The sequence below is a fragment of the Streptomyces sp. NPDC042002 genome (assembly GCF_055588305.1).
Map to the genome: position 1 here is coordinate 57,672 of NZ_JBVJCT010000006.1, position 183,855 is coordinate 241,526.

The 183,855-nt window shown below is 70.4% G+C and carries 141 protein-coding genes, 3 pseudogenes and 1 riboswitch (1 of these 145 cut by a window edge); of the genes and pseudogenes, 91 read left to right on the top strand and 53 right to left on the bottom strand.

Going from position 1 to position 183,855, the window contains the following annotated elements; genetic code table 11:
* Window positions 1-731: the final stretch of a GTPase HflX gene (hflX, locus tag ACZ6KY_RS11905; protein WP_469310178.1), read on the top strand. The gene continues 766 nt to the left of window position 1, outside the view; the window shows 731 of its 1,497 coding nt (coding positions 767-1,497); the start codon falls outside the window, past its left edge; it ends in the stop codon at window positions 729-731.
* Window positions 732-967: 236 nt separating this feature from the next.
* Here the strand turns inward: hflX and ACZ6KY_RS11910 are convergent, their stop codons facing one another.
* Entirely contained in the window at window positions 968-2,152 is a 1,185-nt protein-coding gene (locus ACZ6KY_RS11910) for a trypsin-like serine peptidase (RefSeq protein WP_469310179.1), read from the bottom strand.
* A gap of 254 nt (window positions 2,153-2,406) precedes the next feature.
* Window positions 2,407-3,636: a trypsin-like serine peptidase gene (locus ACZ6KY_RS11915; protein WP_469310180.1), complete on the bottom strand. Its 1,230-nt coding sequence runs from the start codon at window positions 3,634-3,636 to the stop codon at window positions 2,407-2,409.
* A gap of 354 nt (window positions 3,637-3,990) precedes the next feature.
* Here ACZ6KY_RS11915 and ACZ6KY_RS11920 point away from each other — a divergent pair, with 354 nt between their 5' ends.
* The 5 genes from ACZ6KY_RS11920 (at window position 3,991) to ACZ6KY_RS11940 (ending at window position 12,569) form a co-directional block, all read left to right on the top strand.
* Window positions 3,991-5,463 carry a diaminobutyrate--2-oxoglutarate transaminase family protein gene (locus tag ACZ6KY_RS11920; RefSeq protein WP_469310181.1) on the top strand — a complete coding sequence of 491 codons (1,473 nt, stop codon included), beginning with the start codon at window positions 3,991-3,993 and terminating at the stop codon, window positions 5,461-5,463.
* Window positions 5,464-5,644: 181 nt separating this feature from the next.
* The gene (locus tag ACZ6KY_RS11925; RefSeq protein ID WP_469310182.1) at window positions 5,645-7,693 is read left to right on the top strand and encodes an IucA/IucC family protein; all 2,049 of its coding nucleotides are present in this window, start codon (window positions 5,645-5,647) and stop codon (window positions 7,691-7,693) included.
* 39 nt (window positions 7,694-7,732) lie between these two features.
* A complete protein-coding gene (locus tag ACZ6KY_RS11930; RefSeq protein ID WP_469310183.1) occupies window positions 7,733-8,524 on the top strand; it encodes a GNAT family N-acetyltransferase in 792 nt (263 codons plus the stop codon).
* Window positions 8,525-8,581: 57 nt separating this feature from the next.
* The gene (locus tag ACZ6KY_RS11935) at window positions 8,582-10,462 is read left to right on the top strand and encodes an IucA/IucC family protein (protein ID WP_469310184.1); all 1,881 of its coding nucleotides are present in this window, start codon (window positions 8,582-8,584) and stop codon (window positions 10,460-10,462) included.
* A gap of 88 nt (window positions 10,463-10,550) precedes the next feature.
* Window positions 10,551-12,569 (top strand): ATP-dependent DNA helicase, encoded by a 2,019-nt coding sequence (locus tag ACZ6KY_RS11940; RefSeq protein ID WP_469310185.1) that lies wholly within the window; start codon window positions 10,551-10,553, stop codon window positions 12,567-12,569.
* Window positions 12,570-12,904: 335 nt separating this feature from the next.
* Here the strand turns inward: ACZ6KY_RS11940 and lexA are convergent, their stop codons facing one another.
* Window positions 12,905-13,681 carry a transcriptional repressor LexA gene (gene lexA / locus ACZ6KY_RS11945; RefSeq protein WP_103549644.1) on the bottom strand — a complete coding sequence of 259 codons (777 nt, stop codon included), beginning with the start codon at window positions 13,679-13,681 and terminating at the stop codon, window positions 12,905-12,907.
* Between the two features lie 518 nt (window positions 13,682-14,199).
* Between lexA and nrdR the strand changes: the two genes are divergently transcribed.
* The 3 genes from nrdR (at window position 14,200) to ACZ6KY_RS11960 (ending at window position 18,739) form a co-directional block, all read left to right on the top strand.
* Entirely contained in the window at window positions 14,200-14,751 is a 552-nt protein-coding gene (nrdR, locus tag ACZ6KY_RS11950; RefSeq protein ID WP_467757374.1) for a transcriptional regulator NrdR, read from the top strand.
* Window positions 14,752-14,913: 162 nt separating this feature from the next.
* Complete coding sequence (locus ACZ6KY_RS11955) at window positions 14,914-17,811, top strand: vitamin B12-dependent ribonucleotide reductase (protein WP_469310186.1); 2,898 nt, start codon at window positions 14,914-14,916, stop codon at window positions 17,809-17,811.
* A 250-nt stretch (window positions 17,812-18,061) separates the two neighbouring features.
* Window positions 18,062-18,739 carry a DUF6215 domain-containing protein gene (locus ACZ6KY_RS11960; protein ID WP_469310187.1) on the top strand — a complete coding sequence of 226 codons (678 nt, stop codon included), beginning with the start codon at window positions 18,062-18,064 and terminating at the stop codon, window positions 18,737-18,739.
* Window positions 18,740-18,803: 64 nt separating this feature from the next.
* Here the strand turns inward: ACZ6KY_RS11960 and ACZ6KY_RS11965 are convergent, their stop codons facing one another.
* Window positions 18,804-19,337, bottom strand: coding sequence for a TerD family protein (locus ACZ6KY_RS11965; protein WP_469310188.1), 534 nt, complete (start codon window positions 19,335-19,337; stop codon window positions 18,804-18,806).
* Window positions 19,338-19,491: 154 nt separating this feature from the next.
* On the opposite strand from ACZ6KY_RS11965, the gene ACZ6KY_RS11970 reads away from it, so the two are divergent.
* The 4 genes from ACZ6KY_RS11970 to ACZ6KY_RS11985 all read left to right on the top strand — a co-directional run bounded on the left by ACZ6KY_RS11970 (window position 19,492) and on the right by ACZ6KY_RS11985 (window position 23,791).
* Complete coding sequence (locus ACZ6KY_RS11970) at window positions 19,492-20,097, top strand: YdbC family protein (protein ID WP_469310189.1); 606 nt, start codon at window positions 19,492-19,494, stop codon at window positions 20,095-20,097.
* A 106-nt stretch (window positions 20,098-20,203) separates the two neighbouring features.
* Window positions 20,204-20,863, top strand: coding sequence for a histidine phosphatase family protein (locus ACZ6KY_RS11975; RefSeq protein WP_469310190.1), 660 nt, complete (start codon window positions 20,204-20,206; stop codon window positions 20,861-20,863).
* 12 nt (window positions 20,864-20,875) lie between these two features.
* The gene (locus ACZ6KY_RS11980) at window positions 20,876-21,805 is read left to right on the top strand and encodes an ADP-ribosylglycohydrolase family protein (RefSeq protein WP_469310191.1); all 930 of its coding nucleotides are present in this window, start codon (window positions 20,876-20,878) and stop codon (window positions 21,803-21,805) included.
* Between the two features lie 546 nt (window positions 21,806-22,351).
* Window positions 22,352-23,791 (top strand): DUF4153 domain-containing protein, encoded by a 1,440-nt coding sequence (locus tag ACZ6KY_RS11985; RefSeq protein ID WP_469310384.1) that lies wholly within the window; start codon window positions 22,352-22,354, stop codon window positions 23,789-23,791.
* A gap of 251 nt (window positions 23,792-24,042) precedes the next feature.
* On the opposite strand, the gene ACZ6KY_RS11990 is transcribed toward ACZ6KY_RS11985, so the two are convergent.
* Window positions 24,043-25,590 carry an MFS transporter gene (locus tag ACZ6KY_RS11990; protein ID WP_469310192.1) on the bottom strand — a complete coding sequence of 516 codons (1,548 nt, stop codon included), beginning with the start codon at window positions 25,588-25,590 and terminating at the stop codon, window positions 24,043-24,045.
* Between the two features lie 189 nt (window positions 25,591-25,779).
* On the opposite strand from ACZ6KY_RS11990, the gene ACZ6KY_RS11995 reads away from it, so the two are divergent.
* From ACZ6KY_RS11995 to ACZ6KY_RS12005, 3 genes are all read left to right on the top strand, one after another.
* A complete protein-coding gene (locus tag ACZ6KY_RS11995) occupies window positions 25,780-26,403 on the top strand; it encodes a TetR/AcrR family transcriptional regulator (protein WP_469310193.1) in 624 nt (207 codons plus the stop codon).
* A 125-nt stretch (window positions 26,404-26,528) separates the two neighbouring features.
* A complete protein-coding gene (locus tag ACZ6KY_RS12000; protein WP_469310194.1) occupies window positions 26,529-27,230 on the top strand; it encodes a ribonuclease HII in 702 nt (233 codons plus the stop codon).
* Between the two features lie 68 nt (window positions 27,231-27,298).
* Window positions 27,299-27,925 (top strand): hypothetical protein, encoded by a 627-nt coding sequence (locus tag ACZ6KY_RS12005; protein WP_469310195.1) that lies wholly within the window; start codon window positions 27,299-27,301, stop codon window positions 27,923-27,925.
* A gap of 474 nt (window positions 27,926-28,399) precedes the next feature.
* Here the strand turns inward: ACZ6KY_RS12005 and ACZ6KY_RS12010 are convergent, their stop codons facing one another.
* The gene (locus ACZ6KY_RS12010; protein ID WP_469310196.1) at window positions 28,400-29,032 is read right to left on the bottom strand and encodes a hypothetical protein; all 633 of its coding nucleotides are present in this window, start codon (window positions 29,030-29,032) and stop codon (window positions 28,400-28,402) included.
* A gap of 224 nt (window positions 29,033-29,256) precedes the next feature.
* On the bottom strand, window positions 29,257-31,461 hold the full coding sequence (locus ACZ6KY_RS12015; protein ID WP_469310197.1) for a RecQ family ATP-dependent DNA helicase: 2,205 nt from the start codon (window positions 31,459-31,461) through the stop codon (window positions 29,257-29,259).
* A gap of 132 nt (window positions 31,462-31,593) precedes the next feature.
* Here ACZ6KY_RS12015 and ACZ6KY_RS12020 point away from each other — a divergent pair, with 132 nt between their 5' ends.
* The 7 genes from ACZ6KY_RS12020 (at window position 31,594) to ACZ6KY_RS12050 (ending at window position 42,578) form a co-directional block, all read left to right on the top strand.
* On the top strand, window positions 31,594-33,345 hold the full coding sequence (locus ACZ6KY_RS12020; protein ID WP_469310198.1) for a DUF4192 domain-containing protein: 1,752 nt from the start codon (window positions 31,594-31,596) through the stop codon (window positions 33,343-33,345).
* A gap of 383 nt (window positions 33,346-33,728) precedes the next feature.
* Window positions 33,729-35,864, top strand: coding sequence for a glycogen debranching N-terminal domain-containing protein (locus ACZ6KY_RS12025; RefSeq protein ID WP_469310199.1), 2,136 nt, complete (start codon window positions 33,729-33,731; stop codon window positions 35,862-35,864).
* A 128-nt stretch (window positions 35,865-35,992) separates the two neighbouring features.
* Window positions 35,993-36,751, top strand: a complete 759-nt coding sequence (locus ACZ6KY_RS12030; protein ID WP_339132012.1) for an NUDIX hydrolase — start codon at window positions 35,993-35,995, stop codon at window positions 36,749-36,751.
* A gap of 123 nt (window positions 36,752-36,874) precedes the next feature.
* Window positions 36,875-38,635 (top strand): ABC transporter ATP-binding protein, encoded by a 1,761-nt coding sequence (locus tag ACZ6KY_RS12035; protein WP_469310200.1) that lies wholly within the window; start codon window positions 36,875-36,877, stop codon window positions 38,633-38,635.
* A 162-nt stretch (window positions 38,636-38,797) separates the two neighbouring features.
* Window positions 38,798-39,685: a FadR/GntR family transcriptional regulator gene (locus ACZ6KY_RS12040; protein ID WP_469310201.1), complete on the top strand. Its 888-nt coding sequence runs from the start codon at window positions 38,798-38,800 to the stop codon at window positions 39,683-39,685.
* 406 nt (window positions 39,686-40,091) lie between these two features.
* The gene (locus tag ACZ6KY_RS12045; protein ID WP_469310202.1) at window positions 40,092-41,627 is read left to right on the top strand and encodes an RNA polymerase sigma factor; all 1,536 of its coding nucleotides are present in this window, start codon (window positions 40,092-40,094) and stop codon (window positions 41,625-41,627) included.
* 132 nt (window positions 41,628-41,759) lie between these two features.
* Window positions 41,760-42,578, top strand: a complete 819-nt coding sequence (locus ACZ6KY_RS12050) for a S1 family serine peptidase (protein ID WP_469310203.1) — start codon at window positions 41,760-41,762, stop codon at window positions 42,576-42,578.
* 108 nt (window positions 42,579-42,686) lie between these two features.
* Here ACZ6KY_RS12050 and ACZ6KY_RS12055 read toward each other — a convergent pair whose 3' ends face one another.
* A complete protein-coding gene (locus tag ACZ6KY_RS12055) occupies window positions 42,687-42,917 on the bottom strand; it encodes a DUF7455 domain-containing protein (protein ID WP_266763423.1) in 231 nt (76 codons plus the stop codon).
* A 441-nt stretch (window positions 42,918-43,358) separates the two neighbouring features.
* Between ACZ6KY_RS12055 and ACZ6KY_RS12060 the strand changes: the two genes are divergently transcribed.
* From ACZ6KY_RS12060 to ACZ6KY_RS12085, 6 genes are all read left to right on the top strand, one after another.
* Complete coding sequence (locus ACZ6KY_RS12060; protein ID WP_469310204.1) at window positions 43,359-45,482, top strand: DNA gyrase/topoisomerase IV subunit B; 2,124 nt, start codon at window positions 43,359-43,361, stop codon at window positions 45,480-45,482.
* 349 nt (window positions 45,483-45,831) lie between these two features.
* Window positions 45,832-46,359 carry a DUF1453 domain-containing protein gene (locus tag ACZ6KY_RS12065; protein ID WP_469310205.1) on the top strand — a complete coding sequence of 176 codons (528 nt, stop codon included), beginning with the start codon at window positions 45,832-45,834 and terminating at the stop codon, window positions 46,357-46,359.
* Window positions 46,356-47,507 carry a sensor histidine kinase gene (locus ACZ6KY_RS12070; protein WP_469310206.1) on the top strand — a complete coding sequence of 384 codons (1,152 nt, stop codon included), beginning with the start codon at window positions 46,356-46,358 and terminating at the stop codon, window positions 47,505-47,507. Before ACZ6KY_RS12065 ends, ACZ6KY_RS12070 begins: the two co-directional genes overlap by 4 nt.
* Entirely contained in the window at window positions 47,504-48,190 is a 687-nt protein-coding gene (locus tag ACZ6KY_RS12075; protein WP_469310207.1) for a response regulator transcription factor, read from the top strand. Before ACZ6KY_RS12070 ends, ACZ6KY_RS12075 begins: the two co-directional genes overlap by 4 nt.
* A 105-nt stretch (window positions 48,191-48,295) precedes the next feature.
* Window positions 48,296-48,784, top strand: a complete 489-nt coding sequence (locus ACZ6KY_RS12080) for a DUF485 domain-containing protein (protein WP_469310208.1) — start codon at window positions 48,296-48,298, stop codon at window positions 48,782-48,784.
* The gene (locus ACZ6KY_RS12085; protein WP_469310209.1) at window positions 48,781-50,373 is read left to right on the top strand and encodes a solute symporter family protein; all 1,593 of its coding nucleotides are present in this window, start codon (window positions 48,781-48,783) and stop codon (window positions 50,371-50,373) included. The genes ACZ6KY_RS12080 and ACZ6KY_RS12085 overlap by 4 nt, the downstream gene beginning before the upstream one ends.
* A 72-nt stretch (window positions 50,374-50,445) precedes the next feature.
* On the opposite strand, the gene ACZ6KY_RS12090 is transcribed toward ACZ6KY_RS12085, so the two are convergent.
* Window positions 50,446-51,138, bottom strand: coding sequence for a response regulator (locus ACZ6KY_RS12090; RefSeq protein ID WP_469310210.1), 693 nt, complete (start codon window positions 51,136-51,138; stop codon window positions 50,446-50,448).
* 163 nt (window positions 51,139-51,301) lie between these two features.
* Between ACZ6KY_RS12090 and ACZ6KY_RS12095 the strand changes: the two genes are divergently transcribed.
* The 3 genes from ACZ6KY_RS12095 to ACZ6KY_RS12105 all read left to right on the top strand — a co-directional run bounded on the left by ACZ6KY_RS12095 (window position 51,302) and on the right by ACZ6KY_RS12105 (window position 54,131).
* Complete coding sequence (locus tag ACZ6KY_RS12095) at window positions 51,302-52,117, top strand: ABC transporter ATP-binding protein (RefSeq protein WP_469310211.1); 816 nt, start codon at window positions 51,302-51,304, stop codon at window positions 52,115-52,117.
* On the top strand, window positions 52,107-52,970 hold the full coding sequence (locus tag ACZ6KY_RS12100; RefSeq protein ID WP_469310212.1) for an ABC transporter permease: 864 nt from the start codon (window positions 52,107-52,109) through the stop codon (window positions 52,968-52,970). The genes ACZ6KY_RS12095 and ACZ6KY_RS12100 overlap by 11 nt, the downstream gene beginning before the upstream one ends.
* Window positions 52,971-53,069: 99 nt before the next feature.
* Window positions 53,070-54,131, top strand: a complete 1,062-nt coding sequence (locus ACZ6KY_RS12105; protein WP_469310213.1) for an ABC transporter substrate-binding protein — start codon at window positions 53,070-53,072, stop codon at window positions 54,129-54,131.
* 112 nt (window positions 54,132-54,243) lie between these two features.
* Here the strand turns inward: ACZ6KY_RS12105 and ACZ6KY_RS12110 are convergent, their stop codons facing one another.
* From ACZ6KY_RS12110 to ACZ6KY_RS12125, 4 genes are all read right to left on the bottom strand, one after another.
* Window positions 54,244-54,924, bottom strand: coding sequence for a response regulator (locus ACZ6KY_RS12110; protein WP_469310214.1), 681 nt, complete (start codon window positions 54,922-54,924; stop codon window positions 54,244-54,246).
* The gene (locus ACZ6KY_RS12115) at window positions 54,921-56,726 is read right to left on the bottom strand and encodes an ATP-binding protein (protein ID WP_469310215.1); all 1,806 of its coding nucleotides are present in this window, start codon (window positions 56,724-56,726) and stop codon (window positions 54,921-54,923) included. Before ACZ6KY_RS12115 ends, ACZ6KY_RS12110 begins: the two co-directional genes overlap by 4 nt.
* 176 nt (window positions 56,727-56,902) lie before the next feature.
* Window positions 56,903-57,847 (bottom strand): sucrase ferredoxin, encoded by a 945-nt coding sequence (locus ACZ6KY_RS12120; protein ID WP_469310216.1) that lies wholly within the window; start codon window positions 57,845-57,847, stop codon window positions 56,903-56,905.
* A gap of 165 nt (window positions 57,848-58,012) precedes the next feature.
* Entirely contained in the window at window positions 58,013-59,272 is a 1,260-nt protein-coding gene (locus ACZ6KY_RS12125; protein ID WP_469310217.1) for a citrate/2-methylcitrate synthase, read from the bottom strand.
* Window positions 59,273-59,369: 97 nt separating this feature from the next.
* Here ACZ6KY_RS12125 and ACZ6KY_RS12130 point away from each other — a divergent pair, with 97 nt between their 5' ends.
* The gene (locus ACZ6KY_RS12130) at window positions 59,370-60,536 is read left to right on the top strand and encodes a citrate synthase/methylcitrate synthase (RefSeq protein WP_469310218.1); all 1,167 of its coding nucleotides are present in this window, start codon (window positions 59,370-59,372) and stop codon (window positions 60,534-60,536) included.
* Between the two features lie 218 nt (window positions 60,537-60,754).
* Here ACZ6KY_RS12130 and ACZ6KY_RS12135 read toward each other — a convergent pair whose 3' ends face one another.
* Both ACZ6KY_RS12135 and ACZ6KY_RS12140 read right to left on the bottom strand, forming a co-directional pair.
* Window positions 60,755-60,994 (bottom strand): hypothetical protein, encoded by a 240-nt coding sequence (locus ACZ6KY_RS12135; protein WP_469310219.1) that lies wholly within the window; start codon window positions 60,992-60,994, stop codon window positions 60,755-60,757.
* Window positions 60,995-61,266: 272 nt separating this feature from the next.
* Window positions 61,267-61,824: a DUF6082 family protein gene (locus tag ACZ6KY_RS12140; protein ID WP_469310220.1), complete on the bottom strand. Its 558-nt coding sequence runs from the start codon at window positions 61,822-61,824 to the stop codon at window positions 61,267-61,269.
* Between the two features lie 324 nt (window positions 61,825-62,148).
* On the opposite strand from ACZ6KY_RS12140, the gene ACZ6KY_RS12145 reads away from it, so the two are divergent.
* On the top strand, window positions 62,149-63,228 hold the full coding sequence (locus ACZ6KY_RS12145) for a CobW family GTP-binding protein (protein ID WP_469310221.1): 1,080 nt from the start codon (window positions 62,149-62,151) through the stop codon (window positions 63,226-63,228).
* Between the two features lie 7 nt (window positions 63,229-63,235).
* On the opposite strand, the gene ACZ6KY_RS12150 is transcribed toward ACZ6KY_RS12145, so the two are convergent.
* On the bottom strand, window positions 63,236-65,695 hold the full coding sequence (locus ACZ6KY_RS12150; protein ID WP_469310222.1) for a DNA gyrase/topoisomerase IV subunit A: 2,460 nt from the start codon (window positions 65,693-65,695) through the stop codon (window positions 63,236-63,238).
* A gap of 354 nt (window positions 65,696-66,049) precedes the next feature.
* On the opposite strand from ACZ6KY_RS12150, the gene ACZ6KY_RS12155 reads away from it, so the two are divergent.
* From ACZ6KY_RS12155 to ACZ6KY_RS12170, 4 genes are all read left to right on the top strand, one after another.
* The gene (locus ACZ6KY_RS12155) at window positions 66,050-67,405 is read left to right on the top strand and encodes a M16 family metallopeptidase (RefSeq protein WP_469310385.1); all 1,356 of its coding nucleotides are present in this window, start codon (window positions 66,050-66,052) and stop codon (window positions 67,403-67,405) included.
* A complete protein-coding gene (locus ACZ6KY_RS12160) occupies window positions 67,402-68,790 on the top strand; it encodes a M16 family metallopeptidase (RefSeq protein ID WP_469310223.1) in 1,389 nt (462 codons plus the stop codon). The genes ACZ6KY_RS12155 and ACZ6KY_RS12160 overlap by 4 nt, the downstream gene beginning before the upstream one ends.
* A gap of 216 nt (window positions 68,791-69,006) precedes the next feature.
* Window positions 69,007-69,167, top strand: a riboswitch (cyclic di-AMP (ydaO/yuaA leader).
* A gap of 12 nt (window positions 69,168-69,179) precedes the next feature.
* A complete protein-coding gene (locus ACZ6KY_RS12165) occupies window positions 69,180-69,944 on the top strand; it encodes a M23 family metallopeptidase (RefSeq protein WP_469310224.1) in 765 nt (254 codons plus the stop codon).
* A gap of 196 nt (window positions 69,945-70,140) precedes the next feature.
* Window positions 70,141-70,833: a GntR family transcriptional regulator gene (locus ACZ6KY_RS12170; protein WP_469310225.1), complete on the top strand. Its 693-nt coding sequence runs from the start codon at window positions 70,141-70,143 to the stop codon at window positions 70,831-70,833.
* Window positions 70,834-71,058: 225 nt separating this feature from the next.
* Here ACZ6KY_RS12170 and ACZ6KY_RS12175 read toward each other — a convergent pair whose 3' ends face one another.
* The gene (locus ACZ6KY_RS12175; protein ID WP_469310226.1) at window positions 71,059-71,340 is read right to left on the bottom strand and encodes an HPr family phosphocarrier protein; all 282 of its coding nucleotides are present in this window, start codon (window positions 71,338-71,340) and stop codon (window positions 71,059-71,061) included.
* Between the two features lie 176 nt (window positions 71,341-71,516).
* Between ACZ6KY_RS12175 and ACZ6KY_RS12180 the strand changes: the two genes are divergently transcribed.
* From ACZ6KY_RS12180 to ACZ6KY_RS12195, 4 genes are all read left to right on the top strand, one after another.
* Complete coding sequence (locus ACZ6KY_RS12180) at window positions 71,517-74,345, top strand: bifunctional acetate--CoA ligase family protein/GNAT family N-acetyltransferase (RefSeq protein WP_469310227.1); 2,829 nt, start codon at window positions 71,517-71,519, stop codon at window positions 74,343-74,345.
* Window positions 74,346-74,505: 160 nt separating this feature from the next.
* Window positions 74,506-75,093 (top strand): DUF5998 family protein, encoded by a 588-nt coding sequence (locus ACZ6KY_RS12185; RefSeq protein ID WP_261707673.1) that lies wholly within the window; start codon window positions 74,506-74,508, stop codon window positions 75,091-75,093.
* The gene (locus ACZ6KY_RS12190) at window positions 75,093-76,280 is read left to right on the top strand and encodes an alkaline phosphatase family protein (RefSeq protein WP_469310228.1); all 1,188 of its coding nucleotides are present in this window, start codon (window positions 75,093-75,095) and stop codon (window positions 76,278-76,280) included. The genes ACZ6KY_RS12185 and ACZ6KY_RS12190 overlap by 1 nt, the downstream gene beginning before the upstream one ends.
* Before the next feature lie 47 nt (window positions 76,281-76,327).
* Window positions 76,328-76,975: a thymidine kinase gene (locus ACZ6KY_RS12195; protein ID WP_328552981.1), complete on the top strand. Its 648-nt coding sequence runs from the start codon at window positions 76,328-76,330 to the stop codon at window positions 76,973-76,975.
* Window positions 76,976-77,066: 91 nt separating this feature from the next.
* Here the strand turns inward: ACZ6KY_RS12195 and ACZ6KY_RS12200 are convergent, their stop codons facing one another.
* The gene (locus ACZ6KY_RS12200) at window positions 77,067-77,870 is read right to left on the bottom strand and encodes a VOC family protein (RefSeq protein WP_469310229.1); all 804 of its coding nucleotides are present in this window, start codon (window positions 77,868-77,870) and stop codon (window positions 77,067-77,069) included.
* Window positions 77,871-78,192: 322 nt separating this feature from the next.
* On the opposite strand from ACZ6KY_RS12200, the gene ACZ6KY_RS12205 reads away from it, so the two are divergent.
* Entirely contained in the window at window positions 78,193-79,020 is an 828-nt protein-coding gene (locus tag ACZ6KY_RS12205; protein WP_469310230.1) for a sulfurtransferase, read from the top strand.
* A gap of 213 nt (window positions 79,021-79,233) precedes the next feature.
* Here ACZ6KY_RS12205 and sepH read toward each other — a convergent pair whose 3' ends face one another.
* Window positions 79,234-80,319, bottom strand: coding sequence for a septation protein SepH (sepH, locus tag ACZ6KY_RS12210; RefSeq protein ID WP_469310231.1), 1,086 nt, complete (start codon window positions 80,317-80,319; stop codon window positions 79,234-79,236).
* 439 nt (window positions 80,320-80,758) lie between these two features.
* Between sepH and ACZ6KY_RS12215 the strand changes: the two genes are divergently transcribed.
* Window positions 80,759-81,544, top strand: coding sequence for a hypothetical protein (locus ACZ6KY_RS12215; RefSeq protein WP_469310232.1), 786 nt, complete (start codon window positions 80,759-80,761; stop codon window positions 81,542-81,544).
* On the opposite strand, the gene ACZ6KY_RS12220 is transcribed toward ACZ6KY_RS12215, so the two are convergent.
* Window positions 81,468-82,787, bottom strand: a complete 1,320-nt coding sequence (locus ACZ6KY_RS12220) for a D-arabinono-1,4-lactone oxidase (RefSeq protein WP_469310233.1) — start codon at window positions 82,785-82,787, stop codon at window positions 81,468-81,470. The two genes, ACZ6KY_RS12215 and ACZ6KY_RS12220, sit on opposite strands and share 77 nt — an antisense overlap.
* Window positions 82,747-83,985, bottom strand: a complete 1,239-nt coding sequence (locus ACZ6KY_RS12225; RefSeq protein WP_469310234.1) for an MFS transporter — start codon at window positions 83,983-83,985, stop codon at window positions 82,747-82,749. The genes ACZ6KY_RS12220 and ACZ6KY_RS12225 overlap by 41 nt, the downstream gene beginning before the upstream one ends.
* Window positions 83,986-84,287: 302 nt before the next feature.
* On the opposite strand from ACZ6KY_RS12225, the gene ACZ6KY_RS12230 reads away from it, so the two are divergent.
* Window positions 84,288-85,415, top strand: coding sequence for a ferrochelatase (locus ACZ6KY_RS12230; RefSeq protein ID WP_469310235.1), 1,128 nt, complete (start codon window positions 84,288-84,290; stop codon window positions 85,413-85,415).
* Window positions 85,416-85,423: 8 nt separating this feature from the next.
* Entirely contained in the window at window positions 85,424-86,239 is an 816-nt protein-coding gene (locus ACZ6KY_RS12235; RefSeq protein ID WP_469310236.1) for an inositol monophosphatase family protein, read from the top strand.
* A gap of 73 nt (window positions 86,240-86,312) precedes the next feature.
* Here the strand turns inward: ACZ6KY_RS12235 and ACZ6KY_RS12240 are convergent, their stop codons facing one another.
* Window positions 86,313-86,486 carry a hypothetical protein gene (locus tag ACZ6KY_RS12240; protein ID WP_328552972.1) on the bottom strand — a complete coding sequence of 58 codons (174 nt, stop codon included), beginning with the start codon at window positions 86,484-86,486 and terminating at the stop codon, window positions 86,313-86,315.
* Window positions 86,487-86,903: 417 nt separating this feature from the next.
* Here ACZ6KY_RS12240 and ACZ6KY_RS12245 point away from each other — a divergent pair, with 417 nt between their 5' ends.
* The 4 genes from ACZ6KY_RS12245 (at window position 86,904) to ACZ6KY_RS12260 (ending at window position 90,412) form a co-directional block, all read left to right on the top strand.
* The gene (locus ACZ6KY_RS12245) at window positions 86,904-87,557 is read left to right on the top strand and encodes a response regulator transcription factor (RefSeq protein WP_469310237.1); all 654 of its coding nucleotides are present in this window, start codon (window positions 86,904-86,906) and stop codon (window positions 87,555-87,557) included.
* A gap of 6 nt (window positions 87,558-87,563) precedes the next feature.
* The gene (locus tag ACZ6KY_RS12250) at window positions 87,564-88,796 is read left to right on the top strand and encodes a sensor histidine kinase (protein WP_469310238.1); all 1,233 of its coding nucleotides are present in this window, start codon (window positions 87,564-87,566) and stop codon (window positions 88,794-88,796) included.
* 394 nt (window positions 88,797-89,190) lie between these two features.
* Complete coding sequence (locus ACZ6KY_RS12255) at window positions 89,191-89,487, top strand: DUF4193 domain-containing protein (protein ID WP_003997302.1); 297 nt, start codon at window positions 89,191-89,193, stop codon at window positions 89,485-89,487.
* A gap of 13 nt (window positions 89,488-89,500) precedes the next feature.
* Window positions 89,501-90,412 carry a hypothetical protein gene (locus tag ACZ6KY_RS12260; RefSeq protein ID WP_469310239.1) on the top strand — a complete coding sequence of 304 codons (912 nt, stop codon included), beginning with the start codon at window positions 89,501-89,503 and terminating at the stop codon, window positions 90,410-90,412.
* Window positions 90,413-90,709: 297 nt separating this feature from the next.
* Here ACZ6KY_RS12260 and ACZ6KY_RS12265 read toward each other — a convergent pair whose 3' ends face one another.
* Window positions 90,710-91,186, bottom strand: a complete 477-nt coding sequence (locus ACZ6KY_RS12265; protein WP_469310240.1) for a DUF3093 domain-containing protein — start codon at window positions 91,184-91,186, stop codon at window positions 90,710-90,712.
* Window positions 91,187-91,244: 58 nt separating this feature from the next.
* Between ACZ6KY_RS12265 and ACZ6KY_RS12270 the strand changes: the two genes are divergently transcribed.
* The 9 genes and pseudogenes from ACZ6KY_RS12270 (at window position 91,245) to ACZ6KY_RS12310 (ending at window position 100,091) form a co-directional block, all read left to right on the top strand.
* Window positions 91,245-91,829, top strand: coding sequence for a PaaI family thioesterase (locus ACZ6KY_RS12270; RefSeq protein ID WP_469310241.1), 585 nt, complete (start codon window positions 91,245-91,247; stop codon window positions 91,827-91,829).
* A gap of 41 nt (window positions 91,830-91,870) precedes the next feature.
* The gene (gene dut / locus ACZ6KY_RS12275) at window positions 91,871-92,365 is read left to right on the top strand and encodes a dUTP diphosphatase (RefSeq protein WP_469310242.1); all 495 of its coding nucleotides are present in this window, start codon (window positions 91,871-91,873) and stop codon (window positions 92,363-92,365) included.
* A gap of 1 nt (window position 92,366) precedes the next feature.
* Window positions 92,367-93,131 carry a DUF3710 domain-containing protein gene (locus tag ACZ6KY_RS12280; protein WP_469310243.1) on the top strand — a complete coding sequence of 255 codons (765 nt, stop codon included), beginning with the start codon at window positions 92,367-92,369 and terminating at the stop codon, window positions 93,129-93,131.
* A 233-nt stretch (window positions 93,132-93,364) separates the two neighbouring features.
* Window positions 93,365-94,585: an alginate lyase family protein gene (locus ACZ6KY_RS12285; RefSeq protein WP_469310244.1), complete on the top strand. Its 1,221-nt coding sequence runs from the start codon at window positions 93,365-93,367 to the stop codon at window positions 94,583-94,585.
* A 95-nt stretch (window positions 94,586-94,680) separates the two neighbouring features.
* Window positions 94,681-95,076: pseudogene (locus ACZ6KY_RS12290) on the top strand (ATP-binding cassette domain-containing protein); the annotation flags it as partial.
* Window positions 95,077-95,406: 330 nt separating this feature from the next.
* Window positions 95,407-97,950: a DUF4118 domain-containing protein gene (locus tag ACZ6KY_RS12295; RefSeq protein ID WP_469310245.1), complete on the top strand. Its 2,544-nt coding sequence runs from the start codon at window positions 95,407-95,409 to the stop codon at window positions 97,948-97,950.
* A complete protein-coding gene (locus ACZ6KY_RS12300; RefSeq protein ID WP_351121435.1) occupies window positions 97,947-98,630 on the top strand; it encodes a response regulator in 684 nt (227 codons plus the stop codon). Before ACZ6KY_RS12295 ends, ACZ6KY_RS12300 begins: the two co-directional genes overlap by 4 nt.
* 291 nt (window positions 98,631-98,921) lie before the next feature.
* The gene (locus ACZ6KY_RS12305; protein WP_261707694.1) at window positions 98,922-99,320 is read left to right on the top strand and encodes an OB-fold nucleic acid binding domain-containing protein; all 399 of its coding nucleotides are present in this window, start codon (window positions 98,922-98,924) and stop codon (window positions 99,318-99,320) included.
* A gap of 3 nt (window positions 99,321-99,323) precedes the next feature.
* On the top strand, window positions 99,324-100,091 hold the full coding sequence (locus tag ACZ6KY_RS12310) for a DUF3159 domain-containing protein (protein ID WP_469310246.1): 768 nt from the start codon (window positions 99,324-99,326) through the stop codon (window positions 100,089-100,091).
* A 134-nt stretch (window positions 100,092-100,225) separates the two neighbouring features.
* Here the strand turns inward: ACZ6KY_RS12310 and ACZ6KY_RS12315 are convergent, their stop codons facing one another.
* Window positions 100,226-100,906, bottom strand: coding sequence for a potassium channel family protein (locus tag ACZ6KY_RS12315; protein ID WP_261707696.1), 681 nt, complete (start codon window positions 100,904-100,906; stop codon window positions 100,226-100,228).
* Entirely contained in the window at window positions 100,906-101,577 is a 672-nt protein-coding gene (locus ACZ6KY_RS12320; protein WP_469310247.1) for a potassium channel family protein, read from the bottom strand. The genes ACZ6KY_RS12315 and ACZ6KY_RS12320 overlap by 1 nt, the downstream gene beginning before the upstream one ends.
* 422 nt (window positions 101,578-101,999) lie before the next feature.
* Between ACZ6KY_RS12320 and ACZ6KY_RS12325 the strand changes: the two genes are divergently transcribed.
* Both ACZ6KY_RS12325 and ACZ6KY_RS12330 read left to right on the top strand, forming a co-directional pair.
* Window positions 102,000-104,048 carry an APC family permease gene (locus tag ACZ6KY_RS12325; RefSeq protein ID WP_469310248.1) on the top strand — a complete coding sequence of 683 codons (2,049 nt, stop codon included), beginning with the start codon at window positions 102,000-102,002 and terminating at the stop codon, window positions 104,046-104,048.
* Between the two features lie 261 nt (window positions 104,049-104,309).
* On the top strand, window positions 104,310-105,638 hold the full coding sequence (locus tag ACZ6KY_RS12330) for a class I SAM-dependent RNA methyltransferase (protein WP_469310249.1): 1,329 nt from the start codon (window positions 104,310-104,312) through the stop codon (window positions 105,636-105,638).
* An 83-nt stretch (window positions 105,639-105,721) separates the two neighbouring features.
* On the opposite strand, the gene ACZ6KY_RS12335 is transcribed toward ACZ6KY_RS12330, so the two are convergent.
* The 15 genes from ACZ6KY_RS12335 to ACZ6KY_RS12405 all read right to left on the bottom strand — a co-directional run bounded on the left by ACZ6KY_RS12335 (window position 105,722) and on the right by ACZ6KY_RS12405 (window position 126,497).
* Entirely contained in the window at window positions 105,722-107,890 is a 2,169-nt protein-coding gene (locus ACZ6KY_RS12335) for a DEAD/DEAH box helicase (RefSeq protein ID WP_469310250.1), read from the bottom strand.
* Window positions 107,890-109,215, bottom strand: a complete 1,326-nt coding sequence (gene brxD / locus ACZ6KY_RS12340; RefSeq protein ID WP_469310251.1) for a BREX system ATP-binding protein BrxD — start codon at window positions 109,213-109,215, stop codon at window positions 107,890-107,892. Before brxD ends, ACZ6KY_RS12335 begins: the two co-directional genes overlap by 1 nt.
* A gap of 46 nt (window positions 109,216-109,261) precedes the next feature.
* A complete protein-coding gene (locus ACZ6KY_RS12345; protein WP_469310252.1) occupies window positions 109,262-111,010 on the bottom strand; it encodes an AIPR family protein in 1,749 nt (582 codons plus the stop codon).
* A gap of 43 nt (window positions 111,011-111,053) precedes the next feature.
* Window positions 111,054-113,945 (bottom strand): BREX-2 system phosphatase PglZ, encoded by a 2,892-nt coding sequence (gene pglZ / locus ACZ6KY_RS12350; protein ID WP_469310253.1) that lies wholly within the window; start codon window positions 113,943-113,945, stop codon window positions 111,054-111,056.
* The gene (pglY, locus tag ACZ6KY_RS12355; protein WP_469310254.1) at window positions 113,942-117,841 is read right to left on the bottom strand and encodes a BREX-2 system ATPase PglY; all 3,900 of its coding nucleotides are present in this window, start codon (window positions 117,839-117,841) and stop codon (window positions 113,942-113,944) included. Before pglY ends, pglZ begins: the two co-directional genes overlap by 4 nt.
* Before the next feature lie 92 nt (window positions 117,842-117,933).
* Window positions 117,934-119,874 carry a DNA/RNA helicase domain-containing protein gene (locus tag ACZ6KY_RS12360; RefSeq protein WP_469310255.1) on the bottom strand — a complete coding sequence of 647 codons (1,941 nt, stop codon included), beginning with the start codon at window positions 119,872-119,874 and terminating at the stop codon, window positions 117,934-117,936.
* Window positions 119,875-120,078: 204 nt separating this feature from the next.
* Window positions 120,079-120,309 (bottom strand): hypothetical protein, encoded by a 231-nt coding sequence (locus ACZ6KY_RS12365; RefSeq protein ID WP_469310256.1) that lies wholly within the window; start codon window positions 120,307-120,309, stop codon window positions 120,079-120,081.
* Entirely contained in the window at window positions 120,306-120,602 is a 297-nt protein-coding gene (locus ACZ6KY_RS12370) for a hypothetical protein (RefSeq protein WP_469310257.1), read from the bottom strand. The genes ACZ6KY_RS12365 and ACZ6KY_RS12370 overlap by 4 nt, the downstream gene beginning before the upstream one ends.
* Before the next feature lie 292 nt (window positions 120,603-120,894).
* Window positions 120,895-121,797, bottom strand: a complete 903-nt coding sequence (locus ACZ6KY_RS12375; protein ID WP_469310258.1) for a hypothetical protein — start codon at window positions 121,795-121,797, stop codon at window positions 120,895-120,897.
* Window positions 121,798-121,829: 32 nt separating this feature from the next.
* Window positions 121,830-122,525, bottom strand: coding sequence for a hypothetical protein (locus ACZ6KY_RS12380; protein ID WP_469310259.1), 696 nt, complete (start codon window positions 122,523-122,525; stop codon window positions 121,830-121,832).
* Window positions 122,522-123,175 carry a hypothetical protein gene (locus tag ACZ6KY_RS12385; protein WP_469310260.1) on the bottom strand — a complete coding sequence of 218 codons (654 nt, stop codon included), beginning with the start codon at window positions 123,173-123,175 and terminating at the stop codon, window positions 122,522-122,524. The genes ACZ6KY_RS12380 and ACZ6KY_RS12385 overlap by 4 nt, the downstream gene beginning before the upstream one ends.
* Complete coding sequence (locus tag ACZ6KY_RS12390; RefSeq protein ID WP_469310261.1) at window positions 123,172-124,446, bottom strand: hypothetical protein; 1,275 nt, start codon at window positions 124,444-124,446, stop codon at window positions 123,172-123,174. Before ACZ6KY_RS12390 ends, ACZ6KY_RS12385 begins: the two co-directional genes overlap by 4 nt.
* On the bottom strand, window positions 124,443-124,745 hold the full coding sequence (locus tag ACZ6KY_RS12395; RefSeq protein WP_469310262.1) for a hypothetical protein: 303 nt from the start codon (window positions 124,743-124,745) through the stop codon (window positions 124,443-124,445). The genes ACZ6KY_RS12390 and ACZ6KY_RS12395 overlap by 4 nt, the downstream gene beginning before the upstream one ends.
* A gap of 19 nt (window positions 124,746-124,764) precedes the next feature.
* Window positions 124,765-125,841, bottom strand: coding sequence for a hypothetical protein (locus ACZ6KY_RS12400; protein WP_469310263.1), 1,077 nt, complete (start codon window positions 125,839-125,841; stop codon window positions 124,765-124,767).
* Window positions 125,841-126,497, bottom strand: a complete 657-nt coding sequence (locus ACZ6KY_RS12405) for a hypothetical protein (protein WP_469310264.1) — start codon at window positions 126,495-126,497, stop codon at window positions 125,841-125,843. The genes ACZ6KY_RS12400 and ACZ6KY_RS12405 overlap by 1 nt, the downstream gene beginning before the upstream one ends.
* A 493-nt stretch (window positions 126,498-126,990) precedes the next feature.
* Between ACZ6KY_RS12405 and ACZ6KY_RS12410 the strand changes: the two genes are divergently transcribed.
* Complete coding sequence (locus tag ACZ6KY_RS12410) at window positions 126,991-127,269, top strand: hypothetical protein (protein ID WP_469310265.1); 279 nt, start codon at window positions 126,991-126,993, stop codon at window positions 127,267-127,269.
* Window positions 127,266-127,664, top strand: a complete 399-nt coding sequence (locus tag ACZ6KY_RS12415; protein WP_469310266.1) for a type II toxin-antitoxin system VapC family toxin — start codon at window positions 127,266-127,268, stop codon at window positions 127,662-127,664. Before ACZ6KY_RS12410 ends, ACZ6KY_RS12415 begins: the two co-directional genes overlap by 4 nt.
* Before the next feature lie 159 nt (window positions 127,665-127,823).
* Here the strand turns inward: ACZ6KY_RS12415 and ACZ6KY_RS12420 are convergent, their stop codons facing one another.
* On the bottom strand, window positions 127,824-129,575 hold the full coding sequence (locus tag ACZ6KY_RS12420) for a hypothetical protein (protein ID WP_469310267.1): 1,752 nt from the start codon (window positions 129,573-129,575) through the stop codon (window positions 127,824-127,826).
* A 365-nt stretch (window positions 129,576-129,940) separates the two neighbouring features.
* Between ACZ6KY_RS12420 and ACZ6KY_RS12425 the strand changes: the two genes are divergently transcribed.
* Window positions 129,941-130,783, top strand: a complete 843-nt coding sequence (locus tag ACZ6KY_RS12425; protein WP_469310268.1) for a helix-turn-helix domain-containing protein — start codon at window positions 129,941-129,943, stop codon at window positions 130,781-130,783.
* Window positions 130,765-130,974, top strand: coding sequence for a DUF397 domain-containing protein (locus ACZ6KY_RS12430; protein WP_469310269.1), 210 nt, complete (start codon window positions 130,765-130,767; stop codon window positions 130,972-130,974). The genes ACZ6KY_RS12425 and ACZ6KY_RS12430 overlap by 19 nt, the downstream gene beginning before the upstream one ends.
* 88 nt (window positions 130,975-131,062) lie before the next feature.
* On the opposite strand, the gene ACZ6KY_RS12435 is transcribed toward ACZ6KY_RS12430, so the two are convergent.
* Both ACZ6KY_RS12435 and ACZ6KY_RS12440 read right to left on the bottom strand, forming a co-directional pair.
* On the bottom strand, window positions 131,063-131,737 hold the full coding sequence (locus tag ACZ6KY_RS12435) for a class I SAM-dependent methyltransferase (protein ID WP_469310270.1): 675 nt from the start codon (window positions 131,735-131,737) through the stop codon (window positions 131,063-131,065).
* 156 nt (window positions 131,738-131,893) lie between these two features.
* Window positions 131,894-132,334, bottom strand: coding sequence for a glycine-rich domain-containing protein (locus tag ACZ6KY_RS12440; RefSeq protein ID WP_469310271.1), 441 nt, complete (start codon window positions 132,332-132,334; stop codon window positions 131,894-131,896).
* Between the two features lie 197 nt (window positions 132,335-132,531).
* On the opposite strand from ACZ6KY_RS12440, the gene ACZ6KY_RS12445 reads away from it, so the two are divergent.
* Entirely contained in the window at window positions 132,532-133,821 is a 1,290-nt protein-coding gene (locus ACZ6KY_RS12445) for a helix-turn-helix domain-containing protein (protein ID WP_469310272.1), read from the top strand.
* 58 nt (window positions 133,822-133,879) lie between these two features.
* On the opposite strand, the gene pglX is transcribed toward ACZ6KY_RS12445, so the two are convergent.
* Together pglX and pglW are read right to left on the bottom strand one after the other, a co-directional pair.
* A complete protein-coding gene (gene pglX / locus ACZ6KY_RS12450; protein ID WP_469310273.1) occupies window positions 133,880-137,509 on the bottom strand; it encodes a BREX-2 system adenine-specific DNA-methyltransferase PglX in 3,630 nt (1,209 codons plus the stop codon).
* A complete protein-coding gene (pglW, locus tag ACZ6KY_RS12455; RefSeq protein ID WP_469310274.1) occupies window positions 137,506-142,197 on the bottom strand; it encodes a BREX system serine/threonine kinase PglW in 4,692 nt (1,563 codons plus the stop codon). The genes pglX and pglW overlap by 4 nt, the downstream gene beginning before the upstream one ends.
* Before the next feature lie 309 nt (window positions 142,198-142,506).
* Between pglW and ACZ6KY_RS12460 the strand changes: the two genes are divergently transcribed.
* The 6 genes from ACZ6KY_RS12460 (at window position 142,507) to ACZ6KY_RS12485 (ending at window position 150,577) form a co-directional block, all read left to right on the top strand.
* Window positions 142,507-142,716, top strand: coding sequence for a hypothetical protein (locus ACZ6KY_RS12460; protein ID WP_469310275.1), 210 nt, complete (start codon window positions 142,507-142,509; stop codon window positions 142,714-142,716).
* A 140-nt stretch (window positions 142,717-142,856) separates the two neighbouring features.
* On the top strand, window positions 142,857-143,399 hold the full coding sequence (locus tag ACZ6KY_RS12465) for a restriction endonuclease (RefSeq protein WP_469310276.1): 543 nt from the start codon (window positions 142,857-142,859) through the stop codon (window positions 143,397-143,399).
* Between the two features lie 263 nt (window positions 143,400-143,662).
* Entirely contained in the window at window positions 143,663-144,499 is an 837-nt protein-coding gene (locus ACZ6KY_RS12470; protein ID WP_392181316.1) for a vWA domain-containing protein, read from the top strand.
* 17 nt (window positions 144,500-144,516) lie between these two features.
* On the top strand, window positions 144,517-145,356 hold the full coding sequence (locus tag ACZ6KY_RS12475) for a hypothetical protein (protein WP_469310277.1): 840 nt from the start codon (window positions 144,517-144,519) through the stop codon (window positions 145,354-145,356).
* 2 nt (window positions 145,357-145,358) lie between these two features.
* Window positions 145,359-147,539, top strand: a complete 2,181-nt coding sequence (locus ACZ6KY_RS12480) for a protein kinase family protein (RefSeq protein WP_469310278.1) — start codon at window positions 145,359-145,361, stop codon at window positions 147,537-147,539.
* 377 nt (window positions 147,540-147,916) lie between these two features.
* A complete protein-coding gene (locus tag ACZ6KY_RS12485) occupies window positions 147,917-150,577 on the top strand; it encodes a beta propeller repeat protein (protein ID WP_469310279.1) in 2,661 nt (886 codons plus the stop codon).
* Between the two features lie 38 nt (window positions 150,578-150,615).
* On the opposite strand, the gene ACZ6KY_RS12490 is transcribed toward ACZ6KY_RS12485, so the two are convergent.
* A complete protein-coding gene (locus ACZ6KY_RS12490; protein ID WP_469310280.1) occupies window positions 150,616-151,143 on the bottom strand; it encodes a hypothetical protein in 528 nt (175 codons plus the stop codon).
* 183 nt (window positions 151,144-151,326) lie between these two features.
* On the opposite strand from ACZ6KY_RS12490, the gene ACZ6KY_RS12495 reads away from it, so the two are divergent.
* The 12 genes from ACZ6KY_RS12495 to ACZ6KY_RS12550 all read left to right on the top strand — a co-directional run bounded on the left by ACZ6KY_RS12495 (window position 151,327) and on the right by ACZ6KY_RS12550 (window position 169,098).
* The gene (locus tag ACZ6KY_RS12495; protein ID WP_469310281.1) at window positions 151,327-153,009 is read left to right on the top strand and encodes a TIGR02677 family protein; all 1,683 of its coding nucleotides are present in this window, start codon (window positions 151,327-151,329) and stop codon (window positions 153,007-153,009) included.
* Entirely contained in the window at window positions 153,006-154,253 is a 1,248-nt protein-coding gene (locus ACZ6KY_RS12500; protein WP_469310282.1) for a TIGR02678 family protein, read from the top strand. Before ACZ6KY_RS12495 ends, ACZ6KY_RS12500 begins: the two co-directional genes overlap by 4 nt.
* Window positions 154,250-158,455, top strand: coding sequence for a TIGR02680 family protein (locus tag ACZ6KY_RS12505; protein WP_469310283.1), 4,206 nt, complete (start codon window positions 154,250-154,252; stop codon window positions 158,453-158,455). The genes ACZ6KY_RS12500 and ACZ6KY_RS12505 overlap by 4 nt, the downstream gene beginning before the upstream one ends.
* 65 nt (window positions 158,456-158,520) lie before the next feature.
* A complete protein-coding gene (locus ACZ6KY_RS12510) occupies window positions 158,521-159,834 on the top strand; it encodes a TIGR02679 family protein (protein ID WP_469310284.1) in 1,314 nt (437 codons plus the stop codon).
* Window positions 159,835-160,015: 181 nt separating this feature from the next.
* On the top strand, window positions 160,016-160,465 hold the full coding sequence (locus ACZ6KY_RS12515) for a winged helix-turn-helix transcriptional regulator (RefSeq protein ID WP_469310285.1): 450 nt from the start codon (window positions 160,016-160,018) through the stop codon (window positions 160,463-160,465).
* 206 nt (window positions 160,466-160,671) lie between these two features.
* Window positions 160,672-161,196 (top strand): SRPBCC family protein, encoded by a 525-nt coding sequence (locus ACZ6KY_RS12520; RefSeq protein WP_469310286.1) that lies wholly within the window; start codon window positions 160,672-160,674, stop codon window positions 161,194-161,196.
* Window positions 161,196-162,293, top strand: a complete 1,098-nt coding sequence (locus ACZ6KY_RS12525) for an LLM class flavin-dependent oxidoreductase (RefSeq protein WP_469310287.1) — start codon at window positions 161,196-161,198, stop codon at window positions 162,291-162,293. Before ACZ6KY_RS12520 ends, ACZ6KY_RS12525 begins: the two co-directional genes overlap by 1 nt.
* A gap of 307 nt (window positions 162,294-162,600) precedes the next feature.
* Window positions 162,601-163,134 carry a DUF7144 family membrane protein gene (locus tag ACZ6KY_RS12530; protein WP_469310288.1) on the top strand — a complete coding sequence of 178 codons (534 nt, stop codon included), beginning with the start codon at window positions 162,601-162,603 and terminating at the stop codon, window positions 163,132-163,134.
* A gap of 159 nt (window positions 163,135-163,293) precedes the next feature.
* On the top strand, window positions 163,294-164,631 hold the full coding sequence (locus tag ACZ6KY_RS12535) for a hypothetical protein (protein WP_469310289.1): 1,338 nt from the start codon (window positions 163,294-163,296) through the stop codon (window positions 164,629-164,631).
* Between the two features lie 317 nt (window positions 164,632-164,948).
* On the top strand, window positions 164,949-166,373 hold the full coding sequence (locus tag ACZ6KY_RS12540; protein ID WP_469310290.1) for a hypothetical protein: 1,425 nt from the start codon (window positions 164,949-164,951) through the stop codon (window positions 166,371-166,373).
* Window positions 166,374-166,579: 206 nt separating this feature from the next.
* Window positions 166,580-167,842: an AAA family ATPase gene (locus tag ACZ6KY_RS12545; protein ID WP_469310291.1), complete on the top strand. Its 1,263-nt coding sequence runs from the start codon at window positions 166,580-166,582 to the stop codon at window positions 167,840-167,842.
* Window positions 167,839-169,098, top strand: a complete 1,260-nt coding sequence (locus ACZ6KY_RS12550; protein ID WP_469310292.1) for a vWA domain-containing protein — start codon at window positions 167,839-167,841, stop codon at window positions 169,096-169,098. The genes ACZ6KY_RS12545 and ACZ6KY_RS12550 overlap by 4 nt, the downstream gene beginning before the upstream one ends.
* A 240-nt stretch (window positions 169,099-169,338) precedes the next feature.
* Here ACZ6KY_RS12550 and ACZ6KY_RS12555 read toward each other — a convergent pair whose 3' ends face one another.
* From ACZ6KY_RS12555 to ACZ6KY_RS12570, 4 genes and pseudogenes are all read right to left on the bottom strand, one after another.
* Window positions 169,339-170,130, bottom strand: coding sequence for an SDR family NAD(P)-dependent oxidoreductase (locus ACZ6KY_RS12555; RefSeq protein WP_469310293.1), 792 nt, complete (start codon window positions 170,128-170,130; stop codon window positions 169,339-169,341).
* Window positions 170,131-170,152: 22 nt separating this feature from the next.
* Window positions 170,153-170,290, bottom strand: a pseudogene (locus ACZ6KY_RS12560) (acyl-CoA dehydrogenase family protein); the annotation flags it as partial.
* Window positions 170,291-170,338: 48 nt separating this feature from the next.
* The gene (locus tag ACZ6KY_RS12565; RefSeq protein ID WP_469310386.1) at window positions 170,339-172,012 is read right to left on the bottom strand and encodes a hypothetical protein; all 1,674 of its coding nucleotides are present in this window, start codon (window positions 172,010-172,012) and stop codon (window positions 170,339-170,341) included.
* Between the two features lie 176 nt (window positions 172,013-172,188).
* A complete protein-coding gene (locus ACZ6KY_RS12570; protein ID WP_469310294.1) occupies window positions 172,189-172,608 on the bottom strand; it encodes a TOBE domain-containing protein in 420 nt (139 codons plus the stop codon).
* A 175-nt stretch (window positions 172,609-172,783) separates the two neighbouring features.
* On the opposite strand from ACZ6KY_RS12570, the gene ACZ6KY_RS12575 reads away from it, so the two are divergent.
* The 4 genes from ACZ6KY_RS12575 to ACZ6KY_RS12590 all read left to right on the top strand — a co-directional run bounded on the left by ACZ6KY_RS12575 (window position 172,784) and on the right by ACZ6KY_RS12590 (window position 175,624).
* Window positions 172,784-173,173 carry a cell division protein SepF gene (locus tag ACZ6KY_RS12575; RefSeq protein ID WP_469310295.1) on the top strand — a complete coding sequence of 130 codons (390 nt, stop codon included), beginning with the start codon at window positions 172,784-172,786 and terminating at the stop codon, window positions 173,171-173,173.
* Window positions 173,174-173,337: 164 nt separating this feature from the next.
* The gene (locus tag ACZ6KY_RS12580; RefSeq protein ID WP_469310296.1) at window positions 173,338-174,495 is read left to right on the top strand and encodes an AAA family ATPase; all 1,158 of its coding nucleotides are present in this window, start codon (window positions 173,338-173,340) and stop codon (window positions 174,493-174,495) included.
* Window positions 174,492-174,824: a nucleotide pyrophosphohydrolase gene (locus ACZ6KY_RS12585; RefSeq protein ID WP_469310297.1), complete on the top strand. Its 333-nt coding sequence runs from the start codon at window positions 174,492-174,494 to the stop codon at window positions 174,822-174,824. Before ACZ6KY_RS12580 ends, ACZ6KY_RS12585 begins: the two co-directional genes overlap by 4 nt.
* Window positions 174,825-175,144: 320 nt before the next feature.
* A complete protein-coding gene (locus ACZ6KY_RS12590; protein ID WP_469310298.1) occupies window positions 175,145-175,624 on the top strand; it encodes a DUF6099 family protein in 480 nt (159 codons plus the stop codon).
* Between the two features lie 316 nt (window positions 175,625-175,940).
* Here the strand turns inward: ACZ6KY_RS12590 and ACZ6KY_RS12595 are convergent, their stop codons facing one another.
* Both ACZ6KY_RS12595 and ACZ6KY_RS12600 read right to left on the bottom strand, forming a co-directional pair.
* On the bottom strand, window positions 175,941-176,864 hold the full coding sequence (locus ACZ6KY_RS12595) for an LLM class F420-dependent oxidoreductase (RefSeq protein WP_469310299.1): 924 nt from the start codon (window positions 176,862-176,864) through the stop codon (window positions 175,941-175,943).
* Between the two features lie 132 nt (window positions 176,865-176,996).
* A complete protein-coding gene (locus ACZ6KY_RS12600) occupies window positions 176,997-177,710 on the bottom strand; it encodes an SDR family oxidoreductase (RefSeq protein WP_469310300.1) in 714 nt (237 codons plus the stop codon).
* Between the two features lie 107 nt (window positions 177,711-177,817).
* On the opposite strand from ACZ6KY_RS12600, the gene ACZ6KY_RS12605 reads away from it, so the two are divergent.
* The 3 genes from ACZ6KY_RS12605 (at window position 177,818) to ACZ6KY_RS12615 (ending at window position 182,830) form a co-directional block, all read left to right on the top strand.
* Complete coding sequence (locus tag ACZ6KY_RS12605; RefSeq protein ID WP_469310301.1) at window positions 177,818-178,441, top strand: TetR/AcrR family transcriptional regulator; 624 nt, start codon at window positions 177,818-177,820, stop codon at window positions 178,439-178,441.
* Window positions 178,442-178,802: 361 nt separating this feature from the next.
* A complete protein-coding gene (locus ACZ6KY_RS12610; RefSeq protein ID WP_469310302.1) occupies window positions 178,803-180,290 on the top strand; it encodes a 3' terminal RNA ribose 2'-O-methyltransferase Hen1 in 1,488 nt (495 codons plus the stop codon).
* A complete protein-coding gene (locus ACZ6KY_RS12615) occupies window positions 180,287-182,830 on the top strand; it encodes a polynucleotide kinase-phosphatase (protein WP_469310303.1) in 2,544 nt (847 codons plus the stop codon). The genes ACZ6KY_RS12610 and ACZ6KY_RS12615 overlap by 4 nt, the downstream gene beginning before the upstream one ends.
* Window positions 182,831-183,402: 572 nt before the next feature.
* On the opposite strand, the pseudogene ACZ6KY_RS12620 reads toward ACZ6KY_RS12615, so the two are convergent.
* Window positions 183,403-183,738, bottom strand: a pseudogene (locus tag ACZ6KY_RS12620) (hypothetical protein); the annotation flags it as partial.
* Window positions 183,739-183,855 lie beyond the last annotated feature (117 nt).

Sequence of the window (183,855 nt, forward strand, 5' to 3'; positions counted from 1 at the left end):
CGGAGATGAAGACGGGCCGCGAGATCAAGCGCCAGGAGCGCCGCCGCAACAAGGTGCCCTCGGTCGCCATCGCCGGTTACACCAACGCCGGCAAGTCGTCCCTGCTCAACCGCCTCACGGGCGCGGGCGTCCTGGTCGAGAACGCGCTGTTCGCGACCCTCGACCCGACCGTGCGCCGGGCCGAGACCCCGAGCGGCCGGCTGTACACGCTGGTCGACACGGTCGGCTTCGTGCGCCATCTGCCGCACCACCTGGTCGAGGCGTTCCGCTCCACGATGGAGGAGGTCGGCGACTCCGACCTGATCCTGCACGTGGTGGACGGTTCGCACCCGGCTCCCGAGGAGCAGCTGGCCGCGGTGCGCGAGGTCATCCGTGACGTCGGCGCGACCAAGGTGCCCGAGATCGTGGTGATCAACAAGGCGGACGCGGCTGACCCGCTGGTGCTCCAGCGGCTGATGCGGATCGAGACGCGCTCCATCGCGGTCTCGGCGCGTACGGGCCAGGGCATGGACGAACTGCTCGCGCTCATCGACAACGAGCTGCCGCGCCCCTCGGTCGAGATCGAGGCGCTCGTTCCGTACACGCACGGCAAGCTGGTCGCCCGCGCCCACACCGAGGGCGAGGTGCTCTCCGAGGAGCACACCGGGGAGGGCACGCTGCTCAAGCTGCGGGTCCACGAGGAACTGGCGGCGGACCTCGCACCGTACGTCCCGGCGCCCGCGCTCCGGTAAGTACCCCGGTCGACGATTCGCCGAGCGATCCGATCGCTCCGGATGCATAGAGGCCCGCCCCCTGTCGGCACTTTCCAGGGGGCGGGCCTTCGCCGTGGCGGCGCAGCCGTCCTTCCGTGTGGCAGCACCGCCGTCTGTTTCGTCAGTCCGGACAGCCGTCCTCGGTTTCGTACGTCCGGGCAGCCGCCCTTCCGTATGACCGCTCGGCCGTCCGTTCGCACGGGCGCGGGTGGTGCCTACCGGCCGCCGTACCCCTTGCTCATCCGCTCATAGAGCGCCTGGGCGCCCCTGCCGAGCTGCGGTCCGGCCAGCCAGGTGTGGGCCGCCGGGCCGATCGAGGTGTTCGAGACGAGCTCGGTCCTGCCGCCGACGACCCGGAACCAGCCGCCGCCGGAGGAACCGCCGGTCATGGTGCAGCCGATGCGGTACATCGTGGGCAGGGCCGGGTTCAACGAGAGGCGGCCCGGCTTGTCGACGCACTTGAACATGCTGAGTCCGTCGTACGGCGGCGCGGCCGGGTAGCCCCAGGCGCCCACCGTCCCGGCGTCCTGGGCGGAGGGCGCGGAGAAGTCCACGTCCAGCGCGTTGCCGACGGTCTCCTCCAGCGACTTGGCCCCCTGCTCCGGCTTCACATGCAGCACGGCGTAGTCGTACGGGGCACCCGCGCCGCCCGTCTCGTTGCCGCCGGAGATCCACTCGTCGGAGGTCGACGCCCAGTCCGCCCACCACTGGCCGTACGGCGCGATCTGCGAGGCGGTGGCGCCGCCGAGCTGCGCCGCGGACCTGCCCTGGTCGTTGTAGGACGGCACGAAGGCGATGTTGCGGTACCAGCCGCCGTTCTTGCCGGCGTGCACGCAGTGGCCCGCGGTCCACACGAGGTTGGACTTGCCGGGGTGGTTCACGTCCTTGACGACCGTGCCCGAGCAGACCATCGAGCCCTCGGGGGAGTCGAAGAAGACCTTGCCGACCGGCGCCGCGTGGTCGTGGTACGGGGTCTTCTCGGCCTGGGCGTCGACGGGAGCCGGTTCCGGGTCGCTGACGCCCTGGTCGGCCGCCGCGTCCTGCGCGGAGATCGTCTTGGCCGGGTCCTTGGCGGACTTCATCCGCTCGGGTTTCCACAGTCCGTCGATCACGGGGTTGACGAAGTCCTTGGCCTCACTGAGCCACTTGTCCTTGTCCCAGTTCTTCCAGGCGCCGTTCTTCCACTGGTCGACATCGATGCCGTGCTCTTTGAGCTTGTCCTTGATGTCGTCCGGGATCTTGATCGTGTCGTCGCCGCTCGCGGACCCCTGCGACGCGGAGGCGGTGGACCCGCCGCTCGCCCGGGCGCCGCCGGAGTCGCAGGCGGTCGCGGTGAGCGCCAGGGCGGCCATGAGGCCGGTGGCGGCGAGGACCGTACGACGCCGTCCTGAAGAACGCATGATGGTGTACCCCCGGTCGAAGCTCTGTCGCTGTGCTGGTCGGACCTGTCGCCGTGCCGGTCGGGTATGGGGCGGCTCTCCAGGGAGCCCTCCCGAACCCGATACCCCACGGTGGCAGCCCAGTTGGGGACGATTTTCCCGGCCCGGTCGAAGAAGGATCTCCCGCCCGATTGAGGACGGACGACGGTGGGCCGGTGACAGTTCCCGTGCCCCGTTCCACCGCCGTCCGTCCGAACCCTGTTACGTCGTGCGCGTCACCGTCCGGCGAACTTCGCGCTCACCGAGTCGTACACGCCCTTGGCCACAGCGCCCAGCCGCGGACCCGCCAGCCAGCCGAACTTGACCGGGCCGATCGAGGTGTTGGAGACCAGCGCCGGCTTGCCGTCCGAGCCCGTGGCCACCCATCCGCCGCCCGAGGAGCCGCCCGTCATCGTGCAGCCGATGCGGTACATCGTCGGGTCCGCCTGCGCGACCGACAGCCGTCCCGGCTTGTCCGTGCACTGGTACAGCTTCTGGCCGTCGAACGGCGCCGCGGCCGGGTAGCCGGTCGCCGTGATGCTCGACACCTTGGGCACGGCCGGAGCGTTGAAGTTCACCGGCAGCGCCGAACCCACGGTCTCCTCAAGGGACTTGCCGCCGCTGCCCTTCTCCGGAGTCACATGCAGCACCGCGTAGTCGTACGAGGCTCCCTGGCCGCCGGTGGAACCGCCCCGCTCGATCCACTGGTCCGAGGTCTGCGCCCAGTCGCTCCACCAGACGCCGTACGGAGCGACCTCCTGGCGCGGGGCGTTCTCCATCTGCGCCGCCGTCCTGCCGGAGTCGTTGTACGAGGGCACGAAGGCGATGTTGCGGTACCAGCCGCCCTTCTTGCCGGCGTGCACGCAGTGGCCCGCGGTCCACACCAGGTTGGACTTGCCCGGGTGCGCCGGGTCCTCGACCACCGTCGCCGAGCAGACCATCGTGCCCTCGGGGGAGTCGAAGAACACCTTGCCCGCCTCGGGGACATGGGCGTGGTAGGACGTCTGCACGGCCCGCGCCGTCACCGGGGCCGGTTCAGGGTCGGTGACGCCCTGGTCACCCGTGAGGTCGGCGTCGTCGACGCCCTTGTTCTTGTCCGGGTCGTCGGCACCGCGCATCCGGGCCGGGTCCCAGAGGCCCTTGATGATCGGGTTGATGAAGTCGTCGGCCTGGCGCAGCCATTCGCGTTTGTCCCAGTTCTTCCAGGCGCCGTTCTTCCACTTGTCGACATCGATGCCGTGCTCTTTGAGCTTGTTCTTGATGTCGTCCGGGATCTGGATCTTTCCGTCACCGCCCTGGGACACGGAGGCGGTCGGCCGGCCGCTCGCCGTGTCGCTGCCCGAGTCGCAGGCGGTGGCCGTCAGGGTGAGGGCCGCGGCGAGGCCGACGGCGGCCAGAACGGGGGACGTTCTGCGGCGCGCGCTCCTGCCTCGACGGGCGGCGAAGGGCGGGCGTATGGATCGCATGGTGTGACTCCCCCTGGGCGTATGGGAACTGTGCGGTGCGTCCGCGGGTGCTGAGCGGTTCGTTCGGTACGGCCGAACGGCATCAAAGACTATGCGGTCGCTGTGCGGGACATCCCACGGAACGGCAACGGTTCAGCTACGGGAGGTGTGTCCGCCGGACCTGCCGTCCTGACGGAACGTCATCAAGGGTCCGCCCGTTCGACCCGGGCAAGGAACCGGTGATGAACCGGCAGGGAACCTCGAATTCACCCGCTTCCCAACGCGCGTGGCGTCGTTGGTAAGTACGGGGGGCCTTCCGCCTGCGTTCGGACCCCCCTGCCAACTCGCCTCTGGACAGCGGGAGGACCTGTAGTCGTGGCCGTGACCGAGTCAGCGATGGTGCCGGTGGGGGCGCCAGAGGAACCCGAGGGGGCGCGGGATGCCGGCGCCGGAGCGAGCGAGCGGGCGCGCGCGGCGCACGAGGGGATTCTGCGGCGCCAGTCGGCGCGCGAATCGGCGGCACGAACCTACGCGCGCGCCCTTCCGATCGTCCCGGTGCGAGCCCGCGGGCTGACGATCGAGGGCGCCGACGGGCGCCGCTATCTCGACTGCCTGTCCGGAGCGGGGACCCTGGCCCTCGGGCACAACCATCCCGTCGTCCTGGAGGCGATCAGAAAGGTCCTCGACTCGGGGGCGCCCCTGCACGTCCTGGACCTCGCGACACCGGTCAAGGACGCCTTCACCACCGAACTGTTCCGCACGCTTCCCCCACGATTCGCCGAGCGCGCGCGGATCCAGTTCTGCGGACCGGCCGGGACGGACGCCGTGGAGGCCGCGTTCAAGCTCGTGCGCGCGGCCACCGGCCGCACCGGCATGCTCGCGTTCACCGGCGCCTACCACGGGATGACGGCGGGCGCCCTCGAAGCCTCCGGCGGCGCGGTCGACGTACGCGTCGCGCGCCTGCCCTATCCACAGGACTACCGCTGCCCGTTCGGCATCGGCGGCGACCGAGGCGCCGAACTCGCCGCGCGCTGGACGGAGTCCCTCCTCGACGACACCAAGTCGGGCGTACCGGCCCCCGCCGGGATGATCTTCGAACCCGTCCAGGGCGAAGGCGGGGTCATTCCCGCTCCGGACACCTGGACGAGGCGGATGCGCGAGATCACGGCGGCCCGGTCCATCCCGCTGATCGCGGACGAGGTCCAGACGGGGGTGGGCCGGACGGGCACCTTCTGGGCGGTCGAACACAGCGGGATCACCCCGGACGTGATGGTCCTGTCCAAGGCCATCGGCGGCAGCCTGCCGCTGGCCGTCGTCGTCTACCGTGACGACCTCGACGTCTGGCAGCCCGGTGCCCACGCCGGCACGTTCCGCGGCAACCAACTGGCCATGGCCGCCGGCACCGCCACCCTGGCATACGTACGCGAGCACGGCCTCGCCGAACGCGCGGCCACCGTCGGGGCCCGCATGCTGGCTCAACTCCGCGGTCTCGCGACGGAGTTCCCCTGCGTCGGCGACGTACGCGGACGCGGCCTGATGATCGGCCTCGAACTCGTCGACCCCGAAGGACCACCGCATCCCACCCCCGACGGCCCCACCCCCGACGGCCCCCGCCCCGCCGCACCCGAACTCGCCGCGGCCGTCCAGCGGGAGTGCCTGCGCCGGGGCCTCATCGTGGAACTCGGGGGCCGCCGTTCGAGCGTCGTGCGGCTCCTTCCGCCGTTGACGATCAGCGACGAACAGACGTCCGCCGTGCTCGACCGGCTCGCGGACGCGGTGAGCGCGGTGGCACAGGGGGACCGGCGGCTCGGGAGGGACGGGGCACGGGGCCCCGACGGTCCGCGGTGACGGTCTGACCGCCTCGACCTGCGTCGCATCCGCCGTCCTGGCGTCCTGGCCGGTTTCCCTTCCGCCGTTCCCACCGCCGACCCCTCCTCGGCAGCCCACCAGGAACGGCAAGAGCCCAACGCACCCCGGTTCCGCCCCGGTTCGTCGCCGTACGAGCCCGAACGACCCGCAAGGAATTCTCGTGAACGCCACCCCCGCACCCGGCAGCCCTCCCTCTCCGTACGAGCGAGCGGCCGTCGGCACAGCGACCCCGCACCTGTCCGGATCGGAGTCCGTTCCCCGGCAGATGGAGGCGGCCCGGGCGCCTGAACGGCCGCGCGCGGCGACCTTCGATCCGCTCGACCTGCTGGATCACCCCGACACGCGGACGGCGGCGCAGGCGGCGGCGGTCGAGAACCTGCTGCGCTGCTGGGTACGGGAGAACAACCTGCCCGCCCCCGACGACGGCACCCTTCGCATCGCCCTTCCGGCCAGCGGCACGACCCTGCTCGTTCCCGTCCGCCACTGGTCCCCCTCCGGCTGGCACCGCTTCGGCCTTCCCCTCCTCGCAGGCGCTCCCGGCGAGGCGCCGACCGTCGACGCGGTGACGGTGGCGGCCCTCCTCGCACGGCAGACGGCCGCCGGAACACCGGCCGTGGACACGAGCCACCCGGCGCCCGCCGACGAGGGGGCGGCAGCGGCACCGGGCGACCCCGATCTCCGGCACTCGGACGATCCCCAGTACTTCCACGACCCCCGGCACTCGGACAGCCCGGCCGGTGAAGGCGCCGACCTGGTCGGCCGCGTCGCCGACTCGGTCCGGCGCACCGCGGTGTTCATCAGGGACCGCAGGGAGCACCCCGCCGACACCCCCGACCTCTTCCTCGCCGCCGAGCAGGCACTCCTCCTCGGCCACCCGTTGCACCCGACACCGAAGGGACGCGACGGCCTCTCCGACGCGGAAGGCAGGCTCTACTCGCCGGAGTTGCGCGGCTCCTTCCCCCTGCACTGGATGGCGGTCGCACCCTCGGTGCTGGCGTCCGACTCGGCGTGGACGGAGCGCGGCCGTCCCGTATCGGCGGAGCAGTTGACCATCCGGCTGGCCGGGCCCGGCCTTGCGCTCCCCGACGGATACGCCGCCGTACTGCCGCTGCACCCCTGGCAGATGCGCGAGGTCCGGCATCGCCGGGAGACAGCGGCCCTGCTGGATGCCGGGCTCCTCCAGGACCTCGGTCCGCGGGGCACCCCATGGCACCCCACCTCCTCCGTCCGCACGGTCTACCGCTCCGGCGCCCCGGCGATGCTGAAACTGTCGCTGGGCCTGCGCATCACCAACTCCCGTCGTGAGAACCTCCGCAAGGAGCTCCACCGCGGCGTGGAGGTGCACCGCCTGTTGCGCGGCGGCCTGTTCAAGCAGTGGCAGGCCGTCCACCCCGGCTTCGACATCGTCCGCGACCCGTCCTGGCTCGCCGTCGACGGCCAGGACGGCAACCCGCTTCCCGGGCTCGACGTGATGATCCGGCACAATCCGTTCGGGCCGACGGACGACATCGGCTGCGTCGCGGGACTGGTCTCGCCCCGTCCGTACGCCCGGCTCGGCACGCACAACCCGGCGGAGCGCGGCCCCTTCATGCGGTCCCGGCTCACCGAGACGATCACCGGGCTCGCCGCCCGCACCGGCCGCCCGCGCGGCGCCGTCGCCACCGAGTGGTTCCTGCGCTATCTCGAACAGGTCGTACGCCCCGTCCTCTGGCTGGACAGCGAGGCGGGCATCGCTCTGGAGGCCCACCAGCAGAACACCCTGCTCCTGCTGGACGCGGAAGGCTGGCCCGCGGGCGGCCGTTACCGGGACAACCAGGGCTACTACTTCCGAGAGTCCCGGCGCGCCGAACTGGACGCCCGGCTGCCCGGCATCGGGGCGCACAGCGACACCTTCGTCTCCGACGAGGTCACCGACGAACGCTTCGCCTACTACCTCGCCATCAACAACGTGCTCGGGCTCATCGGTGCGTTCGGCTCCCAACGGCTCGCCGACGAAAGGCTGTTGCTCGCCGCGTTCCGGCGCTTCCTCACCGGCGTCGCCACCGGCCCGGCCCGACTGCGGACGCCGCTCCCCGCCCTCCTGCTCGACTCACCCGTCCTGCGCTGCAAGGCCAACCTGCTCACCCGGCTGCACGGCCTCGACGAACTCGTCGGCCCTGTCGACACCCAGTCCGTCTACGTCACCATCTCCAACCCCCTTCATTCCTGAGGAACATGACCCACCCCGTCTCCTGAGAGGAGCGTCGCCGTGCCTCCCACCGATGCGAGCACCGACGCCGGTACCGCCCGCGCCACCCGACTCGAAGCCGGATCCGACCCCGGATCCCGCGCGGGCACCGGCTCGGAACCCGGCGCCGGCACGGACTGCGAGGACACGCTCGACCTGCGCCTCCCCGACGAACTGATCGCGCTGTTCGCCGGGGACACCGGATCTCGGGACGGGAACGCGGCCGGGATTCCGGACGGGGACGACCTGCTCGACCGTGTCGGCGGCTGGGGGCCGGTCAGGACACCCGCGGGCGTCCTCCACCTCGTCCCCGTGCGCCCCGAGCGCGATCTCCCTCTCATCCACCGCTGGATGAACGACCCCGCCGTCGCGGCGTTCTGGGAACTGGCGGGACCCGAGTCCGTGGTCGAGGAGCATCTGCTCCGGCAGTTCGACGGCGACGGACGCAGCGTCCCGTGCCTCGGGGCGCTGGACGGCACCCCGATGAGCTACTGGGAGATCTACCGCGCGGATCTCGACCCTCTGGCGCGCCACTACCCCGCCCGACCGCACGACACCGGAATCCACCTTCTCATCGGCGGTGTCGCCAACCGGGGGCGAGGACTCGGCTCCACCCTGCTCAGAGCTGTCGCCGACCACGTACTGGACAAGCGCCCCTCGTGCGCCCGTGTCGTCGCGGAACCCGATCTTCGCAACACCCCCTCCGTGTCCGCGTTCCTGAGCGCCGGCTTCCGGTTCTCCACCGAGGTCGACCTGCCCGGCAAGCGGGCGGCCCTCATGATCCGGGACCGGGCCCTGCGCGATCTGTTGTAGAGCCGTCACTCTTGGTTCACCGCTCGCACCGATCCGGTTCCCTGCCGAGGAGTCTCCGTGTCGCATCCCTCCGCCACCCCGGCCGCCCGAGAGACGCCCGCCCTGTACGACCCGCCCGAGCTGCGCGCAGACCGCTGGGAGCGGGCCGGCCGCCGTCTGCTCGCGAAGATGATCGGCGAGTTCGCGTACGAAGGGATCATCGAGCCGGAGCCGGAGCCGGACCTGGCCTCCGCCGCGGAAGCGGATCCTGCTGGCACCACCGGCACCACCGGCACCACCGGCGCCCCATACGCCGTCCGCCTCGACGCGGGCGGCAGCCTGTCCTTCCGTGCGCGCCGTACCGCGTACGGCAGTTGGCGTGTGGACCCCGACTCCCTCACGCTCACGGACGGCGGGGCGGAACTCCGGCCGTTCAGCGACCCCGTCGGCTTCCTCACGCGCGCCCGCGGCACGCTGGGGCTCGACGGGGCGACGCTCGGGCACGGCATCCGTGAACTCGGCACGACGCTCGCCGCGGACGCGCGCCTCGACCACGAGGCCCTCACGGCCGCCGAACTCGCCGACCTGGGATACGCGGAACTGGAGGGCCACCAGACCGGCCACCCGTGGATCGTGCTCAACAAGGGCCGCCTCGGCTTCTCCGCGCGGGACGCCGGGCGCTGGGCACCGGAGGCCCGCAGAGCGACCCCCCTTCCGTGGATCGCGGTGCACACCGGACTCGCCACCTACCGCGGTGTCGGCGGCCTGGACACCGCGGACCGCCTGTACGCGCGCGAACTCGCCCCCGCCACAAGGGAGTCGTTCGACGGGGTGCTCCGCGCGCGGGGGCTCGCCCCCGAGGCGTACCTCTATCTGCCCGTGCACCCCTGGCAGTGGGACGAGGTCGTCCTGCCCCTCTTCGCCGCTCAGATCGCCACGGACGCGATCGTGCCGCTGCACTCGGACGGCGATCTGCGGCTGGCCCAGCAGTCCGTCCGTACGTTCCTCAACGTCTCGCGCCCGGACCGGCACACCGTGAAGCTGCCGCTGTCCGTCCTCAACACCCTGGTGTGGCGCGGCCTTCCGACCCGGCGGACGCTCGCCGCGCCCGCCGTCACCACCTGGATGCACGCCCTGCGCGCCGCCGACCCGTTCCTCCGGGACAGCTGCGGGGTGATCCTCCTCGGCGAGGTCGCCTCGGTGACCGTGGGGCATCCGGTGTACGACGCCCTCCCCGAGGTGCCCTACCAGTACAGGGAACTGCTCGGGGCGATCTGGCGCGAGCCGGTCTCCCGCCACCTGGCCCCCGGCGAACGGGCCCGCACCCTGGCAGCCCTGCTGCACACCGACCGGGAGGGCCGTTCCTTCACCGCCCAGTTGGTGGCCCGCTCCGGACTCGCGCCGAGATCCTGGCTGCGCCGTCTCTTCGCCGTGCTCCTGCCACCGTTGCTGCATTTCCTGTACCGATACGGCACTGTGTTCAACCCACATGGCGAAAACGTGATCGTTGTCTTCGACGACCATGACGTTCCCGTGCGGCTCGCCATGAAGGACTTCGTGGACGACATCAATGTGAGTGCGGAGCCCCTGCCCGAGCATGCCGCCATGCCGGACGAGGTACGGCGGGTCCTGCTGGCCGAGCCGCCCGCCTTCCTGATCCAGTTCATCCACTCCGCGCTCTTCGTAGGAGTGTTCCGCTACCTCGCGCCGCTCTGCGAGGAGCAACTGGGTGTTCCCGAGGATGAATTCTGGTCCCTCGTACGAGGGGAGATCATCCGCCACCAGACCCGTTTTCCCGAGCTCAAGGACCGTCACGAGATGTTCGACCTGCTCACTCCCCGTATCGAGCGGCTGTGCCTGAACCGCAACCGGCTGCATCTGGACGGTTACCGCGACCGTCCGGCGCGCCCGCACGCCGCCGTTCACGGCACCGTCCCGAACCCCCTTCACCAGCCGTGATCCCCCGGCCCGCGCCCGGCTCGATCACGCCTTCGGTTCCGGCCTTGATCGCTCGGTTGTCAGTGGCGCCCCGTAGGCTGGCAGCGCTATGACGAAGCCCTCACTCCCCGAACTCCTGCATGCTGCCGTCACCGCCGTCGGCGGCACGGAGCGCCCTGGCCAGGTGACGATGGCCGAAGCCGTCGCCGGTGCCATCGACGACAGTTCCCACCTGCTGGTCCAGGCGGGCACCGGTACCGGAAAGTCACTCGGTTACCTGGTGCCCGCGCTCGCGCACGGGGAGCGGGTCGTCGTGGCGACCGCCACCCTGGCGCTCCAGCGCCAGCTCGTGGAGCGGGACCTGCCGCGCACCGTCGACGCGCTGCACCCGCTGCTGCGCCGCCGCCCCGAATTCGCGATGCTGAAGGGCCGGTCGAACTACCTGTGCCTGCACCGCCTGCACGAGGGCGTGCCGCAGGACGAGGAAGAGGGCCTCTTCGACCAGTTCGAGGCGGCCGCGCCGACCAGCAAGCTGGGGCAGGACCTGCTGCGGCTTCGCGACTGGTCGGACGAGACCGAGACCGGTGACCGCGACGACCTCACACCCGGTGTCTCCGACCGGGCCTGGGGCCAGATCTCGGTGTCGTCCCGGGAGTGTCTCGGCGCCACCAAATGCGCCTACGGAGCGGAGTGCTTCGCCGAGATGGCCCGAGAGCGGGCCAAGCTCGCGGAGGTCGTCGTCACCAACCACGCGCTGCTCGCGATCGACGCCATCGAGGGCGCGCCGGTCCTCCCGCAGCACGAGGTGCTGATCGTCGACGAGGCGCACGAGCTGGTCTCCAGGGTCACCGGAGTCGCCACCGGCGAGCTCACGCCCGGACAGGTCAACCGCGCGGTGCGCCGCGCCGCGAAGCTCGCCAACGAGAAGGCCGCCGACCAGCTCCAGACCGCCGCCGAGGGCTTCGAGCGCCTGATGGAGCTGGCTCTGCCGGGACGCCTGGAGGAGATCCCGGAGGACCTCGGGTACGCGCTGATGGCGCTGCGCGACGCCGCCCGCACGGTGATCACGGCCATCGGCTCCACCCGCGACAAGTCCGTCCAGGACGAGGACGCCGTACGGAAGCAGGCCCTGGCGTCCGTCGAAGCGGTGCACGCCGTGGCGGAGCGCATCGCCAACGGCTCCGAATGGGACGTCGTCTGGTACGAGCGCCACGACCGCTTCGGAGCCTCGCTCCGGGTGGCTCCGATGAACGTGTCCGGTCTCCTCAGGGAGAAGCTCTTCGCCGACCGCTCCGTCGTCCTGACGTCCGCCACCCTCAAGCTCGGCGGCGACTTCAACGGCGTGGGAGCGTCGATGGGGCTCGCCCCGGAAGGCACGGAGGGCGAGGACCTTCCCCAGTGGAAGGGCATCGACGTCGGCTCGCCCTTCGACTACCCGAGGCAGGGCATTCTCTACGTCGCCAAGCATCTGTCGCGCCCCGCGCGGGACGCCGACCGCGGTGACATGCTCGACGAACTCACCGAGCTGATCCAGGCCGCCGGCGGTCGCACGCTCGGCCTGTTCTCCTCGATGCGCGCGGCCCAGCTCGCTGCGGAGGAGCTGCGGAGCCGCATCCCCGAGTACCCGATCCTGCTCCAGGGCGAGGAGACCCTCGGCGAGCTGATCAAGAACTTCGCGGCCGACCCGAAGACCTGCCTCTTCGGCACGCTCTCGCTCTGGCAGGGCGTGGACGTGCCGGGCACCAGCTGTCAGCTGGTCGTCATGGACAAGATCCCGTTCCCCCGCCCCGACGACCCGCTCATGAGCGCCCGCCAGAAGGCGGTCGAGGACAACGGGGGCAACGGCTTCATGGCCGTCGCCGCCACCCACGCCGCGCTCCTCATGGCCCAGGGCGCCGGCCGTCTCGTGCGAGCCTCGGGTGACCGGGGCGTGGTCGCCGTACTCGACCAGCGTCTGGCCACGGCGCGGTACGGCAGCTATCTGAAGGCCTCGCTCCCCGACTTCTGGTACACCACGGACCCGAACCAGGTCCGTAGATCCCTCGCGGCGATCGACGAGAAGGCGAGGGCGATCGAGGAGACGGCAGGGCAGGCCGAAGAGCCCGCGGGTGAGGCGGAGGACGCGTAGCGGCCAGGGCCCAGCCCATGGCCCGCTGGACCTGGTACACGAGCCGCACGGAGCCCGTGCCACGAGCCACGTGGAGCCGTGAGCCGCGCGCCCGGGATCCGCACGGAGCCCGAGCCCCGTGCCCACGAGCCACGTGGGGCCTTGGAGGGCGTGGCCACGAGCCGCGTGGCGCCGCTCCCTGCCCGGGCCCACGAGGCGTATGCCACCCAGCACCCCGCGGCCGAAGGGCCAGTGGAGTCCGGTCAAGGCCCCCGGCCAGAGAACGCACAGGACCCCGGAACCGGCGCAGTTGGTTCCGGGGCCCGGTCAGGGGCGGGGGTCCGCCCTTCGCGGTGTCACACCCGGCGCAGTACGGCCACGACCTTTCCGAGGATGGTCGCCTCGTCGCCGGGAATCGGCTGGTAGGCGGAGTTGTGCGGCAGCAGCCACACGTGCCCGTCCTCGCGCTTGAAGCGCTTCACGGTGGCTTCGCCGTCCAGCATCGCGGCGACGATGTCGCCGTTCTCGGCGACCGGCTGGCGGCGGACCGTCACCCAGTCCCCGTCACAGATGGCGGCCTCGATCATCGAGTCACCGACGACCTTCAGGACGAACAGCTCTCCGTCGCCGACCAGCTGGCGGGGGAGAGGGAAAACGTCCTCGACCGATTCCTCGGCGAGGATCGGGCCGCCGGCGGCGATACGGCCGACGAGCGGCACATAGGACGCGGCCGGCTTGCCCGCGGTGTCCGTGGGCTGCACCGAGGACTGGTCGGAGCCCCTCACCTCGTACGCGCGCGGGCGGTGCGGGTCTCGCCGCAGGAAGCCCTTGCGCTCCAGTGCCATCAGCTGATGCGCGACCGAGGAGGTGCTGGAAAGGCCGACGGCCTGCCCGATCTCCCGCATCGACGGCGGGTAGCCGCGCCGCTGCACGGAGTCCCGGATCACCTCGATCACCCGGCGTTGCCGGTCCGTCAGTCCCGAGCTGTCGGCCCGGATGCCTGGAGGTCGGCCAGGCAGGGAGCGCTTGGGCCCCTCATGGTTCGCGGCTTCGTTCATCACATGCACCGGCTCGAGTCGGCCCTGGGAGCGGTCCTGGGCGGTGATGGTGGCGCTGTCTGCGGTGGTGGTCACGTCGGCCCCTCTCGATGGTCTCCCTGCTGGACAACGGTAGTTGCTTTCGAAAGGTTGCGCCAAACACACGTTCGAGTGAAAAAACGCGAATTGCCTGACGTGAGCATGTGTCTGGGTGTATGGCTGGCGACGTGCCTGGCGGACGAAAGGGCTCATTGCTGTACCCTTCACCGCCGGAGGCGGCGGCCGTGCCGGCTGACCTGGGCCGCCGCCCAGTCTGCCATCCGATGGCCGACCGGCCGGGAACCGGCCCCCTTCCGTGCGCCGACCACGCTATCCCCGTGTGTCCGGGATGGGTATGCCTGTGCGGCACGTGCCCTTACGTGTATGACACGCGCGGCGTGGGCGAATTCGCGGGCCGATCCCCACATCTAGTGGTTGGATTGCGGCGGCATCCCAGAAGTTGTGGTCCCCCGGGTCTTCGAACCCTCGGGCATCGCCTATGCTTGAGGCTGCTTCGAGGGGCCGGTGAGGTCCCGCGAGGTCCCTGAGTCGTGCTGTGAAGGAGGGTCGGAGCCATGCACTGCCCCTTCTGCAGGCACCCTGACAGCCGCGTCGTCGACAGTCGTACGACCGACGACGGCACGTCGATCCGCAGGCGCCGCCAGTGCCCCGACTGCTCCCGTCGTTTCACGACCGTGGAGACGTGCTCGCTGATGGTGGTTAAGCGCTCCGGTGTGACCGAGCCCTTCAGCCGGATCAAGGTCATCAACGGCGTGCGCAAGGCCTGCCAGGGGCGGCCCGTCACCGAGGACGCGCTCGCCCAGCTCGGCCAGCGCGTCGAAGAGGCCGTGCGGGCGACCGGAAGCGCCGAACTGACCACCCACGACGTGGGGCTGGCCATACTCGGACCCCTGCAGGAACTCGACCTCGTGGCCTACATGAGGTTCGCGTCCGTGTACCGGGCCTTCGACTCGCTCGACGACTTCGAAGCCGCCATCGCGGAACTCAGGCAGGTGAATCAGCGCCCCGCCGTGGACGACGACGACCCGGACGTGGTGCGCCAGGAGACCGACCGCGGACGCGGAGGAACCGTGGAGGTTCCCGTGCCCGCCACCGCCGCCGACTGACCGCGGGCCGGCCCCTCCGGGGCGTCCGGCCCCGCCCACGGGCGGCGACCACAGACCTGCTGCGTCAGGCCGTACCAACGGCACCCGCAGCATCAGACACAGACCGTGCCACGGGAAGTTCGCGGCACTTCAGCGCGTTTTAGCCTGTAACTGGGAGGCGGCATGACAGAGACGGCGAGCGGTCCGGCACGAGGTTCCCGCGCGAAGAGCGGAGCCAAGGCCAGCAAGGGACTGCGCATCGAGCGCATTCACACCACCCCCGGCGTGCACCCGTACGACGAGGTGGAGTGGGAGCGCCGTGACGTCGTCATGACCAACTGGCGCGACGGCTCGGTCAACTTCGAGCAGCGTGGCGTCGAGTTCCCCGGCTTCTGGTCGGTGAACGCGGTCAACATCGTCACCAGCAAGTACTTCCGCGGTGCTGTGGGCACCCCGCAGCGCGAGGTGAGCCTGCGGCAGCTCATCGACCGCATCGTGAAGACGTACCGGAAGGCCGGCGAGGACTTCAAGTACTTCTCCTCGCCCGCCGACGCCGAGATCTTCGAGCACGAGCTGGCGTACGCCCTCCTGCACCAGATCTTCAGCTTCAACAGCCCGGTCTGGTTCAACGTCGGGACCCCGCAGCCCCAGCAGGTCTCCGCCTGCTTCATCCTGGCCGTCGACGACTCCATGGAGTCGATCCTCGACTGGTACAAGGAAGAGGGCATGATCTTCAAGGGCGGCTCCGGCGCCGGCCTGAACCTCTCCCGCATCCGCTCCTCCAAGGAGCTCCTGTCCTCGGGCGGCAACGCCTCGGGTCCCGTCTCCTTCATGCGCGGTGCCGACGCCTCCGCAGGAACGATCAAGTCGGGCGGCGCCACCCGCCGCGCGGCCAAGATGGTCATCCTCGACGTCGACCACCCCGACATCGAGGACTTCATCGAGACCAAGGTCAAGGAGGAGGAGAAGATCCGCGCCCTCCGTGACGCGGGCTTCGACATGGACCTGGGCGGCGACGACATCACGTCCGTCCAGTACCAGAACGCCAACAACTCGGTCCGCGTGAACGACACGTTCATGAAGGCCGTCGAGACGGGCGGGAAGTTCGGCCTCACCTCGCGCATGACCGGCGAGGTCATCGAGGAGGTCGACGCCAAGTCGCTCTTCCGCAAGATGGCCGAGGCCGCCTGGGCCTGCGCCGACCCGGGCATCCAGTACGACGACACGATCAACCAGTGGCACACGTGCCCGGAGTCCGGCCGTATCAACGGCTCGAACCCGTGCAGCGAGTACATGCACCTGGACAACACGTCCTGCAACCTGGCCTCGCTGAACCTGATGAAGTTCCTCAAGGACGACGGCCTGGGCCGCCAGTCCTTCGAGATCGAGCGCTTCGCCAAGGTCGTCGAGCTCGTCATCACCGCGATGGACATCTCCATCTGCTTCGCGGACTTCCCGACCCAGAAGATCGGCGAGAACACCCGCGCCTTCCGTCAGCTGGGCATCGGCTACGCCAACCTCGGCGCCCTGCTGATGGCGACCGGCCACGCGTACGACTCCGACGGCGGCCGCGCGCTCGCCGGCGCCATCACCTCCCTGATGACGGGTACGTCGTACAGGCGTTCCGCCGAGCTCGCCGCGGTCGTCGGCCCGTACGACGGCTACGCCCGCAACGCGCAGCCCCACCAGCGCGTCATGCGGCAGCACGCCGACGCCAACACCACGGCCGTCCGCGTGGACGACCTGGACACCCCGATCTGGGCCGCCGCCACGGAGGCCTGGCAGGACGTGGTCCGCCTCGGCGAGAAGAACGGTTTCCGCAACGCGCAGGCCTCCGTCATCGCCCCCACCGGCACCATCGGTCTCGCGATGTCCTGCGACACCACCGGTCTCGAGCCCGACCTCGCGCTGGTCAAGTTCAAGAAGCTGGTCGGCGGCGGCTCGATGCAGATCGTCAACGGCACCGTGCCGCAGGCCCTGCGCCGCCTGGGTTACCAGGAGGAGCAGATCGAGGCGGTCGTCGCCCACATCGCCGAGAACGGCAATGTGATCGACGCCCCGAGCCTCAAGCACGAGCACTACGAGGTCTTCGACTGCGCCATGGGCGAGCGTTCCATCTCCGCGATGGGCCACGTCCGCATGATGGCCGCGATCCAGCCGTGGATCTCCGGCGCGCTCTCCAAGACGGTCAACCTGCCGGAGACGGCGACCGTCGAGGACGTCGAAGAGGTCTACTTCGAGGCGTGGAAGATGGGCGTCAAGGCGCTCGCGATCTACCGCGACAACTGCAAGGTCGGCCAGCCCCTCTCCGCGAAGACCAAGGAGAAGGAAAAGGTCGAGGTCACGGCGAAGGCCGAGGACACCATCCGTACCGCGGTCGAGAAGGTCGTCGAGTACCGCCCGGTCCGCAAGCGTCTGCCCAAGGGCCGTCCCGGCATCACCACCTCCTTCACGGTGGGCGGCGCCGAGGGTTACATGACCGCCAACTCCTACCCGGACGACGGTCTCGGCGAGGTCTTCCTGAAGATGTCGAAGCAGGGTTCCACCCTCGCGGGCATGATGGACGCCTTCTCGATCGCCGTCTCGGTCGGTCTGCAGTACGGCGTGCCCCTGGAGACGTACGTCTCGAAGTTCACCAACATGCGCTTCGAGCCGGCCGGCATGACGGACGACCCGGACGTGCGGATGGCGCAGTCGATCGTCGACTACATCTTCCGCCGCCTCGCGCTGGACTTCCTGCCCTTCGAGACGCGCTCCGCGCTCGGCATCCACTCCGCCGAGGAGCGCCAGCGTCACCTGGAGACGGGCTCCTACGAGCCCTCCGACGACGAGGTCGACGTCGAGGGACTGGCCCAGTCCGCGCCCCTCGCGCAGGAGCTGAAGGCAGTCGCCGCCCCCAAGGTCGAGGCCGTCGCGGCCGAGCCCGCCCCGAGGCAGGTCCACACCAGCGCCGAGCTGGTGGAGATGCAGCTGGGCATCCAGGCGGACGCCCCCCTCTGCTTCTCCTGCGGCACGAAGATGCAGCGGGCCGGTTCCTGCTACATCTGCGAGGGTTGCGGTTCGACGAGCGGCTGCAGCTGACGCCGAGCGCCCCGCGGGCGTGAAATAGCTGGTCAGGGCGGTGGAGTCGTAGTCGGCTCCGCCGCCCTCGGCGTTGGCCGGCCGGGGGCCGCCGTGTCCGGCGGAGGGCCCGTCGGGCGGGGCGTGCGCCGGGGGGCGTGCGCGCCGCGGTGCGATGGTCCGGGCATCGGCGGAATTCGGGTTTCCCGCGAAACGATCAACGGCTAGTCTCCCTCCGCGCGCACGGAGCGCGATGGGGAGGGCGGGGGACATGGCCGACGAGATGACCGGATCGAAAAAGGGCATGGGCGCGGGGGTCCAGGCCGTCGCGGCGGTGGTGCTGGTCGCGGGCGTCACGGGGGGCATATGGGGGCTGTCGCGGGTCTTTCCGCAGAACAACGCCGATGAACCGGCCACCTGCTCCAAGGCGCACGGCACCCGGCCGGCGAAGCACGTCTCCGGTGCGCGGCTGTGCCAGGCGCTGAACCGCGCGGACCTGCCGGCCCTCCTCGGGACGCCCGACGAGCACGCGCAGACGGCCGACGGCGGCGACAGCTTGATCACCCTCGACGGTGGCACCAAGATCGCCAGCCCTGAAGCGAACGTCACCCTGAGGACCTACTCCGTGAAGCTGTCGGCTTCCGAGGACCGGGTTTCCGTCGCCCAGAGTGTCGGTCTGCTGCCGTCGGCTCAGCCGAGGCAGATCCTGGGCCACCCCGCGGTCCTCTACTCGGACCGGACGATCGCCCTCACCTTCGGCTCCGGGAAGGCCGAGACCGGCCCCGGCGGTGTCGCCCGCAGTCTGCTGGTCGCCAGGGACGCGAAGGACGGGGGCGGTTCGTACGAGATCGCCATCTGGCGTCAGGACGACGTCACGCCCGATGACGCGGCACTGTTCCGCGTCGCCGAGACGGTGCTGCCGACCCTCCCGGGCTGGAAGAACGGCTGAGCAGACGACGAGGGCCGTAGCCGGAGGCCGGCGCGGCTCCGGAGGGTAGACGTTCCGCTGTGTCTCACGCCTCCTGCGGGCTGCCCATGACCCTCGCGAAAGTCGCCGGGTCGGTGTCGTAGCCGTGGATGGCCGCGTGGAACGTCCACTCCCCGGAGTGGTCGCGTACGAACTCCCCGATGGTCGCGGCCGTCGCGCCCAGCACGTCGCCGAAGTCGCCCTCCGTCAGGACGGTGTAACCCTCACGCAGGCGGAAGCCGGGGTTGAGGACACCGACGAAGGTCCTCGCCTCGGTGCGCTGCTGGATGAGGACTCCGACGACCACGCGCGCGTAACGGCTGTCCAGGCGGTCGAGCTCCAGGGTCATGACCTCGTCCCAGCCGAAGCCCTTGCCGTCCTTGCTGTCGCGGTTCAGATAGATGGTGCCGTCCGGCGAACGGCTGCCGAAATACACCACATAGGCAGGACTCCCCTGCGGCGCGGACGCCAGATACGTCGCCGCGATGATGTCGAGATCGGTCGCGGGCTCACCTACGGGACTGGGATCCCACTTGATCGCCAACTCGGCCTTGCGAATACCCTTGTTGAGACCGTTCACCGGATGTCCCCTCCCCGTTTCCCAAAGGTCGCCGGACCAACTCCCCTGAGAGTAGGGCCGGTTGTCCATCGTGCCATGCGTGCCGGGGGGTTCGCCCGGATCCACTGGGCCGGAGCGTGACCGGCGCCACGTTCCGGGGCCTTACGATGGCGCGGTGCTGGTCAAGTGGATTCGCTGCACCGTGGTCGATCGCCGCGGTTTCGAACGGGGGCAGCGAAAGTGGGCGGGGCTTCTGGGGGAGCCGGGATTCCGGGGACAGGGCGGAGGGTGGAGTGTGGGGCGGTCCGGCGTCGCGCACATCTTCTCCTTCTGGGAGAGCCGTGCCTTCTACGACTCCTTCATGGCCCGGTCCCATGACCGGCTCGCCGCCGCGCAGTCGGGCACTTTCAAGGATTCCCAGGTCAAGCTGTTCGACTACCGCTTCGACGTGAAGACCGGCTTCGAGCCGCGCTTCACGGACTCCGATGTGGTCCGGGTCGCGCACTGCCGTGTCCACGAGGACCGCGCCGAGCACTTCGCGCTCATGCAGGAGAAGGTCTGGAACCCCGCGATGGCCGGTTCGCCCGGCATGGTGCGGGGCATGTTCGGCGAGGCGCCCGGCAGCGAGTTCATGGTCCTGTCCATGTGGCGGTCGGCCGCCGAGCACGGCAAGTACCGCGCGGAGCGGGTGGAGAGGCTGGCGCTGCGCGCCCAGATCGAGGCCGACATAGCCGCCCTCGCGGGCGACATCGTGCAGTTGGAACCCGGCTGGATCGTCTGACGGCACCCTTCCGCCGGGGACCATGAAGTGTGGGAACGGTGTGACCTGCGCCGTATGCGGCCCGTACGACTGCTCGAACAGCCCCGGCACGATCTAGGGTCTTGGCATGGCACGACCACGGCGCATCGTCCTTGTCCGGCACGGCGAGTCGGTGGGCAATGCCGATGACACCGTGTACGAACGCGAGCCCGACCACGCTCTGGCGCTCACCGAGACGGGGTGGCGGCAGGCGGAGGACACCGGCAAACGGCTGCGCGAGATCTTCGGCAGCGAGCGCGTAAGCGTTTACGTCTCCCCGTACCGCCGCACCCACGAGACGTTCCGCGCCTTCCACCTCGACCCCGGGCTCGTCCGGGTACGCGAGGAGCCGCGACTGCGGGAGCAGGACTGGGGCAACTGGCAGGACCGTGACGACGTACGTCTCCAGAAGGCCTATCGCGACGCGTACGGGCACTTCTTCTACAGGTTCGCGCAAGGCGAGTCCGGTGCCGATGTCTACGACCGGGTCGGCGGCTTCCTGGAGAGCCTGTACCGGAGCTTCGAGGCCCCCGACCACCCGCCGAACGTGCTCCTGGTGACCCATGGCCTGGCCATGCGGCTGTTCTGCATGCGCTGGTTCCACTGGACGGTCGCCGAGTTCGAGTCGCTCTCCAATCCGGGGAACGGAGAGATGCGGATGCTCGTTCTGGGGGAGGACGGCAGATACACCATCGACCGTCCTTTCGAGCAGTGGCGTGATCCGGAATCGTACGGAGCCACCGGATAGAGTGGCAGGGCGATGATCGCTGACTCCTCTCCCGACGGGCGCTTCGAGCGCGCCCTCGCCAGCCTGCGCGGACTCGCGGTGGGGGACGCGCTGGGCTCACAGTTCTTCGTGCCCGCGAACTACCCGCTGCTGAAGCGCCGAGAGCTGCCGCCGCAACCCTGGCAGTGGACCGACGACACCGAAATGGCCTGCTCCGTAGTCGCGGTTCTGGCCACGCACCGCCGCGTCGACCAGGACGAACTGGCCCGCTCCTTCGCCGAGCACCACGACTTCGACCGGGGTTACGGCCCGGCGGTCAATCGGCTGCTGCGGCTGATCCGGGAGGGCGGCGACTGGCGGGAGCTGGCGTCGGCCCTCTTCAAGGGACAGGGCTCCTGGGGCAACGGCGCCGCGATGCGGATCGCCCCCCTGGGCGCCTGGTACGCCGACGATCCCGAACAGGCGACCCACCAGGCGGAGATCTCCGCCTATCCCACCCACCAGCACCGTGAGGCCGTGGTCGGCGCCATGGCCGTCGCCGCGGCCGCCGCGCTGGCCGCCGATCCGGCGGGCCCGCCGAGCGCCGAGGCCCTGCTCGACGGCGTCATCGCGCTCGTACCGCGCAGCGCGGTGGGCGCCGGGCTGCGGCGCGCCCGGGACATGCTCGACTACGGGGACGCCGGGACCGTGGCCGCCGTGCTGGGCTGCGGGCGGCGTACGTCGGCCCACGACACCGTTCCCTTCGCCCTCTGGTCGGCCGCCCGTGCCCTGGGTGACTACGAAGAGGGCTTCTGGGTCACCGCCCAGGTCGGCGGCGACGTGGACACGACCTGCTCCATCGTGGGCGGGGTGGTCGCCTCCGGGAAGGCCGGAGCGCCACCAGGGGCGTGGCTGGAAGCCACGGAGGCGCTGCCGGAATGGCTGCCGGGGCTCGCGTCCGGGCGCACGGCCGGCGACGCGTAGGGCGTACGGCAGGGGGGTTCCCGGGCCGCTGTAGCAGCGGGCGGCGCGTGGGCGCGGGCCGCGGTTGGAACGGCCCGGCTTCGGAGCGGCCTCGGAGGGCCCCGGGAAGCTGTTCGGCGGGTCGGCCTCGCGAGAGCGGTCCCTGGGGATCCCTGAGCTGTGTCACAGGCTTGCTACAGCCACGCAGCCCCATCCTGAGCGGCTGTGCCCGTGGATACCCTGTGCGCCACGCCCGCCCGTTGATCATGGCGGGCGTGTGCCGACGAGACGCCGGTCGGCAGCCTCCCCGCCGCAGTGGCGCGATGTGGGCTGCCCGGCGACCGGCTGGGAGGGGATCCCTTGTCCGACATACCGTCCACGCCCGAGCCCGGAGACGAGGCATCGGCGCAGTGGAAGAGCCCGGAGGCGGGCAAGGAGACCCCGGAAGCCGAGTCTCGGCTTCCGGAGGCATCGGAGCCGGAGAGTTCCAGGGTTCCGGTCGCACCGGGGGCCACGCCGACCCCCGGTTCCTGGTCGGCCGACCTTCGGTTCACGTCACCCGCCCCGGTGCGGACGCCGACGCTGTGGGCCGTGCTCGCGACCGGGGTGCTGAGCATGCTGCTCCTCGACGGCGGTCTGGCGATCAACCTCCTGCTGGTCGCGATTCCCGCCTCGTTCGCCGCGTACTTCTCGGGCCGGGCCGCAGGACGCTCCACGCGCGCGTGGAGCCTGGTCTGGGGCATCGGCGGTATCGGCCTGCTGACCGTGCCCGCTCTGCGGGACGCGGACTGGCCTTCGTTCCTCGCCGTCGTGACGGCGATCGCGCTCGGTTCGCTCGCACTGAACGGCGGACGCACCTGGCCCGCCGTTCTGCTGGGCCCCATCGGCGTGCTCAACTCCTTGGTCACCGGCCCCGCCTGGGGCTGGCGCGGGTTGCGGGAACGATTCGGCGGTGCTCGTCGCAACGTCGGTGCGGGGCTGCGCGCGCTCGTGGTGAGCGCGGTCCTGCTGCTGGTCTTCGGGGCGCTGTTCGCGGGGGCCGACACGGCCTTCGCCGATCTGCTCGGCGACCTGGTCCCGGACACCTCCGTCTCCGGCGGACCCTGGCGCGTGGTGCTTCTGGTGTTCGGCCTGGCCGGAGCGCTGGCCGTGGCCCACACGGCAGCCGCGCCCGTGCGGTGGGACCGGGTCGTGGTGCCGGCCGGCCGTCCGCGCGACCGCGTCGAGTGGGCCCTGCCGCTGATCGTGCTCACCATGCTCTTCGCGGCCTTCAACGCGGTCCAGCTCGCCGTCCTCTTCGGCGGATACCGCGCCGTACTGAAGAACAACGGCCAGACGTACGCCGAGTACGCGCGCCAGGGCTTCTGGCAGCTGCTGCTCGTCACGCTGCTGACCCTGCTCGTCGTGGTGTTCGCGCTGCGCTGGGCGCCCCGGGACGGCGCGAGCGACCGCAAGCTGGTGCGGGGGGTGCTGGGAACTCTCTGCGGCCTGGCGCTCGTTGTCGTGGCATCCGCTGTGCGACGTATGGACATGTATGTGGAGGCTTATGGACTGACCCGCCTGAGAGTGTCGGTGCTGGCCATGGAGCTGTGGCTGGGCCTGGTCATCGTGCTCATCATGGCGGCCGGTGTGTGGGGTGCCCGCTGGCTGCCCCGCGCCGTCGCGGCCAGTGCGGCGGCGGGCGTGCTCGCGTTCGGGCTGATGTCGCCCGACAGTTTGATCGCCGAGCGCAACGTCCAGCGGTACGAGGACACGGGGAAATTCGACCTCCTGTACGCGCGCGACCTGTCGGCCGACGCCGTACCCGCCCTCGACAGACTCAAGGAGCCGATGCGTTCCTGCGTGCTGAAGTCGATCGCCGACGACCTGGGCAAGGACGACGCCCCTTGGTACGCGACCAGTTGGGGCGAGGCCCGAGCCCGGGACATCCTCCGCGACCGCCCGCCGGCCGTGTCCACCGACTGGAGCGTGTGCAGCAAGTTCGTGGACGCCGTCACGTACCGCTGAGCCGCTTCCCGTCGGGCATGTTCCGAAGGCGAGGGTCCGGCTCGCGCGGCGTGCTCCCGAGCGCCGGGTCGCACTCGCGCCCGCGTCCGTCACCGCGTACCGGCGCGCGGTGAACCGGGGGCACCCTGTGCCAGGGTCCCTCTGCCGAGCTGCCTCGGCAGGGCGCCCGCCCCCGCCTGCGTATGTGGACGGCCGGACCGTGGGAGCCGTGGGTCTCCCGGACCACGGCTCGGCCGTCCGCGGTTCCGTCCTCAGCCTGCGGCGGCCCCCGCCGTGCCGGCGAGAGCTTCCAGATCGCTCTTGCGGACCCTGATCACCAGTGTCGCGGTGATCAGGGCGAGCAGGGCCATCGCCGCCGCCGGCACGAAGGCGGTCGAGATGCCGTGGGCGAGCACCTCATGGCCCCAAGGGGCAGGCAGCTGGTGGGTCTTGGCGAACTGTGCCTTCTGCTCGGCCGAGCCGTCCGCCAGGAACTTCGGCGTCTGGGTCCTCGCCTCGTCGCGGCCGGCCGAACCGAAGACCGTGGTGAGGATGGACAGACCGAGCGAACCGCCCACCTGCTGGGTGACATTGAGCAGACCCGAGGCCGCGCCCGCCTCGTGCTGGGCGACACCGGAGACCGCGGTCACCGTCAGCGTCACGAAGTTCAGGCCCATGCCGAAGCCGAACAGCAGCATCGGGCCGAGGACTCCGCCCGCGTACGAGTCGTCGGGGCTGATGAAGGTCAGCCAGCCGAGTCCGAGGGCGACGAGTGCCGAGCCGGCGACCATGAACGGCTTGGGGCCGAGCACCGGCAGGAACCGCTGCGAAAGACCCGCGCCGACCGCGATCGCGACCGTCACCGGAAGGAAGGCCACACCGGCCGAGATCGGGCTGTACCCCAGCACGTTCTGCACGAAGAGCACGATGTAGAAGAACATGCCGAACATCGCGGCGGCGAGGCTCAGCATGATCACGTACGTGCCCGAACGGTTGCGGTCGGCGAACATCCGCAGCGGGGTGATGGGTTCCCTCGCCCGCGTCTCGATGATCCCGAAGGCCAGCAGCAGGGCCACGGCCGCGCCGAACGACCCGATCGTGAGGCCGTCCCGCCAGCCGTTCTCCGCGGCGCGGATGAAGCCGTAGACCAGGGACGCCATGCCGGCCGTCGAAGTGAGCGCCCCCGCGACGTCGAAGCGTCCAGGGTGGCGTCGGGACTCGTTGATGTACATCGGTGTGAGGACGGCGATCAGGATGCCGATGGGCACGTTGACGAAGAGGACCCACCGCCAGTCGAGCCACTCCGTGAGCATGCCTCCGGCGAGCAGACCGATGGCCCCACCGCCCGCCGAGACGGTCGCGAAGACGGCGAACGCCCGGTTCCGCTCCGGGCCTTCGGGGAATGTGGTCGTGATCAGGGCCAGCGACGTCGGCGAGGCGATCGCGCCACCGACGCCCTGCAGGGCGCGAGCCGCCAGCAACTGCCAAGGTTCCTGGGCGAGTCCGCCGAGCAGCGAGGCGAAGGTGAACAGCAGGATGCCGGTCATGAAGACCCGGCGCCGGCCGAGGATGTCACCGGCCCGTGCACCGAGAAGCAGCAGGCCACCGAAGGTGAGGGTGTACGAACTGACCACCCACGTAAGGTCGGTCGTACTGAAGTCGAGCGCGTCTTGAATGTGCGGGAGCGCGATGTTCACAATCGTCGCGTCGAGTACCACCATGAGTTGGCAGGCCGCGATGACGGCGAGCGCGATGCCGGGATGTCCTTCCCGGCGTGCCGCACCTGGCTTGGTGTCCTGAATCAACTGAGAGGTCGTCATTACGCTTCCCCCACAAGTGCGTTAGTGAACGCTCGCGTTCACTTTCGCGTCAACGGTAGTGAGTCCCCGTCAGTGAACGCAAGCGTTCACTGCATCCGCTGCCCGACGCCGTCGATCCGATCGCCCGCTCACGCACGAAAAGCCCGAACCTCCCCGAATTCCGCTCCCCTGTACGACGGAGACACTCTGATGGTTACTTCGCGTTGGACGGCCGCCCCCGCTCAGGCGCCCTCCTCGCGCCGGCGCGGTGCCGTGCTCGAGCGCGCGATCCTGGAAGCCGCGCTGGAACAGCTCGGCGCGGTCGGCTGGAACGGCCTCACCATGGAGGGCGTGGCCGCGCGCGCTCGGACAGGCAAGGCCGCGGTCTACCGCCGCTGGCCGTCCAGGGAGGACCTGGTCGCGGACGCGCTCCAGGCCGGACTGCCGGACCTGACGGAGGCTCCCGACCTCGGTGGTGTCCGGGAGGATCTGCTGGAAGTGTGCCGACGCGTACGCGAGGCGATGTTCTCGCCGCCGGGAATCGCGCTTCGATCGGTGCTTCACGCATGCGATGTGACGCAGGCCGAGCGCTTCAGTCAGGTGATCGTCGGCGGAGTCGTCGAACCCACCCTGGGCCTGCTCCGCGAGGTCGTTCAGCGTGGAATCGCCCGGGGAGAGGTGCGTCCCGACGCCGCGAACTCGTACGTCTTCGATGCCGTACCGGCGATGATGATGTACCGCTCCAAGGTGTGCGCGAGTGAATGGAGCGACCAGGATCTCCAGGAGATGATCGACCAGATGATGGTCCCGCTGCTGTGTGTGCGGGTCGGCTGACCGGCGTGTGCGGGCCGGCTGGGCGGCTTGACCGGGCGCGCTGACCGGTTCCGGGCCGGGCTCCGCGGCGGCTCGGGGAACCTGGGTGTCGCGAGGTGCTCCGGGCGGCGTAGTCTGAGTTCGCCATGCCGTACGAACCCCCCACTCACACCGTCGAGCGCTCCCTCCGCGCCACGACCGGAGCGAAGGTCATTGCCGGTGTCGACGAGGTGGGGCGCGGTGCCTGGGCCGGCCCCGTCACCGTCTGCGCCGCCGTCACCGGACTGCGCCGCCCGCCCGAGGGTCTCACCGACTCCAAGCTCCTGACCGTCAAGCGCCGGACCGTGCTCGCCGTGGAGTTGGAGAAATGGGTGACGGCGTACGCCCTCGGGCACGCCTCCCCGGAGGAGATCGACCAACTGGGGATGACGGCCGCCCTGCGCCTCGCGGCCGTACGCGCCCTGGAGACCTTGCCGGTCCGCCCGGACGCGGTCATCCTCGACGGGAAGCACGACTATCTCGGCGCTCCCTGGCGGGTCCGTACGGTGATCAAGGGCGACCAGTCCTGTGTCTCCGTCGCGGCGGCCTCGGTGATCGCCAAGGTTCAGCGCGACAAAATGATGGCCGAACTGGGCATCGACCATGCAGACTTCGGCTTTGCGGCCAACGCCGGGTACCCGTCGCCGGTCCACAAAGCCGCGCTGGAGGAGCGGGGACCCACCCCGTACCACCGGTTGTCGTGGGCGTATCTTGATGCGCTGCCCCAGTGGCGGCACCTCAAGAAGGCCCGCAGCTGGGCGGACGGAAGCGTTCCGGAGATCGAGGGCCAGCTCGGCTTCGATTTCTGACGATTCCGTTCGCACTCATGTGCCACACGCCGAGGTGGGTCGCACCGGCGTTTGATAGATATCACCTCATGCCTCTCATTCCCGAGGAGCCTCAGATTCACGAGAGTGCCCAGGGTCCCCGCGTCACTCCGGCCAGTGGCCGCACCGCGCCGACCCCCCGCCCCGTACCCGGTCCCCGTCCCGCGGCTCCGCCGCGTCCCGGCCGTCCGGGTCCTGTCCGGCCGATGCCGGCCCAACGCACCCCGCGCGAGCCCGTCGTGGCCACGCCGGGGCCGTCCGTCAAGGCGGCCGCACCCGCTGCCGTCACCCCGCAGATCCAGCTTGTCCCGGCCTCGGCCGAGGGCGCGCTGGACGCGGCCGAAGAAGCCGTCGACCTGCTGCTGGAGTCGGGCCGCGCCCCGGGTGAGGTGCTGGTGATCACCACCGGCGACCCGCACCCGTGGGCCGCGCACGAACTCTCCTTCGGCGAGGCCGCTTACTGGGCGCAGCACGACGCCGGCGACGACGTCTTCTACGCCGACGCCACTGCCGTGCGCCGGGCCGCTTCCCGTCCCGTGGTCGTGGTCGCGGTCAACGGCGGTTCCGGCGAGGCTGCCGCCACCGCCCTGCCGCTGGCCCTCGGCCGGGCCGGTGCCCTGCTGATCGTCTGCGGCGACCCGCAGCAGATCAACTCGGTCCTGGCCGCGGGCGTCTGAGCGCGTTCCGGACCCGGTCCGGAACGCGCCCGGCGGGACGCTGAGGGTGCCGCCTGCGGCGGCACCTGCACGGCGGTCGTTTCGGCGTACCCTGCAACGCGTCCACGCCGGCAGGGCGCTGCCCGCCACTCGTTCGTGTGGTGCGAGGTGCCTTCGCGCACGCCCGCCCGCCGGCTGCGGAATCTCCCGCTCCCGGCGGTCGTCACGGTGGGGGCCCACCACTTTCCGCGTCCGCATTCCGTGCCCGCCGCCTGGTGCGGTACGGGCACATCGCCTGGCGTATGCGTAACCCCCGGCGTTCGCCCGTTGCCCGGTCGGCGTGCCCTCTCTGGACCGGGAACCCGGGCGCGCCCCACATTCGAGCCGCGCGTCCGTGGCGTATCCGTGCATGAGCGGTACGGCCCTGGAGCGGGCCGTCGACGGTGTGCGGCCCGCCTTCCCCCGGGCGGGCCGGTACCGCGACTCGTCCGCGTGTCAGCGAGCGGCTGCCCGGCGCATGACCTCCGACGCGACGCCTCCCGTGCGGGGCAGCGGCGGCAGCACCTCGCCCACGAAGAACTCCGGCGGTGAATCCGAGTTGGGGCGGCGCCCGCCGCGGCCTTCGCCGAGAACCTGCCAGCCGTCACGCGTCAGGGTGATGTACGCCCCGCACCGCAGTCCGTGGAGCGTGCAGGCATCCCGTAGTCCCCACATCCAGGCCCCGTCCTCCTCCGTCCAGCGCGCGTCGCCGTCCCGGCAGTACAGCAGCACGGCCGTGCGCGCGGGAGAGCGGCGCCGCAGGTCGTGCGGGATGACCCGGCGCAGCTGAGCGAGCAGCGCGTTGCGGAACATCCAGCCGTCGGCCGGTGCCGAACGCCGTGTGAAGGAGGCGCTCGCCATCAGCCGCTCGTCCTGGTCGAGGACCGCGACGACCGCCGTCGACGGTCTGGGCCGGTGCCGAGCGTGAAGGCCGCTCACGACCTCACGAGGATCGCGCAGAAGCGGAATTCCGGCCGAGGCCCATTCGGCGGGTTCCAGCATGCGGGTCAGTGGATTGGTGGAAGCGGCGGACAGGTCGGGAGACGTCGACATGGATGCCGCCGAGGACGGAGCGAATCCGAAGGTCACGGTCCTCCCTTCGGCTACGTGCCCATACAGTGGGCGGGGTCGGACTTGGGGGAATGGCACGCCGCAGCGGAGCCCTACCGGACCACGGGCAAACCGTGCGGGGAGCGGACCTCAATTCTTCCTGTCGAACTGGGTTGCGGCAACGAGCAATTGGGGCCACAGACCGTTTTCGGGCGGTTAGTGCCTTATATACCTGCCCGGTGTTTCGAATCGCGACACGCGAGTCACGCCTGTACGGCGAGGACCAGCGGCAACACTGCCTGGGCACCCGCTCTGCGAAGCATCCGCGATGTCACCGCCAGCGTCCAGCCCGTCTCCGTGGCATCGTCCACCAGCAGCACCGGACCACCGGCTTCCTTCAAGGCTTCGGCCAGCATCGGCGGCACCGTCAGGGCCCCGTCCAGCGCCTTCAGCCGCTGAGCGCTGTTGCTCCGGGAGATCTGCGCCGCCTCGCCGACGTACTCCACGGATCCCAGCAGCGGCAGCCGGCCGATCTCCGCGATCCGCGCACCGAGCGACCGGATCAGCTGCGGCCGTGAGCGCGAGGCGATGGTCACCACGCCGACCGGGCGCGGCTGCGCGTCGGGCTGCCCGGAGGCCCAGCCGCCGGGGCCCTTCGCCCAGTCGGCCAGGACGCCGACCACGGCCTTCGCGACATCGTCCGGAACGGGCCCGTCCGGGGCCTGCGGGGCGAGCATCGGCCGCAGTCGGTTGCCCCAGCCGATGTCCGAGAGTCGTCCCAGGGCACGTCCCGGAGCGGCCTGTTCGCCGGCCGGGATACGTCCCTTCAGCTCGACGCCGATCGCCGCCAGCCCGGTCGGCCACATCTTGCGGGGCTCGACGTCGACGCCCGCGCGGCCGAGCTCGCCGTTCGCCGCGTCCAGCGCGGCCGGGGACACCGCAGCCTGGAACCGGCCGCCGGCGCAGTTGTCGCAGCGCCCGCAGGGTACGGCTTCCTCGTCGTCCAGCTGCCGCCGGAGGAACTCCATTCGGCAGCCGGTCGTCGATACGTAGTCCCGCATCGCCTGCTGCTCCGTCGCCCGCTGCTTGGCGACCCAGGCGTAGCGCTCGGTGTCGTACGTCCAGGGTGAGCCCGTGGAGATCCAGCCGCCCTTGACCCGGTGGACGGCTCCGTCGACGTCGAGCACCTTGAGCATGGTCTCGAGGCGGGACCTGCGCAGTTCCACCAGCGGTTCGAGCGCGGGCAGGGAGAGCGGGCGCTCGGCCCGGGCCAGCACGTCCAGGGTGCGTCGCACCTGCTCCTCCGGGGGGAAGGCGATCGAGGCGAAGTACTCCCAGATCGCCTGGTCCTCCTTGCCCGGCAGGAGCAGCACCTCCGCGTGCTCCACACCGCGGCCCGCGCGTCCCACCTGCTGGTAGTAGGCGATCGGGGAGGAGGGGGAGCCCAGGTGGACCACGAAGCCCAGGTCGGGCTTGTCGAAGCCCATGCCCAGTGCCGACGTGGCGATCAGGGCCTTGACGCGGTTGGCGAGCAGGTCTTCTTCGGCCTGCTGGCGGTCCGCGTTCTCCGTCTTCCCGGTGTACGACGCCACGGTGTACCCGCTCTGGCGGAGGAAGGCGGTGACCTCCTCGGCCGCTGCCACGGTGAGCGTGTAGATGATGCCGGAGCCCGGCAGGTCGTTCAGATGCTCCGCCAGCCAGGCCATCCGGTGCGCGGCGTCCGGCAGCCGCAGCACGCCGAGGCTCAGGCTCTCCCGGTCCAGCGGGCCGCGCAGGACCAGCGCGTCGGTGCTCACTCCCGTGCCCAGCTGCTCGGCGACATCGGCCGTCACGCGCGCGTTGGCCGTCGCCGTGGTGGCCAGCACCGGGGTGTCGGGCGGGAGGTCGGCGAGCATGGTGCGCAGCCGGCGGTAGTCCGGCCGGAAATCGTGGCCCCAGTCGGAGATGCAGTGCGCCTCGTCCACCACCAGGAGGCCGGTGGCCGCGGCCAGCTTGGGCAGCACCTGGTCGCGGAAGTCGGGATTGTTCAGCCGCTCCGGACTCACCAGGAGGACGTCGACCTCGCTCGCCGCCACCTCGGCCTGGACGGTCTCCCACTCCTCCGTATTGGATGAGTTGATCGTCCGTGCGCGGATTCCGGCGCGGGCCGCCGCCTCCACCTGGTTGCGCATCAGCGCGAGAAGCGGCGAGACGATCACTGTGGGCCCGGCGCCCAGCTCGCGCAGCAGCGCGGTCGCGACGAAGTACACCGCGGACTTGCCCCAGCCGGTGCGCTGCACTACCAGCGCTCGGCGCTTGTCGGCCACCAGCGCCTCGATGGCGCGCCACTGGTCCTCGCGCAGCCGCGCCTCGCCCGCCCGGGCGCCGACCAGGCGGGCCAGGACGGCATCGGCCGCGGCCCGGAGGTCTTCGCGGGCGGCGTGATGTGCGTTGTCAGTGACTGCTGGTCGCGGGTCTTCGTTGGTCATGGCTCCATGCAACCCGATGGGTCTGACATAGCGCGAACGAACCGTCGAGCTGTGGACAACTTCTGTCGTGATCATGGCGATGGTTATCCACAGGTCTAACCGGAATCTCGTGATCCGCGGGATGGTCACCGCATGACGAATCACGACGAAGCGACCGGCACGTCCGGCGACGAGAACATCAGCGCGGTCGGCGGATGCGGCTGGAACCCCGGCCGCGACCGGTCCGGCGGCGAAGACGATCACCGCGGCGGGAGCGGGCCGGGCGGCCGCGCCGACGGGGCTGACAGGGCTGACGACGGGTGGGGCGGTCCGGGCGGCCGGTCCGGACGCGAGAGCCGGGACCGGCCGGGCAGGCAGGCGGACCCGGAGGTCCCTGGCGGTACGGCCATTCCCGGCGGGCTGCACCACGGGGGCGGCGTGGGCCGTAGCCGCGACGACCACCACGCGGGCGTCGCCGGCCTCCCGGGCGGGGAGCACCAGGTGACGCTCCGTACCCCGGCAGAGCTGGCCGACGCGCTGCCCTACCTTCTCGGGTACCGCCCCGAGGACAGCATCGTGCTGGTCGCCCTGCACGACCGGGAGCGGCGAGGCCGCTTCGGCGGCCGGGCCCGCCTCGGCATCCCCGCCCACGCCGAGGACTGGCCGTCCGTCTCCGACCAGCTGGCACAAGGGCTGGTGAAAGGGAGCGAGCGCCGAGGCGCCCGCCCCGAGAGCATGGTCGCGTACCTCTGTCAGGAACCGGGAAGCGGTGAATCGGGGCGGGAGGTCATGGAACGCCTGCGCCCGCTCGCGCAACTGCTGCGGACGGCCTGCGGACGCCTCGACGTTCCGGTGATCGAGGCCCTCTGCATCTCCGACGGCCGCTTCTGGTCGTACACCTGCCCGGGACAGGGGTGCTGCCCGGCCGAGGGCACGTCGATGGGGCTGCCGGGGACGTCAGTCCTCGCCGCCGCCGCGACATACGCGGGACTTCAGGTGCGCGGAACCCTGAAGGACCTGACAGCCAGGCTTCTTCCCTGGGAGTCCACCGCCGCGCTCGGCCAGGAAGTGGCCCTCGATGCGGCCAGCATGGCCCTCGTGCCGAGGATCCTGGAGGACGACAGCCGCGCGGAGGTGGCCGAGGAAGCCCTCGCACTGGCCCGGCGGATCAGGGACCGGCTCGCAGCCGGTTCCCCCGTGTCCGGCACGCGTCCGTCGGACCTGCGCGACGACGGACTCCTGGAGAACGACGAGGCCGCCACACTGATCCTCGGCCTCCAGGACCGCACGACCCGTGACCGTGCCGCCCAGTGGATGGAGGGCGACGAGGCCGCCCCGGCGTTGCGTCTGTGGCGGGCACTTGCCCGCCGCTGTGTCGGTCCCTACCGCGAGCACGCCGCGGCACCCCTCACCCTCGCGGGATGGGTCGCCTGGTCGATGGGAGACGAACTGGAGGCACGAGAGGCGCTCGCCATGGCGCTCGGCGCCGATCCCGACTATCTGTTCGCCCGGCTTCTCCACCAGGCATGCAATGAGGGCCTGGATCCGGAATCCGTCCGGCGCTGCCTGCGCGCGGAGCGTGCTGGCCATGGCCCGACGGACGCGGAGCAGTCGACGGATTCCGGCACTGCGCCCTCGGCGGCCGACCCGACGCGTACCGCCCGTGTTCCGGACACCCCGTCCTCGACGCCCGCCACCCGGCGCCGCCGCAGGCCCCGTCCGACCGTGAACACCGGAAGCGGACCGGGCCGACGCGGTCCCGGTGCCACGCGTGCCCAAGGGTGTCGTCCGGCCGGCGACGCGTCGCCGGCAGGGGAACGACCGGCGCGAGCGGCGGACAGGGCGGACGGCCGACTGCGCGCGCGGGGCGACAACGGTCGGCGAGGTGCGGGGGAGGACGGGTGAGCGGCTGGGGCACAGCACGACTGGACGGGCCAGGGACGACGACCGGTCGGGCCGCTCGGCCGAGGTCGGACGGGATTCCCTAGGCCCCCCGGGCTGGCCGCGTCCGGATTCTCCGACTGCCGACCGGCGCGTTTCCCGGCAGTCACGTCACCTTCTGTGTGGTCGGCCTCCGCTCGACGGGTGTTCGTGGGACCGGCGGTCCGTCCCACCGCCATTCGGTCGGCTTCCCGGAGGAAAGGCGTGACCCCGGACAGGGCTGCCCCGTTCACCTGAGTGGCGGAATCCGTGGCCGGATTCCGCCGCCGCAACGCCCGCGACCCTGCGGAGCCCCCACCAGGAGCCGAGCGCGCTCCAGCCGCACCGAGCGCGGAGGAAGCCACCCCATGCACTTGCCCCATCCGTCCTCGGCCCCCGACGGCGGCCGTCCGTCCGGGCACGAGTCCGCCCAGCCCGTCAGACGTGGGGGCGCCCCGGCGCCCCCACGTCCGGGCCACGACGCCGGTGCGCCCTCCCTCCCGGGAGGTCGCGTCACCGGCGTTCCCCGGACGTCCCTCCCCGTGCCGGGCCGACCGGCGGACCTGCCGCCCGCCCACACGACCCTGATCTGTGTCGCTCTTCCAGGACTGGTGATCTCCACGGAGGAGGGACAACTGACCGGCCGTGGGCTGGAGGGCTTCTACATGGCGGGCCGGCGGATACTGTCCCGCTGCCAGGTCCGGGTCGCGGGCCGGGAACCGCTCGTGGTGCAGGCCCGGATGGTCGCGGCCGACCGGGCCCGCTTCGTGGGTACCCTGCGCGCTTCCCCCGACGCCGGCCCGGACCCGGACGTCGTCGTCGAGACAACACGCCATGCGGACGGCACCGAGCTGATCACCCTGCGCAGCTCGGCCCCCAGGGCACTGCGCCTGCCCGTCGAGGTCGCCCTCGGGACGGATCTCGCGGAACTGGGCGACGTCGCCTCGGGCCGTGCCGGACCCGAGCTGCCGGCCAGCGTTCACGCCGCCGGCCTGCGCTGGTCCTGCCCGACGGGATACGTGACCGTCACCGCCGACCCGCCACCCGCCGACGCCCTGGCCTCGGCGGGACTGCTGCGCTGGGAACTCGAACTGCCGCCGGGCGGCATCCTCACCGTGGAACTGCGCGTCCGGCCGGACGGCCAGGGGCCGATCAGAGCCGTGGGTCGCGGCGCCGCGAGCCCATTTGCGGAGGCCCGCGTGCTGAGCGACGAGCCCGGGGCCGAAGCGCTCCTGCGCACCTGCGTCGATGACCTCAGGGCCCTGCTGCTGCGCGACCCCCGCCATCCGGCCGACACGCACCTCGCGGCGGGAGCTCCCTGGCGCTGCGGGCTGGCACCGGCCGAGGCACTGGCCGCGGCCCGGATGACCCTGCCGCTCGGCACGCGCCTCGCCGCGGGCACGCTGCGGACCCTCGCCCGCACCCAGCTCACCGGTCCCGGACCGCGCTCCGGACTGATTCCGGGCCCCCTCCGGGACAGCGGGCCGCACCTGCCGCCGGGCTGCGCGGCGACCGAGGCGACCCTGCTCTTCCCCGTGCTCCTGGCGGAGGCCCGTCGCTGGGGGCTGGCCGAGCGGGAGGTCGAGGAACTGCTGCCCGCGGCCGAGCGGTGCCTGGAGTGGCTGCGAACCACGGTCGGCGACAGCACGTATCTGCCCGACCCGCAGCCGGGCGGACCGTTCCGCTGCGAGACGCAGGCACACGCGCATCGCGCGGCGCTGCTCGGCGCCGATCTGCTCGACGCGCACGGCCGGACGGGTGGCACGGGTCTGCGCCAGTGGGCCCAGGCGTTGCGGACGGCGTTCCGTGACGACTTCTGGGTCGAGGACCTGGTCGGTGGCCGACCGGCCGCCGCACGCACCCCGGACGGGCGCCTCGTGCCCCCGCTCGCTTCGAGCACCGCCCATCTCCTCGACACCGGTCTGCTGGGCTCCGGAGAGCTGGCCCCGGGGCTGCTCGACAAGGCGCGGACCGAACAGCTCGCGCGGCTGCTCGGCGGCCCGGCCATGGACTCGGGCTGGGGGTTGCGCAGCCTCGGGGCGAAGGAGGCGGCGTACAACCCGTTCGGCCATCGCGGCGGGGCCGTGCGCGTCCAGGAGACGGCCGTCGCCGTCACGGGGCTCGCCGCCGCGGGCTACGAGACGGAGGCCGGCGCACTCCTGCATGGCGTACTGGCGGCCGCCGACTCCTTCGGCAACCGGCTGCCCGAGATGTACGCGGGGGAGCAGCGCACGCGGGGGAGCGCTCCGCTTCCCCATCCGGCCGCCTCTCGGCCCGCGGCCACCTCCGCGGCCGCCGGGGTGCTGCTGCTCACCTCCCTGGCCGGTATCCGCCCCGATGCGCCCGCCGGAACGGTGACCCTGCGCCCGTTCCGGGCTGCGCCCCTGGGCGAGATCGCGCTGACGGGCCTGCGGATCTCGGGTGCCCCCTTCTCCGTACACGTCAGCAGACTCGGTCTCGCCACGGTCGAGGAGGCCGGCGACGGACTGCAGTTGGGGATGTGACGTAGCGGGACGTGTCTCGGACCGGGGGTTCGCGGCGGCGGGATGCCGCATCGGACGGAAGCCGATCAACCATGGACAGGGCTCCCGAAGGAGGTGTTTATCGTCAGGCAGACGACTATGATCGCGGCATGCCCTACGACCCGTCAGCCTTTCCGCCCTTCGCCGTGACCGTGGACCTGGTCGTGCTGACCGTGCGCCGCCATGCCCTGTGCGCGTTGGCGGTACGGCGGGGCGAGCAGCCGTTCCAGGGGCGATGGGCACTGCCCGGCGGCTTCGTACGGACCGACGAGGACCTAGCCCAGGCCGCGGCACGCGAGCTCGCCGAGGAGACGGGCCTGTGCGCCCACGACCCCTCCGTGCCCGCGCAGGACAACGGCGCGCACCTGGAGCAGCTCGCGACCTACGGCGACCCCAAGCGTGACCCCCGGATGCGCGTGGTCAGCGTCGCGCATCTCGCCCTCGCCCCCGACCTGCCCGCGCCCCGGGCGGGCGGCGACGCGAACAGCGCACGCTGGGCACCCGTCGAGGAACTGCTGCAACAGGGCGGGTACGGGCGCGACGGGGAACAGGCGGCACCCCTCGCCTTCGATCACGCGCAGATCCTCTCGGACGGCGTGGAGCGCGCCCGGTCCAAGATCGAGTACTCGTCGCTGGCGACCGCCTTCTGCCCGACCGAGTTCACCGTGGGCGAGCTGCGCCGCGTCTACGAGGCCGTGTGGGGGGTGGCGCTCGACCCGCGCAACTTCCACCGCAAGGTGACCGGCACGCCGGGCTTCCTCGTGCCCACCGGCGGCACAACCACCCGCCAGGGCGGCCGCCCAGCCCAGTTGTTCCGCGCGGGCGGGGCCACGCTGCTCAACCCGCCGATGCTGCGCCCCGAGGTCTGAGAAGGGCGGCGAGCACGGTTTTGGGCCCCAAAACCCTTGCGTGTCCGCACGAGCCGCGAGGCCCGGCGGAGACGAGCCGCATGGTGCCCGGAAAATCGCAAATGTCGCGCTATCTTGCTTTGAGTGATCCAGGCCATCGGACTGACCAGCAACACCCGCAAGACGCGTCCGCCCGCCGTTGACGACGTGTCCTTCGAGGCACGCGCGGGCCACGTCACAGTGCTCCTCGGAGCCCCGGGCGCGGGCAAGACGACGGCGCTGAAGCTCATGCTCGAACTCCAACAAGGCCGTGGAATCACCTACTTCCGAGGTCGGCCGCTGCATCGGATCCCCCATCCCTCACGCGAAGTCGGCGTGCTCATGGGCGAGGTGCCGGGCCATCCCGCACGCACGGTTCGCGGCCAGCTCCGCATGCTGTGCGCCGCCGCCGGCGTACCGGTGCGCCGTGCGGACGAAGTCCTCGAAGTGGTCGGGCTCGGCAGCCTCTGTGACGAGCGCCTGGGCACACTCTCCCACGGCATGGACCGCAGGCTCGGACTGGCCTGCGCGCTCCTGTCCGACCCGCACACCCTCGTGCTCGACGACCCCGCTGACGGACTGTCCGTCAGAGAGGGGCGCTGGCTGCACGGGATTCTGCGCGCACACGCGACACAGGGCGGCACGGTGCTGTTCGCCACGGACGACCCCAAGGAGGCCGCGCGAACCGCCGACCGGGTCGTCACCCTGGAACAGGGCCGCCTCGTCGCCGACCAGGAGGCCGCGGAGTTCGCCCGCACCCGGCTCCGGCCCCGGGTCGCCGTCCGCAGTCCGCACGCCGCCCGGCTCGGCTCCCTCCTGGCCAAGGAAGCCCGCACGGCGCAGCGCTCCGTCGAAGTCGTGCGCGAGGAGGGCAACCGGCTCTCGGTGTACGGCAGCACCTGCGCCGACGTCGGCGAGACGGCTTTCCGGCACGGCATCCTCGTACACCAACTCGCCGACGAGACGGGCGACATGGGGCTCGCGCCGACCACCCCCGAGGAGGAGGCGGAGCATCCGGCCGATGAGTCGGCCCTCTCCGGGACACCGGCCACGAACGACCTTTCCGCCCTTCCGCCGCCCATCGCCGTACGTCAGGCCCGGAGCCCGCTGCGCCCTCTGCGCTACGAACTGCGCAGAGCCGCCGGTGTCGGCACCGGTTACCTCACCGCGGCCGCCGTTCTCATCACCTCGGTCCTCCTGTCCGTCCTCCTGGCCAGAATCGGTCACACGCCTCAGCCGCGCCTGCTGGCCGCGTGGCCGCGGGAAGTTCCGCTGCCGCCCGCCGCGCTCGGCGCCGGGCTGCTGGGCGCCGTCGCCTTCGGCGAGGAGTTCCGCCACCCCGCCCTGGCCGCGGACCGCGGTACGGTCCCGCGCCGGCTGGGGCTGCTGACCGCCAAGCTCCTCGTCTCCTCGGCCACCGCGCTGGTGCTGGCGTTCCTCACCGTGGGATGCGACCTCGAAATGCTCTACCTCGTCTACGGACGGGAGCTCACCGGAGTTCCGTCGGACTGGCTTTCGCTGAGCGCGAGTTGGTTCGGTCTCGTGGTGGGCTGCGCGTGGGCGGGTGTGCTGGCGGCCGGCATCTTCCGGTCCACCGCCGCCGGGCTCGCGGCGGTGCTCGCAGTGCCTGTCGCAGTCGTACCGCTCGTACAAAAGGTCTTGCAGGGGCCGTCTGTGCGGTCGGCGGCCGGGTTCCCGGAGCGGCTTCGGGAACTGGTTCTCATGCAGTGGCCGTTCGGCGGGGAACGCTACCTGGCGGCGGGCGTGCGGGTGCTCGCCCAACCGGTGGGCGGAGCGCTGATGTTGTCGCTGGCCGCTCTGCTCTGCGCATATCTGCTCACGACCCTGCGGAGCCGGGTCCGATGACGACCGTCCGCGCCCTTCCGTTGCCCCTGTGCGCACAACTCCCCGAAGAACGCCCATTTCTTTCCGATAAGGCGTCAATTGCGACGGGGTGAGCGATCACCCTTTCGTGTGCTTTTCACCAAAGACCTCAAGGGAGTTGGAGTCGACGCCGACAAAAGACCCGTGAGTACCCTTGCGCAGACCATGATGACCGCCGCCCGTTCCTCAGACTCCGGCCTGGCCGGACCGGGCGAACTCGACCGTTACCCCTACACCGACGCTTCCGGTGTCGACCGCGTGGGCCCCCCTGTGTGGGAGAGCGCCGAGCCGGAGCTCGGCCGTGTCGGCCGACGCGCCACCGGCAGCCGCGGACGAGGACTGCACGGCCAACTCGTCCAGCAGCTTGGCCAGATGATCGTCTCCGGAGACCTCGGCGCGGACCGTCCGCTCGTGCCCGAGGAGATCGGCCAGCGCTTCGAGGTCTCCCGGACCGTCGTCCGCGAGTCGCTCCGCGTCCTGGAGGCCAAGGGCCTGGTCAGCGCCCGCCCGAACGTCGGCACGCGGGTGCGTCCCGTCAGTGACTGGAACCTTCTGGACCCGGACATCATCGAATGGCGGGCCTTCGGGCCGCAGCGGGACGACCAGCGGCGCGAGCTGGGCGAGCTCCGCTGGACCATCGAGCCGCTCGCCGCGCGCCTCGCGGCCGGACACGGGCGCGAGGAGATCCAGCAGCGGCTGGGCGACATGGTCGAGATCATGGGTCACGCCATGTCGCAGGGTGACTCCCTCACCTTCTCGCGGGCCGACGCCGAGTTCCATTCGCTGCTCATCCAGCTCGCGGGCAACCGGATGCTGGAGCACCTCTCCGGGATCGTCTCGGCGGCGCTCCATGTTTCCGGCAGTCCGGTCACCGGCTGTGACCGGCCGAACGAGGCTTCGCTGGGGCATCACGCCCGCATCGTCGAGGCCCTCGCGGCCGCCGATGGCGCGGCGGCCGAGACTGCCATGCGGCAGCTGCTCACGGTCCACCGCGAGGTGGAGCGTGTCGTGCCCGCGCCGCGCGAGCACTGATCGCGCACCGAGGGTGACGCGGTCCGGAGTGCGTGCGCGTCCGTGGCGTCGCCAGGCCGGCGAACCATCGCTCGTCGGGACCCCATCGAATCCTCCTGGATTCGGCGGGGTCCCGACGGCGCGACTGGGTGGCGGATCATGACCTGACCTGGTCTGACTGGATCTGCCATCTTTTGAGCGCTTACGGGGTGTGACTCGGGCCACGCAGATTGGGCGTAACGCTCTTCGGGGCAGCGCGATGACCTAAGAGGTGATAGCCGAGGAAGGAATACAGCCGCCGTCTGTGGCGCTGTGCATCTTCCCGGCCCCGCCCGCGCCGTCGGCCCATCCCCAGTCGGCGGTCGTCGGTTCCTGTCCACCATGGACGGGGCCGGAAGCCGTTTTTCAACGTTCCGAGAGGTTGTTCGTGTCGGCCAGCACATCCCGTACGCTCCCGCCGGAGATCGCCGAGTCCGTCTCTGTCATGGCGCTCATCGAGCGGGGAAAGGCTGAGGGGCAGATCGCCGGCGATGACGTGCGTCGGGCCTTCGAAGCTGACCAGATTCCGGCCACTCAGTGGAAGAACGTACTGCGCAGCCTCAACCAGATCCTCGAGGAAGAGGGTGTGACGCTGATGGTCAGTGCCGCGGAGCCCAAGCGCACCCGAAAGAGCGTCGCAGCGAAGAGTCCGGCCAAGCGCACCGCCACCAAGACCGTGGCGGCCAAGACGGTGACTGCCAAGAAGGCCACCGCCACCGCGGCTCCGGCTGCCCTCGCCGACGATTCGGCCGAGGACGCGTCCGCAGGCAAGGCCGCTGTAGCCAAGAAGACGACGGCGAAGAAGGCCGTCGCCAAGAAGACGGTCGCCAAGAAGACGGCGGCCAAGAAGACGAGCGCCAAGAAGGACGACGCCGAGCTCGTCGACGACGAGGCGACCGAGGAGACCCCGGGCAAGCCCGGTGCCGAGGAGCCCACCGAGGACGGTGCCCAGGGCTTCGTCCTGTCCGACGAGGACGAGGACGACGCGCCCGCGCAGCAGGTCGCCGCCGCCGGTGCCACCGCCGACCCGGTCAAGGACTACCTCAAGCAGATCGGCAAGGTCCCGCTGCTCAACGCCGAGCAGGAGGTCGAGCTCGCCAAGCGCATCGAGGCCGGTCTGTTCGCCGAGGACAAGCTGGCCAACGCCGACAAGCTCGCTCCCAAGCTCAAGCGCGAGCTGGAGATCATCGCCGAGGACGGCCGCCGCGCCAAGAACCACCTCCTGGAGGCCAACCTCCGTCTGGTGGTCTCCCTGGCCAAGCGTTACACCGGTCGCGGCATGCTCTTCCTGGACCTCATCCAGGAAGGCAACCTCGGTCTGATCCGCGCGGTCGAGAAGTTCGACTACACCAAGGGCTACAAGTTCTCCACGTACGCCACCTGGTGGATCCGTCAGGCGATCACCCGCGCCATGGCCGACCAGGCCCGCACCATCCGTATCCCGGTGCACATGGTCGAGGTCATCAACAAGCTCGCGCGCGTGCAGCGTCAGATGCTCCAGGACCTGGGCCGTGAGCCCACCCCGGAGGAGCTGGCCAAGGAACTCGACATGACCCCCGAGAAGGTCATCGAGGTCCAGAAGTACGGCCGCGAGCCCATCTCGCTGCACACGCCGCTGGGCGAGGACGGCGACAGCGAGTTCGGTGACCTCATCGAGGACTCCGAGGCCGTCGTCCCGGCCGACGCGGTCAGCTTCACACTCCTCCAGGAGCAGCTGCACTCCGTTCTCGACACCCTGTCCGAGCGCGAGGCGGGCGTCGTCTCGATGCGCTTCGGTCTCACCGACGGTCAGCCGAAGACCCTCGACGAGATCGGCAAGGTGTACGGCGTGACCCGTGAGCGGATCCGCCAGATCGAGTCGAAGACCATGTCGAAGCTGCGTCACCCGTCGCGTTCCCAGGTACTGCGCGACTACCTCGACTAGGCCTCGGCCGCACGTCGGCGAGGGCCCGACTCCCTGTGGGGGGTCGGGCCCTCGCTGTATGCGCGGAGTGCGTTCCCTCGCTCACTGGATGACTCTGGGTGTTCCACGACCCTTCCAGTGTGAGGAGCGCGCATGCGCCGTCCCTACGTCCCGACGCTGGCCCTTGCGGCCGCCGCAGCGGTGATACCGCTGACGTCCCCTGCCCTGGCGTCCTCCGACAGCGTTGTCATCGGAAGTCGTCCGGTCCAGATCTCCGAGAGTCCGTGGACGGTCGCGCTGTCCAGCCGTGACCGGTTCGGGGGTACGCGAGCGGGGCAGTTCTGCGGGGGAGTGGTCATCGGTCCGACCAAGGTCCTGACCGCGGCCCACTGTCTCGGGGACGACGTGCTGGGGGCGCCGCCGCGCCAGGCACGCGATCTCAAGGTCATCGCGGGGCGCGAGGACCTGACGGCCGGCGACGGCAAGGAGATCCCCGTACGCGACATCTGGGTCAACCCGCACTACGACAGTGATACGAACGCCGGGGATTTCGGTGTGCTGACGCTCGCCGAGCCGCTGCCGGCCGCCTCCGTGATCCGTATGGCCCCCTCCGGGGACCCGGCGTACGAGCCCGGGACCGCCGCCGTGGTCTACGGCTGGGGCGACCTGACGGGCGGCGGCGACTACGCGAACAGCCTGCGCGCCGCGGATGTACACGTGCTTTCCGACGCCTCGTGCGCGCGGGCCTATCCCGGCAACGAGTCCGGGACCTACGACGCGGTGTCCATGGTCTGCGCCGGCGAGCAGGCGGGCGGCCGTGACGCCTGCCAGGGGGACAGCGGCGGGCCGCTGGTCGCCCAGGGCCGTCTCATCGGCCTGGTGTCGTGGGGGAGCGGCTGTGGGCGCGCAGGGAGCCCGGGCGTCTACACGAGGGTCTCGGAAGTGGCCCAAGCGCTCGACGCGGGTCGCTGAGGGCTCTTGCCGATGCGGTACGAGTGTGGGCGGTCACTCCCTGTGTCCAGGGGATGACCGCCCACCGACCGGCCTGTCGCCGGCACCCGCTCGTCGTTGATGCGAAGGTCAGTGTTCTTCGTCGTTGACGCTTTCGGGAACGGATGTGAGCCGCTCCGTCTCGTCCTGTATCTCAGCGGCGATCTTCTTGAGTTCCGGCTCGAACTTGCGACCGTGGTGGGCGCAGAAGAGCAGTTCTCCGCCGCTCAGGAGGACGACGCGCAGATATGCCTGGGCGCCGCAACGGTCGCAGCGGTCAGCGGCCGTCAGCGGGCTCGCGGGGGTCAGAACAGTAGTCACGTCGCCTCTTCTCTAGCTCGACGAGCTGTCGTACCAGGGTCAACATCCAACCAGGCCGAAAACGTTCCCGCTCGCGGCTTTTCCTCGAAATTTTCTTTCGAGCCGGCTGTCTGCTGCCGGTTGGCGGCGAATGAGCCGTATTGCGTGTCTTCGTGTCTGTACGGGTTCGCGCTGTCTGTCAGGTGTCGGTCCTCCCGGCTGGATTGCCGGTTGTTCATGAGGACGTGCCCGGAGCCTAAATGGTTCATGCCTCGAAGGGAACGTGATATGTACTTCACTCCATCGAGGGATCGAACACCCATGCGACCCTGGACTAGTGTGAGTTCATGCGAGGGTGGTGCTACAACGGCTCTACCAGGCCTCGGTACCCTCTGAGCGGCGACCGAAGCCGGGCCCTTACCCAAAAGGGTCTCCCATGAAATTCAGCGAGGAGCGAACCGCGTGACCGCCGAGACGTCCGTGCCGTCCACAGCGCTGCTGACCGGAGCAGACCGGGACGGTTCCAACTACACCGCGCGGCACCTGCTCGTCCTTGAGGGGCTCGAGGCAGTGCGGAAGCGCCCGGGCATGTACATCGGGTCGACCGACAGCCGCGGCCTGATGCACTGCCTCTGGGAGATCATCGACAACTCCGTGGACGAGGCGCTCGGGGGCTACTGCGACCACATCGACGTCATCCTGCACGACGACGCCTCCGTCGAGGTGCGGGACAACGGCCGTGGCATCCCCGTCGACGTGGAGCCCAAGACCGGCCTCTCCGGCGTCGAGGTCGTCATGACCAAGCTGCACGCGGGCGGCAAGTTCGGTGGCGGCTCGTACGCGGCCTCCGGCGGTCTGCACGGCGTGGGCGCCTCCGTGGTGAACGCGCTCTCCGCCCGGCTGGACGTCGAGGTGGACCGCAACGGCCAGACCCATGCCGTGAGCTTCCGCCGCGGTACCCCGGGAGCCTTCCGGGCCGACGGAGCCGACGCGGCCTTCGACGCGACGAGCGGGCTGCGCAAACTCAAGCGGATCCCGAAGACCCGCACCGGCACCCGCGTGCGCTACTGGGCCGACCGCCAGATCTTCCTCAAGGACGCCAAGCTCTCCCTGGAGCACCTCCACCAGCGTGCCCGCCAGACCGCGTTCCTGGTGCCGGGCCTGACCATCGTCGTCCGTGACGAGTACGGGCTCGGCGACGGCGGCAGCAAGGGCGAGGAGTCGTTCCGCTTCGACGGCGGAATCAGCGAGTTCTGCGAGTACCTGGCCGCCGACAAGCCGGTCTGCGACGTCCTCCGCTTCTCGGGTCAGGGGACCTTCAAGGAGACCGTCCCCGTCCTCGACGATCACGGTCAGATGACTCCGACCGAGGTCACCCGTGAGCTGGGTGTCGATGTCGCGATGCGCTGGGGCACCGGTTACGACACGACCCTGAAGTCGTTCGTGAACATCATCGCCACGCCCAAGGGCGGCACCCATGTCGCCGGCTACGAGCAGGCCGTCGCCAAGACGATGAACGAGGTCCTGCGGGCCAAGAAGCTGCTGCGGGTCGCCGAGGACGACATCGTCAAGGACGACGCGCTGGAGGGCCTCACGGCCGTTGTCACCGTGCGTCTCGCCGAGCCGCAGTTCGAGGGGCAGACGAAGGAGGTCCTCGGGACCTCGGCCGCCCGCCGCATCGTGACGAACGTGGTGACCAAGGAGCTCAAGGCGTTCCTGACCTCCGCGAAGCGGGACGAGGCCGCGCAGGCGCGGGTCGTCATGGAGAAGGCCGTCGCGGCAGCCCGCACGAGGATCGCCGCCCGTCAGCACAAGGACGCGCAGCGCCGGAAGACGGCTCTGGAGTCCTCCTCGCTGCCCGCCAAGCTCGCCGACTGCCGCAGCGACGACGTCGAGCGCAGTGAGCTGTTCATCGTCGAGGGTGACTCCGCGCTGGGTACGGCGAAGCTGGCCCGGAACTCCGAGTTCCAGGCGCTGCTGCCGATCCGGGGCAAGATCCTCAACGTTCAGAAGGCGTCCGTGACGGACATGCTGAAGAACGCCGAGTGCGGTGCGATCATCCAGGTCATAGGGGCCGGTTCCGGGCGGACCTTCGACATCGACGCGGCGCGCTACGGGAAGATCATTCTTCTCGTCGACGCCGATGTCGACGGCGCCCACATCCGGATCCTGCTGTTGACGCTGTTCCAGCGCTACATGCGGCCCATGGTCGAGGCGGGGCGGGTGTTCGCGGCGGTCCCGCCGCTGCACCGGATCGAGCTCAGCCAGCCCAAGAAGGGGCAGGACAAGTACGTCTACACGTACTCGGACCGTGAGCTGCGGGAGACGGTGCTGGAGCTGCAGCGCAAAAACGTGCGCTACAAGGACTCGATCCAGCGGTACAAGGGTCTCGGTGAGATGGACGCCGACCAGCTGGCCGAGACGACGATGGATCCTCGGTTCCGGACACTGCGCCGGATCAACATCTCCGACCTGGAGTCGTCGGAGCAGGTGTTCGATCTCCTGATGGGGAACGATGTGGCTCCGCGCAAGGAGTTCATTTCCAGCTCGGCTGCGACGCTGGACCGGTCGCGGATCGACGCGTAGCCCTCCGGGCGGCCTCCGGGCCGGGTCCGTTGTGGGAAGGGGCGGTGCCGGTACCGCCCCTTCCGCGCGCACGATTCAAGCCCCTCCGGCGTTTGAGGAGCGGGGCCCGGGGTGTGGAGCCCCAGAGACGGGACGGGTAGGGGCGGAGGGGCGAAGGAAGCCATCGGGGATGGCCGCGCGCTGCCCGGTCTGAGGGCGAGGCTCCACCCGTGGGTGGAGGGACGCGGGTGCGGGGGATCCACCCACGATCCACCCGGGCTCCGATCTGCGGTGGGCGCGATTTCCGTAGCGTCGATGGTGTCGGCAGCGCTCGCTGCGGACACCCGTTTCTCGCTCACGGAGGCCGCGCATGTCCGGGCTCATCAATGCTGTGGCGATCCTCGCCGTCGCCGTTGTGGTGATCGCGCGCCAGTTCCGCGCCCGCCGGATCAGTTCGGACAGACGCTGGTGGATCGTGCCCGCCGTTCTCGGCTTCATGGCACTGCGCGACCCCGGAGTCATCGACCCGCACCACCAGGTCGAGGCGTCCCTCCTGCTGGGCACGGAGCTGGTGACAGCGCTGGCCATCGGAACCGGATGGGCATGGACGACCCGGATATGGACGGAGCCGGACGGCGCCGTGTGGAGCAAGACCACCAAGGCCGGCGGGGCCATCTGGATCGCGGGCATCTGTGTGCGCCTGGGTCTGTTCGGCATCGGTGCCCTGCTCGGTGTGCACCAGAACTCCTCCGCCCTGATGCTCGGCCTGGCGGCCACCCTGCTGGTCCGCTCCGGGCTGATGACCTGGCGGGCGCAGTCCCTTCGGCCGGCGGCGACCGGACAGGGCCCGGCGTACGGTGACGGCGTGGGCCGGGTCCTGCGGAAGGAGCGCCTGTGACCGACAACGCCTGGATGCGCTGGCCCTCCCGTGAGGCCCTCTCCAAAGTGGGCGTGCACAAGGCCCGCCGTGCGCTCACCCGGGTCACGCGCGCCATCCTCCTCGCCGTGCTCATCGCCACGACACTCACCAAGCCGGAGCTGAACGGTTGGGCGCTCGCCGGAGGCATCACGGGAATCGTGGTGTGCGGGTTCCTCGCCTGGGGGTTCTGGCGGACCACGCTGGAGCATCGTCTGCTGCCGTCCCTGGCGCTGCTCGCTCTGCTACTGGCGCTCGCGGCCGTGGGGCAGAGTGTTGGCTTCCGGGTTCCGGCCCTCGTCCTGTGGTGCGGGTGTGCTGTCGCCGCCATCGAACGACTGCCTCTCGCGGCGGCGCTGCCGGCCACGGCGGTGGCGCTGAGCGCGTATGCGGCGGCCAACAACGACGTCTGGCTGACCACCGCGGCCACCACCGTGGGGCTCGCGCTCGCGGGGTATGTGCTGCGCCTCGACGCGGAAGCGCGGGGGAGCGCGCAGCGGCTGCTGGCCCAGGAGCGCGCGGCCCGCGTCGCCGAGGCGGAGGCGGCGGCGCTCGCGGAGCGCGCGCGGATAGCGCGGGAGATCCACGACGTCCTGGCCCACAGTCTCTCGGCGCAGCTTGTGCATCTGGAGGCGGCGCGGCTGCTCATCGAGAGGGGAGCGGACCGGGAGATCATCCTCGAACGGGTCGTGGCGGCACGGGGAATGGCTCGAGAGGGGCTCGCGGAGACCCGGCAGGCACTCTCCGCGCTCCGGGGTGAGATGTCTCCGCTGGAGGACTTCCTCGGCGAACTCGTCACCACCGCCGACGGTGCCGATGTCACGGTGACGGGCGAGCGTCAGCCGCTGCCGGCTGAGGCCTCCCAGGCGGTGCGCAGAGTCGCGCAGGAGGCGCTGACGAACGTACGCAAACACGCTCCGGGCGCCAAGGTCCACATCCGGCTGGACTACGGCGAACGCGAAGTGACGCTGGACGTACGGGATTCGGGTGGAAAACCGGGCGAACTCAGCGGTTCGGGAGCCGGGTACGGTCTGCTGGGCATGCGGGAGCGCGCCGAACTGCTGGGCGGCTCGCTGGATGCAGGACCGGGCGAGGAGGGGTTCGTGGTGACGTTGAAGGTGCCGGTATGACCGAGCGGGTGGAAGGCAGGAAGCCGGCACGGGTTGTGGTCGCGGACGATCAGACGGTCGTGCGCGAAGGCATCGTGATGCTGCTGGGACTGCTGCCCGGGATCGAGGTCGTCGGAGCGGCCGGTGACGGGGCCGAAGCGGTGGCGCTGGTGGCCGAACTGGCCCCGGACGTCGTGCTGATGGATCTGCGCATGCCCCGCTGCGACGGGGTCGAGGCGACCCGGCGCATCCGTGCCGAGTACCCCGGGACGCAGGTCGTCGTGCTCACGACGTACGCGGACGACGAGTCGTTGTTTCCCGCGCTGCGTGCCGGGGCCCGCGGTTATCTGACCAAGGACGCGGGCGGCGACGAGATCGTGCGGGCCGTGGAAAGTGTGCTCTCAGGGGACGCGGGGCTCTCACCGAGTATCCAGCGACGGCTGCTGGAGCGGCTGTCGGATCCCGGACCGGAGCGCCGCCCGCCCGCGGAGGCCCCGGACGGGCTCACCTCGCGCGAGACCGAGGTGCTCCTGCTGATCGCCGAGGGCCTCAGCAACCATGAGATCGCCCGCAAGCTGCATGTGTCCACGGCCACCGTGAAGACGCACATCAACAATCTCTTCGCCAAGACGGGTCTCAAGGACCGTGCTCAAGCGGTCCGTTATGCCTACGGGAAAGGTCTCGTACGGCCGCCCGCGGGATGAAGTCACCTGATGGGGTGAAGAGCGCTGAGAGAGGAGTCCGGGAGCCTCGCGATCTGCACATCCTTGGGTACGCGGCCGAAACGGGTCGCGGACAAGGAGAGTTCGGTGGACAAGCACGACGGCGGCGACACGGGGAAGGTCCGGTTCGACGACCCCTGGTACGACGCGCTCGCTTCCGGCTGGGGCGAGTTGGACGGCACGGGTGCGTTCGCTCCCGCCGTGCCGGCCGCCCGCTCGGAGCGCGAAGGACGATCGGGCGGGGCCGCCCATGTCTATCTGGAGGTGCAGCGCAGTGCCGCCTTCCAGGAAGTGCGCGGCCGGTACCGCAGGTTCGTGATCCCGGCCGTCGCCGTCTTCTTCCCCTGGTACGTGGGTTATGTGGTGACCGCGACGACCGCGCCGGGGTTCATGGCGCGCCCCGTCGCCGGTGTGGTGAACGTGGCACTGCTCGCCGGGCTCGGGCAGTTCCTCACGACGTTTCTGTTCGCGTGGGCCTACGCGCGGCACGCGCGGCTGCGCAGGGACCGGGCCGCGCTGGAACTGCGGTGGGACACCCAGGAGATGACGCGGAACGCCAGGGGTGGTGAGCGGTGAGCGGCCACCATCAGACCCTGGCGCTGATGCTGTTCAGCGCGTTCGTCGCGGTGACGCTGGCGATCACGACGTGGGTGAGCCGCAACCGGCATGGTTCGGCCGAGGAGTTCTACGCGGGCGGGCGGTTGTTCTCTCCGATGGAGAACGGCTTTGCCCTCTCCGGGGACTACATGTCGGCCGCTTCCTTCCTCGGTGTCACGGGACTCATCTCCCTGTACGGCTACGACGGGATGCTGTACGCCGTGGGATTCCTGGTGGCCTGGCTGGTCGTCCTGTTCCTGGTGGCCGAACTGGTGCGCAACTGCGGGCGGTTCACGCTCGCCGATGTCGTCGCGGCCCGGATGGACGAGCGGCCTGTGCGGATCGCGGCCGGAACCTCCTCGGTGGTGGTGTCCGTTCTGTATCTGGTGGCGCAGATGGTCGGTGCGGGCAGCTTGGTCTCGCTGCTGCTGGGAGGCACGAGCGACGCGGCGCGCAACTGGACGGTGATCGGTGTCGGCGCGCTCATGGTGATCTATGTGTCGATGGGAGGGATGCGGGCGACCACCTGGATTCAGATCGTCAAGGCGGTTCTGCTGATCGGCGGGGCCGTCGTGCTCACCGTGCTGGTCCTGATGCGGTTCCACGGTGACATCAACGACCTGCTGCGTTCGGCCGCGGCGCGCAGCGGGCACGGCAAGGCCTTTCTCGCACCCGGGTTGAAATACGGCGGTGACTGGACGGCGCGCTTCGACTTCATGAGCCTCGGGCTCGCGCTGGTGCTCGGCACCGGCGGGCTGCCGCACATCCTGTCGCGCTTCTACACCGTTCCGACGGCCCGGGCCGCGCGACGCTCGGTGCTGTGGTCGATCGGACTCATCGGCGGCTTCTACCTGATGACGATCGTGCTGGGATTCGGCGCGGCCGCTGTCGTCGGTCCCGAGGCGGTGCGCGGATCGAACGCCGCGGGGAACACGGCGGTTCCGCTGCTGGCCCTCGATCTCGGCGGCGGAGCCAACTCCACGGGCGGAACCATCTTGTTCGCGATCGTCGCCGCCATCGCCTTCGCCACCATTCTCGCGGTCGTCGCCGGAGTCACCCTCGCGTCCTCGGCGGCCGTGGCCCACGACCTGTATGCCTCGGTGCGGCGCCGCCGCGCGAAGCCCCACGGTGAGGTCGCGGTGGCCCGCGCCGCGTCGGTCGGCATCGGCGTGATCGCCATTGCCCTGAGCCTCCTCGCCCGCGATCTCAACGTGGCCTTCCTGGTGGGTCTCGCCTTCGCGGTCGCCGCGTCCGCGAACCTGCCGGTGCTGTTGTACTCCCTGTTCTGGCGGTCGTTCACGACACGCGGTGCCGTATGGGCCGTATACGGCGGCCTGGTGCCCTCGCTGCTGCTCGTGCTGCTGTCGCCGGTGGTGTCGGGCAGCCCCGAATCACTGTTCCCGGGAGTGGATTTCCAGTACTTCCCGCTCCAGAACCCGGGCCTCGTCTCGATCCCGCTGGGCTTTCTCGCCGGCTGGCTCGGCACCGTCACCTCGGCGGATCCGCCGGACGAGGCCAAGCACGCCGAGATCGAGGTCCGCGCGCTCACGGGCGCCGGGGCCGTCTGAGGGCGCCCCTGAGCGGCGTACGCGACCGCCCTGGGCGGCATTCCACATGGCAGCCCTGGTCACCGGAGCTGCTCAGGGCGCCACCCACGCGTAGCGGTGTTCCGGGCGCCCTGTGTCGCCGTACTTGAGGGAGAGGCACAGTCGTCCCGCTTGCTCCAGGCGTCGCAGATAGCGCTGGGCCGTGGATCGGCTGAGGCCGGTCTCGGCGGCGACCTCGTGGGCCGACAGCGGGTGGCTCGCGTGGTGCAGCACGTCGCAGATCAGGTCTGTCGTCGGCTCCGAGTGACCGCTGGGCAGCCCAGGGGAGGACGGCGCGGAGACGGTGCGCAGGGCGCCGAAGATCCGGTCGACCTGCTCCTGCCCCGTCACACCACGGCCGCCCACCCGGTCGACGGTGCGGCACATGGCGGCGTAGGAGTCGAGGCGGGTGCGCAGGGCGGTGAAGGTGAACGGCTTGACCAGGTAGTGCAGGGCCCCCAGGCGCATCGCCGCCTGGACGGTCACCACGTCACTGGCCGCGGTGATCATGATGACGTCGGTGCCATGACCGTTTTCCCTCATCTGGTGAACGAGTTCGAGTCCCGTCCGGTCCGGCAGATAGTGGTCGAGCAGCACCAGGTCGACGGGGGCGCGCTCGACCGCGGCCAGGGCCTGGGCGGCAGTGTGCGCGCGGGCGGTCACCCGGAATCCGGGAACCTTCCCCACGTACCTCGCGTTGATCTCGGCGACGCGGAAATCGTCGTCCACGACCAGGACGTCAATCATCGGGCCTCTTTCTCTCAAGGCCTGGGCGGAGTGTTGCGCCCGTGTTTCGGCTCCGCTGTTGTAGCGCGAGCAAAATGAGCACAACAGGCTCTTGCGAGCAGAAGAATGCCTTGCGCCCAGAAGACTGATGCTGTGGCCCGCACCACATCTACGGTCCCGGGCCATGAGCACAGACACCGGCCCCGCCATCGAGCTGCGGGGCGCCAGCAAGATCTTCAAGACCCCGTCAGGGGGTTTGCACACAGCCGTCAGGGAGCTTGACCTGACCATCGGGCGGGGCGAGTTCGTGGCCGTCGTCGGACCGACCGGCTGCGGGAAGTCCACCACGCTGACCCTGGTCAGCGGTCTTGAGGAGCCCACCGAGGGCGAGGTCCTGGTCGCCGGAGAGCCGGTCGCCGGCGTCGGGGAAAAGGTCGGTTTCGTCTTCCAGCAGGACGCCACTTTCCCCTGGCGCACGGTCCTTTCCAATGTGATGGCCGGGCCCCGCTTCCGTGGCGTGCCCAAGGCGGAGGCCAAGGAGCGGGCCCGGGAATGGATCGCCCGGGTCGGGCTCGCGGCCTTCGAGGACCGCTATCCGCACCAGCTCTCCGGTGGTCAGCGCAAGCGCGTCGCCCTCGCCGCGACCTTTGTCAACGACCCCGAGATCCTGCTGATGGATGAGCCGTTCTCGGCGCTCGACGTGCAGACCAGGGCGCTCATGTCCGACGAACTGCTCGAACTGTGGGAAGGCACGGGCGCCTCGGTCGTCTTCGTCACCCACGACCTGGAGGAGTCCATCGCCCTCGCCGACAAGGTCGTCGTGATGACCGCGGGCCCCGCCACCGTGAAGCAGGTATTCGACATCGATCTGCCGCGGCCGCGCAAGGTCGAATCGGTGCGCCTGGAGCCGCGGTTCATCGAGATCTACCGCGAGATCTGGGAGTCCCTCGGCGAAGAGGTCCGCATCACCCGCGAGAGAGGTGCCGCTGATGTCGCCTGAGGTTCTCGGCGCGCCGGTCGTCGACACGGCCAAGATCCCGGGCCGCGCGCACACCCGTGCCCGTGCCGCCCGCAGGCGCAAGATCGTCGTGGGTACTGCCCGGGTGCTGCTCCTGGTCGCCGTGCTCGGCCTGTGGGAGGTGCTCTCGCGGGCCAAGGTCATCGACCCGTTCAACTTCTCCATGCCCTCGAAGATCTGGGAACAGATCCGCACCTGGGTGTTGCACGGGACCGCCCTCGGCTCCCTCGGCGAGCAGATCTGGTACACGCTTCACGAGGCGCTGCTCGGCTGGGTCATCGGTGTCGTCGCCGGCGTGCTGTTCGGTATCGCCCTGGGGCGGATCACCTTGCTGGCAGACATTCTTGGTCCATACATCAAGGTGCTCAACTCCATACCGAGGATCGTCCTCGCACCCATCTTTGTGATCTGGTTCGGGCTCGGACCGGCCTCCAAGATCGCCTCAGCCGTGGTGCTCGTCTTCTTCCCGGTGTTCTTCAACGCCTTCCAGGGTGCCCGGGAGGTCGACCGGAACCTGGTGGCCAACGCCCGGATCCTCGGCGCGAGCGACCGCCGGGTGACGCTTCAGGTCGTCATTCCGTCCGCGACCTCGTGGATCTTCACCAGCCTCCACGTCAGCTTCGGCTTCGCGCTCATCGGCGCGATCGTCGGCGAGTACATCGGCGCGACCAAGGGCATCGGCCTGCTCGTCGCGCAGTCGCAGGGCACCTTCAACGCGGCCGGGGTGTACGCGGCGATGGTCATCCTCGCTGTCGTCGCCCTGCTGGCCGAAGGACTGCTGACCTTCGGCGAACGCCGCGTCTTCCGCTGGAGGCCGTCGGAATCCGACCGCTGACCCCGGCTTGCGGGCACGCGCGAACCCCGCCCGTGCTCCCTCCCGACTCCGCCGTACGCACGCACGGCCCCTCCTCCATTCACAAGGACGTGAACCACCATGCTCAAGACCGCCAGATACTCCGCGCTCGCAGCCGCGGGTCTGCTCGCTCTCACCTCGCTCACCGCCTGCGCCGACGACGCGGCGAGCACGACGGCCGACTCCGGCAGCGGCGGGGGTGGCGGCAAGGGGGAGCACGTCAAGATCATGGTCGGCGGCCTGGACAAGGTCATCTACCTGCCGGCGATGCTCACACAGCGGCTCGGCTACTTCCAGGCCGAGGGCCTGGACGTCCAGCTCCTCAGCGAGCCGGCCGGTGTCCAGGCCGAGACCGCCCTCGTCTCGGGACAGGTGCAGGGGGCCGTCGGCTTCTACGACCACACACTCGACCTGCAGACCAAGGGCAAGGCCGTCGAGTCCGTCGTGCAGTTCTCGCACGCTCCGGGTGAGGTCGAGATCGTCTCCAACAAGCGTGCGGGTGACATCACTTCACCCAAGGACTTCAAGGGCAGGAAGCTCGGCGTCACCGGACTGGGTTCCTCGACCGACTTCCTCACGAAGTACCTCGCGGTCAAGAACGGAGTGCGGGTGAGTGAGTTCACGCCGGTCGCCGTCGGCGCCGGACCGACGTTCGTCTCCGCCCTCCAGCAGGGCGCCATCGACGGCGGCATGACGACGGACCCCACCGTCGCCACGGTCATGGAGAAGAACCTCGGCAAGGTACTCATCGACATGCGGACGCCCGAGGGCTCGCAGGAAGCGCTCGGCGGCCCTTACCCCTCGTCCAGCCTCTGCATGCAGACGGACTGGGTCAACGGCCACAAGGGGACGGTCCAGAAGCTCGCGAACGCCTTCGTGAAGACCCTTCGCTGGATGTCCCGGCACAGCGCCTCCGACATCGCCGCCAAGATGCCCGCCGACTACTCCCAGGGCGACAAGACGCTGTACGCCGGGGCCATCAAGAGCACACTGCCGATGTTCACCGAGGACGGCGTGATGCCCGAGAACGGTCCCGAGACCGTCGAGAAGGTCCTCAAGGCGTTCAACCCCAACATCAAGAACGCCGACGTGGATCTGAGCAAGACGTACACCACCGAGTTCGTGAAGAAGGCGACCGGCTGACCGCCGACGGCCGACAACGCGTCGAGCTGCCCCGTCGCGCCTACGACTGTGCTCCCCCGGCAGTCGTAGGCGCGACGGGTGCGGACGCTGTCCCGCCCCGTCGGCCGAGTCCTCAGCCGCGGCTCGCCCAGACGTAGCGATGTTCCGGGCGGCCCGCGTCGCCGTATCTGAGGGTCAGCCCGGCCCTCCCCGTACGCTCCAGGAGCTTCAGATAGCGCTGCGCGGTCTGCCGGCTCAGTCCGGTCTCCTCCGCGACCTCCTGGGCCGACAGCGAGCCCTCCGCGCTCAGCAGGGCGCGCCGTACGAGCTCGGCGGTCGGAGGGGAGTGCCCCTTGGGCGGATCGGGCACGGTGCCCGCCGAGAGGGTCCCGAAGATCCGGTCCACATCGGACTGTTCGGCTTTGCCACCGCCGCCGAGGGCGCGGCGCAGATCCGCGTACGCCTCCAGTTTGGCGCGCAGCCCGGCGAACGAGAACGGCTTGACCAGGTACTGGAGCACGCCCTGCCGCAACGCCGCCCGGACGGTCGAGATGTCACGGGCCGCGGTCACCATGATCACATCGGTCTGGTGGCCCCGAAGGCGCATCTCCTGGACGACCGCGAGGCCTGTCCCGTCCGGCAGGTGGTGGTCCATGAGGACCAGGTCCAGGCGCGGCAGCTCCTCCATCCGGCGGAGCGTCTCGGCGGCACTGTGCGCCTCGCCCGCCACGCGGAAGCCCGGCACCTTCTCCACGTAGGCGGCGTTGACGCGAGCGACCCGGGTGTCGTCGTCGACGACCAGGACCTCGATCATCGCGACTCCCCCTCGGCGTCCTGGGAGTTCCTGGCGTTCCTGATGGTTCTGGTGGCGGGAAGGGCGGCATCGGCGGTCTCCGGAGACGGGAACTGTCGTACGACTCCTGGTTTCTGACCGGGGACGGGGACGACCCCGTCCGCCGCCGCGAGCCTGTCGTCGAGCACTCCGCCGTCCTTCCGTGCGAGCGCCGGGTCCGTCAGCGCCTCCGGAAGGACGACCGTGAACTCCGCGCCTCCGCCGTCCGCGTCGGCCACCTCCGCGCTGCCGCCCTGCCGCTCGGCAAGGCGCCGTACCAAGGAGAGGCCGATTCCGCGCTTGCCGTGTGCGGGGGGCTTCTTGGTGCTCCAGCCGTCCGTGAAGATCAGCTCCCGCCGCTCCTCCGGGATGCCGGGCCCGGTGTCCCGTACGCGCAGTACGGCGGTGCGCCCCTCGGAACGCAATTCGACCTCCACGCGCGCGTGGAGCGTGCCCGCGACGGCGTCCAGCGCGTTGTCGACGAGGTTCCCGACGACGGTGACGAGCCCACGCGGGTCGATCAACCGATCCGGCAGCAGCGTCCGGTCCGAGATCCACAGCGCCACGCCACGCTCGGTCGCCACGGTCGCCTTGCCGACCAGGAGGGCGGCGAGCAGCGGATCGTGGATCTTCTCGGTGACCTGCTCCGCGGTGACCCTGTGGTCGCCGACCACCTCTCCGATGAATTCCACGGCGTCGTCATACAGCTCCAGTTCGAGCAGCCCCAGGAGCGTATGCATGCGATTGGCGTGCTCATGGTCCTGCGCGCGCAACGCGTCGATCAGGCCGCGCGTGGAGTCGAGCTCGCGGCCGAGCTGCTCCAGTTCGGTCCGGTCGCGCAATGTGGCGACGGCGCCGCCGTCGTCGGTGGGCATCCGGTTGGCGACCAGGACGCGCTGGCCGCGGACGGTGAGCAGGTCCGTGCCCGTGACGCGCCCGGCCAGCACGTCCGTGGTACGGCCCGGGCCCAGCGCGCCGTCCAGCGGCTGCCCGATGACCTCGGAGCCGACTCCCAGCAGCCGCTGCGCCTCGTCGTTCAGAAGGCGTACGCGACCGGCGCGGTCCAGGGCGACCACGCCCTCCCGGATGCCGTGCAGCATCGCCTCACGCTCCGCCAGCAGCGCCGAGATATCGGAGAAAGCCAGGTCACGGGTCTGCCGCTGAACCCTGCGGGAGATCAGATACGCGGCCAGCGCGCCGACGGCCATGGCCCCGCCCGCGTAGGCGAACAATCCCGGGATCGCGTCGATCAACCGCGCCCGCACGCTGCCGTACTTGATACCCACCGACACCGCGCCGATGATCTTCCCTGTGGCATCACGCAGCGGCACCTTGCCCCGTGCGGAGCGGCCCAGCGTTCCGGTGTCGATCTCCATGACGTCGCTGCCGGCCAGGGTCCGTTCCGGGTTCGTCGAGACCGGCTTGCCGATCTCGGCAGGGTTCCTGTGCGACCAGCGGATGCGCCGCATGTCCATCACGACGACGTACTCGGCACCGCTCGCCTTGCGTATCCGCTCGGCCTCGGCCTGCACCGGGCCGCTCCTGGAGGGTGCTGTCCTCTGGAGGTCCACGGCGATCTGCGGCTGGGCGGCCGTGGTCTGCGCGATGGCGAGGGCACGCCGCATGGCCTGGTCGTCCAGCAGCGCGCTCAGCGGCGCCAGGAACAGCCCGGTGGCGAGTACGGCGACTCCCGCCGCGATCGCGATCTGCATCAACAGCACTTGCGAGAAAACTCGCCGCGGCAGACCGAGGCGCAGTCGTCGCGCGAGGGGAGTGGGGCTCATGCCCAAGACGGTACGGGGGCGTGCGCAGCTGTCCGAAGGGAGTGTGGTGTGGATCTCTTGATCAATGGATTCTTGATCAATGGATGAGGCAGCCGCGGGTCGGGGGAGGGGGAACGGAACTGGTGACAGGAAGCCAGACGACGGCCCCGGTTCGGGCGAGTGCGGGACCCGGGCCGTCAGCAGGCCACGGCGACAGCCGTCTCCTCCAGCTGCCGTACGGCCACCACGTCCATCCGCGCGGGTGAACCGAGTGCCGAGCCGCAGCTCTCCGGGCGGGGCGGCAGCGAGGCACCCTGCGCGACGATGACCCGCCACAGGCGGCCGTCGGCGTGAGCGACGGTCACCTCCCAGCGCGGCGCGGCGCCGTCCGTGCGGATCACCTTCAGGACATCGGCGGCGTGCTCGCCCGAAGCCGTGCGTACGGCCAGCTCGGCCGCTTGGCCGGGGCGTTCCCAGGCGGAGTTCCCGCGACAGCCCTCGGTGACGACACGGCCCTCCCGGACGCCTTGGAGGATCTCCTTGACGGCGTGGGCCTCGGCACGGCCGTACGCGTACCCGTACGGCAGGACCAGCACCGTGGGCGAGAAGCGATGACCGCCCAGATGGGTGACCTCCCAGGCGCCGTTGACGCCGGAGGCGGCCAGTTCCGCCGCCAAGGGGCGTCCGAGCAGGGCGCAGCAGCGGTCGCGCTTGCCGTTGGTGCAGACGAGGGCCAGCGGATCGGCTGTGTGGGGCCGCCCTTGGAGAACCTCGTCGAAGGAGCGCGGATCACCCGCGCCGAGCGCGGTGAAGTCGAGGTCGAGCAGCTGTCCCGGATCACGCGTCACGGCGGCGTGCAGCCACACGTCTCCCGGGGCGGTGTGGGCCGCGTACACATGCCGCTCGGGGGACGTACCGCAGTCGGCATGGCGCCCGGGACGGCGGATGAGCACGATCCGCACCCCCGTGCCCTGGGCGGCCGCTTCGAGGGCGTGGCCTAGCGTGGGATCCAGGTGGCTCGAAGTGAGCGCCTTGGCACCCCAGGGTCCGGGCTGCTCGATGAGCAGCCATGTCCTCGCGGTGGCCGCGGTCCCGGAGAGGGGCTCGTCGAGGTGCCGCGACGCGGTCGTGCACGTACTCACAGAGGTGAGCCTAACCTGACTTCGTCCGGGGCGACTTCCCGCCACCCGCACGGGGCGTGTCAGGGGTGGTCAGGGCGGCGCGAGGCCGGGCGTGCGGAAGTGCGGGTGGGGGGCGTGCCGGGAGGGCGCGTACAGGGCGCCCTTTCCGCGCCCGGCGCGCGCCGTCTAGCGCGGGAGCGGCTGTGGCGGCCGCTCGCCCACGTAGTGTCCGCTCGGTCGCATCCGCAAGGGGCGCTCCGCGTACTCCTCCAGGGTGTGGGCGATCCAGCCCGCCGTCCGGGCGACAGCGAAGATGGTCTCTCCCGCCGACGCCGGCATGCCGGACGAGGCGGTGAGAACGGCCAGGGCGAGGTCGACATTGGCGTGCAGGGGCGTGTGGCGGGCCGTGGTGGTCACCACGTCCCGCGCCGCCGCCAGGGCGGGCGCGGCGCCGGGTACGTCCTCCAGGAGGGCGAACAGGGCACGCGCGCGTGGGTCCTCGCCGGGGTAGAGCCGATGGCCGAGTCCGGGGACACGGCGCCCGGCGCGCAGTTCGTCCGCCACCACGGGAGCGGCGGTGCCCTGGTCCAGGACGTCGAGCAGCAGTCGGTGCGCGAGACCGCTGGCCGCCCCGTGCAGGGGACCTTCGAGGACGCCGAGGCCCGCCGACACGGCCGCGTACGCGTGGGCGCGGGCCGACGCCGCGACCCGGACCGCCAGCGTCGAGGCGGCCAGGTCATGGTCGACGAGCAGCCCGAGTGCCGTGTCCAGCACCCGTAGTGACGCGTCGTCCGGTGTGCGTCCACTGAGCCGCGCCCACAGTCGATGAGCCAGCGGGCCCTCGTCGCGGTGGTCGTGCCGTACGGGGGGAAGCGCGGCGACGAGGGTGGGAATCAGGGTCCGCCCGGTGCCGAGCACGGTGCTCTCGGAGAGGTCGAAGCGCAGGGGGTCGGCCGCCGCTGCCGCGATCGCCGCGACGCGCAGCCGGTCGGTCGGGCCACTGTGCTCGGGCAGCGCGTCGACGCTGCGCCGGGCGACGGCAACGGACGCCTCCGGGGCCGTGAACGTGACACCGGGGCGCAGCTCACCGGTCCACAGCCATTCGGCGATCTCTTCGTAGGAGTACCGCGCGGCCAGTTCCGTCGCGTCGACGCCTCGGAAGTAGTACCGGTCCTTGTCGATCAGGGTGATGCGGGTGCGGACGGAGAGCTCGCCGCCACCGCTCGAAGTGCCGCCGCCCTCCCGTCTGTTGCGCCGCGCGAGCGCCTCCACCTCCTTGGTGTCGAACGTGCTCCCGCGCCCTCCCGCCTCCCGCCTGCTGCTGAGCTGACCGCGGCTCACATACGCGTACACGGTCTCCGGCTTCACGCCGAGCAGTTCGGCGGTCTCCTTGGTGCTGAGCCGTCGGCCCTCGCGTGCCGGCATTGCCGCTTCTCGATCCCTCATGAGCGCCACCGTATCTGTGGATCAGTAAGTTGATTGGATCAATATTGACAGTTATAGAGTCAAGCATGGACAGTCGAATCAAGTCCAGGGAGGAAACATGCCGATCAACAGGGCCGCGTCCATCTCTGTCGACGTGCCGCGAGGACTCGCGGGCGTCGTCGTCACCGATACCGAACTGGGTGACGTCAGAGGGCTGGAGGGCTTCTACCACTACCGCCAGTACTCGGCGGTCGATCTCGCACAGACCCGCGGCTTCGAGGACGTCTGGCATCTGCTGGCCCACGGTGAACTGCCCGACGAGGCTCGCCGTGCCGCCTTCACCGCGCGCACCGCGCGGCTGCGCCGGCTGCCGGACGACGTGCGTGCCGCCCTGCCCGCGATCGCGGCGGCGACCGGACCGTCGGGACCGCTCGCCGGGCTGCGCACCGCGTTGTCGCTGCTCGGAGCCTCGCGGGGATTCCGTCCGGTGTACGACATCGACGCCGGACGGCGCCGCGACGACGGCCTCGCGGCGACGGCGGCCGTGCCGACGCTGCTCACCGCGCTGTACCGGCTCGGACAGGGGCTGGAGCCGGTGGAGCCGCGCGAGGACCTGGGGTACGCCGCCAACTACCTGTACATGATGACGGGTTCGGAGCCGGACGCGGCACGTGCTCGTGCGGTTGAGCAATACCTCATCTCAACCATTGACCACGGATTCAATGCATCAACGTTCACGGCGCGGGTGATCGCGTCCACCGGCGCGGACGTGGCGGCCTGCCTCGTAGGTGCGGTCGGGGCCCTCTCCGGCCCTCTTCACGGCGGTGCTCCCAGTCGGGCGCTGGACACGCTCGACGCGATCGGGACCCCCGGCCGTATCGACTCCTGGATCCGTGAACGGGTCCTCGCCGGCGATCGCATCATGGGCTTCGGACACCCCGTCTACCGCACGGAGGACCCGCGTTCGCGCATGCTGCGCGGCATGGCTCAGGGGTTCGGCGGCCCTCTGGTCGAGTTCGCCGTCGAAGTGGAACGGCAGGTGGAGGCGATCCTGGCCGAACTCAAGCCGGGCCGCGAGCTGCACACCAACGTGGAGTTCTACGCCGGTGTGGTCATGGAACTCTGCGGGCTGCCCCGCGAGATGTTCACCCCCACGTTCGCCGCCGCCCGAGCGGTCGGCTGGAGCGCCAACATCATGGAACAGGCCGAGGACTCGAAGATCATCCGCCCGGCGGCTCGATATGTGGGGCCGGTTCCGCCGGTGATGGTGCCCGCTCTCGGATGACGGGATCGAAACGGGCCCGGCACCGTGTCGGTGCCGGGCCCGGATGGCAGTCGCTCCGGAACCCTTTCGTGCGGTGACCCTGAGGCCACGGAGCGGGTCGTCCCGTGGCCGAGCACCGAACAGAGACGCCGTGCAAAACAGGGCCACCGAGGGCAAAGCGAACACATGGCGAGGTGACGGTGTGCCGATACTCGCGCGAGGATGCGGCGTCCGGTCACCTATGCGTCGGGAATATCCGCCTTCGCGTGAATAAGGGTTTCGCGGGAGACCACGACGATTCTCTCGTAGTCGGCCCGGGACGCGTCGCCGGGAAGTTCCGCGTCGAGCGTCTCGGTGACATCTGTTCCGATCACAGCGAACCTTCCGTCGGACAGTTCGAAAATGTCTGGGCAATTGGCACCTGACACGCTTCCTCGCAAGGTTGGAGGGGTGCCAATCCGACGGATGATGTGGCTCACTGTTCTTGATTCCCTTTGATCTCGAGGCGGGATTGCTGCGCGCTGTTGCTGCGCGGCGCGATGCGGCCCTGTGGGGCCGCGACCTCGGACCGGGCGGCGGGGAGCGACGTTCGACGGGGATCGACCCAATACGTGATTGCGCAGTAGTCAACCCCGTCGGCATCAGAGGAAACGTGACGGTTTACTGGTTCGTTATCGCCCGACCGTGTGATCCGCCCGCCAGAGTGGCGCGGGTGAACGTGTTCGCGCCGGAGCGCGGCAGGCGAAAGGCGCTACTCGCTCGGTGGTTCACCCACCACCCACCACTCGTCCGTGTCGGTTTCATCCAGTTGTGCGAGGAGATCCTCGACCATGAGTCCGATTTGGGCTTCGTCTGATGTACCGATGAGAGTCGCCCGATGAGGGCGTGTCGCGTACCAGTACTCCCGGAAGATGGGCTGCTGGAGCAGCCCGCGGGCAAGGCCGAAGAATTCCTCGCGAGTGATGTTGCCCATGCGGTAGTAGCAGAGCGCGTTGGTGTACAAGGCGTTGGTGAAGAGGAACTGGCGCTGTTTCCTCGGGGAGACGGTCCCCTCGTACACGTCCAGCACCTCGGCCAGTTCGGGATCGTCCATGGCCTTGCTCAACAGTTCCCAGTGAAGCCGCTGCTGGTGGGCGAGATTGGCCTGTCGCTGGGTCTGGGCGGCCTGTTCGAGCAGCTCGATCCGCGCGTGCAACGCGTCAAGCGTGGTTCGCTGCCTGACGAGGGTGACGGCGGCCCCTGTCAGCAGACCGACCGCTGCCGCGGCAGCGGAGCGCAACCCACGCACTTTGGCTTTCTGTGTGGCCATGTCAACCCCCGAATCAGGCGACCGTCCGCCGGTCGTCGGTTGTGGGGCGACAGGGAGCGGACCGGCGAGCGGTGGGCGGCGCGCTTGCCGTCTCCCAGTGTTGCCGAGCGGCTCTGATCGGCAGGGAGGCGGAGAGGAGGCGCACGGAGGGATGTGCGGGTCGCGTCCACCGGCGCCATGTCCAACGTGTGCCCCGCGAGCGCCGCTAACAATCGTTCACTTCGGGGCGTTTCCACCCACTCGTATGCTGGGTCGGCATTCATTCCCCGCGTGAGCGCCGGTCCCGTGAGCCGGTGCGCGCACAGGTCTCAGAGAGGGCGCGTGGTGAGTCAGTCGAGTTCCCGGCAGATCCCGGTCATCGTTCTCGCCGGCTTCCTGGGTTCCGGGAAGACCACGCTGCTCAACCATCTCCTGCACCGCAGCGGTGGCAGTCGTATCGGAGCCGTCGTCAATGACTTCGGGGCGATCGAGATCGACGCGATGGCGGTGGCCGGAGCGCTCGGCGACTCCACCGTCTCGCTCGGCAACGGGTGTCTCTGCTGTGCGGTCGATGTCGGTGAACTTGATCAATATCTTGATCGGCTCGCTCAACCCGCTGCCCGGATCGACGTCATCGTCATCGAGGCGAGTGGGCTCGCCGAGCCGCAGGAGCTCGTGCGCATGGTGCTCGCCAGCGAGCACCCGGGGATCGTGTACGGAGGGCTCGTCGAGGTCGTCGACGCGGCCGAGTTCGCCGGCACACGCGAGAAGCATCCCGAGATCGACCGGCACCTCGCCCTCGCCGATCTCGTCGTCGTCAACAAGATCGACCGGACCGACGACCCCGAGCGCGTGCTGGGCGCCGTCCGGGAGCTCGCCGACCGCGCCGCGGTCGTCCCCGCGACGTACGGCCGTGTCGATCCGGAGTTCCTCTTCGACTGCAGGCCCAGCGAGGAGCGCATCGGACAGCTGTCCTTCGACGATCTCCACGATCACGAGGAAGGCGAGGAAGGCGACGCGGGGGAGGGCCCTCATGAGGAGCACGGCCATCTCGGCCATCTGCACTCCGCCTATGAATCCCTGTCCTTCAGCTCCGAAGTGCCGCTGGCGCCAAGGCGGTTGATGGCGTTCCTCGACAGCAGGCCCGAAGGGCTCTACCGGATCAAGGGATACGTCGACTTCGGCGTCCAGGACCTCCGCAACCGGTACGCCGTACATGCCGTCGGCCGGTTCCTGCGCTTCTATCCGGAGCCCTGGGCAGGTGCGGAGGACCGGCTGACCCAGCTCGTGCTCATCGGTTCCGGAATCGACACGGTGGCGCTGGCCAAGGAGCTGGAGGCGTGCGAGGAGGACGCCCCGCATGCCGATGAGCACAGCATGTGGGGCGTCCTCCGCTACGTACAGGAGCCGGACCCGGAGGGCTGACCGCGGACTACACCGGGCCCGCCACCACCGACACCGGCTTGCCCAGCGAGATGCCCGAGCCGTCACGGCGCGGGTCGATCTCCGGCAGGTCGACGGGCATGCCGGTCTTCTGTGCCGCGCGTCCCGGCGTCGGCCCGGCCCAGGCCAGCGACAGGCAGTCCTCGCCCTTCAGGAACCGCTGGCAGCGCACACCGCCCGTGGCGCGGCCCTTGCGCGGGTACTGGTCGAAGGGAGTCAGCTTGGCCGTGGTCTGGACGGAGTCGTCCAGGGTCCCGCGCGAACCCGCCACCGTGAACACCATCGCGTCGACCGCCGGGTCGACCGCGGTGAACGAGATCACCTTCGCGCCGTCGGTCAGCTTGATGCCCGCCATGCCGCCAGCGGCACGGCCCTGCGGGCGGACCTGCGAGGCCTGGTAGCGCAACAGCTGGGCGTCGTCCGCGATGAAGACCAGGTCCTCCTCGCCGGTGCGCAGCTCGACGGCGCCGACGATCCGGTCGCCGTCCTTGAGGGTGATGACCTCCAACTCCTCCTTGTTCGAGGGGTAGTCGGGCACCACACGCTTGACGACACCCTGCGCCGTGCCGATCGCCAGTCCTGGCGACGACTCGTCGAGTGTCGTCAGGCAGATCACCGTCTCGTCCTGCTCCAGGGTGGACAGGAACTCCGAGATCGGAGCACCCCCGGAGAGATTCGGCGCCGACGCCGTCTCGGGCAGCTGCGGGAGGTCGATCACGTTCAGGCGGAGGAGGCGGCCCAGGGACGTGACGGCACCGATCTCGCCGCGTGCCGTCGCGGGCACGGCGGAGACGATCACGTCGTGCTTGGTGCGCTTGCCGTCCGGATCCTCCCCGAAGGGGTCACCGGTCGCCGTACGCGCCAGCAGTCCCGTGGAGGACAGCAGGACCCGGCAGGGGGCGTCGGCGACCTGGAGCGAGACCGTCGCGGCGGGGCTGCCCGCGGACTCCAGGAGCACCGTACGCCGGTCGGTGCCGAACTTCTTGGCCACCGCGGCCAGTTCGCTGGAGACCAGCTTGCGCAGCTCCGCGTCCGAATCCAGGATGCCGGTCAGCTCGTCGATCTCGCCGTTGAGCCGGTCGCGCTCGGACTCCAGCTCGATGCGGTCGAACCGGGTGAGGCGGCGCAGCGGCGTGTCCAGGATGTACTGCGTCTGGATCTCGGAGAGCGAGAAGTGCTCGATCAGCCGCTCCTTGGCCTGCGCCGAGTTGTCGCTGGAGCGGATGAGGCGGATGACCTCGTCGATGTCCAGGAGGGCGACGAGGAGACCCTCGACCAGGTGCAGCCGGTCGCGCTTCTTGGTGCGGCGGAACTCGCTGCGGCGGCGCACGACGTCGAAGCGGTGGTCGAGGTAGACCTCCAGCAGCTCCTTGAGGCCCAGGGTGAGCGGCTGACCGTCCACCAGTGCCACGTTGTTGATGCCGAAGGACTCCTCCATCGGCGTCAGCTTGTAGAGCTGTTCGAGGACCGCCTCCGGCACGAAGCCGTTCTTGATCTCGATGACCAGGCGCAGTCCGTGCGCACGGTCGGTGAGGTCCTTGACGTCGGCGATCCCCTGGAGCTTCTTCGCGCCGACCAGGTCCTTGATCTTGGCGATCACCTTCTCCGGGCCGACGGTGAAGGGCAGTTCGGTGACGACGAGGCCCTTGCGGCGCGCCGTGACGTCCTCGACCGACACCGTGGCACGGATCTTGAAGGTGCCGCGGCCCGTCTCGTAGGCGTCCCTGATCCCGGAGAGGCCGACGATCCGGCCGCCGGTGGGCAGGTCGGGGCCCGGGACGTGCTTCATCAGCGTCTCGAGGTCGGCGCCCGGGTACCGGATGAGGTGGCGGGCGGCGGCGATGACCTCGCCGAGGTTGTGCGGCGGCATGTTGGTGGCCATGCCGACGGCGATCCCGGAGGAGCCGTTGACCAGGAGGTTCGGGAAGGCGGCCGGGAGGGCCACCGGCTCCCGCTCCTGGCCGTCGTAGTTGGGCGTGAAGTCGACCGTGTCCTCGTCGATCGACTCGGTCATGAGCGACGTCGCGTCGGCCATCCGGGCCTCGGTGTAACGCATCGCGGCCGGCGGGTCGTCGTTGCCGAGCGAGCCGAAGTTCCCGTGGCCGTCGACCAGGGGCAGCCGCATGGAGAAGGGCTGCGCCAGACGCACCAGGGCGTCGTAGATCGACGAGTCGCCGTGCGGGTGCAGCTTGCCCATGACCTCGCCGACGACGCGGGCACACTTCACATAGCCGCGGTCGGGGCGCAGGCCCATCTCGTTCATCTGGTACACGATGCGACGGTGCACCGGCTTGAGGCCGTCGCGGGCGTCCGGCAGGGCTCGCGAGTAGATGACCGAGTACGCGTATTCGAGGAAGGAGCCCTGCATCTCGTCCACGACGTCGATGTCGAGGATCTTCTCCTCGTACGAGTCGTCGGGCGGCGGGGTCTTCGTGCTGCGGCGGGCCATCGCTGCTGCGGCTCCTTCACAGTCTCTGCCGGGGCATGAACGGGTTCTGACGCGCACCATTGTGGACCGCCCCACTGACAACGCCGACCGCGACCCGTCCGTAGCGCCCCCCGGGCGCGCTCCGCGTGCGCCGTCGAGACCCCTCCCGAGCGGCCGTCGAGCCCCGTACCCGGCGGCCCCCGAACGCGTCCGCGGTGGTTCTCGGAGGGTTCTCCGGGGTGTGTCAGGGACACGCGTAAGTCTCGCTCTCGGCGTACGAGGTGCGGGAACTTCGCCAGCCGTCCGCGCGCTTGCATACAGTGGCAGGACCGACAGGAATGACGCAGTTCCGCGATCGAAGGGACGTACATGCCCATGGGTCACACGGCCACAGCTGAGGCAGGCTCCGGCGGCCTGACAGCGACCGAGCACCGCCTGGCCAACGGCCTTCGCGTGGTGCTCTCCGAGGACCATCTGACCCCGGTCGCCGCGGTGTGCCTCTGGTACGACGTCGGCTCGCGCCACGAGGTCAAGGGCCGGACCGGACTCGCCCACCTCTTCGAGCACCTGATGTTCCAGGGCTCCAAGCAGGTCCACGGCAACGGTCACTTCGAACTCGTCCAGGGCGCCGGCGGCTCGCTCAACGGCACGACGAGCTTCGAGCGCACCAACTACTTCGAGACCATGCCCACCCACCAGCTGGAGCTCGCCCTCTGGCTGGAGGCCGACCGCATGGGCTCGCTGCTCGCGGCACTGGACGACGAGTCCATGGAGAACCAGCGCGACGTCGTCAAGAACGAGCGCAGGCAGCGTTACGACAACGTCCCGTACGGCACCGCGTTCGAGAGGCTCACCGCGCTCTCGTACCCCGAGGGCCACCCCTACCACCACACCCCGATCGGGTCGATGGCGGACCTGGACGCGGCCACCCTGGAGGACGCCCGCGCGTTCTTCCGCACCAACTACGCGCCCAACAACGCGGTCCTGTCGGTCGTCGGAGACATCGACCCGGAGCAGACGCTCGCCTGGGTCGAGAAGTACTTCGGCTCCATCCCCGGGCACGACGGCAAGCCCGCCCCGCGGGACGGCTCGCTGCCCGACGTCATCGGCGAGCAGCTGCGCGAGGTCGTCGAGGAAGACGTCCCGGCGCGCGCCCTGATGGCCGCCTACCGGCTTCCGGAGGACGGCACGCGCGCGTGCGACGCGGCCGACCTGGCGCTCACCGTCCTCGGCGGCGGCGAGTCCTCCCGGCTCTACAACCGGCTCGTACGCCGTGACCGCACCGCCGTCGCGGCCGGCTTCGGCCTGCTGCGGCTCGCCGGAGCGCCCTCCCTGGGATGGCTGGACGTGAAGACGTCCGGTGACGTCGAGGTCCCGGTCATCGAGGCCGCCGTCGACGAGGAGCTCGCCCGGTTCGCCGAGGAGGGCCCCACGGCCGGGGAAATGGAGCGCGCGCAGGCCCAGTTGGAGCGCGAGTGGCTCGACCGGCTCGGTACCGTCGCGGGCCGTGCCGACGAACTGTGCCGGTACGCCGTCCTGTTCGGCGACCCGCAGCTCGCCCTGACCGCCGTGCAGCGCGTCCTCGACGTCACGGCGGAGGAGGTCCAGGAGGCCGCCAAGGCCCGCCTGCGCCCCGACAACCGCGCGGTGCTCGTCTACGAGCCGACCACCGCCGAAGCCGCCGACGCGGCTGACTCCGCCGACGAGACCGACGAGGAGGCGGCGAAGTGACCGAGCTCGCCACCATGGACTTCCACCCGCAGCCCCAGGGCGGCCGGCCCAAGCCGTGGGCGTTTCCCGCCCCCGAGCGCGGCACCCTGGACAACGGTCTGACCGTGCTGCGCTGCCATCGCCCCGGCCAGCAGGTCGTCGCCGTCGAGGTCATCCTCGCCGCGCCGCTGGAGGCCGAGCCAGCGGGCCTGGACGGCATCGGCACGATCATGGCGCGCGCCTTCTCCGAGGGCACCGACAAGCACTCGGCCGAGGACTTCGCCGCCGAACTGGAGCGCTGCGGCGCCACGCTCGACGCGCACGCCGACCACCCCGGTGTACGGCTGTCCCTCGAAGTGCCCGTCTCGCGCCTGGCCAAGGCCCTGGGCCTGCTCGCCGACGCCCTGCGGGCCCCCGCGTTCGCGGACAGCGAGGTCGAGCGGCTGGTGCGCAACCGGCTGGACGAGATCCCGCACGAGACGGCCAACCCCGCCCGTCGTGCCGCCAAGGAGCTCTCCAAGGAGCTGTTCCCGGCGAGCGCGCGTATGTCGCGTCCGCGCCAGGGCACCGAGGAGACCGTCCAGAACATCGACTCGGCGGCCGTACGCGCCTTCTACGAGAAGCACGTACGCCCGGCCACGGCCACCGCGGTCGTCGTCGGCGACCTGACCGGTGTCGACCTCGACGAGCTGCTCGGCGACACGCTCGGCTCCTGGACGGGTTCGTCCGCCGAGCCGCGCCCCGTGCCGCCGGTGAGCGCCGACGACACCGGCCGCGTGATCATCGTCGACCGCCCCGGGGCCGTCCAGACCCAGCTGCTCATCGGCCGGGTCGGCGCCGACCGGCACGACCGCGTGTGGCCCGCCCAGGTGCTCGGCACCTACTGCCTCGGCGGCACCCTCACCTCGCGCCTGGACCGCGTCCTGCGCGAGGAGAAGGGCTACACCTACGGCGTACGGGCGTTCGGCCAGGTCCTGCGCTCCGCGCCGGACGGCACGGGCGTCGCGATGCTCGCCATCAGCGGCTCGGTGGACACCCCGAACACGGGTCCGGCGCTCGACGACCTGTGGAAGGTGCTGCGCACCCTCGCGGCCGAAGGGCTGACCGACACGGAGCGCGATGTCGCCGTGCAGAACCTGGTGGGTGTCGCGCCCCTCAAGTTCGAGACGGCGGCGGCCGTCGCGAGCACGCTCGCGGACCAGGTCGAGCAGCACCTGCCGGACGACTATCAGGCGACGCTCTATCAGCAACTGGCCGCCACCGGCACCGTGGAGGCCACCGCGGCCGCCGTGAGCGCGTTCCCGATGGACCGTCTGGTGACCGTCCTGGTGGGCGACGCGGCACAGATCGAGGAGCCGGTCAGGGCCCTCGGAATCGGTGAAGTCAGCGTGGTGGCCGCCGAGTAGAGCCCGTGCGACCGAAGAGGGCCCTGATGACTGAAGAGTCGCCAGGGCCTTCTCTTTTCCCGGACCCCGCCCCCAAGATGTCCGCATTCGTGCGGGAGTTGCCCTTCTGCTCTGTGGGATGCGTTACAAAAATCGTGATCTGTTTGTTGTTCGAATGATGCCGCGTTTAGCGTCGGTCCGGCTGTTCGTCACGCAGTGCGCCGCGCCCGCGGCACCGGACAGTCATCGCCGAGTCCCCCTATGGCGCGAGTCAGGGGAGCCGGGGACCCACACGTAGTCCCTGGGGTGAATCGGACGCCCTCCCCGGAGGGGGTCCGTAGGAGACCTTCCTGCTCCGAACCCGTCAGCTAACCCGGTAGGCGAGAGGGAAGGAAAGGATCAGCCCCTACATGGCGTTCTCTTGTGGCACCGGCAAGCATCGTCGTCAGAGCCGCGTGCACAGCACGACCAAGACCGCCGTCGGGGTCGCGGCGCTCACCACCACCGGTGTGATCGGAACCCTGGCCGCCCCCGCGTTCGCCGCGGAATCCTCCGTCGAGCAGACCGGGCTGACCCAGGCCGTCACGCTCGGCGACTCGGTCGCCGACCAGATCGACGCCCAGGCCTTCGCGCAGCAGCGCGCCGCCGACGAGGCCGCCGCGCGGAAGCAGGCCGAGCAGACCGCGCGCAAGCACGCCGCGGAGCAGGCCGCGAAGGCCCGCGAGGCCAAGGAGCGCGCCGCCCGTGAGGCCGAGCGCAAGCGCCTGAACACGTTCGTCATCCCGATCACCGGTTCGTACATCTCCACCGGCTACCAGGCCAGCAGCAGCCTCTGGTCCTCGGGCAGCCACACCGGCGTCGACTTCCACGCCGCGTACGGCACCTCGGTCCACACCGTCGGCTCCGGCACCGTCGTCACGACCGGCTGGGGCGGCGCCTACGGCAATCAAGTCGTGATCAAGATGCACGACGGCACGTACACCATGTACGGCCACCTGTCGTCCATCGGGGTGTCGGTGGGGCAGGCGGTCACTCCGGGGCAGCAGATCGGCCTCTCCGGGGACACCGGCAACACCACCGGACCGCACCTCCACTTCGAGGCCCGTACGACCGCGGAGTACGGCTCGGACATCGACCCGGTCGCGTACCTGCGCTCGCACGGAGTCAACGTCTGACGACCGCTTCGCGGCTTCTTCACCGCTTTCGATGCCCCGGCTCACCGAGCCGGGGCATCATCGTTTCCGGAGGCCGTCTGTCCAAAAAATATCCATGGATTCAGGCCCGCCATCGGAAATTCAGGCTTCCTGCAATAGAGTCACTGAACAAGCGTCAATCGATGGCGTTTCGCGGGGATTAAAGCGGAGGTCGGTCATGCGTATTCCGGCGCACTCGGTATGCACGGCGATCCGTGACGACATCGTCGCGGGTGTCTACGAGCGCGGCGGCCGGCTCACCGAGGAACTGCTCGCGCGGCGCTACGGCGTCTCGCGCGTCCCCGTGCGCGAGGCGCTGCGCACCCTGGAGGCCGAGGGCTTCGTGGTCACCCGCCGGCACGCGGGCGCGTGCGTCGCGGAACCCACCGAGCAGGAGGCCGCGGACCTCCTGGAGATGCGCATGCTGCTGGAACCGCTGGGCGCCGCGCGGGCCGCCCAACGGCGTACGGAGGCCCACCTCAAGGTGCTGCGAGGCCTGGTCAGGCTGGGCCAGGAGCGTTCCAGGAGGGGCCACAGCGAGGATCTGCGCTCGCTGGGCGGCTGGTTCCACGAGACGCTCGCACAGGCGTCCGGCAGTCCCGCGCTGACCTCCACGCTCGCCCAGCTGCGGCACAAGATCGCCTGGATGTACTCGGTGGAGGCGCCGGCCAACCCCGCGGAGTCCTGGGCCGAGCACGGCGGCATCGTGGACGCGGTCGCCCGCGGCGACGGCGAGCGGGCCCGCGCGATCACGGCGCTGCACACCGAGCGCGCGACGGCCGTGCACCGGCTCCGATTTCCCGGCGGCGAGCGGCCGGACCGTGTGAGAAGTTCGCAACATCCCGTAAACATGACGGGCCTGCGTCATTAACACGGGCGCCGTATACAAAGAGGGATATTCGGCAGGGCCTCATTTCTGATGCCCTTTTATTCGCGTGTCCGGAATTTCGGCGCGCGCTATTCCCGGGACCACGGCACGAGGGCCCCGCGTGTCACCGGGAGAATTCCTGAGCGGAGTACGGAAAACGGCTGGGCCGCGCCACCCGGGGGAAGGGCGGCGCGGCCCAGCCGCGTGTGTCCTGGGTGCCTCGTGGGCTCAGACGGTCTCGGGGAGCTCGTCGAGTCCCTCGGCGATCAGCTTCGCCAGACGGTCGAGAGCGGCGTCCGCGCCCTCGGAGTCCGACGCGAGGACGATCTCCTCGCCGCCCTGGGCGCCCAGGCCGAGGACCGCGAGCATGGAGGCCGCGTTGACGGGGTTGCCGTCGGACTTGGCGATCGTCACGGGGATGCCGGAGGCCGTGGCGGCCCGGACGAAGATGGAGGCGGGGCGGGCGTGGAGGCCCTCGGTCCAGCCGACGTTGACGCGGCGCTCAGCCATGTGATGCTGCCCTTCGGGTGTTCCAGGTTGTCTAGACCAGTGTTCCATATCGTGAGGCATGCCCGGACGGTCCCGGGTTCCGCCCGCCGCGGTGTCGGTCCGCGGCCCCGCTCCGGCGTCCGTCACCCTCAGACTGCCTCGCGCCGTTGTCGTACGCGAGCCGTACTCTGGGCCCCATGCAGACCTCGTCGGACCGGCACGAGTACCCAGCTCACTGGGAGGCCGACGTGGTGCTGCGCGACGGCGGCACCGCACGCGTCAGGCCCATCACCGTGGACGACGCCGAGCGTCTGGTCAGCTTCTACGAGCAGGTGTCCGACGAGTCGAAGTACTACCGCTTCTTCGCGCCGTATCCGCGGCTGTCCGCCAAGGACGTCCACCGTTTCACCCACCACGACTTCGTGGACCGGGTGGGCCTCGCGGTCACGGTGGGCGGCGAGTTCATCGCCACCGTGCGCTACGACCGCATCGACGCCGACGGGATGCCCGCGTCCGCGCCCGCCGACGAGGCCGAGGTCGCCTTCCTCGTGCAGGACGCCCACCAGGGTCGCGGCGTGGCCTCGGCGCTGCTCGAACACATCGCGGCGGTGGCCCGCGAACGGGACATCCGCCGCTTCGCCGCCGAGGTGCTGCCCGCCAACAACAAGATGATCAAAGTGTTCACGGACGCCGGCTACATCCAGAAGCGCAGCTTCGAGGACGGCGTCGTACGCCTCGAGTTCGACCTCGAACCCACCGACCGGTCCCTTGCCGTGCAGCGCGCGCGGGAGCAGCGTGCCGAGGCCCGGTCCGTGCAGCGGCTGCTCGCCCCCGGCTCGGTAGCCGTCATCGGCGCCGGGCGCGAGCCCGGCGGGGTCGGCCGCAGCGTCCTCGACAACCTGCGGGACGCCGGATTCACCGGACGGCTGTACGCCGTGAACGCCGCACTCCAGGACAAGGAACTCGACGGAGTCCCGGCCCACCGCTCCGTCCGCGACATCGCCGAGCCCGTCGACCTCGCCGTCGTCGCCGTGCCCGCCGAGCACGTCCCCGACGTCGTCACGGAATGCGGCGAACACGGCGTGCAGGGGCTCGTGGTGGTCTCCGCCGGATACGCCGAGAGCGGTCCCGAGGGACGCGAACGCCAGCGCGAACTCGTGCGGCACGCGCGCACGTACGGGATGCGCATCATCGGGCCCAACGCCTTCGGGGTCATCAACACCTCCCCCGAAGTGCGTCTGAACGCCTCACTCGCGCCGCAGATGCCCCGTCCCGGACGGATCGGCCTGTTCGCGCAGTCCGGCGCCATCGGGATCGCCCTGCTGTCCCGGCTGCACCGGCGCGGCGGCGGCGTCACCGGCGTGACCGGCGTGTCGACCTTCGTCTCCTCCGGGAACCGGGCGGACGTGTCCGGCAACGACGTACTGCAGTACTGGTACGACGACCCGGACACCGACGTCGCCCTGATGTACCTCGAATCCATCGGCAACCCGCGCAAGTTCACCCGCCTCGCACGGCGGACGGCGGCGGCGAAGCCGCTGGTCGTGGTCCAGGGGGCGCGGCACGGCGGGGCCGCTCCCCAGGGGCATGCCGTACGGGCCACACGGCTGCCGCACGCCACCGTGTCCGCGCTGCTGCGCCAGGCCGGAGTGATCCGGGTGGACACGATCACCGAACTCGTCGACGCGGGCCTGCTGCTGGCCCGCCAGCCGCTCCCCAGAGGACCCCGCGTGGCGATCCTCGGGAACTCCGAGTCACTGGGGCTGCTCACGTACGACGCGTGTCTCGCCGAAGGGCTCAGGCCGCTGCCGCCGCGGGACCTGACCACGGCGGCCTCGGCGGAGGACTTCCACCGGGCGCTGTCGCAGGCCCTCGCCGACGACGGCTGTGACGCCGTCGTCGTGACCGCCATACCGGCCCTGGGGGAGACCTCGGCCGCCGACGCGGCGCTCGCCGAGGCGCTGCGGTCCTCCGCCCTGGCGGCCCCGGCGAAACCCGTGCTCGTCGTGCACGTCGAACTGGGCGGACTCGCCGAGGCGCTGTCCGCCGCCGCGAGCACCGCGCCCCAGGCCCCCGAGGCGGCACCGGGCGCGGTGCCCGGCGCCCGCTTCCACCCCTCGGACCGATCGCCCACCGCGGTGCGTCCCGCGCCCGCCCCGGACTCCCGGCTCATCCCCGCCTACCCCGCCGCCGAACGCGCCGTCCGCGCCCTCGCCGAAGCCGTCAAGTACGCCCAGTGGCGCCTGGACGCCGGCGAGCCCGGCAAGGTGCCCGAATACGAGGACATCGACGAGAAGGGAGCCGCTCAGCTGATCGACGGCCTCCTCACGCGCGGGGAGGGGCTGACCCTGGGAGGCGAGGAGACGGCGGCGCTGCTCGGGCGGTACGGCATCGACGTGCACCGTGCCCTGCCCGCCCCCACTCCGGACGACGCCGTCGCGGCCGCGCGGGCCATCGGCTACCCCGTGGCCCTCAAGACCACCGCCCCGCACCTGCGGCACCGCGCCGACCTGGGCGGCGTACGGCTGGACGTGGCGGACGAGGAACAGCTGCGCCGGGCGTACGCGGAACTGACCGAGCTTTTCGGGCCCCCGACGGTGCTGCGCCCGGTCGTTCAGGGGATGGCGCCGCGCGGTGTCGACACGCTCGTCCGCGCGGTGATCGACCCGGCGGCCGGTGCGGTGCTCTCCTTCGGACTCTCCGGAGCCGCCTCCGAACTGCTCGGGGACACGGCGCACCGGCTGATTCCGGTCACCGACCGGGACGCGGCCTCCCTGGTCCGGTCGATTCGGACGGCACCGCTCCTGTTCGGCTGGCGGGGGTCCGCGCCGGTCGACACGGGGGCCCTCGAAGAGCTCATGCTGCGGGTGTCCCGGCTGGTCGACGACCACCCGGAGGTCGTCGCGGTCTCGCTGGAGCCGGTGGTGGTCGCCCCGGCCGGCCTGAGCGTGCTGGGCGCCACGGTACGACTGGCCCGCGCCCCGCTCCGGGACGACCTCGGCCCCCGGAGACTGCCCGTCGTCTGAGTCGTCTCGTGCCGGTCCCGTCCCGGCCGTCGCATCCACGCCGTGGCCCCTGCCTGGCCCGCGTCGCACCGGTCGCCGTCCCCGATTCGATCTGTTCCGTCCACGACAGACCCACGCGAGCGGTGCCTCGCAGTCAGTGGGCCCCCGTAGGATGGACGGCATGGCCAAGACCAGTACGACGACCCAGGGGCTGCGAGCGGCGATCGAGCGCAGCGGCTACTACCCGGCCCTCGTGGCCGAGGCGGTGGAGGCCGCGATCGGCGGCGAGACCATCCGGTCGTACCTGGTCCACCAGGAGACGACGTTCGACGCGAACGAGGTAAGGCGGCACGTCACCGTGCTCGTCCTCACCGGCAACCGCTTCATCGTGAGCCACACCGACGAGCAGAACGCGGACACCACGTCCCCGACGCCGTACGCCACGACCTCGACGGAATCGGTCAAGCTCGGCCGGATCTCCTCGGTCGTCGTCAGCCGCGTCGTCGCGAACCCGGAGTCGTACACGCCCGGCACGCTGCCCCGCGAAGTGGTCCTGACCATCGGCTGGGGCGCCGTCTCCCGCATCGACCTGGAGCCGGCCGCCTGCGGTGACCCCAACTGCGAGGCGGATCACGGCTACACCGGCAGCTCGACGGCGGACGATCTGAGCCTGCGGGTCAGCGAGGCGGGGGACGGTCCCGAGACCGTCCGCCAGGCCCTCGCCTTCGCGCAGTCCCTCTCCGAGGCGACCGCGGACGTCGCCCGCTGATGGCCCTGCCCACCTGGGACCACCCGGAACCCCTCGCCCTCGACTCCGCGCCCGTCCCCGAGTACGGCGCCGGTTCACTGGCCGACCTGCTGCCCACGCTCGCCGCGGGCATGTCCGTGCCCGGCGCGACCGCCGTCATACCCGAGCTGACCGAAGCCGACCGGAACTGCGTGTTCCTGATCGACGGTCTCGGCTGGGAGCAGCTCAAGGCTCACCCGGACGAAGCACCCTTCATGACGTCGCTCCTCGCGTCCTCGCGCGGCGGCACGGGGCGTCCGATCACCGCGGGCTACCCGGCCACCACCGCGACCTCCCTCGCCTCCGTCGGCACCGGCCTGCCCCCGGGCGCGCACGGCCTGCCCGGCTACACGGCGCGCAACCCCGCCACCGGCGAGCTGATGAACCAGCTCCGCTGGAACCCGTGGACCGAGCCGCGCGCCTGGCAGCCCTACCCCACGGTCTTCCAGCTGGCCGAGGCGGCGGGCGTGCACACCGCCCAGGTCTCCTCGCCGACCTTCCAGAACACACCGCTGACGAAGATCGCGCTGAGCGGCGGGACGTTCCACGGCCGGCTGTCCGGCGAGGAGCGCATGGACCTCGCCGCCGAGCAACTGGCCGCCGGGGACCGCTCGTTGGTCTACACGTACTACGCGGAGGTGGACGGCAAGGGCCACCGCTTCGGTGTCGACTCGGACCCCTGGCGCGGCCAGCTGATGTATGTCGACCGTCTGGTCCAGCGCCTCGCGGAGCAGTTGCCGCCACGCGCGGCGCTCTACGTCACGGCCGACCACGGCATGATCGACATCCCGTTCGACGAGCAGCACCGCATCGACTTCGACGAGGACTGGGAGCTGCGCGCCGGGGTCGCCCTGCTGGGCGGCGAGGGCCGCGCCCGCCATGTGTACGCGGTCCCGGGCGCCGAGGTGGACGTGCTGACCTGCTGGCGCGAGGTCCTCGGCGAGCAGTTCTGGGTCGCCTCCCGCGACGAGGCGATCGACGCGGGCTGGTTCGGCCCGCGGATCGACGAGCGGGTGTACGCCCGGCTGGGCGACGTGATCGCGGCCGCCCGGGACGATGTCCTGATCATCGCCTCCGAGCGGGAGCCGAAGGAGTCGCTGATGGTCGGCAACCACGGTTCGATGACCCCGGCCGAGCAGTTGGTACCCCTCCTCCAAGTACGCTCCTGACGCCCTCCCTCCCCTCGTCCTCGTTGCCGAAAGGTGCTCAACTCCCCATGCCCGAGCTGGTGTTCTTCTCCGGAACCATGGACTGCGGGAAGTCCACGCTGGCTCTCCAGATCGAGCACAACCGCTCGGCGCGGGGTCTGCAGGGCATGATCTTCACGCGCGACGACCGAGCGGGCGAGGGCAAGCTCTCCTCGCGCCTCGGCCTGGTCACCGACGCGGTCGAGGTGGCGGACGACCAGGACCTGTACGCCTATCTGGTCGACCACCTCTCGCAGGGGGGCCGGGCGGACTACGTGATCGCGGACGAGGCGCAGTTCCTGGCCCCCGCGCAGATCGACCAACTGGCCCGCGTGGTGGACGACCTGGGCGTCGACGTGTTCGCCTTCGGGATCACCACCGACTTCCGCTCCAAGCTCTTCCCGGGCTCCCAGCGCCTGGTCGAACTGGCCGACCGGGTCGAGGTCCTCCAGGTCGAGGCCCTGTGCTGGTGCGGCGCCCGCGCCACGCACAACGCCCGCACCGTGGGCGGCGAGATGGTCGTCGAGGGTGCCCAGGTCGTCGTCGGCGACGTCAACCAGCCCGAGAACATCGGCTACGAGGTCCTGTGCCGCCGGCACCACCGCCGCCGTATGACAGCCGCCACGGCCCACGCGGGTGCCCTGTCCCCCGACGTCCTGCCGATCGCCTCGGTTTGAAGCCTGTTCCCGGAGACCGTTGTCCGAGGTCCGGCGCCTGAGCCCGATGCCTGGGCCGGCGTCGGATCGTCAGGCCGGACGGCTCACCGAGTCAGGTGACGGCATGGATCAGGGAGAACATCGCGCCCTCCGGATCCGCCACCGTCGCCACGCGGCCGTACGGGGAGTCGTGGGCCGCCCGCAGGAGGTGCCCGCCGAGTTCCGTGACGCGGCGTACGGTGTCGTCCAGTTCGGCGGCCTCGAAGTACGTCAGCCAGTGCGGGCCCCGGTCGCGCGGCAGGGCGTTCCCCACGCCGTGGATGCCGGCCACCGGCCGGCCGTCGATGTGCAGCGTCACGTAGTCGAAGTCGGCCGAGACCGTCGGCTCCAGTTCGTAGCCGAAGACCCCCTGGTAGAACTTGACGACGCTCTCGGTGTCGCGCGTCACGAGCTCGTTCCACGCCGGGGTGCCCGCCACGCCCGTGATCTCCGTCCCGAGACGGGCCGCCACCTGCCAGATGCCGAAGACGGCGCCCGACGGGTCGGAGGCGATCGCCAGGCGGCCGGCCTCGGCGGCGTCGATCGGGCCCACGCCGACGGTGCCGCCACTGTGCCGTACCGTCTCCGCGGTCTGGTCGACGTCGGCCGAGGCGAAGTAGGGCGTCCAGGCGATCGGCAGGTGCCGGTCGGGCGGCAACTGGCCGATTCCGGCCACCTCGTGGCCGTCGAGGAGGGCCCGCGCGTACGGGCCGAGCTGCGGGGGGCCAGGCTGGAACTCCCAGCCGAACAGCGCTCCGTAGAAGTCCTGGGTCGCGGCCATCTCATGCACCATCAGGCTCTCCCAGCAGGGTGTGCCGGGCGTGCGTCGAGCGTGTGTGGTGCCGTTCGGGCCGGCCGATTCCCGTGCCTCGGTCATCGTCACTCTCTTCTCGGCCCCTCGCGGTGGCCGGTCACCTTCCGCTTGCGGACACGCGTACTCAGTCGCGTGCGTGCGCGCCCCCTGCCGATGTTCGCACCACCGGTCGTCCGTGGGTCCGGGCCGCGCCGCCGTCGGGCGGTGCGCGGACGGAGGGCGCCCGATCTGCCGTTTCTCATCTGTTTCGGGGTGATTGCCGCGTAGTGTCCATCAGTTGTACAGCATGTGCCCGATCCCATACGCCTCGTGATCGGACCTGTCCGGCGGAGCAGAGTAGCCCGACATGGACGAAGCGGCCACCCCGTGCGCAAGGATGGTGGCCATGAACGCCATCATCACGGCACCCGAACTCGCGAGTGACCTGGCGGGGCCGAACCCGCCGGTCCTCCTCGACGTCCGCTGGCGGTTGGGCGGCCCCAACCTGCGCTCCGAATACGAGAACGCGCACATTCCCGGTGCCGTCTTCGTCGATCTGGATTCCGAACTCGCTGGTCCGGCCGGTGCGGCGGGCCGGCATCCGCTCCCCGACCCCGTGGCCTTCGGCGCGGCGATGCGGGCCGCGGGAGTGTCCGAGAACCGCGACGTCGTTGTGTACGACGGCGGGCAGGGCTGGGCCGCCGCGCGTGCCTGGTGGCTGCTGGGCTATTCGGGTCATCCGTCGGTACGCGTACTTGACGGCGGCTTCGCCGCCTGGAGCGGACCGGTGTCCTCGCAGGTCCCTTCGCCGACGCGTGGAACGTTCGTACCGGCACTCGGTGCCCGGCCGTTGCTCGACGCGGACGGGGCTGCCGCGCTCGCCCGCACCGGGCTGCTGCTGGACGCCCGCGCGGGGGAGCGGTACCGGGGCGAGGTCGAGCCGATCGATCCGGTCGGCGGGCACATCCCGGGCGCCGTCTCCGCGCCGACCGCCGAGAACGTCACGGAGGACGGACGGTTCCTGCCGTCGGCCGAACTCGCGGACCGTTTCAAGTCCTTCGGCGTGACGTCCGCGTCCGAGGTCGGCGTGTACTGCGGCTCCGGGGTCTCGGGCGCCCATGAGGTGCTGGCCCTCGCCGTGGCCGGCGTTCCCGCGGCACTGTACGTGGGCTCGTGGTCGGAGTGGTCCCAGGACGGGAACCGCCCCGTCGCGGTGGGCCCCGACCCGCAGTGACACCCGCGGTACCCCCAGGGTGATGTCCGCGGAACCACCCGCGGTAACGCCTGTGGTGACACTCGCGGCGATGCCCGCAGGAGCGCCCGTGTGACGGCACGGTCCGCCGGGTCCGCCGGGCCGGGCGCGGCCGTCCGGCCCGCCTTCCGGTGTACGACGACGGGCCCGCACCAGATCGGCGCGGGCCCGTCGTCGTACACCTGGCGGGTCCTGTCAGTCCTGCTTCTTCCGGCGTGTGCCGAAGACGATCTCGTCCCAGCTCGGGACCGCCGCTCTGCGGCCCGGACGGACGCCGTCGGCCTCGGCCTGGCGGTCGGTCGCGCCGACGAGCCGGTCGCGATGACTGCCGACCGAGCGCGGCATGAGCACGTCCGCGTACGCGGAACCGGCACCCGCCGAGGCGGCGGGAGCCGGCGGCTCCTCCTCCTCGGATTCCGGCACGGGCTCCTCGGCGGCGGTCCGCTCGACAGGGGCGGTCCGCTCGGGCACCACCATGTCGCCGCGGAAGCTGGGCACCGCCTCCAGGAGGCTGGTCAGCGAGTCCCGGTCCTCGGCCTCCTCGGCCGGATCCGGGGCGGGCGGGGGCAGGCTCGGCCGCTCCATCTGCCGGTCCAGGGCGCGGTCCAGCGGACGGTCGCGGGGCAGCCGGGCGATCCGCGGCACGAACGGGAAGCTCGGCTCGGGCGCGGCGAGGTCGTCGGACTCGCCGATCAGCGAGCGCGCCTCGTCGTCGACGGCCTGGACGAGCCGCCGGGGCGGGTCGTACGTCCAGCTCGCGGCGTGCGGTTCGCCCGCGACGCGGTAGACCAGCATGACTTCCCAGGTGCCGTCGTCGCGGCGCCAGGAGTCCCACTGGACGGTGTCCTTCTCGGCGCCCCGGATCAGCAGCCGCTCCTGGACGGCCTCGCCGAGCTGGGGTCCGGCGTTCTCTCCGGGGCGGCGGACGGGAGTCTTCCTGGCACGCTCGGCCATGAAGGCGCGCTCGGCCAGCACGGGTCCCTCGAAGCGACGTACGCGATCGACGGGGATTCCGGCGAGCTGGGCGACTTCCTCCGCGGAAGCGCCGGCGCGTATACGCGCCTGGATGTCTCGGGGGCGGAGATGGCTCTCCACCTCGATCTCGATCTGGCCGAGGCGGGGACGGTCGCCGCGTACGGCGGCGCGCAGACGCTCGTCAATCGGAAGCGTGTACTCCGTACTGTCCGCAGCCTTCAGCACCAGCCGTGTGCCGTCGTTAGAGACGGCCACGACACGCAGTTCGGGCATGGGGACCTCCCGGGTGGTGCCTGCCGACGTCACGTGCGTCGCTGCTTCCGCTAGTCGAGTGTGGCCTGCCCGGGTGCAGCCTGCCACAACCTTGCCGAGTTGCCCGGCGTGTCGGGTGCGGGCCCGGGATCGCCGTTATGGCACGGTTACCTATTCGCAACGCTAAGTGACGAACTCCATCACCCTGTGCAACGAGCCCCCTCCCGGCGGTCCTGCAAGGCCCCGGACACCCTGGCGGGAGTCCGGACCCAGGGCTCGCAACAGTACTCCATTCGGGCCACATGCGTGGATCGGCACGCCGCCCAACTTCGAGCGGGGGGTGCTAGTTGGCCGATCCGCGCGCCCTTTCGGCGGCCATGGAACGTGGCGCACTTCACGTAATCGGCAGAAACGGAACTTATCGCTTCGCCCGTACGTCCCCTTCTCGTGCGGTCGGTCGATCAAGTACGGGAAAGGCAGGCAAGGTCCGGGAATGCGTGAGAAGCCGGATGTCGGCGGCGAGCAGCCGGGTACCGACGTGGAACCGAGGAAGAGGCGGCTGGACCTGAGCGTCCCCCAAGTGGCGGGGAGCGCGGTCGCCGCGGTGGTCGCCGCGAAACTCGCGTCGTACTTCGGTGTGTACGGGACGATCCTGGGCGCCGGACTGGTCAGCGCCATCGCCACCTGCGGAGGAACGCTCTTCCAGCACTTCTTCAAGCGCACCGGAGAACAGATCCGTGACGTGAAGGTGCAGACGAAACCGAAGCCCCGGCAGCCGCCAGGTCCCTCCGGCGAGTTCACCGAGGGGACCGTCTACCGCGCGCGGGTCAGGAGCTGGAAGAGGCCGCTGGTCGCGACCGCTCTGGTCTTCGGCGTCACGATGGCCGGAATCACCACGTACGAAACGGTCTCGGGCCAGAGCTTCAGCGGCGACGGCACCAGCACGACGGTCGGCGACGCCTTCAAGGGGCACAGCGCCGGCTCGGGGAGCCCGGAGCGCGGTACGGCTCCGACGACCGGTTCCTCGCCGTCCTCGGGTCCGGCCTCTCCGGAGGCGCCGGCGCCGTCCGCCGACAGCGGCGGCTCGGGTGACCTGGGCGGCGACGGCGGTGGTACGACCTCCGTGCCGACGCCGGGCGACGGCACGCCCTCGGCACCGGAAGCCGGGGACGGCACCCCGGCTCCCGCACCGAGTGCGACCGCTACGACCCCAGAACCCTCCGCAAGTAGTCATTCGCAAAGCGCCGGTCCGGATCGAGCCGGTCCCGCAGCGCGGTGAACTCGCCGAAGCGCGGATAGACCTTGGAGAAGTACTCCGCGTCGCGCGTGTGCACCTTGCCCCAGTGCGGCCGTCCCTCGTGCGCGGTGAAGATCCGCTCGGCCTCGGTGAAGTACGCCTGATAGGGGGTACCCCTGAACATGTGGACGGCGACGTACGCGCTCTCCCGTCCGGAGGCCGTGGAGAGGGTGATGTCGTCGGCGGGCGCGGTCCGCACCTCCACGGGGAAGCTGATCCGCAGGGTCGAGCTGTCGACCATCGACTTCAGCTCGCGCAGCGTCTCGACGAGGGCCTCGCGCGGCACGGCGTACTCCATCTCCACGAACCGCACGCGGCGCGGAGAGGTGAAGACCTTGTACGGAATGTCGGTGTAGGTCCGCGCGGACAGCGCCCGGCTGGAGAGGCCGGCGATCGTCGGGATGGCCGCGGGAACGGCTCGGCCGAGCAGATTGGCCACCTGGAAGGCGCCGTTGGAGAGGAACTCGTCCTCGATCCAGCCGCGGACCGGCCCCACCGGCTTCTCGGGGCCCGCGCTGCGGTTGTTGCGCTTGGTGTTGCAGTTGCCGGTGTGCGGGAACCAGTAGAACTCGAAGTGCTCGTTCTCGGTGAAGAGTTCCTCGAAGTCGGCGGTGACCTTGTCGAAGGTCATCGGTTCCTCGCGGGCCGCGAGCAGGAAGACGGGCTCCACGGAGAAGGTGATCGCGGTGATGATTCCCAGGGCGCCGATCCCTACCCGGGCCGACGCGAAGATCTCGGGGTTCTCGTTCTCGGAGCAGGACAGCACCGAGCCGTCCGCCGTGACCAGTTCGAGGCCCGTGATCTGGGCGGCGATCGAGGCCGAGTCCCGCCCGGTGCCGTGCGTACCGGTGCTGGTCGCCCCCGAGACCGTCTGTTCCATGATGTCGCCCATGTTCGTGAGCGACAGACCCTCGCGCGCGAGGGCCATGTTGAGCCTCTTGAGCGGGGTGCCCGCCTCGACCGTGACCGTCATGGCCGCACGGTCGATCTTGCGGATTCCGGTCAACAGCTGAGGACGGATCAATACGCCGTCGGTCGCCGCGGCGGCCGTGAAGGAGTGCCCGGTGCCGACGGCCTTCACCGTCAGGCCGTCCTCGGCCGCCTTCCGCACGGCGGCGGAGAGTTCGTCGACCGAGGCAGGGGTGACCTCCCGTACGGGACGGGCGGTGACGTTCCCCGCCCAGTTACGCCACGTGCCGCTCTTCCCGCTCACTGTGGTGCTCATGAGACCCTCCCCGCTGCGGAACCGGCCCTCTGAGCCGGCGATACCCGAGGAAACCGACCGCGACCGCGACGGCCCCGGACACCGCCGGAACCCCGTACCCGGCCTTCGCGCCGGCGGAGTCGATCACCCAGCCGGCCACGGAGGAACCGAGCGCGACTCCGACCGCGAGTCCTGTGCTCACCCAGGTCATGCCTTCGGTCAGTTTCGCGCGAGGTACGTGCTGTTCGATGAGGGACATCGTCGTGATCATCGTGGGAGCGATGGAGAGGCCCGCAACGAACAGCGCCACGGCCAGGAACGGCAAGTTTCCGACCAGTAGGAGGGGGATCATACTCACGGCCATCGCGCATATGCCCAGCAGCCACCTTCCTTCGGCGGCCCCCTTGAAGCGCAGCAGTCCGAAGACGGCCCCGGCGAGGCAGGAGCCCGCCGCGTAGAGGGCCAGGACGATGCTCGCGGCGCCCTTGTGGCCCTGCTCCTCGGCGAAGGCCACGGTGACCACGTCGACGGCTCCGAAGATCGTTCCGGTCGCCACGAAGGTGGCCACCAGGACCTGGAGTCCGGCCGAGCGGAGCGCCGAGCCGCCGCTGTGCTGCCCGCGCGGATGCGGCTGGGGCTCGGTGGCCCGCTGGGAGGTCAGCCAGAAGACCCCGGCGGCCAGGAAGCAGGCGGCGAGCAGCGGGCCGGCCTCGGGGAACCACACCGTGGACAGGCCGATGGAGATGATCGGCCCGAAGATGAAGCAGATCTCGTCCACCACGGACTCCAGGGAGTACGCGGTGTGCAGTTGCGGGGTGCCTCCGTAGAGGGCCGCCCAGCGGGCCCGGATCATCGCGCCGATGCTCGGGACGCAACCGATGCCGGCCGCGCACACGAACAGCACCCAGTCCGGCCACTCGAAGTGCGCGGCGAGCAGCAGTCCCGCGGCCGCCGTGAGCGCGAAGAGCGTGACCGGGCGCAGGATCCGCCGCTGACCGTGCCGGTCCACCATCCGCGAGACCTGCGGGCCCATGGCCGCGGCCGCCAGCGCGATGGTCGCCGACAGGGCGCCCGCGAGGCCGTACCGCCCGGTCAGCTGGGAGATCATCGTGACGACGCCGATGCCCATCATGGACAGCGGCATCCTGCCGAGCAGGCCCGCTGTGGAGAAGCCCTTGGAGCCGGGGGCGGCGAACAGGGCGCGGTACGGGCTGGGCACGGGGGTTCTCCGTCGGCTCGGCTCGGCCCCTCCCGTCGGCGCGGGCGGCCCGAACTTCGGTAAGGCGTGAAGCTGGCCGACACAGCTTACGTGTTAGGTGAACCTAACGCACCCCTTCCGTACCCCCGCTCCGAACGGCCCCGCACGCCTTCCTGCGCGCCTCCGCGACGGCCTGGGCGCGTCCTCACGCCCGTCCGGCTGCGCGTGCCCGGCAGCTCGCCCGCCGAGCGCCCCTGACGTCACCGCCACCTCGGCACCCCGCCGGTTCTCGCCTGTCAGCGGCGGGTGGCAGGATCGGACACATGCCAGAAGTGCTCGATGCCACCCCCTACGACGCCCTGCTCCTGCTCTCGTTCGGCGGTCCGGAGGGCCCGGACGAAGTGGTTCCGTTCCTGGAGAACGTGACGCGGGGCAGGGGTATCCCCAAGGAACGGCTCAAGGAGGTCGGGCAGCACTACTTCCTGTTCGACGGGATCAGCCCCATCAACGACCAGAACCGCACCCTGCTCGACGCGCTGCGCAAGGACTTCGCCGAGCACGGACTGGACCTGCCGGTCTACTGGGGCAACCGCAACTGGGCGCCGTACCTGACCGACACGCTCCGCGAGATGACCGCCGACGGGCGGCGCCGGATCCTGGTGCTGGCCACCAGCGCGTACGCCTCGTACTCGGGCTGCCGGCAGTACCGCGAGGACCTCGCCGGAGCGCTGGCCGTCCTGGAAGGGGAGGGTCTGGAGCCCCCGAGGATCGACAAGCTGCGGCACTACTTCAACCATCCCGGGTTCGTGGAGCCGATGACCGAGGGTGTCCTCAGGTCGCTGGCCGAACTGCCCGAGGAGGTCCGGGCGGGCGCGCACCTGGCGTTCACCACGCACTCGATCCCGGTCGCCGCGGCGGACACCTCCGGCCCGGCCGAGGGGCACGGCGACGGCGGCGCGTACGTCCGGCAGCATCTGGACGTGGCCCGGCTGATCGCGGAGGCCGTGCGGGAGGAGACCGGGATCGACCACCCGTGGGAGCTCGTCTACCAGTCGCGTTCCGGGGCCCCGCACATTCCGTGGCTGGAGCCGGACATCTGCGACCACCTGGAGGCGTCGCACGGGGCCGGGGTGGCCGCGGCCGTGATGGTGCCGATCGGGTTCGTCTCGGATCACATGGAGGTCCTGTACGACCTGGACACCGAGGCACGGGCCAAGGCGGAGGAGCTGGGGCTGCCGGTGCGCCGTTCGGCGACAGTGGGCGCCGATCCCCGGTTCGCCGCCGCGGTCCGTGACCTGGTGCTGGAGCGCGCCGCGGCCGAGAGCGGCCGGCTGGTGACACGGTGTGCCCTGGGCGCGCTGGGCGCAAGTCATGACCTGTGCCCGGTGGGCTGCTGTCCGGCCCGCACGCCCAAGCCCGCCGCCGCGGGCGCCGACAGCCCCTACGCATGAGGAGCCCCGTGACCGAGCCTCTGCACACCGAACTCCTCCAGCTCGCGCACGAGGCCGCCCGCCGCGCGGGCGCGCTGCTGCGTGACGGCCGCCCGGCGGACCTCGCGGTCGCCGCGACCAAGTCCAGTCCGATCGACGTCGTCACCGAGATGGACATCGCCGCCGAGAAGCTGATCACCACGCTGATCGCCGAGCACCGCCCCCACGACGGCTTTCTCGGCGAGGAGGGCGCGGCCTCCGAGGGCACCAGCGGCATCCGCTGGATCGTCGACCCGCTCGACGGCACGGTCAACTACCTGTACGGGCTGCCGACCTGGGCGGTGTCCATCGCGGCCGAACAGGACGGTGAGACCGTCGTCGGCGTCGTGGCGGCACCGATGCGCGGCGAGACGTACCACGCGGTTCGCGGCCGGGGTGCCCGGGCCTCCGGCGCCTGGGTCGGCGAACGCCGGCTGGCCTGCCGTCCGTCGCCGCCGCTCGACCAGGCCCTCGTCTCGACCGGCTTCAACTACGTGACCGAGGTCAAGGTCCATCAGGCCGACGTGGCCCAGCGGCTGATCCCGCTGGTGCGCGACATCCGGCGTTCAGGCTCGGCGGCGGTCGACCTGTGCGACGTCGCCGCCGGCCGCCTCGACGGCTACTACGAACGCGGTCTGCACCCATGGGACCTCGCGGCGGGGGACCTGATCGCCCGGGAAGCGGGCGCGGTGACCGGTGGACGCCCCGGAGAGCGCCCCGCGGGCGATCTCACGGTGGCTGCCTCCCCGGGCGTCTTCGGGCCCCTCCAGCGCCTCCTGGAGGACTTCGGCGCCTGGCACGACTGACGGCACGAGCGGGAAAACGGAGCGGGGCCCCGGTACTGGATCGATACCGGGGCCCCGCTCTCCTGCGTACTGATCAGACGCGCGCGGCGCCGACCTCCACACCGTGCTCTGCGGCAAGGCGGTGCAGGTCGTCCAGCTCGGCCTGCTCGACCTCCGCGAGGAAATCGTCGCCTGTTTCGCGAGCCCGCGTCAGGTCGGACTCGGTCGCCCTTATGCGCTGCAGAAGTCCTGCGGTGAATGCGTCCATGCTGCGCCCCCTCGTCCTGGGTCGTGGGTCGGGTGGCACGGGGGTGTGCCGATGGGAAGGGGCGATCACGTCTCTGATGGGGTGCCCAGCGCTGCCCGGTCTGGGCGGCGACGGTGCCGGACACCCACGCCCGCTCTGCGGAAGCGGTTGGACGTACCACAATGTGGCTTGCCACATGCAGAGCGTGATCGCGGGGTGTAAAGCCGTCCTCCCCCCGCTCTCTTCCGTGGAAACCTCAACCCGACGAGAAAATCTCGCATTTCCGGTCCCCTGGACGGGCTTCCCTGGCGCCTCCCCCTCCGTCTTACAGCCGGTTTATGGCCGAAACGGGCAGGATGGAGCTCTCATCCGTGACGGACCTGCCCGCGTGGTGCGCTGAAGCGTGCCCCGCCGGTGGACAGAGGAAGGACAAGCGACGTGCGCGTACTCGTCGTCGAGGACGAGCAGCTGCTCGCCGATGCGGTGGCCACCGGACTGCGCCGGGAGGCCATGGCCGTCGACGTCGTGTACGACGGCGCGGCCGCACTGGAGCGCATCGGGGTCAACGACTACGACGTGGTCGTCCTCGACCGCGACCTCCCGCTCGTTCACGGCGACGACGTCTGCCGCAAGATCGTCGAGCTCGGCATGCCCACGCGCGTGCTGATGCTGACCGCGTCCGGCGACGTCAGCGACCGTGTCGAGGGCCTGGAGATCGGCGCCGACGACTACCTTCCCAAGCCGTTCGCGTTCAGCGAGCTCACCGCACGCGTGCGTGCCCTCGGACGGCGTACGAGCGTGCCGCTGCCGCCGGTCCTGGAGCGCGCCGGGATCAAGCTCGACCCCAACCGCCGCGAGGTCTTCCGCGACGGCAAGGAGGTCCAGCTCGCTCCCAAGGAGTTCGCCGTCCTGGAAGTACTGCTGCGCAGCGAGGGGACTGTCGTCTCCGCGGAACAGCTCCTGGAGAAGGCCTGGGACGAGAACACGGACCCGTTCACCAATGTCGTGCGCGTGACCGTCATGACGCTGCGCCGCAAGCTCGGCGAGCCCGCCGTGATCGTCACCGTGCCCGGCTCCGGCTACAGGATCTGATCCACCGTGGCCACCGCACCCGCGCCGCCCGCGGCGCCTCCGAAGCCCACCTGGGACCCCAGAAGGGCGGAGCCGCCGTTCCCCTGGCTGCGCCCCACGATCCGCATACGGCTCACGCTGCTGTACGGCGGCATGTTCCTGATCGCCGGCATCCTGCTGCTGTCGATCATCTACCTGCTCGCGGCGCAGGCGCTGAACGTCGGCAGCGAGCTCCCCTTCAAGATCATTTCAGGGCAGGTCGGCAGCAGCACCTGCAACCTGCCGACGGCTCCCTCGGCGGACGAGCTCAACCACGCGATGTACGACTGCGTGAACCAGCAGCGCCAGCACGCCCTGGACGACCTGCTCAGCCGCTCCCTGCTGGCCCTGCTCGGCCTCGCGATCATCGCCTTCGCCTTCGGTTACGCGATGGCGGGCCGCGTCCTTTCGCCGCTCGGCCACATCACCCGCACCGCGCGCGCGGTGGCCGGCTCCGATCTGTCCCGGCGCATCGAACTGGACGGCCCGGACGACGAGCTCAAGGAGCTCGCGGACACCTTCGACGACATGCTGGAGCGGCTGCAGCGGGCCTTCACCGCCCAGCAGCGGTTCGTCGGGAACGCCTCGCACGAACTGCGCACGCCGCTCGCGATCAACCGCACGCTCCTGGAGGTGCACCTCTCGGGTCCTGGGGTGTCGACGGAGCTCGCACAGCTGGGCAAGACGCTGCTCGCCACCAACGAGCGCAGCGAGCAGCTCGTCGAGGGCCTGCTGCTGCTCGCCCGGAGCGACAACCAGATCGTCGAGCGCAAGCCCGTGGATCTCGCCGAGGTCGCCTCGCAGGCCGTCGACCAGGTGCACGCAGAGGCGGAGGCCAAGGGTGTGGAGATCCGCGGGCGACGGGCACCGGTGGTCGTCCAGGGCAACGGCGTCCTCCTGGAGCGGATCGCTCTGAACCTCGTCCAGAACGCCGTTCGGTACAACGTGCCGAAGGACGGCTGGGTCGACGTCACGACCGACACCCAGCAGGGCCGGGCGGTCCTGGAGGTGTCGAACACGGGACCGGTCGTTCCCGCGTACGAGGTCGACAATCTTTTCGAGCCCTTCCGACGGCTGCGTACGGAGCGCACAGGCAGTGACAAGGGTGTGGGCCTCGGCCTGTCGATCGCCCGGTCTGTGGCCCGTGCGCACGGAGGCCATATCGTCGCTCAGCCCCGAGAAGGGGGTGGGCTCGTGATGCGCGTCACCCTTCCCATCTGAGACCATGTCGCGGACACGCGGCGATGTTCGCTTTGCGCGGAATTTTCTGGTCACCCGTCCGGGTGGCCCGTGTGTGATCGATCACAAGGGCGATTTTCGGTCCATCTACTCTCCGTGATCATGCAGGCTGTCGGAAAGCCGGGAAAATCCGGGTTTTCGAGGGTCTTGATCACGGGAAGTACACGGTGGGGCGCCTTTGAAGTGCGGCCCCAGGACCGTGTACGGTCCGCATCGCCATCCAAGCCGATCACTCTTGAGGAGTCCGGTTGGGTGTCGATTGAGTAACAGACCTTGATGTGAGGCAAAATCTCCGCCTCGGGTCGGGCACAAGTCCGGCCTCTCACGCGTTACGTGCGCTGGAGACACTGCAGACACCCAGAGGGGGAGAGCGACAATGGCAACGGATTACGACACCCCGCGCAAGACCGACGACGACGTCGACTCGGACAGCCTTGAAGAACTGAAGGCTCGCCGGAACGACAAGTCGACTTCGTCTGTCGACGTAGATGAGTTCGAGGCCGCAGAAGGCCTGGAGCTGCCCGGTGCGGACCTCTCGAACGAGGAGCTGGCCGTCCGGGTGCTGCCCAAGCAGCAGGACGAGTTCACTTGCATGAGCTGCTTCCTGGTGCACCACCGCAGCCAGCTGGCCCGCGAGAAGAACGGTCAGCCGATCTGCCGCGACTGCGACTGAGGCAGGGTCGGCCGTGACTGGCTCGACCCCACCTTGGAAGCGCCGCCTCCCCTCCGGGGCGGCGGACGAAGGGTCCTTCACGGGCCCTGAAGGCGTGCGTGACGACGAGCGGGGCTCTTCCGAACAGGGATCAGCCTCGCTCGACCGAGCGGGCGCCACAGACGGCCTGACGGCCCCCACGGACACTCCCGCGCCCGCCGCAAGGCGTCGCGCGGCGGCTGTCCGGGACGGGCTCAGAAGGGGCGTCACGAAGAGCGGTGTCCGGGCCAGGGCGGGCCTGGCGTATGTCACCGACCGCATCATCGACATCGCCCCGAGGGTTCCCGTACGGGACCTCGCCACCCTCCGCGGACAGTTCCCGGGCCTGGGCCCCGAGGAACTCGCGGAGAAGCTCGTCACGGGCGCCGCCGCCGCGACGTCCACCGTCGGCGCCGGGATCGGCGCCGCCGCGATGCTGCCGGTGCCGCCTGCCATGCCCACGGAGCTGGCCGCCGAGATCATCGCCGTCGCCGCGATCGAGCTGAAGCTGATCGCCGAGCTCCACGAGGTCTACGGCCTGCGTCCGCCGGGCAACATCAAGCAGCGGAGCACCGCCTATCTGAGCTCCTGGTCGGGCGAGCGCGGTATCGACGTGGCCAAACCCGTGACGATCAACGCCGCGCTGGGCGGCCAGATGAAGCGCGAGCTGCGCCAGCAGATCATGAAGCGGACGGTTCGGGACCTGCCCAACCTGATGCCGTTCATGGTCGGCGCGACGGTCGGGGCGGTGATGAACCGCCGCGACACCAAACGCGTGGCGGGCCACATCCGCAAGGACCTGCGCAAGATGCAGGTGCCGTGGGACGCGCTCCCGGAGCTGCCGGCGCTGGAGAAGCCGACGGATCCGGTGCGGATCGGAGAGATCCCCACGGACCTGGGGCAGTGAGACCGTCCGCGTGCCCGGCGCCCCACTACCGGCCGGCCGCGACGCGCTGACTGCTCCCTTCGCCGTGTCCCGGCTCCGGCCTCGGGGTCCGCAGGACCCGGCGAAGGAGTCGTGCGGTTCCCGCGAGTGGGGCCTGTGGCATGCCCTGCGGCTGTGGCACGCTCGGCTGCCGGACGGATCACAGAGGGAAAGGGCGGGCTGGACCCCGCGTCAGCGATGATCCAACACTTGCCGGTAGCCGGTAGCCGGTAGCCGGTAGCCGGTAGCCGGTAGCCGGTAGCCGGTAGCCGGTAGCCCCTAGCTCTCTTCGGGTCGGGCCGATGCTCGTGCCGTCTCCAAGGCGGCGACCAGGCGCTCCGGCTCCCGCGTCGACAGATACAGGTACGGAGTCGGGTCCGCCGGGTCCGTGACCTGGACGCGCAGTGCCGTGGGGATGTACGAGCGCAGGAGCATGAAGGCGCGGGTGTCGGCCTTGTAGGTGCGCCAGGCGCGTGCTTCCTCCTGGTCCATGATCTCCGTGTCACCGAGGGCCGACACCGGGATCCTGGCGTCGCCGGCGATCAGCGAGTCACCGACCACGCGGATGCGGATCGAGCCGTACGCACTGGCCGCGACCCCCGCGAACGCGGTGCCGCCGACCAGCGCTCCGAGCATCGGCAGCGTGCCGAACGGCAGAAAGACCAGGGCCAGCGCGATCCCGGCCAGGAAGCTGATCAGCCACCACGACCGGGGCGCGGTGAGGCGTTCTTCGTACGGGGAGGCGGAGAGCTGCATGAGGCCTAGCTTGGCACGGTGCGAACACTTGGTGGACGCGCGGGTAAGGTCTGCGCCTGTGAGTGGTACTTCCGCAGCTCTGACGCCTCCCGCCGACGCCGTCGCGCCGGTGCGGCACCCTGACGCGCCCGCCCCCGGAGAGCTCCTCGGAGCACACTACGAACAGTGTTTCGGGTGCGGTGGGGAGCAGCCCCACGGGCTCCATCTGGAGGCCCGCGCGGGCGAGGGGGTCCGGGTCACGGCGGAGTTCACCGTGCGGCCCGTCCATCAGGGCGCCCCGGGACTCGCGCACGGCGGCGTTCTCGCCACCGCGCTCGACGAGACGCTCGGCTCGCTGAACTGGCTGCTGCGGACGATCGCCGTGACGGGACGCCTGGAGACCGATTTCCGGCGCCCTGTACCCGTGGACACCGTGCTGTATCTGGAGGCCGAGGTCACCGCGGTGGCCGGCCGGAAGATCTACTGCACCGCCACCGGGCGGACCGGCGCCCCCGACGGGCCCGTCGCCGTCCGCGCGGACGCCCTCTTCGTCGAGGTGAAGGTCGACCACTTCATCGACAACGGCCGCCCGGAGGAGATCCGCGCGGCCATGAACGACCCGGACCAGATCCGGCGAGCCCGTGCCTTCGAGGTGAACCCGTGACCCGTAGTCCCGGGGCTCCTGAGCCCCGTCAAGAAGTCGCTGTGCTGATCCGGCGCGTCGATCCGGAGGTCCCGCTTCCCGAGTACGCGCACCCCGGTGACGCGGGAGCCGATCTTCGTACCACCGAGAGCCGAGAGCTGCAGCCCGGTGAACGGGCCGTGCTGCCGACGGGAGTGTCCATCGCGCTCCCCGAGGGCTACGCGGCCTTCGTGCACCCGCGCTCCGGCCTGGCCGCCCGCTGCGGCGTCGCCCTCGTGAATGCCCCGGGGACGGTTGATGCCGGGTACCGTGGGGAGATCAAGGTGATCGTGGTGAATCTCGATCCGCGCGAGTCCGTGCGGTTCGAGCGCTTCGACCGGATTGCTCAACTGGTCGTCCAGCAAGTCGAGAAGGTTCGCTTCCAGGAGGTCGCGGAACTCCCCGACTCGGCGCGGGCCGCAGGGGGCTTCGGGTCCACCGGCGGTCATGCCGCCGTGGACAGCACAACGGGTGGGAATCGATACGCTTCGGTCGTATCCGACCGGGAAGGACAGTGACGTGTTCGGACGTCGCAAGAAGGGCAGTGCCGCCGAAGACGCGGCGGGCGAGGCCGAGCAGGTCGTCGACGGCGTCGACACTGAGGCGGACGAGGACGAGGAGCGCGAGCGCGTGAGGCTCGAACCGGAGCCGCGCCCCGACGGGCCGTGGGACAGTGAAGAGGTCCGTGACCCGGCCGAGGGCCGGGTGGACCTGGGCGGTCTTTTCGTGCCCGGAGTCGACGGCATGGAGCTGCGGGTCGAGGTCGCGGGCGACGCGATCGTCGCGGCGACCGTCGTCGTCAACGACAGCGCCGTGCAGCTCCAGGCCTTCGCCGCTCCCAAGCGCGAGGGCATCTGGGGCGAGGTGCGCGAGGAGATCGCCTCCGGGATCACCCAGCAGGGCGGTGTCATCGACGAGGTCGAGGGCCCGCTGGGCTGGGAGCTGCGGGCGCAGGTACCGGTCCAGCTGCCGGACGGCACGGGCGGTTTCCAGGTCGTGCGATTCGTCGGCGTGGACGGTCCCCGCTGGTTCCTGCGCGGAGTGATCTCCGGGCAGGGCGCGGTGCAGCCGCAGGCCGCGGGCCTGCTGGAGCAGATCTTCCGGGACACGGTCGTCGTCCGCGGTGAGGGCCCGATGGCCCCGCGCGACCCGATCGTCCTGAAGCTGCCGAACGACGCGCAGATGGTCCCCGAGGGTGTTCAGCAGGAGGACCAGAGCGGCTCCCGCTTCTCCGGCGGCATGGGACAGCTGCAGCGCGGACCGGAGATCACCGAGGTCCGCTAGGCAGGCGAACAGACAGACAAACAGGCGGGCCGCATCCCCAGGGGATGCGGCCCTTTCCTGTGTGCGGGTTCCCGTGGGCGCGCACGGCGTCAGGTTCTTGTATGTGAACAGTGGTTGAGCAGCAGATCTTTCTTCAGGCCTTGACGGAAGTCTGGTCCGTACCTATGGTCACCGGCCAGCGCAGCTGTTCAGTACCCAATGCGTAGTTCACATACAAGAACGGATGGCTCTGCATGTCCGACACCCCCACTCGGCATCGCCGCAGACGGCGCCCCGCTCTCCTCGTCACCGTCGCCGCCGCGACCGCCGCACTCGTGGGCACCCTGCTGTCCTGGCCCGGCGCGCAGCGGGCCGACGCGGCGCCCGCCACCTTCGTCCACCCCGGAGTCACCGTCTCCCGGGGACAGCTGGACTTCGCCCGCACCCAGGTCCTGGCCGGCGCCCAGCCCTGGAAGGGCGCCTACGACCAGATGATGGCGAGCAAGTACGCCTCGCTCACGCGCACCCCCACGCCCCGCGCGACCGTCGAGTGCGGCTCGTACTCCAACCCGAACTACGGCTGCACCGACGAGCGCGAGGACGCGATAGCCGCGTACACCGACGCCCTCGCCTGGTACGTCACCCGCGACGACCGCTACGCCAAGAAGGCCATCGAGCTGATGGACGCCTGGTCCGCGGTGATCAAGGCGCACACCAACAGCAACGCGCCCCTGCAGACCGGCTGGGCCGGTTCCTCCTGGCCCAAGGCCGCCGAGATCATCAAGTACACGTACACCGGCTCCTGGGTGAACTCCGGCCGCTTCGCGACCATGCTGCGCGACGTCTACCTGCCGGAGGTCATCAACGGGTCCAACTCCAACGGCAACTGGGAGCTGTCGATGATGGAGGCCGCGGTCGGCATCTCCGTCTTCCTCGAGGACAAGACGTCGTACGACAAGGCCATGGCGAAGTTCCGGACGCGTACGGCGGCGTACGTCTATCTCTCCACCGACGGCGCCGTGCCGAGGACGGTGCCGAGCCAGAACCTCGACACCACCGCGAAGATCGTCAGCTACTGGCAGGGGCAGTCCACCTTCGTCGCCGGGCTGACCCAGGAGACCTGCCGCGACTTCACCCACACCGGGTACGGGATCTCGGCCATCTCGCACATCGCCGAGACCAGCCGGATCCAGGGGCAGGATCTGTACGGCACCGACGTCGGCGAGCGGCTGCGCCAGGCGCTCGGCTTCCAGTCGAAGTACGAGCTGGGTACGGCGGTGCCGAGCTGGCTGTGCGGCGGCTCGCTGAACCTCGGGCTCGGCCCGGTCACCGAGGTCGGCTACAACGCCCTGCACAACCGTCTGGGGGTCGCGATGACCAACACCCAGACGCTCACCCAGCAGAACCGCCCGGCCGGCAGCAACAACCTCTTCGTGGCGTGGGAGACGCTGACGCACGGCGACAATCCCGCGTGAACCGAAGCGGGGGTCCCATCCGATGAACCGTTGAAGGACCGGGCGTCCGGTCGCGAGACTGACGCCCGGTCCACGGGGAATCACGGGGAGCGAACATGAGCCAGGCCGCCACCAGCACCGAGAAGACCAGCACCAGCACCGACACCATGGTGCGCGTCGAGAACGTCCGCCGTTCGTACGGCACCGGAGCAGCCGCCGTGCACGCGCTGCGCGGGGTCTCCCCGGTCCCCGTCCGCACCGCCGCGGAGAACGCCGAGGTCCGGCTGCGGCTGCGCCGCGCCGAGGCGCGCGAAGGCGAGGGACGCGTCGAGCCGCTGCTCTCCCTCGTCGGTCTCGCCGACCACGCGGCCCAGCGGCCCGGAGAGCTCTCCGGTGGTCAGCGGCAGCGCGTGGTCATCGCCCGCGCCCTCGCCAACGACCCCGCACCGCTGATAGCCGACGAGCCCGCCGGCCGGCTGGACGCTGAGACCGGCCATGCCGTACTGGAGCTGGGCGAAGGGGAGATCGTCGAGCACTGAGGTCGCGCGGGCCGCGGGGCCGCAGGCAGAGCGCGGGCGGTATGGGGTGCGCGGTGTTGTACGAGTCGTACGTGGCCGTGCGGGGCCGATAAGGGCGCGATTGCGGGACCGTGCGGGCGAAATGGTGCGGTGTCGCGCGGGACCCTGATGCCCTGTGAGGCCGCGTGGGGTCGTGCGAGGTCATGCCGGCATCAGGGTTGCGTCAAAGAGGCTCTCCGGCCGGACACTCGTCCCTTTCGTCGGGAATCTTGGCCGTAAGGTCGACGCTGCGTACACAGCGGTGACAGGAAGACAATAGGGCTCATGGGACGCGGCAAGCTTCGGATCTACCTCGGTGCGGCACCGGGCGTCGGCAAGACCTACGCGATGCTCTCCGAGGCGCATCGCCGCGTCGAGCGCGGGACGGACTGCGTGGTGGCGTTCGTCGAGCACCACCACCGGCCGCGCACCGAGGTGATGCTGCACGGTCTGGAGCAGGTGGCGCGCAAGGAGCTGGAGTACCGGGGCGGCGTCTTCACCGAGATGGACGTCGACGCCGTGCTCCGGCGCGCCCCGGCGGTCGCCCTGGTGGACGAACTGGCGCACACCAATGTGCCAGGCTCCCGCAACGACAAACGCTGGCAGGACGTGGAGGAGCTGCTGGCCGCCGGCATCGACGTCGTCTCCACCGTCAACATCCAGCACCTGGAGTCACTGGGCGATGTCGTCGAGTCGATAACGGGAGTACGGCAGCGGGAGACCGTGCCGGACGAGGTGGTGCGGCGGGCGGACCAGATCGAGCTGGTCGACATGTCGCCGCCCGCGCTGCGCCGCCGGATGGCGCACGGCAACATCTACAAGCCCGACAAGGTCGACGCCGCCCTGTCCAACTACTTCCGTCCGGGCAATCTCACGGCCCTGCGGGAGCTCGCGCTGCTGTGGGTCGCCGACCGGGTCGACGAGTACCTGACCGAGTACCGCAGCGAGCACCGGGTCTCCAAGATCTGGGGTTCCCGGGAGCGGATCGTCGTCGGACTGACCGGCGGTCCGGAGGGGCGGACGCTGATCCGGCGGGCCGCGCGGCTCGCCGAGAAGGGGGCGGGCGGCGAGGTCATGGCCGTCTACATCGCCCGCAGCGACGGGCTCACCTCCGCCTCACCGAAGGAGCTGGCAGTCCAGCGCACCCTGGTCGAGGACCTCGGCGGCACCTTCCACCACGTGGTAGGCGACGACATACCCGCCTCCCTGCTGGACTTCGCGCGTGGTGTCAACGCCACCCAGATCGTGCTCGGCTCGTCCCGCCGCAAGACCTGGCAGTACGTGTTCGGGCCGGGCGTCGGAGCCACGGTCGCCCGGGAGTCCGGCCCCGACCTGGACGTCCACATCGTCACGCACGAAGAGGTCGCCAAGGGGCGCGGTCTGCCGGTGGCGCGCGGGGCACGGCTCGGGCGCTCCCGGATCATCTGGGGCTGGGTGATCGGAGTGGGCGGCCCCGTGGTCATGGCGCTGCTGCTGAACACCATCGACCTCGGCCTCGCCAACGACATGCTGCTGTTCCTGGCGGTGACGGTCGCGGCAGCCCTGCTCGGCGGTCTCCTCCCGGCCCTCGCCTCGGCGGCCTTCGGCTCCCTGCTGCTGAACTACTTCTACACACCGCCCCTGCACCGGCTGACCGTCGCCGACCCGAAGAACATCGTCGCCATCGTGATCTTCGTGGGTGTCGCCGTCTCCGTGGCGTCGGTGGTGGACCTCGCGGCCCGCCGCACCCACCAGGCGGCACGGCTGCGGGCCGAATCGGAGATCCTCTCCTTCCTGGCGGGCAGCGTGCTGCGCGGGGAGACCAGCCTGGAGGCCTTGCTGGAGCGGGTCCGGGAGACCTTCGGCATGGAGTCGGTCGCGCTCCTGGAGCGGGCGGGTGACGTCGACCCGTGGACGTGCGCGGGCAGTGTCGGACCGGCGCCCTCGGCCCGCCCCGAGGACGCCGACGTGGACATGCCGGTCGGCGACCACATGGCGCTCGCCCTGTCCGGACGGGTGCTGCCCGCCTCCGACCGCCGGGTGCTGGCCGCCTTCGCCGCGCAGGCCGCGGTGGTGCTTGACCGCCAGCGCCTCCAGTACGAGGCCGACCAGGCCAAGGAACTGGCCGAGGGCAACCGCATCCGTACCGCCCTGCTGGCCGCCGTGAGCCACGACCTGCGCACCCCGCTCGCCGGGATCAAGGCGGCGGTGTCGTCCCTGCGCTCCGACGACGTGGCCTGGTCCGACGAGGACCGGGCCGAGCTCCTCGAAGGCATCGAGGACGGCGCCGACCGCCTCGACCACCTGGTGGGCAACCTGCTGGACATGTCCCGGCTCCAGACCGGGACCGTCACCCCGCTGATCCGCGAGATCGACCTCGACGAGGTCGTCCCGATGGCGCTCGGCGGCGTCCCCGAGGACAGCGTGGACCTGGAGATCCCGGAGAGCCTGCCGATGGTCGCCGTCGACGCCGGACTCCTGGAGCGCGCCGTCGCCAACCTCGTCGAGAACGCCGTCAAGTACAGCCACGTCGACGAACGGGTCCTGGTCGCCGCGAGCGCCATCGCCGACCGTGTGGAGGTACGCGTCGTGGATCGCGGCCCCGGCGTCCCGGACGAAGCCAAGGACCGTATATTCGCGCCCTTCCAGCGCTACGGAGACGCCCCGCGCGGCACCGGAGTGGGCCTCGGCCTCGCGGTCGCCCGCGGCTTCGCCGAGGCGATGGGCGGCACCCTCAACGCCGAGGACACCCCCGGCGGCGGACTCACCATGGTGCTCACGGTGCGGGCGGTGGACCGCCGGCCCGACCTTGCCGCCCGATCAGCAGTCGCAGAAAGGCAGGCCTCATGACCCGGGTCCTCGTGGTCGACGACGAGCCGCAGATCACCCGAGCCCTCGTGATCAATCTGAAGGCACGCAAGTACGAGGTCGACGCGGCCCCCGACGGAGCCACCGCGCTCCAGCTGGCCGCCGCCCGCCACCCCGACGTCGTCGTGCTCGACCTCGGCCTGCCCGACATGGACGGCGTCGAGGTGATCAAGGGGCTGCGCGGCTGGACCCGCGTGCCGATCCTGGTGCTGTCCGCCCGGCACTCCTCCGACGAGAAGGTCGAGGCGCTCGACGCGGGCGCCGACGACTACGTCACCAAGCCGTTCGGCATGGACGAGCTGCTCGCCCGGCTGCGCGCCGCCGTCCGCAGGGCGGAGCCCACCGGGGGCGAGGAGGACGACGTGATCGTGGAGACCGCGGGATTCACCGTCGACCTGGCGGCGAAGAAGGTGCACCGCGACGGGCGGGACGTCCGTCTCACCCCCACGGAGTGGCACCTGCTGGAGGTCCTGGTCCGCAACACGGGCCGCCTGGTCAGCCAGAAGCAGCTGCTCCAGGAGGTCTGGGGGCCGTCGTACGGGACGGAGACGAACTACCTGCGGGTCTACATGGCCCAGCTGCGCCGCAAGCTGGAGGCGGACCCCTCGCACCCGAAGCACTTCATCACCGAGCCGGGGATGGGGTACCGGTTCGAGCGGTGACGCGATCATGACCCGATCACCCGTCCGGGCGAGGGCACCCGGTACGAGTGACTGCGGGTGCACCCGGTACGAGTGAGGGTGTGCGCGCCGGTTCGGGTGACGACGGGTGCACCAGTGCGAGCGAGGTCGTGCGCGTTGGCTTCTGTGGTGACGTGTGACACCGGTTCGAGTGACGGTGTGTGCGCCGGTTGGAGGGGTGATGCGATCACCGGATCGAGTGGGGTTCGTGCCCGGTCCGGGTGGCGGTGGCGCGGGTGCGTAGCTGTCAGCGCCCCCCGGTACGCTTTCGGTATGAGTGCTGTTCCTCGTTCCGAAAAGCCGGCGGGCCGCTTCCGGCGCATGATGGACCGGCTCTCCTCGTCCCAGGAGGACCTGGAGTCCGAGGAGCTGCGGGAGGACGCCGCGACCGCGGGCTGCACCCGTATCGGCGACTGCCACGACCGGCAGATAGTCACCGTTACTGGTACCTTGCGCACGGTCACTCTGCGGCCGAGGGCCGGTGTCCCGGCCCTGGAAGCCGAGCTGTTCGACGGCTCGGCCGCCCTGGACGTGGTCTGGCTCGGCCGCCGCTCCATCGTCGGCATCGAGCCCGGACGCAAGCTGATCGCCTCCGGCCGTATCTCGATGAGCCGGGGCCGTAGGGTGTTGTTCAATCCGAAGTACGAACTCAGACCCCTCGGACGGGAGTAGCCGGTGACGTCGCTCGACAAGCCGACCGAAGACGCCCAGGACGCTCAGCGGGATGCGCGGGCGGTGACCGAGGCCGCACTCTTCGAGGCGTTCGGCGGCGTGCGGGGCATGGTCGAAACGGTGGTGCCGGGCCTGCTCTTCGTCACCATCTTCACGATCAACAAGAACCTGCACTGGTCGGCCATCGCCGCCCTCGCCGTGTCGCTGCTGCTCGTCGTGGTCCGCCTGGTGCGGCGCGACACCGTGAAGCACGCCTTCAGCGGTGTCTTCGGCGTCGCGTTCGGTGTGGTCTTCGCGATGATGACGGGCAACGCGAAGAACTTCTACCTTCCGGGCATGTTCTACACGCTCGGGCTCGCCGTCGCCTACATCGCGACGACCCTCGCGGGTGTCCCGCTGATCGGTCTGATGCTCGGCCCGGTCTTCAAGGAGAACCTCTCCTGGCGCACCCGCAACCCCGGCCGCAAGAAGGCGTACACGAAGGCGAGTTGGGCCTGGGGCCTGATCATGCTCGCCAAGTGCGCCGTGCTCTTCCCGCTCTACTGGTGGGGCGACACCACCCAGTTCGGCTGGGTCCTCATCGCGCTGAAGATCCCGCCGTTCCTGCTCGCCGTCTGGCTCACCTGGGTCTTCCTGGCCAAGGCGCCGCCGCCCATCGACGTGTTCGCCGAGATGGAGGCCGAGGAGCAGGCGGAGAAGGAGCGCAAGGCCGTCCTCGCGAACGAGCGCGGCGACGCCCCGGCCCCGGCCCGGCACCGCCGCGAGGCGTAGGCCCCAGGACACCTGAGCACGACCGTTCTACGACGAAGGGGGCGCCCGGAGAATTCCGGTCGCCCCCTTCGTCGTACCGCCGCGCGGGACGTCTTCCCGTCAGCGGGACGGCGTCGTAGCGCCGACGGGAACGGCTAGCTCGTCGCGTTCGTGTCGCGGCGCACCGACAGCAGGTCCTCCAGCTGCTCCTCACGGGCCTGGGCGGCCACGAAGAGGAGCTCGTCGCCCGCCTCCAGGGAGTCCTCCCGCGAGGGGGTCAGGACGCGGGTGCCACGGATGATGGTCACCAGCGACGTGTCCTCCGGCCAGGCGACGTCGCCGACGGTCGTGCCGGCCAGGGCGGACTCCGGCGGCAGCGTCAGCTCGACGAGGTTGGCGTCGCCGTGGCTGAAGCGGAGCAGCCGCACCAGGTCTCCGACGCTGACGGCCTCCTCGACGAGGGCCGACATCAGCCGCGGGGTGGAGACGGCGACGTCCACGCCCCAGGACTCGTTGAACAGCCACTCGTTCTTCGGGTTGTTCACCCGGGCGACGACCCGCGGGACCCCGTACTCGGTCTTCGCGAGCAGCGAGACCACGAGGTTGACCTTGTCGTCTCCCGTGGCCGCGATGACCACGTTGCAGCGCTGCAACGCGGCCTCGTCCAGGGAGGTGATCTCGCAGGCGTCGGCGAGCAGCCACTCCGCCTGCGGCACGCGCTCGACCGAGATGGCGGTCGGCGCCTTGTCGATCAGCAGGATCTCGTGGCCGTTCTCCAGCAGTTCGCCCGCGATCGAGCGGCCCACGGCACCGGCACCGGCAATGGCGACTCTCATCAGTGACCCGCCTCCTCTTCAGGGCCCTTGGCGAACGACGCCTCGACCTTTTCCACCTCGTCGGTGCGCATCATCACGTGCACCAGGTCGCCCTCCTGCAGCACCGTCTGCGAGGTGGGCAGGACCGCCTCCCCCAGCCGGGTGAGGAAGGCGACGCGCACGCCCGTCTCGTCCTGGAGGCGGCTGATCTTGTGGCCCACCCACGTGGCGGAGGCGTGCACCTCGGCGAGCTGCACACCGCCCGTGGGGTCGCGCCACAGCGGCTCGGCGCCCGAGGGCAGCAGCCGACGGAGCATCTGGTCGGCCGTCCAGCGGACGGTGGCGACGGTGGGGATGCCGAGGCGCTGGTAGACCTCGGCGCGGCGCGGGTCGTAGATACGGGCGGCCACGTTCTCGATGCCGAACATCTCGCGGGCCACCCGGGCGGCGATGATGTTCGAGTTGTCACCGCTGGAGACCGCCGCGAACGCGCCGGCCTCCTCGATGCCCGCCTCGCGCAGGGTGTCCTGGTCGAAGCCGACTCCGGTGACACGACGGCCGCCGAACCCGGAGCCCAGCCGCCGGAAGGCGGTGGGGTCCTGGTCGATCACGGCGACCGTGTGCCCCTTTTGCTCCAGGTTCTGGGCAAGAGCGGAACCCACTCTTCCGCAGCCCATGATGACGATGTGCACGACCGTCCTTCCGCATGTGAATGGTTACGGCTCAGGCTAAACAGGGTCTCAGACCGCCGCCCAAGCTACACACGCGCGGTCGGCCGGGGACACCCTTGCGCAGGTTCGCCTGCGGTTTTTCGCGGAACGTTCCGGGAACGGCGTGAAGGCGGGGTTCAGCGCCGTGTGATGCTGCGGACACTCGCGAGAGTCAGGATTCCGAGGCCGATCAGTCCGACGGTGGCGCCGATGAGCTCCGGGGCCAGGTGCATGGGTCCTCCAGGGCGGTCGAGAGCAGGGTTTTGTCATATAGGCACATGGGTCTCCGGGGCCGCGGAATCCGCAGCCGGAGCCCGCCCCGTTTTCACCCGGAGAGCAGATGATGTGCCGAAGAGGTACGGCGGGTGGGCGGCTGCCAGTTCGAACCCTTACGATTCCCTGTTGTGTCCAAACTGACCGACGTGCCCAAGCGGATCCTCATCGGGCGCGCACTGCGCAGTGACCGGCTGGGCGAAACGCTCCTGCCGAAGCGCATTGCCCTCCCCGTCTTCGCATCCGACCCGCTTTCCTCCGTGGCGTACGCGCCCGGAGAGGTACTGCTGGTCCTTTCCATCGCGGGCGTGTCGGCCTACCACTTCAGCCCCTGGATCGCGCTCGCGGTCGTCGTGCTGATGTTCACGGTGGTCGCGTCCTACCGCCAGAACGTGCACGCGTACCCGAGCGGCGGCGGCGACTACGAGGTCGCCACCACCAACCTCGGTCCACGGGCCGGCCTCACCGTCGCCAGCGCGCTGCTCGTCGACTACGTCCTCACCGTCGCCGTCTCCATCGCCTCCGGCATCGAGAACCTCGGCTCGGCGGTTCCCTTCGTGGTGCAGCACAAGGTGGCCTGCGCGGTCGCGGTCATCGTGCTGCTCACGCTGATGAACCTGCGTGGAGTCAAGGAGTCCGGAAAGCTCTTCGCGATTCCGACGTACGTCTTCGTCGCGGGCGTCTTCATCATGATCGCCTGGGGTGCCTTCCGCGGACTCGTGCTCGGCGACACCATGCACGCGCCGACCGCCGACTACCACATCAAGGCGGAGCACCAGGGGCTCGCGGGCTTCGCCCTCGTCTTCCTCCTGCTGCGCGCCTTCTCGTCCGGCTGCGCGGCGCTCACCGGCGTCGAGGCGATCTCCAACGGTGTCCCCGCCTTCCGCAAGCCGAAGTCGAAGAACGCCGCGACCACCCTCGCGGCGATGGGCCTGCTCGCCGTCACCATGTTCTGCGGCATCATCGTCCTGGCCATGACCACCAAGGTCCGCATGGCGGAGAACCCCGCCACGGACCTGATCCACAACGGCGTGGCGGTCGGCTCCTCCTACGTCCAGAACCCGGTGATCTCCCAGGTCGCCGAGGCCGTGTTCGGCAAGGGCAGCTTCCTGTTCATCGTGCTGGCCGCCGCCACCGCGCTCGTCCTGTTCCTGGCCGCGAACACCGCGTACAACGGCTTCCCGCTGCTCGGTTCGATCCTGGCTCAGGACCGCTACCTGCCGCGCCAGCTCCACACCCGCGGCGACCGCCTCGCCTTCTCGAACGGCATCGTGCTCCTGGCCGGCGCCGCGAGCATGCTCGTCATCATCTACGGGGCCGACTCGACGCGTCTGATCCAGCTCTACATCGTCGGCGTCTTCGTCTCCTTCACTCTCAGCCAGACCGGCATGGTCCGCCACTGGAACCGCCACCTGGCCACCGAGACCGACCCGGCCAAGCGACGCCACATGGTCCGCTCCCGCGCGATCAACACCTTCGGCGCCTTCTTCACCGGACTGGTCCTGGTCGTCGTCCTCGTCACCAAGTTCACGCACGGCGCCTGGGTCGCCCTGCTCGGCATGGTGATCTTCTACGCGACGATGACCGCGATCCGTAAGCACTACGACCGGGTCGCCGAGGAGCTGGCCGCCCCCGAGGGACCGTCCGACGACAGCGTCCGCCCCTCCCGCGTCCACTCCGTGGTCCTGGTCTCCAAGATCCACCGCCCGGCGCTGCGCGCCCTCGCCTACGCCAAGCTGCTGCGCTCCGACACCCTCGAAGCGCTCAGTGTCAACGTGGACCCGGCCGAGACCAAGACGCTGCGCGACGAATGGGAGCGGCGCGGCATCGACGTACCGCTGAAGGTCCTCGACTCGCCCTACCGCGAGATCACCCGGCCGGTCATCGAGTACGTGAAGGGCCTGCGCAAGGAGTCGCCGCGCGACGCGGTCTCCGTGATCATCCCCGAGTACGTGGTCGGGCACTGGTACGAGCACCTGCTGCACAACCAGAGCGCCCTGCGCCTCAAGGGCCGGCTGCTGTTCACGCCGGGCGTCATGGTCACCTCCGTGCCCTACCAGCTGGAGTCCTCCGAGGCCGCGAAGCTGCGTGCCCGCAAGCGGCAGGACTGGAGCGCGCCGGGTGCGGTGCGCCGGGGACCGGCCCACGAGCGGCACAAGGAGCACAGCCCGAAGAACTAGCGGCCCAGGGGCGCCCCGAGGAACCCGTGGCTGAAGGTGCGCGGTCCGGGGAACCTGCGGCCGATGGGGGCGCGGTCCGAGGGACCAGCGGCCGATGGGGCGCTGTCCGGGGAACCAGCGGCCGATGGGGCGCAGTTCGAGGGACCTGCGGCCGAAGAGGCGCACCCGACGAGCTACGGGCGCGGGAAGCACGCCGGAAGCACGTAGACTGGTGGGCTGTTGTCCGGCCGTTTCCCCCTTCTCATCTGGAGTCACCCCACCATGCAGGCAGAACCGAAGAAGTCGCTGGTGGGAGACGAGTACGAGGTCGAGATCGGCCCCGTGGCGCACGGCGGGCACTGCATCGCCCGGACGGACGAGGGCCAGGTCCTCTTCGTCCGGCACGCGCTGCCCGGTGAGCGTGTCGTCGCCCGGGTGACCGAGGGCGAGGAGGGCGCGCGGTTCCTGCGCGCCGACGCCGTGCGGATCATCGACGCCTCCAAGGACCGCGTCGAGGCGCCCTGCCCGTACGCGGGCCCCGGCCGCTGCGGCGGCTGCGACTGGCAGCACGCCAAGCCGGGCGCGCAGCGCCGCCTCAAGGGCGAGGTCATCGCCGAGCAGTTGCAGCGCCTCGCGGGCCTCACGCCCGAGGAGGCCGGCTGGGACGGCACGGTGATGCCCGCCGAGGGTGACAAGCTGCCCGCGGGCGAGGTCCCGGCCTGGCGCACGCGCGTGCAGTACGCGGTCGACCCGGACGGCAACGCCGGACTGCGCCGCCACCGCTCGCACGAGGTCGAGCCCGTCGAGCGCTGCATGATCGCCGCCCCGGGTGTCACCGAACTCGGCATCGAGGAGCGCGACTGGTCCGGCATGGAGGCCGTCGAGGCCATCGCCGCGACGGGCTCGCAGGACCGCATGGTGATCCTGGAGCCCCGGCCCGGCGCCCGCCTGCCGCTCGTCGAGCTCGACAAGCCGGTCTCCGTGATGCGGGTCGCCGAACAGGACGGCGGCATCCACCGCGTCCACGGCCGCGCGTTCGTGCGCGAGCGCGCCGACGGCCGCACCTACCGGGTCGGCAGCGGCGGCTTCTGGCAGGTCCACCCGATGGCCGCCGACACCCTCGTCAAGGCGGTCATGCAGGGTCTGCTGCCGCGCAAGGGCGACATGGCGCTCGACCTGTACTGCGGCGTCGGCCTCTTCGCCGGCGCCCTCGCGGACCGCATCGGCGACCAGGGCGCCGTCCTCGGCATCGAGTCGGGCAAGCGCGCGGTCGAGGACGCCCGGCACAACCTCGCCGCCTTCGACCGTGTCCGCATCGAACAGGGCAAGGTCGAGGCGGTCCTCCCGCGCACCGGCATCACCGGCGTCGACCTCATCGTCCTGGACCCGCCCCGCGCGGGCGCCGGCAAGAAGACGGTCGAACACCTGTCGTCGCTGGGCGCGCGAAAGATCGCCTACGTGGCCTGCGACCCGGCGGCGCTGGCCCGGGACATCGCGTACTTCCGCGACGGCGGCTACAAGGTACGGACGCTGCGGGCGTTCGACCTGTTCCCGATGACGCACCACGTGGAGTGCGTGGCGATCCTGGAGCCGGTGAAGAAGGACGCCTGAGGCCGAAGTCGGCGAAGGTTCTTCGTCGCGAACGGTCGGGCGCTGCCTTCGCCAAGGTGCGGCAGGACCGGGTCTTCATCCGCTCAGTCGGCTGGTTCTGTTGAGAAGCGCTTCGGCTCCGACAGTGCGGCACGTGCACCGTCGAAGTCGGCGAGCCTCGCCGACACCGTGGCTACGGCCAGTCGCTGGGGGAGGGCCACCGAGAACTTCAGTCCGCGCACTGCCCGCGGGTCGACATCGGGGAGGACCAGAGACGGTGCGGCCTGGGCCGCTTCGAGGGCGCCGCGCCACATGCCCTGGGTCAGATCCTCCCGTAGCCGCAGGTAGCAGTCCGTCGGGCGCTGCACCGGGTCGGCGATCGACGACAGCGTCGCGCCGAGCGTCGCGTTGGCACGGTAGCCCGCCCACGTCCACCAGCGGACGTCGTTGCCCTGCCGGGCCACCAGCGTTCCGCCGGGGTGGACCAGGTGCGGCGCCTCCTCGTCACGCCATTCCCGGAGGCATACCTCGGCTCGCCGGGTGAGGGACAACGGCGGATCGGCACCGAGGAGGACCTCCCGCATCGCACGGGTCAGTGCGTACGACAGGCCGATGAGCGTCCCCCCGGACCATTTGGCGACCCCGCCGCTGTCGACCGGTTCGACGAAGACCCTTTTCCGTCCCCAGTCGATGAAAGTCACCTGCCAACTGCGGCCGGCCAGCAACAGGCGTCGTGGGCCCGGGCGTTCCTCGGTGAGTACGGACGGGTCCATCCGGCCGATCTCGGTGCGCCCGGACAGGACGGTGAACTGGGGCGGTGCGGTGAACGACGCGGTCAGCTCGATGAAGTGCCGTCGCCCGAAGCGGTGTTCGGCTTCAGGGCCGATGAACAGCATGCCCCCGTCGGTGTCCAGGAAGCCCTGGTCGGTCAGATGACGCAGGATCGGAGCGGCTGAACGGTCGAAGGGCGCCAGTCCGTTCCACTGCTCGGGCCACATCTGGTCGCCCAGTTTGTGTTCCTGAAGCGTGGCAGCCAGTAGTTGCTGCGCGACGAGGTGGCGCGGTTCGGGCGGTGGGACGACCGGTTCGACCCAGCCGCGACCCCACAGAAGCAGCAAGCCCGCGGCCTGCAACAGGGTGTCCTTCCGTGTGGCGAGGAAGAGGCAGTTGCGGGTGCTTCCCGCCCGCCGGCCCGTGCGGCCGACGCGCTGGAGGAAGGAGGCCACGGTGCTGGGCGAATCAATCTGGACGACCCGGTCCAGGTCGCCCACGTCGATGCCCAGTTCCAGGGTCGAGGTGGCGACGATGACACAGTCACGTGCCTCGGCGAACGCCTGCTCGGACCGGGCCCGTTCGTCGGCGGACAGCGAGGCGTGCGACAGGAACACCGTGACGTCGCGCGCTCGCAGGGCCGCGCCCAGCTCCTCGACCTGCCGCCGCGAGTCGCAGAACACCAGCCGCTTCTCGCCCTTGTACAAGGCTGCGATGATCTTGGCGGCGTTGGACAGGGAGCCCACGTAGTCGAGTTCGATCTCCCCGGGCGGTGGTCCGGCCGTGCCACTCGTGTGCATCGGACCGGGCGAGGGAGCCGAGGGGTCCGTGAATCCGGGGGCGACGATCTGGCCCGGACGCCGGCCGGCGCCCGACCCCTGGAGCCAGGTGAGCAGTTGCTGAGGATTACCGACCGTGGCGGACAGCCCGATGCGCTGAATGGGGTGCCCCGCGACCCGCTGCAGACGTTCCAGCACCGCCAGGAGATGCCAGCCCCGGTCGTCGCCGGCGAAAGCGTGCACCTCATCGACGACGACGGCCCGGATCCCTCCCAACAGGTGTGCGTGGTCCGTCTTCACGCCGATCAGCATGGCTTCGAGCGACTCGGGCGTCGTCAGGAGGATGTCGGGTCTGTCGGTGCGGATGCGCCGGCGCTGCGACTCCTTCGTGTCTCCGTGCCACAGAGCCGCGCTCCGTCCGAGCCACTGCGCGTACCCGTCGATGCGGGTCACCAAGTTGTTGAGGAGCGCCTTGAGCGGGCAGAGGTAGAGGACCGAGGTGCCGGTCCAGCCCTGGGCGGACATGGCCGAGAGGACCGGTAGGCAGGCTGCTTCGGTCTTGCCGCCTGCCGTGGGGGCGAGCAGCACGATGTCCTCGCCGTCCATCACCGGGTCGATAGCGGCCCGTTGCAGCGGCCGCAGGTCCGGCCAGCCGAGCGTGTTCACCACGTGGTAGACGATGACTGGGTCGAGCCGGTCGACGGGGTCCGCGGCCGACGCCATCACAGCTCCAGATCGATGTCGTCGGCCGACGACGATTCGGACAAGTTGCGCTCGACGTCGGTGAGTTCATTGCTGTCCACGGTCAGCCGGTAATGCTGCCGCGGGTCGAAGTCCGGGAACTGGTCGATACGGTCCAGGACGTCGCCGACGAGTTTCTTGAGGAAGAGCCGGGGCGCGACGCCTACCTTGCCGCCGAGGGCTCCTCCAACCGCACGGGCGAGATCGGCGATGTAGGCGTCGTCGGCCAGCGTCTTGATCCGGTCGGGCGAGTCCGCCCCGGAGGCGTAGAGATCGCGGATGGTCACCCCGACGCTCGTCAGAGACTCCAGGGTGAATCCCGACAGGCGCAGTTGGATCGCCCGGGGGTTGTCGAATCGTGGGTCGGTGGTGAAGTCAGTGGCGAGCCGCTGGGCGAGCGGAGGGAGTCGCTGCACACCCTGTTGGCCGTCGTAGAAGGCCGGTGTTCCGGTGATGACCAGATAGAGACCGGGGAACCGTCCGGAGTGGACCTCGTCGATCAGCTGCCGCAGGGCGTTGAGCGCCTTGTCGCGGGCGTCCGACCGCACTCTCTGCAGGGTCTCCACCTCGTCCAGGACGACGAACAGCCCCCGGTGGCCGGAGTCCCGCAGAACGGTGAGCAGTCCCTGCAGGAAACCCAGGGCGCCGAAGTGGTCCAGGTCGCCGCGTACCCCTGCGGACCGGCGGGCCGCCGCCGCCACATGGGGCTGGCCGCCGAGCCAGGCGAGGACGGCGGAGGCCGTCGACTCGTCGCCTTCAGCGAGCGCGGACCGGTAGCCGCGCAGCGCGGCCGCGAAGGACGGGGCGTGCCGTGACACCTCGGTCAGCCGGGCCGCCAGCAGTTCCTCCACCGCGCCGCTCAGATCCCCCTCGTCCGCCCCCGCGGCGAGGGCGTCCTCTTCCAAGGCGTAGAACCATGCGTCCACCACCGGCCGCAGGGCGCTCGGAGGGAAGCTGGGGGTGGACAACCGCTCGGTGAGGCGTCGGTAGACGGTCTCCAGTTTGTGCAGCGGTGTCTCCGTCTCCGAGATCTGGATCTCGGCGACAGCGAAGTTGCGCTGCTTGGCGCGTTCCCCGAGCCAACGTGTGAAGAACGTCTTGCCGGACCCGTACTCACCTCGTACGGCCTTGAAGACCGAAGCGCCGGAGGCGACCGCGTCGAGTTCCGCGTCGAGCGCGGACTCGAAACGGTCCAGCCCGGTGGCGAGCAGATCCAAGCCGCTCTCGGGCACGGCACCGCGCCGGAGCGCGTCGATGGCGGTCCGCCGCCGGGCGGCGGAGACGGGAGAGGGGCGAGGATCGATCACCCGCCCATTCTCCCATCCGTGGCGGGGCGCGTACCGTGCCCCGAAGTCACCGGCGGCGGAGGTTCCCGTAGCCGAGGTTGCTTGTCAGGTAGCTGACGAACTCGCTGCTCTTGGCGGTCTTGTCCGGCCCCGACCGGTTCTGCCTCTGGAATGCCTCGAACTGCTCCTGGAGCGATTTCCACAGCGACTCAAGGCGCACAGCGCTCGGGAAGACGTTCTCACGGGCGGCGTTGTTCAGGGTTTCCGGCTTGTTGAACACGCGATCCATGAGGTCCACGACGCCGAGCATGGCGAGGTGGAAGTGAAGGTTCGTGTGCTGTGACCGGGAGGTGGGATCCGACGTCGACTGCAGGAACTCGTCCACTTGGCGTTGCGCCTTGGCCAGCCACAGATAGACGGGCAGTTCCGTCTTGGCCGAGAACACGCGCCGGTAGTCCGCGTCGGATTTCAGCAGGCTCGACGGGCGGGCACGGGCGTAGTCGGGCTGGCCCAGGGCCATGGCCATCACGGACTGCGCCAGCAGCGGGATGCTGACGATACGGTCGGCCGGCTTTCCCTGATTGCGGTAGAAGTTCTTGCGCCGGTCGTAGAACCAGTCGTGCTCGAGGAAGTACGACTCGATCTGCCGCTGGATGTCGTCGGTGGCCCGGAGCGAGGCGACGGGCACGCTCGTCTGCCGGTTGGTGGCGCGGATGACGGAGTCACGGGCTGCCTGGTCCACGGTGACGAGGATGCGTACCTGTACCAGCCTGTCGAAGACCAGGTCGGTCGGGTCGGTCACGTAGAGCTCGCGCAGCGTCTCGTGGAGCGTGTACGAGGTCTGCAGACCGTTGACGATCTGTACGTCGGAGAGGCTCAGCCGTTTCCCTATCGCGGTGGCCTGTGAGCACACGATGGTGATGCCGTTGTTGAGCCACCAGAACTCGGGTGCTTCCGGGTTCTGGAGCGAGGCTGTTATCTCCCGGTTGACCTCGACATTGCCCTGGTAGTCGCGGACGTTCCAGTCGAAGATGTGGGACTTGATCGCCCCGGTTTCGTCGCTGAGGAAGTCTATGTATTCGCCCAGGCCGACGAGCGCGACATGGCTCGTGCCGTGGGTGATGCTCTCCCGGTAGGGAAGCTGCAGGGTGTACGACGGGAGGGTGCTGGCACGCTTCCAGAGTTCCGCGGGGCCCAGGAACTCGACCTCGCCGGTGGAGATGGCGAAGGCGTTGGAGAACTGTGCTTCGAGGATCTTGGCCTTGACCTGGACCTTGGGGTGTACCTCGCTCGCCTCGCCGCGCGTCACGTACGAGAACTTGATCAGTACGGTCGGGTGACGGCTGAGGAGCCGCGTCAACGCCGTCCTGAACAGTCTGAACCGGGCGAGGAGATCCTCGGCGTACAGCACACCCACGGTGACCTCGTCGACCTCCATGTCCAGGAGGTTCGCGCACGTGGACATCACCTTGTCCAGGGCCGTCTCGGAGAAGCCGGAGCTGGTCTTGGCCTGGACGAGCCAGAGTGTCAGCTGGGTTCCGTTCTCCACGTTCGAGACGGCGGAGGACTGCTGGAAGATCTCGCTGTCCTCGTGGAGCAGCCGGCCTCCGAGAAAGACGTACGCGCCGTCGATACCACCGTCGTTCGCGCCCCCGATCACACCCCCTTCTATTTCCTCCTCCGAGAGGCCGAAGCCATGTAACGCGTGTTCGCTCGCGAACCTTTCGAAGGCCGCGTCGAACGAAAGGGGGACGGCGCGGGCGTTCCGCCGGTCTTCGATCATCTGGTTGATCAGTACACGGTCGTTGGCGCTCATGGCTCCTGGCTCATCGGTGGAGGAACACGGCGGATGGAACCGGTCAGTCTAGGTCGAACTGCATGCGGAGCAAGGGGAGATCGAGACGAACGGTCCGTCCGTCCGGCAGTGTTTCCAGAACCTGCACCCCGTCGTAGTTGAGCAGTTGGCGCAGGATCGCGGCGAACCCGTCCGCCCGAGTCACCGGGTAGGACACGCGCTGGGCCAGAGCTGACACCGGCAGCGTGCCCCCGGCGTCGATCAGGGCCCGGATCGCCCCCTCCACCTTGTCCATGGGCGGCTTGCGCGCGAGCAGGCCGATCTGGCCCTGGAACGATTCCGAGGCGAAGAGCGACGAGACGAGGGCGTCGTCGGGATCCACGGCGGTGACGGTCACCAGTGTCTCCTCGCCGTCGGACGCCGGGATCACCGCGACGGGAAACAACGAGTCGTGGGTGAGGGCCAGTTGAGCCTGGACCTTCGTCGGCTTCTGTCGCGCCTGCCGCTTCGTGGGGGCCGCAGGGGCGGATGAGGCGGTGGCGGGCGCGCGCTCCTCCAGCAGCCACCAGGTCGGTCGCGGATCCCCCAACTCCCGCCAGGCCGGGGGAGGAGACGCCTCGAACCGCAGGAAGGCCAGCACGGGAATGGTGAACTCGGCGAGGGACGCTCCGCCGTGGTATCCGGCCTTGCGGGCCGTGTACCGCGAGTCGGCGTCCCACAGGGCGACGATCGATCCGCCGGACTCCGGTGCGACGACCCGGCTGCCGTGAAGGGTGATCTCCGCCGAGCTCATTTCTCCGCCAGGGGGCCGATGGCGTGCGGACAGCGGCGAGCCGGTGTCGACCTTCGCGCCGTGCCGGTCGACGACATGCCCGTGGTCGCTGGTGATCACCACCGCCATGCCCTCCGTGGCGGCGATCCTCAGCAGGTCCGGCAGGCCGGGAATGTGCTCGGTCTGCCAGGCTCCGTCGCCCAGTTTCTGTTCCTTGGCGAGCCGATCGTCGATCGCGTTGAGGACGACCGCCACGTGCGTACGGCCGTCCGCGAGCGCTTCGGTGAGCGCGGGCCCGAATGTGTCGCCCGCGCTGTCGGCCCGCAGATCGTCCTTGTGGAACACGGCCGCCGGCGCGCCGCCCCACAGGGGAAGGGTGGGGAACAGCCGGGCCTCGTCGTTCTGCGACCCCTGCGTCAGCTTTCCGGCGAACAGCGAGGTGCGGGAGACGGACGTGAGGGTGGGGAGTGCCGCGGCCATGGCGCGGCGGCACGGCGCGCCCTCGTCCACCGGGTCGAACTCGGCCCAGGAGGCGCGCAGTTCCTCACCCAGTTCGGTCGCGATCGCGGTGCTCATCCCGTCCAGGACGATCAGCAGCACGCGCCGTTCCGCGGCACCGCGGACGACCGGTTTCACCACGCGTTCGAGGAACGTCTCCACCGTCAGGATCCGGCCGGGATCGGTGCCGGCCGCGGTCCAGGTGGCCAGCACGCGGGCGAAGTCACGGTCGATCTCGTGTCGCCGTTCGCGAACGCGCGCGGCCAGCATGTCGTAGGCGGCCCTCAGGCTGACGTCCGGGTCCCCGCCGGCCTCGATGTGTTCCAGGGCGCGGTCGACCCACCCGGTCTCGTCCACATGGCGCTGCAGGGCCGCGTCGACGTGGGGTGCCTCGACCGCCGGTTCGCCGGCCAGCCACTGGACGAGCCGCTGGCCCATGCGGGTCCGTTCGATCCGGGCCCGGACCTCCGGTCCGTGTGCGCGCCGGTGCTCGCTCAGGGAGCGGACGGCCGCGCCGAGCCGTCCCGGCTCGCCGTCCGTGAGGGCCGTCCCGACGGCGGTGAACCTGGCGTCCAGGCCGGTTGGTAGGAGCGGGCTGGTGCCGGCGGCGGCTTCCGCGCCGAACTGGCGGACCAGTGCCGAGGCACGCTCCAGCACCGTGTCGCTGGTCCGGCGGTTCTCACGGGCTTCTTCCGAGGCCGCGCCGCCTTCTCTGGCGGCTCCGGCGAGCAGCGTGCCGACGTATTCCTCCGAGACCCGGCCGAAGGCGGCCGCCATGGCGTCGAGCTGTTCGCCCTGTGCCGGGGGACGCTCTCCGAACCACCGCTCCGCGCGACCACGAGCCGTGTAGGTGGCCGCGTCCGGTTCGGCGTGGCACCACAGGGCGGCGCACACCAGCCCGAAGGCCACCGCGTCCGGGCCATGTTCGGCCTCGACCAGGGCCAGCAGGGCGCGCCCGGCCAGTCCGGCCTGGTCCTCCTCGCCGAGGAACTGTGCGAGCCCGGTGCGCTCGGGGCCGCGCAGTGCCAGCAGCCGCTCCGGGCGGCCGGGCATCAGGGACCAGCTCAACAGGGTGTGCGTGTCGAGCCGGTCGGCTGAGGTGGTGTGGTCCGCTCGGGTCTCCTCGTCCGCGTAGCGGCCCAGTCGCAGGCGGCGCAGCGTGAGCGCGGACAGGGCGGTACTCCGTGACAGCATGCCGCCTCCCAGCCGGGGCCAGCCGCCCCTCGGCGGTGCCGCGTCCAGGAGGGCCTCCGCGGCCCACTTGTCGTCCCTGAGCCGCTGGTCGACCTGATGCGCTCCGAACGCGTCCCGCACCACGTCCCAGCTGTCCACCGTGTCGACGCGGGCCTTGTGGGCGCGGGCCAGGATGGCGGGGTCGAGTTCGTTCTGCTCGCGGTCGGTCAGGACGACGAGCAGGGCGGCCCCGGTCGCCGTGTCCGACAGATGGCCGAGCAGGAGCTCGTGCACGGCCAGCGGGGACGGTGCCGCCGCGATGCGGGCGGACTGCCCGTCGCCCCAGACGTGCTCGGCGGGGCCGTCCCACTGCGGTGTGGAGCGCAGCAGAACGGCCCGCCGCCGGTCACGGCCCGCGAGGGTGTCGCCGAGGGAGGTCTGGGCGGACAGGTACTGGGTGATCGTGGCGAGGTTCAGCCGGACCGCCACCGCGCTGGTCGTCGTGGTGCTCATCCTTCGAGGACCCGCCAGGTGATCTCGATCGTCGCACCGGGTTCGCGTGCCGCCAGCTCCGCGATCTCCGCGTGGAGCTCGGCCACCGCTCGGGCCGCTGTGGTACGGCCGCCGCCGGAGCGCTTGACCCGCCCGGGCACGGACGGTCTGGACGAACCCGTGCCGGGTTCCTGCTCGGGGACCGGCGGGTGACTCGTCGGGGTGTCGAGGGGTACGTCACCGGGCCGCGGGGCCGGGGGCGCGGGCGGCGGGGTCGTCGTCGCGCGGTTGCGCTTCACCAGGGCCAGCACCTCGTGCTGTGTCCGGGTCAGGGCCGCTTTCAGGTCATTGGTCCGCTGGTCGCTCTGGGCCGCGTTGCGCAGGGACTCCAGCAGGGCCTCTCCCTCGGGGCCCTCCGAGGACGCCAGGTCGAGGGTGGTCCAGGACGCCGAGTCCAGCGCCTGCGCCACCGTACGGGCCTGCTTGACCGAGGTCCCGAACCGGTCCGCACCGATGTCGCCGAAGTCGAAGGCGGCCAGGGCCTCGACGGTCTTCCGGGCTCCCGCGGCCCCCTGACCGGCCGACCGCGTGAGTTCCTGGAGCAGTTCGACGGCCCGCCGCGCGAGGGAGAGACGTCCGCCCTCGGCGGTTTCGTCGAGCCGCAGGAAGCCGGCGTGCCGCTCCAGCTGGGTCACCAGCTCACGGGCCGCCTCCTGGTGGACACCGGCCTGCTGGGCGATCTGCCGGGCGAGCTGGTTGACCATTCGGCCACGCCGCAGTGTGGGGGCGGGCTCGCCGAAGACGGCCGTGAACCGCCCGCGGGCGGCCGCCCAGTCCTCCTCGGAGGGCAGCGGCTGGCTGCGCAGCGCGTCGTGGTCCTTGATCTCGTTCAGTGCGGGTGCCGGGTCGAGCGGCGTGCCCGCGCGCACCCATACTCGGTCGTCCATCTCGGCGAACGAGGCCACGACGAGCCGGGTGAGGAAGCCCGGCAGGCCGCGCGGTGTCGGCCGGTCCGTCCAGTCGGTGAGGGTGATCAGGCTGAGGTCGCCGGTCGCCCCCCGGCCGCTGGCGAGCTGCCGGAAGTGGTCCGCCCAGTAGTGCGACAGCTCGAAATACGCCTCCTTCTGCTGCCCGAGCCGCAGAGGGGTGGCCACCCGGCGCATCAGGTTCCGGTCGGTGGCGGGGACTTCGGCGCGTCCGTCGCGGGCCTCGGCTGCGGCCCGTACGTGCGTGAACACCTTCTTGGCGTCGGCAGGTCTGACGACAGTGCCGTTGCCGTCGGGATCCAGGTTCGGGTGGTCCGGGTACTGGCTCGCGAGCAGCTTGCCGGCGATGTGCCGGATTCCGTCCCGCAGCGACTGGCCGAAGGACAGGACCAGCCCCTCGACCTCGCGCAGCGACTCCAGATGGTCGCCGAAGCCGAGCTCCACGTCGGTGGCCTTCTTGTCGGCGAGGCCGTACGCCTGCTTGAAAGCCGCCTTCACGTTCTTGAGCAGCGACTCCCGCTGGGTCTCAAGCAGCCCCTTGGCGCGGGCCCGGTTGTCGGGGCTCAGATGGCCGGCGTACTGGCCGTCGAACCGCTGGCTGTCGGACAGCGCCTTGTCGATGACGACGAGGCGGCGGAAGTCGGCGTACCGCTGGCTGGAGAGGTGGGTGGGAAGCCAGGCGACACTCCGGGACGGCTCGCCCTGCCGCTCGCGCAGCCGCTGCATCCGGTTGGCGTCCTCGCGCGGACCCCACTCGCTCTCGTCGAACGGGAGGTCGATCACGATCCGCCAGTGCCCGTCCTGCTGGGGCATCAGGTCGTGGTCCGGCAGCGCGTCCTCGTCGGCGACATTGCCGAACACCACCTCGACACTGCGCTCCGTGCCCCGCCACGCGAAGTGCAGCTCGTTGATCAGGTGGTCCTGGTCGATGCCGAGTTCCTCGACGAGGAGCCGCTTGGCGAGGGCCTCGCGGTTGCCGGGGTTGTCGTTGACGTTCGCGTTGGCGATCACCGAGTCCACGTCGACGCCGGACAGTTCGAGCCGGACACCGGGGTTGGCCTCGGTGCCGGTCTCCTTGATCTCGGGGAAGCGGCCCGCCCACTCGGCGATCTTGTTCTTCAGGATGCCGTACTCGCGGCCCGGGATCGGGGCGACCACGGAGCCGTAGTTGAGCGCGGACAGCCGGCGGATGGTCAGGTCGGACAGGGCGGGGACGCTCGGGGCGAGCGCCGACAGCAGCAGGGTGCCGACGATCCGGTTGTCGCCGGTGAACTGCTTGATCCGGGTGCGCAGGGCGGGGTCGGTGACGCTGTCGGGCCGGTGGGTGTACTGCTCGATGTCCTCCTCCGTCACGTTGTGCGTGAGCAGGAGGTACGGCCGCAGCTTCGTCCGGTACAGCTTGTCGGCCGCCTCGAAGATCACCTTCAGGCTGTCGGTGAACGGCTTGTCGCCACCCGCCGTGATCAGCGGGTACAGGTCGCCGACCGGGATCAGGTCGCCGAGCCGCAGTTCGGCCCGGTGGTCGGCGAGCAGCTGGCCCATCAGCTTCATGCCGGTCCGGTTGCGCTGGAGCGCGGACGACACGTGTACGAGCGTGTCCATGAACGCAGGCGAGAAGGGGTACGTCAGCCGGAAGCTCTCCTCGTCCGCGCCGACGCCGTCCGCCCCGCGGTCGGAGCCCAGGAGGGTGTCCCACACCTCCTGGCGGATCCTGCGGGTCTTCTCGAACTCCGCGGTGACCAGGGCCGCCGCCTCGTCGTTCTTGGGCCTGAGGAGGCGGGCGTGCGCGACCTGGGGGAGGTTGCGGTCCTCCAGCGTGATCTTGTCGAACCGGCCCGAGGCCAGGCTGAGGGTGTCCTGGATGGACGACTCGGCCGCCCCCGACACCTCCTCGCCGACCAGTTCGCGCAGGTCGCGCTGACGGGCGATGAACGAGATCACCGGCACGGCACGGCGGGCGTCGCCGCCCTCCACGAAGTTGGTGATCTTGCCGGCTTCCCGGGCCACGAACTTCTGGTCGTGGATGAGGGTAGCGAGCCACAGGATCAGCTCGTCCATGAAGAGGATCAGGCCGTCGTAGCCGAGCGACTTGGCGTGCTCGGCGATCACGGACAGGCCGGCGTCGAGCGAGATGAACCCGTGCTCGTCCTCGGCGGCGTTCTTCGCGAAGCCGGGCAGCAGGTGCGTGCTCGCGTCCTGGACCAGCCGCGCCCGCAGCTCGGCGGGCGTCGACGGGCTGACCAGGTTGAGCGCCTGACCGCCCTCGTGGACCTCCTCGGCGGCGAGGGCGGTGTCGAGCAACTGGGGCGTCCAGCCGAACGCCTCGCCCCACTCGTCCTCCTCGTCCGCGGTGCCGGCGCCGCCGTCCACCGCGGTGAGGCCGCCGATGACAGCCTGGTCGCCCATGCGGGACCGCATCGACCGGATGTCCTCGAACAGGGAGTCCGTCCGGTACACCTGCGGCGTCGGCGCCTCGGGGTGCAGCTTCTTGACATGACTGACGTACCCGCCGAGGACCCGCTGCTCCAGGGCCTTCGCCCCGAGCATGTGGTACGGCACGAGCAGGAACCGCTTGCCCTCCGCACCGAGCCACTCGTGCTTGGTCAGAACCGGGTCCAGGTCCGTCCGCGCGCGGGCCGCCGGGGCCCCGCTGAGCAGGGCGTGCAGCACCGCCATGAAATGCGACTTACCGGAACCGAACGAGCCGTGCAGGTAGGCCGCCTTCGACGTGTGCCCGTCGAGCGCGGCCCGGATCAGTCCGAGTGCCTCGTCGAAGTTCTCCAGCAGCCGTTCCGTGACCACGTAGTCCCGCAGCGCGCGCTCGGCACCCTCCGGAGTCGTCGCCTCCGAGAGCTGGAGGACGAAGTCCGAGGTGGAGATGGACTCCTTGACGTCGATGACATCGCGGAGCAGGGGCGGCTGCTGGGCCATGAACGATCACTCTCCGACAGGCGGCTGCGCGGGCTCATCCGATCGTATGGCGTACCACTGACAACGGATGACCACTTGTCGCACATGCCCGACTACACGAGAACCGGTGCCTCCACCTCCGATGTCGGATGCACCAGCGAGCGCAGCTTCTCACGCGTCTCCGGGTCCGTCGAGTAGATGATCGTGCCGACCATGCCCCGCGTGAGCAGCACCTTGTAGGTGTTGCGGATCAGCCGGCCGATGTCGCTGTCCGGCGTCGCCTTGGTGAAGATCGGGTCCTTCGACGCCGACCGGTCCACGACCCAGCGGTCCGTACGCCATACCAGGTCGGGGCCGATGATCACGCCCGACCAGTCGTACTCGAATCCCTGTGCCGTGTAGACGCAGCCGACCTGCCCGAAACCGGCCGGGTCGGTGGCCCACAAGGGTGCGGGCGGTGCGCCGAGCACGGACCGGTCGCCGTACACGTTCCAGGGCCGCGCCCAGTCGCCGATGACGACGTCGGTGGGAAGCGCTGTCATGTCCGGCGTGACCTTGGTGGTCCACTTCCAGCAGTAGCCGGCCGACATGCGCGCACCGTAGCCGGCCCCCCGCCGCGCCGCGAGGAAGTCCTCGAGTTCCTGCGGGCTCCCGGCCGTCCTCAGTTCCAGCTTGCCGTCCGGCTCCCACACACCAGGCGTACCGCCCTCAAGACCGAGCAGGTCGACGACCCACTTCTCGTACGCGTCACTCCCGCCGCACCGGAACTGGCCGTCCAGCTCCACGACCGTGCAGTCGAGGCCCTGTTCGGCGGCGGCGCGCTTGATCTCCTCCTTCGTCCCCATCTCACCGGGGCGCACCACCTGATGCTGGTCGAGGAGGAACACCGGCACCCGGGCCGCGTCGATCAGCTCGGCCACCTGGGGACGGCCGGTGCGCAGTTCCGCCTTGGTGTAGCGGTTGGCGGAGGTCTTCCGCAGCCGGTGGGCTTCATCGCAGATCAGTACGTCGAGGTCGTTCGGCTCGGCGTCCATGAAGCTGTTGAAGTACATGAACAGCTTCTGCACGGCCGGCTTCTGCGCCCCGGCGACCTTGCGCATGGTCTTGGTGAACGAGGCAGAGCCGGTCGCGTGCAGGGCGGTCACCCCGCGCCGGTACAGCTCACCGAGAAGCGACAGGGCGACGACGCTCTTGCCGGAGCCGGGACCACCGGTCACCACGACGACCTGCTTGTGGTTGGACCGTTTCGCCTTGCGGACGGCGGACATCACCTGCTCGTAGGCGACCCGCTGTTCGGCGAGGAGGACGAACTGCTCGCGGTCGCGGATCTCGGCCGCCGCGACGGCCATCAGCTGCCTGGAGGGCCGGATCCTGCCGCTGAGCAGCGCGTCAGCCGCCTCCGCGCCGGACTCCGCGGCGAGCCGCGAGCGCAGGAAGTCCATGAAGGCGCCGCGCTGTTCGCCGGTGTACATCCGCCCGTGCTGGTCCTCCTTGACGCCCCGCAGACCCGCGATGCGGGATTCGGACGCGTTGTGTAGGAACGCCACACCGGCCAGTGACTTCGGCATTCGCTCCAGCGCGCCGTTGAACGACAGGAGGTACTCGCAGTAGCCGCGGACCTGTTCGATCGGGTTGAGCACGGGGTGCGCGTACGCGTCGATCCGGCACAGCAGCGGCTCGTCCTCCTCCGGACAGGCCGCGCTCCACTGCTTCAGTTCGACCACGACGTACGACGGTTCACCCGTGGTGGGGTGCACGCCCGCGAGGACGGCGTCCGCGCGCTTGCTGGTCAGGGGCAGGCTGTACTCGATGAGGACCTCGACGTCGTCGAGCCCGGCCTCCATGAGGGCGTTGACGAGAGCCGGGAGGCTGCGTTCCCAGGACCTGATCTCCGCCTGCCCGGCGCGTCGGCCGTGCTGGTGACGGAAGTTCTCGGTCAGGTGCAGCGCCAGCGACCCTTCGAGGATGCGGGTGGCCACGGACGCCGCGGACTCACGGAACAGCAAGGCAATGCCCCCAGGCAGCACGAAGAAGACTCGTGCGGGTGGGGGCATGTCCTTCGACGTCCGCCGCGCGCTGTCGCGAGGCGGATCAGGAAGCCCGTCGGGCCGCTGAGATGGTTCTCGCCATCCTAGGTGAGGGTGTCGATCACGGGTACGGGATCGGTACGGATTCGGCCTGGTCGGGGGCGGCGAGCGGGTGCCGGGGGTTCGGCTTCGGATGGCTGGGGCGCTGTCCCCTGTCGCCTCACTGTCCGGTCATCTGTGCTGTCTGCTGCGGGCGTTCGCTTCGGCGACCCGGGCGCTCAGCAACTCGGCCGGGGTGAGAGGGCGGAGGTGGTCCGGATCGGCGTCCCATTCGATGCCACCGGCGAGCGGGCGGAGTTGGACGTACGGGCCGATGTGGCCCATGACTCGTCCTACGCGGTCGCGGGCGGTGTCGTGGACGGTCGCACCGACGGAGGGGATCCCGTCGGCGTCCTCTGTCACCCGGCGATCCCCTTCGTGATCACGTCCGCGAGCAGGAGGGCGATGGGGGCCGAGCAGACGCCGAGGTGGACGAGTGCGTAACGGGCTTCGGCCTTGCGGTCGTCCGCCCAGGGGGTGCGGATGTCCATCGCGGGAAGCTGGATGCCGGCCTGGGACAGGGCGTCGGCGAGGGCGTCGCGGGCATCGAGGGCCTCCTGGAGCTTCGGGGCGGGGGCTGGCGGGCGGTACTGGGCGGTTGCGGGGTGGGGCGTCGTCACGTGGTCCGGGTGTCGGGGCGTGGGGGGCATCGGCATCCTCGTCGGTTCGGTCCTGCGGAATCCGTCACCCGGCTGCGCTGGACGAATTGCGCCGCGTAGTCCGGGTGTTACGAGAATGCGCCCGGATACGGAGGGCCACGCGTGGACGGGCCTGTACTTCCCCGCGGCACGGAGGTCGTTCCACACCTTCCACACCGGCGGCGAACCTTTCGGGACGGTGCTGCTTCCGTGCCCGATGCCACGACTGCCTTTACGAGTGCAGTTACTGCTCCGAAGCCTTCGCGGACTTCGTGAATGGCCTCGCCGCACGGAACGTCGTGGGCCCGGCTCAGTCGTGCGGGACTTCCTCGATCACGGTTTCCTTGAAGCGCCACGAACCCCGGTTGCCTATGGCCTCCGCGCGCAGGCCCATCTCCCAGGCGATCCGGGCGGCTCGTTGCTGCGGCACGTCGGGGTAGTCCTCGGGCTGGACCTTGACGTAACCACGGCGGTCGGCGGGGTACGTGCGCAGGGCTTCGCGGAGCTTCTCTTCCTGCTCTTCCTCCGTGGTGTGGTTGCCGGTGACGGCCTTGTACGCCTTGCGTATGCCAGCCGACGGCTTTCCACGGTCTCGCCGTCTCGCGGCGTCGGAGCCCCGCCAGGTCATCCAGCCGACGGCGCCGAGTGCGGCAAGCGCGAATGCCCCCGATCCGAGCGACTCGCCCGTGGCATCCGCCTGGCCCGGTGTCTGCGGGCGGAGTTCGCCCAGGGGGTCCTCAAGCACGGTCACTTTCTGGCCGATGTCGTAGCGGTCGGACGGTGTCTTCATGGCCGGTCCCGGCACCTTGGTGCCGTCTTGATGTTCCAGCGTGTAGTTGTAGTCGCGGTTCTTGCGCCCTTGGGCCGGGTCGAGCCATTTCTTCACGACGGTGGCCGTGACCTTCTCCCCGCGCTGCTGCAGCGTGAGATTGTCGCGTGCCATGGTGGCGACGTACACGGACATCAGCGAGGTGACCACGATGAACAAGGCCGCGTACGTGCTGGACTCCTTGGCGCCCAGCTTCCGGATCAGCAGGATGAGCAGCACGCCGTGCACGATCCACAGGGGCACCAACAGGGCAGGACCGAAGTCGTCCGCCAGGAGGAACAGCCCCGCGATCGCCGCGAGCACGTAGCAGCCGATGCCGACCGCGAGCGGGACGGGGTAACGGGTACGCCTCTTCCGCGCCTCATCCTCGGCAGCACCGCTCATGCTTGTTTCGGCGCCCGGCTCCACAACTGTCATCACAAGCGAACCGACTGCCCTGACGCCCCTGCGGACTTAGTGGGTGGGGCGACGTCGGTGTCCGCGCCGTTCTGCTCGTCCTCGGTGAAGCGGAGGCTTCGCAGCACACCGGCCATGACCGGCGCGTAGCACCGTTCCCAGTGAGTGATCTGGGGTGTGGAGAAGGCGATCAGGCACATGCGCTGTCCGGCTCCGCCCTCGGAGGCGACAGGGATCATCGCGTGGAACTCGGCGGTGAGTACCTCGATCTGCTCACCGGTCGGCGAGAACGTGGGAGGAAGGACATGGCTCTGGCCACCGGTGAAGACTGCGGCTTTGCCGCACGGGGCGTCGATCACCGTTCCGGTCCAGCCTTCCCCCCGCGATGTCAGGACGCCGCGCAGAGTCCCTCGGGCTGCCGTGGCGGCGTCGTCGCCGTAGGCATAGTCCACGACCGCGACAGCGAGCGAGCCCAAGGAGAGCTCGCCCTCGAAGGAGTGCAGGCAGTTGGCGGCATACACCACCCCGCTGTCGTCGAGGAAACGCGATATCCGCTGCAGTGCCCGCGCCATCTCCGTCAGCCGCTGCTCGTCCGTCGCGGCTGTCAGGGATCCGTATGCGCTTCGGGCGTTCACCTCGGCCCAAGCCGCGTCGAAGTCCATGCCCAGCGGCACTTCCTCGAACTCGGCGGGTACGGAGAAATCGATCCGCATCATTGTCCGTCCCCGGTACCAGGGTGCCGGTCGGAGGGGCCGGGCAGTGGTGGCGGTGGCGGGGGCCCGACCTGGCCGATCCGCTGCTGGTCGTAGAGATCCACCAGCCGTCGGTTCTTCTCGTACCAGCGCTTCATCCATCGAGGGATCAACACCGCGGTCACGGCCAACGGGACGGCGAACACCACCAGCACAGCGAGCGCGGCGCCCGGCCGGTCCCGCAGCACTCCTGCGATGATGAAGCACCCGAGACTGAGCAGTGCGACGACGAGGGCAAAACGTTTTGCCCCGTTGGCTTCGTAGGCGGTCACACCCCGGCGCGCCGCCGTCATCTCTTCAGCCGTGACGGGCCTGGTCGTGCCTGGCTGTGCGCCGGGAGCGTTCCACGTCGGCAGGAGTGGGCCTCCCGCGCGCAGGCGGTCCTGGGTCTGCTGGGCACGTTGTCGGGCTGTCGGGGAATCGTTCCGGACGAGGACCAGGCGGATGGTGCTCTTGCTCGGCATCTCGGTTGTCTGGAGGTCGTAGCCGAACTCGAAGCCGATCGCCGTGATCTTGTTGGATTGGCTGCCTTCGAAGCCGCCGAGGAGGAACTCGACGTGGCCTCGCCCGTCGAATCGGGACAGTATTTCCGGGTCTTTCATCGTGCGGCTCATTTCCCCTGTCTGGCTGCTCTGTCCTTGTCGCTGCCGGTCTTCCAGGCGTTCTCGAATGCCACGAGCAGATCGCCGCCCGGCAGAGCTGCCTCGATGGCCTGCCGGTCGTCCTTGGGAGCGAAGTATCCCAGTGCGGTCGGATCGGCGATGAAGGCGGCGACCGTGTCCACCAGGCCGAAGTTGGCAGCCGCGTCCGCCGCGCGGCTGGCTGCGACGACCCGCGAGATGCCCTTGAACGCGCCACCGAACGGCAGCACGCCGAGGGCGTCCTCGGCCAGCGTCCGGTTGGAGACCACGGAGTCGCCGCCGACAACTCGTGCGGTGGCGTGCAATCCCAGTGCGCCGAGTGCGAAGGCACCTGACGTGACCCCGAGGGCGGCGGCCGCGGCCGCGAACTCGGGGGCCAGCGGGCCGGTGACCGGGGCGACGAGAAGGATGGCGAGCGATATCGCGCCCAGAACTGCGCTCACGGTCGCGAGGACGTCACCGAGAGCCGCGATGGAGTTGGCGTGTTCCGCGAGCCACTTGACGGCGTCGGCCACGGCCGCGTCCACGGTCCGGGCGACGATCTCGTCGAGCCCGTTCATCGCCTTGCCGATATCGAGGAGAGCATCGCCCAGTCTGTGGAGGGCGCCGGGCTCGTTCGGCGCGATGTTCATCGCCTTGTCGAGACGTCTTGCGACGGCCCGGCCGTCCACGTCGTAGTCGTCGGCCAGTTTGCGCGCCTCGGCGCGTATCCGGTCGAGATCCGACTCGGCCGTGGTCGCCGCCAACTCCGCCGCGGATCTGTCCTTCTCGGTCTTCTCCCACTTGCGCGCCTCGGTGTCGTCCTTCGGCGGCAGGTCGAGCAGCGGCTTGGGCGGCAGTCCGGCGAGCTTCTCTTTCGCGGCGTGCAGCGCGTCCTGGGCGTCCTGTGCCCGCGTCTCCAGCACCTCTGCCTTGCGCTGCCACCCCGGCATCGCGTCGGCCCAGTCGTCCAGCGCCGTGGCGGCCTTGCTGAACGATCGTTTCGCCCTGTCGACCTTGGGCAGGAAGTCGTCGTCGAACTGCGCCCGGAACGCATCGGCGTGGCGACCCTTCCAGTCCCCCTCGCCTGTGCCGCGCAGGACGTCGGATATCTCGGTCAGCGCCTTGGCGGTGCGCTGCACGATGCGCACCACATGCTTGGCGGTGTCGGGTTCACCCGGGCAGGGGACGAACCCCACCGCGGGGAACCGGTCTTTCAGCGGTGAGGTCTGCGTCGGAGAAGTCCACGAGAACAGGTCGCTCATGCGTGCTTCTCCCGTGACTTCCGCAGCTCGTCGTCCAGCTTGTCGTCGAGTTGCTCGAAAGCCCGCTTCATCTTGTCGAGTTCTTTGACCGCCGCACCGGAGAACTTCTTGATCTGCTTGATCCCGTACGACCACTCGTCACCGAAGTCGTTCATGCGCGCGGCCAGCATGCTCACGCCCATGGACTCGCCGTCCACCTCGTCCATCTCCTTGCCTGGACCCTCCATGAGCTCGCCGATGTGCTTGATGTCCCGGCGGACCCGATCAAGCACATCGAAGTCGATGCGAATGTCACTCATTGTTCCCCCGTGCGATCGTCTAGCGGTTGACGGACTGGATCTCCTGGACGTTCATGTCCTGGGTGGTCTCGAACGTGCCGTCCGGCAGGTCCCCCGCCGCGCCGCCGCTGCCCTGCCAGGAGATCCGCCAGGTGATGGACGCGCTCAGCCGGTACGGCTTCCCGTCCGTGGCACGCAGGTAGGTGATGCCGCACGGCGGGGTCCTGCCGGCGTCGCCCTTGGTGTACGGGGTGCCGATGGAGCCGTCGTCGTTGATCGCGCAGTCACCGGAGGCGGGGTAGGTCTGGGCGTCGCCCGTGCCCGGGTTCAATTGGAGGGCGATCGGCTTCGCCGTCGTCTCCGCCCACACTCCCGCGGCTGCCAGCTCGGCGCGGACCTTGACCTCCTTGAAGGTGCCCTTGTCCAGCCATACCCAAGTCGGCACGTTGACCGTGGACCTGGTGGCCGGCTTCGCCTCGATCTCCGTCTCCGGAACCTTGATCTTGTTGTAGGCGTAGGCGGCGAGGATGTCAGGGGTGGGGGCGTGCTTGTTGGCGGGGAGCGTCCTGGCGTTCTGCCAGAACAGGGTGTCCTCGCAGTCGTACGACTCCGGGTCGTTCGCCCTGTCCTGATTGATCACCCCGCGCCAGAACATGCCGTCCTTGCCGAGGTTGTAGTTCTCGTAGCCGTCCCCGCTGCCGTTCTCCGCCTTGCCCTTCTCGTAGTGGTCCACCATCAGGTCCTCGCCCCAACTCAGCGTGGGCGTGACGGGCACCAGGTCCGTGTTGGGGTTCTTCTTGAGGCGGGCCACCGCCGCCTTGAGTGCCTGCGGCGTGGCCACCGGTTCGTACCAGCACGCCGGGGGCTTCCAGTTGGGGTCCACGGGAGCGAGGGCCTTGGGCGAGGTGCCTGAGGCGCCGCCGCTGACCTGCGTGACCTTGATCTGGGTGGCGGTGGCTTTGGCATTCAGCGTGTTGCCGGATGCGCCGCCGGAAGGTGTCGAGGAAGGGGGCTTGTTGTCCTGATCTCCGATGGCGCCGTAAGCCGCTGTGGAGGAGAGGACCACCGCGTAGACCGACGTGGCCAACAGTGTGCACGTCTTCGCTGCGAAGCTCATCAGCCGCAGGCTCCCGGAACCACCGTCGAGGACGTGGTCTTCCAGACGCCTTGGGGGTTCTTGTCCAGTCGGTTGCGGTACTGGATCACGTTCTCGGGCTTGTCGGCGGTGGTGGTGATCTTCGCGGTCCTGCGGTTCTTCGTGGACGCCTTGCGTTCGTCGACGCAGTAGAAGAGCACGCCCGAGCCGGTGTCGTTGATGTGGACCTGGGGGTCGAAGGCTCTGACACTGCCGATCAGACTCTCGTCGTCGTCGACGAACTGCTTGATCCACTTGTGGGCTGTGGCCAAGGTGGCATCCGAGTTGTAGAACGCCACGGCGTCGGAATTCAGATCCGCCTCGATGACCGCGGCGTACTCCGACCTCAGTTCCTCCCGGCCGTCGTTCAGGATCGCCTGGAGCTTCGGATCACTGTTCGTCCAGCCTTCGAAGTTCGCCTGGAACTCCTTCGAGAGTGTGATCTTCGGCCGCCCGGCGACGTCCTGCCCCGCCGGAGCGGAAGCGCTCGCGCTCGCTGATGCCTTCTCTTCGCCGGCATCCGCGCCCTTGATCTTGTCCGAGGACGAGTCGTCGCCCCCTCCCGAGCCGCAGGCGGTCAGCAGCAGGGCCGTGGATGCGGTGAGCGCGACTACGACGAGCCGGGCAGGGCGGTTCACTTGGGACTCCTGTTGAGGTGGGGGTTGCGCAAGTAAACCAACGCTATCCGTGGGACATGTGCCGACACCAGTTGATATCCCGTCAGGAAGGGGCAACTGGCGGTTGGCATAGGGCGGTTTGGCCGCCACTGCCCACGCGTCCTGTGCCTGGTTGCCGCGCTTCGGGTGGCCGACTGCGCTCCCGAGGGTCCGGGTCCCGCGACGGGGGCATCGGGGTCGTCGTCGCGGACCTACCCGATAGCAACCAGGACGGTGACGCGCGCGTCGGGGTCTCTGATGGCTTCACCGCTCTCGTCCCGGTACGGGACAGTGAAGGTGGTGGACAGCAAGGTGGTGGACGGCGCTGTGCTCGTGCTTCCAGCGGGCGACTGGTCCCCGTTCGTATCAGCGGTCAAGGATGGGCGGCCGCCGTCCGAGGCGCACCCTGGCTGCCTTCGCGAGCAGGTGATCGCGGGAGGTTGTCTTGTGGCATTTGGAATGCCATTCTCTTGTCATGGCTGACGACAGTGATCTCGCCCCTGGTGGCGGCCCCAGCAGTGGCATCTCCGTCACGCTCAGTGCTGGAACGCTTCGGGCGATCCGTGAACGGGTCGGTAAGCGGGGCGTCTCCGCGTACCTGGAGAGGGCCGCCCAGCGCCAGATCGAGCGTGACAACCTGGATGAGCTCATCGCCGACTTCGACAAGGTTCACGGTCCGGCCGACCCGCAAGCCGTGGCGGCGAAGCGGGCCAAGCTCACTGGTGGCACGGCCACGAACGGGGCCGCTGCGTGAGTGGTGCCCTGGTCCTGGACAGCGAAGGTCTGGCGAAAGCCGTACAGCGGGACCGGGAGGTTCACGAGTGGCTGACGGCGGCACGGGAGGCGGACCTTCCCGTGGTCACGTCGGCCGCGGTGCTGGTCGAGGTGGTTCACCCGAGGATCAATGACGCCGCACTGAAGTGGACACTGTCCCGGCTCCGCGTCGAGCCGGTTACCCAAGCGCTCGCCCAGTCAGCCACCGCTCTGCTGCGGAACGCGGGGCTGCACGGCCACAAGTACGCCATCGACGCCATGCTGTGCGCGACCGCGCTGGCACACCCGGGGCCCGTGACGATCCTGACCTCCGACGTGGAGGATGTCGCGAAGCTCACCGCTGAGCATCCTCGGGTGGTGACCGAAAAGGTCTGAACCGAGCGGCTGGGGTCCCTGATCGGTCGCCGGGCCGGGCACGCCGTTCGCGTGTCCCGAACGCGCCGTGTACGCACCTCGGGCCGCAGGTGCGGTGGCTGTCACACCTGACGGGGCCCCGGCCCGGGCCTTCGCGATCCGCGCCGATTGGCTTGAGGCCTACTCGACATCGCCGGTCGTGGCCTCGGATCCATCCGGTTTCGCAGACTGCGTCGTGTCGGTGATCTCGCTCTTCCTGTCCGCCTCGACGGGGGCGGGGTGACGCCGTCGAAGCTCGTCGCGTTCGACGTCCGGGATCGTCATCGACTCGGCGAGCACGGCGGCGAGCGCGTCCACTTGAGTGTTGTCGATGTCGGTGTGGAAGAGCCACCGGATGTTCTCGTCGCGCGTGATGAGGTCGATCGCCAAGCGCGTGCTCTTGTCCGGTGTGGTCGCCGCTCGGACGTATCGCACCTGGTCGATCGGGATGTCTTGAAAGATCTCGCCTTGCTCGAGGAATGCGTTCGTCTTGGCCATGATGATGCGGCGATCCGTGACGGCGACCAGTGTTTTTGCCGCAGCCTTGTCCATCGCTGCCGCCAACATCTCCTTCGCTCCGCCGAGAATCGCAGAAATGGGATCGAGGCCATCGAGCTGATCGGGGAAGGCGAGGACACGTAGGGCCTCACCGCCCTGGAGGAACCATCGCAGGATGCGAAGGTACGGCTCGAGACCCAGCGATGTGGGTGCGCAGACGACGCCCGGAGCCTCGAGCGGAAGGGCCGGCGGATGGAGAGCATCGGCAAGAGGCTCGATCGCCTCCAGAAGGCGGGCGGAGATTCCGCGGGCTGCCTTCACGTCCTTCCGCTTCCCCAGCAGGGGCCATACGTCGGGTCCGGGGAGCTCGGCGATGATCCGCAGTTCCCGCGTCAGCGCGTCGACGAGGCTCGTCGTTTCGGCCAGAGCGGCGTCGAGCTCCGTGCGGGTGTCGCGTGCGATGGAGTCGACGAGCCGGGCCTCGCCCGCGTCCTCGGGGCCGGCGGCTCTCGCCCGCGCGGCGTGGAGCGCCTGATATCCGGTCCATGCCTTGACGGAGGACAGGAGGGCGTTCGCGTCGAAGAGGATCGCCTCGGCGCTCGTCTCGAGATACTCGCGGCGGGCCTGTCCGGCGAGCTGATGGATCTGCCGGATGTGATTGCCGACGTTCAGTCGGTACAGGTCACGCTGCGTACGCAAGTCCGCTTTCTTGCCCGCGACGGTGTCCCACAGGGACGTCGGGACCGATCCGACCTCCCGCGCCTGGACGACTACGTGATCGACGGTGGCGACGAGCGCCGTCAGCTCGGCCCACTGTCCGTGGCGGAGAGTCGCGAGTACCTGGCTGGTCAGCGCGATGTTGGTTCTGACAAGGCCCTCGACCTCGGTCAGTTGCATCTGAAGGGCGACCATGGCCAGCGCCGGTCCGATCGAGGCCGAGTTCCGCGCCGCGCTCACCGCATTCACGGGGATGAAACGGGACTGAGCGATGATGCGGCCCCGAAGCATCACTGTTCCGAGGTTCGCGCCGTCCTTGACCGCGAGTGTTGCGCCGGCCTTCAGGAGGGCCTGTGTCGCGCTGCTGATCCTGTAGAGCCCCTGTGCGCTGGCGAATGCGGTTCCGAGGTTGCCGACGACGGTCGCCGTGTTTCCGATCGAGGCGAGGACCGTGGAGATCTGCTTGCGGTCGGCGGCCGACACGAACCCGAAGTCGAGCAGATCGGGCTCGAGTTCCGCCGGGACCTCACCGAAGACCATGGCGATCCCTGGGAGCACCTCCGCTATGACCGTCGATACGGTCGCGGAGTCGTTGTCCGGGTCGAGTGTCGGATCGTCCGCACCAGGTGAGTCGGCGGTACTGCTCTGGCCGTTCTCCTCAGGCTCGGCGATCTCCATCGAGTCCGAAGGGTCCTGCATGCGATCTCCTACCCAAGGGGGGCGCGCAACGGCCAGGCGTCGTCGGCGTTCACTGCCGGAGCCTACAGTTCAACCCCCTGCGGTTAGGCCCGAATCCGCCCGGTGCATGCAGGTTGTCGTTCGGTGAGGTCGCCTTCGGCGGTCAGGGCCTTGGGGTTCGGTTCCGCTGATTCCACGCCCCGGCTGCACTGGGTGAATTACGCTGTGTAGTCCGATCGTTACGAGAGTGAGCCTTGCCTGGGTGTGGGCGGCTGGGCTGTGGGCGGGGTCGTGCGTACCCGTCGCGCGGTGGTGGTTCCACGCACGTTGCACATCGGTCATGCGAACGTCCCGGAGGGAGCGGTATGCCGCAGCGTCGCGTCATCACCGGCCGTAGCCAGGAGCCACGCCAGCGCTTCGCCGAGGAGTTGCGGACGTTACGGGCCGGGAGCGGGACGAGTCTGCGGGCGCTCGGCGAACGGCTGGGCTGGGACTGGTCGTTGTTCGGCAAGATGGAGAAGGGCGAGACACTCGGCAGCCCGGAGGTCGTCCAGGCGCTGGACCAGCACTACGGGACGCCGGGACTGCTGCTGGCGTTGTGGGAACTGGCCGCCGGGGACCATACGCAGTTCCGCGAGCGGTACCGGCGGTACATGGCGCTGGAGGCGGAGGCGGTGAGCCTTTGGCACTTCGCGGTGAGCGTGTTGCCGGGGTTGTTGCAGACGCCGGGGTACGCACGGGAGGTGTTGGCGGCGGGCGGGCTCAAGGGGAAGGAACTTGAGCAGCAGGTCGAGGCTCGGGTGGGACGGCGGGAGTTGTTGGAGGGGGAGGATGCGCCACCGTTCCGGACGATTCTGTCGGAGGCGGTGCTGCGGACGCCGTTGCGGGATGTGGGGGAGTGGCGGGGGCAGTTGGAGCACCTGAGGGAAGCTGCGGAGCGTCCGAATGTGACGGTCCATGTGCTGCTACAGAGCGCAGGGCTGCACGGTCTTATGAGCGCCGACATGTGGTACCTCCTCCTTCCGGAGGGCAGGACCGTCGCGTATACCGAGAACGGATACCGGGGTGAACTCATTGAGGAATCAGGCCCGGTTGTGAGTTTGCAGAAGACGTACGATGCGGTGCGTGACCTGGCACTCACCCCGGCTGAGTCGCGCAAGTTCATCCTGCGGATGTTGGAGGAAGCAACGTGCGATCCATCGACCTGACTGCCGCTTCCTGGCGCAAGAGCAGCTACAGCAACCAGGACGGTGGGGCGTGCCTCGAGGTCTCTGACGACTTCGCAACTGTCGTCCCGGTAAGGGACAGCAAGGTTCTGCACGGCCCGGCGCTTGTGTTCCCGGCTGGCGGTTGGGCCTCCTTCGTCTCCGCAATCAGGGGCGGGCAGTTGGGCGACTGAACTGGCACGGCAACGGCGTCGCGATCGGTTCGGGTCGCGGGGCCGTTTCACAGACCAAGGGCGCCCGGAGACGATTGCGGCTGTTGCACTACTCGGCGATACGGGCCCGGACCAGGAGCGTGCCAAGTTTGCCTGCCTCGGGCGCTTCGAGTACCGAAGCCTGGATGTCGGTGAAGCCGTGCCGCTTGAGCAGGTCGGTCCAGACCTCGGGGGTGTACTGCCAACGAAGAACGGTGAGTTCGCGTTCGCGGCCTTCAAGCCACTTACCCCGCATCGGTTGCGGGCCGTAGGCCCCGGGGACGGGTTCGGCCTGGCTGAACGCGAGGACGCCGCCCGGCGCCAGTCGCTTGGCCACCAGCGGAAACACCTGCTCGGGGTCGGTGAACCACACTGCGCCCCACACCGAGTAGACGGCGTCGAACAACTCGGCGCCCGAAGCGAGGTAGTCGCACGCGTCCGCGTGGACGAAGTCGAGCCCCGGAACGCCGTTCCACCATCTTCGGGCACGCTCCACCTGGACGGGGGATAGGTCGACGCCGGTCACTTGTACGCCTTGGAGGGCAAGGTACACGGCTTCCTTGCCCTCCGCGGGGCCGAGGTCCAGGGCGCGGCGCGGCTCACCGAGCAGTTCGGCACCCGGGCCGTGGTCGGGGTACTGGGTCCATTCGAAGCGGTCCACGACGGGGGCGGGCTGGTCGCCTTCTCCGCGGTGCGGCATGTAGGTGTCCCAGTATTCGGCCGGAGTGTGGGGCAAGTGGGACACGTAGCTCCTCCGGAGAACGGTGAGACCAGTGGAGCTGGACACCGTACCCGTGAAGCCCTGCGTCCGGATGGGATCGACACAGCGTCGTCGTAGCCTGCGCGGATGAGTACCCGGGGACGCTCGCGGCGTCCCTGGGCCTGATCGTTTCCCGGCGTGTCAGTGGCAGTTCTCGCCCGGTCGGCACGGGCCGCACTTGGCGTAGTCGGCCTCCCACAACTTCCAGTCGACCTCGAAGCCGTTGCCCGCGATGATCTGCGCGGTGCGCTCCACCGAGCCGTCGTACTTGAACTCGATCTCGGGGATGTGCTCCAGGAACTTCCCGTCGAAGTGCTGATGGCAGAAGTCCCTGTAGTTCTTGGTGTCCAGGATGAAGACGTGGACCGCGATGTCGACGGTACGGCCGCAGCACATCTCCAGGCCCTGGCCCCATTTTTCGATGGCCGTGATCAGGTAGGAGACGGCTGCACTGAACAGCCGGGTCGCCATCACCTCGTCGAAGGGGTAGTCACGCATGAGGAGGTGGATCTCGCGTTCCCAGACCTCAGGCGTCACGAAGTCACGTGGGTCACGGACCTTGGTGTCGACTGCTGTCGCCATGCTGTCCTCCAGGATTTCTCAGCCCTGCTCCACTGCGGGGCTCTCGGGCCCAGAGAACAGCTCCACGAACTCTCCTGACGTTCGGTTATCGAGCAGTGCAAGCCGTTTGCATATCCTGCACACGCCATATGCGCACCGCTGGAAACCCCATACCGTGGGTAGGCAGTCCTGCCGGTCGCTGGCGGGTGGGAGGCCAGATGAGTGCCGATCAGCTCTGGAAGTCAGGCACGGTACGTGCCTTGGTAGCGAGCTTCGATCCAGGTGGCCTCATCAGGATGGGCCGGCAGCGACGCGGATGGCGACAGGCGGATCTCGGGGAACGCATCGGTTGTTCCGCCTCCACGGTCTCCCGTTTGGAGCAGCACGGCAGGCACGCCGACCTGGACCTGATCAGGCACGCTGCCAAGGAGGTGGGCGTGCCGACGAACGTCTTGGCTGCGTCGCTCGGGCTAACCGGCGAGCAGGCCACTAGAGTTGCGCCGGAACGGCCACGCTGTGCCGAGGAGGACCCGATGCGCCGCCGTACGCTGCTTGCTGCCGCCGGCCTGGCCGCTCCGGCTTCGCTGCTGATGGGCTTGGACGACGCGCTCGCGAGCATGCCCGAACCGACCGGGTCCCCGGCTTCGTTCGACTCCCGTCTGATCGCCGCCCGGGGCTACTTCGACGCCGGCCAGAACGCTCAGTTGCTGAAGGTGCTGCCCGGCCTGCTCGCGGACGCCCACCATGCCGCACGGGGGCGCGAGGAGATCTCGTTCGCCCGTCTGTCGGCGGCCTACAGCCTGGCCGCGCAGGTATTGACCAAGATCGGACGGTACGACCAATCTCGGCTGACCGCGGATCGGGCCACTGTGTTCGCGGACCTGTCCGGCTCCCCCCTCGTTGCGGCTGCGGCAGCCCGGGAGCTGAGTATCGTGCTGCGCCACCAGGAACAGCCTGCGGCAGCTCAGCGTCACATTCAGGACGCGCTCTCACGGGTCGAAGCCACCGGTCTGAAGAACGGTGCTCAAGCATCCGCGTACAGCCAGATGTTGTGCACGACCTCCTACACCTCGGCACGCAGGGGAGACCGGGATCAGGCCCTCGCCATGATCCGTGAGGCGAAGCGAGCCGCCCGCGATCTCCCGGAGGAAGCGCCTGAGGGACGCCTGTTCCCCATCACCCCGGCCGCTGTCGACCTGTACGCCGTCGGAGTCCACTGGGCGCTTGGTGATGCGGGGGCAGCTCTGGAGGCCGGCCGTGGGTTGCACGCGGGTCAGTTCAAGACTGCCGAGCGCAAGGGGCGAATGCACACCGACCTCGCTCGGTCCTGGTGGCAGTGGGGCAAGCCCGAGCAGACCGCCGCGGAACTGCTCTCCGCCGCGCGGGTCTCTCCCGGCGAGGTACGCGACCGGCCCGCAATCCGGAAGATCGTCGAAGACCTGCGCTCCCGCCATGCCCAGGTTGTGGGAGTCCGGGAGTTGGTCGTGGCTGCGGGAATGCAGTCCTGAGCTCCAACGACTGAGGGGTATTCCGCGATCTGTGATCACGGAACACCCCTTTGGCGTCTTACTTCTTGGTGGTACGGCGTCCTCTGGTCGCGGCGGCCGGGCGCCAGGCGCGCAGGTCGTCGTCGGTGAGGCCGTGCTTGCCCTGTTCCATCTGGCGGTCGCCCTCGAAGAACTTGGCGGGGGTCGGGGCGAAGAGCGGATCGGACTCGTTGTGCCACTGGTTCAGCCACGGCTGGAGTTCCAGCAGCCCGGCGAGCAGCGGGGTGACCTCTTCAGCGATCAAGCCTTCGTGGGTGGCGATGTACGTGTCGAGCGCGATCGCCTGCTCACGGTGGTCCCAGCCGGCCCAGCCGTACAGGTCGGGGGTGGCCACGTTGGCCCGCGCGTACGAGATGAACCGCTCCTTCGGCACGTCCAGCTTGCCGCGTGCCCGCCAGTAGGAGGGGCGAAGGAAGTCGGCCGAGGTGTACTTCGGCGGCACGGGGATGCTGTCCCGGATCTTCCGCTTGGCCGGCTCGTCCGGGGCCGCGTCCTCCTCCCGCTGGAGATCCCAGACGTGCTCCCAGTCCGCGCGCTTCTTGAGGGCGGCGGGCTTGTAGCGCAGGGCGGAGAGGAAGGGCACGTGCTCGTCGGTCATCAACTCGGAGACGACGGCGGGCAGTTCCTTGTGGGGTGCGTAGATCTTGGCGACGGAGACGATGTCCTCGTCACGGGAGAGGTTGTCGGTGAGACGGGAGAGCGTGATGAGGGCAGGCATCCCGTTCTCATCGAACCAGTGCGCACGGCGCTCGATGCGGTCGAGCAACCAGCCCCGCAGAGCCTTCTCCTGGAGTGCATCCCATCCTTCGGTAGCCCATCGCCGCTTGTACTCGGGCCGCTCGATCATGCCGATGGCTCGGGACGACTCGATGGCGTCGATGCGCTCCTGGACAACTTCGCGGTAGGCAGCGGGCCAGTGGGAGGGAATCTCGGTGATGGGCGTGGACCCGTGCCGCTTGAACCACTCGTCACTGGCCTCACCTGCGGCGACCCGGCGAGCAAGCAAGATTTCGAAAGCCCGCTCACCGAGGGCCAGTTCCGGGATGTCAAGGGAGTCAGGATCGTCGGAGACGCGTAGATCTTCGGGGTGCAGGTTGTAGAGCGAGTAGACCTGCCAGTCCAACTCTTCCTGGAGGGCGATCATGCGGGAGCGGGTGGAGTGCCAAGTGGCAGAAGCTTGGCGAAGTGATGCGGAAGTGGGAGGGGTGTCGGTCGATTCGGTGTAGGGGTCAGAAGCGGTTAGTTCTCGGGCGAGGGTGTCCAGCGCAATAGCGTGCACCGTAGGGTGGGCAACGGGGAGAGGGAAATCGCCAAGACTTGTGCCGGTGAACTCGTAGCGCTCCTCCCACGCTTCGCTCTGAATGCCACGTCCGAGGCCGCTCCCCCCTTTCCCCTGACTGACTTGCTTGAGCCAGAAACAGGCCGTGGAGCTGTTGAGTACGCCCAGCAGCTGTAGGTGTTCGGTCTCGGTTGCCTCATGCCGCAGCTTGATAATCGGGGCCGACTGCTTGAAGGCTTTCCCGCTTCTGTCCAGAATGAAATGGTTATGCGTGGCCACGAAAGCGAATGTAATCGTCCAATCGTGAGCTCCGCGGCTGGGTGTGATCTGATGCCACTCATGCCATCTGCGGCCGTCTGAGAAATAGGTGCCTTTCGAGAAGGTGGCGCGATTTCCCATTATCGTACGACCGGGCCAGAGCCACCTGTGTGCGCCGGACGCTTCAGGGAGCTGGCGCAATTTGAGTTCTGCCGTGTACGGATAGAAGCTGTACGTACCATCCGTGTGCGTCCAGTCGCGTAGTTCTTCCCCGAGAACTAGCTCTTTGCCCAATTCGAGTTCAGCGCCGCGGCGGACCCAAGCTGGCCGTGTTGTAAGCATGATGTCATCGGCATTCGTCATGCCGAAGACTCCCAGTCTGCTGGTGATCGTCGAGAGTGTCGACTGATGGGAAGACCCGAGCTGCTCGACCATTTCGAGTCCGCCGTCGGCCAGAACCCACGGCTGCTTGCCAAAATAGTGTTCTCGTGCCAAATCGTCAACGGAAACCCACTGGCTCACTGACCCTGGAGCGTCGATCTGGGCGACAATTGCACGCCAGACCAGCCCTTCTTCGGCCCTTTCGGGCACGCTAGGTTCCCCTTGGACGCTCCGAACGGTGCGCACTGTTTCAGATCGATGGCTGCCGCTTCGTCGCCTGCCCGTGAGGATAACGGTAGGTGTCCCGTGCTCGGGGATATAGGCGCCCGAGGTGTCGATGACTTCAGTCAGCTCCGCCTCGTGACCGAAGTACGCCTCGATCAGCCGTGTACCGAATTCTCGCTTCATGAACGAGTTTGCTGTAATCTGGCCGACCATTCCGTACCCGGCCCCGCTCGCACTATCTCCCACTGTAGCCAGCTCGAAAAATCGCTGAGCAAACGGCACCGACAGGGCATACTTCCCCGCGCAAGCGTCGTACAATCCCCGGTAAAGCTCGTTAAGCTTCTTATCCTTCACCGTGATATAAGGCGGATTCCCCACCACCACGTGATACCGCCCCGGCCGCAAAATCTCCGGGTGCTCATGCACATCCTCAGTCTCGTACTTGAAGTCGGCCAGCTCATCAGCCCCCTCCTCCTCCAAGTCGTCAAACAGGTTCCCCTGCTTGTGCCGGTGCTTGATGAGGGAGTCGCCCACCGCCAGATGGATCGGCCACTCGTACTTCGCCGCCTCCGCGAGCGTGTGGACCCCACTCGCCGCCATTGCCGCCACCAACAACCGGAACCGGGCGATGGCCACCGCGAACGGGTTCAGGTCCACGCCGTGCACCGAGTCCAGCGACTCCCGCACCCGCTCGTGCACGTCCTTCCCCGGACGGCCGTCAGCCCACAGCCGCACCAGCCGCCGGAACGCACCCAGAACGAAGTGCCCCGACCCGCACGTGGGGTCGATCATCTTCAGGCCCTCGTAGCCGAACTCCCGTACCGCCGGGTCCATGGTCCGGTCGAGGATGAACTCCTCCACGAACTCCGGGGTCTGAAGCAGCGCGTACGTCTTGCGCGCCGCCTCGCTCAGGTCCTGGTACAGGTCACCCAGGAACCGCGTGTCCCAGCCCCGCGTACCGTCCCCGTCCTCCTCCAGCGCGTCCGTGAAGTCGTGGACGAGGACACCGGCGTCGTTCCGCCCGCGCCAGAAGTCCACCAACTCCCGTGCGCCGTCGTGCGACAGCGGGATCTGGAACAGCGGGTTGTGGCGGCGGTCGAACAGCAGCCGCCCCGCCTGTCCCGCGCCCAGTTCGTCGAAGGCCTGCTCAAGCCAGCCTCGGTATGTCGGGTCGTCCGACCTGGCGACGTATTCCTCGAAGCGGGCCAGCGCCAGGTCGCGACGGTCGCTCTCCGGTGCCGTCAGGTAGGGCTCCGGGATGAGTTCGTTGTCCTCGCAGAAGCGGACGAAGACCGTGCCGAGCACCCACGCCACCGCGACCTGGGTGACCCGCTCGTCCAGCCAGGAGTTCCAGGTGGCCGCCGTACGGCCGAGCTTGCGCGCGCGGTCGTACTCGGCGCGCAGCTTCTCGCCCTCCGGTACCACCTTGACCTGCTTGCCGAGATCGGTCTCGACCGCCTTGACCTGCTGCTTCAGGTCTTCCAACAGGGCTTTGCGGTCGATCACTCGATGTCTCCCTCGGTACCGTTCACGCTCATGACACTCACGTCCGTCACCCCGGACAGGTAGTCCTTCTTCACCCACGAGTCCGGCAGGTCGATCCATTCGCCCAGGCCGGACTGGTAGGCCACCGCCGTGTGTCCCAGCTTCGGCTCACGCGCCGGGTCCGCCTGCGGCACCAGCAGCCACAGTCCGCGCCCGCCCTGGCGGGCCGCCTCCGCGAGCCGGTCCAGGACGCCCATCCCGTCGTACCGGGCGAACACGGCCACCTCGGTCAGCAGGACCGGGCCCGAACCCGCCCCGGGGGCGAGCAGTTCCCGTATGCGCGGCTCCACCGTGCCCCACGCGGTCCGCGCGTACTCCGTGAACTTCAGCGCGCCCCGCGAACCCGGCTCGGCCACGTCCGCCTTCAGCAGCGTGTCCCAGGTCGGCTTCGTGCCCGGGGGGACCAGGGCGTGCATGGATTCCAGGAAGAGTTCGGTCACGGAGACCGGCTGGGCTCCTATGCGGTGGCCCGCCAGTCTGCGTACCGCCTGGACCGTACGGTCGAGGTGCACGGTCAGGACCCGGTAGCCGTCCCGCCGGGCCGAGGCCAGCAGGCGTTCGTCCGCGCGGATCCCGCCCGCCACCAGCGGGTCGTCGGAGTAGCGCGTCACCGCGCCGGCCTGCGTCGACTGACGCCAGTTCCCGCCCGTCAGATAGGTGGACGCGCTGTCCATCCGCGTCGGCAGATACCGCAGGGTGCTCTCGCCCTCGCGTGTCGACAGGGTCAGGTCGAAGCCCGCCTCGCGCAGTGCCTTGGTCAGAGGGCCGCCGGTCGGCAGTTCGTGCGTGCTCGTGCCGCGGCCGTCCTTGACGACCAGCTCGGGGAAACGGGCCCGTACCCGCTCGTGGACGTCCTCGCCCGTCAGGCCCGGCTGCCGGGCCTCCGGCATGCCCGGGGTCAGCCGTACCAGACCGGCCTGGGTCAGGCGCAGGGCCCGTACGAGGGGCAGGTCGCGCGGGTAGATCTCCAGGCGGGGTGTGGCCGCCGCGTTGACCGACGCGGCAGCGGCCAGTTCGACCAGCCGCCGCTCGTCCCAGTCCACCACCCCGGGCGGCGGGGTCAGCGCGCCCAGTTCGCTCAGCACCGTCGTGGCGGTCGGCAGCGTGTCCAGACGGGTCAGCCGGTCGGCGGTCCTGCCCAGGCGGGTCGCGTAGTCGAGGAGCCCCGGAGCCGTCGGGGTGTCCGGGGCGTCGACCTCACGCACGTCCAGCGCGAGCAGACCCGCGGCCAGTGCCTCCTCCGTCGCCCTGCGGTTGGCCTGGTGCTGGAACTCGGCCTCCTCCGGCTGGAGTTGTTCCACCTCCACGACGGCCCGTACCGCCGCCAGAGCCAGTGCGCGCCGCTGTTCGCGGCCGAGGAGCTGGGTTCCGCGCCGTACGGCGAGGGCGTCGGCGATCTCCACGGCGGGGGCGACCCGGCCGAGGCCCACCAGCAGGCCGACGATCTCGTCCCGCAGCGCCTGGACCGCCGGGTGCTTCTTCCAGCGCTTGCGCTCCTCCTTCAGCATCTGCGGGATACGTCCGGCGGACAGGCCGAGCGCATCGGCCACGTCCTTCTGCTTGGGCCAGACGCCGATGCCGGGCAGTTCGCCGCGCTCGTCCGGCAGGCGCAGCAGCAGCCGGACCATCTCGACCTTGTTGCTGTTGGAGCGGTTGTTGTTCAGCTCCGGGACGAAGAGCGTGGCGAGGAGATCGAGGCTCAACGAGCGCAACGCGGACTCGCTCAGGCCTTCCGCTCCCTCGCCCACGGCCAGGGCCCCGGCGACCGCCGACTCGGCGGCGGTGAGCTGGGCGAGCTCCTCCTTGGCCTCCGCGCGGCCCTTGGGCGTGAGCGGGGAGAGGGGTGCCTCGCGCAGCAGCCTGCCCCACTGGCGCTGTCGGCGCTGCACCTCGGTCCGGGTCTTGGTGCCGAGGCCCGGCGCGTTGAGGAGCTTGCTGCGGCTGTAGTCGAGGAGGCCGCCCACGGTGGTGATGTCGAGGCTGTAGAGGAAGGCCTCCGCGGCCGGGCTGAGACCGGCGCCGGACAGGTGGGTGTCCCGGGTGACCGCCGCCGCCAGGCGGTCACGCTGCTCCTCGGCGGTGACCGGCTCGGCGTCCGCGATCGCCGTCGCCCGCTCGCCCGCCACCGGCTCCTGCGGAGCGGGCTCGGGGTGGCGGGTGCGGTGGCTCGACGGGACCGCCTGCGAGGCGTCCAGGAAGATGCGCTTCCAGGCGTCCCGCATCGGCTTCAGCTCGGGGAACCGCTTCGACGCGTCCCGGTGCAGGGCCTTGCGGAAGAACGCGACGAGACCGTCCCGCACGGCCGGCTCGAAGGCGTCGGCCTGGACGGTCGGGTACGGGAACTCCTTCGCGTCCGTCATCCGGGGCGGCACCGAGCCGTCGCCCCACCGGGGCAGCTCGCGCGAGGCCATCTGGTGCAGGGTGACGGCGACCGCGTACCGCTCGGCGTGCGAGTCGTACGCGGTCCGGGTCAGGGTGCCGATGAAGGGGTCGAGGTAGCCCTCGGTACCGGCTTCGTAGTCCTTTGCCGGGTAGCCCGCGAGGGAGAAGTCGATGAGGACCAGTTCGCGGGTGCGGTTGGGCCGGATACGGATGGCGATGTTGTCCGGCTTGATGTCCCGGTGCCAGACGCTCTCGCCCTCCAGGAAGTCCACGGCACCGAACAGGTAGTCGCCGTACGCCTCCAACTGGTCCATTTTCAGGCGGCCGTGCTCACGGAGCTGGCGCGCGACCGTCTCCTCGCGGCGGCGGGTACGCGTGCCCGTGCCGGAGTCGGCGGCCTCGTCGCCCTGGTCGGTGGCCTCGCGTTCGTCGCCCACGTACTCCAGGGCAAGGGCGGTGCGGGGCCCGATGTGTACGGGCTCCGGCTCGACGAGCCGGATCACCCGGGAGTCGGGGCGCAGCCGGTTCATCACCTCGGCCTCGTGGACCAGGATCTGGCTCCGGGAGTCCGAGAGTGCCACCTTCAGCACGGCCAGCGGCCGGGTCCTGCGCGCTTCCGCCTCGAGGTCGCGGACGAGGAAGGCCCGGCTCGTGGACCCGGTGCCGAGGCGGCGGCGGACTTCCCAGCGCCTGGCGAGCACATCGCCGGCCACCGCGTCCAAGGGATCCTTCTCGGGGTCCTCGGTCGGTTCGAGGTCGGGAGCCGAGACCGGCGCGGTCAGGGTTTCCTCGACGATCTCCAGCATGTCCAGGAACTCGTCCACCGAGGACAGACGCTGTCCGGGTCGGTAGGCGGTGGCCGCCTGGACGAGGAAGTCGATGTCCTCGGAGAGGTCGTCGACCAGCGAGCTGGGGCGCAGTCCCTCGCCCGCCTCAAGGCGCGCCAGCAGCTCGGCCTGACTCGCGGCCGGGGCCTTACCGGTGACCAGGAGATACGTGAGGACGCCGAGGCCGTACACGTCCAGGTAGACCGGGTCGGCCTTGAGGGCGGTCAGCTCCGGGGCGAAGTACGGGTCGGAGGCCTCCGCCAGGTGCATCGCCGACAGGGCCGTCGGCGCGAAGCGGGTCACGCCCGCACCGCTGTCGCCGTCCGTGCCGGAGGCGCGCTGGGTGGCGATCTGCCAGTCGGAGATCTCCAGGCGGGGGGTGAGCCAGGCGGCGTCCTCGCCGACCGTCTGCCCGCGGCGGCCCCGGTTGCGGGGAATGACGTGAACGGCGCGGGCGGCCAGCGCCCGGTGGTGGATGCGGGCGGAGTGCGCGGACCGCATCGTCTCGGCGAGCTGGCGGACCAGCGCCATCCGGCCGAGGATGTCGAGGCTCTTGCCGTACTGGAGCAGGTACTCGTCCAGCCGGAGCGTGCGCGGGTCGTAGTCGAAGATCAGGGCGGGGCCCGCGGTGTGCCCGGAGGGGTAGTACTGCTTGAGCTGGACGACGCCGGGGTGCTTGAACCGCTGCAGTACGGCCGCCTCACGACGGGCCGCGTTCTCCACCGACCGCCGGATCGACGCCTCCGACCCGCGCTCGCTCAGATAGACGCGGACCCGGGCCACCTCGGGCAGCTCGCTGTGGCTCGCCTTGTAGTCGGCCCAGGTCGGGCCGGAGTCGAAGGACTTGCGGTCGAGCTGGTACGGGCCGACCTTGTACTCGGCGTCACTGCGGCGGATGCCGATCCGTTCGAGCGCGGTCTTGATCTCGCGGGAGTCGACGGCCGTGATGCGGCGCCGCTCGTCGCGCGGCGGCTGCTTCAGCATCGCGACCAGCTCGTCGACGGTGTGGACGCCGTTCTGGTCGTGGGCGGGCAGGCGTACGCGCAGACCGTCGTCGGTGAAGCAGACCGCCTCGCCGACCCACACCCGCCTGCCGTTCTGGCCGAGCAGGCCGGCCAGTTCCTTCGCCTTCTTGTTGACGAGGTGGAGGGGGTTGCCGTGGGGGCGGCGGTGGCCGCCCGGGGTGGTCTGGACCCAGGTGCCGTTCTCGCTGGTCACGGAGCCGTGCCAGTCCTTGAGTTCGATCATGTAGACGCCGCCCGGGGCGACGACGAGGAGGTCGACCTCGCGGACGTGACCGGTGTGGGCGGTGAAGGTGAAGTTCGACCACGCCCGCCAGGGATCGGAGTCCGGCAGTTTCTCCCGGATGGCTTCCAGGCCGCGGAATTCATGATCGAACTCGGAGTCGGTGACCGTGGTCCACCGGCCGCCTTGCCGCATGCGCGTCTCCGCCTCTTAGTCCTGTCCCCGGTCGCGGTCCGTCCGTGGCCCTACCTGCGGTTTCCGCCACGTCGCGGACCTGCTGAATCCTAGCTCCGGCCGACGACAGTGGGTAAGCCGTGAGGAAAGCCGCAATCATCGGGCAGGGGCGCACGCAGGGGACCCACGGGGAACGGACGTCGTCAACGCTCCCGCGCGCCCCCGTTTCGGCTGCTTCGGCTGAAGACGTACTGGCCGGGACAGTGGCTTTCCCGATACCCATGACCATGAAGACGTGGGTGGGGAACGGGGGATCCGGTGCTGCTCGGCATGGCGTTACTGGTTATCGGCGGCATCGCGCTGGTGTCGCGGTGCGGGGGGCCGACGACCTTCCACCGGCCGTGTCGCCGCAGGCGCAAGGGGCTGTTCGCGCGCTGCCAGGACCACACCATCACTCTGATCACGATCACCGACCTGGCGGGGCTCACGCTGTTCGGGCTGGCCTGGGGCATGTGGGCGCTCTTCGGCCCGGCCGCCTGATGCGGCGCAGGCGGAGCCAAGGGGGGTGGGCGGCAGTTCCCTGGTGGGGCTGGGGCGCGGGCGCCCTGGCCGGGGTCGGCGGTCTGTGGCATGCGGCCGAGCTGTGGCCGGTGCGAACGGGTGGCATCGCACTGACCGCCGTGGCAGTGGGACTGGGCCTGAAGCCGGGACGGCTGGCCGTGCGGAGATGGATGGACCGCTCGGTGCTTTCCGCGGGGTCCGTGCGGTATTCGCTCGCGCATCTCGACTCACTGGACCCCCGGGCCTTCGAGCTGGCTGTCTGCTCCTTGCTGCGCCGGGACGGGCTGACCGCGCAGCATGTGGGCAGAGCGGGGGACAAGGGAGCCGACGTACTCGTCGTCGACCGGTCACGACGAAGGGTCGTCGTGCAGTGCAAGCGACTGCGCCCGGACCGAAGGGTCGGGGACCAGGACGTGCAGCGGGTCAACGGCACGTACCGCCACGATCACGGTGCCCAGTTCGCGGTGATCGTCACCACCGGCGGCTTCACGGCAGCCGCCCGAGCCAGCGGCCCACGCTATGGGATCCGCCTGGTGGACCGGGCCGCGCTGGAGAGGTGGGCGGACCTGGGTGAGCCGCTGTACAGAATTCTGCGCGTTCCGGACGAGGGCACAAGGCGCGGGCACTATGCGCCGGGATCATGGCGATGGAGACGGCACTGAGATGGTTTCGTATCGGCGGGTCTCGATCCTTCCTGCGCGGAAGGCGAGTTGGCGGCACGAGGGCATGTGCCCGATGAGATCGAGCAATCGCGGTCCAAGTTGTCACGGGCACTTTCAGAACGTCCGCCCCACGTCGACATCCTCGCACTACCCTACGACCGGGGGATCTCGGTGGTCGGCGTGCGTGCTGGCGACTGACACATCGGCACGTCGTACGAGCTCCTCCGACGACCGACTTCTTCACAGTCCGGCGGGAGCCCAACGTGCCGTATACGGCAGAGATCAGCCGCAGCAATCCCACGAGCATCATCTTCCTCGTCGATCAGTCGACCTCCATGAGCGACCCCATCGGCGGTGAGATTCCCCAGCAGAAGGCTGATGTCGTTGCCGACGCCATCAACCGGCTCCTCACCGAGCTCTCGGTCAAGTGCGCCAAAGAGGAAGGTGTACGTGACTACTTCCACGTCGCGGTCGTCGGCTACGGCGCCACCGTCGGATCGGCGTTCGCGGGTTCGCTCGGCGGCCGGGACATCGTTCCCCTGAGCGAGGTGGCGGACAACCCGGCCCGCGTCGACGAGCGAAGCAAGAAGGTGTCCGACGGCGCCGGCGGTCTCGTCGAGACCGTCGTCAACTTCCCGCTGTGGATGGACCCGGTCGCGCACGGCGGAACCCCGATGAACCGCGCCCTTCAGTACGCCGAGGGTCTCGTCGCCGGCTGGACCGAGCGGTACCCGGCCAGTTTCCCGCCGATCGTCATCAACCTGACGGACGGCGAGTCGACCGACGGCGATCCCACCGCGGCCGCCGAGGCCATCACCTCGCACGCCACGGCCGACGGCGCGGCGCTGCTGTTCAATCTGCACGTCTCCGCAGCGGGCGGCACACCCACCGCTTTCCCCGACACCGCCGACGGTCTCCCCGACAGCTACGCCCGCACCCTCTTCTCCATGTCGAGCCCGCTGCCCAGTCACATGCGTTCGTACGCGGCCTCGCAGGGCCAACGGGTCAGCGAGTCCACCCGCGGCTTCGTCTACAACGCCGACATCACCACGGTCGTGCAGTTCCTCGACATCGGCACCCGCGCCACCGAGCTGCGGTGACGGCTCCACCCTCCTGCGTGTATGTCACGCACCTCGTGGCTCCCAAGTACGGGAGCACCGAGGCGGAATGCGAGGACGCCGTCGTCGTGCTGCCCAGCCGCTCCCACGACTACATGCTGCGGGAACCGCTCACCGCCGGCGTCTGTGACGGGGCGACGGAGAGTGCCCTGGCCAAGGACTGGGCCCGGCTGCTGTCCCGCGTGGCGGCCCAACACGCCATGGAACGGCCGGACCTGCTGGACGGCGGCACCGCTTTCGAGGAGTTCGCGGCGTCGGCGGTGTCCCAGTGGGATCCCTGGCTCGTGCAGTACACGCAGTCGCGCATCGCGGAAGGGCGTCCGCTGAAGTGGTACGAGCACACCAAGCTCGCCGAAGGTGCCTACGCAACCCTGCTCACCGTGCGCGTCGACCCGGAGCACGGCCCTGATACGAATGCCGCCTCTGACGCGTCCGAACCGGCATGGCGCTGGCGAGCCGCCGCCCTGGGGGACAGCTGTCTGTTCCATCTGCGCGACGACCGTTTGGTGAAGGCGTTCCCGGTGGGAGCCGCCGACGAGTTCGGCACAGTCCCTGACCTCTTCGGCAGCCGGAACCACGACGTGGCACTGCTGGCCTGCCGTACCCGGTTCATCGAAGGCCGGTGCCGGCCGGGCGACCGGCTGTTCCTGATGACCGACGCACTGGCCGCGTGGTTCCTGTCGGCCCCTGACCAAGACGCCGCGGTCGGCCAGTTGCTGGAGTTCTCCGGGCCCGACGACCTGAGCGGGTTCGTGGACTGGCTGAACGGCCTCCGGGACAGCAAGCAACTGCGCAACGACGATGTGGCCGTCGTGCGGATCGATTTCGAAGGACGGTGAACGTGGGTTCGCCCACCGGCCAGCAGAGGCAGTTCCCCAGCGGTGCCGACTACGCGGAGGCCTTGCAGCACACGCGGTTGTGCTTCGAGCATCCCGAACTCAAGGGCGCACGGCCGGAACTGACCAAGCTCGGCCTGCCCCGCGCCATCTCCGGCGCCTTCGCGAGCGTGTTCTCGCTGACCTCGGCCGCGTCGGGTCGGCGGTACGCGGTCAAATGCTTCACCCGCCACGTCCCTGACCAGGAACGCCGTTACCAGGCCATCAGCAGCAGACTTGGGCAACTGGACGCGGCCGAGCTCTCCCAGCCCTGGAAGCTCGGCTTCGAGTACCTCCCTGACGCGATCGGCGTCGGCCGGGAGCGGTACCCGGTCCTGAAGATGGACTGGATCGACGCTGTCACGCTGTCCTCCTGGCTCGACGACAACCACACCGACCGGTTCGCCGTCGACCGTCTGGCCGACCGGTTCGAGGCGCTGACCCGCGATCTGTCGGAACACGAGATCGCCCATGGTGACCTCCAGCACGGCAACCTGCTCGTCGCGAGCGATGACACTCTGCGCCTGGTCGACTACGACGGCATGTACGTGCCGTCGCTGGCGGGCCTCGGCGGCACCGAGCGCGGCCACCGCAACTACCAGTCGCCCCTGCGCGGAAACGATGACTTCGGGGCGGCGCTCGACCGGTTCTCCGCCTGGGTCATCTTCATGTCGCTGAAGGCGACCGCCGCCGACCCGGCACTGTGGCATCGGCTGCACGAGCCCAGTGGTGAGTTCTTGCTGCTCACCGAGGAAGACTTCAAGAATCCGGGCGGCTCCACCGGGCTCCAGACGCTGCTCGCCCATCCCGACCCGACGGTGAGGGGCCTTGCTGACCAGGTGAGGTCCTTGGCCTTCCAGCCGCTGGACCTGCTTCCCCCGCTTGCCAACGCGATTCCCAAGCAGCGGACCGCTGCGACGACGAGCACATCAGCGTCCGCTCTCCCCACGGCACCTGCTCCGGCCACGGGCGGACTGCCCGGCTGGATGACCGGGCACGTTCCCACGCAGACCTCCCCGTCGTCGTCCGCGCCCTCCACCACTTCACCGGACAGCTTCAGTTACAGGACGCCGTTGGACGTCGTCACGGCCGTGCTCTGGCCGCTGCTGTTGGCCGCGACCGCCTTGATGATTGTCGTCGGATTCCCACAGCCCCTCATCGCAGCCGTGGCGCCAGTCATTGTCGCCGCTGTGGTGACCACCTTCGCTTGGAGCCGCCGCGCGGAGAGGGCTCGGTCACGGGCCGTCCTGGCCGGGCTGACGGACGACTTGGCCAAGCTTGAGGACCCTGCCAAGGCAGCCGAGAAGCTACGCAAGGACAAGGCGAAGTTCGACGCGGCGGAGCTGAAGCGGACCAACGCCTATCCACAGGCTCAGGACAAGCTCAGAGCGCAGTACCACGCCGAGCTCAAGGAGGCCGAGCAGCGCAAGGTCCGTAAGCAGCGCGAGATCGACAAGAAGATCGACGGGCTCGCGGAGGAACTCCGCAGAGCCTTGGGCAAAGCGCTCGCCGACAAGCAGTCCGCGTTCGTCCGAGAGCGGCTCAGCCGGCGACTGATCGCGCAGTCCCCGCCGCACGGCATCGGGCCGACACTTGCCGCCCGTCTCGCCGCGGCGGGCATCCGAACGGCCGCCGATTTCACCGGCTACCGGCCTGTGCAGAACAGCTCGTACAACAGCACCGGGGCCCTGCTCGTGCTGAACGGCGGCCGCACCGTCAACGTGCAGGGGATCGGCGAGGCCAAGGCCATCGCCCTCGAAATCTGGCGTAATGACCTGCACGCGTCGGCCGTCGCCCAGCAGCCGATGGTTCTCAGCCCGGCGGAACGACAGCTGATCGAGCGGGACAGCACCCGCCGCCGGGCTCAACTCGCCGATCAGCGCAAGGCTGTGGAGTCCGGGACCGAGGCCTCACGCGAACAGGCACGGAAGGATTTGGAGGAGGGACAAGAACGGCTCTCCCGGGAGAACACGCTTGCCGGAGACCGAGCCCGGCAACAGCGCCAGGAATTTGGCCGACGCGCGGTCGCACTCCAGCAGAACAGTGTGCTGCACGGCACGTTGAGCGCATCGAGGGAAGCCGCCAAGCTCCGGCACCGTGGGCTGTCGTACACGCGCTACATGCGGTTCCTCTGCACCGGTCGCTGATGTCATGCCCGGCCGCCACACACCGTGGTGCGCAGTGTGGTGAAACGGGATGCCCGGCTCCAAGTTGCCTCTGTCCTTGGTCATTTGGATCGGGTGATGTCCATGGACGCTGATACGACGCGGACTTGGGTGGCTCCGCGGTAACCAGCCTGAGCGGTCGGCCCCGGTGCCGTGGCCAAGGTGTCGGCCAACCCCGTGGCGCTGCCGCCGGGGGGCGTAGCGCCTCTACGACGTCAGGCACCGCACGGCCCGCATCCGGTGCGGATGTGGTGAATGGCAGGTCCCGCTCAAAGCTTTGTCCAAGTGGCGGACGTCCTCCTGCCCGCATGGTCGGGTCTCCTGCGACGGCTCTGTCGAAGCTCGTTCGGGAGGATCTGGTGTCAGAAACAACCCGCAAGAGACGGTGGCTCACGATCTGTGCCATCACCGCTTCCGCCGCCCTCGTCGCGATACCCGCGGGTGCGGCGCCCGGCCGGGGCGGCAGCCCCTTCGGGGCCCGTGCCCTCAAGCAACTCGCCTCCGAGCGAGCGCAGTCGGTGGGCGCTGTCACCCCCAAGGCGACGGCGGACGACGACGGCGGTGACGACGGAAACGAAGCCGACGAGATAGCCGAGGGCGCCGACCAGTACGCCGAGGCCCGCACCTCGCCCGGCGTCGTCGCACCCGGCGCGTACGGTGCCGCCTGGAACAGTCTCGCCAACCTGCCCTCCACCGGCGGGAGCTGGCGGAACGTCACCGATCTGCCGTACAACTCCGACGACGCGCGCTACCGCGACTACGACTCCAACTCCAGTGGCGGTTCGGGGAATGTCACCGGGCGGATGGCCGCGATGGCTGCCGACGGTGTCGGGTATGTCTACGCGGGCAGCGCGGGCGGTGGCGTATGGCGGTCCCGGTCCGGCGGCGGGCACTGGCAGCCCATCAGCGACAAGCTGTCCTCCCAGTCGACCGGCGCGCTGGCGCTGGACGGGTCCGGGCGTCTGTGGCTGGGTACAGGCGAGGCGAACACCAACGCGGACGCGTACCTCGGCAGCGGGGTGTACGTGCTGAGCGACCCGCACCACGGCACGTTCTCCTCCCACGGCAGGGTCGGCGGTGACGAGCTGGAGAGCACCACCATCCACCAACTGCGCTTCGGCGGCCGCAAGGTGTGGGCGGCGACCAGCGAGGGTGTCTGGAGCCATTCCACGAAGACCCTCGGCGGCGCCTGGAAACTGGAGTACGCGCCCAACCCCGACTACCTGCCGGGCGGTTCGCTGGCCAACGACGCCTCGGCCCCGTACAAGAACATCACCAACGACATCGCGATCGACCCGAAGAACCCCGCCAAGGTGGTCCTCGCGGTCGGCTGGCGCAGCGGTGACGACTACAACGGCTTCTACGCCAAGGGCCCGGACGGCACCTGGACGCGGATCACCAGTGGCCTGGGCGACCTGCCGGCCGACCCGGACAACGTCGGCGACGTCACCTTCGCCCGCTCCGCCGACGGCTCCCGCTACTACGCCATCGACCAGTCGCCTGAGCAGCTCAACACCAACCCGGACAGCGGTCTGGAGGGCATCTACGTCTCCAAGTCCGGTTCTCCCACCGGCCCCTGGACGAAGGTCGCCGACTACCAGCAGCTGGCGGCCGACGGGTCGGCGCTGACCTCCAGCGGATACATGCCGGGCGTGCAGGCCTGGTACAACCAGTTCCTGACGGTCGATCCGGCGAACGCGGAGCATGTGTACGCGGGGCTCGAAGAGGTCTACGAGACCAAGGACGGCGGGAGCAACTGGTCGACCGTCGGCCCGTACTGGAACTTCGGCTTCTCCTGCTGGAGCATCGACCCGGCCAAGCAGACCGGCGACTGCGACCAGACCACCCACTCCGACCAGCACGGCGTCGCCATCGGCGGTTATCACGGCAAGAGTTACGTGTACGTCGGCAACGACGGCGGCGCCTACAAGCGCCCGGTCAGCGGTTCCCAGGACTCCTCGGGCCACGCCACCGACTGGACCTCCCTCAACGACGGCACCATCGACACCCTCCAGTACTACTCGGTGGGCATCGGCAAGGACCGTACGTACGGCGGAGTCTCCGTCACCGGCGGCCTACAGGACAACGGCCAGTCGATTCTGCGCAGCAACGACAAGGTGATGGGCTCCAACTTCGGCGGTGACGGCGGTGACACGCTCACCGACCCGGCCAACGGCTGTGACATCGCCGAGGAATACGTCTACCTCTCCGTCCAGGTCACCCAGAACTGCGCCGTCAACGACGGTAGTTGGGTGACCGACCCCAGCAAGGTCACGTCGTACAACGTCGCCCCGGCCGACAACGCCACGAGCGAGGCCCGCTTCATCGCCCCGCTCGCGACGGACATGAAGAACAGCTCGACATGGATCGCTGGCGGCCGTCACGTCTGGGTGCAGACACACGGCTATGCCATCCGCAGCGGCGACGAGTGGACGAGCGTCCACGACTTCGGTACCGGGCGCACCGCGACCGCCGTCGCCGCGTCCGGCGGCAAGGTGTACGCCGCGTGGTGCGGCCCGTGCAACAACCAGGGCTTCGCGCGCGGCATCTCCGTCGGCAACGCGGACGGCACCGGCTGGCACGACATCACCCTGCCGGCCACCGGCACGGACGGCGCGGTGCCCAACCGCTACCTCAGCGGCTTCGCCATCGACCCGAAGAACGCCAGTCATGTGTTCCTCGCGGTCAACGGCTTCTCCCGGCACTGGACCGAGGGGCCCGGCGCGGGGGTCGGCCACGTCTTCGAGTCGACCGACGGCGGCACCACCTGGAAGGACATCTCCGCCAACCTCCCCGACGTGCCGGCCAACTCCGCGGTCGTCACGGCGAACGGCGGTCTCGCCGTCGCCACCGACCTGGGCGTGGTCTACCGGGCGCCGGGCCGTACGACGTGGCAGCGCGTCGGGCAGCTTCCGGCGGTCGCCGTGCTCCAGTTGAAGCTGAGCCCGGACGGCGCCACCCTGTACGCGGCCACGCACGGCCGCGGCATCTACACGATCAAGGTGCGCGACTGCGGCTGACGCGGCGAAGCCGCAGGGGTGATCCCGGGGCTCCGGGATCACCCCTGCGTCGTGTAGGGCACCACCCTCACGCGCAGGGTGAAGGCGGCGCGCGGCGCGCCGGCCACATCCGGCGCCTTCGCCGACACGGTGACGTCCGCCGTGCCGCCCCTGGTCCCGGCGCAGCGCACCGAGGCCCGGGCGGTGCCGTCCGCCGCCACCTGCCATCCCGACACCAGGGCGAAGACCGGCGCGGAACTCAGCGCGCCCGTCCACCGTTTGTCGTCGTTCCGCGGCCGCAGGACCAGGGAGACCGTGGTGCCGGGCCGCACGCACAGGTGCCGTTCGGGCGCGTCACCGGGGGCGACGCCGACCTTCGCATGCCCGGCGGCACACTTCCCCGGCGAGGCGGAGGGCGTGAGGGGAGGAGTGGACGGGCTCGCCGGGGCGGTCGAGGAAGGGTCCGCGGAGGCGCGCGTCGGCGCACCCGCGGACGGTCCCGACGAGGGGTTCCCGGACGGCCCGCCCGTCGATCCGCCACCCGCCGACGCGCCGCACGCCGCGAGGACCAGTACTCCGGCGACCATCCACCCTCCGGCACACCACCGCATGTCCGCACCTCCCGGCCCGCTCGTCCGACCAACAGCATGCCCCGCCCGCGGCATCGCAGTGGGCCCAAGCCCCGCCGCTTACTCGGCCGGGCGAAAAGACGGGCGAAAATCGGACATCGTGCAGGGTGATGGATGCCGGTCCGGGATTATGGACCAACGATGACAGTCCAGACGCCCGGCCGTGATCCCGCCGACTACACCCCGTTCGCGCACCTCACCGTCCCCAACGCCGCTCTCTACCGGCAGGTGATGCGGGCCTTCCTCGCCGCCAAGGAACGGTTCGCGGTGCATCTGCGGCCGGAGGATGTGCACGCCGCCATGGAGCCGGGGAGTCGGCCCGGTGATGTCGAGGCGGTGGTGAAGGCGCTGGACAGTCTGGTCGGATGGGGGAATCTGCGGTCCGATCCGGACACCGCGCGGGTGACGGCGGTCGAGGACTTCTACCGGAAGCGCTACATCTACCAGCTCACGCGGGCCGGCGAGGCGGCCGAGGCGGCGCTGGGGACGTACGACGAGGTGCTGGGGCGGCGTGGGGAGCTCCAGGCGGTCGCCCTGCACGACATCGTCACGCAGTTGCGGGCGCTGCTGGTGATCGCAGCGGAGGAGGAGCCGGACCCGGCCAAGGCGTACGTCGCCCTGTCCGTGCTGACGGCACGCTTCACCGATCTCGCGGACAACGCCCGCGCCTTCATGGGGTCCCTCCAGAGGACCATCGACCTGCACGACATCGAGATCGAGGCGTTCCTCGCGTACAAGGACCGGTTGATCCAGTACCTGGAGCGGTTCATCCAGGACCTCATCACGCTCGGCGGGCGGATCGCCCTGCTCATCGGGGAGTTGGAGGCGCAGGGCCGGGTGGAACCGCTGCTGCGGCTCGCCGCGGTCCGGGAGGCCGCCGACGCCGCTCCCGAGGACGCCGGCCAGGCCGAGGCGGCGGGGCGGGAGAAGTGGGCCGCCCGGTGGTCCGGGCTCGCGGAGTGGTTCGTCTCGTCGGAGGAGCGTGCGTCGCAGGCCCGGCTGCTGCGCGGACGGGCCCTCGGATCGATTCCGCAACTGCTTTCGGTCGTGAGGCAGTTGAATGAGCGGCGGGCGGGTCGTTCGGATCGTTCGGCCGACTTCCGCGTGCTGGCACGCTGGTTCGCCCAGGCGCCGGACGACGAGACGCGACACAGGCTGTGGCGGGTGGCGTTCGGGCTGTACTCCTCCCGGCATCTGACGGTGGACGCCGACACGCTGGCCGAGCGTGCCGCCTCACCGGAGCCGGCCTCGACGCCGTGGCGCGAGGCGCGACCGCTGCGGATCAGCCCCCAACTGCGCCGTACCGGCAGCTACGAGCGGCGCGGCAAGCCCCGCAGGGTGGCGGACCGGGGCGACGCGAAGCGCAGGCTCTCCGAGATCGCCGCCCGGCAGGCGGGGGAGGCCAGAGAGGCCCGGGGCCAGCTCGTGACGGGCGGCCCGGTGCGGCTGTCCCGGCTGGCGGAACTCGACTCCGTGTCCTTCCAGTTGTTCCTGCGCCTGCTCGGCGACGCCCTCGCCACCTGGCGGCCGGGTATGACCAACACCACGGCCACCAGCGGGGACGGCTCGATGGAGATCCGGCTGACCGCGCCCGGTGACGGCTCGACGGCCGAAGTGCGCACGCCGGACGGGGTGTTCAGCGGTCCGGATCACCTGGTCGAGATCGTCGACCTCACGGCGGGGGCGAGCGGCCCGGCCGACGCGTCAGCCGGTCCGGCCTTCGCCCCGGCCGAGCCGGGTCCGGCGACCGCCGTGTCCGTCCCCCGGGCGGGTGTCCCCCACCAGCCCTCCCGGACCGCCGCGCCCATGGGGGAGGACCGATGACCGGCCCCCTGGCCGAGGTTCTCGACGGCCAGCGCGAGGCCGATCTGCAACGGGCCGCGCGAGCCCTGCTGAAGGAGCCCCTGCTCACCGCCGACGGGCCGTACGCCGACGCCTTCCGGATGGTGCGCCGGCACTCCGCCGAACTGCGGGAGTGGTTCGAGCGCAACGTCGGCTGGACGCTGCGCGCGGACGCCGACGCCGCACGGCTGCGCAAGTCGCCGGGGACCCTCACCGACGCCACGCACCCGGCCCGCGAGGCCGGCCGGTCGGCGCTGCCCTTCACGCGGCGACGCTACGTCCTGCTGTGCCTGACCCTGGCCGCGCTGGAGCGGGGCGAGTCGCAGGTGGCACTCGGACGCCTCGCCGAACAGGTCGTCCTGGCCGCCGCGGACCCCGAACTCGTCGCCGCCGGAATCACGTTCACCCTGGAGCGGCGCGACGAGCGCGTCGACCTCGCGGCCGTCGTGCGACTGCTGCTGCGGCTCGGAGTGCTGCGACGGGTGGCCGGTGACGAGGACGCGTACGTCAGCCGGTCGGGAGACGTGCTGTACGACGTCAGGCGGCGCGTGCTCGCGGGGATGCCCGCGGCCCGGCGCGGTCCCTCCCTGATCGAATCCCAGGGGTTCGAAGAACGCCTGGCGGAGATGACGGCGCAGACCGCGCTCGACAGCGACGAGCTGAGATTCCGCGCGATCCGCTGGAAGCTGACCCGCCGCCTCCTCGACGACCCGGTGCTCTACTACGACGACCTGACCGACGAGGAACTGGCCTATCTGACCAGACAGCGCGGCTTCATCACCGCGCGCATCGGCGAACTGACCGGACTGGTCGCCGAGGTCCGCTCCGAAGGCGTCGCCATGGTCGACCCGCACGACGAGCTCACCGACGTACGTATGCCGGAGCAGGGTACGCACGGGCACATCACCCTGTTGCTCGCCGGGCATCTGGCACGGGCGGACGGGCCGGTCGATCCCGCTGAACTCGCTGCCCGGGTGCGTGAACTGGCCGCGGTGCACGGTGGTTTCTGGGCCAAGTCGGCGCGAGAGCCGGGAACGGAGCCCGAGTTGGTGGAGCAGGCCCTGGAGAAGATCGTGGCGCTGGGACTCGCCGAGCGCACGGAGCAGGGTGTCGTTCCGCGACCGGCCCTCGCGAGGTACGCGGTCGGCGAGCCCGTCGTCAGGGAGCCGGGGCGTGCCCATCACCCGCCTGTGGCACCGAACTTGATCGTGAAGGACGAAAGGTGAACCGCGCCGTGACCGCGCTCCCCAACCCCACGCCGGGCCGCTGGCGGCCCCTGCGCATCGGGCTCGTCGACCTGTTCCACTACGACGTCGAGGAGTTCTGGTTCCGCGACGGCCGGCTGCTGCTGCGCGGCAACAACGGCACCGGCAAGTCGAAGGTGCTCGCCCTCACCCTGCCGTTCCTGCTGGACGGAGACCTCTCCGCCCGTCGTGTCGAACCCGACGGCGACCCGGGCAAGCGCATGGAATGGAATCTCCTCCTGGGCGGCGAACACCCGCACCCGGAACGGCTCGGCTACACCTGGATCGAGTTCGGACGGCTCGACGAGACCACGGGCGAGCCGCGTTTCCGTACCCTGCTCTGCGGACTGAAGGCGGTCGCCGGGCGCGGCATCGCCCGCCACTGGTTCGCGGTGACGGACCAGCGGATCGGCGCCGACCTCGACCTGCTCGACGCCACCCGCACGGCCCTGTCCCGGGACCGTCTCGCGGAGGCGGTCGCGGGGCACGGCATGGTCTACGACACCGCGAAGACGTACCGCAGAGCGGTCGACGAAGCGCTCTTCGGGCTCGGAGAGCGCCGCTACGGGGCACTCGTCGACCTGCTGATCCAGCTGCGCCAGCCGCAACTGTCCAAGCGGCCCAACGAAGCGGCCCTGTCCAGGGCGCTGACCGAGGCACTGCCGCCGATGGACCAGGCGGTCATCGCCGACGCGGCCGAGGCCTTCAGGTCGCTGGACGAGGAGAAGGAGGAACTGCGGGCGGCCCGCGAGGCGGAACAGGCGTCGTCGGCGTTCCTCGACCACTACCGGCGCTACGCCCGCATCGCCTCCCGGCGCCGGGCCCGCCTGCCCCGAAGCGAACACGCCCGCTACGAGCACCTCCAGCGTGAACTCCTCAAGGCGCAGGCCGATCGCGAACAGGCCGTGACGGACCGGAAGGAGGCCGGGGAAAGGGCAGCCGCACTCGACGAGCGGGCCGCGCGGCTGAAGGCCCAGGACGCCGCCCTGCGCACCGGACCCGAGATGCGCGACGCCCGCGAGCTCGAACAGGCGGCGGCCGACGCCTCCCGTACGGCAGGAGAACGGACGCGGGCCGAGGAGGACCGCCGGACGGCGGCCGAGGCCCACACCCGGGCCCTCGGCCGGCTCGCCACCGCCGGCCATCGGCGCACCGCGGCGCTCAGGGCGCTGGACGACATCCAGGGCCGGGTCGACGAGACCGCCGCGACAGCCCGCCTCGACTCCCCCCGGACCCAGGGAGCACCCGAGGCGGCCCTGCGCCGGGAGGCGGACGAGGCGACAGCGCGCAGGCGGCGTGCCGTCGCCCATGTGGAGGAACTCGCCACCCGGGCCGAACGCGCCGAGGAGGCCCGCGGAGCGGCCGGGCTGCGCGCCGACGAGGCCGACGAAGAGGTCGTGCACAGCGGGGAACGGCTGGCCGAGGCCGAGGAGAACGCCGCCGGAGCGGGGCGCGCACTGATCGCGGAGGTGCGGGAACGTCTGTCCCGCTGCACGGAGTTGCGCCTGCCGGGCCTGCCCGGGATTCTCGACGCGGTCCAGGGCTGGGTGAGCAGTCTGGACGGCCCCCACCCCGCGCTCGCGGCGGCGGCCGGGGCCCATCGCGCCTTCGCCTCCGAACTGGCCGACCGGGCGGCCGTTCTGGCCCACCGGGAGGCGGGGCGGGCCGAGCGGCAGCGCCTCGCGGTCGAGGAGCTGGCCGATCGCGAAAGGGGCGGGCAGCGCGGCCCGTCGGCCCCGTACACCCGCACGCCCCAGGTCCGGGAACAAGGGCCAGGCGCCCCGCTGTGGCGGCTCGTCGACTTCCGGCCCCACGTCACCGAAGCCGAACGCGCGGGACTGGAAGCCGCGTTGGAGGCATCGGGACTCCTCGACGCCTGGGTGCGGCCGGACGGGTCCGCGGTGGCGGTGGACGGCCACGACGTGCTGCTCGACCCGGCCGACCCGTTCGGCGGGGCAGGTCTCGACCGCGCGCTGTGCCCGGCCGTCGACCACGCGGACGCGCGGGCCGCCGCCGTGGGGGAGCGGACGGTCGAACGGGTGCTCGCCGCGATCGGACTGGCCGGACCGGACGGCGGCGGGCCCGGGGCGACCCCCTGGGGAGTCGAGGGCAACGACACCTGGGTCTCCGTACACGGCGGATTCCGCGTCGGCGCGCTGGCCGGCAGCTGGGCCAAGGACAGCGCCCAGTATGTGGGCGAGGGGGCACGGGAGCAGGCGCGCCGGGCCCGGATCGGTCAACTGCGCATCGAAATCGGTGTCCTGGAGGTCGAGCGGGAGCAACTGGCCGAGGAGCGGCGCGTTGTCGCCGAGCGCCGCCGTGTCCTCGATGCCGAACTCGCCGCGGTACCCGGCGACGACGCCCTGCGCCAGGCCCACGCGCGCGTCACCGCCGCGGCCGACGCGGCCCACCGGGCCCGTACCCGGCACCGCGAGCGGATGGCGGACCTGGCCCGCGCGGACGCGGCCGCGCACCGAGCCGGCGCCGAACTCACCGAGACCGCGGCCGACATGAACCTCCCCGCCGACCGGGCCGGGCTGGGCGCAGTGCTCCAGGCACTCGCCGACCACACGGCTCTCCTCGCAGCGCTCTGGCCGACGTTGAGAGAACGCGTGGAGTCCGAGCACGCGGTCACCGGCGAGCAGGCGGAGACCGAACGGGCCGAACTCCGGGTCCACGAGCTCGCGGAGCGCACGGCGGCGGCGACCCGGCTCGCCGCCGCCGCGGACGAACACCTCAGCACGCTCCGCTCCACGGTCGGAGCAGCCGTCGCCGACCTCCAGCGACGGCTGGAGGCGACCACCACGGCCGCACGCGACTGCGAGAACGAACGGCAGCGGGCCCAGGAGGACATCGGCGAGGCGGACCGCCGCGCCAGCCATGCCGAAGGGCGCATCGAGCAGCTCGGCGAAGGCGTCACGGAAGCGACCGCCGCTCGCGAGCGGGCCGTCGCGGCCCTGCAGCGGTTCGCCTCGACGGGGCTGCTCCTCGTCGGCCTTCCCGACGCCGTCGTACCGGACGGCGACGGCGGGGCCTGGGCGGCGACCCCGGCCGTCAACCTCGCCCGCGCCATCGAGTCCCAACTGTCCGCCACCGACGACTCGGACGCGGCTTGGGAGCGCGTACAGAAGCGGCTGAGCGAGGAGTTCAGCAGACTCCAGGACGCGTTGTCCCGGCACGGACACACCGCGACGGCCCGGACGGGCGAGGACGGTATGCGGGTCGACATCGTCTACCAGGGCCGCGAACGCGCCGTCCCCGAACTCGCCGAAGCCCTTTCCGCCGAGGTCGCCGAACTGACCCGCATCCTGTCCGCGCACGAGCGCGAGATCCTTCAGACCCATCTGATCACCGAGGTCGCCGGCACGCTTCAGGAGCTGATCGGCGCCGCCGAACGGCAGGTGCGCGCCATGAACAAGGAGCTGGAGGAGCGCCCGACCTCGACGGGAATGAAGCTGCGGCTGGTCTGGCGGTCGTCCCGCCGGGCCCCGCAGGGACTGGCCGCGGCCCGTGAACGACTGCGCCAGTCCGCCGACGCCTGGTCACCGCGCGACAGGGACGCGGTCGGCGCGTTCCTCCAGGAACAGATCGCGCGCCGCCAGGCCGACGACAGCACCGGCAGCTGGCTGGAGGATCTCACCGCCGCCCTCGACTACCGCGCCTGGCACGAGTTCGGCGTCGAACGCCACCAGCACGGCAAGTGGGTACCGGCCACCGGGCCCGCCTCCGGCGGTGAACGCGTCCTCGCGGCGTCCGTGCCCCTCTTCGCCGCCGCGTCCTCCCACTACGCGAGCGCGGGCGGTGCCCACGCGCCGCGACTGGTCACCCTGGACGAGGCGTTCGCCGGCGTGGACGACGACTCCCGCGCCAAGTGCCTCGGTCTGCTGCGCGCGTTCGACCTCGACGTCGTCATGACCAGCGAACGGGAATGGGCCTGCTACCCGCAGGTGCCCGGGATCGCCATCGCCCAGCTCTCCCGCGTCGACGACATCGCCGCCGTCCTGGTGACCCGGTGGGAGTGGGACGGCCGCGACCGCAGGCGCGGCACGGAGCCCGTCGGACAGATGAACATCCCGACGGAGCCGGCCGCGGTCGGGGCGCCGGGTGGGGCGATGGCACCGTCCGCTGGGCAGGGGTGGGACGCCGTGAACGGCACCGAGGAGCGGGAGTCCTCGTGGACATGAAACCTCCCGTGCCGCCGTCCTCGACGACCGGGAGGACGGCATGGGAGGCCGGCCCTCGGGGTCCGGTGGGGCATGAAGACGGGACGGGCGTCGCGGAAGCGGTGCCCTCCGCGGCACCGCAAGCCGTCGAACAGGCCGACGCCGAACGCCTCGGCAGGCTGCTGGGTGACCCTGGCCTCGGCTGGATTCTGGATCGGGTCCGCCAACGCATGGAACGCGGCCGCGCGCTCACCGGCCCGGTCACGCTGTCCCACCCCGATGAATCCCAACGCCGCGCCGTCGAACGACTGTTGGGTCGGGCGCCACAGGCCGGCCGCTCCCTGACCGTTCGCCTCGACGCGGTGGACGCGATCCTGCGCCGTTCCGGCGCCGGCCGTGACGGACTGGCTGCCGCCGTCGTCACCCTCACCGGCCCCGTCACGCCGCACGCCGAGGCGCGGGAGAGAGAGGCGCGGGCGTGGGAAGCGGCGTACGCCCCCCTGGGCATCCTTGGTCCCGGGCTCGCCGACTGGGCGGAACGGATACGCGAGGACGGTCTCGTACGGCGGCTCGCGCACACACCGGAAGCCGCCGGCCCCCTGGTGGAGGCCGCGGTGCGGGCGCTGCGCCCGCTGCCCGTCGTACCCCCGACGTCACGGGCGACGTTCGCGGCGCGCAACCTCTCGGGCGCGCATGCCCTGGACGAGGGGACGCCGCTCGCCGCTCTCGTCCTGTCGGGCCTGCGTTCCCTGACGGGTTTCCCCGACGGGGCCGGTGCAGAGTGGCGGCGGGACGCGTGGGCGTCGGCCGGTCTGCTCAAGGACGACGTGTCATCGACCGTCCTCTCCCTGAACCTACGGGGCACTCCGTCCCTCGACTGGATGGCCGATGCCGGTGAGCCCGTGGTCCTGACCTTGCGCTCCCTCACTCGTCACCCGCAGGCTCCCGCCGTTCCGGCGACGGGAACCGTCCATGTCTGCGAGAACCCGGCCGTGCTGTCCGCCGCCGCCGACACCCTTGGCGCGGCCTGCCCGCCCATGGTGTGTCTCCAGGGCCAGCCCTCGGCCGCCGCGCTCGCCCTGCTGCGTGGCCTGTCCGCCCAGGGAGCCGGCCTCCTCTATCACGGAGACTTCGACTGGGGCGGTGTACGGATCGCCACGGCGCTGCGGCGCAGTGTCCCCTGGCTGCCCTGGCGCTACACGGCCGCCCACTACCGGGCGGCGGCGACCGGGATGGGCGAGGCCGCCCCGACGCTGACGGGCCCGCCCGCCGCCACTCCATGGGATCCCGGCCTGGCCGTCGCTCTCGCCGAACGCGGGGTCCGGGTCGAGGAAGAGGTGGTACTCGACGCTTTGCTTTCCGACTTGGAGAGGCACGGTCGGGCAGGGCGGGGGCGCTGAGGAGCGGGCGCGGCACGGGTCCGGATGCGGAGGCAGGCACACAGGTGCGAGCACTCCTGGATTCGGCTGCCCAAGGCGCCCGACCCGGTGCGATCTGCTGGGTCCTTTTCCGAGACCCTCGTATGCTGGGCGAGTGAGGCGGACTTCTTTTGCGAACTGGCCCTGTTCCATCGCGCGCACGATGGATCTGCTGGGCGACTGGTGGACGCCGCTGGTGCTGCGGGAGGCGTTCTACGGGATCAAGCGCTTCGACGCGTTCCAGCAGGAGCTCGGCATCGCGCGCAACACGCTGACCGACCGGCTCCGCCGGCTGGTCGACGAGGGGCTCATGGAGAAACGGGCCTATCAGACGGATCCGGTGCGGTACGACTATGTGCTCACCGAGATGGGCCGGGACTTCTTCGGGGTGCTGGCCGCCATGAACAGCTGGGGCAATCGCTGGCTCAGCGGTGAGCAGGGGCCGCCGGTCGTCTTCCATCACGACCGCTGCGGGCACGAGAGCGACGCCGCTGTGGTGTGCGCCGACTGTGGTGAGCCGATGACGGCCGAGGACACCCATCCGCGACTCGGTCCCGGCTACCCGCCGCACCTCGCCGAGCGCCCGGACATCCGGAAGCGCTTCACCGCCTGAGCGCGGGACGGGCGGGATCCTTGGCCGCTGCCGCTGCCGCTGCCGCTGCCGCTGCCGCTGCCGCTGCCGCTGCCGCTTGGGCTTCCGCTTTCGGCCTGTGTGCCGGGAGCGGTTTTCCTTGACAGGTAAGTCTATCTACGCAACTCTCAAGGTCAGGGCCCTAGGGTGATGTGTTCCCGGGGAGACGAGAGGAAGGCCGGAGACCCATGGAGTGGACGGGCGCGCGTTACGCGGACCAGCCGACGGTCGAGGTGCGGATACGGATCGACGCTCCACCGCGACGCGTGTGGGAGCTCGTGTCCGACATCCGTCTGATGCCGGAGCTGAGCGCGGAGCTCCAGTCGGTCGAGTGGCTCGACGGCGCGACGGGACCGGCGGTCGGCGCCCGCTTCGTGGGGCGCAGCAGGCACGAGTCGCTGGGGGAGTGGGAGACCACCTCGTACGTGGTGGAGTGCGAGCCGTACCGGGCGTTCGCCTGGGCGGTGGTGGACCCCGAACACCCCAGCGCCGTCTGGCGGTTCGGCCTGGAGGAGACGGGCGGCGGCACCGAGCTGACCCAGTGGATGCGGATGGGGCCGGGTCGTTCGGGGCTCTCCTTCGCGATCGACCGGATGCCGGAGAAGGAGCAGAAGATCGTGTTCGTACGGCTGCGGGAGTTCGAGCGGAGCATGACGGACACCGTCGCCGCGATCGGGAAGCTGGCCGAGAGCGCGGAAGGGGCGGGTGCGTGATGCGTACCTCCACGACGATCGAGGCGTCGACGGGCGACTGGCGGGAGACCGTCGACTTCGTGGTCGAGGCCGAGAAGCTCGGGATGGACATCTGCTGGGTCGCGGAGGCGTGGGGCTCCGAAGCCCCTTCTCCGCTGGGCTACTTGGCGGCACGGACCGATCGGATGCTGCTCGGTTCCGGGATCATCCAGCTCGGGACCCGCACCCCCGCGGCCATCGCGCGGGCCGCGATCACGCTCTCCAACATCTCCGGCGGGCGCTTCCTCCTCGGCCTCGGTCCGTCCGGCCCCCAGGTGATCGAAGGACTGCACGGCGTGCCGTTCGCGCGTCCGCTGTCCCGGATGCGGGAGACCGTGGAGATCGTCCGGCAGGCCGTCGCCGGGGAGAAACTCTCGTACGAGGGAAGGGAGTTCACGATCCCGCTGCCCGGTGGCGAGGCGCGGCCCATGCGGATGTCCATGCGTGCCGAGCACGACCTGCCGGTCTATCTGGCCACGCTCTCGCCGAAGATGCTGCGGCTGACGGGGGAGGTCGCGGACGGCTGGCTGGGCACCAGCTTCGTGCCCGAGGGCGCCAAGGAGGCGTACTTCGACCACCTGGACGCGGGCCTCGCGGCGGCGGGCCGGAGCCGCGCCGACCTCGATGTCTGCCAGGGCGCGGAAGTGGCCTTCGCCGAGGACGAGGACGCGCTGCGCGCGATGGTCGCCGGCCGGAAGAAGGAACTCGCCTTCAGTCTGGGCGGGATGGGCTCGGCCACCACCAACTTCTACAACGCGGCCTACAGCAGGCAGGGTTGGGCGGAGATCGCCGCCGAGATCCATGAGCGCTGGCAGGCCGGGGACCGGGACGGCGCCGCCGGGCTCGTGTCCGACGAGATGGTCCTCGGCACCACCCTGATCGGCACCGAGGACATGGTCCGCGAACGGCTCCGGGTCTGGCGCGCCGCCGGAGTCGACACGGTCCGCCTCTACCCCGCGGGCGAGACCCTCGACGAGCGGCTCACGACGCTCGGGCGTGCGCTGGATCTTGTCACCGCCGTGGATCCGGTCACCGCCGAGGGTCCGGTCGCTGCTGAGCGGTCCGTCACCGCCGAGTAGCGGTCACTGCTGAGATGCCGGCCACTGCCGAGTGGCCGGTTACCGCCTTACCGCCGAGAGGCTGACGCGGAGTCCGCCGGTCGGCCCGCGTGTTCGGTGGCTGTCGTTCGGGTTGGAGGCGCGGGCGACCGGCAACCCCCGGGTGCCCGGCCGGCGGCTCCGTGACGTCGGCCGGACGACAGCCGTCCCTCACCCGATCGGCGGATTCCCCGTGGCGGGGGAGGGGGCGGTGGGCTGACGCTCGAACTCCCCGATGCTTCCGGTACGGGGACGGCCCCCGGCCGACAGCGCATCTAGGTGGTCGAACATGAGCCAGGACTCTTCGAAGCCTCCGAGCCCCCCGCCCGGCGGTGGTACGGGATCCCAGCCGAGCGGCGGCGACATGCCGCTGTGGGGAGACCAGTGGTCCGGAGCCGCGCCCGCCGCGGGAGGTGTGGGGCCGCCGCCCGCGGGCGGCGGGGACTGGGCGGCCGGCGGTGCCACCTTCGCGGGTGTCCTCCTGCTGGTGGACGGCGGCCTCAACATCCTCCAGGGCATCTCCGCGATCGCCAAGGACGATGTGTACGCGCGCGTTCACAACTACGTCTACCGCATCAACCTCACCGGCTGGGGCTGGATCCTGCTGATCCTCGGCGCGATAGCCGCCGTCACCGGCTGGGGGATCCTCAAGGACGCCGGGTGGGCCCGGATCACCGGCATCGCGCTGGCCTCGCTGAGCATGCTCTTCCAGTTCATGTTCCTGCCGTACGCCCCGATCTGGTCGGTCATCCTGATCGCCATCGATGTCTTCATCATCTGGGCACTGGCCACGTACCGGCCCGAACCCCGTCAGCCGCGCTGACGCACTCCTTTCATCCCGTCGCCGAACGAGCGCCGCCGAGAAGGGTGCTGTCGTATGCCGTCGAACCCCATGAACTGGACCGAGCGGAACGAGACACGCCATGAATGACGTGATCGACCGGACGCGGGCAGACACGATCAGCGATCCGGAGGCGGCGACGTGAGCGCCGGACATGTGAGCGGCGGCGGCGCGAGCGGCGGCGACGCACACGAGATCGCCGACCTGCGCGCCCGGGTCGCCGAACTGGAGCAGCGCCGGCCGAGGGTCGAGCATCACCGCGTCCGCTCGTTCTTCGCGGTCGTGCTGATCCTCCTCGCGGCCCTGCTCACCCCGCTGAGCGCCGTGTCGGCCTGGACGAGCGACCTGATCGGGAACACCGATCGGTACGTGGCCACCATGAAGCCGCTCGCCTCCGACCCGGACGTCCAGAACGCCGTCGCGAACCGGGTGACCAAAGCGGTGATGCAGCACGTCGACGTCCAGACGCTGCTCGAGTCGGTCGCCCCGGCCGACCGGCCCCGCCTGACCAAGGCACTGGGCCCGCTGAGCGGCCCGATCACCAGTGGCCTCACCGACTTCGTGCACACCGTGGCGCTGAAGTTCGTCAGCAGCGACGCGTTCGCCACCCTGTGGACCGAGCTCAACAGGAAGGCCCACTCCGCCGTCGACAAGGCGTTGACCGGAAGCGGCGGCGGAGCGGTGAAGCTCACCAACGACGCCGTCGTCATCGACCTCGCCCCTGTCATCGACAAGGTCAAGCAGTCACTCGTCGACCAGGGACTCGGCGTCGCCGCGAAGATCCCCGAGGTGCACACCGACTTCACGGTGATGACCTCCAAGTCCATCGGCAAGGCCAAGAAGATCTACCGACTGCTCGAGATCGTCGGGTTCTGGCTGCCCGTGCTGACCCTCCTGATGGCGGCCGGCGGTGTGCTGCTCGCCGTACGCAGGCGCCGTGCGCTCGTCACGGCGGCGCTCCTCGTGGCAGCCGGGGCCGCGGTCCTCGGCATCGCGCTCTGGATCTTCCGGTCGCTCTATCTCGACGGCCTGCCGGCGGACGCGTCCCAGGCCGCGGCGGGGTCGGTCTTCGACACCCTGGTGCGCTACCTGCGGGCCTCGGTACGCATGGTGATCACCCTGGGCGTCGTCGTGGCGCTGGCGGCCTGGCTGACCGGCAGCGGCCGGGCGGCCGGGCGGGTCCTCGCCGCCTGGACCGGCGGTATCGGTGCCCTGCGCACGGCGACAGGGTTCGACCTCGGAGCGGTCGGAGCGTGGGTGCACCGGGTCAAGAAGTGGCTGAACTGGACCGTGGTCGTGGTAGCCGCCGTCATCCTGCTGGTCTGGAGCTATCCCACGGCCGCCGTCACGATCTGGATCGCCGTCCTGGCCCTGCTGGCCCTGGCGGTGGTCGAGTTCCTCGACGACGACGGCGCCCCGCACCTCACCGGCTCGATCGACGGACCGGAGGCGGGCCCCATGGCCAAGAGCCCGGCCTGACGACCGGCCGACGGGCAGGGGCCGGTCCGAAAACCTGATGGTCATGGACCCGTTCCGGCTCGTGAAGCCCAACCACCCAGTCGAGTCAGTGAGTTGACGGTCGGCTCGGCCGTCGGCCGGTGCCTGCCGCAGGTGCCCTGCCGGAGGCGCTCGACGCGCTGTCCGCCGACCTCGTGCGTGCCACGTTCGTCGGCGGACGCCGGATCGGTCCGCACCCGATCGCACCTGACAGATCACCAACCCCGGGTTATGCTCCCCGCGATGATGACTCCCTCTGAAATCAGATCGGGGGACCCGTCCGCGCAAGGTGAGTGCTGATGCTCACTCGAACCGCGTACGAGGATTCCCTCCTCTCCTTCTGGCCGCGCGTGCGTGACTTCGCCGTGCCGCCCACCATGATCGAGACCGCGACCACCCGCCGCCTTTCCGGGGACTGGGCGGGTGCGTGCACCGCCGCAGGCCTCGATGTCGACCTCGATCTGCGCTCCCTGGCACGCACGCACGGTCGGGCACTGGCGTCCCGAGTCCGTGCCGATCTACGCCATCTGGCTCCCGACCTGCTGCGCTGGCACATGCCGAGAGTCGCCCCCGACGGGCTGCTGCGCCCCGGCCTCACCATCACGCTGGCTCGATACGACCGCGCCGGGCGCGACGGCGTACACCCGGTTCACCTCGTGGTCCGCACTCCACCGGCCTGGGCGGACGGCGGTCAGCGGATCAGCCTCGCGCTCTGGGACGGAACTCGCGGCGGAACCCGCGACGGGTTCACCTTCGATGCCGGAGTCCGCCGCCATCCGCACCCCCGCCCCAGCCGGCGGTACCGCCTCGACCTGCACCGCCACCTGTGGGACACGCGCAGAACCGATGAACTGCGAGTCCGTTCCGGTGCCGACCGGCCTACGGGCGACACTCGTTCGGGGGACGCGGATCCACCGGAACCGGTTCCCCGGGACCTCGGCTGCGCCGTCGGCCGGTGGGCGGCCGAGGCGGCGATTCTGCTCCACGACGAGGGGCGGACGACCGGCACCGTCACCGTGCGGCTCGGGACCCGGCAGCGGCTGCTCCTGGAACTGGTCAGGGACCCGGAACGCGTCGAGCCGCCCGCCCTGCGGATCGCCGCGGCGCCCGCCGACGGCAGCGTCCTCGCGGTACCGGCCCTGCCCGACGCCGCGACCTGGGTGCTGCCCGACCTGGCCCTGATCCGCGCCGGCGCGATCGAGGCCGGGCGGCTGCATCCGCTGGTCGCCTCGGCGCTCGTGCCGGACCGGCTCCCGGGGGCGTCCACCGGGATCGCGGACCAGGCGGGACAGCCGCGTCTGGTGGAGTGCCGGGGAGCCCGGCACCGGATCGGCCTGGTCGACGGCGTGCTCGCGCCGCTCGACCACGACCCGGCCGAGATCCGCCGCGAGGAACTGCTGGTCGCACTGACCGGCACACCACTTCCCTGCCTCCAGGCCATCGACGAGGCGCACCGGCGGCCGCACTGCCTCTTTGGCGTCCGTGAACGCCTGCGCCACGGCGACACCGCCGGTGCGCTGGCCGTCGTCGAGGGGCTGCTCGGCGCCGACGCGGTGCTGCGCAGCGGCGACCTGCGGGACGAACTCCAGGCGGCCGCGCTGCGCCGCGTCACCTACGGACTGTTCAGGGCGGGCCTGACCGGTCCCGGACCCGACCGTCTTCGCCCGGGGCCCGCCCGCCCCCGTGACCACCGTTCCCGCCCGCGTGACACGACCCGTCGCTGACCGTACGTAGACCACTGGCCGTTCGCCGACCGCCGGCACCTCGTAGACCACTGGCCGTTCGCCGACCGCCGGCCGTTCGCGGAGCGCCGACGGCTTGCCGCCCGGTGGCAGCTCATCAACCTCTCGCTGAAAGACAGTCGACCGCTCCGGGGGTCCACGCCCCCGCGCCCGAGCGGCCCCACCACGAAACCCAAAGGTGACCAAACATGCCCACGCGCACCCCGCTCACCGAACCCGATGCCCTCGTCGAACCTGCCCAGGCCACCCAACTCGACGTCGCCGACTCGCTGTTGGCCCTGCTCCGCGACACCCGCACCGAACCGCGTCCCGACAGCCAACTGGAGGCCCTCACTCTCGCCGTCGCCGCAGACCTGCCCGTGCTCCTGTGGGGTGAGCCGGGCATCGGCAAGACCGCGGCCCTGACCCAGCTCGCCGAGACCCTGGACCTGCCGCTGACCACGGTCATCGCCAGCGTCCACGAGCCCTCCGACTTCTCCGGGCTGCCCGTCCTCGGCGACGATCCCGCCGAACAGGGCGTGCCCATGGCCCCGCCGGAGTGGGCGGTGCGGCTCGTACGCGCGGGCCGGGGACTGCTGTTCCTGGACGAACTGTCCACCGCGCCCCCGGCAGTTCAGGCCGCCCTGCTCCGCCTCGTCCTGGAGCGGCGCATCGGCACCCTCCAACTGCCGCCCGGCGTAAGGATCGTGGCCGCAGCGAACCCGCGCTCCTCGGCGGCCGACGGCTGGGAACTGAGCCCGCCGCTGGCCAACCGGTTCGTCCACCTCCAGTGGGCCCACGACCACGAGGTCGTCGTACGCGGACTCGGCGGTACCTGGCCGCGCGCGACCCTGCCACGGCTCGACCCGCGGAAACTGCCGGAGGCCGTGGACTTCGCCCGCCGCGCGGTGTGCGGACTCCTCGCCGCCCGCCCCGGACTCGTCCACCGGCTGCCCAGCGGCGAGACCCGCCGGGGCGGTGCCTGGCCCTCCCCCCGGAGCTGGGAGACGACCCTGAACCTGATCGCCTTCGCGACCGCCGCCGGATCCTCCCGGGAAGTGCTCTCCCTGCTGGTCAGAGGCGCGGTGGGGGACGGACCGGGACTGGAACTGCTGGCGAGCGTGGACCGGATGGACCTGCCCGACCCCGAGACCCTGCTCGCCGACCCGGCGGGCGCCGTCCTGCCCGAGCGGGGGGATCTGCGCCAGGCCGTCCTCGACGGCGTGGTGGCCGCGGTCCGCAAGCGGCCCGAGAAGGCCCGCTGGGACGCGGCCTGGGCCCTGCTCGTCAGGGCGCTCGACACCGGCGCCCCGGACCTGGTGGTCGTACCCGCGACCACTCTCGCGACGCTGCGCCAGGAGGACTGGGACGTTCCCGCCTCCATCGAGCGGCTGGCCGGAGCGGTGAAGCTGTCCCGGCGCGCGGACGACGCGGCGGCCCGCATCGCGGTCGGCACCAAGGCGGGACGATGACGGCGGACGAGCCGGGGGTCCTGGACCTCGAAAAACTCTACGCCGCCCGCCTGCACGCGGCGCGCGTCCGCCCCTACCTGGCGACGGCTCTGTTCGCCCTGCACACCGTCGAGTCCCGGTGGGTGCCGACGATGGCCGTCGACCGGCACTGGCGGTGCTACGTCTCGCCGGTGTTCGTGGACCGCACGCCCGTCGAGGACCTGGCCGGCGTCTGGGTGCACGAGGTCTCGCACCTGCTGCGCGACCACCACGGCCGCAGCGAACGGGTCGCCCGTGAACGCGGACTCACCGGTCCGGGGGAACGGCTGCGGATGAACATCGCAGCCGACTGCGAGATCAACGACGACGCGTTCGGCACAGGGCTCGTCCGGCCCGAGGGCGCCGTCACGCCGCAACTCCTGCACCTGCGTCCGGGCGAGCTCATGGAGGACTACCTCCGTCAGTTCCGGCTCGGGCCGCGTACCCAGAGCCTGGCCTGGCTGGACTGCGGCAGCGGCGCCGACGGACGCGAACGGGAGTGGGACCTCGGTCCGGACGGCGCGCACGGTCTCAGCGCGCAGGAACGCGACGCGGTCCGCTTCCGGGTCGCGCAGGGCATCAAGGCACGCCCCGGGAAGAACCCGGCGGGATGGCAACGGTGGGCGGAGGAAGCCTTCCAGCAGCCCCAGCCGTGGCGGGAGCTGCTGGGGGCCGCGGTCCGCTCCGCGGCCTCGGGTCCCGGCGCGGGCGAGGACTACACCTACGGCCGGCCGTCGCGGCGCTCGGCGGGTGTGCCCGGCGTGGTCCTGCCGAGCCTGCGCCGCAGACCGCCCCGGGTCTCGGTCGTCATCGACACCTCCGGGTCGGTCAGCGACGCGGAGCTGGGCAGCGCGCTTCTGGAGGTCTCCGCCATCTCCCGTGCCGTGGGCGGCCGTCGCGACCTGATCACCGTGGTGTCGTGCGACTCGGCGGCCGGGATCGTGCACCCCTTGTGCCGCGCCGAGGGCATCCCGCTCCTGGGCGGTGGCGGTACGGACCTGCGCTCGGGATTCACCGCGGCGCTACGGGCCCGGCCGCGCCCCGATGTCGTCGTGGTCCTCACCGACGGGCAGACTCCCTGGCCGGAAACGCGACCCCCGTGCCGTACGGTCGTGGGCCTCTTCCCCCGCGGAGGACCGGACGACTCCTACGACGAGGACGATCCCGACTACGTGCCCGACGCGCCGCCCGCCTGGGCGCGCGTGGTCGAGATCGGGTCGGCCCCGGCGACCCGGTGAACGCCTCGGGACGGCCCGCCACCGGACGGTGAGCGGGGGCGGATCCGGCCGTGGGACGGGCCGGACAGGCCGCCTGGCCGGTACGGGGGGGGTTGGACAGGCCTGGCTGGTACGGGGGGTTGGACAGCCTGGCTGGTACGGGGCGCGGGAAAAGCCGTTCCGGTACGCCTGGTTGGGCAACCCCGGTCGTACGTACGGTCCTTCGGCCGGACTCGGGTCGTACGGCAGGTCGGGCACGCCCTACACGCTGTACCCCCCGTCCACCCCCAGCGCCTGGCCGGTGATGAAGCCCGCGCGGTCCGAGGCCAGGAACGCCACGGCCTCGGCGACATCCCTCGCGGTGCCGAAGCGGCCCAGTGGGATGTTGCGGCGGGTGATCTCCAGTGCCGTGTCGTCGAGTTCGCCGGAACCGATCAGGCGGGCGGCGATGCCGTCGGTCAGCATGCCGGGTCCGACGCAGTTCACCCGGACGCCGTAGCGCCCCTCCTCGGCGGCCAGGGCGCGGGCGACCGCCTCGACCGCCCCCTTGGGGCCCGAGGAGAGGCCGTCGCGGACGGGGAACCGGCGGGTGGCCACGGTGGTGACGGCGACGACACTGCCCCGGCTCTCCCGCAGCAGGGGCAGCGCGGGGTGCACCAGATTGAAGAACGCCCCGGCGTCCGCGTCGAGTTGGGCGCGGAACCGGCTCGGCGCGACCCCGCTCAGGTGCACCATCGGTACATGCGGGCCCGCCGCGTAGACGAGGGTGTGCAGTCCGCCGAGCGTCGCGGCCGTCTCGGACACGGCGGCGGCGACAGCCTCCTCCTCGGTCAAGTCGAGTCGCAGGGGCGTCACTTGGCGACCCTGCTCCGCGAGCTCCCCCGTGATCTCCGCGGCGAGCGCGTCGGCGGCTGCCTCGCTGGAGCGATAGGTGAACGCCACGTCGCTGCCCCGCTCGGCCAGCATCCGCACGATCGCCGCGCCGATACCGCCGGTGCCGCCCGCGACGAACGCGACACCCTTCCGGCGCGTGAAATCCGTTGGTTCCGGCATCGGCATCACAGTCCCAGGGATTGGCGATGATGACCTTCAAGACCTCGCTGGTCCCGGCGTGGAGCCGGGTGATGCGCGCGTCCGCGTACAGCGGGGCGACGGGGTATTCCAGCATGTATCCGTACCCGCCGAACAGGCACGTGCGCCGATCCGCCGTCCGCGCCCGGGCAGCGGGTGTTCGGCCGGCCAGGCGGAGACGGCGGAGTGCTCAGGGCTGGATCGTCGTCAGGTGGAGGTCCGTGCTCGACAGAGTCATCGGCGACGCCGAGACGGCGCGCAGACGCATGCGTACGCCGGTTCGTGGGAGTTGGAACTTGCCGTCGGGGGGCCGGAGTTCGTAACGGCCGAAGGCGTGGCCGGCCAGCGTGGCCGGGCCGGACGTCACCGACCAGTAGCGGCTCATGCCCTGGCCCGTGGTCAGCGTGAAGTGCGGGCTCAGTGCCGCGGCGCCGAGGTTGGTGACGCCGACCGTGAGCCCGGTCAGCGACTGGGCGGCGCGGCGCGCGTCGACGATCTGCATGCGCAGCGGCGGTGACCCGGTGGCCGCCAGGCTCACCGCCGCCGCGGTCGGGGCCAGCAACAGGGCGACCGCGGCCACCTGGGCCCCGCGCCGGTGCAGCCCGCGCAGGAAGGCGGGGCGGGGCTGCCACGCGGTCCGGAAGGCCTGCCAGGGCGCGGTGATCGCGGCGGCCACCCACAGGGGCGTCATCAGCAGGTAGTAGCCGTCCTGCGAACGGGTCGCCACGTAGAACGCGCACCAGGGCAGCACGGTCGCCGCCGGTCCGAGCCGTCGTACGAACAGCACGAACAGCGCCAGCAGACCGGCCGCCAGCAGCAGACTCGCGTGCGCGTACCAGGCGAGGCGGTCGCTGCCGTTGGTGAAGTAGAGCGAGATGTCGACCAGGCCCTGCCCGTGGATGTCCGCGTCCTGGGTGAGCGGCAGCGCGATCCCGGCGAGCCAGGCGCGCGGCTCGCTCACGATGAAGTACGCGTTGATCAGCAGCCATGTGGTGGCGGCGACGCCGACGATCCGCCCCACCGCGACCGCCGCCGCGCGGGCGCCGAGGTCCCCGCGGCGCAGCGCGTACACCCCGGCCAGCAGGAACGGCGCGAGGAACCAGGGGAGTTGCTGCGCCGCGCAGGCCGCCCCGAGGCAGACCGCCCGCGCGATGTCGCCCCGGCCGCCGCCGCCCATGCGCGGCCAGCCCACGACCACCGGGATGAGCAGGGCGCAGGCGAGGATCGCCGGATAGCCGAGCCGCGCGTACGTCGGCAGCAGACCGAAGCCGAGACAGGCCAGCGTCGCGGCGGAACGCCACGGCACCGGCAGCATCCGCCACATGACGACCGCGCCCGCGATCACGGCCCCGGTGCCGACCATCGTCGCGGGGGTCGAGCCGTGCCCGATCCACAGCAGCGGCGCGGTGAGCATCAGCGCGAGCGGTGGATAGCCGTACGTGTAGTCGTAGCCGCCGTTCATCGTCGCGGTGAGGGCGACGCCGTGGCCGAAGAGCCAGGGCCACGGACGGTCGTAGACCTGATGGCCGGCGAGGAACTCGTGGGCGGCCTGGGTGGTGAGGACCGACTCGTCGCTGCCCTGGTGGTTCATGACCAGCCCGCACACGACGAGCGTGATCGCGGTCAGGAGGACGACGAGGTCGAGCCGCGCCAGCGAGCGGCCCCGGCGCACCACGAGCGCCAGTACGCCCGTCGCCAGGATCGAGGCATAGCAGAGCGAGACGATCGCGGCCACGACGAGCCGGTGGCTCGCGGCCTGCGCCCACAGCGGGCGCGTACCGATGAAGAGGCTGATGTCGGCCAGGAGGGTCAGGACACGGTGCCATTGCGCGGGCGCCTCGTCCGGGTTCCACCGCGCGAGCAGCCCGCCGGGCGAGACCTTCGAAGGGGCCTGCCGGCGGGTGGGCGCCGGCTTGATTTCTGCCGAGTACACGCCGTAAGACGCTAATTCCCGCAGGTGAGCCGTGCTCGACAGGACGTGAAGAGTCCGGTGTGAGGCGAGTAAGAGCACCCGTTCGGCGGTCCGGCGGGGCAGGCGGGTCAGGCGTTGGACAGTGACACCTCTGTGGACTTGATGAGGGCGATGACTTCGGAACCCGCGGAAAGGCCCAGTTCGGTGACCGCGTCCTTGGTGATCGCGGAGGTCAGCTCGCCGCCCGCGACCTGGACCTTGACGCGGGCCATGGCGCCGCCGGAGGCGACGTCGGTGACCGTGCCCGGCAGCTGGTTGCGGATGCTCAGCCCGTTCACCGGACCGGTCGCGAGGGACACCTCCGTCGACTTGAACAGGGTCCGCACCGCGGAGCCTGACGTCAGGCCGAGTTCCTGTACGGCCTCCAGGGTGACGGCGGCGGTGATCTCCTGTCCGGCGTCGAGCCGGACCTTCACCGTCGCCATCACCTCACCGGGGGTGACGGATGTGACCGTGCCGGGGAGTTGATTGCGGATGCTCAGGCTCATGGGGAGGCCTCGATTGCTGTGCGGCGCGATGGATATGGACGTATATACGTAGCTTGCCTCAAGCGTCGTCTCCCCGTCCGGGTCGCGGACCGTGTCGCTGTTCGGCCGAACGGGTGACCATGCGTAAGAATTGCCCGGTGCAGACAACGAGTGCGAGCCAGGACGGGGTGGATCGATGACCGGCCGCGACGTCACCGATGAACAATGGGAAGGGCTCGCCCAGGTCGTTCCGTTGCGCGGCCGGGACGCCTGGCCCTCTGCGGTCCGCCACCGGTCGATGCCCGAGGCCGAGACCGAGACGCGGCGCCGCTTCGTGGTCCTGCGGGTCAACGTCTTCGCGGACGCACGCGACGTGGCCGAGACGCTGATGTCCGGCACCCCTGTCCTCCTCGACCTGACCGGCGCGGAGACCGAGGTCGCCAAACGGGTCCTGGACTTCAGTACGGGCGTGGTCTTCGGTCTGGCGAGCGGGATGCACCGGGTCGACCGGAACGTGTTCCTGCTGACGCCTCCGGGGACCGAGGTGCGGGGGCTGATGGAGGGGGTCGGCGTTCCCGGACTCTGACTCCGCGGCGCGGGCCGGGTGGGGGCGAGGGGCGCCGGCCGGCGATGCGCGGGGGTTCCCAATAGCGGGGTCGGGCGGTTCCGTCGGGTGGTTCCGTCCCCCGATCGTAGGAAGATCCCCCGGGTGTAACGGTTCGCCTCGCGGTGGACGCATACCGTCCGCATATGACTCTGTCCTCGCCGGAAGCTCCCACCGCGGCGGAGGCGCGCCCCGTCCGTCCGGGCGTCACCGAGCTGCGGCTCGCCGCCTTCGCCACCCATCGCCGCGTCCGGTTCCCGCTGGGACCGCTCACCTTTGTCACCGGCCCCAGCGGCAGCGGCAAGACAGCCGCCCTGCGGGCCTACGAGGCGCTGGCGCGGCTGGGTGCCGGTGCCGGGCTCCGGGAGGTGTTCCCGGACCCGGTCGCCTGCGTCCCCGAACGGTCCCGGCCCGACGCCCAGCACCGCCGCGGCTTCCGCGTCGGCTGCACGGTGGACGGACCCGAAGGCCCGGTCCGGCTCGATGTCGCCGTCCAGGCCGAACCCGAACTGCGCATCGTGGGCGAGCGGTTGTCGGCGGGCGGGCTGACCCTGCTGGAGACGGCGCTGCGCGACCCGGGCCGCCCGTCCGTCCAGGCGGCCTGGCACACCGGGGGTCCCGCCGCGGTGACCCGGGTCCCGCTCCCCGACGACCGCCTCGGCACAGCGCTGCTGCCCCTGCGCGTGGCGGGCCGCACCGCCGGCGAGTGCCAAGTCCTGGCCGCCGCCGAGCAGATGGTCCTCGCGCTGCGTTCCGTCTACGTCTGCGACCCGAGCCCGGACTCGATGCGGGCCCCCGTTCCGCTCGGCTCCGGGCGACTCCTGCGTGACTGCGGAAACCTCGCCGAAGTGCTGTGGCGCACCAGGTCGGAGTGCGGCCACCGCTACGCCCACCTGGTCACCGCGGTCCGCGCCGGCTGCGCGGGCACGGTCACCGACGTGCTGGCCGAGGTGCTCGGCGACGGCACCGTCCGCGCGCTCCTCGACCGCGGGGACGGCGTCCGTACGCCGCTCGGGCTGCTCGGGGACGGCGAGTTGAGGTATCTCGCGCTGGCTCTGGTGCTGCTCACCGGACCCGGGGTCCTGGAGGTCGACCCGGCGGGCGAGGTCCCGGCCGCGTTCCAGTCGCTGACGGTCCTGGCCGACGGCCTCGACCTTGGGCTGGACGCCCGGCAGGCCGGGGAACTGGTGCGGCTGGCGGCGCGGATGTGCGAGCGCGGGCACATCCGGCTGATGGGCGCCCTGAGCGACGGGGCTCACGCGTTCGGGGTGGTGGGAGCCACGGTGGTAGACCTGACGCCGTGAGTGAACTGGACGTAGCGACGCTGCAGCGCAGACTGGCCGAGTTCGCGGCCGCGCGGAACTGGCAGCCGTACCACACCCCCAAGAACCTGGTCGCCGCCCTGAGTGTGGAGGCGGCCGAACTCGTCGAGATCTTCCAGTGGTTGACGCCGGAGGAGTCGGCCCGCGTCATGGACGACAAGGACACCGCGCACCGTGTCACCGACGAGGTCGCGGACGTCCTCGCGTATCTGCTCCAGTTCTGCGAGGTGCTGGGCATCGACCCGCTCGCGGCCCTGGACGCGAAGATCGACCGCAATCAGCGGAGGTTCCCGGTACCGGGGAGTCCCTGACGGCCGGCTTTCTTGGAACTGGGCGCCCCTTGGCGGGCCTTCCCCGCTCCGGAGGGCTCCTGACGGGCGGGCTTCTGCGCGCCGGAGGTCCCTCTGGGGCGGCTTCCCGGTACTGAGAAGCCCCTGGCGGGGCGGCCGTCACGCGGCACCAAAAGAGGAATCTGTTACTCTCCGTAGTCGTCAAGTCGTCCCGATGCGATTCCGTGTCCACAGATTTCGGGCTTCCTCTGGCTTTTCGTCTCAAGGGACTTCACTCTGGGTAGTGAACAAGGGAGTTCGGGCGGACGTGCGAGAGCGCGTCGGACAGACGGGGGCAGCGCATGGAAGCGGTGCGGCTCATCGTGGCGAGCAGACGTGCACTGGCGGAGAGCGGTGACACCCCGGAGGTGATGGCGGAAGCGTGGCAGGCGCATTCCCTGGCACAGGCGATCGGCAGCCGCCTCGCCGTGTCCGGACCTCCTGAACTCCGGGGCGAGGCCCTCGGATTGACCGAGCTGGCGGGCCGCGGCTGCGGAGTGCTCGGGAATCACGCACTGGGAGTCGGTGCCTTACGAGCCGCCCAGCTCACGGAGCTGGGCGACGCGCGCGAGGCCCTGCTCTGCCTCGGCGCCCTCCTGGCCGAGGTCGGCATAGCCCTGGTCGGCATCGCCTGCGCGGCGGACGACGAGGGGACCTACTGGCAGTGCATGGAGGCGATCGACGCGGCGGACGAGTCCCGGGACCGCGTCCTGGAAATGCTGAGACGACTCGCGGTGCGGGACGAGAAAGGCGTGGTCGAGCGGGACTCGGCCGCGGGGTAGGCGCTCGTCGTTGCCGGTATTCGGCCAGCCGGCCGGGTGTCGGCAGCCCCTGCCGTCGCCGGTCTTCGACCACCTCGCCGAGTGACGTGGTCTTCGACCGCCTCGCCGGGTGGCCGACGGCTGACACCGGGCTTACCGGGCCACGTTCCAGCCGTACCTGTGCCCGTACCCTAATCCGAACCCCCACCCGGCCCCCAGCCGGACGCCGACGCCGATCATGGCCCCCGCCGTCGACCGGCCCTCGCCAAAGCCGTCCAACCGGCGTGGGCCGAGGCCGGCGGACCGGCCCGGCCGATCGCACGCCGCGTCCAACCGCTCAGCCCAGCTGCGGCGTCACCTCGGAGGCGATCAAGTCCAGTTGGTCCAGGTCGTCGAGGTCGAGCATCTGGAGGTACATCCGTTGCGAACCGACCGCCTGATACTGGGCGATCCGCTCGACGACCTCCGCGGGAGAGCCCGCGAGTCCGTTGGCCTTCAGTTCGTCGACATCGCGGCCGATGGCGTCCGCCCGACGCCTCACCTCGCTGTCGTTCCGGCCGACACACGCCACCAGGGCGTTGGAGTAGACGAGTTCGTCCGCCCTGCGCCCGGCCTGTCGCAGAGCCGTGCGCACCCGGCCGAACTGCTGCTCCGTGTCCGCGAGTCCGGCGAAGGGGATGTTGAACTCGTCGGCATAGCGCGCCGCGAGCGCCGGCGTCCGCCTGGCCCCGTGGCCGCCGATCAGGACGGGCACCTTCGGCTGCGTCGGCTTGGGCAGCGCGGGTGAGTCCTTGAGCTGGTAATACGTTCCGTCGAAGTTGAAGCGTTCGCCGACCGGCGTGCCCCACAGCCCGGTGACGACCGCGAGTTGCTCCTCCAGCCGGCCGAACTTCTCCTTCGGGAACGGGATGCCGTACGCCGTGTGCTCGGCCTCGTACCAGCCGGCGCCGAGGCCGAGTTCCACGCGGCCGCCCGACATCTGGTCGACCTGGGCGACCTGAATGGCGAGGACGCCGGGGAGGCGAAAGGTTCCGGCAGTCATCAGGGTGCCCAGGCGGATGCGGCTCGTCTCGCGGGCGATGCCGGCCAGGGTGATCCAGGCGTCGGTGGGACCGGGGAGCCCGTCGACGGATCCCATGTGCACATAGTGATCAGAACGGAAGAAGGCTCCGTAATGGAGGTCTTCGGCGGCCTTGGCGACGCGGAGCAGCGTCTCGTAGGTCGCGCCTTGCTGCGGTTCTGTGAAGACTCGAAGATCCATGTATCCATCATGCACCGGTCACAACAGGCGCCCCCTGTCGAACCGCTGTCACGGCTTTCCCGATCGGGAAGCGGCTTCGCCGGCGGAGCCCGCGGCGGGTGCGGCGGCTTCGTGTGCGAGGCCCGCGGCGGGCTACTGCTGTCCGGCGAGCTGGGGATACAGGGCGCTCAGCTCACCGGAGAGGCCGGCCTTGACCTGGCGGGTGAGCGCGTCCGCGAGGACTTCGTAAGCGTCCGCCTCGATCCCGTCGAGGGCCTGCTCGGCCACGCTGTGCGCGGTGACCTTGGGCACGTCGAGTCCGGCGGTCAGATCGGTGTCGACGTATCCCACGTGCAGCCCGGTGACCTTGATGCCGCGGGGCTGGAGCTCCAGGCGCAGGGCGTTGCTCTGGGACCACAGGGCGGCCTTCGCGGCGCTGTAGCCGTCGGCCCCGGGCACCGTGACCCACGACAGCACCGAGTGGACGGTCAGGATGTGCCCGCCGCCGTTGCGCTCCAGGACCGGGACGAACGCCCGGGTGGTGAGCAGCGGCCCGAAGAAGTTGATGTCGAATTCCCGCCGCACGTCCTCGATCGGGGAGTCGAGGAAGGACGTGGAGGCCGTCGCGCCCGCGTTGTTGATCAGCAGGGTGACGTCCTGGGCGTGTGCGGCCGCCGCCGCGACCGATGCCGGGTCGGTGACCTCCAGCGCCAGCGGCACCGCGTCGGGGTGGGAGACGGTGCGCGGGTCGCGGGCGGTCGCGTAGACCTTCTTGGCGCCGCGCTCGTAGAGGGCCTCCACGAGGGTCTTGCCGATACCGCGGCTGCCGCCCGTCACGAGCGCCACCGAACCTTCGATGCTGGTCATGAGCTTCTCCTCTTGGGGGCCGATTGGAAACCGATCGGTTTCCTGCGCCGTCCGCACTGTAAACCGATCGGTTTCCAAGATGCAAACGGAGAACGTAAGCTGGGCGTATGACACAGGCGACCTCGACCGCGACCGCCGGTTCCTCGACCCGCGACCGACTGCTCGACGCCGCGGCCGATCTCTTCTACCGCGAGGGCGTCGGCGTCGGCGTCGAGGCGCTGTGCCGGGTGGCCGGGGTGTCCAAGCGCTCGATGTACCAGCTCTTCGAGGGCAAGGACGGTGTGCTGGCGGCCAGCCTGGAACGCAGCGCGCCCGCCTACCAGGCGTTCCTGCTGCCCCCCGACGACGACAGGCCGCCGCGTGAGCGCATTCTGCACGTCTTCGAGCGCCTCGAAGAGCTCGCCGACCGCCCGGACTTCCGCGGCTGCCCTTTCGTGGCCGTGACCGCGGAGCTGAAGGCGCCGGATCACCCAGCGAGCCTGGTCGCCCGCCGCTGCAAGGACGCGCTGACCGCGTTCTTCCGGAACGAGGCGGAGCGCGGCGGAGCAGCGGACCCCGAGATCCTCGCACGCCAACTCACCGTCGCCTTCGACGGATCGGGCGTCCGGGCCGTCATGCAGGGCCGGGGCCTCGACGGCCTCGCCCTCGCGACCGCCGCCACCCTGCTGGACGGCGCCGGCCTGGACGGGCGCGGAGACGCCTCGCGGCGCGGGTCGGAAACCTCCGGCTGACTCCGGGCCGCAGCCCCGGCGGCCTCCGGCTGACCCCGGGCCGAACCTGCGGCGGCCTCCGGCCGACCCCGGGCCGCACCCCCCGGCGGGCTCCCGCGGGCGGTGAAAAACCGCAGGTCCACCTGGGGCGTTCGCTGTACGTTGTGGGAGCGCGCCGAGGACAGGCGTCGCCCCCGCGGTCGGCCGCGGCGCGGCGTGGCCACGGCTGCGCGGGCCGGGGGAGAGCCGGGAGCGGCGACGGCCGAGGCGCGCTCGCCCACGCTGTGGCCCACCGGCGTCCGGCCCGTGCGCGCCGCTGCGCACCGGTCGGACGACTCGCTGGGTTTCCGCAGCTCAGAAGACGTTTCGAGGCAGACCCACTGTGTTCCTGACGATCAGTACCACCGGTACCCCAGAGCGCCCGGCGACCGATCTCGGCTTTCTGCTGCACAAGCATCCCGATAAGGCGCAGACGTTCTCGACGTCGTACGGCACGGCGCATGTGCTGTACCCCGAGGCGACCGTCGAGCGGTGCACGGCCGCGCTGCTGCTCGAGGTCGACGCGGTGGCGCTGGTCCGGCGGGGCAAGGGCAAGGGGCGCGGTGGCGCCCCCGACGCGGCGCTCGCGCAGTACGTCAACGACCGCCCGTACGCGGCGTCCTCGCTGCTCGCCGTGGCGATCGGCGCCGTCTTCTCCAGCGCGATGAAGGGCCAGTGCGCCGCCCGGCCCGAGCTGCCGGCCGAGGCCAGGCCGCTGCGCGTCGAGGTGCCCTCGCTGCCCGCACGCGGCGGCGCCGACCTCGTCCGCGGGCTCTTCGAGCCGCTGGGCTGGGCGGTGACGGCCGAGCCCGTGCCGCTCGACGACCGCTTCCCGGAGTGGGGCGACTCCCGCTACGTACGCCTCGAACTGGCGGCGGAGGAGCTGACGCTCGCCGAGGCCCTGCGCCACCTCTACGTACTGCTCCCGGTCCTCGACGACGCCAAGCACTACTGGGTGTCGTCCGACGAGGTCGACAAGCTGCTGCGGGCGGGCGAGGGCTGGCTGCCGGACCACCCGGAGCACAAGCTGATCACCAGCCGCTATCTCGCCCGGCGTTGGTCGCTGACCCGGGAGGCCATGGAACGCCTCGAACTCGTCCGGCTCGCCGAGACCGACGACACCGAGGTCGAGGAGATCGACAACGCTGTCGACGAGGAGACCGACACCGAGGAGAAGCCGGTGCCGCTCGCCGTGCTGCGCCGGGACGCGATCCTCGCCGCGCTGCACGCGTCCGGCGCGAGCCGGGTCCTCGATCTCGGCTGCGGACAGGGACAGTTGGTGCAGGCGCTGCTCAAGGACACCCGGTTCACCGAGATCGTCGGGGTCGACGTGTCGATGCGCGCGCTCACCATCGCCTCGCGCCGGCTCAAGCTGGACCGCATGGGCGAGCGGCAGGCCGCGCGCGTCCAGCTCGTGCAGGGCTCGCTCGCCTACACCGACCGCCGGCTCAAGGGCTACGACGCCGCCGTGCTCAGCGAGGTCATCGAGCACCTCGACCTGCCCCGGCTGCCCGCCCTGGAGTACGCGGTGTTCGGCTCCGCCCGCCCACGGACCGTCCTCGTGACGACCCCGAACGTCGAGTACAACGTCCGCTGGGAGACCCTGCCGGCCGGACACTCCCGGCACGGCGACCACCGCTTCGAGTGGACCCGCGAGGAGTTCCGCGCCTGGGCCCGCAAGGTCGCCGAACGGCACGGCTACGACGTGGAGTTCACCCCCGTCGGCCTCGACGACCCCGAGGTCGGTCCGCCCACCCAGATGGCCGTCTTCACCCTGGCCACCGCCACCGCCACCGCCACCCCGACCGCGAAGGAGGAGAAGGCCGCATGAGCGAGCAGACCACCCCGGGGCGCGTCCTGCCCGTCACCGACCTCTCCCTCGTGGTGCTGATCGGTGCGTCGGGCTCCGGCAAATCGACCTTCGCCCGACGGCACTTCAAGCCGACGGAGATCATCTCCAGCGACTTCTGCCGGGGCCTGGTCGCCGACGACGAGAACGACCAGAGCGCCAGCGGTGACGCCTTCGACGTGCTGCACTACATCGCCGGCAAGCGGCTCGCGGCCGGCCGCCGGACCGTCGTCGACGCGACCAACGTCCAGGAGGAGAGCCGCCGCGGACTGATCGAACTCGCCAGGAAGTACGACGTGCTGCCCATCGCCATCGTGCTCGACGTGCCCGAGGAGGTGTGCGCCGAGCGCAACGCGACGCGCACCGACCGCGCCGACATGCCGCGCCGCGTCATCCAGCGCCACACCCGCGAACTGCGGCGCTCGCTGCGCCGCTTGGAGCGCGAGGGGTTCCGCAAGGTGCACGTCCTGCGCGGGGTCGCGGACATCGAGAACGCGTCGGTGGTGACCGAGAAGCGGTTCAACGACCTGACCCACCTCACCGGCCCGTTCGACATCGTCGGCGACATCCACGGCTGCGCCTCCGAACTGGAGACCCTGCTCGGCAAGCTCGGCTACGTCGACGGCGCGCACCCGGGGGGCCGTACGGCCGTCTTCGTCGGCGACCTCGTCGACCGCGGCCCGGACTCGCCCGGCGTGCTGCGCCGGGTGATGTCCATGGTCGGCTCGGGCAACGCCCTGTGCGTGCCCGGCAACCACGAGAACAAGCTCGGCCGGTACCTCAAGGGCCGCAACGTCCAGCACAGCCACGGACTCGCCGAGACCATCGAGCAGTTGGACCGGGAGAGCGACGAGTTCCGCACCACCGTACGGGAGTTCGTCGACGGGCTGGTAAGCCACTACGTCCTCGACGGCGGACGGCTCGTCGTCTGCCACGCCGGCCTGCCCGAGAAGTACCACGGCCGCACCTCGGGCCGGGTGCGCTCGCACGCGCTGTACGGCGACACGACCGGGGAGACCGACGAGTTCGGGCTGCCCGTGCGCTACCCGTGGGCGGAGGACTACCGGGGCCGAGCCGCCGTGGTCTACGGGCACACCCCGGTCCCCACGGCCACCTGGCTCAACAACACCATCTGCCTGGACACCGGCGCCGTGTTCGGCGGCAAGCTCAGCGCGCTGCGCTGGCCGGAGCGCGAACTCGTCGACGTACCGGCCGAGCGGGTCTGGTACGAGCCGGCCAAGCCGCTCGTGACCGAGGCGCCGGGTGGTCACGAGGGCCGTCCGCTGGACCTCGCGGACGTGCACGGCCGCCGGGCCGTCGAGACCCGGCACGCCGGCCGGGTGGCCGTCCGCGAGGAGAACGCGGCGGCGGCCCTGGAGGTCATGAGCCGCTTCGCGGTGGACCCCAGACTGCTCCCGTACCTCCCGCCGACCATGGCTCCGACCGCGACCTCGCACGTCGACGGCTATTTGGAGCACCCGGCCGAGGCCTTCGCCCAGTACCACGAGGACGGGGTCGCGCGGGTCGTGTGCGAGGAGAAGCACATGGGGTCGCGGGCGGTGGCCCTGGTGTGCCGGGACGCGGACGCGGCGCGCGAGCGGTTCGGCGTGGACGGTCCCACGGGGTCCCTGTACACCCGCACCGGCCGGCCCTTCTTCGACGACGCCGACGTCACCGAGGAGATCCTCGGCCGGGTCCGCTCCGCCGCGACCGAAGCCGGACTCTGGGAGGAACTGGACACCGACTGGATACTGCTCGACGCCGAGTTGATGCCGTGGTCGCTGAAGGCGTCCGGGCTGCTGCGCAGTCAGTACGCCGCTGTCGGCGCCGCGTCCGGCGCGGTGTTCCCCGGGGTGCTGACCGCGCTCGAAGGGGCGGCCGCGCGGGGCGTCGAGGTCGGTGAGCTGCTGACGCGCCAGCGTGAACGGGCCACGGACGCCCAGGCGTTCACGGACGCGTACCGCCGCTACTGCTGGACGACGGACGGCCTTGAAGGCGTCCGTCTCGCACCGTTCCAGATCCTGGCCGTCCAGGGCCGGAGCCTCGCCGGGCTGCCGCACGACGAGCAACTCGCCCTGATCGACCGGCTCGTGGAGCACGACGGGACCGGGCTGCTGCACACCACGCGGCGGCTCTACGTCGACACCGGTGACCCGGAGTCGGTGCGGGCCGGCGTCGACTGGTGGCTGGAGATGACCGGCCGCGGCGGCGAGGGCATGGTCGTGAAGCCGGTCGGCGCGGTGGTGCGCGGCGGTCACGGGCGACTGGTGCAGCCCGGCATCAAATGCCGGGGGCGCGAGTACCTGCGGATCATCTACGGTCCCGAGTACACCCGTCCGGAGAACCTCACCCGCCTGCGCGGCCGCTTCCTCAACCACAAACGGTCCCTCGCCCTCCGCGAGTACGCGCTGGGCCTCGAAGCCCTGGACCGCCTGGCAGAGGGCGAGCCCCTGTGGCGCGTCCACGAGGCGGTGTTCGGCATCCTCTCCCTGGAATCCGAACCGGTGGACCCCCGCTTGTAGCGGGTGGCCCCCGTAAGGGCGCGGGAAACGGCGCGCCCGCCCCCGCCGGGGCCGCAGCCGAACGGCTCCAGGTCCTGGCCGGTCTGGCGGCACGGTTTCAGGCCGGGGCGGGCCAGTACCCCGTCAGGGGCGCGGGGAACGGCGCGGCCAGCCCCTACCGGGGTGCGGCCGGGGGAGTACCTGTGCCCGGTGCCCGGGCAGGGGGTACCGCTCGACCGGGTCGGCTCGGTGAGCCCCGTCAGGGGCGTGGGGAACGGCGCGCTCGGCCCCCGCCGGGGTGCGGCCGGGGGAGTACCTGTGGCCGGTGCCCGGGCAGGGGGTACCGCTCGACCGAACCGGCTCGGTGAGCCCCGTCAGGGCGCGGGGAACGGCGCGGCCAGCCCCCGCCGGGGCGGCAGCCGCCCCCCCCCGGCAGGGATACGCCGACCGCCCACCCGGGGCAGCGACACCCCGGCCGGGCACGACGCCCCGGGGCGGGGCACGGGCCGACCGACGGCGGGGCGGGACCCGGGCCAGGGCCGCGGGGCCCGGCGGGGTCCGGCGACGGCTGGGGCTGGGGGCCGCCAGGCCCCTCAGCCCACCAGCCGGAGCCGAACCCCAGCCACCCCCACCCGTACGGTCTGCCCCCACATCAGCTCCACCGCATCCCCCTCCATCCCGTCCCCGAACGCGATGAGCCGGTCCGACTCCACGGTCAGGGACAGCCGCCCGGACGCGGTGAGCTCGCCGGCCACGAGCGAGGTGCCCGTGGCCGGCGACGGCCAGGCCTCGCGGACGAACCACAGCAGGCGCTCGTCCGTGGGCCCCGGCAGCGGCAGCCCCCCGCCCCGCTCCTGCCACACCGACCGGAGCCAGCCGGTGGCCCCGGTCCCGGTCCCCACCAGTACCCCGGAGGAGGCCTGGGGGGGGGGGGGGGCCCCCCCCCCCCCCCCGCCCCACCCCCCCCCCCCCCTCGTGGGGGTCGCGGACACCCGAGCAAGACCCTTTTGGGGGGGACAGAGCCGGGTGTTGTTCTCTACATCCCC

Bases quoted from the DNA above. Each gene is read 5' to 3' on its own strand.
- ACZ6KY_RS12580 (WP_469310296.1), top strand. From the start codon at position 173,338: ATGACTCTGTCCTCGCCGGAAGCTCCCACCGCGGCGGAGGCGCGCCCC.
- ACZ6KY_RS12360 (WP_469310255.1), bottom strand. From the start codon at position 119,874: ATGCCCCCACCCGCACGAGTCTTCTTCGTGCTGCCTGGGGGCATTGCC.
- ACZ6KY_RS12555 (WP_469310293.1), bottom strand. From the start codon at position 170,130: ATGCCGGAACCAACGGATTTCACGCGCCGGAAGGGTGTCGCGTTCGTC.
- ACZ6KY_RS12420 (WP_469310267.1), bottom strand. From the start codon at position 129,575: ATGGAGATCGCCGAGCCTGAGGAGAACGGCCAGAGCAGTACCGCCGAC.
- ACZ6KY_RS12285 (WP_469310244.1), top strand. From the start codon at position 93,365: ATGTCCGACACCCCCACTCGGCATCGCCGCAGACGGCGCCCCGCTCTC.
- ACZ6KY_RS12195 (WP_328552981.1), top strand. From the start codon at position 76,328: ATGCCCGAGCTGGTGTTCTTCTCCGGAACCATGGACTGCGGGAAGTCC.
- ACZ6KY_RS12050 (WP_469310203.1), top strand. From the start codon at position 41,760: ATGCGCCGTCCCTACGTCCCGACGCTGGCCCTTGCGGCCGCCGCAGCG.
- ACZ6KY_RS12165 (WP_469310224.1), top strand. From the start codon at position 69,180: ATGGCGTTCTCTTGTGGCACCGGCAAGCATCGTCGTCAGAGCCGCGTG.
- ACZ6KY_RS12495 (WP_469310281.1), top strand. From the start codon at position 151,327: ATGACAGTCCAGACGCCCGGCCGTGATCCCGCCGACTACACCCCGTTC.
- ACZ6KY_RS12200 (WP_469310229.1), bottom strand. From the start codon at position 77,870: ATGACCGAGGCACGGGAATCGGCCGGCCCGAACGGCACCACACACGCT.
- ACZ6KY_RS12520 (WP_469310286.1), top strand. From the start codon at position 160,672: ATGGAGTGGACGGGCGCGCGTTACGCGGACCAGCCGACGGTCGAGGTG.
- ACZ6KY_RS12525 (WP_469310287.1), top strand. From the start codon at position 161,196: ATGCGTACCTCCACGACGATCGAGGCGTCGACGGGCGACTGGCGGGAG.
- ACZ6KY_RS11910 (WP_469310179.1), bottom strand. From the start codon at position 2,152: ATGCGTTCTTCAGGACGGCGTCGTACGGTCCTCGCCGCCACCGGCCTC.
- ACZ6KY_RS11960 (WP_469310187.1), top strand. From the start codon at position 18,062: ATGGCCGACGAGATGACCGGATCGAAAAAGGGCATGGGCGCGGGGGTC.
- ACZ6KY_RS12445 (WP_469310272.1), top strand. From the start codon at position 132,532: ATGAGTGCCGATCAGCTCTGGAAGTCAGGCACGGTACGTGCCTTGGTA.
- ACZ6KY_RS12105 (WP_469310213.1), top strand. From the start codon at position 53,070: ATGCTCAAGACCGCCAGATACTCCGCGCTCGCAGCCGCGGGTCTGCTC.
- ACZ6KY_RS12110 (WP_469310214.1), bottom strand. From the start codon at position 54,924: ATGATCGAGGTCCTGGTCGTCGACGACGACACCCGGGTCGCTCGCGTC.
- ACZ6KY_RS12530 (WP_469310288.1), top strand. From the start codon at position 162,601: ATGAGCCAGGACTCTTCGAAGCCTCCGAGCCCCCCGCCCGGCGGTGGT.
- ACZ6KY_RS12590 (WP_469310298.1), top strand. From the start codon at position 175,145: ATGGAAGCGGTGCGGCTCATCGTGGCGAGCAGACGTGCACTGGCGGAG.
- ACZ6KY_RS12020 (WP_469310198.1), top strand. From the start codon at position 31,594: ATGACGAATCACGACGAAGCGACCGGCACGTCCGGCGACGAGAACATC.
- ACZ6KY_RS12170 (WP_469310225.1), top strand. From the start codon at position 70,141: ATGCGTATTCCGGCGCACTCGGTATGCACGGCGATCCGTGACGACATC.
- ACZ6KY_RS12575 (WP_469310295.1), top strand. From the start codon at position 172,784: ATGACCGGCCGCGACGTCACCGATGAACAATGGGAAGGGCTCGCCCAG.
- pglZ (WP_469310253.1), bottom strand. From the start codon at position 113,945: ATGAGCACCACGACGACCAGCGCGGTGGCGGTCCGGCTGAACCTCGCC.
- ACZ6KY_RS12615 (WP_469310303.1), top strand. From the start codon at position 180,287: ATGAGCGAGCAGACCACCCCGGGGCGCGTCCTGCCCGTCACCGACCTC.
- pglW (WP_469310274.1), bottom strand. From the start codon at position 142,197: ATGCGGCAAGGCGGCCGGTGGACCACGGTCACCGACTCCGAGTTCGAT.
- ACZ6KY_RS12095 (WP_469310211.1), top strand. From the start codon at position 51,302: ATGAGCACAGACACCGGCCCCGCCATCGAGCTGCGGGGCGCCAGCAAG.
- ACZ6KY_RS11955 (WP_469310186.1), top strand. From the start codon at position 14,914: ATGACAGAGACGGCGAGCGGTCCGGCACGAGGTTCCCGCGCGAAGAGC.
- ACZ6KY_RS12390 (WP_469310261.1), bottom strand. From the start codon at position 124,446: ATGAGCGACCTGTTCTCGTGGACTTCTCCGACGCAGACCTCACCGCTG.
- ACZ6KY_RS12595 (WP_469310299.1), bottom strand. From the start codon at position 176,864: ATGGATCTTCGAGTCTTCACAGAACCGCAGCAAGGCGCGACCTACGAG.
- ACZ6KY_RS12335 (WP_469310250.1), bottom strand. From the start codon at position 107,890: ATGGCGTCGGCCGCGGACCCCGTCGACCGGCTCGACCCAGTCATCGTC.
- ACZ6KY_RS12185 (WP_261707673.1), top strand. From the start codon at position 74,506: ATGGCCAAGACCAGTACGACGACCCAGGGGCTGCGAGCGGCGATCGAG.
- ACZ6KY_RS12230 (WP_469310235.1), top strand. From the start codon at position 84,288: ATGCCAGAAGTGCTCGATGCCACCCCCTACGACGCCCTGCTCCTGCTC.
- ACZ6KY_RS12030 (WP_339132012.1), top strand. From the start codon at position 35,993: ATGCCCTACGACCCGTCAGCCTTTCCGCCCTTCGCCGTGACCGTGGAC.
- ACZ6KY_RS12500 (WP_469310282.1), top strand. From the start codon at position 153,006: ATGACCGGCCCCCTGGCCGAGGTTCTCGACGGCCAGCGCGAGGCCGAT.
- ACZ6KY_RS12410 (WP_469310265.1), top strand. From the start codon at position 126,991: ATGGCTGACGACAGTGATCTCGCCCCTGGTGGCGGCCCCAGCAGTGGC.
- ACZ6KY_RS12460 (WP_469310275.1), top strand. From the start codon at position 142,507: ATGGCGTTACTGGTTATCGGCGGCATCGCGCTGGTGTCGCGGTGCGGG.
- ACZ6KY_RS12255 (WP_003997302.1), top strand. From the start codon at position 89,191: ATGGCAACGGATTACGACACCCCGCGCAAGACCGACGACGACGTCGAC.
- ACZ6KY_RS12220 (WP_469310233.1), bottom strand. From the start codon at position 82,787: ATGAGCACCACAGTGAGCGGGAAGAGCGGCACGTGGCGTAACTGGGCG.
- ACZ6KY_RS12115 (WP_469310215.1), bottom strand. From the start codon at position 56,726: ATGAGCCCCACTCCCCTCGCGCGACGACTGCGCCTCGGTCTGCCGCGG.
- ACZ6KY_RS12440 (WP_469310271.1), bottom strand. From the start codon at position 132,334: ATGGCGACAGCAGTCGACACCAAGGTCCGTGACCCACGTGACTTCGTG.
- ACZ6KY_RS12065 (WP_469310205.1), top strand. From the start codon at position 45,832: ATGTCCGGGCTCATCAATGCTGTGGCGATCCTCGCCGTCGCCGTTGTG.
- ACZ6KY_RS12550 (WP_469310292.1), top strand. From the start codon at position 167,839: ATGACGGCGGACGAGCCGGGGGTCCTGGACCTCGAAAAACTCTACGCC.
- ACZ6KY_RS12090 (WP_469310210.1), bottom strand. From the start codon at position 51,138: ATGATTGACGTCCTGGTCGTGGACGACGATTTCCGCGTCGCCGAGATC.
- ACZ6KY_RS12425 (WP_469310268.1), top strand. From the start codon at position 129,941: ATGCCGCAGCGTCGCGTCATCACCGGCCGTAGCCAGGAGCCACGCCAG.
- ACZ6KY_RS12100 (WP_469310212.1), top strand. From the start codon at position 52,107: ATGTCGCCTGAGGTTCTCGGCGCGCCGGTCGTCGACACGGCCAAGATC.
- ACZ6KY_RS12370 (WP_469310257.1), bottom strand. From the start codon at position 120,602: ATGCCGATGCCCCCCACGCCCCGACACCCGGACCACGTGACGACGCCC.
- ACZ6KY_RS12375 (WP_469310258.1), bottom strand. From the start codon at position 121,797: ATGAGCGGTGCTGCCGAGGATGAGGCGCGGAAGAGGCGTACCCGTTAC.
- ACZ6KY_RS12240 (WP_328552972.1), bottom strand. From the start codon at position 86,486: ATGGACGCATTCACCGCAGGACTTCTGCAGCGCATAAGGGCGACCGAG.
- ACZ6KY_RS12125 (WP_469310217.1), bottom strand. From the start codon at position 59,272: ATGAGGGATCGAGAAGCGGCAATGCCGGCACGCGAGGGCCGACGGCTC.
- ACZ6KY_RS12075 (WP_469310207.1), top strand. From the start codon at position 47,504: ATGACCGAGCGGGTGGAAGGCAGGAAGCCGGCACGGGTTGTGGTCGCG.
- ACZ6KY_RS12180 (WP_469310227.1), top strand. From the start codon at position 71,517: ATGCAGACCTCGTCGGACCGGCACGAGTACCCAGCTCACTGGGAGGCC.
- ACZ6KY_RS11995 (WP_469310193.1), top strand. From the start codon at position 25,780: ATGGTTACTTCGCGTTGGACGGCCGCCCCCGCTCAGGCGCCCTCCTCG.
- ACZ6KY_RS11975 (WP_469310190.1), top strand. From the start codon at position 20,204: ATGGCACGACCACGGCGCATCGTCCTTGTCCGGCACGGCGAGTCGGTG.
- ACZ6KY_RS12400 (WP_469310263.1), bottom strand. From the start codon at position 125,841: ATGAGCTTCGCAGCGAAGACGTGCACACTGTTGGCCACGTCGGTCTAC.
- ACZ6KY_RS12305 (WP_261707694.1), top strand. From the start codon at position 98,922: ATGAGTGCTGTTCCTCGTTCCGAAAAGCCGGCGGGCCGCTTCCGGCGC.
- ACZ6KY_RS12300 (WP_351121435.1), top strand. From the start codon at position 97,947: ATGACCCGGGTCCTCGTGGTCGACGACGAGCCGCAGATCACCCGAGCC.
- ACZ6KY_RS12150 (WP_469310222.1), bottom strand. From the start codon at position 65,695: ATGGCCCGCCGCAGCACGAAGACCCCGCCGCCCGACGACTCGTACGAG.
- ACZ6KY_RS12490 (WP_469310280.1), bottom strand. From the start codon at position 151,143: ATGGTCGCCGGAGTACTGGTCCTCGCGGCGTGCGGCGCGTCGGCGGGT.
- ACZ6KY_RS12140 (WP_469310220.1), bottom strand. From the start codon at position 61,824: ATGGCCACACAGAAAGCCAAAGTGCGTGGGTTGCGCTCCGCTGCCGCG.
- ACZ6KY_RS12025 (WP_469310199.1), top strand. From the start codon at position 33,729: ATGCACTTGCCCCATCCGTCCTCGGCCCCCGACGGCGGCCGTCCGTCC.
- ACZ6KY_RS12130 (WP_469310218.1), top strand. From the start codon at position 59,370: ATGCCGATCAACAGGGCCGCGTCCATCTCTGTCGACGTGCCGCGAGGA.
- ACZ6KY_RS12205 (WP_469310230.1), top strand. From the start codon at position 78,193: ATGAACGCCATCATCACGGCACCCGAACTCGCGAGTGACCTGGCGGGG.
- pglY (WP_469310254.1), bottom strand. From the start codon at position 117,841: ATGGCCCAGCAGCCGCCCCTGCTCCGCGATGTCATCGACGTCAAGGAG.
- ACZ6KY_RS12015 (WP_469310197.1), bottom strand. From the start codon at position 31,461: ATGACCAACGAAGACCCGCGACCAGCAGTCACTGACAACGCACATCAC.
- ACZ6KY_RS11980 (WP_469310191.1), top strand. From the start codon at position 20,876: ATGATCGCTGACTCCTCTCCCGACGGGCGCTTCGAGCGCGCCCTCGCC.
- ACZ6KY_RS12380 (WP_469310259.1), bottom strand. From the start codon at position 122,525: ATGATGCGGATCGATTTCTCCGTACCCGCCGAGTTCGAGGAAGTGCCG.
- ACZ6KY_RS11940 (WP_469310185.1), top strand. From the start codon at position 10,551: ATGACGAAGCCCTCACTCCCCGAACTCCTGCATGCTGCCGTCACCGCC.
- ACZ6KY_RS12000 (WP_469310194.1), top strand. From the start codon at position 26,529: ATGCCGTACGAACCCCCCACTCACACCGTCGAGCGCTCCCTCCGCGCC.
- ACZ6KY_RS12600 (WP_469310300.1), bottom strand. From the start codon at position 177,710: ATGACCAGCATCGAAGGTTCGGTGGCGCTCGTGACGGGCGGCAGCCGC.
- ACZ6KY_RS12395 (WP_469310262.1), bottom strand. From the start codon at position 124,745: ATGAGTGACATTCGCATCGACTTCGATGTGCTTGATCGGGTCCGCCGG.
- ACZ6KY_RS12265 (WP_469310240.1), bottom strand. From the start codon at position 91,186: ATGCAGCTCTCCGCCTCCCCGTACGAAGAACGCCTCACCGCGCCCCGG.
- ACZ6KY_RS12190 (WP_469310228.1), top strand. From the start codon at position 75,093: ATGGCCCTGCCCACCTGGGACCACCCGGAACCCCTCGCCCTCGACTCC.
- ACZ6KY_RS12515 (WP_469310285.1), top strand. From the start codon at position 160,016: ATGGATCTGCTGGGCGACTGGTGGACGCCGCTGGTGCTGCGGGAGGCG.
- ACZ6KY_RS12155 (WP_469310385.1), top strand. From the start codon at position 66,050: ATGGGTCACACGGCCACAGCTGAGGCAGGCTCCGGCGGCCTGACAGCG.
- ACZ6KY_RS12330 (WP_469310249.1), top strand. From the start codon at position 104,310: ATGCAGGCAGAACCGAAGAAGTCGCTGGTGGGAGACGAGTACGAGGTC.
- ACZ6KY_RS12175 (WP_469310226.1), bottom strand. From the start codon at position 71,340: ATGGCTGAGCGCCGCGTCAACGTCGGCTGGACCGAGGGCCTCCACGCC.
- ACZ6KY_RS12345 (WP_469310252.1), bottom strand. From the start codon at position 111,010: ATGAGCGCCAACGACCGTGTACTGATCAACCAGATGATCGAAGACCGG.
- ACZ6KY_RS12005 (WP_469310195.1), top strand. From the start codon at position 27,299: ATGCCTCTCATTCCCGAGGAGCCTCAGATTCACGAGAGTGCCCAGGGT.
- ACZ6KY_RS11915 (WP_469310180.1), bottom strand. From the start codon at position 3,636: ATGCGATCCATACGCCCGCCCTTCGCCGCCCGTCGAGGCAGGAGCGCG.
- ACZ6KY_RS12545 (WP_469310291.1), top strand. From the start codon at position 166,580: ATGCCCACGCGCACCCCGCTCACCGAACCCGATGCCCTCGTCGAACCT.
- ACZ6KY_RS12315 (WP_261707696.1), bottom strand. From the start codon at position 100,906: ATGAGAGTCGCCATTGCCGGTGCCGGTGCCGTGGGCCGCTCGATCGCG.
- ACZ6KY_RS12540 (WP_469310290.1), top strand. From the start codon at position 164,949: ATGCTCACTCGAACCGCGTACGAGGATTCCCTCCTCTCCTTCTGGCCG.
- ACZ6KY_RS12605 (WP_469310301.1), top strand. From the start codon at position 177,818: ATGACACAGGCGACCTCGACCGCGACCGCCGGTTCCTCGACCCGCGAC.
- ACZ6KY_RS11990 (WP_469310192.1), bottom strand. From the start codon at position 25,590: ATGACGACCTCTCAGTTGATTCAGGACACCAAGCCAGGTGCGGCACGC.
- ACZ6KY_RS12570 (WP_469310294.1), bottom strand. From the start codon at position 172,608: ATGAGCCTGAGCATCCGCAATCAACTCCCCGGCACGGTCACATCCGTC.
- ACZ6KY_RS12295 (WP_469310245.1), top strand. From the start codon at position 95,407: ATGGGACGCGGCAAGCTTCGGATCTACCTCGGTGCGGCACCGGGCGTC.
- ACZ6KY_RS12215 (WP_469310232.1), top strand. From the start codon at position 80,759: ATGCGTGAGAAGCCGGATGTCGGCGGCGAGCAGCCGGGTACCGACGTG.
- nrdR (WP_467757374.1), top strand. From the start codon at position 14,200: ATGCACTGCCCCTTCTGCAGGCACCCTGACAGCCGCGTCGTCGACAGT.
- ACZ6KY_RS12385 (WP_469310260.1), bottom strand. From the start codon at position 123,175: ATGAGCCGCACGATGAAAGACCCGGAAATACTGTCCCGATTCGACGGG.